General features: G+C 65.7%; 220 protein-coding genes and 5 pseudogenes (2 of these 225 running past the window's edge). 123 read left to right on the top strand and 102 right to left on the bottom strand.

All coding sequences use genetic code 11. The features are described 5' to 3' along the window. A protein-coding gene (locus R2770_02785) for a serine hydrolase domain-containing protein (GenBank protein ID MEZ5279372.1) crosses the window boundary here: on the top strand, nt 1-51 show its end. The gene continues 2043 nt to the left of window position 1, outside the view; the window shows 51 of its 2094 coding nt (coding positions 2044-2094); the start codon falls outside the window, past its left edge; it ends in the stop codon at nt 49-51. A gap of 100 nt (nt 52-151) precedes the next feature. On the opposite strand, the gene R2770_02780 is transcribed toward R2770_02785, so the two are convergent. Both R2770_02780 and R2770_02775 read right to left on the bottom strand, forming a co-directional pair. Next, on the bottom strand, nt 152-724 hold the full coding sequence (locus R2770_02780) for a hypothetical protein (protein ID MEZ5279371.1): 573 nt from the start codon (nt 722-724) through the stop codon (nt 152-154). Next, nucleotides 721-1860 carry an alpha-D-ribose 1-methylphosphonate 5-triphosphate diphosphatase gene (locus R2770_02775; protein ID MEZ5279370.1) on the bottom strand — a complete coding sequence of 380 codons (1140 nt, stop codon included), beginning with the start codon at nt 1858-1860 and terminating at the stop codon, nt 721-723. Before R2770_02775 ends, R2770_02780 begins: the two co-directional genes overlap by 4 nt. A gap of 95 nt (nt 1861-1955) precedes the next feature. Here R2770_02775 and R2770_02770 point away from each other — a divergent pair, with 95 nt between their 5' ends. The 4 genes from R2770_02770 (at nt 1956) to R2770_02755 (ending at nt 6029) form a co-directional block, all read left to right on the top strand. Then, nucleotides 1956-3176, top strand: a complete 1221-nt coding sequence (locus R2770_02770; GenBank protein ID MEZ5279369.1) for a cytochrome P450 — start codon at nt 1956-1958, stop codon at nt 3174-3176. Then, nucleotides 3173-3790 carry a cyclase family protein gene (locus R2770_02765; GenBank protein ID MEZ5279368.1) on the top strand — a complete coding sequence of 206 codons (618 nt, stop codon included), beginning with the start codon at nt 3173-3175 and terminating at the stop codon, nt 3788-3790. The genes R2770_02770 and R2770_02765 overlap by 4 nt, the downstream gene beginning before the upstream one ends. 22 nt (nt 3791-3812) lie before the next feature. Continuing rightward, entirely contained in the window at nt 3813-4976 is a 1164-nt protein-coding gene (locus tag R2770_02760; protein MEZ5279367.1) for an acyl-CoA dehydrogenase family protein, read from the top strand. A 186-nt stretch (nt 4977-5162) separates the two neighbouring features. After that, nucleotides 5163-6029, top strand: coding sequence for a cysteine synthase family protein (locus R2770_02755; GenBank protein ID MEZ5279366.1), 867 nt, complete (start codon nt 5163-5165; stop codon nt 6027-6029). Nucleotides 6030-6056: 27 nt separating this feature from the next. On the opposite strand, the gene R2770_02750 is transcribed toward R2770_02755, so the two are convergent. Further along, on the bottom strand, nt 6057-6851 hold the full coding sequence (locus tag R2770_02750) for an SDR family oxidoreductase (protein ID MEZ5279365.1): 795 nt from the start codon (nt 6849-6851) through the stop codon (nt 6057-6059). Nucleotides 6852-6911: 60 nt separating this feature from the next. On the opposite strand from R2770_02750, the gene R2770_02745 reads away from it, so the two are divergent. Further along, a complete protein-coding gene (locus R2770_02745) occupies nt 6912-7328 on the top strand; it encodes a hypothetical protein (GenBank protein MEZ5279364.1) in 417 nt (138 codons plus the stop codon). Here the strand turns inward: R2770_02745 and R2770_02740 are convergent. Then, on the bottom strand, nt 7325-8566 hold the full coding sequence (locus tag R2770_02740; protein ID MEZ5279363.1) for an acyl-CoA dehydrogenase family protein: 1242 nt from the start codon (nt 8564-8566) through the stop codon (nt 7325-7327). The two genes, R2770_02745 and R2770_02740, sit on opposite strands and share 4 nt — an antisense overlap. Next, nucleotides 8563-9777, bottom strand: coding sequence for an acyl-CoA dehydrogenase family protein (locus tag R2770_02735; GenBank protein MEZ5279362.1), 1215 nt, complete (start codon nt 9775-9777; stop codon nt 8563-8565). The genes R2770_02740 and R2770_02735 overlap by 4 nt, the downstream gene beginning before the upstream one ends. Before the next feature lie 382 nt (nt 9778-10159). Between R2770_02735 and R2770_02730 the strand changes: the two genes are divergently transcribed. Further along, complete coding sequence (locus R2770_02730) at nt 10160-10483, top strand: hypothetical protein (protein MEZ5279361.1); 324 nt, start codon at nt 10160-10162, stop codon at nt 10481-10483. Nucleotides 10484-10495: 12 nt separating this feature from the next. Here the strand turns inward: R2770_02730 and R2770_02725 are convergent, their stop codons facing one another. Next, nucleotides 10496-11281, bottom strand: a complete 786-nt coding sequence (locus R2770_02725; GenBank protein MEZ5279360.1) for a hypothetical protein — start codon at nt 11279-11281, stop codon at nt 10496-10498. Then, complete coding sequence (locus tag R2770_02720; GenBank protein ID MEZ5279359.1) at nt 11278-12159, bottom strand: LLM class F420-dependent oxidoreductase; 882 nt, start codon at nt 12157-12159, stop codon at nt 11278-11280. Before R2770_02720 ends, R2770_02725 begins: the two co-directional genes overlap by 4 nt. A 100-nt stretch (nt 12160-12259) precedes the next feature. Between R2770_02720 and R2770_02715 the strand changes: the two genes are divergently transcribed. Continuing rightward, nucleotides 12260-13738: a 4-hydroxyphenylacetate 3-hydroxylase N-terminal domain-containing protein gene (locus tag R2770_02715; protein ID MEZ5279358.1), complete on the top strand. Its 1479-nt coding sequence runs from the start codon at nt 12260-12262 to the stop codon at nt 13736-13738. Next, the gene (locus R2770_02710) at nt 13735-14673 is read left to right on the top strand and encodes a phytanoyl-CoA dioxygenase family protein (protein ID MEZ5279357.1); all 939 of its coding nucleotides are present in this window, start codon (nt 13735-13737) and stop codon (nt 14671-14673) included. Before R2770_02715 ends, R2770_02710 begins: the two co-directional genes overlap by 4 nt. On the opposite strand, the gene R2770_02705 is transcribed toward R2770_02710, so the two are convergent. Then, the gene (locus tag R2770_02705) at nt 14670-15923 is read right to left on the bottom strand and encodes a Rieske 2Fe-2S domain-containing protein (GenBank protein MEZ5279356.1); all 1254 of its coding nucleotides are present in this window, start codon (nt 15921-15923) and stop codon (nt 14670-14672) included. The genes R2770_02710 and R2770_02705 overlap by 4 nt on opposite strands. Before the next feature lie 62 nt (nt 15924-15985). On the opposite strand from R2770_02705, the gene panB reads away from it, so the two are divergent. Next, nucleotides 15986-16837 carry a 3-methyl-2-oxobutanoate hydroxymethyltransferase gene (panB, locus tag R2770_02700; protein MEZ5279355.1) on the top strand — a complete coding sequence of 284 codons (852 nt, stop codon included), beginning with the start codon at nt 15986-15988 and terminating at the stop codon, nt 16835-16837. A gap of 9 nt (nt 16838-16846) precedes the next feature. Here the strand turns inward: panB and R2770_02695 are convergent, their stop codons facing one another. Further along, complete coding sequence (locus tag R2770_02695; protein ID MEZ5279354.1) at nt 16847-18016, bottom strand: D-arabinono-1,4-lactone oxidase; 1170 nt, start codon at nt 18014-18016, stop codon at nt 16847-16849. A 124-nt stretch (nt 18017-18140) separates the two neighbouring features. Between R2770_02695 and mbhE the strand changes: the two genes are divergently transcribed. Genes mbhE through R2770_02660 form a run of 7 tightly spaced genes read left to right on the top strand, consistent with a single transcriptional unit; the run spans nt 18141 to nt 23822 of the window. Continuing rightward, nucleotides 18141-20408 carry a hydrogen gas-evolving membrane-bound hydrogenase subunit E gene (mbhE, locus tag R2770_02690; GenBank protein MEZ5279353.1) on the top strand — a complete coding sequence of 756 codons (2268 nt, stop codon included), beginning with the start codon at nt 18141-18143 and terminating at the stop codon, nt 20406-20408. Beyond that, the gene (locus R2770_02685) at nt 20405-20842 is read left to right on the top strand and encodes an MnhB domain-containing protein (protein ID MEZ5279352.1); all 438 of its coding nucleotides are present in this window, start codon (nt 20405-20407) and stop codon (nt 20840-20842) included. Before mbhE ends, R2770_02685 begins: the two co-directional genes overlap by 4 nt. Further along, nucleotides 20839-21228 carry an NADH-quinone oxidoreductase subunit K gene (locus R2770_02680; GenBank protein MEZ5279351.1) on the top strand — a complete coding sequence of 130 codons (390 nt, stop codon included), beginning with the start codon at nt 20839-20841 and terminating at the stop codon, nt 21226-21228. The genes R2770_02685 and R2770_02680 overlap by 4 nt, the downstream gene beginning before the upstream one ends. Next, a complete protein-coding gene (locus R2770_02675) occupies nt 21225-22709 on the top strand; it encodes a proton-conducting transporter membrane subunit (protein ID MEZ5279350.1) in 1485 nt (494 codons plus the stop codon). The genes R2770_02680 and R2770_02675 overlap by 4 nt, the downstream gene beginning before the upstream one ends. A 41-nt stretch (nt 22710-22750) precedes the next feature. Continuing rightward, a complete protein-coding gene (locus R2770_02670) occupies nt 22751-23227 on the top strand; it encodes a Na+/H+ antiporter subunit E (GenBank protein ID MEZ5279349.1) in 477 nt (158 codons plus the stop codon). After that, nucleotides 23224-23493 carry a monovalent cation/H+ antiporter complex subunit F gene (locus R2770_02665; protein ID MEZ5279348.1) on the top strand — a complete coding sequence of 90 codons (270 nt, stop codon included), beginning with the start codon at nt 23224-23226 and terminating at the stop codon, nt 23491-23493. Before R2770_02670 ends, R2770_02665 begins: the two co-directional genes overlap by 4 nt. After that, nucleotides 23490-23822 (top strand): monovalent cation/H(+) antiporter subunit G, encoded by a 333-nt coding sequence (locus tag R2770_02660; protein MEZ5279347.1) that lies wholly within the window; start codon nt 23490-23492, stop codon nt 23820-23822. The genes R2770_02665 and R2770_02660 overlap by 4 nt, the downstream gene beginning before the upstream one ends. Here the strand turns inward: R2770_02660 and R2770_02655 are convergent. Then, the gene (locus R2770_02655) at nt 23816-24349 is read right to left on the bottom strand and encodes a TetR family transcriptional regulator (GenBank protein MEZ5279346.1); all 534 of its coding nucleotides are present in this window, start codon (nt 24347-24349) and stop codon (nt 23816-23818) included. The two genes, R2770_02660 and R2770_02655, sit on opposite strands and share 7 nt — an antisense overlap. A 68-nt stretch (nt 24350-24417) precedes the next feature. On the opposite strand from R2770_02655, the gene R2770_02650 reads away from it, so the two are divergent. The 6 genes from R2770_02650 to R2770_02625 all read left to right on the top strand — a co-directional run bounded on the left by R2770_02650 (nt 24418) and on the right by R2770_02625 (nt 29766). Beyond that, nucleotides 24418-24885 carry an SRPBCC family protein gene (locus R2770_02650; GenBank protein MEZ5279345.1) on the top strand — a complete coding sequence of 156 codons (468 nt, stop codon included), beginning with the start codon at nt 24418-24420 and terminating at the stop codon, nt 24883-24885. A gap of 68 nt (nt 24886-24953) precedes the next feature. Further along, nucleotides 24954-25349, top strand: a complete 396-nt coding sequence (locus R2770_02645; protein MEZ5279344.1) for a 6-carboxytetrahydropterin synthase — start codon at nt 24954-24956, stop codon at nt 25347-25349. Further along, nucleotides 25265-26377: a mandelate racemase/muconate lactonizing enzyme family protein gene (locus tag R2770_02640; GenBank protein ID MEZ5279343.1), complete on the top strand. Its 1113-nt coding sequence runs from the start codon at nt 25265-25267 to the stop codon at nt 26375-26377. Before R2770_02645 ends, R2770_02640 begins: the two co-directional genes overlap by 85 nt. A gap of 83 nt (nt 26378-26460) precedes the next feature. Continuing rightward, the gene (locus R2770_02635) at nt 26461-27414 is read left to right on the top strand and encodes a putative selenate ABC transporter substrate-binding protein (GenBank protein ID MEZ5279342.1); all 954 of its coding nucleotides are present in this window, start codon (nt 26461-26463) and stop codon (nt 27412-27414) included. Between the two features lie 22 nt (nt 27415-27436). Further along, a complete protein-coding gene (locus R2770_02630) occupies nt 27437-28180 on the top strand; it encodes an ATP-binding cassette domain-containing protein (protein ID MEZ5279341.1) in 744 nt (247 codons plus the stop codon). Then, on the top strand, nt 28177-29766 hold the full coding sequence (locus R2770_02625; GenBank protein ID MEZ5279340.1) for an ABC transporter permease subunit: 1590 nt from the start codon (nt 28177-28179) through the stop codon (nt 29764-29766). The genes R2770_02630 and R2770_02625 overlap by 4 nt, the downstream gene beginning before the upstream one ends. Before the next feature lie 16 nt (nt 29767-29782). On the opposite strand, the gene R2770_02620 is transcribed toward R2770_02625, so the two are convergent. Genes R2770_02620 through R2770_02610 form a run of 3 tightly spaced genes read right to left on the bottom strand, consistent with a single transcriptional unit; the run spans nt 29783 to nt 33245 of the window. Then, entirely contained in the window at nt 29783-30658 is an 876-nt protein-coding gene (locus tag R2770_02620) for a transglutaminase family protein (protein ID MEZ5279339.1), read from the bottom strand. Then, on the bottom strand, nt 30655-31515 hold the full coding sequence (locus R2770_02615) for an alpha-E domain-containing protein (protein ID MEZ5279338.1): 861 nt from the start codon (nt 31513-31515) through the stop codon (nt 30655-30657). Before R2770_02615 ends, R2770_02620 begins: the two co-directional genes overlap by 4 nt. Continuing rightward, nucleotides 31512-33245: a circularly permuted type 2 ATP-grasp protein gene (locus R2770_02610; GenBank protein MEZ5279337.1), complete on the bottom strand. Its 1734-nt coding sequence runs from the start codon at nt 33243-33245 to the stop codon at nt 31512-31514. Before R2770_02610 ends, R2770_02615 begins: the two co-directional genes overlap by 4 nt. 128 nt (nt 33246-33373) lie before the next feature. On the opposite strand from R2770_02610, the gene R2770_02605 reads away from it, so the two are divergent. The 9 genes from R2770_02605 to dapD all read left to right on the top strand — a co-directional run bounded on the left by R2770_02605 (nt 33374) and on the right by dapD (nt 40895). Then, the gene (locus tag R2770_02605; protein ID MEZ5279336.1) at nt 33374-34870 is read left to right on the top strand and encodes a circularly permuted type 2 ATP-grasp protein; all 1497 of its coding nucleotides are present in this window, start codon (nt 33374-33376) and stop codon (nt 34868-34870) included. 13 nt (nt 34871-34883) lie between these two features. Beyond that, nucleotides 34884-35855: an alpha-E domain-containing protein gene (locus tag R2770_02600; protein ID MEZ5279335.1), complete on the top strand. Its 972-nt coding sequence runs from the start codon at nt 34884-34886 to the stop codon at nt 35853-35855. 55 nt (nt 35856-35910) lie between these two features. Beyond that, nucleotides 35911-36666, top strand: a complete 756-nt coding sequence (locus R2770_02595) for an S-methyl-5'-thioinosine phosphorylase (GenBank protein MEZ5279334.1) — start codon at nt 35911-35913, stop codon at nt 36664-36666. Beyond that, on the top strand, nt 36663-37313 hold the full coding sequence (locus tag R2770_02590; GenBank protein MEZ5279333.1) for a class II aldolase/adducin family protein: 651 nt from the start codon (nt 36663-36665) through the stop codon (nt 37311-37313). The genes R2770_02595 and R2770_02590 overlap by 4 nt, the downstream gene beginning before the upstream one ends. Beyond that, nucleotides 37310-38311 (top strand): S-methyl-5-thioribose-1-phosphate isomerase, encoded by a 1002-nt coding sequence (mtnA, locus tag R2770_02585; protein ID MEZ5279332.1) that lies wholly within the window; start codon nt 37310-37312, stop codon nt 38309-38311. Before R2770_02590 ends, mtnA begins: the two co-directional genes overlap by 4 nt. Before the next feature lie 93 nt (nt 38312-38404). Continuing rightward, nucleotides 38405-38761 carry a darcynin family protein gene (locus tag R2770_02580; GenBank protein ID MEZ5279331.1) on the top strand — a complete coding sequence of 119 codons (357 nt, stop codon included), beginning with the start codon at nt 38405-38407 and terminating at the stop codon, nt 38759-38761. Next, nucleotides 38758-39345, top strand: a complete 588-nt coding sequence (locus R2770_02575) for a TetR/AcrR family transcriptional regulator (protein MEZ5279330.1) — start codon at nt 38758-38760, stop codon at nt 39343-39345. Before R2770_02580 ends, R2770_02575 begins: the two co-directional genes overlap by 4 nt. Next, nucleotides 39342-39896, top strand: coding sequence for an MOSC domain-containing protein (locus tag R2770_02570; protein ID MEZ5279329.1), 555 nt, complete (start codon nt 39342-39344; stop codon nt 39894-39896). Before R2770_02575 ends, R2770_02570 begins: the two co-directional genes overlap by 4 nt. 54 nt (nt 39897-39950) lie before the next feature. Then, a complete protein-coding gene (gene dapD / locus R2770_02565; GenBank protein MEZ5279328.1) occupies nt 39951-40895 on the top strand; it encodes a 2,3,4,5-tetrahydropyridine-2,6-dicarboxylate N-succinyltransferase in 945 nt (314 codons plus the stop codon). A 24-nt stretch (nt 40896-40919) separates the two neighbouring features. Here the strand turns inward: dapD and bfr are convergent, their stop codons facing one another. Both bfr and R2770_02555 read right to left on the bottom strand, forming a co-directional pair. Continuing rightward, nucleotides 40920-41384, bottom strand: coding sequence for a bacterioferritin (gene bfr / locus R2770_02560; protein ID MEZ5279327.1), 465 nt, complete (start codon nt 41382-41384; stop codon nt 40920-40922). A gap of 10 nt (nt 41385-41394) precedes the next feature. Continuing rightward, on the bottom strand, nt 41395-41580 hold the full coding sequence (locus R2770_02555; GenBank protein ID MEZ5279326.1) for a (2Fe-2S)-binding protein: 186 nt from the start codon (nt 41578-41580) through the stop codon (nt 41395-41397). Between the two features lie 113 nt (nt 41581-41693). On the opposite strand from R2770_02555, the gene R2770_02550 reads away from it, so the two are divergent. Further along, nucleotides 41694-42200: a flavin reductase family protein gene (locus R2770_02550; GenBank protein ID MEZ5279325.1), complete on the top strand. Its 507-nt coding sequence runs from the start codon at nt 41694-41696 to the stop codon at nt 42198-42200. Beyond that, nucleotides 42197-43072, top strand: coding sequence for a mechanosensitive ion channel family protein (locus tag R2770_02545; protein ID MEZ5279324.1), 876 nt, complete (start codon nt 42197-42199; stop codon nt 43070-43072). The genes R2770_02550 and R2770_02545 overlap by 4 nt, the downstream gene beginning before the upstream one ends. Here R2770_02545 and R2770_02540 read toward each other — a convergent pair. Together R2770_02540 and ftrA are read right to left on the bottom strand one after the other, a co-directional pair. Next, nucleotides 43069-43797 (bottom strand): NUDIX hydrolase, encoded by a 729-nt coding sequence (locus R2770_02540; GenBank protein MEZ5279323.1) that lies wholly within the window; start codon nt 43795-43797, stop codon nt 43069-43071. The genes R2770_02545 and R2770_02540 overlap by 4 nt on opposite strands. Nucleotides 43798-43824: 27 nt before the next feature. Continuing rightward, on the bottom strand, nt 43825-44808 hold the full coding sequence (gene ftrA, locus R2770_02535; protein MEZ5279322.1) for a transcriptional regulator FtrA: 984 nt from the start codon (nt 44806-44808) through the stop codon (nt 43825-43827). A 45-nt stretch (nt 44809-44853) separates the two neighbouring features. Here ftrA and R2770_02530 point away from each other — a divergent pair, with 45 nt between their 5' ends. Beyond that, entirely contained in the window at nt 44854-45333 is a 480-nt protein-coding gene (locus R2770_02530; GenBank protein ID MEZ5279321.1) for a rhodanese-like domain-containing protein, read from the top strand. Here R2770_02530 and R2770_02525 read toward each other — a convergent pair. Then, nucleotides 45288-46289, bottom strand: coding sequence for a Gfo/Idh/MocA family oxidoreductase (locus tag R2770_02525; GenBank protein ID MEZ5279320.1), 1002 nt, complete (start codon nt 46287-46289; stop codon nt 45288-45290). The two genes, R2770_02530 and R2770_02525, sit on opposite strands and share 46 nt — an antisense overlap. A 1-nt stretch (nt 46290) precedes the next feature. Next, entirely contained in the window at nt 46291-48564 is a 2274-nt protein-coding gene (locus tag R2770_02520) for a xanthine dehydrogenase family protein molybdopterin-binding subunit (GenBank protein ID MEZ5279319.1), read from the bottom strand. Between the two features lie 98 nt (nt 48565-48662). Here R2770_02520 and R2770_02515 point away from each other — a divergent pair, with 98 nt between their 5' ends. Further along, nucleotides 48663-49229 carry a TIGR03086 family metal-binding protein gene (locus tag R2770_02515; protein MEZ5279318.1) on the top strand — a complete coding sequence of 189 codons (567 nt, stop codon included), beginning with the start codon at nt 48663-48665 and terminating at the stop codon, nt 49227-49229. Between the two features lie 47 nt (nt 49230-49276). Next, nucleotides 49277-50944, top strand: a complete 1668-nt coding sequence (locus R2770_02510; GenBank protein MEZ5279317.1) for a dihydroxy-acid dehydratase — start codon at nt 49277-49279, stop codon at nt 50942-50944. A gap of 7 nt (nt 50945-50951) precedes the next feature. Here the strand turns inward: R2770_02510 and R2770_02505 are convergent, their stop codons facing one another. Both R2770_02505 and R2770_02500 read right to left on the bottom strand, forming a co-directional pair. Continuing rightward, complete coding sequence (locus tag R2770_02505) at nt 50952-52364, bottom strand: tetratricopeptide repeat protein (GenBank protein MEZ5279316.1); 1413 nt, start codon at nt 52362-52364, stop codon at nt 50952-50954. Further along, nucleotides 52361-53170, bottom strand: coding sequence for a tetratricopeptide repeat protein (locus tag R2770_02500; protein MEZ5279315.1), 810 nt, complete (start codon nt 53168-53170; stop codon nt 52361-52363). Before R2770_02500 ends, R2770_02505 begins: the two co-directional genes overlap by 4 nt. A gap of 66 nt (nt 53171-53236) precedes the next feature. Here R2770_02500 and R2770_02495 point away from each other — a divergent pair, with 66 nt between their 5' ends. Both R2770_02495 and R2770_02490 read left to right on the top strand, forming a co-directional pair. Then, entirely contained in the window at nt 53237-54226 is a 990-nt protein-coding gene (locus R2770_02495) for an ATP-binding protein (GenBank protein MEZ5279314.1), read from the top strand. Between the two features lie 53 nt (nt 54227-54279). Further along, nucleotides 54280-54768: a type II secretion system protein gene (locus tag R2770_02490; protein MEZ5279313.1), complete on the top strand. Its 489-nt coding sequence runs from the start codon at nt 54280-54282 to the stop codon at nt 54766-54768. 9 nt (nt 54769-54777) lie between these two features. On the opposite strand, the gene R2770_02485 is transcribed toward R2770_02490, so the two are convergent. Beyond that, nucleotides 54778-55866, bottom strand: coding sequence for an adenylate/guanylate cyclase domain-containing protein (locus R2770_02485; protein MEZ5279312.1), 1089 nt, complete (start codon nt 55864-55866; stop codon nt 54778-54780). 78 nt (nt 55867-55944) lie between these two features. Here R2770_02485 and R2770_02480 point away from each other — a divergent pair, with 78 nt between their 5' ends. Continuing rightward, entirely contained in the window at nt 55945-57435 is a 1491-nt protein-coding gene (locus R2770_02480) for a hypothetical protein (protein MEZ5279311.1), read from the top strand. Between the two features lie 6 nt (nt 57436-57441). On the opposite strand, the gene R2770_02475 is transcribed toward R2770_02480, so the two are convergent. The 5 genes from R2770_02475 to R2770_02455 are packed head-to-tail and all read right to left on the bottom strand — an operon-like array spanning nt 57442 to nt 63560. Then, nucleotides 57442-58929, bottom strand: coding sequence for a sulfatase (locus R2770_02475; GenBank protein ID MEZ5279310.1), 1488 nt, complete (start codon nt 58927-58929; stop codon nt 57442-57444). A 37-nt stretch (nt 58930-58966) separates the two neighbouring features. After that, the gene (locus R2770_02470) at nt 58967-60352 is read right to left on the bottom strand and encodes an MBL fold metallo-hydrolase (GenBank protein ID MEZ5279309.1); all 1386 of its coding nucleotides are present in this window, start codon (nt 60350-60352) and stop codon (nt 58967-58969) included. 50 nt (nt 60353-60402) lie between these two features. Then, a complete protein-coding gene (locus tag R2770_02465) occupies nt 60403-61059 on the bottom strand; it encodes an enoyl-CoA hydratase/isomerase family protein (protein ID MEZ5279308.1) in 657 nt (218 codons plus the stop codon). Nucleotides 61060-61073: 14 nt separating this feature from the next. Continuing rightward, complete coding sequence (locus R2770_02460) at nt 61074-62267, bottom strand: CaiB/BaiF CoA-transferase family protein (GenBank protein MEZ5279307.1); 1194 nt, start codon at nt 62265-62267, stop codon at nt 61074-61076. Nucleotides 62268-62315: 48 nt separating this feature from the next. Further along, complete coding sequence (locus tag R2770_02455) at nt 62316-63560, bottom strand: serine hydrolase (GenBank protein MEZ5279306.1); 1245 nt, start codon at nt 63558-63560, stop codon at nt 62316-62318. 73 nt (nt 63561-63633) lie between these two features. Between R2770_02455 and R2770_02450 the strand changes: the two genes are divergently transcribed. Then, nucleotides 63634-64647: a GNAT family N-acetyltransferase gene (locus tag R2770_02450; protein MEZ5279305.1), complete on the top strand. Its 1014-nt coding sequence runs from the start codon at nt 63634-63636 to the stop codon at nt 64645-64647. Nucleotides 64648-65098: 451 nt separating this feature from the next. Here the strand turns inward: R2770_02450 and R2770_02445 are convergent. Together R2770_02445 and R2770_02440 are read right to left on the bottom strand one after the other, a co-directional pair. Beyond that, a pseudogene (locus R2770_02445) lies at nt 65099-66094 on the bottom strand (sulfatase-like hydrolase/transferase). Nucleotides 66095-66110: 16 nt separating this feature from the next. After that, the gene (locus R2770_02440) at nt 66111-66593 is read right to left on the bottom strand and encodes a PadR family transcriptional regulator (GenBank protein MEZ5279304.1); all 483 of its coding nucleotides are present in this window, start codon (nt 66591-66593) and stop codon (nt 66111-66113) included. Nucleotides 66594-66815: 222 nt separating this feature from the next. Between R2770_02440 and R2770_02435 the strand changes: the two genes are divergently transcribed. From R2770_02435 to R2770_02425, 3 genes are all read left to right on the top strand, one after another. Further along, nucleotides 66816-69137, top strand: a complete 2322-nt coding sequence (locus R2770_02435) for a putative PEP-binding protein (protein MEZ5279303.1) — start codon at nt 66816-66818, stop codon at nt 69135-69137. 119 nt (nt 69138-69256) lie between these two features. Then, nucleotides 69257-69490 (top strand): hypothetical protein, encoded by a 234-nt coding sequence (locus tag R2770_02430; GenBank protein ID MEZ5279302.1) that lies wholly within the window; start codon nt 69257-69259, stop codon nt 69488-69490. 257 nt (nt 69491-69747) lie between these two features. Then, nucleotides 69748-70149 carry an HNH endonuclease signature motif containing protein gene (locus tag R2770_02425; protein MEZ5279301.1) on the top strand — a complete coding sequence of 134 codons (402 nt, stop codon included), beginning with the start codon at nt 69748-69750 and terminating at the stop codon, nt 70147-70149. 25 nt (nt 70150-70174) lie between these two features. Here the strand turns inward: R2770_02425 and galK are convergent, their stop codons facing one another. After that, entirely contained in the window at nt 70175-71173 is a 999-nt protein-coding gene (gene galK, locus R2770_02420) for a galactokinase (GenBank protein ID MEZ5279300.1), read from the bottom strand. A gap of 59 nt (nt 71174-71232) precedes the next feature. Between galK and R2770_02415 the strand changes: the two genes are divergently transcribed. After that, nucleotides 71233-72165, top strand: coding sequence for an aldo/keto reductase (locus R2770_02415; GenBank protein ID MEZ5279299.1), 933 nt, complete (start codon nt 71233-71235; stop codon nt 72163-72165). A 9-nt stretch (nt 72166-72174) separates the two neighbouring features. On the opposite strand, the gene R2770_02410 is transcribed toward R2770_02415, so the two are convergent. Then, entirely contained in the window at nt 72175-73251 is a 1077-nt protein-coding gene (locus tag R2770_02410) for a 4-oxalomesaconate tautomerase (protein ID MEZ5279298.1), read from the bottom strand. A 23-nt stretch (nt 73252-73274) separates the two neighbouring features. Between R2770_02410 and R2770_02405 the strand changes: the two genes are divergently transcribed. The 3 genes and pseudogenes from R2770_02405 (at nt 73275) to R2770_02395 (ending at nt 75937) form a co-directional block, all read left to right on the top strand. Then, a complete protein-coding gene (locus R2770_02405; GenBank protein MEZ5279297.1) occupies nt 73275-73844 on the top strand; it encodes a hypothetical protein in 570 nt (189 codons plus the stop codon). A gap of 24 nt (nt 73845-73868) precedes the next feature. After that, a pseudogene (locus tag R2770_02400) lies at nt 73869-74141 on the top strand (glutathione peroxidase). 251 nt (nt 74142-74392) lie between these two features. Continuing rightward, nucleotides 74393-75937 (top strand): MFS transporter, encoded by a 1545-nt coding sequence (locus tag R2770_02395; protein ID MEZ5279296.1) that lies wholly within the window; start codon nt 74393-74395, stop codon nt 75935-75937. A gap of 95 nt (nt 75938-76032) precedes the next feature. On the opposite strand, the gene R2770_02390 is transcribed toward R2770_02395, so the two are convergent. Then, the gene (locus tag R2770_02390; GenBank protein MEZ5279295.1) at nt 76033-76818 is read right to left on the bottom strand and encodes an SDR family NAD(P)-dependent oxidoreductase; all 786 of its coding nucleotides are present in this window, start codon (nt 76816-76818) and stop codon (nt 76033-76035) included. Between the two features lie 123 nt (nt 76819-76941). Here R2770_02390 and R2770_02385 point away from each other — a divergent pair, with 123 nt between their 5' ends. Genes R2770_02385 through R2770_02375 form a run of 3 tightly spaced genes read left to right on the top strand, consistent with a single transcriptional unit; the run spans nt 76942 to nt 80996 of the window. After that, complete coding sequence (locus R2770_02385; protein ID MEZ5279294.1) at nt 76942-79335, top strand: glycoside hydrolase family 31 protein; 2394 nt, start codon at nt 76942-76944, stop codon at nt 79333-79335. A 54-nt stretch (nt 79336-79389) separates the two neighbouring features. After that, entirely contained in the window at nt 79390-80232 is an 843-nt protein-coding gene (gene ppk2 / locus R2770_02380) for a polyphosphate kinase 2 (GenBank protein MEZ5279293.1), read from the top strand. Nucleotides 80233-80246: 14 nt separating this feature from the next. Further along, a complete protein-coding gene (locus tag R2770_02375) occupies nt 80247-80996 on the top strand; it encodes an enoyl-CoA hydratase-related protein (protein MEZ5279292.1) in 750 nt (249 codons plus the stop codon). A gap of 142 nt (nt 80997-81138) precedes the next feature. Here R2770_02375 and R2770_02370 read toward each other — a convergent pair whose 3' ends face one another. Next, the gene (locus tag R2770_02370) at nt 81139-81783 is read right to left on the bottom strand and encodes a helix-turn-helix domain-containing protein (protein MEZ5279291.1); all 645 of its coding nucleotides are present in this window, start codon (nt 81781-81783) and stop codon (nt 81139-81141) included. Between the two features lie 70 nt (nt 81784-81853). On the opposite strand from R2770_02370, the gene R2770_02365 reads away from it, so the two are divergent. Then, nucleotides 81854-83245, top strand: coding sequence for an MFS transporter (locus R2770_02365; protein ID MEZ5279290.1), 1392 nt, complete (start codon nt 81854-81856; stop codon nt 83243-83245). A 39-nt stretch (nt 83246-83284) separates the two neighbouring features. Here the strand turns inward: R2770_02365 and R2770_02360 are convergent, their stop codons facing one another. After that, nucleotides 83285-84916, bottom strand: a complete 1632-nt coding sequence (locus R2770_02360; protein MEZ5279289.1) for an NAD(P)/FAD-dependent oxidoreductase — start codon at nt 84914-84916, stop codon at nt 83285-83287. A gap of 110 nt (nt 84917-85026) precedes the next feature. Here R2770_02360 and R2770_02355 point away from each other — a divergent pair, with 110 nt between their 5' ends. Beyond that, entirely contained in the window at nt 85027-85752 is a 726-nt protein-coding gene (locus R2770_02355) for an enoyl-CoA hydratase/isomerase family protein (protein MEZ5279288.1), read from the top strand. A 2-nt stretch (nt 85753-85754) separates the two neighbouring features. On the opposite strand, the gene R2770_02350 is transcribed toward R2770_02355, so the two are convergent. The 3 genes from R2770_02350 to R2770_02340 form a co-directional block, all read right to left on the bottom strand. Continuing rightward, nucleotides 85755-86195: an OsmC family protein gene (locus R2770_02350; GenBank protein MEZ5279287.1), complete on the bottom strand. Its 441-nt coding sequence runs from the start codon at nt 86193-86195 to the stop codon at nt 85755-85757. Nucleotides 86196-86237: 42 nt separating this feature from the next. Beyond that, nucleotides 86238-86753 carry a bifunctional nuclease family protein gene (locus tag R2770_02345; GenBank protein ID MEZ5279286.1) on the bottom strand — a complete coding sequence of 172 codons (516 nt, stop codon included), beginning with the start codon at nt 86751-86753 and terminating at the stop codon, nt 86238-86240. 82 nt (nt 86754-86835) lie between these two features. After that, on the bottom strand, nt 86836-88038 hold the full coding sequence (locus R2770_02340; protein MEZ5279285.1) for an MFS transporter: 1203 nt from the start codon (nt 88036-88038) through the stop codon (nt 86836-86838). Nucleotides 88039-88096: 58 nt separating this feature from the next. Between R2770_02340 and R2770_02335 the strand changes: the two genes are divergently transcribed. The 4 genes from R2770_02335 (at nt 88097) to egtD (ending at nt 93448) form a co-directional block, all read left to right on the top strand. After that, entirely contained in the window at nt 88097-89848 is a 1752-nt protein-coding gene (locus R2770_02335; protein ID MEZ5279284.1) for a DUF2207 domain-containing protein, read from the top strand. After that, entirely contained in the window at nt 89845-91110 is a 1266-nt protein-coding gene (locus R2770_02330; protein MEZ5279283.1) for an APC family permease, read from the top strand. Before R2770_02335 ends, R2770_02330 begins: the two co-directional genes overlap by 4 nt. A gap of 81 nt (nt 91111-91191) precedes the next feature. Then, nucleotides 91192-92517: an ergothioneine biosynthesis protein EgtB gene (egtB, locus tag R2770_02325; protein MEZ5279282.1), complete on the top strand. Its 1326-nt coding sequence runs from the start codon at nt 91192-91194 to the stop codon at nt 92515-92517. Continuing rightward, a complete protein-coding gene (gene egtD, locus R2770_02320; GenBank protein MEZ5279281.1) occupies nt 92444-93448 on the top strand; it encodes an L-histidine N(alpha)-methyltransferase in 1005 nt (334 codons plus the stop codon). The genes egtB and egtD overlap by 74 nt, the downstream gene beginning before the upstream one ends. A gap of 8 nt (nt 93449-93456) precedes the next feature. On the opposite strand, the gene R2770_02315 is transcribed toward egtD, so the two are convergent. Next, nucleotides 93457-94029, bottom strand: a complete 573-nt coding sequence (locus R2770_02315) for a TetR/AcrR family transcriptional regulator (protein MEZ5279280.1) — start codon at nt 94027-94029, stop codon at nt 93457-93459. A gap of 126 nt (nt 94030-94155) precedes the next feature. Here R2770_02315 and R2770_02310 point away from each other — a divergent pair, with 126 nt between their 5' ends. Further along, entirely contained in the window at nt 94156-94806 is a 651-nt protein-coding gene (locus R2770_02310; protein MEZ5279279.1) for a class I SAM-dependent methyltransferase, read from the top strand. On the opposite strand, the pseudogene R2770_02305 reads toward R2770_02310, so the two are convergent. Further along, a pseudogene (locus R2770_02305) lies at nt 94797-95744 on the bottom strand (YafY family protein). The gene R2770_02310 and the pseudogene R2770_02305 overlap by 10 nt on opposite strands. A 62-nt stretch (nt 95745-95806) precedes the next feature. On the opposite strand from R2770_02305, the gene R2770_02300 reads away from it, so the two are divergent. Continuing rightward, the gene (locus tag R2770_02300) at nt 95807-96430 is read left to right on the top strand and encodes a TIGR03086 family metal-binding protein (protein MEZ5279278.1); all 624 of its coding nucleotides are present in this window, start codon (nt 95807-95809) and stop codon (nt 96428-96430) included. A 103-nt stretch (nt 96431-96533) separates the two neighbouring features. Beyond that, nucleotides 96534-97166, top strand: coding sequence for a TIGR03085 family metal-binding protein (locus tag R2770_02295; GenBank protein MEZ5279277.1), 633 nt, complete (start codon nt 96534-96536; stop codon nt 97164-97166). A 37-nt stretch (nt 97167-97203) separates the two neighbouring features. Here the strand turns inward: R2770_02295 and R2770_02290 are convergent, their stop codons facing one another. After that, a complete protein-coding gene (locus R2770_02290) occupies nt 97204-99282 on the bottom strand; it encodes a hypothetical protein (protein MEZ5279276.1) in 2079 nt (692 codons plus the stop codon). Continuing rightward, nucleotides 99279-99956 carry an SDR family oxidoreductase gene (locus R2770_02285; protein MEZ5279275.1) on the bottom strand — a complete coding sequence of 226 codons (678 nt, stop codon included), beginning with the start codon at nt 99954-99956 and terminating at the stop codon, nt 99279-99281. Before R2770_02285 ends, R2770_02290 begins: the two co-directional genes overlap by 4 nt. A gap of 159 nt (nt 99957-100115) precedes the next feature. On the opposite strand from R2770_02285, the gene R2770_02280 reads away from it, so the two are divergent. From R2770_02280 to R2770_02270, 3 genes are all read left to right on the top strand, one after another. After that, complete coding sequence (locus R2770_02280; GenBank protein ID MEZ5279274.1) at nt 100116-101042, top strand: undecaprenyl-diphosphate phosphatase; 927 nt, start codon at nt 100116-100118, stop codon at nt 101040-101042. Nucleotides 101043-101144: 102 nt separating this feature from the next. Next, entirely contained in the window at nt 101145-101591 is a 447-nt protein-coding gene (locus R2770_02275) for a glycine/sarcosine/betaine reductase selenoprotein B family protein (protein ID MEZ5279273.1), read from the top strand. Nucleotides 101592-101609: 18 nt separating this feature from the next. Continuing rightward, a complete protein-coding gene (locus tag R2770_02270; protein MEZ5279272.1) occupies nt 101610-102290 on the top strand; it encodes a hypothetical protein in 681 nt (226 codons plus the stop codon). On the opposite strand, the gene R2770_02265 is transcribed toward R2770_02270, so the two are convergent. From R2770_02265 to R2770_02255, 3 genes are read right to left on the bottom strand one after another with little or no spacing between them, the layout of a single operon-like run. Continuing rightward, nucleotides 102287-103405: a TIGR03857 family LLM class F420-dependent oxidoreductase gene (locus R2770_02265; protein MEZ5279271.1), complete on the bottom strand. Its 1119-nt coding sequence runs from the start codon at nt 103403-103405 to the stop codon at nt 102287-102289. The two genes, R2770_02270 and R2770_02265, sit on opposite strands and share 4 nt — an antisense overlap. A 43-nt stretch (nt 103406-103448) precedes the next feature. Beyond that, the gene (locus R2770_02260; protein ID MEZ5279270.1) at nt 103449-104222 is read right to left on the bottom strand and encodes a DNA starvation/stationary phase protection protein; all 774 of its coding nucleotides are present in this window, start codon (nt 104220-104222) and stop codon (nt 103449-103451) included. Then, nucleotides 104219-104617 (bottom strand): hypothetical protein, encoded by a 399-nt coding sequence (locus R2770_02255; protein ID MEZ5279269.1) that lies wholly within the window; start codon nt 104615-104617, stop codon nt 104219-104221. Before R2770_02255 ends, R2770_02260 begins: the two co-directional genes overlap by 4 nt. A 114-nt stretch (nt 104618-104731) precedes the next feature. On the opposite strand from R2770_02255, the gene R2770_02250 reads away from it, so the two are divergent. Further along, nucleotides 104732-105115: a hypothetical protein gene (locus R2770_02250; GenBank protein ID MEZ5279268.1), complete on the top strand. Its 384-nt coding sequence runs from the start codon at nt 104732-104734 to the stop codon at nt 105113-105115. A gap of 42 nt (nt 105116-105157) precedes the next feature. Here the strand turns inward: R2770_02250 and R2770_02245 are convergent, their stop codons facing one another. The 3 genes from R2770_02245 to R2770_02235 all read right to left on the bottom strand — a co-directional run bounded on the left by R2770_02245 (nt 105158) and on the right by R2770_02235 (nt 107653). Then, the gene (locus R2770_02245; GenBank protein ID MEZ5279267.1) at nt 105158-105916 is read right to left on the bottom strand and encodes a SigB/SigF/SigG family RNA polymerase sigma factor; all 759 of its coding nucleotides are present in this window, start codon (nt 105914-105916) and stop codon (nt 105158-105160) included. After that, complete coding sequence (locus tag R2770_02240; protein MEZ5279266.1) at nt 105913-106296, bottom strand: hypothetical protein; 384 nt, start codon at nt 106294-106296, stop codon at nt 105913-105915. The genes R2770_02245 and R2770_02240 overlap by 4 nt, the downstream gene beginning before the upstream one ends. Before the next feature lie 79 nt (nt 106297-106375). Further along, a complete protein-coding gene (locus R2770_02235) occupies nt 106376-107653 on the bottom strand; it encodes a PP2C family protein-serine/threonine phosphatase (GenBank protein MEZ5279265.1) in 1278 nt (425 codons plus the stop codon). A gap of 104 nt (nt 107654-107757) precedes the next feature. Here R2770_02235 and R2770_02230 point away from each other — a divergent pair, with 104 nt between their 5' ends. From R2770_02230 to R2770_02220, 3 genes are read left to right on the top strand one after another with little or no spacing between them, the layout of a single operon-like run. Then, nucleotides 107758-108783 (top strand): hypothetical protein, encoded by a 1026-nt coding sequence (locus R2770_02230; protein MEZ5279264.1) that lies wholly within the window; start codon nt 107758-107760, stop codon nt 108781-108783. A gap of 29 nt (nt 108784-108812) precedes the next feature. After that, the gene (locus R2770_02225; GenBank protein MEZ5279263.1) at nt 108813-109121 is read left to right on the top strand and encodes an STAS domain-containing protein; all 309 of its coding nucleotides are present in this window, start codon (nt 108813-108815) and stop codon (nt 109119-109121) included. Nucleotides 109122-109131: 10 nt separating this feature from the next. Then, nucleotides 109132-109614, top strand: a complete 483-nt coding sequence (locus R2770_02220; GenBank protein ID MEZ5279262.1) for an ATP-binding protein — start codon at nt 109132-109134, stop codon at nt 109612-109614. Here R2770_02220 and R2770_02215 read toward each other — a convergent pair. Then, complete coding sequence (locus tag R2770_02215; GenBank protein MEZ5279261.1) at nt 109592-110041, bottom strand: universal stress protein; 450 nt, start codon at nt 110039-110041, stop codon at nt 109592-109594. The two genes, R2770_02220 and R2770_02215, sit on opposite strands and share 23 nt — an antisense overlap. Before the next feature lie 92 nt (nt 110042-110133). On the opposite strand from R2770_02215, the gene R2770_02210 reads away from it, so the two are divergent. Continuing rightward, nucleotides 110134-110535, top strand: a complete 402-nt coding sequence (locus R2770_02210; GenBank protein MEZ5279260.1) for a PaaI family thioesterase — start codon at nt 110134-110136, stop codon at nt 110533-110535. Here the strand turns inward: R2770_02210 and R2770_02205 are convergent. Then, nucleotides 110532-111974: an NADH-ubiquinone oxidoreductase-F iron-sulfur binding region domain-containing protein gene (locus R2770_02205; GenBank protein ID MEZ5279259.1), complete on the bottom strand. Its 1443-nt coding sequence runs from the start codon at nt 111972-111974 to the stop codon at nt 110532-110534. The genes R2770_02210 and R2770_02205 overlap by 4 nt on opposite strands. Before the next feature lie 68 nt (nt 111975-112042). Here R2770_02205 and R2770_02200 point away from each other — a divergent pair, with 68 nt between their 5' ends. Continuing rightward, entirely contained in the window at nt 112043-113410 is a 1368-nt protein-coding gene (locus R2770_02200; GenBank protein ID MEZ5279258.1) for a class II fumarate hydratase, read from the top strand. Here R2770_02200 and R2770_02195 read toward each other — a convergent pair. Then, nucleotides 113407-114039 (bottom strand): TetR/AcrR family transcriptional regulator, encoded by a 633-nt coding sequence (locus R2770_02195; GenBank protein ID MEZ5279257.1) that lies wholly within the window; start codon nt 114037-114039, stop codon nt 113407-113409. The genes R2770_02200 and R2770_02195 overlap by 4 nt on opposite strands. Before the next feature lie 76 nt (nt 114040-114115). Here R2770_02195 and R2770_02190 point away from each other — a divergent pair, with 76 nt between their 5' ends. From R2770_02190 to R2770_02165, 6 genes are all read left to right on the top strand, one after another. Next, nucleotides 114116-114688 (top strand): VOC family protein, encoded by a 573-nt coding sequence (locus R2770_02190; protein ID MEZ5279256.1) that lies wholly within the window; start codon nt 114116-114118, stop codon nt 114686-114688. A 3-nt stretch (nt 114689-114691) separates the two neighbouring features. Next, complete coding sequence (locus tag R2770_02185; GenBank protein MEZ5279255.1) at nt 114692-115468, top strand: SDR family oxidoreductase; 777 nt, start codon at nt 114692-114694, stop codon at nt 115466-115468. After that, nucleotides 115452-117137 carry an FAD-dependent monooxygenase gene (locus tag R2770_02180; protein ID MEZ5279254.1) on the top strand — a complete coding sequence of 562 codons (1686 nt, stop codon included), beginning with the start codon at nt 115452-115454 and terminating at the stop codon, nt 117135-117137. Before R2770_02185 ends, R2770_02180 begins: the two co-directional genes overlap by 17 nt. Before the next feature lie 61 nt (nt 117138-117198). Beyond that, nucleotides 117199-118137, top strand: coding sequence for an SDR family NAD(P)-dependent oxidoreductase (locus tag R2770_02175; GenBank protein MEZ5279253.1), 939 nt, complete (start codon nt 117199-117201; stop codon nt 118135-118137). Between the two features lie 109 nt (nt 118138-118246). Further along, nucleotides 118247-118804: a hypothetical protein gene (locus tag R2770_02170; protein MEZ5279252.1), complete on the top strand. Its 558-nt coding sequence runs from the start codon at nt 118247-118249 to the stop codon at nt 118802-118804. 64 nt (nt 118805-118868) lie between these two features. Then, nucleotides 118869-119861 carry an HTTM domain-containing protein gene (locus R2770_02165; protein MEZ5279251.1) on the top strand — a complete coding sequence of 331 codons (993 nt, stop codon included), beginning with the start codon at nt 118869-118871 and terminating at the stop codon, nt 119859-119861. Nucleotides 119862-119886: 25 nt separating this feature from the next. On the opposite strand, the gene katG is transcribed toward R2770_02165, so the two are convergent. Together katG and R2770_02155 are read right to left on the bottom strand one after the other, a co-directional pair. After that, complete coding sequence (katG, locus tag R2770_02160) at nt 119887-122136, bottom strand: catalase/peroxidase HPI (GenBank protein ID MEZ5279250.1); 2250 nt, start codon at nt 122134-122136, stop codon at nt 119887-119889. A gap of 111 nt (nt 122137-122247) precedes the next feature. Further along, the gene (locus R2770_02155; GenBank protein ID MEZ5279249.1) at nt 122248-122985 is read right to left on the bottom strand and encodes an SDR family oxidoreductase; all 738 of its coding nucleotides are present in this window, start codon (nt 122983-122985) and stop codon (nt 122248-122250) included. A 44-nt stretch (nt 122986-123029) separates the two neighbouring features. On the opposite strand from R2770_02155, the gene R2770_02150 reads away from it, so the two are divergent. After that, nucleotides 123030-123890, top strand: a complete 861-nt coding sequence (locus R2770_02150) for a metallophosphoesterase (protein ID MEZ5279248.1) — start codon at nt 123030-123032, stop codon at nt 123888-123890. On the opposite strand, the gene R2770_02145 is transcribed toward R2770_02150, so the two are convergent. Beyond that, nucleotides 123881-124957, bottom strand: a complete 1077-nt coding sequence (locus R2770_02145; protein ID MEZ5279247.1) for a TauD/TfdA family dioxygenase — start codon at nt 124955-124957, stop codon at nt 123881-123883. The two genes, R2770_02150 and R2770_02145, sit on opposite strands and share 10 nt — an antisense overlap. A gap of 99 nt (nt 124958-125056) precedes the next feature. On the opposite strand from R2770_02145, the gene R2770_02140 reads away from it, so the two are divergent. Then, nucleotides 125057-126250 carry an acyl-CoA dehydrogenase family protein gene (locus R2770_02140; GenBank protein ID MEZ5279246.1) on the top strand — a complete coding sequence of 398 codons (1194 nt, stop codon included), beginning with the start codon at nt 125057-125059 and terminating at the stop codon, nt 126248-126250. Nucleotides 126251-126298: 48 nt separating this feature from the next. Here R2770_02140 and R2770_02135 read toward each other — a convergent pair whose 3' ends face one another. Further along, a complete protein-coding gene (locus R2770_02135) occupies nt 126299-127333 on the bottom strand; it encodes an LLM class flavin-dependent oxidoreductase (GenBank protein ID MEZ5279245.1) in 1035 nt (344 codons plus the stop codon). A 96-nt stretch (nt 127334-127429) separates the two neighbouring features. Next, nucleotides 127430-128824: a sulfatase-like hydrolase/transferase gene (locus tag R2770_02130; GenBank protein MEZ5279244.1), complete on the bottom strand. Its 1395-nt coding sequence runs from the start codon at nt 128822-128824 to the stop codon at nt 127430-127432. A gap of 119 nt (nt 128825-128943) precedes the next feature. Between R2770_02130 and R2770_02125 the strand changes: the two genes are divergently transcribed. Both R2770_02125 and R2770_02120 read left to right on the top strand, forming a co-directional pair. Beyond that, nucleotides 128944-130866, top strand: coding sequence for an AMP-binding protein (locus R2770_02125; GenBank protein MEZ5279243.1), 1923 nt, complete (start codon nt 128944-128946; stop codon nt 130864-130866). A 58-nt stretch (nt 130867-130924) separates the two neighbouring features. Beyond that, nucleotides 130925-132265, top strand: coding sequence for an MFS transporter (locus R2770_02120; protein MEZ5279242.1), 1341 nt, complete (start codon nt 130925-130927; stop codon nt 132263-132265). Here R2770_02120 and R2770_02115 read toward each other — a convergent pair. Continuing rightward, nucleotides 132213-133475, bottom strand: a complete 1263-nt coding sequence (locus R2770_02115; GenBank protein ID MEZ5279241.1) for a cytochrome P450 — start codon at nt 133473-133475, stop codon at nt 132213-132215. The genes R2770_02120 and R2770_02115 overlap by 53 nt on opposite strands. 77 nt (nt 133476-133552) lie before the next feature. On the opposite strand from R2770_02115, the gene R2770_02110 reads away from it, so the two are divergent. From R2770_02110 to R2770_02100, 3 genes are all read left to right on the top strand, one after another. Next, the gene (locus R2770_02110) at nt 133553-134848 is read left to right on the top strand and encodes a tetratricopeptide repeat protein (protein MEZ5279240.1); all 1296 of its coding nucleotides are present in this window, start codon (nt 133553-133555) and stop codon (nt 134846-134848) included. 87 nt (nt 134849-134935) lie between these two features. Beyond that, on the top strand, nt 134936-136753 hold the full coding sequence (locus tag R2770_02105; protein MEZ5279239.1) for a hypothetical protein: 1818 nt from the start codon (nt 134936-134938) through the stop codon (nt 136751-136753). Then, nucleotides 136750-137790, top strand: a complete 1041-nt coding sequence (locus R2770_02100; protein MEZ5279238.1) for an LLM class flavin-dependent oxidoreductase — start codon at nt 136750-136752, stop codon at nt 137788-137790. The genes R2770_02105 and R2770_02100 overlap by 4 nt, the downstream gene beginning before the upstream one ends. A gap of 13 nt (nt 137791-137803) precedes the next feature. Here R2770_02100 and R2770_02095 read toward each other — a convergent pair whose 3' ends face one another. Then, on the bottom strand, nt 137804-138592 hold the full coding sequence (locus R2770_02095) for an SDR family NAD(P)-dependent oxidoreductase (protein ID MEZ5279237.1): 789 nt from the start codon (nt 138590-138592) through the stop codon (nt 137804-137806). 5 nt (nt 138593-138597) lie between these two features. Then, the gene (locus tag R2770_02090) at nt 138598-139359 is read right to left on the bottom strand and encodes an SDR family oxidoreductase (GenBank protein MEZ5279236.1); all 762 of its coding nucleotides are present in this window, start codon (nt 139357-139359) and stop codon (nt 138598-138600) included. Nucleotides 139360-139432: 73 nt separating this feature from the next. Between R2770_02090 and R2770_02085 the strand changes: the two genes are divergently transcribed. The 4 genes from R2770_02085 to R2770_02070 are packed head-to-tail and all read left to right on the top strand — an operon-like array spanning nt 139433 to nt 143536. Next, on the top strand, nt 139433-140095 hold the full coding sequence (locus R2770_02085; GenBank protein MEZ5279235.1) for a hemolysin III family protein: 663 nt from the start codon (nt 139433-139435) through the stop codon (nt 140093-140095). 49 nt (nt 140096-140144) lie between these two features. Beyond that, nucleotides 140145-140978, top strand: coding sequence for a CbbQ/NirQ/NorQ/GpvN family protein (locus tag R2770_02080; GenBank protein ID MEZ5279234.1), 834 nt, complete (start codon nt 140145-140147; stop codon nt 140976-140978). Between the two features lie 4 nt (nt 140979-140982). Then, the gene (locus tag R2770_02075; GenBank protein MEZ5279233.1) at nt 140983-142953 is read left to right on the top strand and encodes a hypothetical protein; all 1971 of its coding nucleotides are present in this window, start codon (nt 140983-140985) and stop codon (nt 142951-142953) included. 34 nt (nt 142954-142987) lie between these two features. Further along, nucleotides 142988-143536 (top strand): YceI family protein, encoded by a 549-nt coding sequence (locus tag R2770_02070; GenBank protein MEZ5279232.1) that lies wholly within the window; start codon nt 142988-142990, stop codon nt 143534-143536. Nucleotides 143537-143558: 22 nt separating this feature from the next. On the opposite strand, the gene R2770_02065 is transcribed toward R2770_02070, so the two are convergent. Continuing rightward, nucleotides 143559-143879, bottom strand: coding sequence for an AIR synthase-related protein (locus R2770_02065; protein ID MEZ5279231.1), 321 nt, complete (start codon nt 143877-143879; stop codon nt 143559-143561). An 80-nt stretch (nt 143880-143959) separates the two neighbouring features. Between R2770_02065 and R2770_02060 the strand changes: the two genes are divergently transcribed. Beyond that, complete coding sequence (locus tag R2770_02060) at nt 143960-144148, top strand: hypothetical protein (GenBank protein ID MEZ5279230.1); 189 nt, start codon at nt 143960-143962, stop codon at nt 144146-144148. Between the two features lie 495 nt (nt 144149-144643). Here the strand turns inward: R2770_02060 and hypD are convergent, their stop codons facing one another. From hypD to hypF, 3 genes are read right to left on the bottom strand one after another with little or no spacing between them, the layout of a single operon-like run. Beyond that, the gene (hypD, locus tag R2770_02055) at nt 144644-145756 is read right to left on the bottom strand and encodes a hydrogenase formation protein HypD (GenBank protein MEZ5279229.1); all 1113 of its coding nucleotides are present in this window, start codon (nt 145754-145756) and stop codon (nt 144644-144646) included. Next, nucleotides 145753-146043: a HypC/HybG/HupF family hydrogenase formation chaperone gene (locus R2770_02050; GenBank protein MEZ5279228.1), complete on the bottom strand. Its 291-nt coding sequence runs from the start codon at nt 146041-146043 to the stop codon at nt 145753-145755. The genes hypD and R2770_02050 overlap by 4 nt, the downstream gene beginning before the upstream one ends. Then, entirely contained in the window at nt 146034-148349 is a 2316-nt protein-coding gene (gene hypF / locus R2770_02045; protein MEZ5279227.1) for a carbamoyltransferase HypF, read from the bottom strand. Before hypF ends, R2770_02050 begins: the two co-directional genes overlap by 10 nt. A gap of 25 nt (nt 148350-148374) precedes the next feature. On the opposite strand from hypF, the gene R2770_02040 reads away from it, so the two are divergent. Both R2770_02040 and hypB read left to right on the top strand, forming a co-directional pair. Beyond that, entirely contained in the window at nt 148375-148710 is a 336-nt protein-coding gene (locus tag R2770_02040; GenBank protein ID MEZ5279226.1) for a hydrogenase maturation nickel metallochaperone HypA, read from the top strand. Between the two features lie 2 nt (nt 148711-148712). After that, nucleotides 148713-149480 carry a hydrogenase nickel incorporation protein HypB gene (gene hypB, locus R2770_02035; GenBank protein ID MEZ5279225.1) on the top strand — a complete coding sequence of 256 codons (768 nt, stop codon included), beginning with the start codon at nt 148713-148715 and terminating at the stop codon, nt 149478-149480. A gap of 14 nt (nt 149481-149494) precedes the next feature. Here hypB and R2770_02030 read toward each other — a convergent pair whose 3' ends face one another. Next, nucleotides 149495-150793 (bottom strand): aspartate aminotransferase family protein, encoded by a 1299-nt coding sequence (locus tag R2770_02030; GenBank protein MEZ5279224.1) that lies wholly within the window; start codon nt 150791-150793, stop codon nt 149495-149497. A 33-nt stretch (nt 150794-150826) separates the two neighbouring features. Here R2770_02030 and R2770_02025 point away from each other — a divergent pair, with 33 nt between their 5' ends. Beyond that, nucleotides 150827-151561, top strand: a complete 735-nt coding sequence (locus tag R2770_02025; protein ID MEZ5279223.1) for an enoyl-CoA hydratase/isomerase family protein — start codon at nt 150827-150829, stop codon at nt 151559-151561. A 41-nt stretch (nt 151562-151602) separates the two neighbouring features. Here R2770_02025 and R2770_02020 read toward each other — a convergent pair whose 3' ends face one another. The 3 genes from R2770_02020 to R2770_02010 form a co-directional block, all read right to left on the bottom strand. Beyond that, nucleotides 151603-152889: a hypothetical protein gene (locus R2770_02020; GenBank protein MEZ5279222.1), complete on the bottom strand. Its 1287-nt coding sequence runs from the start codon at nt 152887-152889 to the stop codon at nt 151603-151605. A 121-nt stretch (nt 152890-153010) separates the two neighbouring features. Further along, complete coding sequence (locus R2770_02015) at nt 153011-154462, bottom strand: NAD-dependent succinate-semialdehyde dehydrogenase (GenBank protein MEZ5279221.1); 1452 nt, start codon at nt 154460-154462, stop codon at nt 153011-153013. Between the two features lie 63 nt (nt 154463-154525). Next, the gene (locus R2770_02010; GenBank protein ID MEZ5279220.1) at nt 154526-155401 is read right to left on the bottom strand and encodes an alpha/beta hydrolase; all 876 of its coding nucleotides are present in this window, start codon (nt 155399-155401) and stop codon (nt 154526-154528) included. Between the two features lie 75 nt (nt 155402-155476). On the opposite strand from R2770_02010, the gene R2770_02005 reads away from it, so the two are divergent. Then, on the top strand, nt 155477-155929 hold the full coding sequence (locus tag R2770_02005; GenBank protein MEZ5279219.1) for a TetR/AcrR family transcriptional regulator: 453 nt from the start codon (nt 155477-155479) through the stop codon (nt 155927-155929). 82 nt (nt 155930-156011) lie between these two features. Here R2770_02005 and R2770_02000 read toward each other — a convergent pair whose 3' ends face one another. Both R2770_02000 and heR read right to left on the bottom strand, forming a co-directional pair. Beyond that, nucleotides 156012-156419, bottom strand: coding sequence for a hypothetical protein (locus tag R2770_02000; GenBank protein ID MEZ5279218.1), 408 nt, complete (start codon nt 156417-156419; stop codon nt 156012-156014). 45 nt (nt 156420-156464) lie between these two features. Next, a complete protein-coding gene (gene heR / locus R2770_01995; GenBank protein MEZ5279217.1) occupies nt 156465-157241 on the bottom strand; it encodes a heliorhodopsin HeR in 777 nt (258 codons plus the stop codon). Nucleotides 157242-157311: 70 nt separating this feature from the next. On the opposite strand from heR, the gene R2770_01990 reads away from it, so the two are divergent. Beyond that, nucleotides 157312-157992 carry a VTT domain-containing protein gene (locus R2770_01990; GenBank protein MEZ5279216.1) on the top strand — a complete coding sequence of 227 codons (681 nt, stop codon included), beginning with the start codon at nt 157312-157314 and terminating at the stop codon, nt 157990-157992. 38 nt (nt 157993-158030) lie between these two features. Here R2770_01990 and R2770_01985 read toward each other — a convergent pair whose 3' ends face one another. Next, nucleotides 158031-159182, bottom strand: coding sequence for a carotenoid oxygenase family protein (locus R2770_01985; protein ID MEZ5279215.1), 1152 nt, complete (start codon nt 159180-159182; stop codon nt 158031-158033). A 328-nt stretch (nt 159183-159510) separates the two neighbouring features. Between R2770_01985 and R2770_01980 the strand changes: the two genes are divergently transcribed. Further along, a complete protein-coding gene (locus R2770_01980; protein MEZ5279214.1) occupies nt 159511-159738 on the top strand; it encodes a hypothetical protein in 228 nt (75 codons plus the stop codon). Nucleotides 159739-159754: 16 nt separating this feature from the next. Continuing rightward, nucleotides 159755-160717, top strand: coding sequence for an SDR family oxidoreductase (locus R2770_01975; protein MEZ5279213.1), 963 nt, complete (start codon nt 159755-159757; stop codon nt 160715-160717). Nucleotides 160718-160763: 46 nt separating this feature from the next. Here the strand turns inward: R2770_01975 and R2770_01970 are convergent, their stop codons facing one another. The 3 genes from R2770_01970 to R2770_01960 are packed head-to-tail and all read right to left on the bottom strand — an operon-like array spanning nt 160764 to nt 164505. After that, on the bottom strand, nt 160764-161900 hold the full coding sequence (locus tag R2770_01970; protein ID MEZ5279212.1) for an FEA1-related lipoprotein: 1137 nt from the start codon (nt 161898-161900) through the stop codon (nt 160764-160766). Then, on the bottom strand, nt 161897-163582 hold the full coding sequence (locus R2770_01965; GenBank protein MEZ5279211.1) for a lysylphosphatidylglycerol synthase domain-containing protein: 1686 nt from the start codon (nt 163580-163582) through the stop codon (nt 161897-161899). Before R2770_01965 ends, R2770_01970 begins: the two co-directional genes overlap by 4 nt. Next, nucleotides 163579-164505, bottom strand: coding sequence for an NAD-dependent epimerase/dehydratase family protein (locus tag R2770_01960; protein MEZ5279210.1), 927 nt, complete (start codon nt 164503-164505; stop codon nt 163579-163581). The genes R2770_01965 and R2770_01960 overlap by 4 nt, the downstream gene beginning before the upstream one ends. A 154-nt stretch (nt 164506-164659) precedes the next feature. Between R2770_01960 and R2770_01955 the strand changes: the two genes are divergently transcribed. The 5 genes from R2770_01955 to R2770_01935 are packed head-to-tail and all read left to right on the top strand — an operon-like array spanning nt 164660 to nt 171331. Next, a complete protein-coding gene (locus tag R2770_01955; GenBank protein ID MEZ5279209.1) occupies nt 164660-165676 on the top strand; it encodes an extracellular solute-binding protein in 1017 nt (338 codons plus the stop codon). Between the two features lie 7 nt (nt 165677-165683). Beyond that, nucleotides 165684-167441, top strand: coding sequence for an iron ABC transporter permease (locus tag R2770_01950; GenBank protein ID MEZ5279208.1), 1758 nt, complete (start codon nt 165684-165686; stop codon nt 167439-167441). Then, the gene (locus tag R2770_01945; protein ID MEZ5279207.1) at nt 167438-168496 is read left to right on the top strand and encodes an ABC transporter ATP-binding protein; all 1059 of its coding nucleotides are present in this window, start codon (nt 167438-167440) and stop codon (nt 168494-168496) included. Before R2770_01950 ends, R2770_01945 begins: the two co-directional genes overlap by 4 nt. Further along, nucleotides 168493-169941, top strand: coding sequence for an FAD-dependent oxidoreductase (locus tag R2770_01940; GenBank protein MEZ5279206.1), 1449 nt, complete (start codon nt 168493-168495; stop codon nt 169939-169941). The genes R2770_01945 and R2770_01940 overlap by 4 nt, the downstream gene beginning before the upstream one ends. Nucleotide 169942: 1 nt before the next feature. Further along, nucleotides 169943-171331, top strand: a complete 1389-nt coding sequence (locus tag R2770_01935; protein MEZ5279205.1) for a hypothetical protein — start codon at nt 169943-169945, stop codon at nt 171329-171331. A 12-nt stretch (nt 171332-171343) separates the two neighbouring features. On the opposite strand, the gene R2770_01930 is transcribed toward R2770_01935, so the two are convergent. Continuing rightward, the gene (locus R2770_01930) at nt 171344-171667 is read right to left on the bottom strand and encodes an HNH endonuclease (protein ID MEZ5279204.1); all 324 of its coding nucleotides are present in this window, start codon (nt 171665-171667) and stop codon (nt 171344-171346) included. A gap of 1354 nt (nt 171668-173021) precedes the next feature. On the opposite strand from R2770_01930, the gene R2770_01925 reads away from it, so the two are divergent. Continuing rightward, nucleotides 173022-173597: a YdeI/OmpD-associated family protein gene (locus R2770_01925; GenBank protein ID MEZ5279203.1), complete on the top strand. Its 576-nt coding sequence runs from the start codon at nt 173022-173024 to the stop codon at nt 173595-173597. 7 nt (nt 173598-173604) lie between these two features. Here the strand turns inward: R2770_01925 and R2770_01920 are convergent, their stop codons facing one another. Further along, nucleotides 173605-174075: a pyridoxamine 5'-phosphate oxidase family protein gene (locus tag R2770_01920; GenBank protein MEZ5279202.1), complete on the bottom strand. Its 471-nt coding sequence runs from the start codon at nt 174073-174075 to the stop codon at nt 173605-173607. Further along, complete coding sequence (locus tag R2770_01915) at nt 174068-174691, bottom strand: GntR family transcriptional regulator (protein ID MEZ5279201.1); 624 nt, start codon at nt 174689-174691, stop codon at nt 174068-174070. Before R2770_01915 ends, R2770_01920 begins: the two co-directional genes overlap by 8 nt. Nucleotides 174692-174746: 55 nt before the next feature. Here R2770_01915 and R2770_01910 point away from each other — a divergent pair, with 55 nt between their 5' ends. Next, nucleotides 174747-175790, top strand: a complete 1044-nt coding sequence (locus tag R2770_01910; protein ID MEZ5279200.1) for a 1-aminocyclopropane-1-carboxylate deaminase — start codon at nt 174747-174749, stop codon at nt 175788-175790. A 15-nt stretch (nt 175791-175805) separates the two neighbouring features. Here R2770_01910 and R2770_01905 read toward each other — a convergent pair whose 3' ends face one another. Further along, the gene (locus R2770_01905; protein ID MEZ5279199.1) at nt 175806-176723 is read right to left on the bottom strand and encodes a TauD/TfdA family dioxygenase; all 918 of its coding nucleotides are present in this window, start codon (nt 176721-176723) and stop codon (nt 175806-175808) included. 92 nt (nt 176724-176815) lie between these two features. On the opposite strand from R2770_01905, the gene R2770_01900 reads away from it, so the two are divergent. Further along, nucleotides 176816-177835 (top strand): amidohydrolase family protein, encoded by a 1020-nt coding sequence (locus tag R2770_01900; protein MEZ5279198.1) that lies wholly within the window; start codon nt 176816-176818, stop codon nt 177833-177835. A 30-nt stretch (nt 177836-177865) separates the two neighbouring features. Here R2770_01900 and R2770_01895 read toward each other — a convergent pair whose 3' ends face one another. Next, nucleotides 177866-178705, bottom strand: coding sequence for a DMT family transporter (locus tag R2770_01895; GenBank protein MEZ5279197.1), 840 nt, complete (start codon nt 178703-178705; stop codon nt 177866-177868). Between the two features lie 31 nt (nt 178706-178736). Here R2770_01895 and metA point away from each other — a divergent pair, with 31 nt between their 5' ends. After that, nucleotides 178737-179657 carry a homoserine O-succinyltransferase gene (metA, locus tag R2770_01890; protein MEZ5279196.1) on the top strand — a complete coding sequence of 307 codons (921 nt, stop codon included), beginning with the start codon at nt 178737-178739 and terminating at the stop codon, nt 179655-179657. Between the two features lie 5 nt (nt 179658-179662). Here the strand turns inward: metA and R2770_01885 are convergent, their stop codons facing one another. Next, complete coding sequence (locus tag R2770_01885; protein MEZ5279195.1) at nt 179663-180874, bottom strand: MFS transporter; 1212 nt, start codon at nt 180872-180874, stop codon at nt 179663-179665. Between the two features lie 45 nt (nt 180875-180919). Here R2770_01885 and R2770_01880 point away from each other — a divergent pair, with 45 nt between their 5' ends. Then, entirely contained in the window at nt 180920-182026 is a 1107-nt protein-coding gene (locus R2770_01880; protein ID MEZ5279194.1) for a nitronate monooxygenase, read from the top strand. Here R2770_01880 and R2770_01875 read toward each other — a convergent pair. Both R2770_01875 and R2770_01870 read right to left on the bottom strand, forming a co-directional pair. After that, a complete protein-coding gene (locus tag R2770_01875; GenBank protein MEZ5279193.1) occupies nt 182014-182355 on the bottom strand; it encodes a DUF190 domain-containing protein in 342 nt (113 codons plus the stop codon). The two genes, R2770_01880 and R2770_01875, sit on opposite strands and share 13 nt — an antisense overlap. Nucleotides 182356-182358: 3 nt before the next feature. After that, nucleotides 182359-186387, bottom strand: a complete 4029-nt coding sequence (locus R2770_01870) for a putative inorganic carbon transporter subunit DabA (protein MEZ5279192.1) — start codon at nt 186385-186387, stop codon at nt 182359-182361. Nucleotides 186388-186502: 115 nt separating this feature from the next. Here R2770_01870 and R2770_01865 point away from each other — a divergent pair, with 115 nt between their 5' ends. Together R2770_01865 and R2770_01860 are read left to right on the top strand one after the other, a co-directional pair. Then, nucleotides 186503-186805: a winged helix-turn-helix domain-containing protein gene (locus R2770_01865; protein MEZ5279191.1), complete on the top strand. Its 303-nt coding sequence runs from the start codon at nt 186503-186505 to the stop codon at nt 186803-186805. 85 nt (nt 186806-186890) lie between these two features. Beyond that, nucleotides 186891-188213 (top strand): cytochrome P450, encoded by a 1323-nt coding sequence (locus tag R2770_01860; GenBank protein ID MEZ5279190.1) that lies wholly within the window; start codon nt 186891-186893, stop codon nt 188211-188213. Between the two features lie 10 nt (nt 188214-188223). On the opposite strand, the gene R2770_01855 is transcribed toward R2770_01860, so the two are convergent. The 4 genes from R2770_01855 to R2770_01840 form a co-directional block, all read right to left on the bottom strand. After that, complete coding sequence (locus tag R2770_01855) at nt 188224-189042, bottom strand: SDR family oxidoreductase (GenBank protein ID MEZ5279189.1); 819 nt, start codon at nt 189040-189042, stop codon at nt 188224-188226. Beyond that, a complete protein-coding gene (locus R2770_01850) occupies nt 189039-191012 on the bottom strand; it encodes an aminotransferase class V-fold PLP-dependent enzyme (GenBank protein MEZ5279188.1) in 1974 nt (657 codons plus the stop codon). Before R2770_01850 ends, R2770_01855 begins: the two co-directional genes overlap by 4 nt. A gap of 47 nt (nt 191013-191059) precedes the next feature. Next, nucleotides 191060-191863, bottom strand: coding sequence for an SDR family NAD(P)-dependent oxidoreductase (locus R2770_01845; protein ID MEZ5279187.1), 804 nt, complete (start codon nt 191861-191863; stop codon nt 191060-191062). A 75-nt stretch (nt 191864-191938) separates the two neighbouring features. After that, nucleotides 191939-192910, bottom strand: coding sequence for a metal ABC transporter substrate-binding protein (locus R2770_01840; protein MEZ5279186.1), 972 nt, complete (start codon nt 192908-192910; stop codon nt 191939-191941). Between the two features lie 115 nt (nt 192911-193025). On the opposite strand from R2770_01840, the gene R2770_01835 reads away from it, so the two are divergent. Then, on the top strand, nt 193026-193490 hold the full coding sequence (locus tag R2770_01835; GenBank protein ID MEZ5279185.1) for a Fur family transcriptional regulator: 465 nt from the start codon (nt 193026-193028) through the stop codon (nt 193488-193490). Beyond that, nucleotides 193487-194098: a YdeI/OmpD-associated family protein gene (locus tag R2770_01830; protein MEZ5279184.1), complete on the top strand. Its 612-nt coding sequence runs from the start codon at nt 193487-193489 to the stop codon at nt 194096-194098. Before R2770_01835 ends, R2770_01830 begins: the two co-directional genes overlap by 4 nt. A gap of 1 nt (nt 194099) precedes the next feature. On the opposite strand, the gene R2770_01825 is transcribed toward R2770_01830, so the two are convergent. Genes R2770_01825 through R2770_01810 form a run of 4 tightly spaced genes read right to left on the bottom strand, consistent with a single transcriptional unit; the run spans nt 194100 to nt 197761 of the window. Continuing rightward, nucleotides 194100-195485 (bottom strand): amidase, encoded by a 1386-nt coding sequence (locus R2770_01825; protein MEZ5279183.1) that lies wholly within the window; start codon nt 195483-195485, stop codon nt 194100-194102. A gap of 49 nt (nt 195486-195534) precedes the next feature. Further along, nucleotides 195535-196329 carry a 3-methyl-2-oxobutanoate hydroxymethyltransferase gene (locus R2770_01820; protein MEZ5279182.1) on the bottom strand — a complete coding sequence of 265 codons (795 nt, stop codon included), beginning with the start codon at nt 196327-196329 and terminating at the stop codon, nt 195535-195537. 28 nt (nt 196330-196357) lie between these two features. Then, nucleotides 196358-196663, bottom strand: coding sequence for a hypothetical protein (locus tag R2770_01815; protein ID MEZ5279181.1), 306 nt, complete (start codon nt 196661-196663; stop codon nt 196358-196360). A gap of 45 nt (nt 196664-196708) precedes the next feature. Next, the gene (locus tag R2770_01810; protein ID MEZ5279180.1) at nt 196709-197761 is read right to left on the bottom strand and encodes a TIGR03617 family F420-dependent LLM class oxidoreductase; all 1053 of its coding nucleotides are present in this window, start codon (nt 197759-197761) and stop codon (nt 196709-196711) included. A gap of 164 nt (nt 197762-197925) precedes the next feature. On the opposite strand from R2770_01810, the pseudogene R2770_01805 reads away from it, so the two are divergent. Next, nucleotides 197926-198912, top strand: a pseudogene (locus R2770_01805) (DEAD/DEAH box helicase). A gap of 243 nt (nt 198913-199155) precedes the next feature. Next, a complete protein-coding gene (locus tag R2770_01800; GenBank protein ID MEZ5279179.1) occupies nt 199156-199353 on the top strand; it encodes a cold-shock protein in 198 nt (65 codons plus the stop codon). Between the two features lie 71 nt (nt 199354-199424). Here the strand turns inward: R2770_01800 and R2770_01795 are convergent, their stop codons facing one another. Next, entirely contained in the window at nt 199425-200252 is an 828-nt protein-coding gene (locus R2770_01795) for a YwiC-like family protein (protein MEZ5279178.1), read from the bottom strand. A 136-nt stretch (nt 200253-200388) separates the two neighbouring features. Here R2770_01795 and R2770_01790 point away from each other — a divergent pair, with 136 nt between their 5' ends. Then, nucleotides 200389-201300, top strand: coding sequence for an SDR family NAD(P)-dependent oxidoreductase (locus R2770_01790; protein MEZ5279177.1), 912 nt, complete (start codon nt 200389-200391; stop codon nt 201298-201300). A gap of 25 nt (nt 201301-201325) precedes the next feature. Here the strand turns inward: R2770_01790 and R2770_01785 are convergent, their stop codons facing one another. Next, nucleotides 201326-202153: a fumarylacetoacetate hydrolase family protein gene (locus tag R2770_01785; GenBank protein MEZ5279176.1), complete on the bottom strand. Its 828-nt coding sequence runs from the start codon at nt 202151-202153 to the stop codon at nt 201326-201328. A 50-nt stretch (nt 202154-202203) separates the two neighbouring features. Between R2770_01785 and R2770_01780 the strand changes: the two genes are divergently transcribed. From R2770_01780 to R2770_01770, 3 genes and pseudogenes are all read left to right on the top strand, one after another. After that, complete coding sequence (locus R2770_01780; protein MEZ5279175.1) at nt 202204-203076, top strand: hypothetical protein; 873 nt, start codon at nt 202204-202206, stop codon at nt 203074-203076. A gap of 12 nt (nt 203077-203088) precedes the next feature. After that, the gene (locus tag R2770_01775; GenBank protein ID MEZ5279174.1) at nt 203089-204324 is read left to right on the top strand and encodes an acyl-CoA dehydrogenase family protein; all 1236 of its coding nucleotides are present in this window, start codon (nt 203089-203091) and stop codon (nt 204322-204324) included. A gap of 36 nt (nt 204325-204360) precedes the next feature. After that, nucleotides 204361-206234 (top strand): annotated as a pseudogene (locus tag R2770_01770) (potassium transporter Kup). 14 nt (nt 206235-206248) lie between these two features. Here the strand turns inward: R2770_01770 and R2770_01765 are convergent. The 3 genes from R2770_01765 to R2770_01755 form a co-directional block, all read right to left on the bottom strand. Continuing rightward, complete coding sequence (locus R2770_01765; GenBank protein ID MEZ5279173.1) at nt 206249-207301, bottom strand: mandelate racemase/muconate lactonizing enzyme family protein; 1053 nt, start codon at nt 207299-207301, stop codon at nt 206249-206251. Nucleotides 207302-207363: 62 nt separating this feature from the next. Further along, entirely contained in the window at nt 207364-207603 is a 240-nt protein-coding gene (locus R2770_01760) for a CsbD family protein (GenBank protein ID MEZ5279172.1), read from the bottom strand. Nucleotides 207604-207672: 69 nt separating this feature from the next. After that, nucleotides 207673-208761 carry an AI-2E family transporter gene (locus R2770_01755; protein ID MEZ5279171.1) on the bottom strand — a complete coding sequence of 363 codons (1089 nt, stop codon included), beginning with the start codon at nt 208759-208761 and terminating at the stop codon, nt 207673-207675. A 121-nt stretch (nt 208762-208882) separates the two neighbouring features. Between R2770_01755 and R2770_01750 the strand changes: the two genes are divergently transcribed. Continuing rightward, complete coding sequence (locus tag R2770_01750; GenBank protein MEZ5279170.1) at nt 208883-209383, top strand: DUF6328 family protein; 501 nt, start codon at nt 208883-208885, stop codon at nt 209381-209383. 150 nt (nt 209384-209533) lie between these two features. Here the strand turns inward: R2770_01750 and R2770_01745 are convergent, their stop codons facing one another. Beyond that, nucleotides 209534-210190 (bottom strand): PRC-barrel domain-containing protein, encoded by a 657-nt coding sequence (locus tag R2770_01745; GenBank protein MEZ5279169.1) that lies wholly within the window; start codon nt 210188-210190, stop codon nt 209534-209536. A gap of 126 nt (nt 210191-210316) precedes the next feature. On the opposite strand from R2770_01745, the gene R2770_01740 reads away from it, so the two are divergent. Beyond that, nucleotides 210317-210604: a hypothetical protein gene (locus R2770_01740; protein ID MEZ5279168.1), complete on the top strand. Its 288-nt coding sequence runs from the start codon at nt 210317-210319 to the stop codon at nt 210602-210604. A gap of 18 nt (nt 210605-210622) precedes the next feature. Here the strand turns inward: R2770_01740 and R2770_01735 are convergent, their stop codons facing one another. The 3 genes from R2770_01735 to R2770_01725 form a co-directional block, all read right to left on the bottom strand. Beyond that, on the bottom strand, nt 210623-211858 hold the full coding sequence (locus tag R2770_01735; protein ID MEZ5279167.1) for a Rieske 2Fe-2S domain-containing protein: 1236 nt from the start codon (nt 211856-211858) through the stop codon (nt 210623-210625). A 91-nt stretch (nt 211859-211949) separates the two neighbouring features. Further along, a complete protein-coding gene (locus R2770_01730) occupies nt 211950-213251 on the bottom strand; it encodes a hypothetical protein (GenBank protein MEZ5279166.1) in 1302 nt (433 codons plus the stop codon). A 10-nt stretch (nt 213252-213261) separates the two neighbouring features. Continuing rightward, the gene (locus R2770_01725) at nt 213262-213468 is read right to left on the bottom strand and encodes a hypothetical protein (protein ID MEZ5279165.1); all 207 of its coding nucleotides are present in this window, start codon (nt 213466-213468) and stop codon (nt 213262-213264) included. 84 nt (nt 213469-213552) lie between these two features. On the opposite strand from R2770_01725, the gene R2770_01720 reads away from it, so the two are divergent. Continuing rightward, complete coding sequence (locus R2770_01720) at nt 213553-214539, top strand: phosphotransferase (GenBank protein MEZ5279164.1); 987 nt, start codon at nt 213553-213555, stop codon at nt 214537-214539. Between the two features lie 37 nt (nt 214540-214576). Here the strand turns inward: R2770_01720 and R2770_01715 are convergent, their stop codons facing one another. Next, nucleotides 214577-216403, bottom strand: a complete 1827-nt coding sequence (locus R2770_01715; protein ID MEZ5279163.1) for a long-chain fatty acid--CoA ligase — start codon at nt 216401-216403, stop codon at nt 214577-214579. Nucleotides 216404-216596: 193 nt separating this feature from the next. On the opposite strand from R2770_01715, the gene R2770_01710 reads away from it, so the two are divergent. After that, nucleotides 216597-218006 carry a DHA2 family efflux MFS transporter permease subunit gene (locus R2770_01710; GenBank protein MEZ5279162.1) on the top strand — a complete coding sequence of 470 codons (1410 nt, stop codon included), beginning with the start codon at nt 216597-216599 and terminating at the stop codon, nt 218004-218006. After that, on the top strand, nt 218003-218812 hold the full coding sequence (locus R2770_01705) for a tryptophan 2,3-dioxygenase family protein (GenBank protein ID MEZ5279161.1): 810 nt from the start codon (nt 218003-218005) through the stop codon (nt 218810-218812). Before R2770_01710 ends, R2770_01705 begins: the two co-directional genes overlap by 4 nt. A gap of 26 nt (nt 218813-218838) precedes the next feature. On the opposite strand, the gene R2770_01700 is transcribed toward R2770_01705, so the two are convergent. Genes R2770_01700 through R2770_01685 form a run of 4 tightly spaced genes read right to left on the bottom strand, consistent with a single transcriptional unit; the run spans nt 218839 to nt 221808 of the window. Next, entirely contained in the window at nt 218839-220014 is a 1176-nt protein-coding gene (locus tag R2770_01700; protein ID MEZ5279160.1) for a nitroreductase family protein, read from the bottom strand. Nucleotides 220015-220041: 27 nt separating this feature from the next. Then, on the bottom strand, nt 220042-220818 hold the full coding sequence (locus tag R2770_01695) for a class I SAM-dependent methyltransferase (GenBank protein MEZ5279159.1): 777 nt from the start codon (nt 220816-220818) through the stop codon (nt 220042-220044). 43 nt (nt 220819-220861) lie between these two features. Beyond that, complete coding sequence (locus R2770_01690) at nt 220862-221569, bottom strand: DUF4386 family protein (GenBank protein MEZ5279158.1); 708 nt, start codon at nt 221567-221569, stop codon at nt 220862-220864. Continuing rightward, entirely contained in the window at nt 221566-221808 is a 243-nt protein-coding gene (locus R2770_01685; protein ID MEZ5279157.1) for a hypothetical protein, read from the bottom strand. Before R2770_01685 ends, R2770_01690 begins: the two co-directional genes overlap by 4 nt. A gap of 86 nt (nt 221809-221894) precedes the next feature. On the opposite strand from R2770_01685, the gene R2770_01680 reads away from it, so the two are divergent. The 4 genes from R2770_01680 to R2770_01665 all read left to right on the top strand — a co-directional run. After that, nucleotides 221895-224075 (top strand): LuxR C-terminal-related transcriptional regulator, encoded by a 2181-nt coding sequence (locus R2770_01680; GenBank protein ID MEZ5279156.1) that lies wholly within the window; start codon nt 221895-221897, stop codon nt 224073-224075. 144 nt (nt 224076-224219) lie between these two features. After that, entirely contained in the window at nt 224220-224996 is a 777-nt protein-coding gene (locus tag R2770_01675) for an ABC transporter ATP-binding protein (protein ID MEZ5279155.1), read from the top strand. A gap of 38 nt (nt 224997-225034) precedes the next feature. Continuing rightward, nucleotides 225035-227560, top strand: a complete 2526-nt coding sequence (locus tag R2770_01670; GenBank protein MEZ5279154.1) for an FtsX-like permease family protein — start codon at nt 225035-225037, stop codon at nt 227558-227560. A 9-nt stretch (nt 227561-227569) separates the two neighbouring features. Beyond that, nucleotides 227570-228165, top strand: the start of a protein-coding gene (locus tag R2770_01665; protein ID MEZ5279153.1) for a S41 family peptidase. It continues 718 nt past the right edge of the window; only the first 596 of its 1314 coding nucleotides appear in the window; the start codon lies at nt 227570-227572; its stop codon lies off the right edge, out of view.

Raw genomic sequence — 228165 nt, 5'->3', positions numbered from 1 at the left:
GGCCGAAGCGGCGTTGACGGCATCGACGATGGGCTGAACCTGTGGATCTAGAGGCATGCCCGACAAGTTAGCTTCGCCGGGGTGCGGCAGGCCTCATGAGCTGCCAGCGCAAGCTGCCCAGCTCGATGGCCGATGATCGATGGCCGGTGGTCTAGCGGGGAGCCATCTCAATTCGTTGCCAGTTGGCTCCGTGCACGGCTTGACCGTTCGGCAACCGTTCCCATAGGCCAACCTCCCAGCCGGCCGACGCGTTGGGGTCGATCAGCACCTTGGCCAGGTTGGCCAGATCGGTCAGCGTCGCGCCCCCGGCCAGATCGCCGTAAGCGAGCGACAGGTGCAGCCAGTCTTTTGGTCGCATCGCGTCTTCGTCGGGGTCGTAGATGTCGGCGCCGACCACACGGTGTGTCAGGTCGGCCAGCGCTTGCGACGATATCTCCAGGCCCACCCAGGCGTCGTGATGGCCGATGCGCTCGATGCGGACCGCGTCGGGCTCGATGGGTCCGAACTCTTCGACGACCTCGCCTACAGAGCGCACGACCTGTGCATGGGTGTGCGGAGAACGCCAGAAGAAGCCTGTGAGGGTTATGTGGGGCGGATAGGTCTGAGCGGTCGTGTGCCACCCGCGCAGGTTCAGGTGCTCGAAGTACGCGTCGCACTGGCGCTGCAGATCACCCGTGGGCGTTGCGTACAGGATCAGCTCGCGAAGCCCGCTGGGGGCGCTCATCGTGCAGCCACCCGGTACACGACCTCGCCGCCCACAACCACGGCCCGCACCCTGGCTCCCGCGCCGTCGGCCGGGGGTTCCACGACGATCACGTCTGCGGCGGCCCCCTCCTCGATGCGGCCACGGTCGACCAGCCCGGCCACTGCGGCCGGCGCTTCGCTGACGAAGCTCCACGCCTGCTCGAACGTGCAAAGGCCCAGGCGCGCCAACACGAACGGGGCGCGCAGAACAGAGGGATAGTGATAGTCGCTGCACAACATGTCGGCGGCGCCACATGAGATTGCTTCGCGGGCCGACACTCCGCCGAGATGCGACGTGCCGCGCACCAGATTCGGTGCGCCGGCCAAGACGTGAATGCCCGCATCGATGTAGCGCTTGGCGAGGTCCATGTTCAGAGGGAACTCGGCAAACGACACCTGCAACGCGATGTCTCTGTCGAAGTCGGCATCGGAACCCGAATCGTGCGACCCTGCCGGGCAGGCGGCCTCGCGGCAAACACTGGCCAAGACGAGCTCCTGCTCGAGGCCATGCGCACGGCGTTCGACCGCCTGGTGCATCAACTCGACGAACTCGTCGGTGGAGACTCCGGCCCTGGCGGCACGCGCCGGGTCTACCCAGTCGGTGTGAGCGATGGCTCCGGGGGTGTGGTCGTTGAACGAAAGCATGTGGATCTCGCCGCCGCGAATCCAGTCGGTCAACTCGGTGAAATCGTCTGTGTTGCAGCGTTCGTGGCGAACGTGGATTCGGCGCTCGGGGCCCCGTCCGGGCGGCGCCTTGATGATCGACCGCAGCACGTCGCGGCTGCGAAGGCCAGGTTCCCAGCTGTCGGTGACAGAGATGAACGCGGTGGTGATTCCGGCAGCGAGCAACTGGGCGTCGTTGTCGTCCAGCGCGTCGGCCACGTCGATGTTGACGCCGCCGCGAGGCATGATCGAACGCTCGAACGCGTCGCCGTGGACGTCGACGATCCCGGGCAGGACCAGTGCCCCAGAAGCGTCGATCTCGTCCACGGCTCGCGTCGCAAGCGATGAGCCGGTTGCACGGACTACACCGCTCTCGATGACGACCTCGCCTCGTTGTGGCTCGCCCTGGGAGGGAATCAGGACGAGACCATTTCGGATGGCCAGATCGGTCATGGCGCCGACCTTAGGCCGCCCTGCCTCGAACATTCACGCTTGGGGCCACGGTTGCGCGATCATCTGTAGCTGAGGGGAAAACACAGGGGGCTTCGATGACCGCTACAGAGCCGGTTTCCAACTGGGCAGACGACTACGACATCTTCGACGACGAGTTCGTCAAGGATCCTTATCCGACATGGCAGGACCTGCGCCAGGGCGGATGCCCGGTGGCGCACACCCAGCGCTGGGGCGGCAGTCACATGCCGGTGACCTACGAGACGGTCAACGCCGTCGCCCACGACGCCGACGCCTTCTCGTCGTACTCGGTGTCGGTGGCACCCACACCTCAAAGCTACGACGACGACGGCAACCGCATCCGGTCGATCATCGCCAGCGACGACCCCGACCATCACCCAGAGCGTCGGGCCCTGCTGCCGTTCTTCGCACCCAAGGCCGTCGAGCGTTTCCGCGAGCCCACCCGCGAGCTGTGTCGACAGCTGCTTCGCAGCTTCATCGAGGACGGCAGGTGCGACGCCGCCGAGCAATACGCCAGGCAGATACCGCCGCGGGTCATCGCCGAGATCCTGGGCATCGACCCCGATCGCTCCGACGACTTCACCGAATGGGTTCAGGGCTCGCTCGAGATCGGCTTGACCAACCCCGAGATCCGCGAGAAGTACCGCGTCATCATCCAGGACTTCTTCGTCGAGCAGATCGCCGACCGCAAGGACAACCCCAAGGACGACCTGATCTCGTACCTGGTTCATGGCGAGATCGATGGCGAACCCATTCCCATGCCGGTCATTCGAGGCAACCTGGGCCTGATGCTGGTGGCCGGCATCGACACCACGTGGTCCACCATCGGTTCGGCGATATGGCACCTGGCTCACAACCCCGAAGACCTCAAGCGACTGGTCGACGACCCCGAGCTAATCCCGCTGGCCGTCGAGGAGTTCTTGCGGGCCTATTCGGCGGTGACCATGGCTCGCATCGCCAACTACGACACCACGATCGGCGACCACGAGGTCAAGGAGGGCGATCGGGTGCTGTTGACATTCCCGGCCGCCAACCGCGACCCAGAGATGTTCGAAGACCCCGAGAAGGTCATCATCGACCGCCCGGTCAACCGTCACATCGCGTTCGGTGCGGGCAAGCACCGGTGCCTCGGATCGAACCTGGCCCGCCTCGAGATCCAGGTGGCCATCGAGGAATTCATCAAGATGATCCCCGAGTTCACCCTCGAAGACCCCGATGCGGTCACCTGGGCGGGCGGTCAGGTCAGGGGCCCGCGCAACCTGCCGGTTGCCTTCGACCCCCGTCCTGCTCTCGATTGATCATCGACATCTCGCCCAGGGCCACACCCCGGTTGGGTGTGTGGCCGGGCGACACGTCGCTGTCGCGTGAGGTGCTGGCCACGCTGGCCGACGGCTCCTCGGTAGACCTGTCGACGGTTCACGCCACGGTGCACCTGGGCGCCCACACCGATGCGTGGAGCCACATCGTCGAGGGTGCCGAGACCATCGACCAGATGCCCCTCGATGCCTACATCGGATCGTGCCAGGTGGTCAGGGTCGACGTAGGTCGCGACGGTCTGGTCACCCCAGACCACCTTCCGTCGACTCTGCAGGTGCCCCGACTGTTGGTGGCCACCGGCACCTATCCCGACCCCGACCACTTCAACACCGACTTCGCGTCGTTTCACCCAAGCACCGCCAGCTGGCTGGCCGAGCGCGGCGGTCGGCTGCTGGGCATCGACACCCCAAGCATCGACGCCTTCTCGTCGAAGGACCTACCCACCCACAAGATCTGCGTCGGCGCCCGGATCGCGATCCTCGAGGGTGTGGTGCTGGCCGACGTCGAGCCAGGCGTCTACGAGCTGGTTGCACTGCCCCTGCCGCTGGCTGGTTTCGATGCCAGCCCAGTACGTGCCATCCTTCGCTCCAACTAGACACGCCCAGGAGTTCTCACCCATGTGGTCGTTGACCGACGAACAGCAGGCGCTGCTGGAAACCGCCGATCGCTTCGCCCGCAACGAGTTGTATCCGCTGGCCCCGCGGATGGACGACGAAGAGTGGTTTCCCGTCGACATGTTCGCCAAGCTCGGCCAAGGCGGCCTGCTGGGAGCGACCGTTCCCGCCGAGTTCGGCGGCGCAGAGATGGGCATGCTCGAGGCCGGGCTGGTCGCCCAGGCCTTCTCGCGCTGGAATCACGCCTTTGCGCTCAGCTATGTGGCCCACGACAACCTGTGCGCCAACAACATCGCAAACAACGCGTCGCACGAGCTCAAGGCTCGCTATCTGCCTGGGTTGTGCAACGGTGAGTTGATCGGCTGTCTCGGCCTGACCGAACCCGGTGCAGGTTCCGACGCACTCGGGTCGATGAAGACCACGGCGGTCCGAGACGGCGACACCTATGTGATCAACGGCTCGAAGCTGTACATCACCAACGGGCCGGTGGCCGACATCTGTCTTCTGTACGCGAAGACCCAGCAGGGCCGCGGGTCGAAGGGAATAACCGCCTTCATCGTCGAAACCGACTCGCCCGGCTTCGAGGTCGCTCAGAAGCTGACCAAGATGGGCTTTCGAGGCAGCCCGACCGCCGAGCTGGTGCTGCGAGACCTGGTGGTGCCGGCGTCGAACATCGTCGGGGTCGAGCACCAGGGGCATCAGGTCGTGATGAGCGGTCTCGACTACGAACGGGCCATGGTGGCTCCGATCAACCTGGGGATCGCCGAGCGAGCTCTCGAGTTGTCGATCGAATACGCCAAGGCGAGAGAGCAGTTCGGTCGGCCGATCTCGTCGTTCCAGATGGTGCAGTCGCGCCTGGCCGACATGTATGTGTGGGTCGAGACGATGAAGACGTTCTGCTGGCAGGTGCTGGCCGAGGTGTCAGAGGTAGACGAGACTCAGGCCGGCAAGGGCGAGATCCACGCCCGCACCGCCGCTTCGGTCATGTACTGCGCCGACATGTGCAACAAGGTTCTCGACAACGCAGTGCAGATCCACGGCGGCTCGGGCTATATCTGGGAGTCTGAGGTCAACCGACTGTTCCGAGCGACCAAGCTGCTCGAGATCGGGGCCGGCACCACAGAGGTCCGCAAGATGATCATCGCCGGCGAACTCCTGGCGGAATAGTCCCACGCCCCACCCGCTGGGGTGGGGTGGGTGAACACCGGACAAACTCACGGTGAAGTACGCCACACCGGGTAGAAACCGACAAACCAGGGAATTATGATCGGTCAAGTCGGGTTTGATACGTTCGTGCCCGGGTAAAGCACGACTGGGCCAATCCCCACGACCGCCCAATCGGGAAGGCACCGCATGAAGCCGGGAAACACTCCACTCGTCGAGCTACGCAACATGGCTCCCGACGGAACTCGGCTGTTCGCGAAGCTCGAGTGGTACAACCCGACAGGCTCCATCAAGGACCGCCCGGCGTGGTCGATGTTCCACGATGCCAAGCGCCGGGGTCTCCTGCCAGATCGCAAGCCGCTGATCGAAGCCACGTCGGGCAACACCGGCATCGGTCTGGCCCGAGTGGCGCTGCTGTACGGTCACCCGTGCGCAATCTGCTTGCCCAGCACGGCAACCGAAGAGCGCAAGCAGATCCTGCGGGCCTATGGCGCCGAGTTGATAATCGTGCCGGGTGGCCCCAACGACGCCATCGCCCATGCCAAGGAGCTGGTCGCCGCCGGCGAGGGGCACATGGTCTATCAGTACGGCAATCCTGCCAACCCGGCTGCTCACGAGTTCGGAACGGCGCCCGAGATCGTCCGCGACTGGCCGCTCGACGCTCCAGCCGATCACCTCTTGGGCGCCTACGGCACCGGGGGCACCCTCACCGGCAACAGCCGGGGCATCAAGAAGGCCTGGCCCACCACCAGGGTCCATTCCGTCGAGCCCTATGTCGAGGACCCCATCGGTGGGATGCGCAGCCAGCTCGATCCGTTCCAGCCGCCCGTGGCCGACCTGAGCCTGGTCGACGAGCGGTGGGAGGTCAGCAAGGAGCTGGCCGAAAAGACGGTGCACGGGCTGATGATGCACGAGGGTCACTTCGCCGGAACCTCGTCCGGAGCCGTCGTGTACGCCGCCCAAGCCGTGCTCGACAAGTACGGCGGCACGGCCGTGGCACTGCTGCCAGACGCAGGGTGGAAGTATCTTTCTGGCAGCCCCTGGAACCAGCTCTAGGGTTCGCCCGTCGGGGCTCGCCCGGGGTCAGGTGTTCTGGGCGTCGAGGCGCTGCTTGAACCTCTGCATGCCCGCAATCCAGCGACCGGGGTCGGTGGCCTTGCGTTGCATATAGGTCGCAACCTGCTCATGAGGCAGCAGCAGAAACGTTTCGTCGCGAATGGTGTCGACCACCATCTGGGCGACCTGCTCTGGTTCGAGCACCCCATCGAGGGCCGCCTGCTTGCCGGTGTCCCACTGCGTGAGGTCGTCGCCGATGATGTTGGTGCGCACCGCCTGGGGGCACAGCACCGACACACGAACACCCTGACCGCCGTAGTTGATGGCCAGCCACTCGGCGAACGCGACCGCTGCCGCCTTCGAAACGGCGTAAGGGCCCGAGTCGATCTGTGTCAACAAGCCTGCGGCCGACGCGGTCGAGAACAGGTAGCCCTCTCCCCTGGCGACCATGCCTGGTACCAACGCCTGAGCCACGTATAGATGCGACGTGAAATGGACATCCATCATGCGCTGCCAGTCGCCGACCGACAGGTCCAGGCCGCCCTGCTGCCCATAGCCCGCGTTCGAGAAGAACACGTCGATCGGGCCATGCTGGTCTTCGATCTGATGGCAAAGACCGAACACCGCATCGCGGTCGGCGACGTCGAGCCCCACACCGATGGCCGAGTCGCCTATGCCGGCGGCCACCGCCTGGGCCTTCGACTCGTCGAGGTCGGCCACCACCACCAGGCGCGCCCCCTCGGCGGCGAACGCCTTCGCCGATTCCCTGCCGATGCCGCTGCCTGCACCGGTGACGACCGTGACCCTGTCCTTCAGTTCCATGGAGCCCGACAGTAGATGGCGGTGCGGCCGGTGTCCCAGCCCGGGGCCACAATGGCGACCATGCAGATCCTCTTCGTGGCCGGGTTCGCCACAATCGCCCCAGACCCAACCAGCGCGCGGCGGTTCTACGTCGACACTCTCGGGCTGCCGCTTGCGCCCGTAACCGGCGACTATGTGGCCGTCGACGGGTTCGAGGGCACCAAACACCTGGGTGTGTGGCCGCTGGCCGATGCGGCTCAGTCGTGCTTTGGCACCAGCGAGTGGCCCTCGCATCTGCCGGTGCCCCAGGCCACCATCGAGTTCGAGGTCGACGACGTGGCCGCAGCCGCCGACGAACTAGCCGACGCCGGCCACACGCTGATACACCACGCCAGGGTCGAGCCGTGGGGCCAGACCATCGCCAGGCTGCTGGGGCCCGAGGGGTTGCTCGTGGGCCTCAGCCACACTCCGTGGCTGCGCGATTCGGCCGACGGCTAGCGGCGCCCGACGTCACGAAAAGCCACACCCCGATCCACGGACGGCTCCTTGGGCAAGCCCAGGATGTTCTCGCCCAAGATGTTGTGCTGAATCTCGTCGGTGCCGCCGGCTATCGACTGCGCAGGAGTCGACACCAACACTTCGGCTATCACCTCGTGCACAGGGTCTGACGTCGTCTTCAGCATGGCGTCGGGCCCGGCGATCGTCGTGTGTACCCGATTGCTCTGCCTGGCCACCTCCGACAGGGCCAACTTGCCGATCGAACCCTCAGATCCCGGTGGCCTGCCCAGCTCGCGGGCGCCGCGGGCCCGCGCCGCTGTCAGCTCGGCGGCGCGATTGAACGACCAGACCTTCATCAGTTCTTGTCGCAGAATCGCATCGTCGGTCTTGGCGGCCTCGGTTGCCCGGTCGATCAGCAGATCGACCCGACCAGCGCGCTGGGGGTACCACTCGTAGGTCTTCTTCCACTCGTCGTACTCTTCGCGCGCCTCGTCGACGACACGCCCCGATGCACCCGGGGCGAAATGCACCGAACGGCTCGACGAGAAACTCCTCTCGTGGGCAAGGGTGCCCCGCGCCACCTTCCAACCGCCTCCCAGCTCACCGACGAGGTTGTCGTGGGGCACGATCGCGTCGGTCAGGAAGACCTCGTTGAACGAGTTGTGATAGTTCATCTGCTCGATCGGTCGCACCTCGACTCCGTCTTGGTGCATGTCGATGAGGAAGTACGACAGGCCGGCGTGTTTCGGCACATCCCAATCGGTGCGGGCCACCAGGATGCCCATGTCGGCGTGGTGGGCGCTGGTGTTCCAGACCTTTTGACCGTTGACGATCCAGTGATCACCATCGCGAACAGCGGTGGTCTTCAGGCCGGCCAGATCCGAGCCCGCCACCGGCTCGCTGAACAGCTGGCACCAAAGCAGCTCGCCGGTCAGTGTGGGCCGCAGGAATCGCTTTTTCAGCTCGTCAGAGCCGTGGTCGTAGATCGTGGGCGCCGCCAGCCCGAACCCACCGCCCAGAGGCACGGCGACCCCACCGGCTTCGCGGATTGCGGCGTGGGCAACCCGGTCGGCCCAAGCGGGCAGGTCGCGCCCAAACCACCGCGACGACCAAGAGGGAACGGCCCAGCCGGCGTCGACCAGGATCCGGCGCCATTCGATCAGCGAAAGGTCTGGGTTCCAGCTGTTGTGGAACCACTCGAGGACCTCCGACCTGACGCTGGCTTCGGTGATGCTCATGCCTGGGTACCAACTCTCAGCTCGCGAAACGGCAGGTCTTTGTCGAGGGAGGGCTCTCTGGGCAGTCCCAGAACCCGCTCGCCGATGATGTTGCGCTGGATCTCGTCCGTGCCACCTGCGATGTGGCTCGAAAGGGTCGCCAGGCTGTTGCGCACAGCCTGTGGCGTCCACTCGTCGTCGCGTGCCCAGGCCACACCGCCGGCTCCCTGAATGGCGAACGACAAAGCCCGGAACCGACGGGCGATGTTGGCCCCGGCCAGCTTGCCCAGCGAGCCTCCGGGCCCAGGGGTACGCCCAGCCTTGACCTCGGCCCTGGTGCGCGATGCAACCAGGCTCTGGCACACCTCGGCGGTATAGAGCCGCATCAACTCTTGGCGCAGCATGCGGTCACCGATATTGCCCCGACGTCTGGCCTGATCGATCAGGTGGTCTGCGCGTTCGTGGGCGATGCCGCCGGTCTGACCGGTTCCGATGGCCACCCGCTCGTACATCAACATTGCGGTGGCCAGGCGCCAACCCTCGTTGAGCGGACCGATCTGGTGGTCGGCGGGAATGCGTACGTCGTTGAAGAAGACCTCGTTGAACCTCATGCCACCGTCGACCTGATGGATCGGGCGGATCTCGACCCCCGGCGCCGTCATGTCGAGGATGAACATCGAGATACCGCGGTGCTTGGGCTGGTCGGGGTCGGTGCGGGCTATGACGATTCCTCGATCGCACACGTGGGCCAGGGTCGTCCACACCTTCTGGCCGTTCAGGACCCACTCGTCGCCGTCTTTCACGGCACGCGACTGCAGGCTGGCGACGTCGGAGCCGGCACCGGGCTCGGAGAACATCTGACACCACACCTCGTCGGCGCGGATCAGCCTCGCCTGGTACGTCTGACGTTGCTGATCGGTGCCGTACTCATTCAGCATCGGAAGGCACATGCCCTGGCTTATCGACAGCTGCCTGGTCATGGGTGGGAACTTGCCGGCTTCCTCGCGCCAGATGCGCTCGTGTTCCGCGGTCAGGCCCTGTCCGCCGTACTGGGTCGGGTACATCAGGCCCGCAAGCCCGGCGTCGGCGAGTTTGCCCTGGAAACTCTTGGCTTGGGCCAGCGCCTTGTCGCTGCGCGGGTCGTCGACCTCGCTGACGTCGATGCCCGTGGCGTTCGCTTCCAGAAACGCCCGGCACCTGGACCTGAACTCGTCGAGATCTGCTGCGCTCATGAATCCCCCTCGCTGTGTCAGCCCCACCGACAGAGCGGACTGTAGCGACACCGATGCGGCTGCCCCGAATTCGGGCGACCTACCCTGGGGCCGATGTCCGAGGGCCTCACCAAACGTGAACAGAACAAGGCCGACAAGCAGCGCCGCATACTCGAAGCCGCCGATTCATTGTTTCGCGCCCAGGGGTTCGAGTCGACCACCACGGCCCAGATCGCCGCCGAGGCCGGCGTTGGCGAGGGAACGCTGTATCTGTACGTCGGCTCGAAGGAGGACCTTCTGGTCAGCGTCTTTCGGCGCTCGGCGGGCCGGGCATGGGACGAAGCCGTCGAACTGGTCGACGAGTCAGACCCGGTTCTGCACCAACTGATGTCGCTGTTCGGCCATGTCACGTGTGCACCACGGCGAGATCGAGCTAGCCAGGGCCTATTTCAGACAGCTCGAATACGTCGAGGAACCTGCACGCACAGGGGTCGACGACTTCATGCGGTCGATCTATGGGCGCCTCACCGCCCTGCTCGAACGAAACCAGGCCGGCGGTCGCCTCGACGACACGGTGCCGGTGCAGACGCTGGCCGGCAACCTGTTCGCCCGTTGGTACCTGCGGATGCAACGCCACACCGCCCGAGGCCACAGCCTCGAACACACCCTCGGCTGGCTGGCCGAAGACTTCCGCGTCGCCTTGTGGAGAATGACCCCGATCGACTGATCGCTGCCAACGTCACATGTCGATGGCGTTGCGGGTGGTCTCGACGACTTCGCCGAAGGTCGCCATCTCGTCTGGCGACAGCACCGAGAAGAAGGGCTCGAGAATGCGAGAGGTGACGCTCTCGGCTTCTAGACGGGCCTGCATGACCTCGCCCGGGTCTCTGAACGGCGGCTCGAACCCCATACGAATTGCATACTCGGGGCCCGTCCGGGGCGGTGCGTTGGTAGACGCCAAGATCGCATCGAGCGGGCTGAGGCCCACCGATAGCACCGCGGCTATGTGTGCCGCCCCTCGCATCTCACGCATGACCTGAGTCGTCAGGGCGACGCGCCCGAACACCGAACCCGGAATGGGCAGGGCCCTCCAGCCGGCGAACAGCGGTCCCAGGGCGTCGGGGGCGGCGTCGATGATGCGACGGCCCAGCGAATCGATCGCGTCGAGCCGCTGGGGTTCGAACATGGGCAGAACCCGCTCGCCCCACTCGATGCAGCGTCCGGCGTAGTGCTGGGCAACCTCGCTATGGGTAACGCCGGCGGGCAGCGAGTTCCATGCCGCGGCGACCTTGTCTGGCGCGTGAAACGCAAGCGCTCCGGCGGCAACCTCTGCAGGGCACGAGCCCAACACCCCCGCCCGGCCCACCAGCCAGAACTGGCGGCTGACACGATCGAGGCCCAGCTCGCGCTCGCCATATTCGGTGGTCGCGTCGGCCATCATCCAACCTCGGGTGAACTGTTGGATCGGCTTCAGAACACGCTCGATCGTGGCCGCGACGTCGGGCCTCTGGGATTGGTGGTTCATCTCAACTCCCGCAGGTGACCGACGGCTTCGAGCCACCTCAACATCAACTCGAGCCTTTGAGCGGGCTCACCCTCGGTGGTGGCCGCCTTCAGATGGGTGACGCCCAGTGCCGCGTAGGCCTCGGCACTGGCGACCCATGCCCCTGCGTCGTCGCTCGGCGACAGCCTCATGGTGGGTTCGACGCCAAGGGACGATGGGTCACGGCCGTGGCCCTCGACCATCTGGCGAACTCTGGCCAGTTCGGGAGCCAGCACCTCGGGTGAAGACTGGGGCAACCAACCATCGGCAAGCCGGGCGATCCGGTCGCGCACCTTGTCGGTGGTGCCGCCAACGAAGCTTCCCATCCACACCGGCACCGGACGCTGCACCGAGGTCGGGTTCAGACCCACCCGGTCGAGTTGGTGCCAGGCACCCGAGAACGTCACCAGGTCTTGGCTCCAGAACCGGCGCAACACCTCGACCTGTTCTTCGATGCGACGGCCGCGGTTCGAGAAGTCTTCGCCCAACGCCTCGTATTCCATCCAGTTGCGGCCTACGCCGACACCCAACCTCATGCGACCGCCGGACAGCAAGTCGATCTGTGCGACCTGCTTGGCCACCAACGTCGTCTGGCGTTGGGGCAGGATCAAGATGGCGGTCGCCAGCTCGAGGCGCGATGTCACCGCTGCGATGAAGCTCAGCATCACCAACGGCTCGTGGACCGCCACCGCGTGGGTGTGCACCTTTTGGCCGGCCGCTCGATCGGGGTGGCCTCCGACAACGTGGTCGTTCACCGAAACCCCATCTAGACCCGATTCCTCGAGACCGACCACCGCGTCGCGGATGAAGCCCCAGTCGGTGCCCATGGCGGTGTTCGACAACATGGCCGTCAGCTTCACGGCGTCTCCGATCGAATGGTTATCTGGTTGTCCAGCTTGCCTCGCGACCGGCGCGGGACTACAACTGAGCGCACTCAGTTTTGCATCTTTGGGGGTTCAAATGGCGGTGCGCACGGGCCAGCAATACCTGGACGGGCTCAGGTCGACCGGCCGCGAGATCTGGCTGGGCGACGAACGTGTGGAGTCCGTGGTCGATCATCCGGCGCTGGCCGAGGGTGCCAAGGCCATCGCCGACTATTACGACGTACACCACGATGCCCCCGACCGGCTGGTGATGGCCGACCCCGACAACGGCGAGGACATCTCGATCACCCACATGCAGCCTCGCTCGATCGAGGACCTGAAGCGTCGCCACGAAGGCTTGGTGCGCATAGCCGAGCTGAGCTTGGGCACGATGGGGCGCACCCCCGACTACATGAACGTCACGTTCGCCGGGTTCGCCGCCGACAAGATCCGATGGGCCGGCGAGAACGGCGAGAACGCACAGGGCTACGAAAACCTGGTCGAGTTCCAGAAGCGGCTGCGCCGCGACGACCTGTCGCTGACCCACACCATCGTGCATCCGGTAATCGACAAGCAGACCGATTTCAACTTCGTAGACAACCCAATCCCCCTGCACAAGGTCGGCGAGACCAAGGACTCGATCGTGGTCCGCGGCGCCAGGATGCTGGCCACGCTGGCCCCGTTCGCCGATGAACAAACCGTCTATCCGGGTGCCCCTGTGCCGCCCGACTCGAACCCGGCCTATGCGCTGGCGTTCACCGTCAGCATGGACGCCCCGGGCCTGGTGTTCTTGTGTCGCGACAGCTTCAGCCGCGATGTGGCCAACCCGCTGGACGCCCCGTTCTCGCACCACTTCGACGAACAAGACGCCTACTGCATCTTCGACGACGTCGAGGTACCCAAGGAGAACCTGTTCATCGACGGCGACATCAGGGCCTACAACCTGGTCATGCACACCAGCCCGTGGTGGCCCAACATCATGCAGCAGACCACCATCAGGGCCCTGACCAAGCTCGAGTTCTTGTACCGCCTGGCCGGGCTGATGGCCGAGGCCACCAACGACAACTCCGATGGCACCAGGGACATGCTGGGCGAGATCTACACCTACGTGGAGACCACGCGATCGTGCTTGTTGTGCGCCGAAGACCGGGCCGTCACCAGCGAGGACGGCCTGGTGCACCCCGAGGGCCGCGCCCTGCACCCGCTGCGGGCCCTGCTGCCCAAATGGATGGTGCGCACCAACGAGATCATCCGAACCATCGGCAACGCCAACCTGTTGGCCGCCCCCACCAAGGCTCAGCTCAGCGACGAACGCATCAGCGCACTGTGCGAGGAGTTCCTGCACGGTGGCGGCGACATGCCTACCCACAAGCGGGCCCAGATCTTCCGCATGGCCTGGGACTTCGTCGGTTCGTCGTTGGGCATGCGCAACGACCTGTACGAGCGCCACTACCTGGGCTCGCCCAAGCGCACCCACCTCACCATCGAGAGGCTGTACGCCCAACCCAACCGCGATCGCGGCGATCAATTGATCGATCGGTTCCTGGCCGCCACCGAACAGCGGGGCAACCGATGAGTGCATCGCCGTTGCGCGATGTCACGCCCGACGAGGTCGAGACCTACCTGCGCGACGGTGTCGTACTGCTTCGCTCGATCTACCCACCCCAGTGGGTCGAGCGCCTGAGAACCGCCATGCAGCAGGTGTTCGATCGCGAGGCCGATGCCACCGCATTGTCGGGCCTGGCCACGGGCGAGAGCACGGTGGGCAGCCGTGCCGACATGGTCACCCGCGTCCGCGACCTGCTCGAGCGCCATACCGAGAGGCTGGCCGTAGAGCCCGGTGGCGTGCCGACGGGCCGCTCCATCGTCGAAACAGACGCGTGCTCGTGGCACGAGGGTCTGCGCCGTCACCACTGCGAAGGACCCCTGCCCCAGATCGTCGCCGCCCTGACCTCCAGCGTTCGAGTCAACCTCTACAGCGATCAGTTGTTCTTGAAGGAGCCTGGCTCGCGGGTGCGAACGCCGTGGCACCAGGACAAACCGTTCTGGCTGCTCGACGGAACGAAGGTGGCGGTGTGCTGGGTGCCGGTCGATGTGGTCACCCTCGACAGCGGTGCCATGGGATACGTGATCGGCAGCCACCTGTGGGGCAAGACGTTCAAGCCCAGCGACTTCAGCACCGAGACGGGAACGTCGCGCATTCCAGGCATCTCCTATGACGACCTGGAAGATCTTCCCGATATCGAGGCCAATCCACTCGCATACGACGTTCGCCACTTTCCCGCCGAACCGGGCGACGTCATCGTCCACGATTGGCGCATGCTGCATGGTTCGACGGGCAACAAGACCGCCGACCGGATCAGGCGCGCAGCGTCGGTCAGGTATGCCGGCGACGACGTGGTGTTTCGCCAGCGGGCTTCGTCACCCGAACCGTTCCGGCACACGACCGGCCTGGCCGACGGCGATTCGCTGGATGGTGCTGCCCGCTTCCCGCGGGTTTGGGGCGACTAGCCGAGCGTTTCGGAGATCGGGATGGTCGACAGGTCGGTGTGGTCGTCGACGATGTAGTTGCCGGCGATCACAGACACCACCGCGTCGGCAGGGTCGAACGACACACCAATGGGGTCGCCACCTTCGGCCACGATGCGCACCTGCTCTTTGAACTGGCGACGCACCATGGACACTCCCCTGTCGCTCGACGACAGCCGCTCGTCGGAGTGCAAGGTGATCGGACCCTGACCCACCTGGGTCTCGTAGTCACCCGGATAGAGCTGGTGCTCTTCGTCGGTGAGTTCGAACCAGGTCTTGTCTCCGCCGTAGACGGGCAGGCCTTGCGCCGGTTGGTTCTTGGGCTTGCGCACCATGGCGTAGACCTTGGTGGTCGTTGCGTCAATCGGCACCGCCCACGACAGGTTGTTGGTCTTGCCCAGATAGGCCAGGGTCGGCGTCGGTATGACCCGCATGGTGGGCACTCGAACCTCGGTAATGCGGTGCAGCGTGGTGCCGTCGGGCAGCTTGCGGTCTTGGGTGGCGGTCACCCCCCACGGATGACGCTGCCAGTCGATGGCCGGCCATATCTCGAGCCGGGGATCGAACTGGGGGCCGCTGATCGCGTTGTGCAGGATGAACACGTGATAGGGGTCCATCGCGTTTTCGTGGGTCTGGAACCAGTTGCACGGTGCCTCGACCGGACCACCGAATGCGAAGTGGTCGATTATGACTATCTCCTCGACCTCGTCGTCGAGGTCTTCGAAGATGTCGTAGCGAGGGAACACCGGCTGCTTGTCGGCCGGTCCCATGTAGGTGAACAACAGGCCGTTGTACTCCTCGACCGGGTACCACGGCTGGCGATAAGAGGCCTTGTTGCGGCCGCGGTCGGGTTCACAGGGCTGGTCCAGGCATTGACCATCGGCATCGAACAACCACCCGTGATAGGGGCATCGGATGCCTGTGTCCTCGACCCGACCGAAATACAGGGTCGTGCCGCGGTGGCAGCAGCGTGGCTCCAGCAGCCCCGGCTTGCCCGAGCCGTCGCGATACAACACGAGGTCCTCGCCGAGCAGCCGCACCTCGGCCGGGCGGGTGGTCGCCTCTTCGCTGCGGGCGAATGGATGCCAGTAGCGCCGCAGCAACTCGCCCGCGGGCGTGCCGGCCTCCACACGCACCAGCTCGTCGTCCCAGGTACCTGGCTGGCGGCCGTAGGCCCGCCCATCGTCGGCCGGTCCCGCGACTGCGGCCTGGCCGTTGTCGATCGTCGTCATGTTCCAATCCTGGCAGATCGCCTCGCCTTCACCGAATGCCGACGGCCGAGTACCGTGGAACCGTGAATGACGAAGAACGCCCGTACAGCACTGCCGACAGCAATCCGGCGCTGAAGAGGGTGCGCACCCGCCACTTCAGGCGGGCCAAAGAACAGGGCATCAAGATCACTGGGCTGACCAGCTATGACTATCTGTCGGCCTCGATCTTCGACGATGCAGGCATCGACTTCCTGCTGGTGGGCGATTCGGCGGGCAACACGGTCTTCGGGTACGACACCACACTGCCGGTCACCGTCGACGAACTGATTCCGCTGACGGCAGCGGTGGTGCGCGGTGCCAAGCGAGCCCTTGTGGTGGGCGACATGCCGTTCGGCTCGTACGAGAACGGACCAGACCAGGCGCTGCACACGGCCACACGCTTCATGAAGGAGACCGGCTGCCACGCGGTCAAGCTCGAAGGCGGCGTCCGCAGCTACAAACAGATCAAACGAATCGTGCGAGCCGGAATTCCCGTCATGGCCCACATCGGCTTCACGCCGCAGAGCGAACACGGACTGGGTGGCCACATCATCCAGGGGCGCGGCGACGAGGGCGAGGAAGCCCTGCTGAAAGACGCCCACGCAGTCGAAGATGCCGGCGCCTTCGCAGTCGTGATGGAGATGGTGCCGTCCGAGATCGCAGGACGCGTCACCGCCGAGCTCGAGATCCCCACGATCTCGGTTGGCGCAGGCCCCGAATGCGACGGCCAGCTGCTGGTCTGGAGCGACTGGGCCGGCTTCAACCGCGGCCGAATCCCCCGCTTCGTCAAGCAGTACGCCAGCATCGGCGACACCCTGCTGCAGGCTGCGATCAACTTCCGCGAAGAGGTCGAGTCTGGTGTGTACCCCGCACCCGAGCACGAGTACGGCGGCTGACCAGACCGCCTAGGTACGCCACGACCGCATGCGGTCGTTCAAGAACACGCCGTCGGGGTCGAACGCGTCGCGCCTTTGCCACCAGTCGTTCCAGCGCGGGTGAACCCGAGCCAGCCCTTCGCCGTCGAGATAGTGCACCTTGCCCCAGTGTGGACGGCCGCCATAACGAGCGAATATCTCACCCGCTGCGCCAAACACCGGTTCGGCGGGCTGGCCGATGCCCTGATGAAGCGAGATCGTCGCGACCTCGCGCTCGTAGGCCTGCGACAGCCACACATCGTCGGCGGCGACAGTGCGGTATTCGATGGGCCACATCAGTTCGGGGAACTGTGACCTGACCATCGAGCGGATCTCGTCGAGACAGTCGAGCGACTCGGCAACGGGCACTGCAACCTCCATCTCTGTGTGCAGGTGCGGGCGGTGGCTCGGCAGCACTTCGAAGCTCCAGGCCGTTCGGCTGCCCTCGTCTGCCACCGGGTACACAGGCTCCTGGTCGGTCTCGTCGATGGTCTTGAACATCGCCTCGTCGCTCTGGGGGTACCAGAAGAACTCGGCGTGCCTGTGCTGCTCGAGAGCAGGCCCTATCGACGCCCGCGCATCGGCATAGTCGCGCATGACCACATGGTCGGACAGGCGATAGGCGCTGCGGACGGCCAACTCGACCTCTGCGACCACACCGAATGCGCCCAGGTTCAGGCGAGCGGCTTGGAAGGTGTCGAGGTTCGAGTTCGGTGACAGCTCGACCAGCTCTCCGCTTGGGTCTATGACCTTCATGGAGCGAACGGCCGCCGAGAAGTTGCCCAGGCCGCGTCCGGTGCCGTGGGTACCGGTTGCGACAACCCCAGCAATCGCCTGGCGATCGATGTCACCCTGGTTGTACAGCGCCAGACCATGCTCGAGGAGTTGGCGCCCCAGCGCGAAGATCGTCGTACCGCCATGAATCCGAGCGGTCGAGTTGGCGGTGTCGACCGATATGAGGCCCGTAATGCCAGACATGTCCAGGATCACGCCGTCGTTTGGCACCAACCGGTAGTGGCTGTGCCCAGATCCCGCCACACGGACGGTGCGCCCGGCCGTCGCGCTGTGGGCCACCACGGCCTGAGCATCCTCGAGCGTTCTCGCGAAGTGGATCGACTCGGGCTTACACGACTCGCTGGTCGACCAGTTCTGCCATCTCATGCCAAGACAATAAGCCGACGCACAGATCAGCCGACAGTTTCGTGAAACACATCTTTCATAACACACACATTTTTTTACGCGCTTTTCTGTTGACCTGTTTGAGTAGATCTATACAATCCCAACCGTGATCCTCTGGCTACTAGGCCTGCACCTGGTCGGCGTCGTCATCGCCGGCCTGGCAGGCACTCGCTCATTGAGAACTGGACTCGTAGCCGCCTCGATCGCGCCCGCTATCACGGCCGTTTGGGCCGGCATGCAGTTGGCAGGCGACGGCGAGGTAACGACGTCGGAGATCACGTGGGTCGAGGGCCTCGACCTCACCTTCAGATTCGCCACCGGCCCCTTGGCTTCGCTGATGGCACTTCTGGTTTCGGGCATCGGAGCCCTGGTGTTCGTGTACGCCACCGGCTACTTCGGTGCCACCGAACGCAACGGCCGTTTCCCGGCCTCGTTGCTCGCTTTCTCGGCTTCGATGCTCGGCCTCGTCCTGGCTGACTCGATCTGGACTCTGTTCATCTTCTGGGAGTTCACCTCGGTCACCTCCTTCCTGCTGGTGGGCCACAAGGACACCTACTCAGACGTGCTGGCTGCCGCCAGACGCGCGCTGCTGATCACTGGCGCCGGCGGCCTGTCCCTGCTGGCAGGCTTGCTGATAGTCGCTCGCGAGACCGGCACTTCGGTGCTGTCCGAGATGGGAACCGTGTCGGGCGCGGCCGGTGCCACAGCGGCGGTTCTGGTCATGGTGGCCGCCGCCACGAAGTCGGCACAGTTCCCGTTCCACGTGTGGCTGCCCGGGGCCATGGCCGCCCCCACACCGGTCAGCGCCTACCTGCATTCGGCGACCATGGTCAAAGCCGGTGTCTTGCTGGTCGCGTTGGCCGGGCCCATCTTCAGCGCGGTCCGGGTATGGGACGACCTGGGCCTGGTGTTCGGCGGTATCTCGATGATGTGGGGTGCCATCGGCGCCCTGCGCCAGACCGACGCAAAGCTGATACTGGCCTGGGGCACCGTTTCGCAGCTGGGATTCATGATCGCTCTGTTGTCGGCCGGCACAGCCAAGGCGACCTTTGCCGCACTTGCCGTGGTCACGGCCCATGCTCTGTTCAAGGCTGCGCTGTTCCTGGTGGTCGGCGAGGTCGACATCCGCGCCGGCACGCGCGAGATCTCCGAGCTCGGCGGGCTGTGGCGCAAGATGCCAATCGCCTTCGCAGTGGCGGTGGTGGCCGCCATGTCGATGGCGGGAGCTCCGCCTCTGCTCGGATTCATGGCCAAGGAAGCCGCCGTCGAAGCCGTGTTGGTCATGGAAGGCACCCGGGCGGTGATCGTCGGCGCCATCGTGTTCGTCGGTTCGGTTCTGACCGTTGCCTACACGCTGCGCTTCCTGATAGGTACCTTCGGCGGCGACGCCGACACCGCCGTGAAGCCCCGCAGGTGGACCATGACGATTCCTGCGGTCACCCTTGGCGCGGCCGGTTTGGCGGGCTTTGTGGTGGTGAGCGTTCCCGACGCCCTGGTTAGGGACGCTGCGACACTGCTCGACGACGGGTCATCGAAGTATCACCTGATCCGCTGGCCCGGGCTGACCACTGGCCTGGTCATATCGTTGGCGATTCTGGCGGTGGGTTCTGCTCTGGGCGCGGCGCTGTCGCGCCGCAGTGTCACGGCGCCAAGGCCACTGGGTGCCGCCACCGCCGACATGCTGTTCGACTCGGTGCTGAAGGTTGCTCGTTTCGTCACAGCGCGGGTCCAGCACGGCTCGTTGCCCGTTTACATCATCACCATGACTGCGTGCGCTGCGCTTGCCGCGGTGCCGTTCGCCACCGATTTCGACACCCAGCACCTGGTCGTGTGGGACACGCCCATCCAGGGCTTCATCGCCTTGGCCGTCATCGGCGCTGCCGTTGGCGGAGCGTTCGTCGACTCGAGGCTTGGGGCCGCCCTCACCCTTGGCGCCGTGGGAATAGGCGTCAGCGGCCTGTTCGTGGTTCACGGCGCCCCAGACCTGTTCTTGACCCAGCTGCTGGTCGAGACAGTGGTGGTCGTCGGGTTCGTGGTGGGCCTCGGCCACCTGGCTCGTCGCTTTCCGCCCGCGGGCCTGGCCTGGCGCGGCGTTCGAATAGCGGTGGCCTCCACCTTCGCCGTGGCGGTGATGGTGGCGCTCGCCTCGGCCGGATCAAAGCCCACAGGCACCGCCCCGATCGAGGCCTTGACCGACCAAGCGGTCGCCGAGGGCGGCGGCAACAACGTCGTGAACGTCATCCTCACCGACATGCGCGCCCTCGACACCCTGGGAGAGGTCGTGGTGCTGGCGACCGTGGCCATCGGCATCCTCGCCCTGTCGAGGTTGGGCGGATCGCGCCCCGAACACGACCATGGAGGTAGGGCCACATGATCGCGGTCCACTCACCCCTGGCCACCCTGGGCATTCGGGCCGCGACCCCGTTCGCCCTTGTCGTGTCCACTTATCTGCTGTTCGCAGGGCACAACCGCCCAGGTGGAGGCTTTTCGGCCGGGCTCGTGGTTGGCGCCGTCGTGGCGCTGCGAACGATCGCCGGCCTGCAGCGACCCACCGATGCTTTTCGCCTGTTGATCGTCGGCATCGTCACCGTGGTGGCCGTGGCCGTTGCACCAATGCTGTGGGGAGATCCGCTGCTCGACCAGGCCATCGTGTCCAGAGAGCTGCCGCTGTTGGGCAAGGCCAAGACGGGCTCGGCGCTGATATTCGATGTTGGCGTGCTGGCGATCGTGGTCGGCCTGGTCGTGGCCGTGCTGGAGGGCATGGGCGCCACCGAACTGAACGAGAACCGCAGGCGGTCCGACCGATGAGCGCCTCGTTGATTCTCGCCATTGGCGGCCTTACCGGTGTTGGCATCTACCTCATCACCGCCCGCTCGCTCAGCCGCATCGTGCTCGGCTTCTCGCTGCTGGGGCATGCCGCAGTCCTGTCGCTGCTGACCGCCGGCGGCCCCGCTGGCGGTGCCCCGCTGGCCGACGCCACACCGGCGGCCGAATCGGCCAACCCCCTCCCCCAGGCCCTGGCCCTGACCGCCATCGTGATCAGCTTCGGCCTGACGCTGTTCCTGTTGGCGCTGGCGCGGCGTCAGAACGTCCTGACCGGCGACGACCTGGTCGAAGATGATGTCGAAGACAGGCGCATCGCCCGCGGCGAGGCCGAGCCCCGCAGCGCAGCCACCGGAGGCGACACGCGATGAGCTGGTTGATCGCCACGGCCATCCTGGCCCCGCTGGCCAGTGCCGCGGGCTCGTTGGCCCTTCGCAAGAGTCCACATTGGCGCGACGTCATCACGACCCTGGGTCTGTTCGCCGCCGCGGCGGCCTCGATCGCCATGCTGGTGCGAGTCTCCGACGAGGGGTCGTATCGTCTGCGAGTGGGTGGATGGTCGCCCGAGCTCGGCATCGAGCTGGTGGCCGACACGTTCGCCGTCCTGGTGCTGCCCGTCGCTCTGACGATCATCTTCGTTGTCGAGCTGTTCGCTATCGGCCAGCGTCGCACGGCCTGGGGCGCCAACCCCGAGCTGTCGGGCCCGCTGCTGGGCGTGTTGACCACCGGCGTGTCGTTGTCGATTCTGACCGGCGACCTGTTCACGTTGTTCGTCGCCTTCGAGCTGATTCTGGTTTCGAGCTATGTGCTGCTGACCCACCAGGGGCAACGAGACCAGATCCGGTCGGGTATGTCGTATGTGGCGATGAACCTGCTGGCCTCGACGCTGTTCTTGTTGGGCCTGGCCTATGTGTATGCCTCGACAGGCACGGTCAACATGGCGCTGCTGGCCGAGCGGGTGCCGATGCTCGACGACGGCGCCCGCCTGGGTATCGGCGCCTGGTTCTTCGTGGTGTTCGGAACCAAGGCCGCCGTGTTCCCTCTGTTCTCGTGGTTGCCCGATTCGTACCCGACGGCACCCACCACCATCACGGCGGTGTTCGCTGGGCTGCTCACCAAGATCGGCATCTACTCGCTGATCCGGTTCCACTCGCTCACGGGCATGGACGACCTCGGGCCGGTGATGCTCGTGGTCGCAGGAATCACCATGATCGTCGGCGCTTTCGGGGCCTTGGCACAAAGCGATGTCAAGCGGATCCTGTCGTTCCATGTGATCAGCCAGATCGGTTACATGCTGATGGGCCTGGCCCTGTTCTCGGTGGCCGGTCTGACCGGGGCGATCCTGTTCCTGATCCACCACATGCCGGTCAAGACCGTGTTGTTCCTGGTCGGCGGCCTGATCGAGAACCACGAGGGCACCGGGTCGCTCGACCTTTCGGGCGGGCTGGCCCGGCGCAAACCGTTGATCGCTGTGATGTTCGCCGTGCCCGCTATGAGCCTTGCTGGGCTGCCTCCGTTCTCGGGCTTCGTCGCCAAGTTCGCCGTCATCGGCGCCGCGGTCGACGAAGCATCGGTTGCGATCGTGGTGGCTGCGCTGGTGGGTGGTGCATTGACGTTGCTGTCGATGACGAAGATCTGGCTGGGGGTGTTCTGGGGGGTCGACTCCGACGCCAAGACCAACCCTGTGCCGGTGTCTGACACCAATCGGCGAATCATGTTCGCTGCTACGGGGCTGGCGGTGGCTGGAACCCTGTTCATTTCGATGTTTGCCGGCGGGCTCCACAGCCTTTCCCGGACCGCAGCCGAGGAGCTGCGCGGATCGGCCATCGACACAGCCGAGGAGGCGCGGTGATGGGCTTTTTCACCTTCCGTCGCGGAGTGACAATTGCCGTGATGACCGTCGCCTGGTGCGGCTTGTGGCAGTCGTTGTCGGTGGCGAACCTGTTGTCGGGCCTGGCCGTATCGACGTTGGTCATCGCCTCTGGGGTCGGCACGTCGGGGCGAGGTGGGGTGCGTATCGTTCCGCTGGTTCGCCTGATCTGGCTGGTGTTGGTGGACCTGTTGCTGTCGACGTTCAACGTGGCAAGAGAGATCCTGACGCCCACCGACCACACAGAGGAGGCGATTGTCGCCGTCGATGTGGAGTCTCCCAGCCGCCAACATCTGCTGTTTCTGGTGGTTGCGATCACCTTGACGCCGGGCACCGCTGTGGTCGATGCCGACCCCGACACGGGTCGCCTGTACTTGCATCTGCTCCACGCGGATCGCATCGACGACACGGTGGCGCATGCGAAGCTCCTGGCCGATCTGGCGTGTGAGGCCCTTCCGGTGCCGCCGGTCGGATCGACGGTTGGAGGCGCTGACCGATGATGTACACGATCGCCATTGCCGCTTTTGCCCTTGCGGGGCTTTGTGGGACCTACCGCCTGCTGGTCGGCCCGACGCTGGGCGACAGGATCATCGCATTGGATGTGACTTTGATGTCGCTGATGGGTGCGGTGACCGTCGACGCGGCCAAGCGCTCCGACACCTCGAACCTGATCTTGTTGGTGGTTCTGGCCATCGTGGGCTTCACCGCCACGGTTGCCGCCAGTCGCTTCCTCGAGCACGAAGCCCTTCCCGTGGAGCAGCCATGACCGTGTTCGCCCAGATCTTGATGGTGGCCGGAGCCGCTGTGGCGCTGCTGGCCGGAATTGGCGTTCTTCGCTTCTCGACGCCGTATGCGAGGTTCCATTCGGCGGGTAAGGCCAGCCCGGTCGCGTTCCTGATCGTTGCCGCGGGGGCTTCGTTCGAGCTGGGCTGGGATGGTGCCGCATATCTGGTGATCGCCGCCGCGGCGATGGTTCTGACCATGCCGGTTGGGGTTCACCTGTTGTTCCGTGCCGTTCATCGCACGTACGACAACTCACATCTGTGCCGCGACGACCTGGCACCTGCCGAGGACGAGTCGCCCGAGCTTCACTGAGCCGCCCTTGCGCTCTCCCACATCGCCACGAACCGCTCCAGCGAGCGTGTCGCGCCCGTCGCGTCGCCACTCGCCAGAACGTCGATCAGCAGCCCTCGCGTAACCGCAACTCCCAGCCTCAGCTCGTCGCTGTCGGTACCGATGCCCAGCGAGACGGCAAGGCGCCCGGCCAGCTCCAGCCACGGATCGGTCAGGCCGCGTCCGCCGGTGGCTGCCACACACTCGAAGAAGAGCCGTACAAACGGCATCATCTCGGGCGCGCTGACCGCGGCCCAAAGCCCCAACACCAACTCTCCCGGATCGTCGGTAGCTGCTGCCAACTGCTCGAGAAGAGCCATCTGGTCGGCCTCGACGCGCTGCACGATCGCGGCCACCAGACCCTCCCGCGAACCGAAGTGGTACAGCACCATCCGATGGCTGGAACCCGCCGACTCGGCCAGGTCGCGCAGGCTGCGGTCGGCCAAGCCGTTGGCCGCGGTCTCGTCTATCAAGCGATCGAGTAGTTGTTCGCGTGCCGACGCCGCCATGAACCAGATGGTACATTGAGTTCCGATCTGTACCACTTGGTACACACTTCGAGACACGAGAGGCCCACATGCTGTCGATACAGCACGAGACAACAATCGACGCGTCAACCGAGGCCGTCTGGGAGGCGACCGTCGACATAGAGGCGCTTCCCGAGCACACGCCCACGATCACATATGCCGTTCGGCTCGACGGCGGACCGCTGGCCCCGGGGTCGCGCGTCCGGCTCAAGCAGCCCGGGCAGCGATCGGCGGTGTGGACGGTGACCCATATGGATCGACCGCGCCGGTTTGTGTGGGAGACCAGGTCTCTGGGCATGCGCACGGTGGGTATCCACGACATCGAAGGCGGCCCCACGACCACCAACCGGCTGACGGTCGAGCTGCACGGACGCATGGCCAAGCTCGCGGGCAGAGCGCTCAGACCACTGATCGCGAGGTCGTTGGCCAAGGAGAATGCCGGCATCAAGGCCGCGGCCGAGAGCCTCGGGTTTGACGACCCGGGTCGTGGTGGTTCTACCATCGCGACGTCGGACTGACCTGGAGGTACTGCCGACGAGAGTCAAATGAGCTGCCCCTCTGCCGGGGCACACACAGGAGGTGCACGATGATCCTGACCATCACGGCGGCAATCCATGCCCGATGGGGTCATAGGGTCGACGGACTGATCCACACCCACGCGTGGACCGTCGAAGCGACCATCCAGGGACCCGAGCACTCGTCCAAGATCTTCCCGGCAGACGATCTCGAGCGCATCCTCACCGACACCGTCGCCCCCTGGACCGGCCATTACCTCACCCACGAAGACGTCGGCGAGTGGAAGGGATTCCAGCCTCTGGTCTGGTCGAACGAGCCGACGGTCGAGGAAGTCGTGCGCCAGCTGTGGAACCTGCTCGAGCCCCAGCTTCCGGGCCTGACATCGCTGTCGCTGGTCGAGTCGACCGAGTTCGATCGCTGCCGCAAGGTCACCCTGTCAAAGGAGATGGCACCATCTCCGGCCTGACCATCGAGTCGGTACAGACCCAGCTACTGCCCGACGCCGCCAACCCGCAACTGCTGGTACATGTTCGCGACACCGCCGGTGCGGTTGGCACAGGCGAGACATGGTGGGGCACCTACCAGCCCACGGCACCACCCGGGACCCCGGTCAGGGCCATCGCGGTGTTCATCGACACGATCCTGGCGCCGGTTTGTGAAGGCCTACGCATCGACCGTGTGTCAGACATCGCGGCGGTGTACGACCAGATGCAGCGCGCCGTCGCCCAATATGGCCCAGAGGGAGTGACTTCGATCGCCATCAGTGGCGTCGACGTCGCCTTGTGGAATCTCTTGGCCCACAGGAACAACTCAGACACCGCCGATCTGCTGGGCAAACGGTTTCAGCACTCGGTCAGGGCCTACGCCAGCCTCAGCTGGTTGGGCGATGCCGAGGCTGTAGTCGACACCGCTTCGGGTGCCATCGAGCACGGCTTCCGGGCGGTCAAGCTGCACGAGGCCGATGTCGAGCTGATCCTGGAGGTGCGCCGCACACTCGACCCCGACATCGCAATGATGCTCGACGTCAGCGGCCGCTGGAGCTTCGACGAAGCAGCACAGGCCATCCCCCGCCTTGGCCGTGCCGGGCTGGTGTGGATCGAAGAACCGGTGTACCCCTACACCGATCACCGTTCGTTGGCGCTGCTGCGAAAGGTCGCCAACGACAGCGGAACGCTGCTGGCAGCGGGCGAGAACGAGTTTGGCCCGTCGGGTTTCGAGCGGCTTCTCGCCGCCGCGGCCGTCGATGTGTTGCAGCCCGACCTGGTCAAGTGTGGTGGGCTCAGCGCGACCGGGCCCATCTCGGCGCTGGCCGACGACTCCGCTGTCGCCATCGCGCCTCACAACTTCTCGCTCGGACCTTCGCTGCTGGCCAACATGGCATGGGCCGCGGTCGAACCGTCGGTGCGTTGGCTCGAGGTGCCCTGGTTGGGTGCGGCGCGCTTCCCAAGTGGCATGGACGTGCCAGAGGTGGTCGACGGGGCAGTCGCGGTCTGAAAAAGTCGCGGCAACGATCGCGCAGACCGACCAAACACGGCCTAGGTTTTGGGCCCTATGACACCTACAACCCCAATTCGGGCATGAGCCCCGCATCGAAGTCCGTCAGTTGGCGGGCATTGCTGGCAGCAATAGCTGCGACCTTGTTCTTCCTCGCCGGGTGCGGCGACGGAGACGACTCCCCGGACTCATCTGGCGACGGCAACGGCGCCGCATCCGAGGAGACCCTGACGATCGGGGCCATTCCCGATCAGGAGCCCGAGAGGCTCCAACGCACCTACGGACTCCTTTCCGACTATCTGGCCGCTGAACTCGGCGTCGATGTGGAGTACGTTCCGGTCACCGACTACGCCGGTGCAGTCGCCGGCTTTCGCGTCGGCGATCTGGACGCCGTCTGGTTCGGCGGCCTCACCGGTGTCCAAGCCCGGTTGGAGGTAGACGGAGCGGTCGCCGTGGCCCAGCGCGACATCGACGAACGCTTCACCTCGGTGTTCATCGCCGGCGCCGATACGGGCATCACGCCCTTCGACGACGTCTCTGGCCTCAGCGCCGTCGCCGGCCGATCGTTCACGTTCGGCAGCGAGTCATCTACGTCTGGGCGCTTGATGCCACAGTCGTTCCTTGCAGAGGCCGGCGTCGATGTCGACTCTGACCTGGCCGGAGCTCCGGGCTTTTCGGGAAGCCACGACGCCACCATCGAGGTGGTAACCGCAGGTGCCTACGAGGTTGGCGCGTTGAACTCGCAGGTATGGGACTCTCGTCTCGAAGAGGGTGTCATCGACACGTCGAAGGTGGTCGAGGTGTTCCGCACGCCGACTTACTACGACTATCACTGGGTTGCCCAGCCCGACCTCGACGCCCGCTTCGGCGATGGTTTCACCGAACGGTTCGTGGCCGCGCTGACCAGCCTCGACCCAGCCGACGCCGAGCAGGCCGAGATCCTCGAACTGTTCGGAGCGGGCGGCTTCATCGAGACCAACAACACGAACTACGACGCCATAGAGCGTGTGGGGCGTGAAGCCGGCCTCATTCGCTGAGCCTGGCCAACCCTGCACTGCAGTGTCACAACCGGTGATCAACCTGGACGCGGTGGGTGTCGCGTACGGCGACACCCACGCACTGCGCGCCGTCGACCTTAGGGTCACCCCGCACGAACGAGTCGCTTTGCTCGGACAGAGCGGGGCGGGCAAGACCAGCTTGCTGGGGCTGTTGTCGGGGCTGGTCGGTCCGACCTCGGGCGAGCTGACCGTGCTGGGCGCCGACCCCACGAGCCTTCGCGGTCGGCGACTACGTGAACACCGAGCCCGCATCGGCTCGGTCGGCCAGCACCTGGACATGGCGCTGCCGCTGCGCGTGATCCACAACGTGAACGCGGGCCGTCTGGGCACGTGGTCTGCGGGTCGGGCCGCGTGGTCACTTGTGAGGCCGTCTGGCCGAGGCGAGGTTCTCGAAGCCCTCGAACAGGTCGGGTTGGCCAACCGCATCGACGACCGCACCGATTCGTTGTCGGGCGGGGAGCGCCAGCGGGTGGCATTCGCCCGCCTGCTGGTGCACAGGCCCGACCTGGCGTTGGCCGACGAGCCCACGTCATCGGTAGACCCCGACCTCGCCGACTCGCTGATGGGCATGTTGTGTGCCCCGGACAAACCGTGGACCGTCGTGGCCAGCATGCACGACCCAGACCTGGCGCTTCGCCACGCAGGCCGGATAGTGGGCCTGAAGGAAGGTGTGGTGGTCTTCGACCGGCCCACCGCTCAGGTATCGCGCACCGACATCGCCGGGCTCTACGAGCGCTCGCGATGACGCCGACCCGTACCGGCGTGCGCACCAGAGCCAGCAACCGCCGAACATCGTCCAGCGCCAGGCGGCGGGTGGCCATCGCCATGGCAGCGGCGCTGGTGTGGGCCACGTTCGAGGCCGGCGTGGGTTCTGAGGTGCTGAACGGGGGCGGCTGGCCGAGCTTCTGGCGCTTCTGGCGTGCGGTGATCAGCCCCGAGTTGTCGGTCGAGTTCCTGCGCCTGACAGCCGATGCGGCGCTGACCACACTGGGCTTTGCGGTACTGGGAACGGCTCTGTCTCTGCTGCTGGGTGCCGGCGGGGCCTTGTTGACTTCGGAGTTGGTCGCCGGAACCGGTGCGTGGCAGCGGTGGTGGCGCGCCGTCATGGTGATTCCGCGCGCGGTTCACGAGGTCCTGTGGGCCCTGTTGTTGATACAGGTGTTGGGGTTTGACCCGCTGGTAGCGGTCATCGCCATCGGCGTTCCGTTCGGTGCGGTGACCACGAAGGTGTTCGCCGAGACCATCGACGAGGCAGACCGCGCTCCGTATCACGCGCTGCGAGCCTGCGGTGCGGGTCGTCTGTCGGCACTGGCCTACGGCGTCTTGCCCAATATCGCAGGCGAACTGACCTCGTATGCGTTCTACCGCTTCGAGTGTGCGATCCGCTCGGCGGCGGTTCTGGGTGTGATCGGAGCCGGTGGTCTGGGGTTTCAGCTCGACCTCAGCTTCGAATCGCTGCGGTATCGAGAGATCTGGACCCTGGTCGCTGCGCTGATGTTGTTGAGCGGACTAGCCGACTGGTGGTCGGCCAGGGTCAGAACGTCGACGGTCACCAGCAACAGGTATTCGGTGCTGGCCGCAGTGGGTCTGATTCCTTTCTCGTGGTGGATCGTCGACCTCAGCGTGTCGTCGCTGTGGAGTGGGCGCACTCCCCGACTCGCGGCCGATCTGGTCGCCGACCTGTTTCCTCCCACCACCGGACCCGGCGGACTGGGCGAATTAATCGATGCATCGTTGGCGACGGTTGCCATGTCGGTGCTGAGCGTCGCAATCGCTGCCGGTGGCGCACTGCTGCTGGGGGCCGCGGCCGCACGCTCGCGGTTCACGACCTCGCGCCGGACGCTGAGATCAAGCCTGGTGGCTCCGGCGGCTCGACTGACGTTGCTGTTGTTTCGCGCCGTCCCCGCACCGGTGTGGGCATTCCTGTTCGTGTTGGTGCTGTACCCGGGCACCTGGCCCGGTGCGGTCGCGCTCGGTGTCTACAACCTGGGCGTGGTCGGTCGGCTGTTTGCCGAGACGTTCGAAGAGGCCGACCCGCACCCGGCCCGGCGCATCAGAGCATCTGGAGCGCCCGATACATCGGCGTTCTTGTACGGAACCCTGCCGGTGGCCGCCCCGCGCTTGGCATCGCTGACGCTGTACAGGTGGGAGGTGATGACCCGCGAGACCGTCGTGGTGGGTGTGGTCGGAGCCGGCGGCCTGGGCCAGCTGATCAACGAACATCTGGCGGCCCGCGATTTCGCTGCTGTCGCCGGTGCCCTGATGGCGATGGTCGTCATCGCGGTTGTCATCGACGGGGCCAGCTCGGTCATTCGCCGCGCCCTCCGATGAGGCATCCTCGGAGCGGTCAGGCGAGCGTCCGGCGAACGTCCACCGTCACCGTCAGGTCCGATCGGGTCGCTTCGGTGAACACCACTCCCCTCATCGGAACCACGTCGCCATAGTCGCGGCCACGAGCTGTGGTGATGTACCGCCCGCCCGCGAGCTGATCGTTGGTGGGGTCTATGCCGATCCAGGCGTCGGAGCCGAGATGCACCCCAACCCAGGCGTGGGTGCGGTCGGCGCCGACCAGCGTGGGGTGGCCCGCCGGCGGGTCGGTTTCGATGTAGCCGCTGACGTAGGCGGCCGCCAGACCGATCGACCTCAAGCAGCCGATCATCACGTGGGCGAAGTCCTGGCACACCCCGCGGCGCAGGTCGAGGACCCGCTCTAGCGGCGTGTCGGTTTGGGTGGCGTCGGCGTCGAACTCGAAGTCTCTGTGAATCCGACCGTTGAGGTCGAGAAGGCCAGACGCCAAGTCGGTATCCGCCGCAAACGACACCATCGCGTAGTCGGCCAACGCCTGCGAGCGCGTCACCCTGGGCGAGTCGAGCACGAACTCGACAGCATCGATGTCGCCGGGCGGGCGGGCCGTCGCCAGGTGTGACGTCCACACTCGTTCTGCAGCTTCGGGAAAACGCTCGTCGCGCCCCGAGCAGTCGACGAGCGAGCGGCTGGTCACGGTCAGCGACGAGTGTGGTTCGTGGATGGTGAACACTGCGGCCGCATTGCCGAAGTAGTCGGTTCGCTCAGACAAGAAGTCGGCCCGGGGCTCGATCGTCGCGGTTGCTTCGAGGCACACCTGTCCGTCGAGATCGGCGGGCATCTGGTGCAGTTGCCCATAGCTCGCCGACACTGCGGCGTCGTAGTCGTAGCGGGTGGTGTGGACGATCTCGTAGATCACGGTTGGCCGCCCGGTGTATAGGACGGTTCGAGGCGGGTCGCCAACGAGTGCTGCGGCAGCGACCGGATGAAGTACTGGGCCGAAAGAGCGTCGGAGGCATCGCGAAGCCGACCCAGCAGGACCCGGCACGTCTCGGTCAGAGCCACGCGACTGCCAGCCTGGTTTGGCGTGGCCAGTTTGGCGCACGACAGCCCGTCGACCAGACGGATGATGTCGTCGACGGCGTCGATGGCGGCACCCGAGACCATCGGCGAGACATCCAGAGCCGCCAGCGCCCGGGCCAGATGATCGACCTGGAACCGCAGCGACCTGGGGTTTCCCGCGTCGGTCAGCAGCAAATCGAGAACCGTCGAGACGGCGGCCCGAGAGCGGTATCGGCGGCGATAGGTGATGATGCTCTCGCCCACCGTCAACAACGACTCGAGTATCAGGCTCTCGGTCGATGCGGTTCGCTCGACAGCCAGCACCGCCTCGATCAAGCTCACCAGACCCACGGCTCGTTCGATGCGACGACCGGCCTCGGTGAAGTGCCAAGCACGGTCCCGGACCATCGATTCGTGGCTCAGGCCGGCGAACGCCAGCAACCCCTGCAGCATGTCGTTCAGCGCGTCGGTGGCGGCCTCCTCGTGATCGGGTTGCGACCGCAGCCGCTGCAGGCGATCGTCGAGCGACCCGACCACCACCCACGTGTCCACCGACATCTGGTCGCGGACACTGTCGATCGCTGACGCCATGCGACCCAGCGAGTGTGCGACCGCGCCAGGCCGATCGCCATCGACCAGCAGCCGCCACAGCTCGCTCTCGATGTCGCCCGGGCCCGCTGTTGTGGCGGGGACTGCACCGGTCACGAAGTTCACCGCGTCGACGATGGCTTGCAGCGCTGCGGCCCGGGGCCGGCATCGAGGCCCCCAAACTCGTCGAGGCGGCCGTGGGCGGCGCGCAGCAGCCGCACCGTGAACTCGCCGCGTTCGGCATAGCGACCCATCCAGAACAGATTCTCTGCTGCGCTGGCCGACGGCAGATCGGATGTGTTGGGGGCCGTGTGCAGATCGCCCAGCCAGTAGTCGCGCTCGACCTCGGCCGACCCTCCAACCACCCAGACGTCCTTGGACAGTGCCCCCGATCGGTTGGTGATCGGTCGACCCGAGTCGTCTGCGGCAACCCTGGCCATGCCACCGCTCATGACCAAATAGTCGTGGGTTCCGACCACGAAAGTGCGCAAGACTGCGGGCCTCGGAACCAGCCCGCCGGCACCCAGCGCCGGTGTGGTGGTGGGCTCGACCCGTTGTTGACCCACCCACCGCTGAGGTTCTGATGTGATGCGCGCTCGAAGGGCGTCGAGGTCGGCGGACGACATCATCGACGTATCGACCGAGTGGTCGAGCGAGCTGCGCGACAACGAGCGCACGACGATGTCGCCGAGACCCGAAACCGTTCGGACCAACCCTTCGTTGGTGCCACACCACCAGCTGTCGGGGCCCGGAAGTTCGAGGTCTTCACCCAGGACGGTTCTGCAAAGCCGAGGCAACAGCGACAAGAGCGCAGCGTTTTCCAGCACTCCAGCGCCGAGCGGATTGACAACGCTGACCACTCCCCTGCGACAGGCATCGAGCAGGCCGGGCACCCCCAACGTCGATTCGGGGTCTAGTTCGAGCGGGTCACATGAGGTGGCGTCGACCCGACGCAGGATGACGTCGACGGGCACCCTGTCGCCCACCGTGCGCAACCAGACCCGACCGTCGCTGACCCGCAGGTCTGACCCCTGAACGAGCGGATATCCCATCTGAGCAGCGATCGACGCGTGCTCGAAGGCCGTCTCCGAAAAGGGGCCCGGCGACAAGACCACTATCGAGGGATCGTCGACGCCCGCCGGTGCGACGGCCCGCATGGCCGAACGCAGGGCCCTCACGTAGGCAGCCAGGCGTTGCACGGTGGATCCGTGGAACAGCCTGGGGAACACCCGCGACACAACGCGGCGGTTCTCCATTGCATACGCCGCGCCGGATGGCGCCTGGGTGCGGTGGCTGAGGGCCAGCCAGCCTCGGTCGGCAGTGTTGACGAGGTCGGTGGCCGACACCACGAGTTGTCGCGGCGTCGGCAACCGGACTCCGTGGCAACCTCGCAAGAACTGTGGGTCCGACAACAGAACCGACGCCGGGATCGAGCCATCGCCGACCAACGACCGCGAACCGTAGATGTCGGTCATGATCAGGTCGAGCAACTCGGTTCGCTGCTTGACGCCCCGCTCTATTCGTTCCCATTGAGACCAAGGCAGCACCATCGGCACCGGGTCGAGCAGCCAGCTGCGTCCCCCCGCGTAGCTCTCACGGTGTGAACCGGGCGCCGCGTTGTAGGTGACTCCGTCGCGCTCGAGCAGGCGCTCGATTTCGCCGCGGCGCCTGTGAAGCTCGTCGATGCCCAACCGGTCGAGCCCTCGGGCGATGGGGTCCCAGTGGGCCCTGGGTCTACCGTCGGCTTCGACCAATTCGTCGCAACGATTCGCTACACCGAGCGCGTAGGGGTCGAGTAGAGATCGTTCGCTCTCGGTGTCTCGGAACGCCCCGGGGATTTCAGTACCTGTCGACATGAAGTGACGGCGATCGTAGAGCGAATTGTGGTGTTCGAGCGTCTCGTCACGTGAACCGCACGAGCTGTTCACAGACGCGTAACAGCGCCGAATCAGCTCGGAGAAACGAGGGCGATAGAACTCGTCGAGTGGTTTGGCCCGCGGACTACGACTCCGCTTCGACCTATGACGAGATGGTCGATCGATGGGGTCAGCCGCGTACCGGCTGCCACCACGTCGTTTCGCGGCTGGAGGCCCTGGGCGACGATCTCTTCGGACGCCAGGACGCGGCCGAGGCGGCCATCCGCTCGATGGGTGTCACGTTCACCCTCTATTCGTCCGACGGCAACATCGACAGAGCCTGGCCGGTCGACGTCATCCCTCGGGTCATCCCAAGCGGCGAATGGTCGAACATCTCACAGGGTCTGATCCAGCGGCTGAAGGCTCTGAACCTGTTCATCGACGACCTCTACCACGATCAGAACATCGTCGCGGATGGGGTGTTTCCGGGTGAGCTGTTGAACGACTCGGCGAACTTCAGGCCCCAGTGCCGGGGCGTGTCTCCCACGGGTGGGGTGTGGGCCCACATCAGCGGTTCTGATCTGGTCAGGGACGCCAACGGAGAGATGTTCGTGTTGGAGGACAACCTCCGGATCCCGTCGGGTGTGTCGTACATGCTGGAGAACCGGCAGGTCTCCAAGCGAGTGCTGGCCGACCTGTTCCGCGACCTCGACATATTGCCAGTCGACGGGTACACGGATCGATTGGGCTCGATGCTGCGAGCGCTGTCGCCGCGCGACGTCGACGAACCGGTCGTGTGTGTGCTGACCCCAGGTGTGTTCAACTCGGCCTACTACGAACACGTGCTGTTGGCCTCCAGAATCGGCGGTCACCTCGTCGAAGGTTCCGATCTGGTCGTCGACGATCGGGTGGTGTTCATGAAGACCGTCGGCGGCCTCGTGCGCGTCGACGTCATCTACCGGCGCGTCGACGACATGTGGCTCGACCCGGCCGTGTTCGAACCCCACTCGGTGCTGGGCTGCGCGGGCCTCATCGACGCATGGCGAGCGGGCAATGTGGCCATCGCCAACGCCCCCGGCGCCGGAGTTGCAGACGACAAGGTCGTCTACTCGTACGTTCCCGACATCATCGACTATTACCTGGGCGAGAAGCCGGCCATCGCCAACGTGCCCACGCTCAGATGCCTCGACCCCGAGCAGCGCGCCCACGTGCTCGACAACCTCGAGTCGCTGGTGTGCAAGCCGGCCAACGAGGCGGGCGGCAAGGGCGTGATCATCGGCCCCCACGCAACCGAAGCCGAGTTGGCGGCGCTAAAGGTCGAGATCGAGAGCGATCCACGCAACTGGATAGCCCAGCCGGTCTTGACCCTGTCGACGGCACCGACCATCTGTGATGGTGCGGTCGCCCCGAGGCACCTCGACCTGAGACCGTTCATCTTGTCGGGCCCCGAGCCCTACGTGTCGGTCGGTGGTCTGACCCGCGTGGCGCTGCGGGAAGGATCGCTCATCGTCAACAGCTCACAGGGCGGCGGCAGCAAGGACACCTGGATCGTCGATCCGGCCATCGGCCCCGAACAACTCCGAACAGCCCAGAACAACTCCGACCAAGCAGAGTCACCCCAATGAGGGAGAAGAACCAATGAGACGACCCCCACTCCACATGTTGTTGTCGAGAGTGGCCGAGAGCGCCTACTGGGCGGGCCGCTACATAGAGCGAGCCGAGGGCACGGCCCGGCTGATCAAGACGCACGCAGACCTCATCGTCGACCTGCCTCGCGAAGCCACTGTGGGCTGGAGTCCGCTGCTGGCTCTGTTGGGTTTCGACGACGCGTTCTTGACCCGCCGCGACCAGACCGTCGGCGAAGAATCGGTGGTCGCCCTGCTGACGACCGACGCCACCAACCCCAGCTCGGTCCGCTCGTGTATAGCGTCGGTCCACCAGAACCTGCGGGTAGCGCGTGCCGTCATGCCGGTGGAGGCCGTCGAGATCCTCACCGATCTGCACAACTTCGTGGAAGCGACGGGCGAGGCTTCCCTGGACCGCCGCACCAGAGGTTCGTGGCTGGCGAAGATCATCCGCGACTGTCAGACGCTGTCGGCAGCGCTGGCCGACACGATGAGCCACGACGACGCCTATTGCTTCTTCACCATCGGCCGCCAGCTCGAGCGAGCCGATCTGACCACACGGGTCATAGACACCCATCAGGGCGTGTTGACCCGCCGGGTTTCCCCGGCTCTCGAGCCCTATGTCGATTTGTGTTGGGCCTCGTCGCTCTTGTCGGTCAGTGCCCTTCAGCCGTTCAGGCGCACCGGTGTGGCCAGTTCGGCCGAAGCCACCGTCGACTTCCTGCTGAACGACAGCCGATGCCCCCGAACCGTCGAACACTGCTTGGTCGAGGCAGCCCGCTGGCTGCTCGAGATTCCCGGGCACGAGCTTGCGATGGCGTCGTGTGCGTCGGCCCAGAAGCTGCTGCAGGAAGCCGAACCCGCAGTGCTGATCGACGGCGACCTGCACGGTTTCATCGACGATCTGCAGCTGGCGCTTGCCTCTGTGCACTCGGAGATGGCCGCTACGTGGTTCGATCCTGCTCCAATGCGAATCGCGTCCTGACAACCCGAGGGTTCGGCTCGGCCGACGATGCGACATCTCTGCCAGACTGTCATCGATGTTCGGGATCATCACCGGTAGCGGCTTCTACGACATAGCCGAACTGGCCAACCGGTCGGTCACCCCGATCGACACCCCATATGGCAAGGCGGTGGTAACCACCGGCACATGGCGCGAACGACCGGTGGTCTTCCTGCCTCGCCATGGGTCCGACCACTCGGTCCCACCTTCGGCCATCAACTATCGGGCCAACATCTGGGCCCTGCGCGAGGTCGGAGCAACATCGATCGTCGCCACCGCTGTCAGCGGCGCGATTCGAGGCGACCTGTCGGTCGCAGACCTGGTGATCATCTCAGACTTCCTCGACTTCACTTCGGGGCGACAGGCGACCTTCTTCGACGGCGTCGTCGAACCGTTCGACGCGGCTCGCCACCACACCGACATGACCCACCCCTACGACCCCCAACTGCGCTCGACATTGCTGCGAGCCGCCAGTCTGGAAGGCATCGCGGTGGTGGATGGCGGCGTGTATGCAACCACCAACGGTCCACGCTTCGAGACACCCGCCGAGATCGCCATGATGAGAGCGCTCGGAGCCGACCTGGTAGGGATGACGGGCTACCCCGAGGTGGCGCTGGCCCGCGAGGCCGCCATCCCCTATGCGTCGATAGGCATCGTGTCCAACCCCGCCGCCGGCACCACCACCGCCGCCGGGCCGGTCGAGCTGAGCGCAGACGACATCTTCTCGATGGTTAGCTCGGTCACCGAACCGCTGCATCGGCTGGTGGCCCGCACCATGGAACTGCTCGCGTGACCGATCAGACCGAACACGACGTCATCGCCACAGCCCAGGCCATGAACCAGCGCGGCATCAACTCGGGCATGGCAGGCAACGTCTCGGTTCGCTGCGCCGACACGATGCTGATAACACCGTCCAGCACGCCGTACGCCGACCTGACGCCCGCCGACATCATCGAGATGGACTTCGACGGACGATGGACGGGGGCCGAAGGCCGCCGGCCCAGCTCCGAGTGGCGGTTCCACCTCGACATCTATCGGGCCCGGCCAGAGGTGCAAGCGGTTGTTCATGCCCACCCGGTGAACGCCACGGCGTTGGCGGTTCACGGCCGAGGTATGGGCCCGTTCCACTACATGGTCGCCGTGGCGGGTGGGCGCGACATCCGCTGTGCCGCCTATGCAACATTTGGAACCGCCGAGTTGTCCGCCAATGTCGTCGCCGCCCTGCAAGGTCGGCGAGCCGCTCTGATGGCCCATCACGGCCTGGTCGCCGTGGGCCACAGCGCGGCCCAGGCCCTCGACCTGGCCGTCGAGGTCGAGACCCTGGCAGCCCAGTATCTGGCAGCACTGGCCCTCGGCGAGCCGCCAGAGCTGACAGACGAACAGATGGCCGAGGTGCTCGAGAAGATGTCCGCCGGACCCGGCTACGGAAGCAGCAGATGAGCACCATCACCTACGCCGACGGCGTCGTCACATTGATAGACCAGACCCGGCTGCCGCACGACGAGGTCTACCTGTCGATCGGCGATGTGGCCACCCTGGTCGACGCCATCAAGCGACTGGCGGTGCGCGGCGCCCCCGCCATCGGCGTGGCAGGCGCATACGGGGTGGTCCTGGCCGCAAAGCAACACCATCCGCGGCACGACCCTGACGGCTTCGAAGCCGCAGTGCGATCTCTGCGAAACGCCAGGCCAACGGCGGTGAACCTGGCTCGCATGGTCGATCGCGTAGCAGCGGTGGCCCGCCAAGACCCCTCTGGCGCCGAGGCCGAGGCCAACGCCGTGCGGGCCGAGGAACTCGCGGCGTCGTCGGCGATGGGCGAGCTCGGCGCCGACCTGGTGCTCGAACTGGTCGGTCGCACACCGGTGCGCATCATGACCATCTGCAACACCGGTGGGCTCGCAGCCGTCGAACGAGGCACCGCGCTTGCCGTTGTTCAGACGCTTCACGAGCGAGGGGTACTGGGTGAGGCCCTTCCTTTGGAGACCCGACCCCTGCTTCAAGGCGCCAGGCTGACCACCTGGGAGCTTCAGCGAATGGGTGCCCCCTTTCGGCTGCTGGTCGATTCGGCCGGCCCCTTCCTGTTGGCGCGTGGCGCTGCCGATGCGGTGCTGATCGGAGCCGACCGGGTCGCGGCCAACGGCGACACCGCCAACAAGATCGGCAGCTTCAGCCTGGCGCTGGCTGCAGCTCACGCCGGCGTTCCGTTCATCGTGGTGGCCCCGGAGTCGACCATCGACATGCACACACCATCGGGCGCAGATATCGACATCGAAGACCGCGGACCAGTCGAGGTGGCGTCGGTCATGGGGCACCCGACAGCGCCGCAGGGTATCGACGCCATAAACCCAGCTTTCGATGTGACACCTGCGGCGATGATCACCGCACTGGTCACCGACACCAGGGTCGTCCGCTTCGATCTCGGCCAGGTGCTGGGCTGATCGCCGCAGACGAAATAGTCGCTTGTGCCGATCCGTTCTTAACGTTACGCTCCGTTACGTAACGGAACCTAACTCCCCTGCCGAGGAGCACCCATGAGCAGCAAACACGAAGCCCAAACTCTGAGCCGGTACGCGGCGGTCGTGAGCCTGCGTCTGCTGCCCGACTGGTTGGCCCTCGACCGGGCCCAGCGCCAGGCCAAGGCCGCGCTGCTCTACGACGTCGTCGACCGATACAGCGGCGACGTCGACGTCACCTGGTTCGACGCCGACGCCCTGGGCACCGGATACTCCGACTGGGTGCTTTGCGCATTCGATTCGCTCGATCGTTATCACTCGCTTTGGGAGGAACTGCGCGATCTCGAGTTCTTCCATCACCCATACGCCGAGATCGTCAGCGTTCAGCTGGGGTTGGCCAACGGATACAAACGATTCGAGGCCGGTGCGCTGTGAGCGGCTCGCGCATCGGTCGGCCCAGGCTGGCAGAGGTAGACGAAGCCATCGGCTCGGCCACCCAGAGCCTGCTGGCCGAGGTCGGCTATTCAGACCTCACCATCGACGAGGTGGCCCGCCGAGCCGGCGTGGGCAAACCGACGGTCTATCGCCGGCACGCATCCAAGGCCCAACTGGTCGCATCGGTGCTGCACAGGTCGCTCGAGCACGCCAACCCCGAAACTCCCGACACCGGCGACCCGGCCCTCGACCTGCGCCAGCTCCTGACAAACCTGGCCAGGGCTCTCACTCAGACGCTGTTTGGCCCGGCGGTGGTCGAGGTGATCGCACCGGCGAGGCACAACGCTGACCTCGAGGCGCTCTTCGACACCGTGACGTCCGAACGACGGCGTCTGATGCACTCGGTTCTGGCAGACGCGCACCGGTCGAGCCGGCTGCGGGCCATCGACGTCGAAACGGCGGTTGACATGACCCTGGGTGCCATCTACTTCAGGTTCATGTTCTCCAAAGGCCCGCTCGACGCCGACTTCATCGACGGGCTGGTGTGGTCGGTTGTTCGCGACGACCCGGCAGTTCAGCGATGACAGCAGACGACCATCCTGCGGTTCACGCGCTTCACGTCAGCGACGAGCACACCTTCTCCAAGCGCGCCGTCGACTCCGCTGAGCTGTTGGCCGGTATCGGAGTCATCGGCGATGCGCATGCCGGGCCGACAGTGAAACATCGATCGAGGGTGCGTGCCGATCCAACGCAGCCCAATCTGCGCCAGGTACACCTGATACCTGCCGAACTGTTCGACGAGTTGGCGGCGCACGGCTACGACGTGGGTCCAGGCGATCTCGGCGAGAACATCACCACCAAAGGCATCGACCTTCACCAACTCTCGACAGGCGCCATTGTCAGGGTCGGGTCCGAAGTGATCCTGGCGCTGACGGGCCTGCGCAACCCGTGCGGTCAGATCGAGAACTTCATGCCCGGTCTGCTCGGTCGGGTGCTGTATCGAGATGATCACCTCGGCACGGTTCGCCGAGCTGGTGTCATGGCGGTAGTCATCAACGGCGGGTCGGTGCGAGTTGGCGACCCGATCGCGGTTTGTTCACCCCCAGGTCCCGCAATTGCATTGAGGCGAGTCTGAGGACCGCGGCACGACCTGCGGACTGCAGCAGCACCGCGGTTAGATTGGTCGGCCATGACTTCGCTTCGCACCGACGCCGCATACGGTCGCGGCCTTGCCACCCGCACCCCAGACGGCACCATCCTCGACGCCTGGTTCCCCGTGTTGGGCCTGGGCCAGGCACCCGCCGACGCCGCTTCACAGTTCGACTTCGCCTCGGCGTGCACCGTCGACCAGCTTCGCAACGTCGAGGTCTACGAGGTCGCCTGCGACATCGCCAGCCTGGCCGACCCCATCGCCGATGCCGTCGACGCCTACCTGCGCCTGCATCTGCTGTCCAACCGCTTCGTCCAGCCGCGAACCATCAACCTCGATGGCATCTTCGGCATCCTCAACAACGTCGCATGGACCACCGCCGGACCGGTCGCAATAGGCGAACTCGACGCCGCCAAGCTGCGCCACCGAGCGGCCGGCAAGCCGCTGAACGTGCTTGGGGTCGACAAGTTTCCCCGCATGGTCGACTACGTGACGCCCTCGGGGGTGCGCATCGCCGACGCCGACCGGGTGCGCCTGGGCGCCCACCTGTCAGAGGGCACGACGGTGATGCACGAGGGGTTTTGCAACTTCAACGCCGGCACATTGGGCACGGCGATGGTAGAGGGACGCATCAGCGCCGGAGTGGTCATGGGCGATGGCTCAGACCTGGGCGGCGGCGCGTCGGTTATGGGCACTCTGTCGGGTGGCGGCACCGAGGTGATCTCCATCGGCGAGCGCTGCCTGGTGGGCGCCAACGCCGGCATCGGGATATCTCTGGGCGACGATTGCGTAGTGGCAGCCGGCTGCTACGTGACCGCAGGCTCCAAGGTCACCCTTCCCGACGGAACCGTCGTCAAGGGCAAGGAACTCAGCGGGGTGAACAACCTGATGTTCTGGCTGAACACCGAGACCGGCCGCCTCGAGGCCCGTCCGCGCAGCGGAACCTGGGGCGAGTTGAACGTCGAGCTGCACGCCTCGAACTGAGCCCTCGGGCCGGGCAACGCCGCGTCAGATGCTCGACTGCAGATAGCGCTCGATGCCGATCTGCTCGATGACGTTCAGCTGGGTCTCGATCCAGTCGAGGTGCTCTTCTTCGGCGACGACCAGGCCTTCCAGCAGTTCGCGAGTGCCTGGGTCGCCCTCTTCCAAGGCCAGCACAACACCGCGCCTGTAGCGCTCGATCGCCGCCTCCTCGAGGGCCTTGTCGACCTGGAATTGTTCTAGCGGTGTCTCACCCACCATCACGTGTCCCAGCCTCTGCAGGTTGGGCATGCCGTCGAGCATCAAGATGCGATCGATCAGCTTCTCGGCGTCGGTCATCTCCTCGATCGACTCTTCGCGGTACTTGGCCGCGAGCTTCGTGAAACCCCAGTTCTCGCAGAGCTTGTAGTGGGCGAAATACTGGTTCACGGCCGTCAGCTCTGCGGTGAGAGCCTCGTTCAGGAACTCGATGATCTTCGGTGATCCCTTCATCGAACCGACCCTATACCGCTTCGCCGACGGCCGGAACGACCGGTGCCTCGACCAGCGACTCGACGATGGGTCGACACGTGCCACAGTCGAAGCCGACCCAGCACTTGGATGCCACCTCGTCGTAGGTCGTGGCGCCCGCCGCGACGGCATCGCGAATGTCGGAGTCGCTCACGACAGCACAGTGGCAAACGATCATCACACTCTCCCCTCGCCTGGGCGACCAACCGGGTTAGGTTTGCTTAACTGTACGAGGCGGCGGGCGCGCCGACAACGCGTCAGACCGGCGGCGGCCGCCGATAGGGTCGACCCATGACCGAGGCCGACCTCCCAGACGAGCTCATCAACCGGGTCACCTGGAAGATCCCCAACGCTCTCGCGCTGGTCGGGTCGGCCGCCGGGGGCCGACGCAATGCCATGACCACCAGCTGGATCACGCAGGTGTCGATGGAACCGGTGATGATCGCCGTGGGCGTCGACAACAGCGCCGTTACGCACCAGCTGATCTCCGAGGGCGGCTCGTTCACCGTCAACTTGTGGGATGCCGACAACACCAGGGTGTTCGTCAAGTTCTCGAAGCCGGCCGAAGACGACGGCACATCGCTTAACGGGTGGCCGGTGCACTCCGAAGCCACGGGTGCCCCGGTGTTCGACGACGCCTTGGCCTGGATGGACTGCCAGGTGCGCCAGAGCTACGACATGGGCACCCACACGCTGTTCGTCGGCGAGCTGGTCGCAGCCGACATCGTCGACGACGAGAAGCGGGTCGCTTCGATGTCCGACACCCGCATGAAGTACGGCGGGGTCAAGCGGCATTGAACTTCGCGGTCACCATTCGAGCCCAGGACGTAGACGTCGAGCAGATCTCGTCTGCGATCAATGGTGACGGGCTGGGCCCTTGGGACTACGCCCAAGCGGTCATCATCTTCGCCGCGGCGCTGGTGCTGTCGCGGCTGGTGAAGTTGGCGGTCAAGCGGCTGGTCAGCCGCGGCCGGGCCGACGCGTTCCTGGGCGACCTGCTCGGACGTGTCACCGGCTACGTCATCATCACCTTTGGTCTGGTCTATGCGCTGGAGTCGTTGGGAATCGCGGTTGGTCCAGTGCTTGGCGCCCTCGGCATCATCGGCATTGCCGTGGCGTTCGCCCTTCAGGACATCCTCGAGAACTTCGTCGCCGGCATCATCTTGCAGGTTCGGCGCCCGTTCGGCCCCGACGACGAGATCGTGGCCGACGGCCAAGAGGGTCGGGTGTTGGCCATCGATGCGCGTACCGTCACCGTGCGCACACCCGACGGCGAGACGGTGCGCATTCCCAGCGCGTCCGTCATCAAGAACCCGATCACCAACCACACCCAGTTGGGTCGTCGGCGCACCACGGTGGCCGTCGGCGTCGCCTATGGCACCGACCTCCGCCACGCCACCGAGGTGACCCGCTCCGCGGTCGTCGGTTGCAGTGGCGTGCTCGACACTCCCCGGGTCGAGGTCTACGTCGAGGGGTTCGGCTCGTCGTCGATCGACCTGGCCGTGCGCTATTGGCACCAGCCCAGCATCGCCGAACTGTGGCGAGTCAGGCACAACGTCAATGTGGCCATCGCCGAGGCCTACGAAGAAGCCGGAATCGAGATCCCGTTCCCCCAACGGGTGCTGCACTTTCCGCCCGATTCCGCAAACATCGACGACCAGCAGCGCTAGCGGGTGTCGAGCCAGCGCCAACCGTCGGTGTCGTCCATCACCAGTCGGTGCATGGTGCCGGCAGCGTCGACCTCGCCGCTGTCGTAGCCCGCGTCTCCCGGGTACATGCACACCCGCACCCCCGACGCCGTTTGGCCCAGCCTGGTTGCATAGAACAGCGGCCCGTCGCTGGCCATGACCGACTCGACCGACCTATGCCGTGCCAGCGCGAACAAGGTCACGAACGTTGGGGTCACCAATGAGATGTTGCCCGCGTCGCGCTCTGCCATGGCGCGCTGGGGCGCAAACCACCGGTGCTCGTGGACCTCACCACCATCGATCTCGACGCTGCCTGGTGGCACCGGCGCGGCGAAGAACCACGTCGAGAACCTGGCGGGCGAATCGGCGGGCGGAAGCCAGTGGCTCAGCCAGGTCAGCGAGTTGGGGTCGAGGGCTAGCCCCACCTCTTCCCTCGTCTCTCGCACCGCTGCCGCCCGGGCCGCCGGCAACGGATCTGGCGCCGTGCCGGGCGGAACATCTTCTGGTTCGATCACACCGCCCGGAAAAGCCCACATGCCACCGAACGCTGTCTTCGAGTTGCGCCGGATCATCAGCACCTCGACGCCGTCGGGTGTGTCGCGCAGCAGAACTGCTGTGGCCGCCGGCCGAGCCGGCCGCGGCGAGTCGGCGTGGTCGATGATGTCGATGGGCGGCAAGGGCCTGGGGGGACGGTCGGGCGCGGTCACCCGACAATGATGTCGCCAAGCGCCGGGTCAACCAAACGCCCGGCGATACGCCGAGGGGCTGGTACCCACCACCCTGCCGAAGTGGTGGCGCAGCGTCGCCGCCGAACCAAAGCCGCACAAGATTGCGATGCGCTCGATCGAGAACTCGGTCGCCTCGAGCAACCGCTGCGCCTCTTGCACCCGCTGGTGGAGGATCCAGCGGTGTGGGCTGGTGCCGAACTGCGAGCGGAATCGCCTGGCGAACGTTCGCGCAGACATCGAAGCCCGGTCGGCGAGATCGTCCACGGTCAGGCGCTGATCGAGGTTTGTCAGGCACCACTGAGCCACCGCAGCCAGCGAGCCGTCGCCGCTGAGGTCGTCGGGTGGGCGGTTGATGAACTGGGCCTGGCCACCCTCGCGGTGGGCGGGCATGACCAGGCGACGTGCAACCGAGTTGGCGACGTCGGCTCCGAAGTCGCGGCGTATCAGATGGATGCCCAAGTCGAGTCCTGCCGCGCTGCCAGCCGAGGTCAGCACCGTGCCGTTGTCGATATACAACACATCGGGTCTGACATCGATGGCCGGGTACATCTGGGCCAGCAAGTCGGTGTAGCGCCAGTGTGTGGTCGCCTGCAGACCATCCAGCAGCCCGGTGGCGGCCAACACGAACACGCCCGAGCAGATCGACATCACCCGCGCCCCGTTGTGGTGGCCCTCCACGATGGCCGCTTTCAACTCGTCGGGCACGGGCTGGTGCACGTCGCGCCATCCCGGCACCACGATGGTTCCCGCAGACGACAGCACCTTCAGGTCGTTCGCGGCGGCCATGGTGACCCCGCCCAACGACCGCAACGGCGCCGAATCGACCCCCACCACCGAGAACTCGTACCAATCGAAGTCGAACTCGGGCCGGGGCAGGCCGAACAGTTCGCTGGCGATGCCGAACTCGAACAGACAGAGCCCGTCGTAGGCCAGCGCAACGACGCTGCGGTTGTTCGGGCGCATTGGCAGGATCTTATTGATCATTGGCATTCGAGCCACTGTCGCAGAGCGGGTCGGCTCCTTCAACATGTGCACATGTCGAAATCCGTTGTCACCGCTCACCCGGCCGCCGCCCCTGCAGATGCCATCGAGCACTTCGCCGCCCTGCTCGGCTTCGAGACCGATTGCTGGGACGTGCACGAGGTGCTGTCGGCGGGCGAGGCCGACTTCGTGCTTGTGGATGTCAGGGGCAAGGGGGCCTGGGAGCAGGGCCACATCGCAGGCGCGGTACACATTCCGCACCGCGAACTCGGCAGCGGTGTGCTCGACGAGTATCCGGACGAGACCGTGTTCGTGGTCTACTGCGCCGGACCCCACTGCAACGGCGCCGACCGCGCCGCTTTGAGGCTGGCCCAAGCCGGCAGGCCGGTCAAGAAGATGATCGGCGGCGCCACAGGCTGGCTCGACGGGGTTCGAGCTGGTCCGCGGCTGAGCCTGGGCTTCGGGCTGGGCGGCGCCAGTGCACCGGGTCAGTTCAACGCAGAACCCCGGCGCGGCAGCCCAGCAGCCACATAAGCCCGATCGATGACCAGCATCGTTGCGACAGAGTCGGCGCCACCCGTGGGCACGGCGACCCCGTTGCGCACGGCATCGACGAACGCCGCCATCTGATGCTGGTAGGTGGTGAGCCCCTCGACGGTCTCGGTCGACGACCGGCCGTTCAGCTCGATGTCGATGCGGTTGCCCATGTGAGGCGCCAGCGGGTTGTGAACCACGAACCTGCCGTTTGGACCCTCGACCGCCAGATGTGCCGCGAACTCGTCGTCCATGCTGGTCGACACATGAGCCACGCACCCGCCCGAGAACTCGAGCCACAGCTCGGTTTGGGAGTCGACCAGCTCGCTTCCGGTCGGAGCGTGTGTGCGCATGCGGGCCTGGATGTTCGTGGGCTCGGCCCGGGCCGCGAACCGGGTCCACTGAACCGGATAGCAGCCGAGGTCCATCAGGGCGCCGCCCGAGAGTTCCCATGACCGGCGCACCGCGTCGTCGGCGGGCACAGGTGCATTGAACAACGCATCGATGCGAGTCGCCCCGCCCACCGCGTCGACCAGCTCGTCGATACGCGTCGCCATGGGGTGATAGCGCCAGTGGAAGGCCTCGACGAGCACCCGCCCCTCGTTGCGACCCACAGCCACCATCTCGGCGGCCTGGGCTGCGTTGGAAGCAAAGGGCTTCTCGCACAACACGTGCTTGCCGGCCTGAAGCGCGGCGATTGTCCACTGGTGATGGAGGCTTATGGGCAACGGATTGAAGATGGCGTCGATGTCGTCGCGGGCCAGGACGTCTTCGTAGGTGTCCTCCACCGAGGCGATCGAGTGCTCGGCGGCATGTTGCTGGGCTCGGCCTCGGTCGCGGGCAGCGATGGCCACCAGCTCGACGTCTGGATTGGTGGCCACCGGGTGGTAGAGCGCGCTCGCCGAGATCTTGGCCGCGCCAAGCACCCCCATCCGCAGCGGCGGCAGCTCGGCCATGTCAGGCCCCTGTCGACTGGAGTGTTCGCCACACCCTCTGCGGCGTCACCGGAATGTCGACGTGCCTGACACCCAGATGAGACAGGGCGTCGACCACCGCGTTCTGCACCGCCGGGCCGGCACCGATGGTGCCCGACTCGCCGATGCCCTTGGACCCCAGGGGGTTGCGGTCTGTCGGTGTCTCCTGAACCAGGCGCTCGAAGCTGGGCAGCTCGGCCGCCGAGCCAAGCGCATAGTCCATGAAGTTGGCCGTCAGAGGGTTTCCGTCTTCGTCGTAGACGAACTCTTCCATCAGGGCATGGAGCGCTCCGGATGCGATGCCGCCGTGCACCTGACCTTCGACGATCATCGGGTTGACGATGGTGCCGGCGTCGTCGCAGGCGACATAACGAACTATCTCGACACCACCGGTTCCGGGATCGACCTCGACCACACACAGGTGCACACCAAAGGGAAAGGTCGCACCGCCCGGCGTGAAGTCGGCCTCGGCCTGCAGCGGCGCGCCCTCGGACTGTTCGATGTGGGTGGCGATGTCGGCCCACCCTGTCGAAACCGCCGGAGTTCCGGCAACCGAGAACGAGCCAGTGTCGGTGTCGAGGACGATGTCGGCTGGGTTCGCCTCCAGCAGAGCGGCAGCCGCGTGCTTGGCCTTCTCGACGACGGCCTCGGTCGCCTCCCACACCGCGCTGCCACCGGCCTGCAACGAACGCGAGCCGCCCGTGCCACCGCCTCGTTTCACCTCGTCGGTGTCGCCGTGGCGAACCTCGATGCGGTCGAACGGAATGCCGGTGAGGTCAGCAGCCAGCTGTGCGAACGAGGTGTGGTGACCCTGGCCATGGGCCGACGAACCCGTCAGCACCAACGCACTGCCGTCGTTGTTGATCTGGATGCTGCCGAACTCACCCGACCCCATCGGGTTGGCGATCTCGACATAGGCCGACCAACCCAGCCCGAGTTGCTTGGCGGCAGGGTCGCTGCGTCGACGGGCCTGTTCTGCCCTGAGCTGCTCGTAGCCGGCCGCCGACATCACGGCGTCCAGGGCCTTTTCGTATTGCCCAGAGTCCATGGCTGCGCCGGTGGGGCTCGTGAACGGAAAGGCCTCGGGGGCGACGAAGTTGCGCCTGCGAAGCTCGGCGGGATCCATGCCGATCTCGGCGGCGTACATGTCCATCATGCGTTCGATGGTGAGGGCCGCCTCGGGCCGACCCGCTCCCCGGTACGCACCCATCGGAACGGTGTTGGTGACCACAGACCTGGATGCGACATCGACCTTGGGAATGTCGTATACGCCGGTGGCCATGACGCTGCCGAAGAACGGCAACACCGACCCGATGGCCGGGTAGGCGCCGGCGTCGGCCAGGATCCGCACCTCGAGCGATGTCACGTTGCCATCACGGCTGCCACCGATGCGAGCGTCGACGGTCCAGCCGCGACCGTGCACCAGGCCGGTCATGCTCTCCGAGCGCGTCTCGGTCCACCGAATCGGTCGATCGAGATCCCTGGCGATGGCCGCCACCACCAGGTCCTCTGGATAGGCACCACTCTTGGCACCGAAACCGCCGCCCACGTCTGGGGTGATGACGTGAACCTGGTCCTTGTCGACGCCCAAACCTGCGGCCAGTGCGTCTCGCGCCCCGTGCGGGAACTGGGTGCACGACCACTGTGTGAGCCTGGGGCGGCCGTCTTCACCGGCCGACCACGACGACACAGTCGATCGGGGTTCTATGGGGCAAGGCGCCTGACGGTGGTTCTTGTAGTGCAGGCCGACCGTGACCTCGCAGTCGGCGAAGATGTCGTCCTGGTTGGCCGAAGGCATCGCCAGGCTGGTGTTGGTTCCCGCGTCGGCGAACAACAGCAGCTCGTCGGTGGCCGAGCGACTCACGTCGACCAGGGCCTCGAGAGGTTCGTAGTCGACAAACACCATCTCGGCAGCGTCGACCCCCTGGGCCCGCGTTTGGCTGACGATGGCCACGATGGGCTCGCCCACGAACCGCACCCGGCCCCGGGCCATCACCGGTCGACCCATCGACGCGTTGATCATGGGGTTACCCGGTGCCATGTCGTTGAGGCCCAGGTCGTCGACGGTGTAGACGGCCACGACGCCCGGCATGTCGCGGGCTTCGCTGACGTCGACATCGGCCAGTTCTGCGTGGGCCATCAGCGAACGCACGAACGTCACGAACAGCGAATCGGACGGTGCCAGGTCGTCGACATACCTGCCTCCGACGGTCAACAGTTCGGGATCTTCCTTGCGGACGACCCGGGTTCCGATCATGCTCACTGGCGCTCCCCCATCGGCTCGATCGCCGACGGCACGCCGGCCCCTCAAACCTAGCGGTGCATCGGCTCGCGCACGCGGTGTACGTTCGCTCCATGAGTCAGAACCTGCGTCTTTACACCAGAGCCCTGTACGGATTCGACCACGTGGTGCGCCTGGCCCCGCCAGAAGCCTGGTCGAACGAGTCACCTTGCGAGGGCTGGACGGCCCGTCACGTTATTGGCCACGTCAACGCCGTGCAACGCTATGTCGAGTCGTTGATCGAAGGCCGCGAGCCCACCATGAGCCCGATGCAAGACCTCGAGCGCAACGCAGGCGACGACCCGGCGGCAACGTGGGCCGCAACTCTCGAGTCGCTGCTGGCCGCCCTGGATCAGCCGGGCGTTCTGCAACGGGTGGTCCAGAGCTTCTGGGGTGAGATAACGGTCGACGACGGCATCGGACGTCTGCTGGGCGACGTCACCATCCATTCCTGGGACCTGGCCCGGGCCTTCGGCGTAGACGATCGCCTCGACCCCATACTGGTCGAGGCGGTGACCGCGGCCATGGCGCCCAACGCCGACAATCTGGCATCGTCTGGCATGTTCGCCGCACGCGTAGACGTTGGCGACGACGCAGATGCGCAGGCCCAGCTGTTGGCCATGTCGGGTCGCCGGCCCTGATGGGTGGGCCCGACTCCACCCGGTACTGGCGGTCCAATCGTGTCGAGATGAGGGCCGCGGGGTTCGACCCCGACCGGACCCGCGCCCTCGACCTGATAGTCACGGTCGCCAGCCCGTTCACCAACGCCCACCGCTGCAACAACCGCGTGGGCCAACTCGCAGACCTGGCCATGTCGGCGCTGGCCGAGGTTGGGGCCCAGGGCCTGCTGGTCGGAACCCCTGCCGTTTCCGACGCACTTACGCAGGGCACCCCCAACGCTGGTTTCAGCCTGGTGTCGCGCGACCTGATAGCCGACTGCATCGAGCTGGGGCATCGGGCCCACCACGCCAATGCGATGCTGGTGATCTCGGGCTGTGACAAGGTCGGGGCGGCCGCCATGATGCCCCTGGCGCGCACCAACGACTTCGGTCTGGTGGTTTACCCCGGCACCAGCTCGCCGGGTTCGGTGGCCATCCAGCCGTGGGCCTCGAAGGGCAACAACCTGACGATCCTCGACTATGCCGAGGCGCGCGCCGCACACGAGGCGGGGCGCATCTCCAGCACAGACCTCGAACAGGTCGAGAGTTGCATCATGCCGGGCAGCGGCACATGCGGAGCGATGTTCACGGCCAACACCATGAGCACCATCACCGAAGCCATGGGCATGATGCTGCCGCTGGGGGCCTCACACCCCGCCGACCACAACGCGGCAGGCCCCGTGCACCCGGACGTGGTGTCGCAAGTACACGCGTCGGTGCTGGCCCTGACCCACCTGGTCGAAGCCGGCATCAGGCCCCGAGACATCATGACGTTGGCAGCGTTCGAGAACGCCATAGTCACCGCGTACGCGATGGGCGGATCGACAAACCTCTACCTGCACCTGCTGGCGATAGCCCGTGAGGCAGGGGTGTCACTGACGGTCGACCACATTCAGGCGGTCGGCGAGAAGGTACCGCTGATAGGCAACCTGCAGCCCCACGGCCCCTACGCCATGGTCGCCCTGCACCAGCTGGGCGGTGTACCGGTGGTGATGCGCGAACTGCTCGACGCGGGCTTGCTTCACGGCGACGCCATGACGGTCACCGGTCGCACCCTGGCCGAGAACCTCGCCGATACGCCGACCCTGGCCGAGCTGGGCCAGCAGGACATAGTGCGGCCCGTCACCAACCCGTTGGCGCCGCCCAACAACCACATCAGCGTGCTGAAGGGCAACCTGGCGCCAGACAGTTGTGTGCTAAAGCTCGGCGGCAAGACCCTCGAGCGAGGTCGGTTCCGCGGGCCGGCCCGGGTCTTCGACAGCGAGCCCGAGGCCATGGCCGGTATCAAGTCTGGTGCCGTTCGGCCGGGTGGCGTGGTGGTGGTGCGCAACGTGGGCCCGGTGGGCGGAGCCGGAATGCCCGAGATGGTGATGCTGACCATCCAGCTGCAGGGACGAGGTCTGGGGTCAGACGTCGCGTTGATAACCGACGGCCGCTTCTCGGGGGTGTCGCACGGCATCCTCATAGGGCACATATCGCCCGAGGCCGCCACCGGCGGGCCTCTGGCCGCCGTGCGCGACGACGACATCATCGTCATCGACCCAACCGCTCGAACGCTCGATGTCGAGCTGAGCGACGAGGAACTGGCCGAGCGGATGTCGCACTGGGTGCCGCCACAAAGCCACGTCGACCTTGGCAGTGTGCGCGGCAAGTGGATGCGCCTCGTCTCATCGGCACACCACGGCTGCGTGCTCTAGGCCAGCACTAGCTCCGCATCAACAGCTGCTCGGCGATAGCGATCGTCTCGTCGTACAGCTCTGATCGATACCCGCCGCGGAAGCACTCGGCCAGGGCTTGCCAGGCGGTTGCGTCGTCTGCGAAAACGTCCAGATAGGCCCGATAGTGCGCCGCGGCTTCGGCCGGCCTGTCCAGCCGGCGCAGTAGGTCGCCAGCTCGCAGATGGAGGCCGAGGCCGCCCTCGTTAGGCCACAGCCCAATCGCACGACGTATCTGCTCGACCTCGGCTGACGGCTCACAGCCCGACTCGATCTGGCCGATGGCGTGTCGGGCAGCAGAGTGGTCGGAGTGGGTTCTGGCGCCGACCGACAGGCAGCGCTGCCTCACCGCCGCGCTGATCAGGTGTGTCGAGGTTCCCATCTGGGCGGCACGTCGATCGCCGATCTCGACGACGGTTCCGTCGACGAACCTCAAGCGCAGCGGGTGACGATGTCCTGGCTGGCCGCGAACGTAGATGATGGTCGTTTCGACCGAGGCGGCATACAACTGGTTGGCCGGCCTTTCGAGCCAGCCACCGCGCAGGCCGCGCCACATGAGCCTGTCGGAGGCGATCTTCAGCTCGATCGGCTGTCTTGCCGGGAACGATTCGGTCCTGACCAAAGGCGCGACCAGGCCCCACATGAAGAGCCCTATCGCCATGAACAAGAAACGGTCTCGGGTGGGGTTGTCGCCGATCACCTCGACCATCCAAGGCCAGCCGAGAACCAGCACAAGCCCGAGACCCAGACCGACGGCTGCAGCCGTGATGGTCTTGCGGCTGACCGCTAGGTGAGACAGGTCTCGGTCGGGCGCGAGGGCCGAGGCCGACATCGAGTCCGACACCAGCCTTGGTGCCTGGGCAACCAGCCGGTCGAACAGATCGTCGAAGCCGGCCATGGTTCTGGAAAGGCGCATCCGGCCGTCGCTCGTCGACAGCACGCTGGCAGGCCACCACCGTGCCTCTTCGATTGCCTCGATCGAAGCGATCGGCACCGACCGCTTCGTCCACAGCTTGACCTTCGTCAGGCGGTCGGGCTCCAGCACCACGACGGTTTGTCCAGGCAGCGAACACACCAGGCCGATGCCGACGAACACCGCCCCTACCGCGACCAGGCCGATGGCGGCTCGAGAGGCATCCGGGTCGGCGTCGACCAGCCAGACCGCTGCGGGCAACAGGCTCAGCGAGCCCAGCGCAAAGCCGAGCCACACAAGGACCAGCGCGAGGCGAATGGCGACGTCAGATCCGTATACGAGACCGACGTCGGCGAGCTCCTCAACGGTTCGTTCGCGGCGGTTGAACAGCGTTCGGCCAGCCCATCTGGCGCCGAACACCCCAACCGATACAACAAGGGCCACGGCAGCCAACACCACGGCTCCGGCGGCCAGTTCGCTCAGGCTCACGGGTCGAACCTCGCCAGCCGGTCGTCTGCGGCGATTATCTGACGTGCTTCGGGGGCAAGGTGCCATGGCACCTGCCGCTTGCGTCGCCTGTTGAGAAAGCGCCGCGAGGGGCGCATCGCCCTCAGCCGCTCGATGTGTCGGTCGTCGCCAGGATCCAGGCGCCCTGCCGTCGCAAAATGCCTAGAAGCGAGCTTCACCATTCCCTGCCGCGCCCGCACCACCCCCATCAGCACATGGCCGTCGGGCCAATCCGGCTGAACCGACAGCCCCTGTTCCAAAGCCGACGCAGCACCCACCAGATCGTCCGCGATCACGTGGGCAACCGCCTTGGCGTAGTAGCCGCCGGTCTGGTCGGGTTGCAGGGCCAAGGCTGTGTTTGCGGCATCCATCGCCCTGGTAGACGCTGCCGTCCGGTCAGAGGCCCCGTCGCCATCTGGCCGAGCATCGAGCCACGGCCCCGAGGTTGCCAACGACAGCGTCATGTGGAGCGGTGCCAGGTCGGGCTCCATCACCAAGGCCCGACTGCACAGTTCGATCGCCTCGTCGTAGCGCCCGGCGTGCCTGGCCACCCGGGCGGCCAGGTGCAGCGACGCCGGGTCTGCAGCGATGCCCATTGCGTCGGTCGCGTGTTGGGCCGCCAGATCGAGCCGCCCTGCTCCCAACTCGATCTCGCCCAGAAGGCGATGTGTCGAGGCTTCGCCGGGCTCCTGCGACAGTGCTTCCAGTGCACTCGAGCGCGCCTCGTCGAAGCGGCGCAGCAACAGCAGGTTCTGGCCATGTCTGCGGAGCCGTTCGACGTCGTCCATCACCATCTAGATCGGTCGCCCGGGGCACTGCTTGATGCCGGGCACCCGGCTGCCGATCCTAAACACATGTCGAGTGACGATGAACCCGAACCGACGCTGTCAGTGCCCGACACGGCAGACGAGCTGATCGAACGGTTCGGCCAGTCGGATGCGGCCGAGGAGGCCTTGTTCGGCGAGTTGACGAAGGCCCAGGTCTCGTTGGCGGACGTCGGCGGTCTTGCGAACGTGAAAGAGCAGCTCGAGCGCTCGTTTCTGGCTCCCCTGCGCAACCCCCAGATGGCTGCGGCCTTCGGCAAGAAGGCCGGAGGTGGCCTGCTGCTGTGGGGGCCTCCTGGGTGCGGCAAGACATTTCTGGCCCGCGCGGTCGCAGGCGAGATGGGGGCGAACTTCTACGACGTCGGCCTGGCGGACGTGCTGGACATGTGGATCGGTTCCAGCGAGCGCAACCTGGCCGCCATCTTCGAGACCGCCCGCCGCAACTCTCCCTGTGTGCTGTTCTTCGACGAGATAGATGCTCTGGGACAAAAGCGCTCGCACCTGCGCCATGCGGCCGGTCTACGAACCGTTGTCAACCAACTGCTGGCCGAGCTGGACGGGGTTTCCGCTTCGAACGAAGGCGTGTTCGTACTGGCGGCAACCAACCATCCGTGGGATGTCGACGAGGCTCTGCTGCGCCCTGGTCGCTTCGACCGCAAGCTGCTGGTGCTGCCGCCCGACGCCCCGGCGCGCCATGCGGTGTTGCAGTACCACCTGCGCTCGAAGCCCACCGAGCAGCTGAATCTAGGCAAGGTTGTCGAGGCAACCGAGGGCTACTCGGGGGCAGACATCGCCCACGTGGTCGAGTCGGCCACCGAGGCGTGCCTATCGGCGTCGATCGCCACCGGCGAGGTTCAACCCATCGGTACACAACACCTGCTGACGGCGGCGCTCGAGTCGTCGTCGACCATAGGTCCGTGGCTCGAGACGGCCCGAAACCACGTCGTGTACTCGAACCGCAGCGGCGACTACGACGAGCTCGAGGCATTCCTGCGCTTGCGCGACAAGCGCCGCCGCTGAGCCGACCCGTCGAGATGGCTAACAATGCCCTGGGTGCCTACCGATTGGGTGGGGTGAGCGACGACCGACGCGCCGACGATGGTTTCAGCCTTATCGAGCTGATGGTGGTGGTGCTGGTCATCGCCATCCTGATCGGCCTGGCCCTGCCCACGTTCCTGGGTGCCCGCGAACGGGCTCAGGATCGGGCGGCGCAAGCCAACGTGCGCAACGCGATGACAGCCGCAATGGTGCTGTTCGCCGACGACGCCGACTTCTCTACCGTCAGTGCTGCCACGCTGGAAGAGATCGAACCCGCACTGGACTATGTGGGCGAGGCAACCGTCGTTACAGCAGGATCACAGGTCGGGTTCAGCCTCCAGGCGGGCAACGCTCGCGTAGTCATGGTGGGCCTGTCTGAATCTGGCGACTGCTTCTACATGCAGACCGACCGTGGCAACACCGTCAACACCAGCAGCGACCAGTTCGCAATTCGCGACCAGGCCACCGGTGGCGACTGCAGGGCCAACAACACCGGCGACCTCACCTGGGGCGCCGACTGGTAGGCAGGCCCCTCAGGCCGATCCGGCGCTGCGGCCCAGCGACCACACCGGCACCGGTTCGTCGAACCCCTTCAGGATGCGACGGCCCGCAGGCTCGACGGTGAACCGACGGGGTATCGCAGCCGCCACTCCCCGATCGCACAGGACCTCGCCCGGCACCGCATGGTCGCCCAGGCGTGACGCCAGGTTGACCACCGGCCCATAGTGATCGCCACCGCGTGTCAACAGGTCTCCGAACGCCAGCCCCCCACGTGGCATGACCCGGTCGTCGGCGAACCCACCGACCAGGTCCAGCGCGGCCGAACACCCGGCCTCGACCGTCGGGGCGGTGAACATCACCTCGTCACCGACGTGTTTGACCACCCGGCCCCCAACATCGGTGATCAGTTCGAACGCCCTGGCCTCGAAGTCGCGAATCACCTCGGCGAGGTCTTCGAAGCTGAGACGGCCCGAGATAGCAGTGAACCCAACCAGGTCGACGAACCCGACCGCCGACCTGTAGGCGAGACGGCTCTCGATGCGGTGTTGTGCCAGTCTCTGTCTCTCGGTGGACGCCGCGAAGTGGTGCCGCAGGAGGGCTGCGATGGCCACCGCTACCTGCTCGATCGCCTCGATGCCGGTGGCCAGCGCCCGCAGCGACGCGAGATGGGGCGACCCGGTCTGGTCCGAGTCCCAGATGGGCCCCTCGACAGCGTGTGAGTACGCCGAGATCGACCCTTCGCTGATACGTGCCACCGCGCTGCCGATCAGCCGCAGAAGGTCGTCGCGTTCGCTCTCGGGCATGAACCCCGAACCGATCAGGTGGAAAAGGCTGACCAGGGTGAGATCTTCTTCGGAGAACCTGACGCCGTCGTGCTCGGACAGCGGCACGCCCGACAGTCGGTAGATGTGATCGACGTCGGCCAGCGAAACGCCCGTGCGTTCGGCGAGTTCGGACGCGGTCATCGTGGCATGCCTGTAGAACACCGCATCGACCGGAAGAGCATCGACGGGTTGCGCCAAGATCTCGCCGATGAGCCTCTCGGACATGCCGATCCGCGCCAGCATCGCCGCGACCTCGGTGGCCTCGTCGCTGTTGAGGTGCTCACCGGCTTCAGCCATGCGACGAGCGTACTCGGGGGTCGGTGCTCGATTTCGGCGCAGGGCGCGGCGACTGATCGCAGTGCGGTAGAAAGCACCATGCGTCTCACCACCGTGTTCGGGCTCATGGCCTTGGTGCTGTCTGCCGTGTACTCGTCGGCGCCGGCCCCGGCGGCCGCACAGGAGCCGACGTCCCAGGCAGACGGCTACGTCGTGGGGCGCAGCGGCGCAGAGAGCTTCGCGATCCAACCCGGTTTCAGGGCGGTCGGCGCCGCATCGTCGGGCGGTGGCCTGTGGGTGGTCGATCGGGCCGGAACGGTCGAGGCTCTGGGCGAAGCCACCCACCTCGGCGGCCTCAGCGGCATTCGGTTGGATGCGCCGGTGGTGGCCATAGCCGCCACGCCCACAGGCCAGGGTTATTGGCTCGTCGCAGCCGACGGCGGAGTGTTCAGCTTCGGAGACGCAACCTTCCTGGGATCGATGGGCGGCATCACCCTCAACCGCCCCGTCGTAGCCATGACGGCCACAGCAACGGGTAGGGGCTATCGCCTGGTCGCAGCCGACGGCGGAGTATTCGCCTTCGGAGACGCACCCTTCCTCGGCTCGACCGGTGGCGCCCCCGACCCGTCGCCCGTGGTCGGGGTTGCAACCAACCCCAACGGAGATGGTTACTGGCTGGCCCGGGCCGACGGCGCCGTGCTGGGCTTCGGCAGCGCGGCTCCGCAGGGTGGTTCGCCCAGCGGACGCACGGTGGCCATCGCGGCCGCTGGCGACGGAGGCGTCTGGCTGGTGGGTTCCGAACCCGCCGAACTCCCCGGCGGTGGAGTCGAGGTGTTCGCCAACGGCAGGATGATCGTCGCCCACTATGGCTCGCCCGGCAGCCCGGTCCTGGGAATCCTCGGTGAGCTGGAGCCCGACAGGGCTTTGCAGGCCGTGGTCGAGCGAGCGGCTCAGTTCGGAACGGTCGGCGACGACGTGGTGCCAGGTGTCGAAATAATCGTCACCGTGGCGCAGCGCTCGGCGGGGGCCGACGGCGACTACAGCGCACCCGTCGACAAGACTGCGGTCGAGGCGTTGGTCGACGAGGCAGAGCGGGTCGGAGCCTTCGTGGTCCTCGATCTCCAGCCCGGTCGATCGACCTTCTTGTCACAAGCCGTGCAGTTCGAGGATCTGCTCGGCAGGCCCCATGTGGGGCTGGCTCTCGACCCCGAGTGGAGAATGGGGCCTGGCCAGGTTCCGGCGCGAGTGATCGGCTCTGTGACCGCAGCCGAGGTCAACGAGGTGTCGGCCTGGCTGTCCGAGATGGTCGTCAGAGACGGCCTGCCCGAGAAGCTGTTCGTGATCCACCAGTTCACCGACAACATGGTTCGAGATCGCGACGACATCGTCGATCGCCCAGGTCTGGCCATCACGTTCCACGCCGACGGCTTCGGGGGCCGGGGTGCCAAGATCGGCGACCTGGTCCGCTACGCGGGCCAGCCACCATTCCACACCGGCTTCAAACTGTTTCTCGACGAGGACACCAACCTCTTTTCACCAGCCGAGGTGCTTGGCCTGTCGCCGCGCCCCGACCTCGTCACCTACCAGTAGCCGCCCTCAGCGGGGCAGGTTGAGCCAGCGAAACCGCGGGATCGGGGGCATCGTCGCAACCTCGACCGATTCGCATCCGGCGGGTACCGGCTGCGAGTGATGCGGTGCATCGCCCAGTTCGGCTTGCAACCGCCACATCGCAGCCTTCAGATCCTCACGGATCTCGAGATACGCCGGGTCGTCGTAGACGTTGTTGACCTCGTCGGGGTCTGACCGCAGGTCGTACAGCTCCCACTCGGGCGGGTAGGTGAAGAACGAAGTGAAGGGCAGGCCGAACCCCTCGTTGTAGTAGTAGATCAGCTTGTAGCGATCGGTGCGGTAGCCGTAGTGGGCGGGCGCCTTGTGGATCATGTCGTCGTGTTCCCAATAGCGGTAGTACACACCCTGCGCGTTCACCGACCCCGGCTCGCCGGCCATCTCGGGCCAAAAGCTCGTCCCTTGCATGTCGTCGACGCCACCGACACCGGCGGCGTCGAGCAGGGTCTGTGCCATGTCGACGTTGGTCACCATGGCGCTGCGCACCTGACCGGGCGCCACCCGGCTGGGGTACGAGACCACCAGCGGCATCCGCAACGACTCCTCGAACATCAGCCGCTTGTCGAACCAGCCGTGGTCGCCCAGGAAGAACCCCTGGTCGGACGAATAGACGAAGATCGTGTCGTCGAACTCTCCCCGGTTGCGCAGCCAGTCGATCAGGCGCCCAACGTTCTCGTCCACCGAATGCACGCAGGCCAGGTAGTCGCGCATGTATCTCTGGTACTTCCAGACAGCCTGATCCTCATACGACAGGCCCTCCGGCGGGTCGCCTTTGAGGTCCTCGGACGACAGGTGATCGGCCACTCTCATCGCAACCCGTCGCGAAGACGAAGAGCGAGTCGCATAGTCGTCCCAGAACGTCGATGGCAGCGGCACCGGCTGTTCGTACAGCGCTCGGTGTTCGGGCTTGGGTTCCCATGGCCGGTGAGGAGCCTTGTGCCAGACCAGCATGCACCAGGGGTCGTCACCGTCGAGCGACTCGACCCAGTCCATCGACAGGTCGGTGATGATGTCGGTGGCGTAACCCTCGACGACCCGTTCGCCTTCGGGCGAGATGAACGTCGGATTCCAGTAGTCGCCTTGACCGGGCAACACATCCCAGTAGTCGAAACCCTGTGGGTCGTGGCCATCGCCATGTCCCATGTGCCACTTGCCGATCATCGCGGTGCGGTAGCCCACCGACTTGAGCTGCGAGATGAAGGTCGGCTGGCTGGCGTCGATTGGCGTGAACAGGGTGAAGACGCCATTTCGGTGGCTGTACTTGCCCGTCAAGATGCTGGCCCGCGACGGGGTGCACAGCGAGTTCGTGGCAAAGCAGTTGTCGAACCTCACGCCGTGTTCTGCGATCTCGTCGATTCGTGGTGTCTGATTGACCACCGATCCGTAACAACCGATCGAGTGAGCGGCGTGATCGTCGGTGAGCACGAAGACGATGTTCGGGCGTTTCTGGTGGACCATCCGTCCACGTTACGTTCCCGGCGAAGGGCTACGAGGCTCAGTCGATGCGGATGCGCTCGCCGGTTCGTGCCACCACGGCATCGAGCTCGAGTGTGGTCTCGATGGCGTCGGCCAGCGCCTGCGACGCCGCTGGCTCGCCGTGGTTCACGAACACCATCTGGGGCGTGCCGGCCGCCGTGCCGAGCCAATCGAGCAACTCGCTGCGGTCGGCGTGCGCCGACAGGTCGACCGACGCGACCTGGGCCCTGACACCGAAATAGCGCCCGAACATCTTGATCTTGGAAGCCCCCTGCACCAGGGCCTCGCCTCGGGTGCCCGGAGCCTGGAACCCCACCAACAGCACTGCGTTTCGATCGTCGCCGATGCGGTTGGCGAGATGGTGGATGACACGGCCTCCCGTCGCCATGCCAGAGGCCGACACGATGATCATCGGGCCTCGCAGGGAGTTGAGCGCCTTGGACTCGTCGGTGGTGCGGGTTTCCCTGACGTCGATTGCCGAGAACAGCGAGGAGCCGGCGATGGCAGGCCGGATCTCTTCCGATCCTTCTGCGACCGCGCGCCGGTACACGTCCAACGCCCGAGACGCCATCGGACTGTCGACATAGACGGGCAGCTCGGGGATGCGGCCCTGGGCCACCAGCCGATCGATGTGCCACAGGACGACCTCGGTTCGGTCGACGGCGAAGGCCGGAACCACAACCACACCACCACGACGCGCCGCCTCGGATATCACCTCGGCCAGAACGTCTTCGGGGTCGACATCGGCGTGCTCCTCGTCGCCATAGGTCGACTCGACCACGACGAAGTTGGCGCGGCCAATCGGGTGAGGCGGCAACAACAATGGGTGGGTCGAGCGGCCGAGATCTCCGCTGAACACCACCGACGTCTCATGATCCTCGAGCTCGATGCGCAGGCTTGCTGCACCCAGAATGTGCCCAGCGTGACGCCACGTGGCCCTGACGCCCGGCACTAGCGCCACGGAATGATCGTAGGGAACCGACCGAAACTGCCGCAGGCAGTCGACAGCGTCTTGTTCGGTGTACAGCGGCAGCGCCGGAGCGTGTTTCGAGTAGCCGACCCGGTTGGCGTATTCGGCTTCCTCTTCATGCAGGCGCCCGCTGTCGGGCAGCACGATTCGTGCCAGCATCTCGGTGCCTTGTGTGCACAGAACGGGGCCCGAGAACCCCTCTCTGGCCAGGCGTGGAACATATCCGCAGTGGTCGACATGGGCGTGGGTCAACACGACGGCGTCGAGGCTCGCGGGTTCGGCAGGGAAAGGCTCCCAGTTCTTCTCCCGCAGCTCCTTGCGTCCTTGGTAGAGGCCACAATCGACCAGGATTCGGCTATTGCCGATCTCGACGAGGGCCTTGGAGCCAGTAACCGTCCCGGCCCCACCGACGAAGGTCAACATCGGTGCACTCATGGCTTCGATTGTCCGCTGGAGGCCCGTACGAAGCCAGTGCCGAAGGGCCTTCAGCTCCCGAACAGAGCCGGCTGATGATCGACAAAAACCCTCTTCATGGGCTCGGCACCAGCGACGCCGGCGATTTCGCGGGCCAGCTGTACGGCGACGGTCAGGGCTTCGCCAGGCGGCACGACCCTGTCGAGCAGGCCATGCGAGACCACCTCGTCTGACTCGATGATGCGCCCGGTCAAACACAGATCGCGTGCTGCGGACATGCGCATCACCGTGCACAGCAGGTCATAAGCGGCCGGAACCCCGAACTTGACCTGTGGTTGACCCATGCGCACCTGCGTGGTGCCAACGCGCAAGTCGCACATGACGGCGAGGTCCATGCCGCCGGCCACGGCCACACCCTCGATGGCCGCTATCAGCGGTTTGGGGAACTCGTGTACCGCAGCGTGATATCGGTCGGCGTGGGCCAAGACAGCGTCTGGGGCGTCGGACGACATCAACTCGTCCAGGTCGAAGCCCGCACAGAAGTGGTCGCCCGCGCCGGTGATCACCACGGCTTTCACGTCTTCGTCGACCGACAAGGCGTCGAGCCGATCGACCAACGCTTGGCGCAGAGTCGAGCTGAGCGCGTTGCGTTTGTCGGGTCGGTTGAGGCTGAGGACCTCGACGCCGAAACCTACGTTCTCCGCGATGAGGACCTGATGGTCGGCCATTCAGCCACCCTTCGTCAGAAGATGACCCCGGCCGAGCGCAACGCGTCGATCTCGTCTGGGCCAAAACCGTGCTCGGACAAGACCGCGTCGGTCTCGCCGCCGATCCCCGGCGGCATCACGGTGGGGCCGGGCATGACACCGTTCAGCTTCACTCCGGCGGCGGGCAACAACGGCCTGGCTGCGGGATCTTGTGGGTCAACAACGGGCTGCAACAGACCCCGCGCCACCGCGTGACCCTCGGCCACCACCTCGGCGAGGTCGCGGACCCTCCCGGCCGGGATGGCCCGTGCGTTCAGCAGTTCCTCCCACTCGGCCGCGCTCTTTTGGGAGAAGCGCTGAGCCATCGCCGCCTTGGCTGCCGCCACCATCGCCGGGTCTGCGTCCGGCTCTGTCAAGCCGGGGTCGGCGAAATCGGGAAGGTCCAGAAGGGTCATCAGGTCGACCAGGTGGCGCGCCTTGTTCGCAGCCACCATCAACAAACCGTCGGTGGTCTCGAAGGCCCCCGAAGCCACCGCGCCGCTGAAGGCGTCGTTGCCGGTGCGCGGCGGGCTGGTCTTGGTCTCGGCGGTGCGTACCAGCCCGCTGGCATTGAACAGCAGGCCTGCGTCGAGCATGGTCACGTCGACGTGAACACCAGTGCCCGTGCGGCGTTGTTCGAGCACACCGGCCAGCAGCCCGAAGGCCAGCAGCAGCCCACCTCCATAATCGAGGTATGGCGATCCGACCTTGATGGGCGGATGGTCGGCGAAGCCGGTCGAGTACATGATGCCGCTCATCGCCTGCACGACGTGGTCGAACCCGGGGCGACCGCCGTACGGCCCGACGTCGCCAAAGGCGCTGAGCGAGCCATAGACGATGTTGGGATTGCGAGCCGATACGGTCTCCCACGACAGGCCCATGGCGTCGGCGGTGCCCGGCGCGAACCCCTCGACGAAGACGTCGGCCTGCTCGATCAGCCGCAACACCACCTCTGCGGCGCCGGGTTCGCGCATGTTCACGACGATGGGGCGCTTGCCTGCGTTCTGTGTTGCGAATGCCAGACGCGTCGAGCGTCTCATGAACTCACCGCTGGCCGATTCGATCTTGATGACCTCGGCGCCGAGTAGTCCCATCAGGTAGGTACCGAATGGGGTGGCGAGCACCTGGCCCATGTCGACGATCTTCACACCCTCGAGTGGGGCCGGGACGGTTGGGCTGACCTGCTGCATGAAGATCGGTTTTAGCCGTTTGGCCTCTCGAATGGGTAACCCGAGGTTTCAGGCAACAGCGTCGGCGATGGCGTCGAAGGCGTTCATCTCGTAGTCGTAGAAGACCGGATCTGCGGCAAGGGGTTGCGAGCTCTGCTTGACGATGGCCATTCGCCGGGCCGGGTCGCAGTAGATCCACTGACCGTTCACGCCGATGGCGCAGATCGCCTCACGCCCAGGGGTGTGGCGGACCCACCACTTGGACCGATAGCTCCATTCGCCCGTGCCGAAACATCCCACGGCGTCGGGGCCGGCAAGGAACGCCTCGGTCGAGCCGCCCGCCAGCAGCGTGTCGATGATTCGCGGCTCCACAACCGAACGGCCGCCTATCTCGCCATCGTTGGCCATCATCCAGCCGAACCGGGCCAGATCTTCGGCGGTTGCGTTGAGGCCTCCACCGGCAACGGGCATGCCGGCGCTGTCGAGCAGCATGTACGCCTCACCATCGGCCCCGATCGCGCTCCACAGTTGATGCAGGTCGTCCAGCAGAGAACGACCGGTGACGCGACAGGTGACCCAGCTGGCAGCATCGGTCTTTGGTGTCTGATAGTGGAACACCTCGCCGTGGCCCACCTGCGGATCGGGCGCCAAGGTTGTCAGATAGTCATAGACCGTCGGAGCGCCACCGTCGACGGCGGGACCCAACCCAACCACCGATACGTAGGTGTGAATGTCGGCTGCCGGGTCGACGTAGTCCTCGTTGAACGCCATCGAATTGGTCATGTCGAGCACTTGACCGAACGTCGCTTCGGAGAACGCACCCATCGACGGCGCGCCCAGCTCGCTGACCAGATCTCCGACACGGTCGGATTCGCCCACCTGGCCGCGCCCGATCGCCATCTGGGCGAAGAGCCCCACGAAGCTCTTGGTGCACGACATCATCTGGTGCGGTGTCGTCGGCTTCATCGAGTTCATGTAGCGCTCGAACACCACATCGCCGCCTTGCACCACAACGAGGCTGTCGGTGAACGTCTCGCGCAAGAACGTCTCGAAGTCAGCCTTGGTGCCGTCTTCACGGGTCACGTCGATCCTGTCGAGGTGCGGATCGATGCGACGCTTCAGACGAACAATGTCGTCCGACGCGGGCCAACCCGCCGAAGGCAGCAGCCGCCGCATGTGCTGATACGCCCAGCGGTTGTGTGGCGCCATCCACAACCCGTTGGACCGGTCGACGCGTTTGTCGGGCGGGGGTGGAAAGCCCACCATCAGGCCCAGCTCTTCGTGTGTTGCCGTGTCGAATGTGGTGATGTCCATCCGCCCCCCTGCTCAGCGCGTGCCCCGACGCTGTGAAGTAGAGCACAGCGGGCCATCGCGGCAACAACGTCGGGTGGGTGCAATAGTTGACCGCATGGAGCTTCGAGAGCTTCCGCTGTTCGCTGGTGTCGAGGCCGCTCAGATAGGGCCGATCGAACAACGGCTCACACCAGCGCGGGTACCGGCCGGCGACGCCTTGATGTCGACCGACGACCCCGCAGACTTCTTCGCGATCGTCTTGGGGGGTCGAGCTCGAGTCGAGGTAGAGGCTGGTGACACCCGACGTGAGGTCGCAACCCTGCAGCGTGGCGACATTGTCGGCGAGCTCGGGCTGCTGACCGGCCGCCGATCTTCAACCGTTGTCGCCGAGACCGACCTCGACGTTCTGACCGGAGACGCCGACGCCTTCGAGGCGATGCTGGCCAACCGCGAACTGCACGAGCGGATTCAGGACCTGGTCAGCAGGCGCTTCGCACAGAACCTTCGCCCAGTTCAGGCCCAGCTCAAGGACGGAACATCGGTGTGGCTGCGGCCGCTGTTGCCGACCGACCGAGAGATGCACCACAAGGCCGTTCGCGAAGCTTCTGCGCAGACTCTGCTGCTGAGGTTCTTCACCCCGGCCCAACCCAGCGAAAAGGTCCTCGACTATCTGGTCGACATCGACTTCGTCGATCACTTCGCGTGGGTTTGCGTCAACGCCGACGGCACCGGCGTTGGCATCGTCCGCTACATACGAGACAAGGACGACCACGACGAGGCCGAAATCGCGTTTGCCACCGACGAGGCCTGGCGCGGACGCGGCGTGGGCACCTTGATGGTCGGCGCCATCGCGGTGGCGGCCAAGTCGGCGGGCATCGACACGATCACCGGAATCTTCCTGGCCGAGAATCGTGGATCGCGGGCGCTGTTCCGCAAGGCCGGAGCGACCTTCGGACGTGCCGAGCCCGGGGTGGTGTCGGCCCGCGCCGGTGTCGACGACGCAATCGCAGTGCTGGCAGCCGACATCGCTTCGGCTCTGCAATCGGCGGTCGAAGACATCGTGACCGCCGGCGACTTGGCACTGAGCGACGCTGGAACGCCCGGTTAGCTGACCATTCCAGACCCCGGCGTCGGCAAATCGCGCGCGGGAACCGGGGATCGGCTTGCCATGGCAACACGTCGCCGGTGGCCACCAGCCAGCGCATCAGCTGGGCCAGCAGCTCGGCCTCGACCTCAGCGTGCTGGGCCAGCCCGGCGAGATTGTGCAGCTCGTCGGGATCGTTGGTTCTGTCGTACAGCTCGGGCGGCTCGTACAGGCGCCACACATAGGTCCACTCCCTGGACCTGATGCACACCGCCTTGCCGACATCGTGCGGGCTCTCGTGCTGTGCCTGCCCTTTCAGGTCGTAGGGAAACGCCGGCCTCTCCAAGAGGGGCTCTTCTTCGACCAGGAAACCTCCCTCGGTGAAAGCGAACTGCCGATGGCCGACGTCGGGGTCTGCCAGTACCGGCAAAAGGCTGCGGCCGAAGTGTGAGTAGTCGGGCTCGACCCCGGCCAGCTCGTAGATCGTTGGCACGATGTCGATCAGCTCGACCATGTCGTCGACGGTGCGGCCCTGGGGTATTCCCGGGCCGGCCATCACCAGCGGATCTCGGGCTAGACAATCGTGCATTCCCGAAGGCCACTTCTCGATCAGGTCGTAGTCGCCCAGGTACTCGCCGTGGTCACTGAACACCACCACGACCGTGTTGCTCAGGGCGTCGCCGACCGCGTCGACGATCCGGCCGAGGTGCGAGTCGAAGCGCGAGACCATTCCGTGGTAGGTCGCGGCGATCTCGGCCCATTGCTGGTCGCTGAGGCGATCGGTGCCATAGAGGCGGCGAAGGTTCGCCATGTACGCGGGTTCGTGCCCGGTCACCACCGGCGGCCTTCTGGGGCCGACGTTCGTGCGGTCGTGCATCGAGAACCATGGTTCGGTCACCGCAAACGGGCAGTGCGGGAAGATCAGCGGTGCATACAACACCCATGGCTTGTCGGTGGGACGGTTCTGCAACCAGCGCTCGGCGGTGACGGTGCATGCCTCGTCGAAGTCGTACGGCTGCTCCGACAACCCCACGTAGAAAGCACGCGACATCGGGTCGTCTGGAGTCAGCCGTGACTTGTCTGCACCCATCTTGGGCGGCTCGTCCCAGCCGTACTGGTCGCAGCTGGCCTCAGTCGCCCCCGGCGCCCACGTGTCGCCACGGGCGCCTGCGTGGACGACGTGATAGCCGGCTGTCTTCAGTGTCTTCAATAGGTTCGGGTCTTCGGGGCGCAGCAGATGGGTGAGGCTGCGGTGGCCCCGAACGTGGGGGTACCAGCCGGTAAGAAACGACGCCCGGCTGGGCGAGCACACCGTGTGCTGCACGAACGCGTTGGTGAACTTGGATCCACGCTGCGCCAATGCGTCGTAGTTCGGCGTGCTGGCGGTCTTCGAGCCAAAGGCGCCAACCGCATCGGCTCGCAGTTGGTCGGCGACGACGATGACGAAATTGGGCCGGGTGCTCGAATCCACCCCCCGAAACTAGCGCTCAGCCAGCCAGTATCCGGTAGAGCTCGGCCTTGGCCTTGTCCAGCACTTCCACTGCAGCCTTGCGCTGGTCTTCGGTGCCAAAGCGTCCGATCTGCCTGGCTTGGCCGGCGATCTCGGCAACGGCACTCCTGAGGTCGCCGCCTACCCTCATCTCGCCGAACTCGTCCCATGGCGCCGGAGCGTCGGGGTCGCGGTTGGACACACGCTCGCGGCCGGCCTCGGTCAGCGAGTACTGGCGCTTGCCGTCCGGCGAGTCTGTGCCGACCACCAACCCCTTTTCCTCCAGACGAGCCAACGCCGGATACACCGTGCCGGCGCTGGGCCGCCACCGACCCTGCGTGCGTTCCTCGATCTCGGAGATCAGCTCGTAGCCGTGCATGTCTCGCTGGGCCAGCAACACCAAAGCGCTCTCGGCCAGGGCACCTCGGCGCATGCGACGCCTGCCGCCGTGAGGTCCCCTCTTGTGCCCTTCGCCGACCATGCCCGCTCCCCTTCTAGATCCTCGTCTGCCGCGACCGTAGCGGCCGCCTTCTGTTCTCTCAGTCGAATGCATCGACACTCCTTGGTTCAGCGCAGCCGGATATCGGCTGCTGTCTTTCGACTGTAACGATATGTCGTTAGCATTCACGATGCAACAGATTTCTCAGAGACACCTCGGCCGCTAACCTCCCAAGGCGCCTGCAAAGGCAAGGGAGGGGTCCAATTGAGCGAAGAACTGGCCAGCCGAATCGCCCACCACGTTCGTGCCGCATCCGAAGCCGCAGACGGGCTCGCAGTCGCCGCCGCACTCAATGCGATCGAGCCAGACGAACTCGCTGTGTTCTTGCACCGCCAGCTCGAAATCGGCGATTCGCCCGACCGCATCGGCGACGGCCTGCCGGCCTCGCCCGGAGGTGCCAGTGGGCGCATCGTGCTGTCGGCCGCTGCTGCCCTAGAAGCATCCGACCGCGGCGAGGACGTCATCTTGGTGCGGCCCGAGACCACCCCAGACGACGTGCTGGGCATGCAGGCTTCTCGCGGCATCCTCACGGCCCGCGGCGGTCTGGTCAGCCATGCGGCGGTAGTTGCCCGCGGCTGGGGCATTCCCGCCGTGGTCGGCGCGTCGACCATGACCGTCGACGTCGACAGCGTGACCATCGGCACCACCGTGTTGTCGGCCGGTGATCACATCACCATCGACGGCTCGACCGGTGCCATATACCGGGGCGCACTGGCCACCTCCGGGGCGCAAGCTCCGCCCGAGCTCGACACCCTGCTGCGCTGGGCCGACGACGTCGGCCGCGGTCACGTGCAGGTGCGCGTAAACGCCGACACGAAGGGCGATGCCAGCTATGGGCGCAAGCTCGGCGCCCAGGGAATCGGATTGTGCCGAACCGAGCACATGTTCCTGGCGGCCGACCGACTTCCGATCATGCGCCGGTTCATCCTGGCCCACGACCCCGAATCCGAGCGGCTGGCGCTGGCAGAGCTCGAGGCCGCCCAGACCACCGATTTCGAGAGCGTGCTCGAGGCCATGGACGGCCTGCCCGTGACCGTGCGCCTGCTCGACCCTCCCCTGCACGAGTTCCTGCCCGATCTGCTCGACCTGACCGCCGCCGAGGCCAGGGGCGAGCTCGATGCCGGTGGACTCGCCGAGTTGGCAGCCGTGCGCCGCCTACACGAAACCAACCCCATGATCGGCACCCGCGGAGTCCGTCTGGGCATGGTGAGGCCCGGCGTCTACGAGATGCAGGTACGTGCCCTGTGCAAGGCGGCGGCGAACCTGTTCGAGCGGGGCAACAAACCCAACGTCGAGATCATGATCCCCTTGGTGGTCGATGCAGAGGAGCTGCGAATCGCCCGCTCGTGGGTCGACGGTGTACTGACCCAGATCGGCCACCCCGAACTGGCCGCAGGCGTAGTGACCGTCGGCGCCATGATCGAAACGCCGCGGGCGGCCATCACAGCCGGAGCCCTGGCCCAGCACGCCGACTTCTTCTCGTTCGGCACCAACGACCTGACTCAGATGACCTACGCCTTCAGCCGCGACGACGTCGAGTCGAAGCTGCTGCCCACCTACCAGGCCCAGGGAATCTTGCACTCGAACCCCTTCGCTGTGCTCGACCAGGAGGGCGTGGGCGAGATTCTCCGACACGCCTGTCGAGAAGCCCGCCACCATCGACCCTCGATCAAGTTGGGTATCTGCGGTGAACATGCCGGCCATCCTGCGTCGGCAGATTTCTTGGTGCGCCTGGGAGTCGACTCGGCCAGCTGCTCGCCGTTTCGCGTCCCCATCGCTCGCCTTGCGGTGGCGCAAGCCCTGCTCGAGTGCGGGCGAGTTCACATAGACGATGTCGAGTTCGGCTTCGAAGCCACCGCCGACGCAGGCGCTGGCAACGCCGATGGCGAGGCCGATACAGCTGCGGTCGCTGCTCGGCCACCGGCGCCGGCCCTCGAGGTCGACGAGGCCCTGGTGTTGCACGTGCTGAAGATCAGGGGTTTCGCGACCGAAGACGGACTGCGGGCCAGCCTCGGCACGGTGCCCAGCGAGATCCTCGGCGGTCTGACCCAAGCAGGTCACGTCAACTTCATGGAAGCGCGCGGCATGTACATGCTTATGCCAGCAGGCCGCGAGCGCCATGCCGAGGTCTTGGCTGGGTTGCAGGCGCAGTCGGGCGGTCTCGCCGAACCCTACGAACAGTTCCTCGAGCTGAACGACAGGTTCAAACAGCTTTGCAGCGACTGGCAGATGCGCAACGGCGAGCCCAACGACCACACCGACGCCGCTTATGACAAGGCCAGGGTCGACGATCTGATCGACTTGGACCGCCGTGCCGAACCCGTACTGGACACGATGGCCGCAGTGGTGGCTCGGCTCGGTCGTTACCGGTCACGGTTGCGCACTGCGGCCGAGGCCGTCGCCGCAGGTCAGACCAAGCAGTTCACCGGCGTCATGTGCGAGTCGTATCACGATGTCTGGATGGAGTTGCACGAAGACCTGATCCTGATCCAGGGCATCGACCGGACCGCAGAGGGCAGTTTCTAGCCGCAACTGCTCTGGCGCCTGTGGGTTTTCGTCCGGCTCTTAGCGACAACTGCGGTTTCTTGCGCCGCTGCTGAGTGCGCTTGGGTTGAGTGTCCTACCCCCTGTTTAGGGTTTGTGGCGTGACAGAGGTGCGGGTGGTGCTCAGCGGCGCCGGCGAACTAGCAGTGATGGATGTCGCCGGGCTCGAGGCCGAGCTTGGTGGTGTTCGTCGTGTGCGTGCCCGTTTGGATGGCCACGAGGCTCGATTGTTGAGCGCGTTGGCCAAGGCCCGTCAGCGTGCCGCCAATCGCAAGGGCAAGGAGTCGGAGGGTGGTTCCAAGCCGGTTCCTGGGCCGCCTGCTCCGTCGGCGTAAGGCCCAACGTGAGGCCGAAGCCAGGTCACAGCGACTGACTGCCAATCCCGATGTCGCAGAGGCGTTGGAAGCGGCAGACATCAACTCCGAACAAGCCGACTACCTGACCAACGCCAACCTACCCGACGACACCAAAGCCCGCCTGCTCTTAGAAGCCATGGGCCAATCCGCGGACGAGACCAGGGCAACTCGACAAACCCGACGGATCGGCCTACACCGTCGACGGAACCCAAATACCCGCATCCATCGCACGATCGATGCTGTGCAGGGCCCAGATCAACGGCTGGTACCAACGAGCCAGCCGAGAACTCCTGGATCTGGCGTACGACGTCGAGTACGCCACGCCAACACAGAAACTGGCCCTGGCCATCCGCGACAGCACATGCCGGTGGCGGCACTGCAACACCGAAGCCACACACTGCGAAGCCCACCACCTACACCACCGCGAACACGGCGGAACCACCAACCTCGACAACCTCGCGCTGCTATGCCCACATCATCACGACCGGCTCCACGCCATGAACGCACGGCTCGTCATGGGCCACACACCGGACCAGTGGCAACTCCAAGACGCCCACGGCACCATCATCGAACAATGGACCAAACCACCACCACGAAAACAGAAACCGAGGGCCAAACCACCAAACCCGGCGGCCTGAGCCGGGCTGGGCAGAACGGTACAGATCAGAGCCGGCGTGCTCCGCTGCTGGGCACCGCGACGAAGCCGCGGTCGAGCGCACCTGGGCGGGCAAGCGCCACCACTGCGCCGCCAAACCCGGCGCCGGTCAGCCTGGCCCCATAAACACCATCGACGGCCGTGAGGTCGGCGACCAGGCGATCGAGTATCGGCGTCGACACCTCGAAGTCGACGCCCAGGCTGCGGTGCGATTCGACCATCAGGTTCCCCGCCTCGACGTAGTCGCCCGCCTGCAGAGCCTGAACGAACCCGACAACCCTGGCGTTCTCGGTGACGACGTGCCTGGCGCGCGCCCTCAGCACGGGGTCCTCGAGCGCCTCGGTGTCTTCCGGGGTCGCATCGCGCAGTGCGCCTATCTGGGCCTCGGCGGCCTCGCATTGGCTGCGCCTGATCGCGTACTCGGAGTTCACCAGCTCTCGATGCTGGCCCGAGTGCACGATGACCACCTGCACGTCGTCGGGTACCCGATGGGGAACCACCTCCAGCGAACGGCAGTCGATCATCAAGGCGTGGCCCTCGACACCGGCGGCGATCGAGAGTTGGTCCATGATCCCGCACGGCACACCGGTGGCCCGGTGTTCGGCCCGCTGGCACAGCTCGGCGAGCTCGAGCGCCGGTCCCTCGAACCCCAACGCCAGCCCTGCGGCAACCTGGACGGCTGCGCTCGACGACAGCCCCGCGACCGGCAGATTCGAGGTCATCTCGCCCACCATGCCCACGGCAGATCTCATCTCGGCAGCAACCCCGGCTATGTGGCGCGCCCAGGCAGGCTCGACAGCCGCTGGGTCTTCAACCGGCAGCTCGAACACGGCACGTTCGACCTCTTGATCCGATCCGAGGTCCACCTTCGCACCGCCACCTGTGGCCACGATCGTGACTCCTCGGTCGATGGCCATGGGCAGCACCAACCCGCCCATGTAGTCGGTGTGATCACCGATCAGGTTCACCCGGCCGGGGGCGAAGACTCTCGTCAGCTGTCCGGACATGGCGCACTGAATATCACAGCCTGCGGACCGCGAACCGCAGTTGCCACTAGGTTGATCGCATGGAAAGGCGAAAGCTCGGAACTCTCGATGTCTCGGTGGTCGGCATCGGCTGCAACAACTTCGGCGGCAGGCTCGACCTCGACGGAACAAAGGCGGTGGTCGACGCGGCCATCGACGCCGGAATCAACTACTTCGACACCGCCGAGTCCTATGGCGACGGGCGCTCCGAGGAGCTACTCGGGCAGGCGCTGGGGAGCCGTCGAGCAGACGTGCTGATCGCCACCAAGTGGGGCCACACCAGGCAACTCGCCGACGGCGAGCGTGGCGGAGACCCGAAGCTGATCAGGGAACGGCTGGAACAGAGCCTGCGTCGTCTGGGCACCGACTACGTCGACCACTATCAGCTGCACCGCCCAGACCCCGAAACCCCACAGGCCGAAACCCTGGGCTGCCTCGCCGACCTGCGCGCCGAGGGCAAGATCCGCGAGATCGGGTGCACCCACTTCAGCGCAGCCGAACTCGACGACGCCGCGTCGTCCGCTCAACAGAGTGGAGTGGCCAACTATGCGTCGGTGCAGAACTATTACAGCGTCTTGAACCGGGCTCCCGAAACCGACGGCGTGTTCGACGCTTGCGAACGACTTGGCATTGCGTTCGTGCCGTACTTCCCGCTCGAGTCGGGCCTGTTGACCGGCAAGTACCGGCTCGGACAACCCCGCCCCGAAGGCTCGCGCCTGCAGGTTTGGGGCGACCGGGCCGACAACTTCATCGACGACGACAAGCTGGCCGCCGTCGAGCGTCTGATCCAGTGGTGCGCCGACCACGACCACACCATCCTGGACCTGGCAATGAGCTGGCACACCTCCAACCCACAGGTGGCTTCGGTCATCGCCGGGGCCACCAGGCCAGAACAGGTTCATTCGAACGCGGCGGCCGCCACCTGGCAACTCTCGTCCGACCAGATGGACGAGGTGCGGGCCATTGTCGGCTAGCGAGCGGGTTCAATACCCACGCGCGAACACGGTTCCGTCCATCAGCTTGCGGGCTGTGCGCACCAACCCGGCGCGCTCGACGGTGACCTGACCATCCCGAATCTCGACGGTCACAGCCGTCTCGAAACGCCCGGTGGGGTGCTCGAGCACCACCATGTCGTCTTCGTCCGAAGCCGTCACCCCCGAAACGATGTCGTGGGCGGTGGTGCCGGGCACCCGGGCCGCCACGGCCACGGTCAGCGCGCCCAGGACACCGATGGCCTCATGACACCGGTGCGGAATGAACGTGCGCGTCCTCAGCGTGCCCCCGTCTGCGGGCGGCGACACGATGGTGAGCTTGGGCACGGTGCTTTCGGAGACATCGCCCAGGTTCATCATCGGACCGGCCGCCAGTCGGATGCGCTCGAGTGTTGACCTCAAACCCGTGTCGGCCTCCAGTTCGACCGGGGCCTCTCCCCCATCGATTCCCAGCGACGCCGCATCGATGACCACCACTGGCATGCCGTTGTCGACGAGGGTGCAGGCAACGCCGCCGACGTCATCGAGCTGGTTGCCCGTGGGGAACAACGCTCCACAACTGCTACCCGCCACATCTTCGAAGTCGAGACGAATCGGCGACGCGGTGCCGGGCACCCCCGAGACCGCAAACGAGCCTTCGTACACCGGCATGCCATCGGCCAGCCGGAACCCGGCCACCGCCACCGAATCGGTGTTCTGCATCAATATGCGAACCACGGCGCGGTCGCCATCGACCTTCACCAAACCCCGCTCTACGGCGAATGGCCCCACACCGGCCAACATGTTGCCGCAGTTCTGAGCGTCGGATACCAGCGCCTGATCGACCGAGGGCTGCAAGAACAAGTAGCTCACATCGGCGCGCGGGTCGTCGCACCGATCGACGACCGCCACCTTGGTGGTCAGCGGATGGGCACCCCCGACGCCATCGATCTGGCGCGGATCGGGAGAACCGACGATGCGCAGAATCAGGTCGTCTCGAAGGGCAGGGTCTTCGGGAAGGTCGCCGGCAACGAAGAACGCGCCCTTTGACGTGCCTCCCCTCATCAACATGCAACGCACCCCATCCACGCCCGCCATCGTACGATCGTCACATGGATCTGAGGAACTGGATCACCGAAGACCTGGCGTCTTTGCGAAACCGGCTGGCCAACGGTGTGCTGTCGATCATCCCGCCCGACCGCATGAACGAAAGGGTCGACGGCGGGGGCATCGCACCCGTGTATGTGGCCTGGCACACCGCCAGGCACCACGACCTGTCGGTGAACGGCGTGCTGCGCGGCCGGGCCGAGGTGCTCGACGGATGGATGACACGGGTGGGCATCGACGGTGACACCTGGCGTGGCCTGGCCGAGGCAGAAGACACCGAGCTGGTCGACGAACTCGACCCCGAGGCCGTGTGCGGGTACCTGTTGGCGACCATCGACGAGACGCTGTCGTGGGTACAAGACGAAGCCGACCTGTCGGTGCTGGGCACCGTGCCAGACACCGAGTCGGCCCTCGACCGCATCGGAACCCCCGCAGAACGCTTCGATTGGTTGTACTCGATGTGGTCGGGCAAGCCCGGCCACTTCTTCTTGTCGTGGGAGGCCATCGGCCACGGCTACAACCACCTCGGCGAGCTCACCAGCACCCGCAACCGCATGGGACTCAGCCCCTTCTAGGACGCCAGCCCCTATGCTTCGCCCATGGGGAAATTCCACGAGTTCTCGATGACCTCGATCGATGGTGATCAGGTCGATTTCGACACCTACGACGGTCATGTCGTGTTGGTGGTAAACGTCGCCAGCAAGTGAGGCCTCACGCCTCAGTACGCAGGTCTGCGTGCATTGCATGAATCCAACGCCGACGCCGGGTTCGCGGTCATGGGCTTTCCCTGCAACCAGTTCGGCGCCCAAGAGCCGGGCACCGACGCCGAGATAAAGCAGTTCGCCCAGGACAACTACGGCGTCAGCTTCCCGATGTTCTCCAAGATCGAGGTCAACGGCGGCGCGGCAGCCCCGCTCTACAAGTGGCTGAAGTCGTCGGCACCCGATGACGAGGGCAACGAGGACATCCCTGGAACTTCACCAAGTTCTTGGTCGGACGCGACGGCGAGGTCGTCAAGCGCTACTCGCCCACCGTCACACCCGAGCAGATCGGCGAGGAGCTGGCCAGCTACCTCTGAGGTTGCATGGCCGGTGCGCACCGGGCTCGGCACTAGCTTGGCCCGGTGACTTCCGAAACCACCAACCCCTCACCGGGTGCAACGACCGAGGGGCACCCTCGGCGCCAGCTGATACTGGCGATCCAGTGCCTGTGCCTGGTGTTGATCGTGGCCAGCGTCAGCTCGCTGAACGTCGCCATCCCCACCATCGTCCGCGAGCTCGAGCCCACCAGCACCGAGCAGCTCTGGATCCTCGACTCGTACGCCCTGGTGTTTGCCGGGCTGCTGCTGTTCGCCGGCGCCCTCGGCGACCGCTATGGCCGCAAACCCGCACTGCTGCTGGGCCTGACGATCTTCGGAGGGGCTTCGACTGTCGCCGCATGGTCGAACGCACCAGAACAGGTCATCGCATTCCGAGCCATCATGGGCATCGGAGCGGCGCTGATCATGCCTGCGACCCTGTCGACCATCGCCGTGGTGTTTCCCCCGAGCGAACGGGCCAAGGCCATCGCCGTGTGGGCAGGCGTGGCCGGCGCGGGCGGCGCCATCGGCCCGCTGGGCAGCGGCCTGCTGCTCGAACGGTTCTGGTGGGGATCGGTGTTCTTCGTGGCAACCCCAATCGCATTGCTGGCGGGCATCGCGATAGCTGCGATCGTGCCCAACAGCCGAGACACCCGCAAACGGCCCCTCGACTTCGTTGGCGCCTTCTTGTCGATCGTCGGCCTCACCGGACTGGTGTTCGGAATCATCGAGGGACCCGAAAAGGGCTGGAGTGCCGGGATCACCCTGGGCGGCTTCGCAGTTGGGGCGCTGGGTCTGGTGGGCTTCGTGATCTGGGAGCTCAAACGGCCCGAGCCGATGCTCGACCCCCGACTGTTCCTGATACCCCGCTTCGGGCTGGGCGCATTGACCATCACCGCCGCGTTCTTCTCGATGTTCGGCATGTTCTTCGTGATGACCCTGTACCTGCAGTTCGTTCTGGGCTACTCGCCGCTGGGTGCAGCAGCAAGGCTGTTGCCGTTCTCGGTGATCATGGTTCTGCTGGCCCCACGAAGCCCTCAGCTCACCGCCCGCTTCGGTACTCGCAACGTCGTCGCCGCCGGCTTCGTCATCCAAGCCACCGGCTTTGCCCTCACACAACTGCTGCAACCCGACTCGCCATACCCCATGATCATCCTGGTGATAGCTCCGATGGCGGCCGGCATGGCGCTGCTGATGCCGCCCACGACCAACGCCATCGTCACCTCGCTGCCACCCGACAAGGCGGGCGTGGCATCAGCAGTCAACGACACCACGCGCGAGGTCGGAGGAGCCATAGGCATCGCCTTGCTGGGAACCCTGATGACCAGCGGCTACCAATCGTCACTCGGATCGGCCACCGACACTCTGCCGGCCCAGCTCGCAGAGATCGCCCGCGACTCGATCGGAGGTGCGGCACAGGTCGCCTCCATGATCGGTGGGGCCGATGCCGCCAACCTGATCCGCGTAGCCAACTCGGCGTTCGTCGACGGCATGCATCAAGCGTTCTTCGTGGCCACCGCCGTCGCGGTGGTGCTGGCCGGGGTGATCAAACGCTTCTACCCGCGAGAAGAACTCGACCACTCGCACTAACGCGGCATGCAGTACCCGATGGCAGCCGTCTAGCGCGGCATGCAGTACCTGATGGCAGCCGTCTAGCGCGGCATGCAGTACCTCATGGCAGCCGTCTAGCGCGGCATGCAGTAGCCACCTGAGACGCTGAGGATCTGACCCGTCAGGCGACGAGCCTGATGCGATGCCAAGAACGCCACCGCCGAAGCTATGTCGTTGGCCTCGGCCAACAGCCGCAGGGGCGTGGTGGCCTTGATCGTCTCGACCGCCTCCTCGTTGAGGCCCGTGTCATAGCGCCACCCGCCGTGCTCGCCCAGATCGCCCGTCTCGGGTATCACCAAACCCATGCTGACCGTATTGGCCCTGACCCCGAAAGGCCCATACTCACTGGCGATCGAGCGCATGAACGACATGACGCCTGCCTTGGTCGCTCCATAGGCGCTGGCGCCCGGGGCCCCAAAGCCGGCGTCGCTGGCAATCGACACGATCGACCCCTCGCGGCGCTCGACCATGCGCCTCAGGACCGCCCTGGTCGCGTTGGCGGTGGTGGCGATGTTGCGGGTGTGCAGTTCGGCCCAGCGCTCGGGAGGCAGGTCCAAGAATGCGGCCGCCTTACCGTTCCAGCCCACGCTGTTGACCAGGGTGCGAATGGGTCCGAGCTCGTCCTCGACGATTCCGACCGCCGCCTCGGTCGAGTCCAGATCGGTGAGGTCGACCTGATGAAACGTCGCCACTCCCCCACCGCTGTGGATCTGCGCCGTGGTCTTGTCGGCCAGCGCACCATCGCGATCGAAGATGGCCACTACGGCACCCTCGGCCGCCAGGGCCATGGCTATCGCCCTGCCGATGGTCGACGCACCACCCGTCACCACCGCCACCGTGCCATCCAGTCCGAGTTCCATCTGCTCACTCCATATCGGCCGTACCCCACTCAACCGGTCCCGCCGTGCCGGCAACAGGGCCGATGGTCGGCTTGTCTGTACGCTCGACCATCTCGCCCCGAGCACCCCGACGAGCCGAGCACCATGAACGAACGATTCAAGACAGACGCCCGCCCGCTGGCAAATCCCGACGCGGTTGTATCTGGTCGGCACTGGCGCATCACAGTGCTGACCGACGGCTTGGTGCGCCTCGAATGGTCGCCCGATGGCGGCTTCGAAGATCGGGCGTCGACCTTTGCCTGGTACCGCGATCAACCGGTGCCCCGCTACGACGTCGTCGACGGGCCGGACGCCATCGAGGTCAGCACCGACCGCTTTCACCTTCGATACAACCGCGAGGAGTTCTCGCCCCACGGCCTCACCGTGACCGCCAAAGGCCGCCTCAGCAACCATCGAGCCACGTGGCGCTACGGCACCCAACCCCGTTCGCTGGGTGGCACCGCCCGCACACTCGACAACGTCGACGGTCGTATCGACGCCGAGCCCGGTGTCACCAGCCGCGACGGAATCGGGGTCATCGACGACTCGCACACGTTTCTGTTCACCGACGACGGCTGGATCGCCTCGCGTTCGGGCGAGGGCCGCCTCGACATATACGTGTTCGCCTACGGCCACGACTATCGCGGCGCAATCCAAGCCCTGTACGCCTTGTCGGGTCACCAACCGGTTCTGCCCAGGTGGGCGCTCGGCAACTGGTGGAGCCGCTATCACCGCTACTCCGAACAGTCGTACCTGTCGCTGATGGACCGTTTCGCATCCGAACAGATCCCTCTGTCGGTGGCCGTCATCGACATGGACTGGCACCGGGTGACCTCGATACCAGAGCAGTACGGCACCGGATGGACCGGCTATTCGTGGGAACCGTCCCTGTTCCCAGACCCGCCCCGCTTCCTCGACGAGCTGCACCGGCGCGGCCTTCACACAACCCTGAACGTTCACCCACACGAGGGCATTCGGCCCTTCGAGGACGCCTACCCGGCCATGTGCGCGGCTCTGGCACGCGACCCCGAGATGGAGGCCACCATCACCTTCGAACCCACCGACCCCCAGTTCTTCGAGGCTTACTTCGATGTGCTGCACCGTGGGCTCGAAGACCAGGGCGTCGACTTCTGGTGGATCGACTGGCAGCAGGGCCGGACCTCGTCGATGCCGGGCGTAGATCCGCTGTGGATGCTGAACCACTTCCACTTCCTCGACTCGACTCGCGATGACCGCAGGCCGATCACTTTCTCCCGCTACGCCGGACCCGGCAGCCACCGCTATCCCGTCGGCTTCTCGGGCGACACCGTCATCACGTGGGCATCGCTGCAGTTCCAGCCAGAGTTCACCGCGTCGGCAACCGACATTGGCTATGGGTGGTGGAGCCACGACATCGGTGGCCACCTGTGGGGTGTTCGAGACGACGACCTCACCGTGCGCTGGATGCAATACGGCGTGTTCAGCCCGATCAACCGCCTGCATTCGTCGAACAACCCATTCCTCATCAAGGAGCCGTGGTTGTTCCCGCTGGAGGCCCGCAGTGCGATTGCCGAATCGCTGCGTCTTCGCAACCGGCTGATCCCTTACCTGCATTCGATGAACCATCGGGCGGCCCGCCAGGGCCTACCACTGGTGAGCCCGATGTACCACCTGCACCCCGAAGACGACCGGGCCTACACACATCGCAACCAGTACGGCTTTGGCGACCAACTGCTGGTGGCCCCCATCACCAAGCCGCTGTCGCGGTCGACCCTGATGGGCGCCGTCGAGACATGGCTGCCACCCGGACAGTGGGTCGACATCTTCACCGATGCGGTCTACGAGGGCGACACCATCGTCGAGATGCACCGGGGGTGGAGTTCGATACCGGTTCTGGCCCAACCCGGCGCCATCGTTCCATTGACCACCGACCCGATGGCTGCCGCGGCTGCCAACCCAGACGCCATCGAGCTGTTGGTGGTTCCCGGCCGAAGCGGCAGTTTCGACCTGTTCGAGGACGATGGTTCGGGCTCGACCCCCGACGACATCTGGGCGGCCACAGCCTGCACACACATCGAGTGGCGCCAGGCCGACAGCCGGTCGGCGTCGCTGGTCATCGACCCGGCCTCGGGCAACACCGATGCGTTGCCGCCCTCACGCACGTGGACCATCACAATCATCGGCGGGCCGAGTGTCGAATCGGCCACCACAGACGATGGCCGCAGCGTCGAGATCGCTTCGGCACCGGGTCGCTGCAGCATCGAACTCGAAGCCCACGACGCCCGCGCCGGCATCGAGGTTCGCTTCGAGGGCGAACTAGTCGCAGCCACCACGACCGTCGACGACAGGTGCCTCGACATCCTCAACTCGGCCCAGATCGAGTACGAGGCCAAGCTGGCGGCCTGGAGGGTGATCGAGACACAGTCGAGCCCGGCGGTGCGAATCGCTGCACTGGCAGGGCTTGATATCGATGCCGATGTGTTCAGCGCCCTCACCGAGATTCTCGCATGCAGCACCTGAAGCGGCGTGTGCCATCCTTTGGTTGCACGTCCGCCGAACCGGAGCCATGCCCGAATGGCCTTCAAGACCTCTGACGCACTGCTGAACGACACACCCGCGGGCGACCAGCACTACACCGCCGAGGGCACCCTCAAGAAGCGCTTCTACGAACAAAAGCTCGAGGAGTTGCAGGAAGAGCTGGTCAAGCTGCAGTACTGGGTTGCCCATCACGGGCTTCGGGTGCTGATCATCTTCGAAGGTCGCGGTTCAGCCGGCAAGGGCGGAGTCATCAAGCGCATCAGCGAGCGCACGAGCCCTCGCATAGTTCGCACCGAGGCGCTGCCCAAACCCACCGAGCGCGAACAGACCCAGTGGTACTTCCAGCGCTACGTTCCCCTGCTGCCCAGCGGTGGCGAGATCGTGCTGTTCGACCGCAGCTGGTACAACCGCTCGAACGTCGAATGGGTGATGGGCTACTGCACCGAAGAGCAACATCAGGAGTTCTTGCGCACGTGCCCCGAGTTCGAGCGGATGCTGGTGCGCTCGGGCATCATCATCCTCAAGTACTGGTTCTCGATCAGCTACGAGGAGCAGGGCCGCAGGTTCGCGGCCCGCAACGAGGAGCCGGTCAAGCGCTGGAAGCTGTCGGACATGGACCTCGAAGAGCGCCGCCTGTACACCCGCTACTCGATGGCCAAGGACACGACCTTCCAGTACACCGACATCAAGCAGGCGCCCTGGTATGTGGTGCCATCCGACGACAAGCGCCGCGCCAGGCTGAACTGCATCAGCCACATCCTGTCGAAGATCCCGTACGAAGATGTCGTGCCCGACCCGATCGACATCCCCGATCGTGTGGAGATGCCCTACATCCGCCCGCCCATGCGCGAGCAGACTTTCGTACCCCAGATCTTTTGACCCCGGAGGGTCCAGTGCCAGTTCAGACCGAGACGATGGGCCCAGTTCGGATCATCCGGCTCGACCGCGAAGCCAAACGAAACGCCATCAACGCCGAGATGACCGAGGCCATCGACGGTGCCCTCAACGAGTTCGAGGACGATCCCGCAGCGCGGGTGGCCGTCATCACCGGTGGCACCAGCATGTTCTGCGCCGGTACCGACATCGCCGAGGGGTCGGGCACTCCCACCCAACGAGGCGGGTTGTACGGCATCATCGGCCGGCGCTCGCCAAAGCCCATCATCGCCGCCGTAGAGGGTTTCGCCTTCGGCGGCGGTTTCGAGATCGCCCTGGCCTGCGACCTGATCGTCGCCGCAAGCGACGCACGATTTGGTCTGCCGGAGGTGAGAAGGGGGCTGGTGGCCACCAGCGGGGGCATGTTCAGAGCCCCCAGGGCCCTTCCGCTGAACGTTGCTCGCGAGATGCTGCTGACCGGCGACCCGGTAGACGCCCCGCGCCTGGAACGGCTTGGTCTGGTGAACCGCCTGGCCGAACCGGGCACGGCCGTAGCTGTTGGTGTGGAACTCGCGGAACGCATCGTGCTGAACGCCCCGACCTCGATCCGCGAGACCCTGGCCGTTCTCGGCGAGATTCACGCCGACGAAGAAGAACGCGGCTGGGCCGTCACCCGGACGGCCCAGGAAGTCATCATGTCCAGCGAAGACAGACACGAGGGCGTGTCGGCATTCTTCGAAAAGCGCACACCAGACTGGCCCGGCTCCTAAGAGGGTTAGCGGATAGGCGAAGCCTAGAAGCTAGCCCGGGGCCCGAGCGGCCCGTTGGCCAAGGGCCAACAAGAGCGGAAGGTAGTTCCAATACGACTAGACGTCACCTCTCGGCCCGGCTCCTAGGCCGGCGGCTCTGGGTTCATCGCAGTGCGCCCAGCAGCGCCTGCACGGTGGTGAGGTCGCCGTCGACTTCGAAGTCGGGCGTGTCTGCTGCGGAACCAGGCCGGGCCAGCGCAGCGAAGAATGCATCGGAGGTGCACTCGACTCGGGCGATCGGCGCCTCATCTGCGCGCCCATATCTGATCGACGCGCCGGCGGGGGTGAGCGCCAATGAGAGATCGGTGGAGCCGTCGATGACGAACTCGACATATCCCTCGGCCACCCCTTCGGGTAGCGACGACGCACACCTCGACGCGATCGACTGAAGCGCCCACCGTGGATTGCTGTGGAGTTGCCCGCGGTCGGCTCCCTGCAGCAACGGCATACCCCACCGGGCCAGCTGAGCGCCGATGGTTGCCAGTTCGCGACCTCGCTCGGTCAGCTCATAGAGCGTCACCGGCGCAGGATCTCTGAGCTCGATCTTGCGGATTGCGCCCGCATCGTCGAGCTCTCGCAGACGCTGCGCCAATATGTCGGTCGACACGCCTGGCAACCCCTCGAACAGGTCTGTGAAGCGGCGAGGCCCAGGCACCAGATCTCTGACGATCAGCATGGCCCATCGCTGCGAGGTCACGTCCAGGGCTGCAGCGAGGCCGCATAGCTGGTTGTACGAGCGCCGTGCCATGTCGACACCCTATCACACACAGGGGTTTCCAATTTGACAGTTGGAAATTGCTGTGTTCGACTCTCGCCCCGTGCAGACAAGAAGCCCGACGCAGTCCCCCACCTCTCCGTGGCAAGTGTTCGCCGTGTGTGCCGCTGCGTTCTACATCACCACTCTCGACCTCTCGATCGTCAATGTGGCGTTCCCGGACATAGTCGTCGACTTCGGCATCTCGCGGGTTGACGCCTCGTGGATAGTCACCATCTACAACATCTTCTACGGGTCGCTGTTGGTGGTGTCGGGCAAGACAGCAGACTCGGTCGGGCGTCGCCTGATGTTTCGGGTGGGCGTCACCTTGTTCGCCCTGGGCTCGCTGGTGGCAGCCTTTGCGCCCGGGCTGGGCGTCTTGGTCGCCGGTCGGGCACTGCAGGGCCTTGGAGGAGCCGCCCTCACCCCGGCGACCCTTGGCCTGTTGATCGCCGCATTCCCCATCGAGCGCCGCACGCAGGTCGTCGCGATGTGGGGAGGCATAGGTGCCCTCGGCGTCGCAAGCGGGCCAAGCCTGGGAGCATTTGCCATATCGCTGTCCGATTGGCGCGCCGCCTTCTGGATCAACCTGCCCATATGTGCCCTGTTGCTGGCAGCCAGCCGAAGCGCTCTCAGCGAATCGGCCCGAAACCCCACCAAGACGCGCCCCGACTACGCAGGCGCAGCCCTGATAAGCGCAGCCTTGGGTGGCGCAACCCTGGGCATCTCACGCTCTGAGGTTTGGGGATGGGCCGACGCCAGGACGCTGGGGTCGATCGCCGCCGGTTTGGCGATCATCGTCGTGTTCGTCGCCCGCCAACGAACCCACCCAGAGCCGATACTGGACCTGACGCTGTTCCAGAGTCGCTCGTTCTCGATCGCCAACTTCTCGGGCCTGGCCTTCTTCGCGGGTTTCGCCGCTTTGGGTCTCAACAACGTGCTGTTCCTGCGCCAGGCGTGGGGATATGACGTGTTGACCGCGGGCCTGCTCAGCGCCGTGGCGCCCGCAACAGTCGCTTTGCTGTCGCCGGTGACGGGCCGCCTCGCCAGCCGCTTCGGCTTCAGAACCTTTGTTGTTGCGGGTCCACTGTTGGTCGCCGCCCTGATGCTGGTGTTCGTGGTCGTGTTCGACGAAACCACCCGACCGTGGCTGTTCATGGCGCTGGGCCAGCTGGTGGCCGCGGGCATAGCGATGTTCATTCCGGTGAACTCGGCGGCTTCGGTCGCAGACCTTCCCGCCCAGCGACTATCGGTGGGCGGAGCGGTCAACAACACCTTTCGCCAGGTGGGTTCTGCCCTGGGTATTGCCGTCTTGGTCGCCGTGATCGGCTCGCCGGTGACAACTGCAGAGCTGGTCGACGCACACCGCGCAGGATGGGTCATGATCGCGACAACGATGCTGTTGGCCGCGCTGGTGGGCCTGCGACAGATCGGGGCGACCCGCACCGCCGACTGATGTGGGCCCGCCAGGCTCCGGTCAGTTCTCGCCGAAGCGTCAGTCGGTTTCGAAGCCTCGGTATCCGTCTTGGGCGATCTCGCCCAGCAGCTTGGCGTACTTGGGCGCTCCACCGTTGTAGACCACGTAGCGCACGGTGCCCTGGCCATGCCCCTCGACGTTGGAGTTGTAGCCGGTGAACCAGCCCTGAGCCCGCTTCATCAGCATGGGCTGGTACAGGTCTTCGATGTGTTGGGTCCACTCGGCTTCGCTCTGTGCCGAGGCCTCGACGCGCCTCACCCCGCTGTTGCGGAAGTGCACGACAGCATCGGTGATCCAGTCGACCAGGCGCTCGATCCCCCGCGGGAAGTTGCTGGTAGACGAGGCGCTTTGTGGGCCGGCAACCATCATCATGTTCGGGAAGCCGTGGATTCCGATGCCCAGATAGGTGGACGGACCATCGGCCCACTTGGTTGCCAGCTTGTCGCCGTTGACACCCTGGATGTCGATGCGGTCGAACGCTCCTGTGACGGCGTCGAAGCCCGTGGCGTACACGAGAAGGTCGAGCGGGTAGGTGTGGTCGGTCGTCTGCACACCCTCGGGGACGATCCGCTCGATCGGGGTCTCCAGCAGGTCGACCAGGTGCACGTTGTCGCGGTTGAATGCCTCGAAATAGTGAGTTTCCAGAGGCACGCGCTGCACCCCGAACCCGTGATCTTTCGGAATGAGCTTCTCGGCCACCTCGGGATCGTCCACACGCTGCCGGATCCGGTCTGCGATGTAGGCCGAGAACTCGGCGTTGGCCTCATCGTCGGTGAAGATCTCGGTGAAGTTCTGGAGCCAGATACCGAAGCCGGGCTCGTCGTAGAGCCGGTCCCAGAGTTCGAGACGCTCCTCGCGGCTGACGTTCCAGAACCCGCGCCGGTCGGGTTCGTGCTCGAAGCTGCCGGGGGTGCGATCACAACGAGCCAGGATCTCCGGGTATCTGCTGCGGATGTCGGCCATCTCTTCTTCGGAGATGGGCGAATTGTTCAGCGGAGCACTCCAGTTGGGCCGTCGCTGGAACACCCACAGCTCGCCGACCTTGTCTGCGATCTCGGCGATGACCTGGATGCCGGTGGCTCCCGTGCCTATGACGCCGACCTTGCGGCCCTCCATCGGCACGGGCTCGGATGGCCAATAGAAGGTGTGATGGGCTTCACCAGCGAAAGTCTCCATCCCCTCGATCCGCGGCAGGGTCGGTGCCGACAACAACCCGATGGTGGTTATGACGAACCACGACTTGAACTCGGTGCCATCCTCGAGGAACAGATGCCACAAGTTCGCATCCTCGTCCCACTGCATCGACACCACACGTGAGTTGAACCTCATGTGTTTGCGCAGGTCGAACTTGTCGGCGACATAGTTGAGATAGCGCAGGTTCTCGGGCTGGGGCGAGAACCGCTCGTTCCAGTGCCACTCGTCGAGCAGCTCTTGAGAGAACGAGTAGCCGTAGGTGTAGCTCTCGGAGTCGAACCTGGACCCCGGATAGCGGTTGCGATACCAGGTGCCGCCCAGGTCGGCCTCGGTCTCGAGCAAGATCGAACTGATGCCCAAATCGGTGAGCCGCTTGATCTGGTAGATGCCACCGACGCCGGCTCCGAGGACGATCACCTCGTATGGCTGTTGGCTGTCGGAATTGATGCTGCTCATCTGTTCCTCGTCGTTAGGCGTCCGCCTCCAATGTTGGCTCACCAGCCAGTTCGGTCCTGCATCCGACATCGAAATAGGGTCGACACCAACCCCGTCCCAAGGAAAGCCACATGTCCGATCCGAATGTCCTCGTCGAACGCCACGATGGGTGGGCGTCGCTCACGCTCAACCGCCCGCACAGGAAGAACGCCATCATCGGGCCGCTCTACGACGAGTTGGCCGATGCCCTCAACGATCTCAGCGCGGACGAAACGGTCGCAGCGATAGTTCTCAGCGGCGCTGGCGGAGCGTTCTCGTCTGGAATCGACCTCACCGAACTCCAGGCCGATCCGCGGCCCGCATGGGTGCCCAACATGTCGAGCAGCACGAACGCCGCCCACATGGCGCTCTACAACTGCCAGTGCCCAATCATCGCCGCGGTCGAGCGCTACACGATCAACGCCAGCACCTCGCTGGCCCTGGCGTGCGACGTACTGGTGGCCGGAGAGTCGGCGTTCATGCAGATCGGCGAGATCCGCCAGGGCTCGGGCATTCCCATGAACGCGGCCTGGATGTCGCTGAAGGCGTCGGAGTTCGTGCTGGCGAGGCTGGCCTACTACGGCGACCGGGTGCCGGCCGCGCGCATGCACGAGCTGGGGGTAGTGCAGGAAGTGGTGCCGGACGACCACGTGTTGGCGGTGGCCCAGGCCCACGCTGAGCGCATGGCCGGTTACAAGCCTGGCGCGTCACGTTCAATCAAGGCAGCCATCACAGCGCGGCGCACCATCGACCCCCAGACGTGGTTCGAGGCTCCCAAGAGCAACGCCCTGCTGAACGCCCAGCAGGTGCGCGACTAGGGCTATTCGTCTTCGCCCTCGGCATCGTCGTGCAGCAACTCGACCTCGTAGGTGATCGAGATGTCGGGGTTGAGGCTGCTGGCGACCGAGCAGTACTTGTCGGTGGCCAGGCCCACAAAGCGCTCGGCCATCTTGGTGCTGAGGCCTGGGGCATCGATGATGTGCTTGGCCCGAATGGCCGTATAGAAAGCGGGAACCGAGTCGGCGCGGTCGCCCTCTAGCTCAATGCGATAGCTCAGCAGGTCCAGGCGCCGCTTGCCGATCATCACAACCACATCGAACGCTGCGCACGCACCCACGGCGTTCAACAAGAGCTCCATGGGGTTCATGCCCGTCTTGGCCGCGTCCTCGCCGTCGATCATCACCTGCATGCCGTCGGGGGTCTTGCCCACAAACCGCTTGCCGACGAGATGATGGACCGTGGTGCTCTTGGTGTTGCTCACAGCACAAAGCAAAGCGCTTCAGCGGCCGATATCCAACCCCGCTCAGTCGTTGGGGTCGACGAAGTCGTCGGGTGTGACGGTCTCGAGATAGCTCTGGAACCGCTCGACGATCTGGTCGATCTCGTCGTCGGCAAACGGGGTGTCGACGTCGTGGTCGACCATCACCGCGGCCTCGTCCAGCACCGCTGACTCGACATTGACGGGCGCGCCGACCCGCACGGCCAACGCGATGCCATCGCTGGGCCGCGACGAAACCACCACCGTCTCGCCGTCGTGTTCCAGCGACAGGTCTGCGAAGAAGGTGCTGTCGATCAGGTCGTTGACGTCGACGCTGACCAGCTTGGCGCCGAGCGCCTCGATCACGTCGACGAACAGGTCGTGTGTCTGTGGCCGCGATATCTCGACCTCGGCCATCGCCATGGCTATCGAGCGTGCTTCGGCAGGTCCGATGAAGATCGGCAGTACCCGGTCTGGGTTGTCGAACTCACCCAGCAACACCACGGTGGCGCCCGACGAAGGGGCGAAGTGAAGCCCGAGCAGCTTTACGGGGACCTTCATGGAGGTCTCCTCTCGATGGACCTGCACCCATCATGGCCCGTCTACGCAGCTTGCGTCAGAGGAGGATGTCACAGGCCGACACTCACCGGAACACACCCATCCGCGACACCGCCACACCAAACCCCACCACGCTGGGCAGGGCCACGACGACCACGGCTTGCCCCACCGACAACCCGGTGCCGGCCAGAAGCCCGACGACGCCCGGAACGCTCAGCGCCGCTGTCCGCAGCCCGGCGGTCAGCGCACCAAGGCCCAACGCCGACCGGCCCGGCAGCTTGGCCGCGGTGTCGTACATGGCCGGCAACAGCGCGGCGATGCCTGCACCGTTCAGGGCAAAACCCACCAGCGAAAGCGAAGAGCTGGCCGACAGGTTTGCAATCAGCATTCCTGTGGCCGTGAGCCCGAGCGAGATCCAGGTCGTGGTCATGGTTCCCAGCCGCGCCACGACCGAGTCGGCCACGAAGCGCGAAACGGTCATGCCGGCCGTGACCGCCACATAACCAAATGCAGCCGAGCCGGCCGACAGTGCGAAGTCGTCGCTGAGTCGAAACGCGGCCCAGTCGATGGCGGTCAGCTCCAAGGTCACGCCGAAGAAGCCGGCCGCAAAGAACCCGAACAGCACCAGCTTTCCCACCGACACCGGGCGCATCGGCCGGTGGTCGCTGTCGTTCGCCGGCTCGGTCGCAGTCTCCGGCGAAAGGTCGTCGGCCAAAAGACCGGGTCCGACGTAGGCCAGCACCAACAGCAGTACCGCGGCAGCACCCAGAAGGTGGGCGGTCAACGACACGCCCGCCGCCGCCATTCGAGACGAGACCGCTCCCCCCACCAGGGTGCCCAGGCTCCACAGGCCGTGCAGGCGGTTCAGCACGGGCGTGTGCCGCAGAGCGCTCAGCCACGAGCCCTGCATGTTCATGGCCACATCGACCAGCACATCGAACGCGATCATGCCCATCAGCCCGACGACGAACAGCGCTGGAGAGCGAGCCAGCCCGACAACCGCGAGGCAGCCCGATACAACCGCACTTGCCGACAGCATCACCCGCCTGGTTCCGAACCGGCCGATGACGTGCCCAACCGCCGCACTTCCCAACAGGCCGCTGAGACCGGCCAGCGACAACAACACGCCGATGGTCGACACCGAAACCTCGATCCGGTCGCGAATCTCGGGCAGTCGGGGCACGAACGACGCAAACAGGGCACCGTTCACGAAGAACTGAACCGCCACCGATTTGAGAGCGCGGCTGTGCACGGCGCTGTAGGCCGATGCTGAACGTTCGGTGGACACAGCCGAAATGATGCACCACCGGACGGCGCGACCGGTTCGGTTGGTGCAGACTTGGCCGATGGCGTACCGGACCAGGCGCAAACTCGACGTCTTCTTGTTGGTGCTGGGCGCTGTGGGCGCGGGCATCGTCGCCCTCATCGGCTCGGCCGCCGGCGACACCGAGAGGATCGTGGGCTACTGGGCCTCGGCCGAGGTCGTCGGAACTCAGGGCGCCGTGGTCGAGACGATCGACTACGACTTCGGTGTCTCCAGCCGCCACGGCATCTTTCGAGACGTGCCCGGGCTGTTCTCGTCACAGATACCCGACGAGTCGCAGGTGACCGTGTCTTCGCCGACCGCTCCCGATCAGTTTCAGCTCAGCCCCACCTACAACGGCACTCGAATCCGAATCGGCGATCCCAACGCCACCATCCGCGGGAGGCATCGCTACAACATCGCCTACCCACTCGAGTTCGAGCGCGTAGACGGCTTGATCTCGTGGAACGCTGTCGGCACCGATTGGCCGGTCGGAGTCTCGGGCATCGAGGTTCATCTGCTGGCCGATCGCGAACTGGTGGGGCCGCAATGTTCGAAAGGGCCTGCAGGGGCCTGGGACGGGTGTTCGGTACGCACGGTCGCACCGGGCCACCTGGTGGCCGAAGTGTCTCGGCTCGATGCCTACGAAGGTGTCACGATCTCGGCTCTTCCTGGCGATCGCTTGGCCGCAATGCCTGCTGCGCCAACACCGCCTAGGGGCGACGTCAACGACCCCGGCGCGGGCCTGCTGGCCGCTTTCGTGGTCGCCGCCGCGGCTGCCATCGCGTCGGCTGCGGTCATCTCCACCCGCATCCGCAAGCGGGGTCGCGAGTGGGTGTGGGTCGGCGGTTCTGCCGATGCCGCGTTCGGCCCTCAGTTTGGCGAGCAATACGCTGTGAAGCTCGTCGACCACGAAGAACTCGACGCCATGGCATCGACCGAGTTCGTTCCGCCCAAGGGTCTCACCGCCTGGCAGGGAGGGGTTCTCTACGCCGAAAGCGCAAACGCCAACCATCGGGTGGCGTGGCTGCTCGAGCGGGCCATAGCCGGCGAGGTCGAGATCGAGGGCTCGGGCAAGAACGTCACCATTCGGCGCAACACCACAGACTCGCCCGACCACGAAGCGCTCGACCGGCTGTTCGGGGGAAGGTCGCGGGTTTCGCTGGCCAAATACGACAAGCAGTTCGCCACCGGGTGGACGAAGCTGGGCTCGCGCCAGTCGAGTTGGCTAGAGGACTCGGGACTGTGGGACGGCGAAGGCGATCGCCGCAAGCTCCTGGCCCGAATCTTCGGCGCAGTCGCGCTGGTGGTCGGAGCGGTGTTCGTGTTCGGGTTTGCGTTCGTGGCCAACCGATGGGGCCTGCCATGGCTGGCCGGTGTGGCGTTAGGAGCCCTCGCCGCCGGCAGCGGTTGGGCACTGGTCATCCGCAGCTGGGAACTGAGGGGTCGCACACCCGAGGGCAGCGGCATGTGGATTCGTATCGAGTCGTTCAGGCGCTTCATCGAGAACTCCGACGCACGCCACGTCGAAGACGCCGCCAAGCGTGGGGTGCTGCTCGAATACACCGCCTGGGCCACCGCCTTGGGCGAAGCCGATCACTGGGCCGAGGTCGTGAAGGAAGCCGAGAAGATGGGCACCATCTCGGGCTCTGACACCCGCGCCGTCTACTTCGCCACCATGGCACCAAGCATCTCCAGCGCAACATCGACGGCTGCACGAGCGCCGTCCAGCAGCAGCGGAGGTGGCGGCTCGGTCGGTGGGGGTTCGGGCGGCGGCGGTGGTGGCTCCTGGTGAGCGCTGCGTCGGGCGGTCACGACCGACAGGGTTCGCTGCGCCGCCACCTGGGTGTGGGCGACGCAGTGGTGATCGGCGCAGGGTCGATGATCGGAGCCGGTGTATTCGCGGCCTGGGCACCCGCGGCCGGCGCCGCCGGCGGCGCCCGGGTGATAGGCCAGGCGCTGGCGGCGGCGGTTGCTTTCGCCAACGCGGCATCGTCGGCCCAGCTGGCCGCGATACATCCCGAGTCGGGCGGCACCTATGTCTATGGCCGCCGCCAGCTGGGCGATGGGTGGGGACACCTGGCCGGTTGGGGGTTCGTCGTTGGCAAGACAGCGTCGTGTGCAGCGATGGCGTTGACGGTGGGCGCATACCTGTGGCCACAACACGAACGTGCGGTGGCGATCGGTGCCGTGGCCGTCATCACGGTCGTCAACATCGGCGGCCTGAGCCGCACCGTCGCCGTGACCCGGATGCTGCTGGTGGTCTCGCTGGCCGCGCTGGCCGCAGTGGTGGTCGCGGGCTGGACCGGGGGCCAAGCCGACATCGCACGCATCGACCTGACCGAAGGCGACGCGTTGGGCGTGCTGCGGTCGGCAGGCTTCTTGTTCTTCGCATTCGCCGGCTATGCGCGCATAGCCACGCTGGGCGAGGAGGTCCGCGATCCAGCGGTCACCATTCCCAAGGCCGTACCTCGAGCTCTGCTGGCGGTGCTGATCGTCTACGCGATCGTGGCGGTGACTGCCCTGGCCGTGGTCGACAGCGCTGCGCTGGCCGCCACCGACGCGCCTCTTCGGCTGGTCGGATCGGGCGCGCCGACGGGGTTCTCGACCGTTGTGCGAGTGGGCGCTGGCGTCGCCGCCCTGGGTGTGCTGTTGAACCTGATACCCGGGGTGTCACGCACGTCGATGGCCATGGCGCGCAACCGCGAACTGCCGGGTTGGTTCGCTCACATCGACCACAACCGCGACATTCCTCTGCGCGCCGAGCTGACGGTTGCCGGTGTGGTGATGGCACTGGTGGTGTTGCTGGATCTGCGCAACGCCATCGCCGTGTCGGGCGTTGCCGTGCTGACCTACTACGCAGTGACCAACGCTGCCGCGCTGACACTGAGCCCTCAGCAACGCCGATGGCCCCGGTCGCTCGCATGGTTTGGCCTCGCCGGCTGTGTGGTGCTGATCTTCAGCCTGCCCCCGACAGCGGTCGTATCCGGCTCCGCAGTGCTGGCTGCCGGAGTGCTCGCCCGTGCCGTGGTCGCCCGCCGCAGCACATCTCGCTGACCCCGTCAGCTACCCGACACGGCAATCAAACGTTCACCTTCGCGAGGGAATTGTTGGCCGGTCCGAGCGGTTTGGTCGAGCATGCAATCGCACGCAGATCTGGCCGAGCGCTATCGGTCGACCAGAGCTCTCACCGAGGCCTTGGCCGAGCCCCTGTCTGCCGAGGACCAGACGGTCCAGTCGATGCCCGATGTCAGCCCTACCAAGTGGCACCGGGCGCACACCACATGGTTCTTCGAGACCTTCATCCTCGAGTCGCACCTGGCCGACTTCGCGCCATACGACGCCCAGTTCCGCTACCTGTTCAACAGCTACTACGAAGGCATCGGACCCCAGTTCACCCGCGCCATGAGGGGCCTGGTGTCTCGTCCGGGCGCGGCCGAGGTCGGTAAGTACCGCACCCATGTCGATGCTTCGATGGCGGACCTCCTGCACTCTCGCCCCGAGGTCGTTTCGGAGTTGACCGAGCTGGGTATCAACCACGAACAACAGCACCAGGAACTGCTGTTGATGGACATCAAACACGTGCTCTCGATCAACCCTCTGCAACCCGTGTATAGGCCCGACATGGGCTACTGCGCCCCACACCCGCCCAGTGCGGAGCTGGGCTGGTTGCCCCTGGACCCCACCGGTCTGGTCGAGGTCGGATACGAAGGCGACGGATTCTGCTTCGACAACGAGCTGCCCAGACACCGGCTGCACCTATACCCGTTCGAGATCGCCGACCGCCTGGTGATCGCCGGCGAGTGGCTCGAATTCATCGAAGACGGTGGCTACGAGCGACCCGACCTGTGGCTGTCCGACGGGTGGCACACCGTGCGCGCCCAAGGGTGGCAGGCCCCGCTGTACTGGACACGAGACGGCAGCGATTGGCTGGTCCACACACTGGGAGGCACCCGCGCGGTCGACCCCGCGGAGCCCGTGTGTCACGTGAGCCACTACGAGGCCGACGCCTTCGCCCGCTGGGCGGGGGCACGATTGCCAACCGAGTTCGAGTGGGAATTTGCCGTCGCAACGCTGGGTTCTGGCCCTGTGCGTCCGCTCGACCTCGACCGGCTGCACCCCAACCCCGCCGTCCCTGGTGGCGGGCTTCAGCAGGCATTCGGCGAATGCTGGCAGTGGACGTCTTCGGCGTACCTGCCCTATCCGGGATATGAGCCGGCGGCGGGTGCCATCGGCGAATACAACGGCAAGTTCATGTCCAACCAGATGGTGCTGAGAGGCAGCTGCGCCTATACGCCGTCTGGACACCAAAGACCGACCTACCGCAACTTCTTTCCACCTCCGCGAGGTGGATGCTGGCCGGCGTCAGGCTGGCACGAGGGGGAATCCGATGAATCCGACAACAACAATCGCTGGGCCTGTCGCGCCCACATTCGAGATCCACGTCGACGAGCACTGGCGTGAGCGGGCGCTCATCGAGGAGGTGCAGGCGAACCTCACGCGTGTTCCTCGTCGCCTCTCGCCTCGTTGGCTGTACGACGATCGCGGCAGCGAGCTGTTCGACCAGATAACCCGACTGGGCGAGTACTACCCCACCGAGGCCGAGCGCCGGCTGCTCGCCGAGATCTGCGACGACCTGGTCGAGCTGAGCGGCGCCGACACCTTCGTCGAGTTGGGGTCTGGCACCTCGGACAAGACCAGGACCATCCTCGATGCGTTCTGGCGGGCCGAGTCACTGACCCGGGTGGTGCCGTTCGACGTCAGCGAGCAGACGCTGCGCGATTCGGCTGTGCTGCTGAGCGATCGGTACCCGGGGCTGGAGGTGCACGGTGTGGCCGGCGACTTCCACGAACACCTGCTCGAGGTCGACACCGAGAACCTGGGCACACCCATGCTGGCGTTCCTGGGGTCGACCATCGGAAACCTCGACGAGGCGCAGCGAGCCGAGTTCCTGGCCGAGGTCGGAGCCTGGTTGCCCACCGGCGGAACCTTCCTTCTGGGATTCGACCTCATGAAGCCCGTCGACCGCATCATCGCGGCCTACAACGACAGCGCCGGGGTGACGGCCGAGTTCATCACCAACCTGCTGTGCGTGCTCAACAACGAACTCGATGCCGATTTCGACCCCAGCTCGTTCGAGTACGTCGGCTTGTGGGACCCTACGCACACCCGCATGGACATGCGGCTGCGGTCGCTTCGCACCCAGACCGTCGAGCTTCCCGGGGCCGGCGTAACCGTCGAGTTCGAGGCCGGCGAGGAGTTGTGCGCCGAGATCTCGACCAAGTTCACCGTCGAGCAGATCTGCGGCGAGGTCGAGGCGGCGGGCCTGAACCTGGTTCGCACCTGGACCGATCAGCGGCAGGACTTCGGGATGCTGCTGGCGGCCAGGCTCTGAACCTCGCGCTAGCTGCAGTGCGCGTCGAGACTCTGCAGAGCAAGGGCAACTGCAGCTTCGGCGAAGTTCCTGCGTGCGCCATCAGAGTGTGCCGCCTCCACCAGCACGCCGTGCACGCCGGCGACCACGAAGCTGGCCGCCGCCGATGGGTCGAAGGCTCGAAATTCGCCTGAGCCGATCCCGGCCGCGACGATGTCTGCGAAGCGCTTCCTGATCGGTTCGAAGGAGTGCTCCTCTCCGAAGCCTGCCTCGTGAAACAACGCGTGGTGAAGCGCATGATTGCTGGCGGAGAAGTCGAACAGCTGCCTGATCAGCTGTGCGATCTGTTCTGCCGATGTGGCCTCGTCGTCGGTTTCGATGGCGTCCAGAAAGCGCTCGAGATAGCGATCTCGGACCGCGTCGATCAGCTCGTCCTTCGACGAGAAGTACAGGTAGGTGGTGCCCTTGGCCACGCCGGCACTGGATGCGACGGCGGCGACGGTCAGCGAACCCAGGCCCTTGCCTATGGCGACCGATTCGGCTGCATCGAGGAGTTGCCCGCGCCGCAGTTCGGGAGATCTCGACCTCTTCGACGTAGGCACGCCCGAACTCTACACCCGCACTGACCATTGGTCATTAACTTGACTAATGACCGCCGGTCAGAAAGACTGACAAACCAGTAATGACCGTTGGTCAGTAATCGACGGCCTGCAGTGAAGGAGAGTCAGATGACAGACCTACCCCCACCAAATCATCACGGAGGTCAGGCAGGTTTCAGCGGCATCTCCGGTGCTTTCGCAGCCGCGACCTTCCTGATCGGACGCTCACAGGACGCCTCTCTCGCATGCGACCTGATGGCCGTTGAGCCAGGCGACCACGTAGTCGATATCGGGTGCGGACCAGGCAGGACCCTGCGCGAAGCGATCGCCCGCGGTGCAAAGGTGACCGGCGTCGACCCGGCCCCGGTGATGCTTCGCACCGCTCGGCTACTGACGAGAAGCGACAAGGCCGTCTGGCTGGACGGCACGGCCGAGGATCTCCCGGTCGACGCGGGCGCGGCGACCGTGGTGTGGTCTATCGCTACCGTTCACCACTGGACCGATGTGCAGGCGGGCCTCGCAGAGTGCTGGCGCGTGCTGTCGCCTGGAGGCCGGCTGTTGGCTCTCGAACGGCGTCGCAGCCCCAAGGCGACCGGGCACGCGTCACACGGTTGGACCGAACAACAAGGCGAAGCGTTCGCCCAGATGGCCCGGGCCCAGGGCTTCGACGACGCCAGCATCGGCCTGCATACAGTCCGCCGCGGCGCGCTGATAGCGGTCGTGGCCTCTAAGCCGCTGGCTGCGCCTGGATCTGGCGAGACAACAACACCTCAGCCGTAGAGATCGACCAGTTCCAGGCCCAGCCTGGCCAGAACCTCACGCACCTCGGCGGGAGCGCTGACGTCGAGGTCGGCTCCGAAGCCGGCCAGCTCACGCCCCAGCACCTCGTGAGACCAGCCGCGTGCCTCGAACTCGATCCATCCATCCTTGCCGGTCGCACCAAGCGTCACCCTGGCACCCAAGCGTGCTCGGAGGGCCGCTACAGCGCCGCCGGAGGCAACCCGCCCGGAAGCGCTGACTGTGAGGGCGTGTTAGACGAAAACGACATTGATCTGCGCCCAGGCCTCGGCCAGATCGAAATCCGGCGGTCGAGCAACCTCGTCGTCCAAGACGAAGACGCCGTCGAAGCGGTCGAGCCGGAACGAGCGCAGGCCCGACTGGGTGCCTGCCACCAAGTACCAACGGTCTCGCTTCTCGACCAGTCCCAGCGGGTCGGCACTTCGCTGCGAACGGTTGCCGCGGCCGTCGACGTACCCGAATTCGATACGCCTGCCCGATGCCAGGGCCGCCGAGACATCGCGGAACACCACCGCCGTCGACCTGCTGAAGTCGACCTCACCCCAACCCGCCTGGTCGGTGAAGACCAGCTTCGAGACATTGTCTGCACTGTCGCGAAACGGCTCGGGAAGGGCGCTGATGATCTTTCGCAGCGCGCCCTTGAGCACCTGGTCTCCGCCCTGGTCGCCCACCGACAACACCAGGGCGGTGGCCTCAGACTCGTTCAGGCCGGACAGGTCGATGGTGGCGCCACCAAGCAAGAACCAGCCGCCACCGCGGCCCCGTTGCGGGTAGACGGGCACCCCCGACATCGCCAACGCCTCCAGATCTCGCCGCGCGGTGCGGGTCGAGACCTCGAGTTCGTCCGCGGCCTCGGCAACCGTGATCTTTCCTCGACGCTGGAGCATCAACAGGAGTTGGACGAGTCGATCTGCACGCATGTTTCGATTATCCATCCGAAAGTGGCCATCAGATGTCCACTTCAAGATGGTTTGATCCGCTCATGACCAACAGCGACAGCATCAATGCACAAGACACCGACCCGCGCCAGGGCTGCGAGGCAGCACTGGCCACGTTCCGCCGAGTAGCCGAGTCGATCGGGCCAGACGACCTCTCCAAACCAACTCCGTGCGACGACATGAACGTGGGGCAGCTGCTCGGCCACACCGTCGGGGCCGCCGGCAGGCTTGCTGCGGCCGGTCGGGGCGACGACCCGAACGCTGTCGACCTCGAACCGGCGATCGATCCCGACGGCTATGTCGCCGCCGTCGACGCTGTGACGGGCGAAGTGCGGTCCGCGTGGGCCGACCCGGCCAGGCTCGGCGAGGTGGTCACTTTGCCATTCGCCCAAATGCCTGGCGCCATGGCGGTGGGTATGTACACCGCAGAGATTCTCATCCACAGCTGGGATCTGGCTGCTGCCGCGCAGCTGAACATCGACTGGCCAGACCTGGTGGTGCTGGCAGCCCTGGCCGGCATGCAGATGGCTCTGCCCGACGAAATCCGCAGCGACCCTGAGGTGCCTTTCGACCGGGTTGTCGACGTCCCCAGCACGGCGCCCGCCATCGAACGCCTGGTCGCTTGGACCGGTCGAAATACAGCCGCGTGGCCGGCCACAGCGAGCTGAAGTTGCCCGGGTGACGGCGGGCCCCGAACGACGGCGGCACCGAGGCCATAGGCTGCCACTGCCGAGGCAACAGCTCGGTCATCGCCGACGATAGGGGCCCGCCGTGACCAACCCGGCCGCCACAGAGCGAGAGCTGCTGTGCAACCTGTTCGCAGAGGTCGGGCCCCAAGCGCCCACCCTCTGCGGAGACTGGACGACCCTCGACCTCGCCGCCCACTTGGTGGTGCGCGACCGCAGACCCGATTCGTTGCCCGGTCTGGTCTTCGACTTTGCCGCCGGCCACACCGAGAAGCTGCGGCTCGAAGCCACACAGCAGCCGTTCGAGGAACTGGTCGACCAGGTGCGAAGTGGCCCGCCTCGGTGGTCGCCGGCCAGCTTCGCCTTGGTCGACAAGGCAACCAACACCATCGAGTTCTTCGTTCATCACGAAGACGTGCGGCGCGGATCTGGGTCGGGAGCAGGACGAGACCTGCCGGCAGCGACCGAAGACGAGTTGTGGAGCGGCCTCAAGCGGGTGGCGCCGGTGTTGCGACGCCAGTCTCCAGCACCGCTGACCATCGCCACCGACGACGGCCGCGAGCTGAAGATAAAGAGCGGCCCCTCGCCCGTGCGCGTCACCGGCCCGGTAGGCGAGCTGGTTCTGTTCATGTACGGACGCCAGGCGGTGGCCCACGTAGATGTTGCAGGCGACCAGAACGCCATCGACCAGGTGATGACCGCAGCTTTCGGCGTCTGACCCACACCCGGCACCCGCTGTGGGTGACGCGGCGGTCTCAGGGCATGCGCAGGAGCTGGTCGCGGAGGTGGCTCCACACCAACGCACCGCCGGCAGGCCCATAGTGGGTGCCGTCCCAGCGAATCGACGGGTTGTCGGCGATCGAAGGGTCGTCGCACAAGGCGGGCGGTGAGGTCACCAACTTCATCCGGTCGTTGAATTGGTCGTCTGTCGCTGCGATCTCGGCCAACAGTTCGTTGAGATGGTCGGTGCGCCAACGTTCGCCTCGCTCTGGCAATGGCGTCAACCCCCCACCCGGGCGAGGGAATTGGCACGGAACCTCGAGCAGGGCAACCGACGTGTCGACGGGTTCGAACGCTGCCCGCACGCGCTCGAGACCATTGCGCAGAACCTCGTCGTGGGCCTCGGATCCGAACGGCACCACCACCCCATCGATCGACAGGTCGAACACCTCCCAGGCGCCGATGACCACCAGCACCACATCGGGCCGGTGGGCGGCCACGTCGGCTGCCCAACGTTGGGCGAAGTTGACGCAGGCCGAGAAGTTGCGCCTGGTTCGTCCGCCGCTGATCATCGACCCGCTGTCGATGATGCCGCAGCCCTCGATGGCCGAGTCGCGAAGCGACAAAACCCCGTCGAGAGACGACGGCGAATTGATGACCAGGGTGATGCCCACCGAGTCGCCCACGACCTCGACCGAACGCGGCAACACCGGATCGCTCAGCTCGACAGTGTGGGCAAAGTTCGATTGCACCGCGACGATCATCGGCCCACCCACCAAGGGCAGCGTGACCGCGTCGGTCACGGTCTGATCGCCCATGTGACCTCCCCCGTTGTACAGCAGTCGCGCATCCGACCCGTCGACCGCTCGTGCCGACACCGCGATATATCCGTCTGACACGAATTCCAGACGAGTGCCGGCCGGCGTTCGATCGATTCGGTATACGTCGGAGCCCTCGGCCGACACCGGGTCGCCACCCTTGCGCCAGTGGGTTGCATAGGACAACGGCAGCACCCGCATCGTCCAGATGCCGGTTGTATCGATGTCGACGGCCGCCAGATCGGGAGCATCGACCACCACCCGGGCGACGCCGGGCGACGGCACTTCGATCGCCTGCCCCAGCCCCTCGTAGAAGAAACTCGAGCTGCCGGCCGTACTGATCGACACCTCGACGATCACCCCATCGTCGTGGTCGAACGCAACCGACGCCGGCCCGGCACCGTTGGATGTTTCGACGCCGACGCCGCGGGTGTCGCCAAATGGCCACACCGTGCCGCTGGTGTCGAGCATCAGGTACCCCGACAGGTCAGAAAGAACTGCGACCGCAACCACGCCAGGCGCGTCGAACCCGGCCAGGCTGCCGTGGAAGCGACTCTGCCCGAAGTTGAAGATGCCGCCGTCGCCACCCAGCATCAGATAACCCGCCGGGCCCGGAACCAGACCTACGATGCCCGACGCAAGGGCCACACCCGGCAACACTCCAGGGATCGATCCGTGGAACTGCGCGTCGCCAAAGGTGAACGTGCCACCGTCGGCGCCGATCAGCACATAACCCGCGGCGGTGGCGCTCAACGCGACGATCGAAGCATCGAGCTGCACCCCTGGAAGCACCTGAGGGATTGATCCGTGGAAGCGGGCTGCACCCATTGCGAACATGCCGCCGTCCGAACCCAGCAGGTAATACCCAGAGCCGTCGGGCAGGGTCGCGGCCGCCACGATGGGGCCGGCCAGTTCGAGGTTCGACACATCGCCGTGGTAGGTGGCATCACCGAAGGTGTGAACGGCCCCCAGGCTGGTGAACATCCAGTAGCCGCTGCCAGACGGCGTCGGAACCAGCTCGACCACGGTTTCGCCGGGTCCCAGCGCCGGACGGTCGCCGAAGTGTGCCGCCGGCCCTCTGGTTTGCACCGTTCCGTCGGCACTGGTTATCCAAAGCCCGAGCTCATCGGCGGTCAGGTCGATGTCGACGAACCCGCCCGTCGTCTGGGCGGCCGCGACAGAACCACCGACCGACGCTGCCGCTGGCCCTCCGCTGGCCGGGGCCGGCGGCATCAGCCACGCCAGCGCCGTAACGACCACGGCCGCGGCGGCGGCATTCGACAGGGGCCGTCTCAACTCCAACCACCGTCCTGGCTGATGACCTGCCCATAGATGAACGACGCCTTATCGCTGGCGAGAAACAAGGCCAACTCGGCGGTTTCGGCCGGGTCTCCGACCCGTTTGGCCGGAATCTCGTTGTCGACCCTAGCGATGAACCTGGGGTTCTCGAGCACCTCTGGCGGGTAGTAGGTGTCGTTGGCCACGAAGTTCTGGGCGATGGCGTTGAGCCGTATCCCGTGTCGCGCCAGGTCATGGCCGGCCGACCGGACGAAGGCGTTCTGGGCCGCCCTGGCGGTTACGTAGGCGATGGCGTGTGGTTTCATCCTGCGCAGCGGCGACGACGACGTCATTGCAACGATCGAGCCGCAGCCGCGCTCGATCATTGCGGGCGCAGCGGCCCTGACGATTCGCATCAGGGGATGCACCATTGCATCGAAGCCCTCGAGCCACGGTCCATCCTCGATGTCGACGGTGTTGGCGCCATACGCGGGCAGATCGGTGTTGGCGACCACGATGTCGAGCGGCCCGCAACGAGCGATGAGCTCGTCGGGGGCGTCTGGGTGGGTCAGCGGGTCGGTGTCGGCGATGACGTCGGCGCCCTCGGCCTCGAACAGCGCTGCTATCGCCGGACCCATGTAGGCATCGGCGCAGGTGACCAACACCGCCTTGCCCGCAAGCCTGTCGCTCATCTTCGGCCTCCAGGCGCCGATTTCGATCAGGTGAGGCGCCTCTCCAGACAAGGTACGACAACGACGAGCTCGAACGGACGAGCCACCGCGGCCGCCGACCTCGAGCCGTCGTCGGCAGCGGTCACCCCGCAGGGGCCCGGCTTCGGCCACACTTCTGGCGTGGATCGCAACGACAAGCTGACCGCGGCGGGCGCCCTGGCACTGCTGGTGGCCTTGGCCGTGGCAATAGCCATCGCCAGGCCCGCGTCGTCGCCCGACGACCTCTCGATTCTGGCGTCGATCATCCTCGGCGTTGTCGAGGGTCTGACCGAATACCTGCCCATCAGCTCGACGGGCCATCTGCTGGTGACCCAGGAGTTGTTGGGTCTGGGCGGCACCGAACAAGCCGACCTGGCCCTGGACACGTACGCGATATGTATTCAAGCCGGAGCGATCTTGGCGGTGCTGGTGTTGTACCGCCGGCGCATCGCACAAATGATCGCAGGCATGTTCGGCCGAGATGCCGAAGGCCGCCGGGTCCTGCTGGCGACCATCACAGCGTTCGTGCCCACCGTGGCCATCGCGCTGGCTCTGCAGGATCCGATCCGTGAGCGTCTGTTCGGCCCAGGCCCCATCGCCATCGCCTGGTTCGTCGGTGGCTTGGGCATCTTGTACCTGGTGCGGACAGATCGCCTCAACCAGACCGGAGCCTCGATCACCGAGATGACGCTGCGCCAGGCGTTCCTGATCGGGCTGATCCAGTGTCTGGCGTTGTGGCCCGGCGTCAGCCGCAGCCTGTCGACGATCGTCGCGGCAGTGCTGGTGGGCATGTCGCTGTCGGCAGCCGTCGAGTTCAGTTTCATTCTGGGTCTGGCCACCCTGGGTGCCGCCACCATCTACGAGGGGCTCGACAACGGCCAGAACTTGATAGACACCTACGGCATCACCACACCGCTGATCGGGCTGGTCGTCGCGTTCGTCAGCGCGGTCATCGCCGTTCGTTGGATGGTCACCTGGCTCGAGCAGCGTGGGTTCGCGATCTTTGGCTGGTATCGCCTGGTGGTCGGCGCGGCCCTCGGTGTGGCGGTTGTTGCGGGCGCGATCTGACACTCGCCTCGCAGCGGTGTCGAGCCAATTGGACTCGCTGACCACAATCGATGACACTTGGTCACCGGCCGACCCGGCCCGCTCCGCATCGAGGTGACGACATTGACCGACAAGCAGGTCAAGGCCATGACGGCCGACATCGAGACACCGGTGTTCGAAACAACCGCGTTCACCACACCCAAGCCGCTGTCTGAGGCCAAGGTCGCCATCGTCACCTCGGCCAGCTTGCACCACCCCGACGACCACGACTTCGCGCCCGCGGACACCGGCTTCAGGGTCTTGTCGTCGGCCAGGCGCGACTATGTGCTCGGTCATTGGAGCCCCAACTTCGACACCACCGGATTTGCGGTCGACATCAACCCCGTGTTCCCCATCGATCGCCTCGACGAACTCGCCCAACAGGGCGTCATCGGACAGGTCTCCGACGTCCACCTCTCGTACGCCGGCAACCAGTTCGAGCTCAGCGCCATCCGCATGGACAGCGGCCCCGCTGGGGCCAAGCTGTTGCTGGACAACGACATAGACGTTGTGTTGCTCACCCCTGTCTGACCGCTGTGCACGCGTACCGTGAGTACGCTCGCCCACGTCTTCGAGGCCGCCGGCCTGGCCACCATCGCCTTGGGATCTCAACGCAACCAGATCGAGGCCACCGCGCCACCCCGAGGGCTGTGGTGCGACTTCCCGCTCGGCCGCCCGCTGGGCAAACCGGCCGACCCCGAGTTTCAACATCGGGTGTTGGCCCATGCCTTCTCGCTGCTCGACGCCACCGAGCCGGTGTTCGCCGAGTTCGGCGAGAGCATCGTCGACGACAACGTCGAGGTGATGGCCTGCCCGCTGCCCCCTCGCCACGACCCAAACGCACACCCGGCCGTAGACGAGGCCCGCGGATTGCGCCCGGCCTACGAACGTGCGGTCGAACGTTATGGCAACCGCATGGGTGCGGGGCGTGTGGTCGACGCCGACCACGTCGTCGACGCGCTGGAAGCGTTCATCAGGGTGGCCGACGGTGTGCCGTGGAAAGAGGCCGGTGTCCCAGGCATTCCGGCCCGGGTGGCCCAAGACATCCGCGGCTACTACGAAACCGCAGCATTGGGCTTGGCCGACTCGGTCCCCTCGGCGTGGGCGGGTACCCGTTGGTTCCTCGACCACACCCGGGGTGGCGAGGTCGTGCTGGCGGCGCGAGCGGCCATGCGCGAGGCGGGGGTCAAGTCGCCCGTGTGGTTCTACATGGCCCCTGGCGACCACTAGTTGCCGACGGCCACTCCCCCGGGGTTTGCCGGCAGGTGGTCGAACAGCCCCGCCTGGCGGGTCCGACGGTACTCGTCGACGATCGGTTCGAGATCGGCAGGGCTCGCGCCGTGCAGGATCACGCCGTCACACCCCAGGTCGAACTGGTTTCGGATGGTCTCGACACATCGCTCGGGCGAGCCCGTCGCCGCCGGCGCCAACCAGTCGGCCGGTATCAGCGTGGCCACGTGCTCGAGCTGCTCGGTGGTGGCCAGCTGGTCGAGGGCCCCTCTGAAACCGGCGACGAATTCGTCCTGCCGGAAACGCCGCAGAACCTCGGGGTCCCAGTCGTTGGTGCGCACCATCAAGTCGCCGTAGGCCTGGAGGTAGGTCGCCATCCGGCCCACAGTCTTCTTCAGCACCACCGGTTCGGGCAGATGGTCGCCGATGGTGGCCAGGCACGACCACACACGCACGTGGTCGGGATTGCGGCCGGCCTCTTCGGCTGCCCGCTTGACCTGGGCAACGACCCGCGACGTGGTCTCGTCGGTGAAGAAGGTGTGCAGCACCACCGCGTCGAATGCCCGGCCCCCGAGGGCCAAAGAGTTGGGACCAAACGCGGTGAGCGTCATAGGTATGCGCTGGGCGCCCATGCCCGATATCGCAAGAGCCGGAAAGCGGCCGGCGGGGCCGTCGTGGCCCAACACCGCCTCCCCACGCCAAACGCGGCGCATGATCGACACGAAGTCTTCCATCTGTGCAGTTGTTATGGCCCCCAGCCCGAAGGCCTTCATGGCTCTCTCGATACCTCGGCCCAAACCCAGAGAGAAGCGCCCGCCGGTGAGTTTGTGCATCGTCATCGCGTAAGACGCCGTCACCATCGGGTGACGGGTGTTGTGATTGGTGGCGGCGGTGGCGATGCCGATGCGCTCGGACACGGCGCCGGCGGCACCGCTGAGGGTCGCCGCCTCCTTGATGTTGAAGCGCTCGCTGATGAAGGCAGAGCCGAGGCCCATGGCCTCGGCTCTGCGGATCTCGTCGATCAGGTCTCGCGGTGATTCTGGCGCGCCGGCCAGGGTGTAGAACCCCAGCTCGTTCATCTGTGTGGGTGGGGCCTGACCGAGCTGCGAATCCATCGCAGCATTGTGCCCCGGCGCGGCAGGGCCGGAGAAGCCCGCGTCAGATGGCGCCCTCGCCAGAGATGTTCGCTCCGACACGATTCATCTCGTCGATGTTGCGCCCGACCTCGTCCAGGTCCATCCCGGTTTTGTGCTCGACCAGGCGGCGCAGGTCTTCGTCGGAGAGATCCTGGGCACTGGTGCTCTCGATGAACGAACGGACGAACCATTGCGCCATCTCGAGCATGGCGGTCTGTTTGATGAACAGGTCCTCGGTGACCGGATCTGCCGCAGAGGCCTCGATCGCCTTTCGGTGGTCGATGATGATGCCCGTGTAGACCGAGTCGAGTTCGCGGAGGTGCTGGGTCACCAGGCCCCTGCCGATGGCATAGTCGTCCCACGTGCGGTGTTCGACGATGGCGCCGGGGGTGCCGGCGGGTACTCCGCCCATGGTCCGCATCCGCTCGGCCAGCTCATCGGTGGCCTCGCGCACCTGCGCGACCTGGGTGTCGAGCATCTCGTGCACACTCAAGAAATCGGGTCCGACCAGGTTCCAGTGGATGTGCTTGAGCGTCAGCTGAAGGTCCAGCAGGCTCACGAGCCTGGTCTGCGCGACCTCGACGATCTTGGATGCGTCCTTGCTGTCGAGACCGGGGACGGTGCGGTGCAGGTTCGATTCGGTGCTCATGGTCGTTGTCCTCTTTCTGTGTTGGGTTTCTGGATGGTCGGGGTCTTCTGTTTCGGCGCCCAGCCCGAAGGTCATGCGGTGCTCGAGCGGGTCGGTACCCGGCTCGGACGGAAGCCACACGGCCAGTGCTCGGCTGCCGGGAATCATCCCGACTCGGTCGCCGCAGCGACCAGTTGCTGGAGCGCTCGCTCGCACTCACGGCAGGCCTCGGCACAGGCTGCACAGCTCACGTGATCGTGCTGGCTGCACTGGGCGGCACACTCGACGCACGCCAGGATGCAAGCGCGGACCTGGGCCTGCCACATGTCGCCGCTGGGGGTGGGTCGTGACAAGACCTTGGCTGTTGCGTCGCACACGGCCGCGCAGTCGAGGCAGGTGCGGATGCAGTCGTGCATCGACGCGGCTCCTCGGGCCAGTTCGCTGTCGGCGCAAACGGTGCAAAGGATCGAGCACCGCCCGGTCGCCTCGATTGCCCGCATCAGCTCGGGAAAGTCGAACGTCGATCGGGCCGGATGATCGGCAAGAGTGTCTGCGAGTGTCATTACTACCTTTGTTTGTCTTTGGCTTGGCTGCTTTCGTTGGGTTGGCTACCCAGCGACCGAGATGGCTAAACACATCCGGGTTTCATTCGCACGCGGTGCGGGTAGGTCAGGCCCATGGCCAACAGACAAAAAGACAAACGATCTTCAAACACGCTCGGCGATTACGCCACCGGCGCCGACACACTCATCGGAGCCACCCAAGCTGCTCGAGAAGCAGGCTTCGACGGGTCGATGCGGTCGCTCAGCAACGGCAGGGTCGCGTGCTCGACCTGCAGCGCCGAGTACTCGGCCTCACAGTACGAGGCCATCTTCGAGCATCGGCTCGAAGGCGCCAGCGACGTCGCCGACATGTTGATCCTCATCGCCGGTCGCTGCCCACGCTGCGCCACCAAATCGAACCTGGTGCTGGGATACGGGCCCAATGCGAGCCCCGAGGACGCCGACGTCCTGGAACGGCTCGATCTCAGCGGGGCGACAGCTCTCGAGACTGCCGACTGACGAGACTGCCGACTGACTCTGGATCAGTCGCCGGAAGACGCGTCAGGAGTCACCGCCGGCGGCCTCCTCGCGCATCAGCGCCATCGACCGGCGCAGCAGCCGAGATACATGCATCTGACTGACCCCAACACGGTCCGCGATCTCGGTCTGGGTGAGTTCGTCGTAGAAGCGCAAGCGCACGATGTCGCGCTCGCGCTCGGGCAGCGAATCGAGCAGCCGCTCGACCAGAACCCGCGACGGGGTGGCCTCGACCTGCTCATCGACCTCGGCAATCCGCGCCGAACGATCGATGAGGTCGTCTCCTTCCACAGACGAGCCACCCTCGAGCGAGCTGGTCGAGAACGCATTGCCCGCACCCAGCGCTCCCACCACCTGATCCACATCCAGGTCGAGCGCCTCGGCAACCTCTGAAACCGAGGGCGAGCGGGAGAGGTCCTTGGTGAGGCGCTCGATGGTCGAACGGACCAACAGATGCAACTCCTTCATCGAACGCGGAACCCGAACCGCCCAAGCTGCGTCTCGAAAATGGCGCTTGAGTTCGCCCTCGATAGTGCGCCCGGCGAAGGTCGTGAAGGCCGCTCCAACACCAGGATCGAATCGGTCGACCGCCTTGACCAACGCCAGCAGGGCCACTTGCTCCAGGTCTTGGCGCTCGAGCCCTCGGTTTGAATATCGCCTGGCCAGATGGTTTGCGAATCCGATGTGAGCCTCGACCAAAGCGTTACGGTCGCGGCGGCGGCGCGTCTGGCGGTAACGCTCGAAGAGGGCGTCTATCTCACCCTGGTCCGGACGCGAACTCACGGGGTCTGGAGGCCTCTGCGAACCCAGCCGCTGGGGCCGTCTATGTGGTACTCGTCGACAACGCGGTCGAGAATACGGCGCGCGAGGTCGTCGAGGATGTCGGGCTCGGGGCTAGCTGGAACCCGATCTGCGTCCTCGACGTGTACGTCGGCCCTCAGCTCGTCATCGGTCAGCGTGAACTGCAGAGCCATCGTTTGACAGCCATTGTCCTCAGCCCACTCGATCAGCATCGCTACCAACTCGTTCACCCCGGCCACCACGTCGTCGATGCCGTCGACCGAGAAGCCGAGATCGGCAGCCAGGCTGGCAGCGGTGACCCTGGCCACTCCGACGAACCTCGTCTGGGCGGGAATCCGCATCGTTATGGCGGCCTCGGTCATGAGAGGGTGGCTCCTGTCGTGGGGCGGTCGGCGGTCGGTGTTTGGTTTCCCAGTTCGACGGTGAGCCAAACCTGGGCCATCAGGTCCGGACCAAACACATCAAGGCGATGTCGTCGATGTTGGCATCGGCGCCCATCTGTTGAAGAACATGGTCGCAGATCCGTTGCGCACTGAGGCCTACGGTGCCTGACAACGACCTGGCGAGGCGTGCGAGGTTGTCGTCGAGATCTTCGCCGTTGCCCTCGACCAGACCATCCGTGTAGAGCAGCAGCGCGTCACCGACCTCGAGGCGTTCCCGCCCGACTTCGCGGTACGAGTCGGCCACCACACAAAGCGGCAGACCCCGAACCTCGGCGACGGCCGTCGAGCCATCGCTGCGGCGGATGATGGGCGGCACGTGGCCTGCCGACAACAACGCCAGTTCGCCGGTGGCGCGGTCGAGGGCCGCGAAGATCGACGTGGCCATGAATGCACCCTCGATGCCGAAGGCAGCTTTCTCGAGGCGTTCGGTCAGCGCCTCGACCCTGTGGGTGTTGGCCAGCAGGGCTGCAAAGGCGTGGCGAAGCCGACCCATGGTCGAGGCTGCCCCCAGGCCACGGCCGACGACATCGCCGACGGCCATGACAAGCCGCCCATCGCCCAGAACTCCCGCGTCATACCAGTCGCCGCCGACCTCGATGTCGACGGCCGAAGGCGAATAGTGCGCCGCCATATCGACGCCATCGAAGTCGGGAAACCCTTGAGGCAGCATCGAGCTCTGCAGCTCGTGAGCGACCAGACGCTGGCGGTCGAACAGATACGAGCGATCGAGCGCCTGGCGACCCAGTTCGGCCAGGAACTCGAGGTCGTCGAGCGTGGTGCGCTCGACTCGATTGCGCCCGTTCCAGGACACCTCGAGAGCGGCGCGCCTGGGCCCGCCTAGGGGCATCGCAACCAGCGTGGTCGGCTCATCTTGGCTTGGCGAGCCACCGTCGGTGGTTGGCCCGTCGGCCACCACCGGCCGGCGCTCTCGCAGAGCGGTTGCTATAGCCGACGACCGACCCAGCCCGTTGGCGAAGACGGTGCTGGTCGCCTCGCCTGAACGATCTGAAACCCACCCTTCGAGCCCGACGCCGGCCTCGTCGGCGCAGCGGTAGATCACGCGGCAACGATCGGCTTGCACAACCCTCACCGAGTGAGCGGCGATCGACTGGGCTACCGAATCGAAGGTGGACGCCGCAGCCAGCGCCCGAGCGAATGCCAGCAGCGAATCGGCCCTGGGCCTGAGCTGACCGGCTCCCGACACGCCCGCCTGCCGCCCGCTCGGCGGGCTCGGCTCAGCGTGTCCTGCGGGCGATCCCGCGTCCTCGATGGTCACCCACGAGACGCTATCTCGCCGCGCTGACTTCCACGCAGCAAGCATGGTTTGGTACCGGCTCGATCGGGTAGGCCCCGGTCTAGCCGACTACTGGGAGTAAAGAAATGTCGAGAAGAGTTGCAGAACCCGACCAATCACTTCTGTCTCTGTACGGTCACCCGGGCCCATACATAAGCGCCTTCGTCATCAGGGGTGACGACGAGAACATCGAGCATCGCGACAGCCAGATCCAGCAGCTGCTGGCCCGCGGCGCCAGCCGCCAGGCTGTCGACGCACTGACTGCTCGTCTGGCGCTTCCCGTTTACGGCGACGTCGGCGGACAGGCGATCATCGCGGCCGATGACGGCACCACTATCTCGTTCACCTCCCACGAGGGTCCAGCCCACGACTGGTGGTTCCTCGACTCGCTGCCCTACGCGGCACCGCTGTTCGAGTGGGAGCAGTGGCGGGTCCCCCATCTGACGGTGGTGGCCGGCGACGCCGGGTTCGAGGTGGTCGAGTTCATCCCTGACCAGGAGCCCGCGGTGAGGCCGGCAGGCACAGATGAACACGAGGCGGCGCGACGCATCGGCCGCCTGGCGCGAGATTGCGAGGTCGAGCTGATCGCGATGGGCGGTCGGCCCGAAGCCGTCGACAAGCTGTTGCCCAACGTTCGCGGCACGGTGCCGGCTGGCTGCGAGGTCGTTGCCATCGACGACGACGCAGGCAACGAGAACTCGACATTTGCAGATGCCGTGGTGCGCCATGTCGCCGACTCTGTGGCCCGCCGCACGGTTTCGGCACTGCGCGAGTTCCGCTTCTTGCTCGAACACGGTGCGGCTGCAGAAGGGGTAGAGCAGACGTTCCAGTTCCTCGCCGCCGGCCGTGGCGACCTGCTTATCGTGCACGACGACCCAGATGACACCAGGCGGGCCTTCTTCGGGCCCGGCGCCTTCGACGTGTCAGCGATCGAGTTGGACTCTTGCCCGAACAACGCTCGTATGGTCGACCTGGCCATTCGCACAGCGCTGCTCGCCGGAATGGAGATCAGAGTGATCCCCAGCACCGGCGACCGAGGACCCGCCGAAGACATCGGTGTGCTGGTGCGTGATCCATCGTTTTCTTCTGGTGGTAACCGCAGGAGCGCCTGACGTGGCTCGGGCGGTAGGCTCGTTTCTCGATGGCCGCTACATCCGAACTCGACGTAAACGAGACCCAGCCCAGGCTGCTCGTAGCTTCCGGCGTGGTCGATCTGCACTCTGTGTCGATCCTGTCGGACAAACTCGACGAGCTCGGGGCCGACGAGGACGTCGTCCTGGACCTCAGCAACATCGAGTTCATCGACAGCTCTGGGCTGAGGGCCATCGTCGTGGCGCATCGACGCCTGGACACGGCGGGCAAGCGGCTGGTTCTGACCAAGCCGAGCGCTTCGGTGCGTCGGTTGTTCGAGATCACTTCGCTCGAAGGCCACCTCAACGTAGAGGGCTAGGCGGCGTCACATGAACCCGCACCCCGCCAGCGGCTCGAGCCACCCCCGGGTGCTCACGTATCCACCAAAATCGTCCTCGGTGGCGGTGGCCCGCGCGGACGTGATGTTGTGGCTCGATTCGCTCGGCGGCGTCAGCGACGACGGCCGAGAGCGGGTTGCCCTGGTCGTCAGCGAGCTGGTCACCAACGCCGTAGAGGCGTCCCCAACCGATCAGGACAACGTTCGCGTGTCGCTCGCGTGGCGTAATGACGAAGCGCTGCGGCTCACGGTGACCAACCTGAACTCCGGACCGGCGATTCCCGACACTTCAAATTGGGCTCCTGCCGATCCGTCGGCCGAGCGCGGGCGCGGCCTGGGCATCGTTGCCGCCCTTGCCGACCGGGTCGCGGTCGCGACGGTGGACGACGAGATCAGCATCACAGCCGAGTTCGCCACCGTCGACGACCACGCCATCGTGGATCAGCACGACCTCAACGAGGATCCCGGGGCCTGACCACCAACACTGGGCAGGGAGCCGACGACACCAGGCGCGAGCTCACCGACGGGCTGAGAAGCCCCATCAACCAGCCCCTATCCCGATTGCCCACGACCAACAGATCGGCATCGAGTTCTTCGGCGGCCTGGCACAGGCCGTCGACCACGCTGCCCTCCTCGACCACGATGTCGTCAGCCCCAGCCGCCTGGGCGGCGGGGCGAAGGCGGCTCTTGATCTGCTCGACGTTCTTGCCGACATCGCTCAGGTAGGGGTTCAGACCCACCGTCGGGAAGCCGACGAGCCCGCCGGCTCCGGCCATCGCCTGGGCAACGGGTACGTAGACGTTCACCAACGTCACTTCGTCGTCCTCGCCGAACAACTCCCCGGCGAATACGGCCGCGTCCCACGAGGCCTCGGTTTCATCAATCGCAACCAATGCTTTCATGGGTTGTCGTTACCCGGCCTCGCTGCGCCCCAAACTCGTGGCGTTCGCCCAGAGCGGCCGTCGTAAGCTCGCTGCTCGAAACGGAGGTTCTGATGCAGGTCCCGTCCAGCGGATTCAACGATGCTCTGGGCATCGAGTTCGAAGAGGTCACCGCAGATCGGGTCGTGCTGACCGTCGATGTGCAACCCAAGCACCACCAGCCGTACGGAATAGTGCACGGCGGCGTGTGGTGCGCCCTGGTGGAGACCGCGGCCAGTGTCGCCGCTGCGACCTGGTACGGCGACAAGGGCAAGGTCGTCGGCGTCTCGAACCACACCGACTTCTTGAGAGCCATCGGTGATGGCAGGGCGACCGCAACGGCCACCCCCATCCACAGAGGGCGTCTTCAGCAGCTGTGGTTGGTCGAGATAGTGGACGGCCAGCAACGATTGCTGGCCCGCGGGCAGGTCCGCATACAGAACCTTCCCGAAACAACCGACCAGACCCAGGACTAACCCTGGGGACCCGAGTGCAACTGGGCCGGGTAGGCACCTTCCCACGCCTGACCTTCGGTCCAGTCGGGGTTTACTTCGAGGTGGGCCCGCTCGTAGCGCGCCCGTCCGCCTTCAATGTCCACCAGCGGAACCGTGGGCACCGCTTCTACGGCAGGGGCGGTGCCGGCGGCCTGGGCCAGTATCGCCTCGGAGAAGTCTGTGATGAGCGCGCCTGCGATGTCGCCCTGCTGGGACGCCAGCGCACAGCGGGCACCCTCGACAACGGTCTCGGTCCGCGTGAGAAACTGTTCGAGCAGCTCGTCGTGAACCGCGCCCTCGCCCATCAGCACCGACATCATGTCGGCTAGTTCGAGACCGTCTGCTTTGCAAGGTGTGCACTGACCACACGACTCGACGGCCAGGAATCGGGCCACCCCGGCAGCAACTGCGACCGGGTCTTGTTCGCTGGAGAAGAACCGCAGTGCACCCGAGCCCACATGGATCGATTCGTCGCCGGACCCATATCCGAGAGGGGTATCGAACCGGTCGGCCGGCACGAGGGGGTGCGAAACGCCCGGCATCATCGCCAGCAGGGGCGAAGTGGCCGACACGCCGGCTTCGGACAGAACCTGGTTTGTGGTTGAACCAACTGGCACCTCTACCACGCCGTGCTGGTCAAGTGGCCCGGTGATGGTGCACAACATCGTGCCCGGCTGGTCCTTGGTGCCCCGCTCGCGGAACCAGGCCGAACCGAACCGGGCGATGTCGGCGACGTGTGCCAGCGTCTCGACATTGTTGACCACAGTCGGCGGTATGTCCGTCGCACCGTCGACCGTTGCCATCTCGACTTCGGCAGTCGAGCGATCATCACCTTCGAGGTCGGTCCCATGGCGCCAGGGCGGACTCACGCGCGGGAACGGCGGGCGGCCGGCGACCACCTCCAGCAGAGCCGTTTCTTCACCAAAGAGATAGCGATCGGGCCCCAGCACCAACTCGACGGAGGGCGCGTCAGCGAAGGCCGAGCTGGCCTCGATGTCGCCGATTGCTTGTTGCAGACGCTCGACCTCGGTTTCGAACTTGGCCTTTGTTGCCACGACAACGCGACCCGCACCGACCGCTCGGGCCGCAATCAGGGCTCCCTCCAACACCTTGTATGGGTTGCGTCTGATCAGCAGCCGGTCCTTGAAAGAACCAGGTTCACCCTCGGCGGCGTTCACCACCAGCGTCGGCGGTCTGGCTGCCGACGCTGAGTGCTCGGCGGTGGTGCGCCACTTGGTGGCGGTCGGAAAGCCGGCGCCGCCCCGGCCGCGCAGCCCGGAGTCATGGATCATCTCGAGCAGCTGCTCGGACGACCAGGTGGAAGCCGTAGCCCAGCCCCTGGCGCCTCCGGCGCTCAGGTGTGCCGTCAGGTCGCGGACCTCGGTGGGCATGAGCACGCGATTTTGAAGCTCGTTTCTCATGGGTGGGCTCCTACCCTGGAAACCACGTCGTCAAACCGTCGCACTCAACCAACGAAGGGACGGCGAACATGAATGACGTTCGGCTCTATGGCTCCAACACCCAGGCGGCCATCGCCAACTTCGACGTTTCTGGCGAAACGGTCGACCACCGCATCATCGAGGCCCTGGCCCACATCAAGGCATGTTGTGCCATCGCGAATTCGCACGCCGACGTGGGCCGTCTCGATCGCGAGATCGCAGCAGCGATCGTAGGCGCCGCCGAAGAGGTCGCCACTGGCAAGCACCGCGATCAATTCCCCGTCGACGTCTTCCAGACGGGGTCGGGCACCTCGACCAACATGAACGTCAACGAGGTCCTGGCTTCCATCGCTTCGTCGGTTTCGGGGTTGGCCGTGCACCCGAACGATCACGTGAACATGTCGCAATCGACCAACGACACCTTTCCTACCGCGATACGTGTAGCCGTGTCGCTGGCCATACGCGACCAGCTGCTACCAGCGCTCGGGCAACTCGCCGATGCCCTGGCCGACAAGGCCGTAGAGTTCGGCGACGTCGTCAAGCCCGGTCGCACCCATCTAATGGATGCCACCCCTGTGATGCTCGGCGACGAGTTCGGCGGTTACGCCGCCCAGATCCGCGAGTCGATCGAGCGCATCGCCTCTGCCCAAACCCGTCTGGTGCGCCTGCCGCTTGGCGGAACCGCAACCGGCAACGGTCTCAACACTCCCCCAGGGCATGCGGCCATGGTTCGTGAGCTCTTGACGGAACGCACGGGGGTTCGGTGGCAGCCCCCGCTGCACCACTTTGCAGTCCAGGGCGGCCAGGATGCCCTCGTCGAGGCCTCGGCGCAGCTTCGCGGAGCCGCCCTGGCGATGTTCAAGATCGCCAACGACATCAGGCTGATGGCCAGCGGCCCCCGCACCGGATTGGGCGAGTTGACCCTCACCGAGCTACAGCCCGGCTCGTCGATAATGCCGGGCAAGACCAATCCGGTCATATGCGAGGTGGTCATACAGGTGTGCGCACAGGTGGTGGGCAACGACACGGCCATCGCATTCGCAGGGTCGCGCGGCGAGCTGGAATTGAACGTGTACCTGCCCGTGATGGCTCGAAACCTGCTCGAGTCGGTGGATCTTCTGGCCGGGTCGTGCACCTCGCTTACCGAAAAGACCATCGTCGGATTGCGGGCCGACAGCGAACGTTGCAAGAGGTTGGCCGAGTTGTCGCCCGCCGTTGCCACGGCCCTCAATCTCGAGATCGGCTACGACCGAGCCGCTTCGGTGGTGAAGAGCTCGCTGGCGTCCGGACGTTCACTGGTCGACGAGGTCGTCGAAACCGGTCTGATGTCGCGCGAGCGGGCCGCAGAGCTTCTGTCGGTGGAAGCTATGGCGCGAGGCACCCAGGACCACCTGACCGCACAGCACCGCGACGCCTAGACGCGTCCCACCCGCTGATCTGCGATCTCGGTGATCGCCGCCGCCTCGGCGCCGGGCAGACCCAACGCCATCAACACGTGCGAGATCACCGCTCGGCGATGGTTCGGATCGTCGCCGGTTTCGGCGATGCGCCTGGATGCCATCAGCAGCGAGCCCACCACAAGGTCGACGGCGGCATCGACCGAAGCCAGCGATAGCCGTCCGGCCTCGGCTCCCGAGCGCAGGTCTTCTACCAAGAAGCGCAGCGGCCCCTTGTCCAGCGACGCATCACGCAGCACATCGAGCCTGGACATCGCGCCGAACACCTCGGGGGCCGTGCGGGCTTGCACCAGGGCCAGCATCGACAGGGTGGCGAAGCGCACCACCGGCTCATCGTCGGCGTAGGCCTCGGCCCCGGCGGCCGTGAAACGTTCGGCGATGTCGACTGCCAAAGCGCTCACGAGCACCTCGCGATCGGCGAAGTAGTTGTAGAAGGTGCCGTTGGACACCCCGGCATGCTCGGCGACCTCTGAGATCGTGAACGCCTCGCCCCGCTTGGCTGCAACCGCCATCGCCGCATCGAGCAACTGGCGCCTCGTGCGCGCCTTCTTCTTGTGCCCCCGCGTGGGGTTTTGGGTCGACTGGCTCATCGACACGATGGTCACTCAATTTGACAATGATGTCAATATTGGGAAGACTCCCAGTCTGACTCCGAGGGGGATATCCATGTCCGACGACAACACATCCAGGCCGCGGCTGACGCTGGGCCACGCAACGGTGGCGGTCCAGGACGTCGACCGCATGGTCGCCTTCTACTGCGACGTCTTGGGATTTCACGTCACCAATCGGGGCGCCCCAATGCCTGGCGCACCCGACATGGCGTTCTTGAGCCAGGACCCCACCGCTCATCACCAGATCGTCCTGGTGGGTGGCTCTGAATCATCACAACACCAGTTCGTACTGGCCGACCATCTCGCCTTCCGCGTCGAGACGCTCGACGATCTGCGCTCGATCGCCACCCGCCTGGCCGATGCCGGCGTCGACAACACAATCCCCATCTCCCACGGCAACGCCTGGTCGGTCTACTTCAACGACCCCGAGGGCAACGGCCTCGAGTGCTTCGTCGACACGCCCTTTCACGTCGCCCAGCCCTACGGCGAAAGCCTCGACCTCGGTCAATCGAACGAGGCGATCGAGCTGTGGACCCGCGACCAGCTGCAGGACCAACCCGAGTTCCAACCCTTCGACCGGTGGAAGGCCGACTTCGCCGCCAAGCTTTCAGACGCCGGCCAGGGCTGACCGATGGACCTTGGAATATCGGGCCGACGGGCCATCGTCTGTGCGTCGAGCCGAGGGCTGGGCTACGCGTGTGCCGAATCGCTGGCCCGCGAGGGTGTGAACGTCATCATCAACGGCCGCGATGCCCAGCAACTCGAGGCCGCCGCCAAGACCCTTGCCGACACGGGGGCCATAGTCGAGTACGTGGTGGGAGACATCACCCACGAGTCGACTCGTGATGCACTGCTGGCCGCCTGCCCAGAGCCCGACATCCTGATCAACAACAACGGGGGCCCTCCCCCGGGCCGATTCGCCGATTGGGAACGCGAGGAATGGCTGTCCGCCCTCGACGCCAACATGCTCGCTCCCCTTGCGATGATCCGATCCGTGCTCGACGGCATGTGCCAACGAGGGTTCGGGCGCATCGTCAACATCACGTCGGCCATGGTGAAGACGCCGGTCTCGGCCATGGGCTTGTCGACGGGAGCCCGTGCCGGGCTGACATCGGTGTCCAAATCGCTGTCGCGTGATGTGGCCCGCCACAACGTCACGATCAACAACATCTTGCCCGAACGAATCAACACCGCTCGCCAGCAGCAGATGGCGTCGCGCCACGCCGAGCGAGCCGGCATCACCGTCGAGCAGGCCTACGAACACATGCGATCGACCATCGCGGCCCGCCGGCTGGGCCTACCTTCCGAGGTCGGCGACGCGTGCGCGTTCTTGTGCAGCGCCCAGGCGGGCTACATATCGGGCCAGAACCTGCAACTCGACGGGGGCAGTTATGACGGGCTCATCTGAAGCGACAGACCATCTCATCGTCGGCGCCGGACCCGTGGGCCTGGCCACAGCTCTTCTGTTGGCGCGGCGCGGTCTGCGAAGTGTGGTTGTGGAGCGGCGCAAGGGGTTCCAGACCCAACCCGCGGCCCATGTCATAAACGGCCGGACCCTCGAGATCTTCCGCCAGATGGGTCTCGACATGGAGACCGTCACAGCGCTGGCCCAAGACCCCGCCGATGCCGGCCACGTCAACTTCGTCACCCGCCTGGGCGAACGGGTCGTCGGCCGGCTGCCCTTCGAACGCCAGGGCGACGAGAGCCTGTGCCACACCCCCACTCCGTTGCGCAATATCTCTCAGCACCACCTCGAGCCGCTGCTGGCAGCTGCCGCCGACGACCACGCTCTGGTCGATCTTCGCTACGGAACCACCTGGCTCGAACTCACCCAGGACGACGACGGTGTCACCTCGACCGTGGCCGACGCGCACGGCAACGAGCGCACCATTCGCAGCGACCGGCTCATCGCTGCCGACGGGGCCTCCAGCCGCGTGCGCAAGGCCCTGGGCATCGAGATGCTTGGCCCAGCCTCGCTGCAGAGCTACATGGCCATCCACTTCACCGCCGACCTCAGCGGCCTGCTGGCCGACAATCCGGGCGTGCTGCACTTCGTTCTGGACCCTGCCGCCCGCGGCACCTTCGTCGCCCACGACATCAGGTCAGAGTGGGTGTTCATGAGCGCCTATGACCCGTCGAAGGACGCTCCGGCAGACTTCACAGCCGATCGCTGCCGCGAGTTGGTCCGACAGGCCATGGCCGACGGTGCACCAGACGTCGACATCATCGGTTCTGGCCCCTGGAACATGAGCGCACAGGTGGCCGAGCGGATGGCCGCAGACCGCGTCTTCCTGGTCGGAGACGCTGCCCACAGGTTCCCCCCTACCGGAGGTATGGGCCTCAACACCGGTGTGGCCGACGCCCACAACCTGGTGTGGCGCCTGGCCGCCATCGCCGAGGGCTGGGCGGAGCCGAGCCTGCTGGACGACTTCCAGACCGAGCGGTTGCCGATCGCCCACCAGAACTGCAGGCAGAGCACCGAGAACGCCATGAAGATGGTGCTGCTGGGCGAGGCTCTGGGTCTGACCACCGACCCGACAACGCAGACCCTTCACAGAGCGCTCGACGACCCTGCCTCGGCCGAGCAAATCGCCGCTGCTGTCGACGCCCAGTCGACCCACTTCGACATGCTTGGCCTGCAGCTTGGCTACACCTACGGCGAAGGGTCGTTGTTGCGGGACGGCCCATCGCCCGAGCCCATCGTCGACCCCACACCCTTCGACCCAACGGCCGTGGTCGGCAGCCGGCTGCCTCACTGGTGGCTCGTCGACGGTCGATCGACCCTGGACCTGGTGGGGTACGACGGACCGACCCTGATCAGCTTCGGCCCTACCGACAGCCACGACCGATGGATCCGACATGTAGGCAGCGCCCGGGCGGCGGGTATCCCGATGGCTCATTGCCGGGTCGGGATCGACACCGAGCCGCTCGAAGAGTGGCGCCACCTGTGCTGCCTGCCGGCCGAGTCTGCACTGCTGGTGCGCCCAGACCAGCACATCGCCTGGCGCAGCCATACGGGCATGGCCCCATCGGCCCACACGTTCGACGACGCGTTGAGTGCGGTGTTTCACCGTTAGACACGCTGGCATCCGATCGCCGCCGGGTTTCAGAGCTCGCGGTGGCGGATAGAACAGACAAATGCTCTCGCTACGCCAGATCGCCGACACAGCCCTTGAAGCCACCGTGGTCGGCAGCTTCACGAAGATAGGCAGCCGGGCCAGGGGCGCGCTGTTCGACCACGCACCTGTACACGTCGACCTGAGCGGCCAACGCGCCGTGGTAACCGGCTCTTCAAGCGGAATCGGACGCGCCGCTGCCGCGGGCCTGATGGCGCTGGGCGCCGAGGTGGTGGTGACCTCGCGCTCACCCGAGCGGGCCGCCGCGGCAGCCGCCGACCTAAACGATGCAGGTCATGCCGGCCACGCCAGTTCGTTGGCGGTCGACACCGGAGACTTCGAATCGGTCGAGGCGGCCGTCGCCGCTCTTGGCGAAGGTCCGCCGATATCGATGCTGTGCCACAACGCCGGGGCCCTCACGGACCGTTACGAGACCAACTCCGCTGGCATAGAGCAGACACTGGCCTCACACCTCATCGGGCCCTACCTGCTGACCACGCGGCTCCGTCCCAGACTCACCGACGGCGCACGGGTCGTGTGGATGTCCAGCGGCGGCATGTACACCCAGAAGTTCGACCTCGAGCGCCTCGAGATGTCCGAGCGCAACTACAACGGTTCGGTCGCCTATGCGCGCGCCAAGCGGGCGCAGGTCGAGTTGGTTGCACACCTTGGTCCGAAGTGGGCTCCTGATGTGGTGATGCACTCGATGCACCCGGGCTGGGTCGACACCCCCGGCGTCGCGGCCTCTCTGCCAGGCTTCAAGAAGGTCACCGGGCCACTCCTGCGCAACGCCGAAGAAGGCGCCGACACGATGATCTGGTTGGCCGCCACCGGCGGCGACCACCAGCCCGGAACCTTCTGGCTCGACCGACGCCCCCGATCGACCCAGTACGTTCCCGGAACCGGAGGCAGCGACAAGCAGCGCGAAGCGCTTGTGGGCTGGCTCGACACCTTCGCTTGAGCCAGCCGATCGGGTGCTGTCGGCGCCGCGCTCGGCGCAGCCCCCAGCGGGCCGGGACTCTCGCGCCTATACGGCTCCGCCGCGATCGTGCCGTTGTACCATCTGCACCATGGGTGGATCCCGACGAGGCGCGATCGCTATTCGGCTTGCAGCAATAGCGATTGTTCTGTTCTCGTTCGGCAGCTACGGCCTTGCCCGTCACGGAGCCGAACCTTTCCCAACCGGCAGGCTCCCCGGCTTCGACGACGCACCGGTCGAAGACGGCGTAACCACGGCGCGCGAGTACAAGCTGCTCGCCTCGTTCGGAGATGCCGACCAGGTGGCAGAGATCGGCTTCGATGAGGTGTTCCCCGATGTCGAGGTGAGCATCCAACAGATAGTCGCCAACCGCATGCGTCCGAAGCTCGAAGCTCCCAGCGGTGGTCTGGCGCGGATCGTCTGGGACACCGTCGGCGCGGGCTCGCCTCTCAGGCGAAATCAACCCCTCGACTACCGCACCGCCGCCGACACACAATCGGTTCTGGTCGACGCCGTGACCGAGGCCACCGGCGCCTCACCGTCGCGGCTCGAAGTGATAACCGACGAAACGCTCACCGACACCGACTCGGGGGACGTGATCGAGCGCAACGTGACGACACTGGTCGTGATCTGCGAGGTGTGTTCGTGAGCGATCTCGATCGGTTCTTCTTTCGCACCTGGGTGATTGCCCCGACCGCCTGGCCATCATCCGGATGATCTACGGCATCTACGCCCTGACCTTGTTGTTCCCGGTGCCCGGCTGGGTTTCCGACTTGCCAGGAAGCTGGTTCGAACCACCGTTCGGCCCCATGCTGATCCTGGAATCGACCCCGCCCGCCTGGGCGATCCTCGCCGTGACCACGGTGGCAGCGCTGGCACTGGTAGCCGTCGTAGCCGGATTCAAGACCAAGGCGGCGTCGCTGGTCGCTGCAGGCGCGTTGGCAACCCTTGCCGGCATCGAGTACTCGTTCGGCAAGATCGACCACAACACGTTCATGTGGGCGGTGCCGCTGGCGATGGCCTTCTCGGGCTGGGGAAATGCGATCTCCTTCGACAGTCGCAACTCCGACGAAGACGAAAGCGCCGACACGTCCAGCGGCTGGGCCGTGTCCCTGCTGATGGTGTTGTTGGCCTCAGCGATGGCGACCGCTGCCATCGCCAAGATGCGCGGCGGATGGCTCGACCCGACCTACTCAGCCACCTTTGGTCACCAACTCAATCATGTGTTCGCCAGGGGCGGCGACGGCTTCTTGGCCCGGCAAGCGGTCGACAACCACATCGGCGTGGTCGACGAGGTTGTCGACTGGGCCACTGTGTTGTTCGAGCTGGCATGGATCCCGGCGATCTTCTCGGTTCGGTGGACCCGCCGAGTTGTGGCCTTCGCCGTGTTGTTCCACATGTCTGTGGCGCTTGTGTTGAACATTGCGTTCATGGCGAACCTTGCCGTCTATGCGGTTGTCGTAGCGTGGCCGGCACCCAGGCAAGAGCTGAGACATCGGATCTGGGTAGCCGCAGTAGCGGTCGCCGCCGTTGCCGCCGTCGCCGCCATCGCCGGCCACCCGTTGGCAAGGCTTGCCTTTGCATGGTCCGAGCGAGGAGACCTGCTGGTTTCGACGGCGGTCCTGGGTGTGGCGACCATTGCGGCGATCAGGTTCGGGATCGGCCAGATTCGTTCCCGCCCGACGCCGGCGCCACATTCGGCCTAGGACCACCGCCGTACCCAGGGCTGCCTCAGCGCAGTTCGAAGCGGTCGAGGTCCATCACCTTGGTCCACGCGGCTACGAAGTCGTCGACGAACTTGCTCTCGGCGTCTCCGGAGGCATAGACCTCGGCGATCGCTCTCAGCTGCGAGTTCGAGCCGAACACCAGATCGACCGAAGTGGCCGTCCAACGCACCTGCCCAGTACCGCGATCGAGACCCTCGAACACGTGCTCGGTTGTCGACGCCTTCCATTCGACGCCCATGTCGAGCAGGTTGGCGAAGAAGTCGTTGGTCAGCTGACCTGGCCGGTCGGTGAACACGCCGTGGAGCGATTGGCCCGTGTTGGCCCCCAACACCCTGAGACCGCCCACCAACGCGGTCATCTCGGGTGCGGTCAAGGTCAGCAGGCTCGACCGGTCAACCAGCATCTCCTCGGGGCGACGCTTGTCGCTCGGGCGCTGATAGTTGCGGAACCCATCGGCGCGGGGCTCCAGCACCGCGAACGAATCGGCATCTGTTTGTTCTGCCGTCGCGTCGGTGCGGCCCGGGTTGAACGGCACCTTCACATCGTGGCCGGCATCGGCGGCCGCCTTCTCGATGGCTGCCGCGCCGGCCAGGACGATCAGGTCGGCCATGGACACGGCCTTGCCGTCGGTGCGTCCCGAGTTGAAGTCGGCCCTGATGGCCTCGAGCTCGGAAAGAACCGAAGCCAGCTGCTGAGGATCGTTGACCTCCCAACCGTTCTGCGGTGCAAGCCTGACGCGCGCGCCGTTGGCGCCGCCGCGCATGTCGCTGTCGCGAAATGTCGAAGCCGAGGCCCAGGCGGCGCTCACCAGCGCCCCGACCGACAAGCCTGTGCCGAGCACCCTGGCCTTCAGCTCTGCAATGTCGGCTTCGTCGACCAGTGCGTGATCGACCGCCGGAATCGGGTCTTGCCAGATGAACTGCTCGGCGGGCACCTCGGGCCCGAGGTATCGAGACACCGGACCCATGTCGCGGTGCGTGAGCTTGAACCAAGCCTTGGCAAACGCATCGGCGAACTCGGCAGGGTTCTCGAAGAACCGCCTCGAGATCTTCTCGTAGTCGGGATCGAACCGCAGAGCGAGGTCTGTGGTGAGCATCATCGGTGCGTGCCGCCGAAGCGGATCGTGGGCGTCGGGCACGGTATCGTCGGCCGAGCGGTCGGTCGGGCGCCATTGCCAAGCACCTGCCGGGCTCTTGGTGAGCTCCCAGTCGTACCCAAACAGCACCTCGAAGAAGCTGTTGTCCCACTGCGTCGGCGTTGGCGTCCAGGCTCCCTCGAGCCCGCTGGTAATGGTGTCTGAGCCCTTGCCGGTGCCGAAGGTGTTCTTCCAACCCAGGCCCTGCTCTTCGATGCCGGCACCCTCAGGCTCGCGTCCGACATATTCGTCGGCGTTCGCTGCCCCATGCACCTTGCCGAACGAGTGGCCACCGGCGATCAGCGCAACGGTCTCTTCATCGTTCATCGCCATGCGGGCGAAGGTCTCGCGGATGTCTCGCGCCGCGGCAACCGGGTCGGGGTTGCCGTTGGGACCCTCGGGATTCACGTAGATGAGACCCATCTGGACCGCGCCGAGCGGGTTTGCCAGTTCGCGATCGCCGCTATAGCGCTCGTCTGCCAGCCACTCGTCCTCGGGGCCCCAGTAGATGTCCTCCTCTGGCTCCCATACGTCGGCTCGGCCTCCGGCGAAGCCAGCGGTCTCGAACCCCATCGACTCGAGGGCCACGTTGCCTGCCAGGATCATGAGGTCGGCCCACGAGATCTTGCGCCCGTACTTCGACTTCACTGGCCACAGCAGGCGCCTGGCCTTGTCGAGGTTGGCGTTGTCTGGCCAACTGTTCAGCGGGGCGAACCGCTGGGTACCGGTGTTGGCTCCGCCTCGGCCATCGTGAATGCGGTAGGTGCCGGCGCTGTGCCACGCCATGCGGATGAACAGCGGGCCGTAGTTGCCGTAGTCGGCGGGCCACCAGTCTTGCGAGTCGGTCAGCACGGCTTCGATGTCGGCCTTGACGGCGGCCAGGTCGAGAGTCTCGAACTCGGCCGAGTAGTCGAATTCGTCGCCCATCGGATCGATCAGTGGCGAGTTCTTGCCCAACGGACGCAGGTTGAGCTGGTTGGGCCACCAATGCTGGTTGGCCATCGATCCCGTGGCGGAGTGCGAGCTGTGCAGGACGGGGCACTTGGCAGCCGCTGTGCTGTCTTGTTCGGCGGCGACGACGGCGCCCGTGTCTTGGCTGAAATGGTCTTCGTTGGTCATCGGAACTCCCTGAACTCTCGACGTCAGATCAGGATAGCCACGATTTAGACTTAGTCCAACTTTCTATTTTATCCATCTTTCGATGAGATCTGGAGCCAACGTTGCCCGCTGCTACACCCACCCGCCGGCGAACCCGACGAACTGACCGGTGGTGAAGCGGCTGGAGCCGTCCAAGAACGCAGCGCACAGCGCGGCGCACTCGTCGACTGTCCCTAGACGCCGCATCGGAACGCCCGCCTCGATGCGGGCCCTCACGTCGGGGTCGTCTGCACCCGAAGCCCGCCTGAACTCGGGGAAGTCCATGAAGTTGGTGCCCAGAGCGTTTACCTGAACGTTGCGCGACGCGTACTCGGCGGCGACGTTTCGCACCAGCATGTTGGCTCCGGCCCTGACCGCCGAATACAGCGGCGCATTCTTGGTCGGCCTGGCACCGGTTGCGCTGGTCAGCAGCAGAACCTGACCGTCGCGTTGGTCAGCCATCACCGGCACCACCGCCTTCAGGAAGTGGAACGGCTCTTGTAGACAACCGGCGTAGGCCGAGTCGAGATCGTCCACGCTCGAAGTCTCGAACGACCCGGTTACCACCCTTCCGGTGAACGCCGTAGCAGCGTCGATGCGCCCAAAGCGGCGCAGGCCCGCGTCCACCAGCTTGGCGATGTTGTCCGGATCGGACAGTCGCTCGACGCCCTCGACCACCTCCACGCTGGCGCCCAACTGCTCGAGCTGGTCGACCAGGCCCTCTTGTGGGTCACCGATAACGAGATCGTGGCCCCGTTCGGCGAGGATCATGGCCAGCGGCGGCCCGACATAGAACGAGGTGTTGTGGATGAGGGCGACTCGGCGTGACATGGCCCAACCCTAGTCATGGGTCGTCGGCGCGCGAAGATGGGCCGATGCCAGACTGCCTCCGACTCGCTCTCGTCACCGACATTCACTGCGGCCGCGAATCTCTGACCAAGAAGGGTTCGCTGGCCCCCGAATTGCTCGATCGCTTCGCGGGCTTCGTCGCCGACTATGAACCCGACATGGTCGTCGAGTTGGGCGACCGCATCACCGACACCGATCCAGAGGCCGACCGCGCAGCGCTCGACGCGGTTGCCAGGTCATTTGATGCCGTCGCCGCACCCCGGGCCCACCTGATGGGCAACCACGACCTCGTTCACCTGACGGTCGACGAGAACCAGGAGCTGCTCGCACACCCCATGGCATCGGCTTCGGTCGACCTGGCAGGTTGGCATCTGGTGTTCTGGCAGGCCGACCCGTCGATGTCTGGCGCACACGAACCGACCATCGCCCCAGACGATCTCGCCTGGCTGCAGTCGGATCTGGCCGCCACCGACCTACCCAGCATCGTGTTCACCCACATACCGCTCGACTCGGCTTCCATGCGCGGCAACTTCTACTTCGAGGCCAACCCGCAGTACGGCGGCTACTCGAACGCCAGAGCCGCGCAAGAGGTCATCTCGGCCGCCGGCAACGTGGCCGCCTGCGTTGCAGGACACGTGCACTGGAACAACCTGTCGCGCATCGACGGCGTTCCGTATGTGTCGCTTCAGAGCCTCACCGAGAGTTACACCACGCAGGGCCGCGCCAGTGCCAGCTGGGCAACCATCGAACTCGAGGCGCATCAGCTGAGGTGGACGAGCCACGGCAACGACCCCATCGAGTTGGTCGTCGGTGTAGGCGGCGCAGCGAGGTCGTGGGAGACCCCGCTGCCGCCGTTCGCCGAGTTGGCTAGACGCCGTCAGGCGTAGGTGCCCGCCATCTCCTCGGCGACGCCAGGCACGGGCTCAATGCCGCCGCGACCCGCCTTGCCAGCCTGAGCACCGCGCCCAAAGTCGTCGGGGATCGGACGGCCCTCGTGCAGGGTCAGCCAAAGACGCAGCAGGTGGCGCTTCTTGGCCGGATCTTCGTGGTCTTCGTAGGCGGTGCGCGAATGGAACGTCGTGTAGTTGCAGACGAACTGGATGTCGCCGGGCCTGAAGTCCATCTTCAGCGCGAAGCCTTCTTCGTTGGAGATCTCGTCGACCAGTTCGAGGAACGCGCTCTGGTCAGCGGTGTGGGCGGGAACCGCCTCGTGGCGCTGCGCCGACTCGAGGAAGCTGCGCACATAACGGATCGACAGGTTGTTGCCGTCCCAGGTTGCCAGCCGGGTCAAGAAGAATGGGTCTTGGCCGGGCAGCTCCTCGTTGCGCCGGTCGAAGTGCCACTGCTCGAACCACAGGTGAGCCAGATCGGGGCGCCGCTTGACGACCTCGTTGTAGGCCGATGTGGTCGACGCAACAGAGCTGAGCCCGCCCGACTTGGCCGGGTTCAGGCACAGCAGGCCGACAACGTCAGAGCTGTCGGTGTGATACGGGAGGCGCAGACGGGTCTGGTAGCCCCTGGCCCCGGCGTTGGTCTTGAAGTCGACGCCCTCGTCGATCACGTGGCCGAGCAGGTGACCACGAGCGTTCTGCGACACGGGCGTGCCCATGTGCAGACCCAAGCCCCAATAGGCGAATGCCGCGTCGCGCTCGGTCATCTGGTCGATGGGCAAGCCCCGCAGCACCCAGAAACCCCGGCCCTGGTCGAGCTCGCGGGCGAGGCCGCGCATTCGGGCCGCCAAGGTCGGCAGCGGAAAGTCGGCCGCCGTCATGTCCAGCATGGCCAGGCCTCGCTGGTTTACCGATTCGACGGCAGCGAGGATCTCGGAGATCTCGTCTTCGCTGAGGTGTTCGAGCCACGAACCGTCTGCCTCGAGGTCTCGGCCGTACCAAGCGGCCGGCCCTTGAACCAAGCCCTCTGGCATTGGAACCGATGGAGAGTCGGTGATCGTCATTGGTTTCATCCCCTTGTTTAGCCCCTCTAAGCATTTTGGCAGTGTGAGAGAGGCTTTTCAAATGGCGTCGGTGCCTTCGCCGCGATCTAGCTTGGTGCGATGACCGAAGAACAGATCGCTCAGCTCACCCGCGAAGTCATCGATCAGGTCGGTATCGACGCCGACGAGGTCACGTTTCGAGGAGCGTTGTGGGACGCGGGCCTGGCGATGGTGCAGTTTCCGGTGGGCAAGGGCGGTCTCGACGCGTCGCCGTCACTGCAGACGGTCGTCGAGCGCACCATTCGCGACGCCGGGCGCAACTTCCACCCCCTTTCGATCAACACCATCGGAATCGGCATGGGACTGCCGACCGTGCTGACCTACGGTTCGGAAGAACACCACCAGAAGTATCTGAAGCGCATCTTCACCGGCGAGGACATCTGGTGCCAGATGTTCAGCGAGCCGTCGCACGGCTCTGACGTGGCCGGCCTGTCGAGCCGTGCCGTGCGCGACGGCGACGAGTGGATCGTCAATGGCCAGAAGGTGTGGACCAGCGGTGCCCACGTGTCGCGTTACGGGATGCTGCTGGTGCGGACCGATCCCAACGTCCCCAAGCACCGCGGACTGTCGTACTTCATCCTCGACATGCACTCGCCCGGGGTCGAGATCAGGCCGCTCTACCAGATCACCGGCAGCGCCGAATTCAACGAGGTCTTCTTCGACGACGTGCGCGTGCCGCACTCGAATCTGCTGGGCGATGTCGGCGACGGCTGGCGGGTGGCCACAACCACCCTCATGAACGAGCGCGTCGCCCTCGGCGGCAGCACCGCACCGAAGGGTTCTGGCAACATCAGCCAACTCGTCCACCTGTGGGCCGAACGGGCCGGGTCGCTCGACCCTGTGGCCCACCGGTCCATGCAAGATCGCGTGGCCCGGCTGTGGATCGAGGCCGAGGTCGGCCGCCTCACCACTTTGCGGGCGCGCGCCAACGCCAAGATGGGCAACCCCGGCCCAGAGGGGTCGGTGGGCAAGCTGGCGTCGGCCGAACTCAATCAGCGCATCTGGAACACCTGCATGGATCTGCTGGGCGTCGACGCGATGATCCACGAGCCCGGCTATCCGCTGAACCGAGATGCCGAAGAAGGCGGCCGCGCCCACTGGACGCTCAGCAGCTGGTTCCTGCGTTCTCAGGCCAACACCATCGAGGGTGGTACGTCCGACATCATGCGCAACATCCTCGGCGAAAGGGTGCTGGGCCTGCCCGGTGACGTTCGTGTCGACAAGGACGTCCCCTGGACCCAGATTCCCACCTGATATCGCCGGCGCCGTGGGTGGGTGCCTGGCACCCACCCACGGCGGGGATCAGTCGACCAGGTCCATGACCATCTCGAGGTGTTCGATCTGCTGGGCAGGGGTCTTGCCAACGGGCCGAACCCGCAGGCACTTGACGCCTGCGTCTCGGTACACACCAATGCGGCTGCGGACCATGTCTGGCGTGCCGATGATGTTTGCTGCCAACACCAACTCGTCTGGGACTGCTGCGGTTGCCGCCGCCTTGTCACCCTCTACCCACAGGCGCTGCACCTCGGCGGCGATGTCCGAATACCCGGCTCGCGAGATCGCCGCGTTGTAGAAGTTCGTGCTGGCCGATCCCATGCCTCCCAATGTGAATGCCATGCCCGGCTTGTGTTTGGCGATCAGCGAGTCGACGTCGTCGGAAACCTCGATGGTGGCGTTGACCTGGATGTCGATGTCGTCGATGGAGCGACCAGCGGCCTCGGCGCCTGCGGCGATCTTGCCGATCATGGTGTCGGCGGCCTCGGGAATGAACGAGGTACCCAGCCAGCCGTCGGCCAACTGGCCCGTCAGCTCCAGCGCCTTGGGGCCCAAAGTCGCCAGATAGATGGGCAGGTCGGGGCGAGGCGGGATCGACGACTTGAGGGCCTTGCCCTCGCCACCCGGTCGGGGCAACACATAGTGCTCACCCTCATAGACCAGCCGTTCGCCCCTGAGCCCCATGCGCACGATCTCGATGTACTCGCGCAAGCGCCCGAGCGGCTTTGCGAAACCCACGCCGTGCCAACCCTCGACAACCTGGGGGCCGCTGACGCCGAGTCCCAGTATGAAACGGTCGCCTGAGATCTGGGCCATCGACAGAGCCGTGAGCACAGCAGTGCCCGGTGTGCGGGCGTTGATCTGCATGATGCCGCTGCCGAGCTTGATCTGTTCGGTGATGCCGGCCATGTAGGCCAGCGGCGTGACCGCCTCCATCCCCCATGCTTCGGCCGACCAGGCGCTGTCGACGCCCAGACGGTCGGCGGCCTTCACATACTCGACAACGTCCTGCCAGTTCTCACCGTCGTAGTACGCGCTGCCTATCGAGACCGAAATCCGCATGACCCCTCCCCTGTCGTGGACGCCCGCAGCGTAGGCGCTGGACACCGTCCGAGCGCACTCGTTGATCACCGCAGCGGCCCGAGGCGGGCGCCCCGGTCAGTCGGGTTGGCTGACGGCCGGCTTTCCGGCAGACGCGTGTCGAGGGAGGTTGGGGTGGTTGGGCGGATACGTCAACAGGTCGGCGTCGTACACATCCCACGCCTGGCTCATCTCGGCGACGATGTCGGGATGATGCCTGGCTATCTGGGCTGCCTCGCGCCCGTCGACCGTCACGTCATATAGCAGGTGGTACTCGCCTGGGTACCTGGGCCAGGCCCCTAACACCGGCCTCGGCCGAAGGTCGCGCACGTACTTGAACCGGCCCCGGCGCATGGCCCCCTGGCTGGCGATACGCCAGAACAGGTCGTGCTGTGGGTATGGGACCTCGCCGCTGAGCCAGTCGAGCAGGCTCACACCGTCAAGCGGATAGTCGGCGTGCGGCTCGGCGCCCGCGGCCTCCAGAATGGTGGCCGTCCAGTCCATGGTGATGTTGGGCGCTTCGCTGGTTTGGCCCGGCTCGATGACCGCGGGCCAGCGGGCAACCAAGGGCACCCTGATACCACCCTCGGTGACGTCGCCCTTTTCGCCGACGTAGGGCCAGTTGTTCGACCACCGCTCGCCACCGTTGTCAGACGCAAAGATCACAAGGGTGTTGTCGCGCACCCCGGCCTCGTCGATGGCGTCGAGGATCTGGCCTATCCCCTCGTCCATCAGCTGGATCATCTCGACGTACTTCGCTATCGAACCGCCGGCCAGGTGCAGAATCGGCACAGGTACTTCGCCGTCCCTGTACTCGCGGAGAATCTCGGCGCTGATGTCGGCGTCGTCGCGCCCCTCCCACGGCCAGTGAGGAGCCGTGTAGTTGACCTGCACATAGAACGGCCCCGAGGCGTTGGCGCGTATGTAGTCGGCGGTGCGCTGCGAGATGAGGTCTGTGTAGTAGCCCTCGACCTCGACCGGTTCTTCGTTCTCCCACATGTCGGGCTCGCCCAGCGTGCCGAAGTGGCCGTGGTAGTCGACGGCACCGTCGAGATTTCCGAAGAACGTCTGAAAACCGCTCTTGTTGGGGCCGAACCACGGTGCCCAGCCGCAGTGCCACTTGCCGAACATCGCGGTCGAATACCCCTGCTGGACCAGCAGCGAGGCGATGGTCGGGTGCTCGGGCGGAAGCCCCATCTCTTCGCTTCGGGTGCGGAGCGGCTCCTCGAGCCCGCCCTCGAGCCTGCCAGGGCTGCGACCGGTGTAAAGGGCGATGCGGGTCGGCGAGCACCACGGCGATGCCGCGTAGGCGTGGGTGAACCGAATGCCGTCGGCAGCCATCTGGTCGATCACCGGCGACCGCACCTCGTCGGAGCCATAGCAGCCCAAGTCGCGACTGCCGAGATCGTCGGCGAGGATGAACACCACGTTGGGCCGATCGGCCGCCGATTGTGCCTGAGTGTTCTGGTCCATCGAGCCCCCTTGCGTCTCAGGTCCGGAGCGAACCTAGCGCAGCAGCAACGCCCGGCGCTCGGCCGCCGCTGTACATACCGAGTTGGGCCGCGGCATCGTCGATCGTTAACCTCCGCGCCATGGCCAACCACGAAGCGACCGATCCATCCGGCGAGCCGAGTTCGTGGAGTCCGAGTCCTCGAGTCGCAGCGGTGGAGATAGAGGAACGGCCCACCGGCGAACTGATCATGACCTGCCCATATCCGACGATGCCGCTGCCACGGTCGATGGTGCACGTGTTCGTCGACCGCGCCACACGGTTCCCCGACCGCACCTTGGTGGCCGAGGTCGACGCCGACGGCCAGTGGCAGCACCTGACTTACGGGCAGGCCCTCGAGCGCTGTCGCAGCGTGGCCCAGTGGCTCTTGGACCGCGGTGCCGGTGTCGATCACCCCCTGGTGATCTTGTCGCCCAGCTCGCGAATGCACTTCCTGATGGCGTGGGGTGCACAGATGGCACGGGTGCCCTACTGCCCTGTCAGCGTTCCTTATTCGACGGTGCGGGGTGCCTTCCCGAAGTTGCGCTGGGTACTCGACCGAGTGTCGCCCAGCTTTGTCTTTGCCGAAGACCTGTCGGTGCATCAAGCCGCACTCGACACCATCGAGGCCGACACTCCCCTGGCTGCGACGATCGCCGCTGCCACGTTCGTCACCGGCGACGGGGCGGACGGCTCGGTCGAGTTCTCACAACTGCTGGCGACCGAGGCAACCGAGGCCGTCGACCGATCCATCGATGCGATAGACCACGACACGGTCACCCGCTACATGTTCACCTCTGGCTCGACCGGCATGCCCAAGGGGGTCATCCACAACCACGGAATGCACGCTGCGTTCCTCGCTGCCGGCAATGCGTTCAGCGAACCCTTCGACGAGACGGTCGACACACGTGTGCTCGACTGGATGCCATGGAGCCATGTCGGGGCCGGCGTGATGCGGCTCAACACGGTCGTGTTCGACGCCGGTTCGGTGTACCTCGACACGGGCAGGCCTGTGCCAGGGCAGTTCGAGCCGACCATCCACAACCTGGCCGAGGTGAAACCCACCAACTACAGCGGGTCGCCGTTGGGGTGGTCGATGGTGGTCGACGCGCTCGAGGCCGACGACGACCTGGCTGCGTCGTTCTTCGCCAACACCACCCAGTTCAACTTCGGGTCCGCTGCCATGCCAGACGCCCTCGCAGCACGAATCCAGAAGCTGGCGGTGGCCAACACCGGCGAACCCATCATGTTGAACACCAGCCTGCTGTCTACGGAGGTGTCGGCTGGAATTCTGCGCTGGTGGCCCACGGAAGACCACGACGTGATCGGCTTGCCCGCCCCTGGTGCTGACATCAAGCTGCTTCCGGTGGGCGACAACCGCTGGGAGATTCGCGCTCGCGGCCGGGGCATCACCCCGGGATATCTGGGCGAACCCGCCATCACCGAAGCCGCGTTCGACGAGGAGGGCTACTTCCGAATGGGCGACGCCGTGCGCTTCGCCGATCCGGCGGACCCGGTCAGAGGGTTGTGCTTCGCCGGGCGTGTGTCGGAGGATTTCAAGCTGCTGTCGGGCACCTGGGTTCAGGCCGGTGCGCTTCGCTCGCAGGTCGTCGCTGCCGCTTCGCCGTTCGTCAGGGACGCAGTGGTGTGTGGATTGAACCAATCCGATGTCACCTTGCTGATATGGCCCAACCTCGAGCAGTGCAAGGCGCTGGCCGATGGTGTGCACCCGGCCCGGTCCAGCGCGGTTCGAGAAGCCATTGCCTCTGGGCTGGCGGCGCACAACCACGCCAACCCCGCGTCGTCTACCAGAGTCGCCCGATTTCTGCTGTTGGAAGAGCCCCCCGACCCGGGCGCCTACGAGATCACCGACAAGGGGTACATCAATCAACGCGCGGTTCAAGACGCTCGCTCGGCCGAGGTTGCCCGCTTGTACGCCGAGACCCCCGACCCCGATGTCGTGACCATGCCGTCACACAAGGGCGCGCCTGCCATCGAGCACGACCCGGCTGGCAGCGAGCTGTAGCCAGACGCACCGGGCGCACACGCCCGGGCGGGTAGATCGCACCGGGTACAGTCGGCCGGTGTTTTCCAGCGCCAGGGCCAAGGCTTCCAAATGGCCGTTCGACCCGGCGCGTACCGGCTTCTACTACGGCTGGGTGATCTTGGCGGCCGGAACGATCGGCGCCATAGCCTCGGCGCCAGGCCAAACGGCCGGCGTCAGCGTCTTCACAGACCACATCAGCGACGCCACCGGGCTCAGCCGCCTGCAGCTGTCGATCGCGTACCTGGTGGGAACAGCGTCGAGCGGTTTCCTCCTGCCGCGCGGCGGCAGGGCTGTCGACCGCTATGGCGCCCGGGTGGTCGCTTTCACGGCAACCCTGTCGCTGGCGACCACCATCGTGGCCCTCAGCTTCATCGGCCCGATGAACCTCCCGGTCGGCATGCTGGTGATGAGCGTCGGCTTCGGATTCTTGCGGTTCAGCGGCCAGGGCCTGCTGACGCTGGCCAGCCGCACCATGGTCTCCCAGTGGTTCGAGCGTCGCCGGGGTGTCGTCAGCTCGGTTTCGAGCGCCGGCATGGGCTTTGCACTGGCTTCGAGCCCCGCAGTGCTGCTGGCGCTGATTCAGGTCGACGGATTTCGTTGGGCTTGGCGCCTGATGGCGTTGGTGCTGGTCTTCGGTGTGGGCGCCGTCATCGTCGTTTTCTACAGAGAGAGCCCCGAGGCCGCCGGGCTGCAGATCGACGGCGGCATCGCACAGGAATCGCACTCGGCGTCACCCGCCGCCCCTATCGGCACCGACCAGGACGCCACACGGGCCGAGGCGGCCAGGTCGCTGAGTTTCTGGGCCATAACACTTCCGGTCGCCGCCCTCAGCTCGACGGGCACGGCCCTGACGTTCCACATCGTCGACTTCGGCGCCGAGATCGGGCTCACCGACACCGAGGTCGTCCGCATCTTCGTTCCGATTGCGCTGGTCAGCGTGCCGGTGTCTCTGCTGGGCGGGTGGCTGGCCGACACGATTCGACCGGTCAACATCGCCATCGCCGCGTGTGTGGCGCAGCTGGTCATGTATCTGTCGGTCAGCCACATCGACGAGCCTGGCCCGGCGCTGGTGGCGGTTGCGGGCTGGGGTGTCGCTCAGGGCCTGTTCTCGCCGCTGACGTCGGCCGCGGTACCTCGATTGTTCGGCCGCAGGCATCTGGGCGCCATCTCGGGGCTGCAGATGAGCGCCATGGTCATAGGCAGCGCCATCGGTCCGGCGCTGTTCGCCCTGATCGAGTCGATCGCCGGTTCTTATCAGGTCGCTTTGTGGGTTTCTTGCGCCGCCCCTGGTGCCGGGCTGTTGGCCGCCATGGCCGACAGGCGAATTAGCCGCCCGAGCGTCGTCCCAACATCACCGGCAACAACTCGAAACCCCTGAAGAACGGCAGCGCGCGTCTCCTCAGGCCGTCTTCGACGATTTCGTAGTCGGGATACCGAGCCAGGAATCGACCCAAGCCAATGGATGCCTCGAGGCGGGCCAACGGAGCGCCGAGGCACACGTGCACCCCCGACCCGAAGCCGAGATGGCCACTGGCGTCGCGTTCGATGTCGAAGCGGTGCGGATCCTCGAATACGGCAGGGTCGTGGTTGGCTGCCGCCAGCGACACGGTGATGGTGTCGCCCGCTTGCAAGGCAACACCGTCGAGGTCGAGGTCGCATTGGGCGATGCGCGCAGTCTCGGTTATGGGGCAGTCGTAGCGCAGCATCTCCTCGACGGCGCCGGGCATCAATGATGGGTCAGCCGCAAGCCGGGAACGCTGGTCGGGATGGCCAGCCAGCCAATAGAGGCCGTTGCCCATGAGATCGCTGGTGGTCACGTTTCCCGCCACCATCAGCTGGACACAAAGGCTGATGATCTCCAGATCGTCGAGCCGATCGTCGTTCTGACTGGCCCTCACCATCTCCGAGATCAGATCATCGGCCGGCTTTGATCTGCGGAGCTGCACGGTGCCCTTGATCAGCGACACCAGACCTTCGTAGGCGGTGCGAAGCCGTTCTTGGCGAGTGATGTCACGGTGCGGGTCATAGCCCCACAAGATGTCCTCGGACCAGGTTCGAAGCGTCCCCACATCGCCGCCTTCGAGACCGAGTATCTCGGCGATGACCTGTGCAGGCAACAAGCTGACGAACTCCGATACCAGATCGACGCGATCTACCGGGTCGAAGCCGTCGAGTCGCCTGAGCAAACGCTCGGTTATGCGCTCGATTCGTGGTCCCTCGTCTTCGATACGTCTGGCGTTGAAGGCCTTCGACACCAGCAGGCGAATGCGACGGTGCGCCGGATCGTCCAGCAGCACCAGGGGTGGCTCGTAGGAGTTGTTTCCCTTCCCCTCCAGCACCCCTGTGCCCGCGACCTTTCGCATGTACGAATCGCCCGACGCGCGGCGGGCATCGACGCCGAAGTCCTTGTGCCGGATCACCGTGCGCGCTGTCTGGTGGCTGGTCACGATGAAGCGGCCATAGGTGGGGTCATGCACCGGGCAGCCCGCAGAGCGCAGCTCGTCGTACACCAGGTGGGGGTTGTCTCTGAACAGCGGATCCCTGGATGTCGTCCGCTCACCGAGTCGATCTGGTTCGATACCGCTCATGGAGCGATCCTGCCCTCGAGCACCAGGCGGTGCCAAGCCGGAAGGTGGCAAGAGCGACCGTGCGCGAGACTGGCCCCATGCAACTCGACGCCTACGGACTCGAAATCTCGACCTCGTCACCGGCAGCCCGCGACCTCTACGTCGACGGGATCGACCGCCAGTTGGCAGGCGTGGGAGGCAGCCTCGATGCCCTCGTGTCGGCGACCGAGGCCGACCCGGCCTTTGCGCTGCCCCATGCAGCCATAGCCCGCATCCACCAGACCAACGCACGACCTGGTGAAGCGCTGGCGGCGATTGAAGCCGCCGAGGCCCTGGCCCCCGACGCCACCGAGCGAGAGCGATCGCACATTGCCGTTCAGGGGTTGTTGACACGGGGCCAGGCCGTCGATGGCTTTGGCGCCATCGGGCGCCATCTCGAAACCTGGCCCACCGACGCATTCGTCCTGGCTCCCGCCAGCAGCGTCTTCGGCCTCATCGGCTTCAGCGGCCGACGGGGCCGCGAACCAGAACAGCTCGAATACCTCGACCGCCTGGCACCGATGTACGGCGACGACTGGTGGTTCCGCTCGTTCCACGCGTTTGCCCATGTCGAGACGGGACAATGGGAGAAGGGCCGCGACATGGTCATGGAGGCCCTCGAGGTCAAGCCAAGGTCGGCCCACTCGGCCCACGTGTTGGCACACGCTCTGTACGAGGGTGGTCGCAATGAAGAGGCCCTCGACTTCCTCGGCAACTGGCTGCCAGACCTCGACCACGACGCAACGATGTACTGCCACACCTGGTGGCACTATGCGCTGCTGCTGATGGGCACGGGGCAGGCCGCCGAGGCACTCGCCACCTACGAGCTGCACTGTGCCCCGGGCCGCTCACCTGCGCCCCCGCTGAACGTCATGACAGACGGGGCGTCGTTCTTGTGGCGCTGCGAGCTGGCCGGCATCGAGACCGACCCCGCAGCGTGGGAGAAGCTGATGGGCTTCTACGAGGCCACCTTCGCCAAGCCAGGCGTGTTCCTCGACGCCCACGCCGGGCTGCCCTACATCGCCACCGGACGAACCGACGCCTTGGCGACCTACATCGACACACTGCGAGGCCTGGTCGATGCCGGCCGGCTGCCGGACGGCGACATGGGTCTGGTGCTGACCCAGGCGTTCGCCGCCTTTGCCCAGAGCCGGTGGGCACAGGTGATAGACCTGCTCGAACCGCGCATCGACGAGGTGGTGCGCATCGGCGGCAGCCGCGCCCAACGCGACCTGGCGGTCAACACCTTGCTGGCCGCGTACGTGCGGGCAGGACGCCACTCCGACGCCACCGACTACATCCAGTCGAGCACCGATCGCATGCCTTCCAGGCCGGTCGCCGGTCTGGCCGCCTGACAGTAGACGCGGCCATCACAGCGGCGCTGACTTGCCGCGACCGATGCGGAGCGCATCTGTACCCTCCGTCGAAACGGAGGAATGCAGATGCGCATGCTCAAGGTGGCGGCAGTTGTTGTAGTCGTATGGTCGACAATGATCGTGACGAGGCCGCTCGACCCGGCCGCCGCTGCCACTCAGAGCTCCATGGGCGAGGCTGAGCAGTTCGTCTCGGGCTCGTGCTCGAACAATCAGATCATCGTGCAGACGGGCAACAGCAACTACGTCGTTCCGTCCGGCACGTGGTACCTGCACGGCTGGAGCACGTTCGCGGATCCCGGCGACACCCCCACACTGCAAGTCGTGATCGTCCGCCCCACAGTCGATCCCAACGTGTACGACGTGGTCTACGTGGGCCAGGAGGAAACGCTCAGCGGTGCCGCTGGCCTGCAATCGTTTGAGGTCGAACCCACGGTCGAAGTGCAGGCCGGAGACGTGCTCGGACTTCAGATCCCGTCGTCGTCGGCCAACGGTTACGGCTGCTTCTCCAACAATGCTGGGGCGTCGTCGATAGGTTTAGGCAGCGCCGCCCTGGCACCCGGTGCCACACAGTTCACCGCAGACCCCGGGTTCACGACCTCGGGCGGGTTCTTCAAGGTCAACGTTTCGGCCGACCTCGCGGACGCCCCGTCCTGCATGGAGGGCACGTACTCGAGCGACGGCTTCGGCCCATGCGATCCAGCGCCGGCGGGCAGCTTCGTCGAGTTCACCAGGTCGACGAGCTTCGAGGACTGCCCCTCCGGTTACTACCAACCCGACCCGGGCCAGCCCAACTGCATCGCTGCGGCGCCGGGTCACCACGCGCCCGGGCCCGCAGCCCAATCACAGACACCGTGCGTTCCCGGATGGTTCCAGCCAGGCGATGGCGAAGCCTCGTGCATCGAAGCCGCGCTCGGCTTGTATGTCAGCGCGTCGGCATCGCAGACCCAGACCGCCTGTCCTGAGAACACCACCACCTTCAACACCGGCTCTACCTCACTTGACGACTGCGTGCCTATCGCCCCGCCCGAGCCATGGGAGGCATGCCATGCCGAGCGCCCGGTTGGCTACTGGCTGGTCGAGACAGACGGAAACGTCTACCCGTTCGGATCAGCTAGCGACCACGGCGAACCCGCGGGTCAACAGCTAGACGTCATCGACATCGAAGCGTCGTCGACCGGATGCGGTTATTGGGTACTGCAGTCCGACGGCACCGTCACCAGCCACGGCGACGCACACCTGCACTCGTCGTTCGACCTCGACTCGCTCGAAACCGACGAACGGTTGACCAGCTTCGCCCCCACGCCAGACGACGACGGGCTCTGGGGCTTTACGAACAAGGGGCGGGTGCTGCTGGTGGGCAACGCCCAACACCGCAACGCCGGAACCTTGGTCGATCTGAGCGGCATCGACCTCGCAGCCGACATCGTCGACGCAATTCCCACGCCCACGGGGCTGGGCTATTACATGCTGGGCGGCGACGGTGGCATATTCGCCTTCGGCGATGCGAGGTTCGTCAACTCGATCCCGGGAATCGGCATCGACCAGCTCGACCAACCCGCTGTGGGTCTGGTTCCAGACCCAGACAACGACGGCTATTGGATCGTGGCGGCAGACGGTGGCGTGTTCGCCTTCAACGCCGAGTTCCGCGGAAGCTTTCCCGAGCTGGGGCTCGGAGCGTTGGACCAGCCGGTGATCGGGATGACACCCTACGGCAACGGCTATCTCCAGGTGGCCTCGGATGGCGGCGTGTTCAACTTCTCGAACCTGCCCTTCTCCGGCAGCCTCGGAGGCAACCCGCCTAACACCCCCGTAGCCGCCATCACCCCCGTCTACCCCCTGAGCGAGCCCCCGGCGGCCACCGGACAGGCAGGGGGCAGGCCGTGACGCTGCGGGTAGGCATCAGCCCATCGGGCCTCGAACGAACGGACCTCGACTATGTCAGGGACGCCGAGCGGCTGGGTGTCGACTCGGTGTGGACACCCGAAGCGTGGATGTACGACGCTCTCACGCCGCTGGGTTACCTTGCCGCCATCACCGAGCGTCTGCGGTTGGCCGCAGGCGTGGTTCAGCTCGGCGCCCGAACCCCGGCGATGCTGGCGATGTCGGCTTTGGCGATACAGAAGATGTCGCAAGGGCGGTTCGTTCTGGGAATCGGCACCAGTGGCCCCCAGGTGATGGAGGGCTGGCACGGAGTGCCGTTTCACAAACCCTTGGCCCGAACCGCCGAGACGATCGACATCGTGCGCGCCATCGCGTCTGGCCAACGCCTTTCCTACGAAGGCGACATCTACACGCTGCCGCTACCCGACGGCCAGGGGCGCGCCATTCGCTCACCGGTGGTCGGCGACGGTGTACACATACCCATTCACATCGCCTCGATGGGTCCGGCGAATCTGCGCCTGACCGGCGCCAAGGCCGACGGCTGGATCGGCACCGCGTTCACACCCGAGGCCGCCGATGTGTTCTTGGAGCCCATCGAGCAGGGCGCGGCCTCGGCCGGACGACGGCTCGACGACATCGAGCTGACGGTCGCGGTGGGCCTCGAGTTCACCGAAGACATAGAAGCCGCCGGCCGCAAACATGCGGGCGGCTATGCATTCACCATCGGTGCCATGGGGTCGTCCAGCACCAACTTCTACAACCGCGCCTTCAGACGGCAGGGTTTCGGCGAAGCGGTCGACGAGGTGCAAGCACTGTGGAGCCGGGGCGATCGCGAGGCCGCTGCCCAGAGGGTGCCGATCGAGATCGGGCTGCGCACCAACCTCATCGGCGATGATCGATCCATCGCCGACCGGCTGAGGCTGTATCGCGACGTCGGCATCGACAACCTGCGCGTCGGTGTTGCGGGCGAGACGTCGACCGAGCGACTGGATCAGATCGCGCGGCTGCTCGACATCGTCTCGATGGTCAACGCCGAGTAGGTAGCCAGGGCGTTCAGCGGGCTGTGTAGCCGGCGTCGACGTGAACGATCTCGCCGGTCATGTAGCTGGCGTCGTCGGAGGCCAGGAAGACAACCACCTTGGCGATCTCTTCGGGTTCGGCCAGGCGCTTCATCGGAATGGTTGCGTCGGCCAAGGCCTGCAGATCGGCATCGCTGGGCGGGGCCGACCGCTGCGAGCTCAACATGGGGGTGCGAACCTCGCCCGGCGCCACCGCGTTCACCCGCACTCCCTGGGTGACGTGATCCAGTGCCAGCGCGCGCGTCAGCTGGTGGACGGCACCCTTCGATACGCAGTAGGCCGTGGCACCCGCCGAACCGACCCCTCCCCAGATCGAACCGAAGTTCACGATGGCTCCGCCACCCGCGGCAACCATCGGACCCAGCGCCGCCCGACACAAATAGAACATGCCGTCGACGTTGACGCTCATGACCCTTCGCCAGTCGTCGTCGGAGGTGCCGAGCGAGTCGGCCCGGTGAATGGTGCCCGCCGCGTTCACCAGCACGTCGACCGCTCCCAGCGACCCGACCGTGCGGTCGATCAACCCCGAACAGAACGCCGAGTCGGCGACACTGCCGATCTCGGTGTACACGGCGGCGTCGCGCGGCTGCATCTGGCGGCACTGCGCTGCCACCTCGGCTGCCCCCGCGTCGTTCAGATCCACCAACACCAGGGTTGCACCACGCGACGCAAACTCTCTGGCGCTGGCTGCACCCATTCCCGACGCGGCCCCGGTCACCACCACGACCTTGCCCTCGAACTGGGTCGACAAATCGGCTGACACTGTGGCTACTCCTGGCCTTTGATGGGGTCGAACTGGCTGCCGCCATATGTCTGCTCGGTGGGCTGCAGCTCGATGCGATTGATGTTGACGTGCCTGGGCAGGCCCACCGCATAGGCGATGGCGTCTGCGACGTCGTCGGGCGTCACCTCGTCGATGCCCGAGTTCTGCACAGTGGCGCGCTGGCCGGCATCGGCGATGGCCACGTCGTAGAACTCGGTGGTGACCCGGCCAGGGCAGATCTCGGTGACCCGAACGCCGCTGCCGCGAAGCTCCAACCGCAGGTTGGTAGACAATCGATGAACGGCACCCTTCGACGCGCCATAGGTCGCCGCACCCAGCGGGTACAGGCCCGCCATCGAGCCGATGTTGACGATGTGACCGCTGCGGCGCCCGACCATGGCCGGCAGGGCAGCCTTGGTGGCCACCATCACGGCCGCGATATTGGTGTCGACTCCGTTCACGATGTCTTCGATCGACGTGTCGGCCAGGGTCGTGTCCATCTTCCCCAAACCGGCATTGTTGACCAGCACGTCCAGCGGACCGACCGACTCGACCAGCGAAGCCAGCGCCGCCAGGTCGGTGACGTCGAGCACATGAGACACAGCGCCTGTTGCCGCCGACAACCGCTCGAGGCGCTCGGCGCGCCTGGCGACGGCGTGCACGACGAAGCCGTCGGCGGCCAGACGCGCCGCGGTTGCCGAGCCGATGCCGCTGGAGGCGCCAGTAACCAGTGCCACCCGTTGCGCGTTCGATGCTTGCTCTGCCACGACGCACCACTGTAGATCGTGCCCCCGAACGCGTGACCGGGGAAACCCAGTGCGGTGCGATACGGTCCTTCAGGTGTCTCGTACCACGCTGCCGGCCCATCACGAGAAGCCGATTCTCCGAGGGTGGTCGCACGCTCTGGCCGCCGTCGCAGCCATAGCCCTGTGCCCCATCGTCATCGTCACCGCCTCGGGTGCACGCTCCGCGGCGGCCATCTACACCAGCGCAGTAATCGGCCTGTTCGGGGTCAGCGCGCTGTACCACCGCTTCGGTTGGAGTCCGCGCCTGCGCGACTTCATGCGACGCCTCGACCACACGATGATCTTCGTGATGATCGCTGCCACCTATACCCCCATAGCCGTGGTGGCCCTGCCCGCACGGTCGCGCAACCTGGTCCTGGTACTCACATGGGCAGGTGCGGCAGTGGGCGCGATATGGCAGTGGTTCTGGCCCGACATCTCGCCCCGGCTTCAGGCGCTGCAGTACGCCGCCGTCGGCTGGGTCGCCTTGTTGGTGCTGGCCGACATCTGGGACGCCATGGGCGTCGCCGGCTTTGTCCTGCTGCTGTCTGGCGGAGTTGCCCACACGCTGGGTGCGGTGATCTTCGCGATGCGCCGGCCCGACCCCTGGCCCCGGGTTTTCGGCTTCCACGAGATCTTCCACCTGCTGGTGATCGCAGCGGTGGCCCAGCACTACGTTGCCGTGACGTTCTTCGCCATTCCGCTGGCCCGAGCCTGACCCGACTGGCCTGACGCGACGGCCGGGGCACTAGCATCGGCCGCCGAAGATGGAGTCACCAACGCCCCCCGCCAACACACCCCCGCCGGTCGAGCCGTACTACGTTCCGTTGGCCGACGAGGTCGAGATTTTCGAGGCCGCCTTCGACGCCCGCTTGCCGGTGCTGCTGAAGGGTCCCACCGGTTGTGGCAAGACGAGGTTCGTCGAGCACATGGCGTGGCGCCTGTCCCAGCGGCCAGGCGCGGCGCCCATCGACCTCACCACGGTGGCGTGCCACGAGGACCTGACGGCAACCGACCTGGTCGGCCGCTACCTGCTGTCGGGCGACCAGACAGTGTGGATGGACGGACCACTCACCAGAGCCGTGCGGGCCGGCGGCATCTGTTATCTCGACGAGGTCGTCGAGGCGCGCAAAGACACCACGGTGGTGATTCACTCGCTCACCGATCACCGCCGCATCCTGCCCATCGACAAGACCGCCGAACGTCTGGAAGCCCACCCCGACTTCCTTCTGGTGATCTCCTACAACCCCGGCTATCAGAGCATCGTCAAAGACCTCAAGCCCTCGACGCGTCAACGGTTCGTGAGCCTCGAATTCGACTATCCCCCGGCCGACACCGAGGCCCAGATCGTCGCCGGAGAGACGGGTGTCGACCCGCAGATCAGCGAACGCCTGGCACACATCGGGGCCAAGACCCGCAACCTGCGCGAGCACGGCTTCGAGGAGGGGGTCAGCACCAGGCTGCTGGTGTATGCAGCCCAACTCATCGCGGGCGGGGTAGACCCCAGGCGGGCCTGTCAGGCCGCGCTGGTGTCAGCTGTCAGCGACGACGCCGATGTTCAGCAGGCGGTGGCCGACATCGTCGACGTCGTCTTCCCCTGAGGCGATGACACTCAGGCTGTCAGACGTCCACAGATCTCTGGGTCTGTTTGCCGAGGGTCTGGCCGGTCACACCGTTCGGATAGAGGCCCGGGACGAACAGCACACCGGCTGGCCCTGGGATCTGAGCCTTCCCGACCCGGCGGTGGTCGAGTTGCCTCCCGAGGCCGCCCTGGCCGATGGCGACCACCAACAGCGCCTGATGTTTCGGGCCCAGGTGCTGCATCAGCTGGCGATGGTCGAGTTCGGCACTTTCGGGCCCGTGCCCACGGCGCCCGACCCGCTGGCCGTGCAGCACCACCGGCTGGTCATCGAATCGCCGAACCCCGCAGCAGCGGCCGCGCTGGCGACGATGCTGGAGCACCTGCGCGTTGTGTGGGAAACGCGACGGCGCTACCCCGGGGCCACCGACGAAACCAGCCGCGCCCTGTCGCTGGGGCGTTCGGCGCTGCTGCAAGCGTTATCCGCTGTCGCCGGCCCCCACGGAATAGCCGCCGCGGTGCAGATCCTGTGCCTGGATGGAACCATCGATGAGGTGGTGACGGCGTGCGATGCGGTCGACATTGGCACCGCCCGATGGCTGCACGACCAGATAGGGCCCCTGGCAGACGCCCGAGCAACCCTCGACGACTCCGCGCATATCGCAGCAACGATCGTCAGCGAACTGTTGGGTGAACCCCCACAGCGCTTCTACGACGGTGAGCCGCTGGTGTCGATGGGCGACGACCCCGACGCCGAGTCGCCCGGCGAGGGCGAAGAACTCGAGTTCGAGGGGAGCAACCTATCGACCCCACCCCTCGACGTAGAGGCCGACTCGCAAAGCGACGACCTCCAGGGCCTGGTTCAGTCGGCGCCGATATCGATCAGCGCCGAGATCGAACAGCTTCAAGCGGCGACAAACCCCACACCGTCGTCTGCGGCGTTCGTCGCCAAACCGGCCGACATCGGCGACCACGACCGCACCTATCTGTACGACGAGTGGGATCATCTGGCCCGCGCATACAAACCTTCGTGGTGCCGCGTCGTCGAACGCCGCGTCGAAGGCGACGATCACGACTTCGCCGGCCAGGTGCGCAGACGCCACGCCGACCTGGGGCGACGCATCCGCCGCCAGTTCGGGCTGTTGCGGCCCGAGGATCGGCTGCGGGTATACAAACGCGACGACGGAGACGAGCTCGACCTGGACGCAGCGATCGAGGCCATCGTCGACCGACGCACCGGTGTGGCCGTCGACGACCGGGTGAACATCAGACGCGACCGCGTTGCGCGAGAGGTCGCCACCGCCTTCCTGATCGACCTCAGCGCCTCTACCAGCGCGCCCACGGTCGAACCCGAGCCCTACGTCGCATCCGACGAGGACGACGACGATTTCGTTCTCAATCCGTACTTCGTGGCCGACACGCCCGATACCGACCCAGTGCGCAGGGTCATCGATGTGGCCAAGGACGCGGTGGCCCTCATGTGTGACGCCCTCGACCAGCTGGGCGACCAGCACGCGGTCTACGGCTTCTCGGGCAACGGTCGGCTCGACGTCGAGTTTCGTGTCGGCAAGGAGTTCGACGAACGGGCCTCGGTACACACGTGGGCCGCGCTCGCCGGGCTCGAGCCCATCCGGTACACGCGTATGGGCCCCGCCGTCAGGCACGCGGCCGCCAAGCTGGCCGCCGTTCAGGCCCGCACGAGGCTGCTGTTCGTGATCTCCGACGGCTATCCGCAAGACATCGACTACGGCCCAACCCGCGGCGACAAGACCTATGGCCTGCACGACACCGCCAAGGCCGTCGAGGAGGCCTCGGCCATGGGAGTCGACACGTTCTGCGTGACGATCGACCCCGCCGGCCACGACTATCTGAGGGTGATGTTTCCGGCCCGCCGCTACATGGTGATAGGTGATGTCGAGTCACTTCCCGACGAGCTGGCCAAGCTCTACATGACCGTCGCGGGCCCGACGGTCCGATCGCGCACGGCGCTATCTTGAGAGCCGCGTCACACCGACAGAAACGAGCCTGCAAATGACCCTTCCGCTGTCTTCGGGTACCTTGATCGCCGACCACGCCCACACCACCGTGGGGTTCTCGGTCAGACACCTGGCCATCAGCCGCATCCGCGGCCGGTTCAGCGAGTTCGAGGCCTCGTTGGTGGTCGGCGAATCGCTCGCCGACACCAGTTTGAATGCCACCATCGAGATGGCGTCGCTCGACACCGGTGACCCCAACCGCGACGCCCACGTCAAGGCGGGCTCAGACCTGTTCGACGCCGACACCCACCCGCAGATGGTGTTCAAAGCCGACCAGATCGTCGACACCGGCTCGGGCTACGAGGCCGTCGGATCCCTCACCGTGCGCGGCGTCGAGAAGCCCCTCACCCTGGCGGCCGAGTTCAACGGTGTCGCAGAGAACCCCTTCAGTGGTGCCACACACGCCGGTTTCAAGGCCAGCGGATCGATCGATCGCACCGAGTTCGGCATCGACTTCCAGGTGCCCTTGTCGTCGGGCGGGGTGATGCTGTCGAACCAGATAGACATCGAAATCGACGCCCAGCTGGTGTTGCAGACCGACTGAACCGCACGCGGGTTTACTCGCTTCAGCAGATGCGGGGAAGTTGTTCGCCCAGGTGCCTGTCGACCACCCGGGTGGCCCCCAGCGCGGTGCGGGCTGCAACCAAGCCGCGATGAGCGTCCACAACAGAACCGATGCGAACGGCCCCGGCGCCCGCCGGGTGCCTGCGCATCACCTCGACCACCAGCTCGGCGCGGTCGGAGGGCACGAACAACACCATGGTGCCCTCGTTGGCGACGTGCAGCGGATCGAGTCCCAGAAAGCCGCAGGCAGCGCGCACGGCTTCGGGAACCGGAACCGCGCTCGTCGAACTCGATTCCCACGTCGGCGGTTTCGGCCAGCTCACACAAGCTGGCAGCGAGGCCTCCCCTGGTGCAGTCGCGCATGGCGTGAACGTCGGGACATTCGTTCAACATATCGGCGACCATGTGGTTCAGCGGGGCTGTGTCCGACCTGATCTCGGTGCCGAATTCGAGCCCCTCGCGCACACTCAGCACCGCAACGCCGTGGGCACCGATGGGGCCAGACACCACGATCGAATCGCCAGGCGTGATGTGCCGGGGCGAGATGTCGACACCGGCGGGCACCACACCAACACCCGAGGTGTTGATGTAGACCCCATCGCCATGACCCTTGTCGACCACCTTGGTGTCGCCGGTCGACAGCGACACTCCGGCCCGCTGGGCGGCCCGACCCATGGCAACAGCGATGTTTCCCAGCGTGTCTAGTTCGAGCCCCTCCTCGAGGATGAAGCCCGTCGACAGGGCGACCGGGCGGGCGCCGGCCATCGCCAGATCGTTGACGGTGCCGTTGACGGCGAGCTCGCCGATGTTGCCGCCGGGGAAGAACAGCGGCTGCACCACATAGCTGTCGGTGGTGAAGGCAAGTCGCTCACCGGGCCCCAAGTCAAGCCCCAGGACGGCTGCGTCTGTCGGCGTGGCCGAAGCTGCGGCTGGTCCGAAAGCGGGCAGGAAGAGGTGCTCGATCAGCTCGGCCGACAGCTTGCCGCCGCCACCGTGTCCGAGGACGATGCGCTCTTGTTCGCGCAGCGGCATCGGGCACGACCACCCCTCGATATCGGCTGCCGTTGCCAGGTGTGCGGGGGGCCGATCAGGCATCGCCGATTGCCACTGGTGTCTCGAATCGGCGGTACTGGAAGTAGGCGGCACACGCCCCTTCGCTAGACACCATCGTGGCGCCCATCGGGTTGCGCGGAGTGCAGGTTGTTCCGAAGGCCTCACACTGGTCGGGCTTGATCAGGCCCTGCAGCACCTCTCCGGCCCGGCACTGGTCGGGCTCGGCGACGTGCAGGTTGCCGACGTCGAAGCGCAGCTCGGCGTCGAAGTCGGTGAACTCCGCTGCGAGCTTCCAGCCCGACTGCGGGATCATGCCGATGCCTCTCCACTGGCGGTCGCACACCTGGAACACCCGGTCGAGCAGTGCCCGCGCCGGCGGATTGCCTTCGGGTTTGACCGCCCTGGGGTAGGCGTTCTCGACCTCGCCAACACCCCGCTCGAGCTGCAAGACGGTGCGCCTGATGCCCTCGAGCACATCGAGCGGCTCGAAGCCGGTGACGACGATCGGCACACCGAATCGGCGCGCAAGGGGTTCGTATTGCCCCGTACCCATGACGGTGCACACGTGTCCGGCGGCCAGGAACCCGTCGACCCTGGAGGTTCCCGAGGTCATCAGGGCCTCGATGGCGGGTGGCACCAGGACATGGCTGACCAGCATCGAGAAGTTGCGCAAGCCCAGCTGGTGAGCCTGGAACACCGCCATGGCGTTGGCGGGCGCCGTCGTTTCGAAGCCAACTCCGAAGAACACCACCTGCTTGTGCGGTTCGTCCTCCGCGATACGCACGGCATCGAGCGGCGAATAGACGACCCTCACGTCACCACCCCTGGCCCGCACCGAGAACAGGTCGCGGTCGCTTCCGGGCACGCGCAACATGTCGCCGAACGAGCAGAAGACCACGTCTGGCATCGACGCAATCGCCAGCGCCCTGTCGATGGTTTCGAGCGGGGTCACACAAACCGGGCATCCCGGGCCGTGGATCAGCTCGATACCGTCGGGCAGCAGCTGGTCGATGCCGTTGCGGATGATCGAGTGGGTCTGACCCCCACAAACCTCCATGATCGCCCATCGGCTGGTGAGCGACCGCTCGATCTCGGCGAACAGCCCGCGGGCCAAGTCTGGATCGGCAAAGTCGTCGAGGTACTTCACGACGGGCTCTCGCTGGTGTCGACGCGCGCCATCATCGAATCGGAGATGCCCAGCTCGTCGTCGAGCAGGCCCACCTCGCGCATCATCGCCAGAGTCTCCAGCGCAGACTCCTCGTCGAGGATGGTTATGGCGAACCCGGCGTGAACTATGGCGTACTCGCCAACGCCGGCCTCTGGCGAGAAGGCCAGGCAGATGTCCTTCGTGACACCCCCGAAGTCGACGGTGGCCATACGCGTGCCGCGTTCTTCGCGGATCTCGGTGATCTTTCCGGGAACTCCTAGACACATGACGGCCGGTTCCTTTCGTTGAGCTGGCGTCCGGCGACGACCGCTTGACCCAAAGCCAAGCCTCCGTCGTTGGGTGGTACAAGTCGGTGCGTCAAAACCGTGCGCCCGACCAGTCTGCGAGTGACCAGACGGGTCAGCAAGGTGTTCTGGAAGACCCCGCCCGTGAGCCCGACCGGGGTGGGATGATCGAACCGTTCGGCCACGGCAGCCACCATGTCGGCGACAGCGTGATGAAAGGCGAGGGCGATGTCGGCGGGCGCCACGCCAGCGGCAACGGCATCGGCCACATCGGCCAGCACTGGTGCTGGGTCGATGACATCGCCATGCAACGAGAACGCGAGGGTCAGGGCCTGCTCGCGTCCGCGCCCCGCCAGGAACTCGAGTTCGATTGCGGCCTGGGCTTCGTAGCCGACCCGGTGCCTGACACCGATCAGCGAACTAACGACGTCGAACAGCCGACCCATGCTGGTGGTGGGCACGCACCCGATGTTTCGCTCGACCTGACGGCGCACGACCTTCAGTTCGGTCGGGTCGCATGCCACTACCGCCGGACTGTTGTGGTCGAGGTCGAGCCCCACCGCAGCTGCGTAGGCCACCGCCGTGCGACAGGGGTTGCGTACGCCTTCGTCGCCGCCCGGCAACGGCAGCGCCAGCAGATGGGCCACGCGCTCGAAGCCGTCGTAGTCGGCCAGCAGAACCTCGCCGCCCCAAGCCTGCACCGATCCGTCGGCGGCCAGGCCATATCCGGTGCCGTCAAAGGCGACTCCCAATATCGGCGCCGTTCCCTCGAGCCCATGCTCGGCCATCAGCGCCGCCACGTGGGCGTGATGGTGTTGGACGTCGACCACCGGCAGATCAGCCTGTTGATACGCCCAGCGCCTGGTGAGGTAACCGGGGTGCATGTCGGCAGCCAGCACCTGGGGCCGGACCTGATACATGCGCGTGAACGCATCGACGCTGCTGCCGAACGCAGCCAGCGTCTCGAGGTTCTCCATGTCGCCCACATGTTGACTGACCCACGCGTGACGGCCCTTGGCCACGCAAGCGGTGTTCTTCAGCTCGGCCCCGGCGGCCACGACCGGAGCCACAGGAAACGGCAAGCTGACCGGAACCGGAGCGTAGCCGCGAGACCTTCGCACCGGCTGCACTTCACCATCGACGACCCTCACCACCGAGTCGTCGCATGGCAACTCGATGGGGCGATCGTGCAGGCAGAACGCGTCGGCCAGACCCACCAACCGTTGCAATGCGTCGGCATCGTCGTAGGCGATCGGCTCGTTCGAGAGGTTGCCCGAGGTCATCACCAAGACCTGGGGCGGCGCCCCCTGCGCGCCGGGACACGGCTCGAACAACAACCGGTGCAGCGGGCTGTAGGCAACCATCACGCCCAGCAGGGGGTTGCCCGGTGCCACGCCTTGCGCCAGGTGTATCCCAGGGGACGCCGCCCTGGACGCCAGCACTATCGGACGGGCCGAGCTGGTCAGTACCTGGCGCTCGGCGTCGTCGAGGTCGACCAGCTGCGAGGCAGTCGATATGTCGACCACCATCAGCGCGAATGGCTTGTCGTTGCGACCCTTGCGGCGCCGCAGCTCGTCGACCGCGGCCGCATTGGTGGCATCACAGGCCAGGTGATAGCCGCCGATGCCCTTGATCGCCACGATCTGGCCCTGGGCGAAGCTGGCTTGAACGGCGCCCACGACCGCGTCGGTACCGGCAACGGTCATGTCGCCCTGTCGGAACTGCAGCTGCGGGCCACACTGGGGGCAGGCCACCGGTTGGGCGTGATAGCGCCGGTCGGACGGGTCGACATACTCGGCGTGGCACCTGTCGCAAAGCCCAAACGAGGCCATGGTGGTGCTGGCCCGGTCGTAAGGGAGGTCTCGAATGATCGTGAACCGGGGGCCACAGTTCGTGCAGTTGATGAACGGATAGCGATAGCGACGGTCGGACGGGTCGGCCATCTCGGCGAGACAGTCGTCGCAGGTCGCGACGTCGGGCGGCACCAGGGTCAGCCCAGCCTGCCCGGTCTCGGACTCGCCGATGGCGAAATGGTCGTCGCCCTTCGTCGCGATCGGTTGGACGTCGATCGAGTCGACCCGTGCCAGAGGCGGAAGCTGGGCGTTCAGTTGCCGGACGAATTCGGCGAGCGCACCCGGCGAACCCTCGATCTCGATCTCAACGCCCGAAGGGTTGTTCGAGACGTGCCCGGTCAGGCCTAGCCGGGTCGCGACGCCATAGACGTGGGGTCGAAAGCCCACGCCCTGGACAACACCGGTGGCCACGACGCGCATGCGCTCGAGCGACACGGTGGTCATCGTATTGTCGGAATCGATGCACGAGCTGTCGATATGCAGCGCTCTGGCCGCGATAGTCGAAGAACACGCCGCGGGCCGACCCGTCGCGCAGATCCACCTCGATATCGGCCACCTGCGCCAGGTAATCCCAGAGACCCTGATGTACTCGTGGGAGATCATCGTGGGCGAAGGCCCCCTCGAAGGCTCCGAGCTGGTCATCAACCACATCGCCGCCCAGATCGAGTGCCACCAATGTGGCGTCGTCACCACGCTCGAGGCTCCCGTGTTTCGCTGCGGGTGCGGCTCGACCGACACCAAATTGCTCAGCGGAGACGAACTGCTGGTCAGATCACTACAGCTCAGAGGAGACTAGAAATGGGCCGATTCCACCGCCACGCCGACGGCACGGTGCACTCGCACGACCACGACGGCGACCACGATCACCACCACGACGTAGGCGATCACTCGGGTTACGAGACCGGCGGCCTTCGCGTCGAGGTGCTCGAGAAGATCCTCAGCGAGAACGATCACACCGCCGAGGCCAACCGTCACGACTTTGCCCATGCGGGCGTTCACGTGGTGAACGTCATGTCGTCGCCGGGTGCGGGCAAGACGACCCTGCTCCACGAAGTGTTCGTCCGCTCGGCCGACACGGTCCGATACGGAGTTGTCGAGGGCGACATCGAGACCGCCATCGACGCCGATCGGCTGGCCGAAACCGGCGTGGCCGTCTCGCTGCTGAACACGTCCAATGGTTTTGGTGGCGAGTGCCACCTCGACGCCACCATGGTGCGATCGGCCCTGGGCCGACTACCGCTGAACGAGCTCGATGTCGTGGTCATCGAGAACGTCGGCAACCTGGTGTGTCCGGCCGAGTTCGACGTCGGCGAGAACCGCCGCCTGATGGTGTTCTCGGTCACCGAAGGCGAGGACAAGCCGCTGAAGTACCCGGTGATGTTCCGCTCGGCGGATGCCATCGTGGTGAACAAGGTCGACCTTCTCCCCCACCTCGACTTCGACATCGACCTGTTCCTGTCCAACGTCGAGGCTGTCAACCCTGGCGTGACGATCCTGAAGACCTCGGCTCGAACCGGTGAAGGCGTCGACGAGGTCGTGGCCTGGCTGGGCAACCACAACGGCTGACCCCAGAACCGGCGTCAGGCGCCGGCGTCGACCTCTTCGATCGAGGCCACCAGCGCGGCCAGCCCCTCGTCGAGATCTGCCTGCGACACGTTCAGCATCGGCGTGATCCGAATCACATTGCCGTACAGGCCGCCTTTGCCGATCAACAGCCCGCGCCGCTTGCACGCCTCTAGAACCGCGTTGGCCTTGGATGCGTCGGGTTCGATCGAGCCCGGCTGCACCATCTCGAGGGCCTGCATCAGGCCCTTGCCCCGAAGTTCGGCGATCCAGTCGGTTCGCTCGGCCACGGGAGCCAGGGTCTCGGTCAGGCGCTGCCCCATTCGCAAGGCGTTGCCCTGCATGTCCTCGGCCTTGACGGCGCGCAATGTGGCCAGGCCCGCCGCGGCCGACAGCGGGTTTCCGCCAAAGGTCGAGAACGACGTGACCTCGATGGTGTCCATGATCTCGGCCCTCGCCACTATGCCGGCCAAGGTGATGCCGTTGCCCACACCCTTGGCGAAGGTCAGCATATCCGGCACCACGTCGTGGGCCTGATAGCCCCAGAAGTGCTCACCCGTGCGCCCCCAACCCGTCTGCACCTCGTCGCTGATGAACAAGATGCCGTGCTCGCGCAACACCTTGTGCATTCCGCCGAAGAAGCCGTCGGGAGGAGTGGCGAACCCACCCACGCCCTGGATCGGTTCGGCGATCAGACATGCGATGCTGCCCGCAGAAACCATGTCGACCAGCTGGGTCAGGTCGGCCACGCACGCGTCGGTGTAGTCGGCATCGTCCAACGACCGGAACGGGCTGCGAAGTCGGTACCCGCCCTGCACGAAGGTGACATCGAGGCCCGACAGGCTGGTCGATGTCCACGAAGAATGCGACGTGATCGCCTGGGCGGTGAACGAGCGCCCGTGATAGCTGTTTCGCATCGCCAGCACCTGGTTGCTGTTGCGGTACGAGGTGGCCAACAAGATGGCCGTGTCGTTGGCTTCCGAACCCGAAGTGGTGAAGAACACGCGGGCGTCGGGTATCCCCGACAACGCCGCTATCTCCTCTGCCAGCTCGATCATGGGCTCGCTCAGATAGAGGGTCGAAGTGTGCATGACCTTGGCGGCCTGGGCCTGCACCGCCGCGGTGACCGCAGGGTGGTTGTGACCGATCATCGTGGTCAACACACCACCGAAGAAGTCCAGGTAGCGGTTTCCCTGGAGATCCCAGACGTGGCTGCCCTGACCTCGGTCTATCGAGATCGGCTCCGCGTACAAGGGCTTCAGGAACGACGGGAGCACCGAGCGATAGCGCTCGAGCAGTTCTTCGTTGGTGGTCATCGTCACGATGCTAATTCGTGATAGATCGGGGGGATGGACGATCAAAGCAGCGCCGAAATTCTGGTCGAACGCAACGACGGCTGGGCCACCGTGGTGCTCAACCGGCCGCAGCGCCGAAACGCTTTGACCCGCCCGTTACTAGACCAGCTGGCCACAGCGATAGACCAACTCAGCGCCGACGAATCGATCGCCGCGATAGTGCTGCGCGGCGCCGAGGGAGCCTTCTCGTCCGGCATCGACCTGACCGACCTGCAGGCCAACACCAGCCCTGACGCTGCAGTGGCCATGCACACCACCGTCCGGCGCGCCCACCTGGCGCTGTTCAACTGCAAGTGCCCAATCGTGGTGGCCCTCGAGCGCTATTCGATCAACGGCAGCACCGCCTATGCGCTGGCCGCCGACATCCTCGTCGCAGGCGAATCGGCCTTCATGCAGATCGGCGAGATCAACCAGGGCGCGCGCATTCCGATGAACGCTGCCTGGCTGAAGCTGAAGGTCTCCGAGACCGTCTTGGCCCGGGTCGCCCTGATGGGCGATCGCGTGCCCGCCGCCGAGATGCACCGGCTGGGCGTGGTACACGACCTGGTCCCAGACACCCAGGTCGTGGCCACCGCCGAAGCCCACGCCAAACGACTGGCCGCATACCCCGCCGCATCGGCACGCAACATCAAACGAGACATCACCCACCAGCGGCAGGTAGATCCCGAGGTCTGGTTCGCCCACACCCCCAGCTCCGCCCTGCTGACCGCCCAACAAGTACGAAGCTGATAGACCCCAGACCCGCGCCGCGTCGGACCGCGTGAGATCACCTAAGCGACCGGGTTTGGCGGTTTGCCGGCCGATCTTCGTTGTCGTGGTGGTGGTTTGGTCCACTCGCTGATGACGGTGCCGTGGCTGTCCTCGAGTCGCCACTGGTCCGGTGTGTGACCCATGACCAGCCGGTTGCCGTTTTGGTGCAACCGGTCGTGATGATGAGGGCACAACAGCGCCAGGTTGTCGAGGTTGGTGGTTCCGCCGTGTTCGCGGTGATGTAGGTGGTGGGCTTCGCAGCGTGTGGCTTCGGTGTTGCAGTGTTTCCATCTGCATGTGCCGTCGCGGATGGCTAGGGCGAGTTTTTGTGTTGGTGTGGCGTATTCGACGTCATATGCCAGATCCAACAGCCGACGGTCCGCCTGCTGAAACCAAGCATTGATCTGAGCCCGGCACAGCATCGATCGTGCGATCGATGCCGGTATCTGGGTTCCGTCGACGGTGTAGGCCAGCCCGTCCGACCTGTCGAGTTGGTCGATGTCGACTATCAGGTTCACGCAACCAGCGGCCCGTTGCCTGAAGCCCTCGGTCGGGTCGGCTTGGTCGGCTGCCGGGAGGAGGCCGTCTGTGAGCATGCTGGCGATCACGTCAGCACCCCGTTGTTGGTGTGATCTGCGTTGGCGTGGGTCGCGGATGGTGCGCATGTCGTGATGAAACGCAGCACGTTCGCGTCGGTCGTACTCGGCTTTCAACGCCGCACCAGTGACTGGGTCCAATGTGGCGGTGAACCAGATCATGTCTTCACCATCGATCCCACACGACCCACGCCTGCGTCGACGCTGCCGCGCCAGCCGCTCTTCGGGGTTTTCGCGGGTTTGTTCGCGTTCGGCCTCACGAACCGCCGCCCTCGTTTCGTCCGCGGATTGGCCTTTCGCGTCGGCGAGCAGGCGGGCTTTGGTGTCGTCTGGTAGGTCGGTGTTGGTCAGGTAGTCGGCCTGCTCCGAATTGATCTCCCCGGCTTCCAACGCCTCGGCAACATCGGGATTGGTCGCTAGACGCTGAGACCTGGCCTCGGCCTCACGCTGGGCCTTACGCGAAGGAGCAGGCGGCCCAGGATCGGGTGCACCCTGCGACTCGGACCCCGAACCAGCTTCAGTGTCAGGCTCCTTGCCTTTGCGGTTCGCGGCCCTCTGACGGGCCTTGGTCAACGCGTGCAGCAAACGGGCCTCGTGGCCATCCAGGCGGGCACGCACACGACGAACACCACCAAGCTCGGCCTCGAGCCCGGCCACATCCATCACCTCTAGTTCGTCGGCGCCGCTCAGCACCACCCGCACCTCTGTCACGCCACAAACCCTAAACAGGGGGTGGGACACTCGACCCAGCATCAACCAGACAACAGAACAGAAACCCCAGTTGTCGCTACGAGCCGGACGCGAAGACGGGCGGGCGCCACCAACGCGTGCCCTAGGCGATACCGCCAACGGCCATGTACTTGGTCTCGAGGTATTCGTCGAGCCCGTCATGGGAACCCTCGCGCCCGATCCCTGACTCCTTGACACCGCCGAACGGCGCCACCTCGGTCGAGATCAGCCCCGTATTCACACCCACCATTCCGTACTCGAGAGCCTCACCCACCCGCCAAATGCGCCCCTGGTCGCCGGCGTAGAAATAGGCAGCCAGACCATACGGAGTGTCGTTGGCGATCGAGATCGCCTCTGCCTCGTCACCAAAACGGATCAGCGGCGCCACCGGGCCAAAGATCTCCTCGTTGGCCATGCGCATGCCACACGTGACGTCGGCGATGACGCTGACCTCGTAGAACGTCCGCCCCAACCGATGGCGCCGCCCACCGCTCAGCACCCTGGCACCCAACTCCACCGCATCCGCCACCAGGGTCTCGACCTTCTCCAGCGCTGCATCGTCGATGAGTGGTCCGATATCGGTACCCGGATCGTCGCCAACACCCACCTCGAGCTTGGACGCCGCCGCCACGAGCTTGGCTGCGAACTCGTCGTGTACCGAGTCCTGCACGAGAATGCGGTTGGCGCACACACAGGTCTGGCCCGCATTGCGGTACTTCGATGCGATGACACCCTCCACCGCAGCATCCAGATCGGCGTCGTCGAAGACGATGAATGGGGCATTCCCGCCAAGCTCGAACGACACCTTCTTCATCGTCGACGACGCCTGAGCCATCAGCTTCTTGCCAACGGCCGTAGAGCCCGTGAACGACACCTTCCTGACGATCGGGTTGGTGGTGAGTTCCTCACCCACCGGACCCGGATTGCTGGTGGTGACGATGTTCAACAGCCCCGCAGGCAAACCGGCCTCGGCAGCCAACTGGGCTGCGGCCAGAGCGGTGAGCGGCGTCGCTTCGGCAGGTTTCACCACCGCGGCACAACCCGCAGCCAGCGCAGGTGCGACCTTGCGCGTGATCATCGCCAGTGGAAAGTTCCACGGGGTGATAGCAGCGATCACACCCACGGGCTGCTTCAGAACCAACAAGCGCTTGTCGGGGGCAAACGTCGGCAGCACCTCACCCCTCGCCCGCTTGCCCTCCTCGGCGAACCAGTCGACGAAGCTGGCGCCGTAGGTCACCTCGCCACGAGATTCACCTATCGGCTTGCCCATCTCGGCGGTCATCAACTGAGCCAACGCCTCGGAGTTGTCGAGCAACAGCTCGTACCACCGTCGCATCACCGCACCCCGGTCTTTGGCGGTGCGCTTGGCCCATGCCTTTTGAGCGATCGCCGCGGCTTCGATGGCCCTGGCCGTCTCGGCGCGCCCCAAGTCCGCGACGCTCGTAATGACCGAGCCATCGGCGGGGTTGACGACGTCGAAGCGGCTGCCATCGTCGGCGGCCGACCATTGGCCATCGATGAACGCTTCGGATCGAACCAGATCTAGTGCTGCCATGACTGACTCCTGTGGGCCCTCGCGGCACCGCCCGAGGCCACAGTAGCCACAGCAGCACACATCTCAGGAGGCGATCACCTCGAGCAGTGATTTCGCCACACGATCCGGACGCTCCTCGTGCGAGAACAGTCCCGCCCCCTCGATGACGTCGAGAGTTGCGTTGCTGAACGTGCCGACCATGGCCTGAGCGTGACGCAGCGGGAAGAACGGATCCTTGTCGCCCCACACCATCTTCACGGGCACGTTTATGCGGCCGTGAACATCGGCCAGTTCCTTGACGTGGCGCATCTCGAACGAGTCGAGGAGCTTCATGGCAGCAGCAAGCCGGGCCGGCTCCTCGTGCAACGGCCGCAGGAAGAACTCATCGAACTCGCCGTCGAGCAGCGACGAGTCTGCGAACGCGTCGCCGAGCACGAACCGGTTGCGCCTGAGCGACGGCTTGCCCGCCAGCCAGCCGAGTACACGGCCGAAGCCGGGGACGTGTCGCGATGCAATGAACGAACGAAATCGAAAGCTGATGGCGCCGCTGGTCTCGGTATTGATCAGCGCCATCGCTCGCACACGGCTGTCGCCGGCGAGTGCGTGGCGGGCCATGAGACCCCCACTGTCGTGTCCGACCACGGCGATCTCGTCGGCACCCAACGCGTCGACCACGCGGCGAATGCTCTGGAAGTGCTGCTCGACGGTGATAACGGTGTCGGGGCCGAACTCGCTCGATCCCGCCCCTGGCAGGTCGATGAGGTGGCATGTCACGTGCTCGACGAGGTGGGGCAAGAGCGTGCGAAACGTCGCTCCGCTGACCGGCCACCCGTGCACGAACAAGACATCTGGGCCCGTTCCAACCTTGCGATGGGCCACCCGCCCCTCACCCACATCGATCATCTGATGGGGCGCACCCCTGAACAACTCGGAGGCCTCAGCGGCGTTCATCTGGGTCATATCGAAGTACCTCCGAGTCAGTTTGTAGTAAGCACTACGAACCCTAATCGTAGTGGCCACTACAATCAACACCCGATGGGCTACAAGCACACGGAGGAAGAGATCCTCCAAGGCGCGCTGGCCACCGCTTTCGAATCGGGGCTGAGCCAGCTGACATTCGCACGGGTGGCGAAGACGCTGGACACCAGCGATCGGGTGGTCGTGTACTACTTCCCGTCCAAGGACGAGTTGGTGTCGGCGGTGCTGATGGCCGTGGGCCTCGAACTGCAGGTGACTCTGGGACAGGCGTTCACCGAGCCATCGACGAACCACCACGAATTGGCGTCCAAGGCGTGGCCCGTGCTTTCTCAGCCCGAAGCCGATGCCGTGTTCGCACTGTTCTTCGAAGCCACCGGTCTGGCCGCCGCCGGCCGCGAGCCCTATGCATCGCTGGTACCCCAGCTGATCGAAGCGTGGATCTCGTGGGCAGCCGAGTTCATCCAGTCGGCGCCAGATCCGCGGGCGAGGCGGCCGCGGCCATTGCGATGATCGACGGCCTGTTGCTGCTGAGGCAAACGGCGGGTCCCGAAGAGGCCGACCGGGCTGCCTCGCCTCGGTCTTTAGAAGCCGGCTAGCCCTTCGACTTGTGCCTCGCACTCTGCAGCTTGCCGCGCAGGCGCCTGGCAACTCGCTTCAGCACCCGTGGCTTGGTCTCCTGGTCTTCGACGATCAGCTTCGACACCGCATCGACGGCGTCCGACGTCATCTCGATGGCCACCACGTCGCCCCTGGCTGCACGCTCCTGGTCGGCAGCTGGCACCCGCGCCTCGGCTTCCTCCAGCGCAGCAAGCGCCTCGTCCAGCGCGTCCTCGTCGGCCTCGCCCGGCCGGTCTTCGATCAGCTCGATGACCTCTTGGGCCACCGGCAGATCAAGCACCACCTTCGTGACGTCGTCGCGACCCTTGCGGCCGCGCTGCTTGCGCCGCGGGCGACGCTTGGTGTTGTTCTTGCTCATCTCGTGTTCGGTGGTCGATGCCACCTGATCTCCTTTCGTGGTGCGGGCGCGGTGGTTGAGCGGCGCAGTTCATGCGGCGAGTGTGTTGGCGAAGATCTGCCACGCCAGAACACTCTTGGCCGTGATGCTCAGCCACACGTAGGCCTTCTCTCCGAACTCGTAGCGCTTCCAAGGCCCGATCCGCGCGTACTGCAGGGCCTGGTTGAGAGCGAAGACATTGAAGAAGACGAAGATCGAGAAGAAGATCGCGTATACGAAGGTCGGGGCCCCTTCACCCGGACCGAACAGATATATGCCCACAGCCACCCAGGGCACGGCGCCGGCGACACATCCGAACCAGAACGGGCTCCAGTTGACCTCGGCGCCCTCGAGGTCGTTGGAGGTCTCCATCAACCAGCCGAACAGGATCATCGCCGCGTTGACCCCTGCTATTGCCACCAGTGCAGCGATGTCGCTGATGCCCACCAGCAGCGCGATCAGCACGATCATCAGGCTCGCCGACAGCGAGTACTCGACCCATCGAAAACGGTTGCGTCGGTTGGTGATCTCGTTGCGGTACGCGCCGAAGGCGATGGGCGACGCAATCAGCAGATGAAAGAACGCCGACAAGAACATGAAGGCGGCAGTGCCCCACGCGAGGGGCACCTCGAACTGGTTGGTGAGCCGGCCGGGATCGACCCTGCCGCCGGGCACGCCGTCGAGAAACGTCGATGTCACCCACAGACCGAAGTCGTTACCCAGCACCACCATCGCAGTACCGGACAACAGGTGAACCAAACCGAAGACCAGGTTGAGCTTTCGCAACCCGACGGTCGATGGAGCAGATGTCGAGGGGGCTCGGTTCATGGAGGGGGTAATACCCATATGGCTCCAGCCCAAACGGAATTAGAGACCGAGCCGGCGAGTTCACTGATGCATGAGTCCCAGCGACGAGACCAGGCGGTGGCCGCGGCTGGTGCTGGCCGCGCTTTGGGTCGCCGCTGTGGTGGCGTGGCTTGCAATCTCGCGCAGCCGCGGCATCGGCCCTGCCGAGGCCGCCGACTCGTTGCGCGACCTGCTGGCATCGGGCTGGTGGGGACCGTTGCTGTACGTCGCCATCTATGCGGTTCGGCCGCTGGTGCTGTTCCCTGCGTCGGTGTTGACGATCTTGGGAGGCATCGTCTTTGGGCCTGTTTACGGGGTGGCCTACACGGCGATCGGCGCAAACCTGTCGACCGCGGTGACCTTTCAGGCGTCGCGACTGCTGGCTGGCAGGCGCGTGCTGCGGCCCCCCGTAGGCAAGCGGGCGGTCGAGCGACTGGTGGCCAACCCGGTCGAGACCACCCTGGTGCTGCGCCTGGTGGCCGCACCGTTCGACGCCGTGGCTGTCGCCGCCGGCGTGCTGGGGCTCGACTTCAAAGCGTTCATGGCGGCCTCGTTCCTGGGAACCATCGCAGGAACGATCGCCTTCGTCTCGTTCGGCTCTTCGATCGAGTCGCTGACCGACGGGCAGCCGAGCATCGACGCGCCTCTGCTGGCCCTGTCGATAGGGCTCACCGCGGCGGGCTTGTTGGTGTCGAGGTGGCTGCGCTCGCGCAGACCAGAGCTGGCCGCCTGAGTTGCCCCGGTCCTGACTTGCGCCGGTCCTGACTTGTGTCAGTCCTGGTCTGGCACCCACGAGCCGTGGAAACCGAACGGCACCCTCTGGGGAAGGGCCACCACCGCCACCGGTTCGGCCGACATGTCGCGTGCGTCGAGCACCACCAGGTCGCTGCTGTCGCGAACCTTGTCGTACACGTAAGCCAGCAGCCAGCCATCGTCTTCGGACAGCGCGTCTGGCGACGCAACAAACACGGGCTCGCCCGGTATGCGATCGGCCCCGAACGAGTGCACGCTCACCGAACCGGTCTGATGATCGGCCTTCAAGATGTCGTTGTCGTCGCCGAAGCTGGCAACCGAATACGAGAAGCGATGTTGGGCTCCGGTCAACGCGTCGTCGATGCGCGGGAACTCGAGCGGGCGGTCGTCGAACTGTTCTTCTGTGACCGCTCCGCCCGGTCCCAGGCGCCAGCGCCACAGTGAAGCGTCGTTGGCGAAGCGCGCCGAGTCGCGTCGCCACAACTCGGGATAGCGGGCTACATCGACGACCACCGAGCCATCGGCATCGTCGTACGCGTTGACCGAGTGAAACACGTAGCACGGTTCGATCTCGAACCAGCGAAGCTCGGCAGCCGTCGCATCGCGAGGCATCACTCCCACCCGAGCGCCGTAGTCGTCGTCCCACCGATAAGGGAACCGACCCGTCATCGCCATCTCGATGTCGAACACAACAGGCAGGTCGAAGAACACCACGCTCGATTCGGTGATGGCGAAGTCGTGGATCATCGTCGGGCCTGCGACCGGAATCTCTTCGCTTTGCACGAGCGCACCGGACGCATCGACTCGGTGATAGGTCAGGTACGGCTCGGCGAAGCCATAACCGAAGAACAGCAGCTCACCCGTTTGCGGACAGATCTTGGGGTGGGCGGTCATGGCTGTGGTGAGCGCCCCGTCGAAATCGTGCACCCCGACGGTGTCGAGCTGGTGGTCCAGCTCGACGGGAAACGACGACTCGACCAGGGTCAAGATCCGGCCCGCGTGCCCTATGACGTGGGTGTTGTTGACCCCAACCGAGCGGTCGACGGACCCGTCTGGTGAGATCGATCGCAGGGTCGGGTCCTCGAACTGGCGGGTGCGCACCCAGCGGTTGCGATACCAGGCCGCCCTGCCGTTCTCCAGGCGCACGCCGTGCACCATCCCATCGCCCACGAACCAGTGCGACGAGCGCCCCTGAGACCGGGTTTGGTCCGTTGCGCACGTACAAACCCGACAGCGCCGGCGGCACCTTGCCGGTGACGCCCAGGTCGAACTCCTCGACCTCTGCGGTAACCGGTCGGTAGTTGCCCCGAAGATGAAACGGAAGCTCGTTCTCGCTCATCGACTCCCTGATCGTTGACGTCGTAAACGATTATGGGCCCTGGACACACCCTTCGAAGCCCCATGTTCGTTCTGGACACCCTTGATCTGCCTGGAATCTCCGTGATAGACATTCTCTAATAGGTCTTTTCTTAGACCTTTCTTATAGGAGGCTTATCGCATGATCGAGCTGATGGTCTTTGCAGTGTGGGTGTTGCTGGGTGTCGGAAGTGCCGCGCTGTTCGCCGCCCCGGGCGAGTCGAGATGGCGATGGTCACCCATGGCGGTATTCCTGGGCCCGTTCTGGATCGAAGTGGTTCTCGACCGGCGCCGCCGACAGCTGAGGCCTGAATCCCGGCTTCCATCCACTTCGCGGGTTGACATAGGTTCTTCGCCAACAGCCCGCTGAAGCGCAGGAGGATGCCATGGGATCCCTCGACGGCAGAGTCGCCATAATCACCGGAGCCGGCCGGGGTATCGGCCGCGAACACGCCCTGTTGATGGCAGCCGAAGGCGCAAAGGTCGTGGTCAACGACTTGGGCGGCGAAACCGACGGCACCGGCGCCGACACGACCGCGGCCCAACAAGTAGCCGACGAGATCGTCGCCATGGGCGGCGAAGCCGTGGCAAATGGCGCCAACGTCACCGACTGGGAACAGGTCCAGGGAATGATCAACCAGGCCGTCGAGACCTTCGGCGACCTGCACATCCTGGTCAACAACGCGGGCATATTGCGCGACCGCGTCGTGGTCAACATGACCGAAGGCGAGTGGGACGCGGTCATTGCGGTTCACATGAAGGGGCACTTCGTACCCACCCGGTGGGCCGCTGCCTATTGGAGAGAACGCACGAAGGCCGGCCACTCAGTCGACGCCAGCATCGTCAACACCGCGTCTGGTGCGATGTTGGGCAACCTCGGGCAGTTCAACTATTCGGCGGCCAAGGCAGGCATCGCAGCCATGACGCTGGTCGCCGCAGGCGAACTGCAGCGCTACGGCGTCAGGGTCAACTGCCTGGCCCCGATAGCGCGGACCCGCCTGACCCTGCAGACGCCTGGCCTGGGCGAGGTGGTGGCGCCGCCCGAAGACCCGGCCGAGTTCGACCTCTACGATCCGGCAAACGTCTCCCCCCTGGTCGCCTACCTGGCCACCGAGGGATGCCCGTTCACGGGAGGCGTCTTCCATGTCGGCGGCAACGAGGTGGGCCTGTACGGAGGGTGGAGCCTGTCGGACGACGAGATCATCGCCACCGACGGCCGCTGGACGGTTGACGGCCTGGCCGCCATGGCACCGCGACTTCTGGCGAACCGCACGAATGGCCTGGCCTCGGTCACCACCTCTATCGGTGACACGTTCAAGGACTTCGGCAAGCGACCGGCCACCTCATAGGGCGAGGCACCGGCCGACTGCACCGATTGAGTGTGCCGATCGACTGCTACTGCAGGGTGCCGATGTCGGCTTCGGTGATTCCGAGTTGCTGCCAGGCCGGGGCCAGGGCGGCGCGTACATCGTCGCCGAACCCGTTGGCACCAGGCGGGTTCGCCAGATCGAAGATGGCGTTGACGGTGGCTACGTCGGCACCGGCCTGCGCTGCGTAGGCCTCGATCACCCTCCAGAAGGCCAGACCCTCGGCCTGGTGCTCCTCGGCAGCAGCGATGTCGTCAGCAGCCAGATCGGCTTCGATGACGCTCGCGTAGCGCACCGCCGCCTGCGAGTAGGTGATGAACACACCACGCCGGACCTCGGCGGCAGCTGCCTCGGCGCCGGCCAGGTCTTGGGCCACAAGCGCGTCGCGGCCTGCGATCATCGCGTCGAGGATGTCGATGTTGGCCAACGCCGTCGCTCCGTCGTCGGCGACCGTGCCGAAGTTGCCCGCCCGGCTGTTAGCTGTTGCATAGGGCGCGCAGCCTGGCTCAGCACCGTGATAGAACGCCCAGGCTTCGTCCCAGTTGTGCACTGCTCCTTCGGCCACGTCGAAGTCGCCAGAGCGGGCCTTGTCCAGAGCCGACTCGAGCTCGTGGACCAACCAGGCGATCATCGCCTGGTTGCGTATGCCCTTCTCGACCGCCTGGGCCCTGACGGCCTGGCTCTCCGACTCGAACATTCCGGTGCCATCCAGTGCAGCACTGACGAAGTCGTCCAGTGGCGTGGCCGCGCTGTAATAGTCGGCCAGACCATGCAAGCGATCTTCGCTGGTGGCGAATCCGGCGATGGTGCGCACCGAACCATCCGAGTTGACCGAACTGCCGCCGTCTCTGTACAGCGCGGCCACTGCCTCGAATTCACCGGCATCCAGCAGGTCGCCGAGGGGACACAGATCGGCCACCAGCATGCGGTGAGCCGAAACATTCGATGCGTAGGCGTATCCGCCATCCTCCTCGTCGGAGCCGACATCGGAACCGGAAGGTGCGCTGGCCGAAGCGCTAGAGCTTCGCGAGGTCGAACCACTGGCCGACGAGTCCTCGCTGCCGAGGTCGCGGACCGTGGCACCGTCGTCGCCGGAACAGGCGGCCAGCGCCAAGACCGATACGACCAGAGCCGAAGCCAAACGCAGCCGGGACGTGTGCATCATGCCGGGATCTCCATTGGGTTGTTGTGTTGCGGCGAAGGCATGGCCGATGCCGACGCGGGCGAGTTGAGCTGGCGCCAAACGGTCGGAACGACCTGGCGCAGGTATCTGCCCAGGCGCACGAACGAGCGGCCGGAACGCCTGAACTCATAGCCGATGGGCACCTCGTGGTAGCCAAAGCCCTTGCCGACGAGGTCGATGGTCAGCACCTGTGCGTAGTTGTAGTCGTGAGCGATCTCCAGCTCGGCCAGCGCGGCCGCCGACACGGCCCGGTACCCCGACTGACCATCCGACACGTCGACGCGAGTCATGAACCGCACGCAACGGGTGAGCGCCAGGTTGCCCAAGCGCCTGTGGGGCAACATCCGCCTGATGTCGCCGCGGAACCGGCTGCCAACCACATAGTGCGCTCGGCCAGCCAGAATCGGCCTGACCAGGTCGGCGACGTCGGCCGGGTCGTACTCGCCGTCGGCGTCACAGAACGCAGCTGCGACAGCACCACGGGCTGTGGCATGCCGGAAGCCGGTGCGAACTGCTGCACCCAGGCCCATGTTGTGCGGGTGCGAAACGACGGTGGCACCCGAGTCGGCGGCAACCTTGGCCGTGTCGTCGTGGCTGGCGTCGTCGACGACCACCACCTCGACACGATGACCGTCGATGACAGACGGAGCCCGGGCCACGACGGCACCAACCCGCTCGGCCTCGTTGAATGCGGGCAGGAACAAGACAACCGGCCCCGAGCCCACGTCGACGGCCATACCCGGTCGGTGCACCTCGCACCGCTCCATTCGCACCCGGCCGAAGAGGGTGGGGTTGGGAACGAATACCGCTATCGCTCCGGCAGCCAGGCTGTACGCGGTCTTCACGGCGTGCAACACCACCATCGCAGTGATGGCCGTCGAAGGCTCAACACCCATTGCCACCAGGGCCGCCGTGCCGGCGGCCTCGTAGGTGCCCACTCCCCCAGGCGTCACTGCGACCACCTGCACCACCACTGCGGCGGCCAACACGGCGATGGCCTCTCTGGCACCCAGGGAGATATCGAACCATTGGGCCACCCGCCACACGACGACCGCCTCGGCCAGCCAGGCCGCGAACACCAAACCCACGGTGGCTGGGCCGGGCACGACAAGTCGCCTCGATCGGTCGTGCCCGCTCTTGGCGCTCAGGAAGTGACCGCCGGCCACACCCAGCGCGGCTACCAGTGCCAGCAGGGCCAACCCGCCCAGACCCAGCTGATCGGTGATGAGGCCGGGGGCGGCGACAACACCCAGAACGGCCAGGGCGACGAAGTCTGCCGACCGCAGCATCACCGTGCTGGAGGTTGCGCGGGCCACACCGACTCGGGTGCGCCTCACGACGGACACGACCCGCGCGGCTTCCCCCAGGCGGAAGGGCAGGACGTGATTGGCGCCGAGGGCCAGGTGGATGGCGGCAAGCGAATGGCCGAACCCCAGCTCTGGCAGCACTCGACGCCAGGCGTATGCCCTCAGCGAGAGCGCACAGAACAGCGCCGCAGCTATAGCAACCAGGCCCGGCCCATCGCCGACGCCCGATCGCAGACCATCCGCCAGCAGCTCGCCATCGACGGCAACGACGAGGCCGAGGGCCACCATCGCAGTGGCGACAGCGGCCACCGATGCGGCCACCCTGGTCGACCTCGATGTCGCCCATCGCCTGATCACGCGACGTTCCTGGCGGCGCGAGCAAGTGGTGTGTGGTGTTGGATCTGGTCGGCGATGCCGTCGCACAGTTGGGTCTTGGCAGACCAGCCGAGCAGACGCTGGGCCAGCGTGACGTCGGCGGCGGTTCGTGCAGGATCGCCTGGCGCCGGCGCGGTCGAGACCACGGGCACATCAACCCCCAGTTGTCGGCCCACCATCGAGATCAGCTCGTCGAGCCGGGTCGACCTGCCGGTGCCGATGTTGATCGCCAGCCCGGCCGGTGTGGGCGAGCGAACGGCTGCCGCGACGGCCAACGCTATGTCGTCGACGTGGGTGAGGTCTCTGGCCTGCGTCCCAGATCCTCTGACTTCGAACGGTTCGCCACCCAGACCGGCCTCGATGATGCGGCTCAACGCCATGTCGGGTCGCTGTCCCCGTCCGTACGCGGTGAAGAATCTCAGCGCCGACACATGCACTCCCCGGCCGATATAGGCCGGCATCAGCATCTCCAGCGCCGCCTTCGTCACCCCGTAGGGGCTGACCGGCACCAGCGGCCAATCCTCACCGGCCCGACCCGCCGATATGTCGCCGTATACCGAGCTGCTGGAGGCCAGCAGCACCCGAGTCCCGCCCACCACCGCTGCCGCCTCGAGCACCCTCTGGGCCATCAGGGTGTTGTCGTGCAGGTGTCCGGCAAAGCCAGATCCCCAAGAGGTCTGAACCCCGGGCCTTCCCGCCAGGTGAACGACGTGAGCGCACCGCCTCATGAGCTTGACCAGGTCGACGGTGTGGACGTCTGCGGCTATCCACTCGACCCGATCGAGCCGCGCCCGGGCTGCGGCGTGCCGAGGCTCGCAGCCGTTGTCGACCCCCACCACGGCATAGCCACTGTCGAGCAGACGAGCCGACACGGCCGAACCGATGAATCCTGCAGCCCCCGTCACCAGAACGGTGCGTAGGCGGTGGTTACCGTTTCGATTAGGATTACCTAACACAGCGACGTATGTTAAGCATGCTGAACAAGCGACCGCAAACACCTGGTCGGGAGATTCGATCTCGCCCTGCGACCCGCCCCCCAAACCCGGAGATTCGCACCAAGTGAAACACCGCCAACTGCTGAAGCTAGCCACCGCGGCCGCGTTCGTGGTCGCCGTCGCCAGTGCGTGCTCTGGCGGCGGCGATGGCGAGACGATTCGTGTGTACTCGGGCCGCCACTATGACCTCGAGCAGGCATTCGTCCAGTTCAGCGAGGACACCGGCATATCGGTCGAGTTCTTGACCGGCACCGACAGCGAACTGCGCGAACGCATCGCAGCCGAGGGTGACGAGACCCAAGCCGACGTGTACCTCACCGTCGACGCCGGCAATCTGGCCGTCGCGGCCGAGCAGGGGCTGTTCACTCCCCTCGATTCAGCGGTGCTGAACGACGCAATTCCAGCGAACCTGCGCGACCCAGAAGGCAACTGGTTCGGGCTCACCATGCGCGCTCGCACCATCGTCTATCACCCAGACCGCGTCGCAGCCGACGAGATTCCTACGACCTACGAAGAACTCGCCGACCCTCAGTGGGCGGGCAGGTTGTGCCTGCGCGACTCGTCCAACGTGTACACCCAGTCTCTGGTGGCGGCGATGATCGCCCACCACGGCGAACAAGAGGCGCTGCGCATCGTCTCGGGCTGGGCCGACAACGCCCAGATCCTGAACAACGACATCATCATCCTCGAGTCCATAGCCGACGGGTTGTGCGACGTGGGCATCACCAACCACTACTACCTGGCCCGGCTGCTCGAGGAAGACCCCGACTTCCCCGTGAAGCTCACGTGGGTCGACCAGGACGGACGGGGCGTCCACGTCAACATCTCGGGCGGCGGTGTCACCCGATACGCCGACAACCCCGACCTGGCACAGCGGTTCCTCGAGTGGCTTGCCACCGACGGTCAAAGCGCGTTCGTCGATGGCAACCACGAATATCCCGCCAATCCGCAGGTCCAGCCAGAACCGCTCATCGCCACCCAGTTCGGCACCGACTTCGTGACCGACGACCTGTCGGCGGCGACCTTCGGAGGGTTGAACGCGGAGGCCGTGCGGATCATGGACCAAGCCGGCTACCGCTAAATCGACCGTGGCCGCCGACTCGTCGACCCTGAACCTGGACAGCCCTGCCCCGCAGCGGCAGCGCTCTAGCCGCGTTCGGCCAGGGTTCTCCGACCGGGTCAGCGCGCTGTCGTGGCCGTCGCTGTCGTGGGTTGCGGCCCTGCTGGTGGTGGCGCCCGTCGCCTTCCTGGCCACCAGCATCCTCGATCCCAGCGGCGACGTCTGGCGCCAGCAATGGGACACCCGGCTGCCCGGCCAGATACGCGACACCATCGTGCTGCTGGTGGGCGTCAGCCTCGGAACCCTGGTGCTGGGAGTGTCGCTGGCCTGGCTCACCGCCGCCTATCGCTTCCCAGGATCGAAGCTCTTCGGATGGCTGCTGATAGCCCCGCTGGCCATGCCCAGCTATGTGCTGGGTTTCGTCACCCTCTCGGTGGTCGGCTTCACCGGGCCCATCCAGGGGTGGTGGCGCGACACCTTCGGCGCCGATGCATGGTTTCCGGACGTGCGCTCGATGCCAGGCGCCATCATCGTGTTCAGCCTGGTGCTGTACCCCTACGTCTATCTGCTCAGCCGCGCGGCGCTCAACGACCAGGCCGGCAGTTCCTACGAGGCGGCCAGAAGTCTCGGCGCGGGCCCCATCGAGGCCGCACGTCGGGTGGTCCTGCCACAGCTTCGTCCGGCGATCGCGGCCGGCACCGCAGTGGTGATGATGGAGACCCTCACAGACTTCGCCACAGTGCAGTACTTCGACATCGACACCGTCTCGGTCGGGGTATTCCGCATCTGGCGGGGCACATTCGACCGCGACGCCGCCAGCGAGCTGGCCACCCTCGTTCTGGCGTTCGCCCTGTTGATCATCGGCCTCGAACGGGTGTTGCGCGGACGTGCCCGCTTCGGAACCGCGGCCGGACGCGCCGGCGGCATCCAGCCCCGCCGCCTGACCGGTCGCCGGGCCGCCGCAGCCTTCGCAGCGTGCTCGTCTGTGTTGGCGCTGTCGTTTGTTCTGCCCACCGTTCAGTTGGTCACGTGGGCCGTGCAGCGCGCATCGTCAGACAACGGCACCCCGGTCACCGATCGATTCGTCGAGTTCTTGTGGCACTCGTTGCAGCTTGCGACCTTGTGCGCCGCGATCTGTGCCGTGGTTGCCCTGGTGGTCACCAACGCGGCTCGCTTTGGCGCCCGACGCTCTACGGCCATGGCCGCCCGGCTCACCGCTGTTGGCTACGCCGTACCTGGGCCTGTGGTGGCCATCGGCGTTTTGCTTGCTTTGGTGGCCCTCGACGACTCGCTCGAACAGATCGGCCTGGGGCTGCCGGGCCTCATAGCCACGGGCTCTTTCATCGGCCTGGTGTACGCCTACTCGGTGCGGTTCCTGGCTCCGGCCCTCAACGCGGTCGAGGCCGGCCTGGGCCAGGTAAACGACGACATGACCGCATCGGCGCGAAGCCTCGGCTCTCGCCCCTTGGGTGTGGCCACACGCATCCACCTGCCGCTCACCCGAACCAGCGTGTTCACCGCCATGGTGCTGGTGGCGGTCGACGCCCTGAAGGAGCTGCCCATCGTGCTGCTGCTGCGTCCTTTCGGCTTCGACACATTGTCGGTGTGGACGTTCAACCTCGCCTCCGAGTCGAGGTTCGAGCAGGCGGCGCTGCCCGCGTTGGCGATCGTGGTGGTGGCGCTGATTCCGGTTGCGGTTCTGTCGCGTAGCCTTGAATCTCGTTCCAAAGCCGAACGGGCGATAGCCCCGATGATCGACCCGATCCAACCCGAGGCACAGCGGTGACCCCTAGCGAAGCCAATCCGCCAACGCTGCGTGTGCACGACGCGGGCAAGCGGTTCGGGCACACCGTTGCTCTGGACAGGGTCAGCCTTCAGCTCGAGGGCAGCGAAATCCTGGCGCTTGTCGGCCCCAGCGGTTGCGGCAAAACCACCCTGCTGCGCTCGATCGGTGGCCTGGCTGGGCTCGATTCTGGTTCGATCCACATCGGTGGTGAAATCGTCGACGATTCCAGGCATGTGGTGCCTCCCGAGAAGCGTCGCGTGGGTCTGGTGTTCCAGGATCATTCCCTGTTTCCGCACCTCTCGGTCATCGACAACGTGTCGTTCGGCATCCGCGATGCGGCCAGGCGCGACGTGCGTGCTCGCGCCATCGAAGCACTCGACCTGGTGCGTCTTTCCGGGTTCGCCGATCGTTACCCCCACGAACTGTCGGGAGGCGAACGCCAGCGGGTCGCCCTGGCCAGGGCCCTCGCACCACGCCCCACGCTGATGCTGCTGGACGAGCCCTTCGCCAGCCTCGACCCCAACCTCCGGGGCGGGCTTCGCCGCGACATCATCGAGGCCCTTCGCTCGACCCGCACGCCCGCAGTGTTCGTAACCCACGACCAGAGCGACGCATTGGCCATCGGCGACCGCATAGCCATCATGCGCGCCGGGCGCATCGAACAGGTGGACGAGCCCTCGACGGTGTTCCATCAGCCTCGCAGCAGGTTTGTGGCCGCCTTCATGGGCGAGGCCTCGTTCCTGCCTGTCGAGCGAAGTGGAGACGGGTGGGCCACGACCCTTGGCCCCGTTGCCAGCCACGCCGCCGACGGGGCCACTCCCTCGCTGGCCATGGTGAGGCCCGATGACGTCTCGTTCAGGCCCGATCCGTCTGGCGGTTCGTGCGTGACCCGTGCCGAGTTCTGCGGAACCACCTGGAACTACACCATCGCGTTGGCCGACGGAACCGAGATCGTCACCGCCCGGTCGCACCTCGAGCCCCTCGACCTGGGCTGCCGCGGAACGGTCGAGCTGGTGGCCGGGCACACCCAAGTGCCCATTGCCGAGGAATCGTGACGCTCCCCGAAGCACAACACCAGCACACAGCCGACCCGACGAAACACTCCAAAGATGTCGACGTCCTGGTGGTCGGCGCGGGGCCGTGCGGTCTGGCCGCCACCTACGAGGCAGCCAAGCGCGGGCTCGACGTCGAGCTCGTCGACAGCGCGGCCGAGCTGGGCGGAATGGCCGCGAGCTTCACGGTCGCCGGAATTCGGGTCGACCATGGCAGCCACCGCCTGCACCCCTCGATGTCGCCCAGGGTGCGCCTGATTCTCGACGAACTCCTGGGGCCTGACCTGCAGATCCGCCGCCGCAACGGCAGGCTGCGCCTGCGCGACCGCTGGGTCGAGTTTCCCCTCAGGCCGGTCGACATGGTCGCAAACATGCCACGAAGCTTCGTGGCTTCGTCTGCCCGCGACGTTCTCACCAAGCCTCTCCGGGGGCGCGCCAACACGTCCTACGCCGACGTGATCCGCACCGGTTTGGGCCCCACGGCGCTGGCAGACTTCCACGGTCCCATGGCCCAGAAGCTGTGGGGGCTGCCGCCCGAAAGCCTCAGCGCCGAACTGGCACACAAGCGGGTTTCGGTGAACTCGGCCTCGAAGCTGGCTCGCACCATGGCCCGGCGCGCCAGCGACCGCACCTTTTTGTATCCGCGCCTCGGATACGGCCAGATCGTCGACGAACTGGCTGCAGGAGCCGAGCGCGCGGGAGCCACCATCACCCCCGGTGTGGCGGTCGCTTCGATGTCCCAAACACCCGCTGCTGGCTCCGTTGGCGGCAACGGCACCGGCCGGGTTGTGGCTCGGTTGTCGGACGGGCGCACCGTGACGGCGCGTCGCGTCCTGTGGACCGCGTCGGCACAGGCGATGCACCAAGCGACAGGCGACCCGGCCCGCGCCGCCGCCACCGACATAGCCATGCGCGGATTGGTGCTGGTCTACCTCGAGCTGAGCACCCAGCAGTACACGGCCTTCGACGCCCACTACGTGCCTCACACAGATGTCGCCTTCAGCCGCCTGTCCGAACCCCGCAACTATCGCGACGGCCCAGACGCGAACGACCGCACGGTGCTGTGCGCCGAGCTTCCGGCCAGCGTCGGAGACGACGTGTGGGTTGCTTCAGACCACGACTTGTCCAAGCTGGTCACCGATGGGCTGGCCGCGTGCGACCTGCCGACGGCACAACCCCAATCGGTGCACGTCAAGCGGTTGCCACGTGTGTATCCCGTCGTCACCGTCGAGCAGGCGGCCGAGGGCGGGTTTCGCCCCTCACCCGACGACAGCCCGACCGGCGTGACGGTGCTGGGCCGCCAGGGCCTGGCCGTGGCAGACAACCTCCACCACGTCGTCGACATGGGCTTGTCGGCCGTCGATTGCATCGGCGACGACGGCAGCTGGGATGCGGCCGCCTGGGCGTCGCACCTCGACCGCTTCGAACACTTCGTCGTCGAGGACTGACATGGCGGCGCGTCCACGCCGCAGACACCTGTGGCTGCTGGGTGTCGCGCTGTTGGCGCTGGCTTCGGCGTTGGCGGGCCTGGGCGCCAGGGCAACGTATTCGGCGCGCACCTCGGCCGATGAGCCGCAGTATTTGCTGACCGCCCAGTCCTTGGCCGACGACTTCAGCATCGACATCAGCGACGAACTGGCACGGCGCGCCTACCTGCCCTATCACGAGGTGACCCTCGACCCGCAGACCTACCCGCTCGATTCGTCCGGTCGTCAGGTGAGTCCCCACGACCCGCTGCTGCCAGCGCTTCTGGCCGTTCCGATGGCCGTGGCGGGCTGGGTCGGTGCCAAGGTGGCGTTGGCCGCGGTCGCGGCTTGCTGTGCGGCCCTGACCGCCGGGTTGGCGCACAGCCGTTTCGGGATCTCCAAGCGGGTTGCCGTCACGGTCGTCGCCGCGGGCTTCACCACGATTCCCCTGGCCGCGTATGGCACCCAGGTCTACCCCGAGATGGCAGCGGGCCTAGCAGTACTGATAGGCATAGCTGGGCTGACGGGCGGCACGGCTTGCGATTCGGATCTGCGCCGGACCCTGGTGCTGACGCTGGCAGCCGTGATCGCTTTGCCGTGGTTGGCGGTCAAGTACGTGCCGGTGGCTGCCGTTTTGGGCGTGGCCTTGCTGGTGCGCCTGCGCAACCATCGAACCCAGCTTGTTTCGGCTGCCGCCATCGCCGCTCTGGCCGCCATCGCGTACCTGGCAGCGCATCAATGGCTGTATGGCGGCTGGACCGTCTACGCCGCCGGCGATCACTTTGTGGGCGACGGCGAGTTCAGCGTTGTCGGCACCCAGGCCGACCCGGTCGGCCGCACACGTCGGCTGGTTGGGCTGCTCGTCGATCGGCAGTTCGGCATCGCAGCCTGGAGCCCCCTTTGGCTCGTGTTGCCGTTCGCCGTCGTCCACTGGTTGCGCCGACACAGGGGCTATCCGACAACTGTTGTCGCCGCCGTGGTGGGAGTTGCGTGGCTCAACGCAACCTTCGTGGCCCTCACCATGCACGGGTGGTGGGTACCTGGCCGGCAACTGGTGGTGGCGCTTCCGGCAGCACTGATACTGGTCGCGGGCTGGGTCGAGGCCGATGTGCGCCGACGCCTCCCGCTGGCTGCCGCCCTCGGCTTGCTGGGTGCGGTCAACTGGCTGTGGCTGGCCTTTGAGGCGTCCACCGAACGCCGCACCCTGATCGTCGACTTCGCCGACACCGCCTCGTGGCCGTATCGACTGGTCCAGGGGCTGTTGCCCGACGGCATCGCCGGCGGTGCGAGCAACGACCTGCTGTTGCTGACGTGGACGCTGTTGCTGGCTGCGGCAGTGGCCTTTTCCGAGCACCGCAGGGCTGCCTGCTGACGCTTCGAGCCCTCACCCGTCTCGATGGTGTTTGCGGTGGCAGGGTGTGCAGAGGGTTTGGAGTTGGTCGGTTCGGGTGTGGCCGGTTTGTGCGTGTGGGGTTGTGTGGTGGAGGTTTGGTAGGTCGGTGGTTCCGCATTGGGTGCATGCGGGTTGTTCGGTTTGGGTGGTGCGTTTCTGGCGGATGGTTGGTCGCCGTCTGGCGTCTGACGCGTTGACCGGTTTGCTGTTGGTGTCGTGGACGATGAGACGAACAGCTGCCTGGTCGAGAACGCCTGCGACGGTCGAGTTGGTGAGTGGTGTTCCGTTGGGGAACCGACAGCCGGTGTGGTCCACATGTATGAGGACCTCGAACCGGTGCTTGCGTTCAATGTGACTAGTTCGGTGAGGGCGTCTGCTCGCTGTTGAGCCAACGACGGCCACGTCCCGTCGGGTTCGCGTTCGAGTTTGCGTCGCATCACCTGTGCCTCGACGGCGCGTTCGAGCACGCCGGCTTGTAGGGGTGGGAGTCGCAGGCTGGTCGAGACGGTGCCGTCTGGTTCGGTGCGGCTCCGCAGACCGCGGGTGCGGCGGTGGCGGTTGTCGATGATCGCGTGGGGTTCGTGTTGTTGTGACCAGCGGGCGAATGCTTTGGCGATGTCTGCTGCTGGTGTGGTGCGTGCGATAGCCACTAGTTCGGTTTCGTTGGCCGGTGTGGCCATAGACACGAGGGCTCGCACCTTCGCATAAGACAACTGGCCGCCTTTGAACGCAACCGCGGTTGCGTCAAGGGTCCTCAGAGCGCGGCCCACGCGTATCCAGTCACGAACCGTGGACGCACAAGCGTCGAGGCGTGGCGCCAACCAGTGCGCGGCCGATGGTTGCCCGTCTGCGATCCACACCGGACCATCAGCAAACTCCGCGCACCCGACAACAAGCCGATAGTGGGCCTGGGTGATACGGCGGCCGGTTTCGATCAGCACGTCGGCTTCCCGACGACAAACGTCGAGCTGTGTGGTCGTGTAGATCGCTGGTTCCACCATGAATGTTCCCCTCTTTGTTCTCGCCTCACCCCAACGGACGAACAGGCTTTCGATCTGTGATCGAAAGCCTACTGAAGGGTGGGACAGTCACTATTGATAAAGAAACACCACGTTGTGTGTCGGCGCTGACACGACCAGTAGCCACCACGTCCGCGGCGGCGTCGTTCGGGCTGCGCCTACACACGATGGCAATGGGACACCGCTCGCCTAACATGCTCGACCGATGACTGACACCACACAAGAACCAGCGGCCGGCAGCGAGGTCCTTGCGACCTTGGGCGACGGGCGGGTCGTCGAATCCGACGGCGAAAGCGGCCGGTCGGTTCTGGAGTTCGAGTGCAAGCCCGAGATGTGCCACTCGGGCGGTGTTGCGCAGGGTGGCTTCGTCACCGGCTGGATCGACTCGGCGATGGCGCACGCGTGCATCGCCCGCTACACGACGGCCTTTTGGATAGCGACCCTCGAGGTGAAGGTCAGCTTCTTCAGGCCGGCCGTGCCAGGAACCGTCATCGCAGAGGGCTGGATCGAGCGTGCGGGCAAGCAGACCGTGTTCACCGAGGGTCAGCTGCTCGACACCGATGGCAACGTATTGGCGAAAGCCAGTTCGACCATCCGACCGTACCAAACCGGGTCTGAACGGCACGACGCTCAACCGGCACAGGAGCCCAATGGATCCCTCAGTCGATTCCTACATAGACAACTCGCAGAAGTGGCCAGACGAGATGTCGGCGCTTCGGCCGATACTGCTCGGCGCCGGGCTCGACGAGGCGATCAAATGGAACAAGCCCTGCTATTCGAGCGGCGGTTCGAACATCGCCATCATGCAGGAGATGAAGGACTTCCTGGCCCTGATGTTCTTCAAGGGTGCACTGTTGGACGACCCACAATCGCTGCTGGAAGAACAGGGGCCCAACTCGCGCTCGGCCAAGAGGCTGTGCTTCAGGTCGGTTGCCGAGGTCGAGAGTGCCGCCGATGCAGTGCGTCGCTTCGTTGGCCTGGCCCTCGAGGTCGAGGATGCAGGCATCGAGGTCGCGCCAGCACCCGACCCCGAGTTGGTTGACGAACTCGTCGAGCGCCTGGCAGGCGACCCCGAGCTGGCCGAAGCGTTCGACAGTCTGACGCCAGGGCGCCGTCGCGAATACAACCTCTACTTTGCCGGGGCCAAGCAGGCCAAGACCCGCACGGCCCGCATCGACAAGTACGTACCCAAGATCCTCGAGGGCAAGGGCTTTCGCGACCGCTAGGCGACGGTCAGGCTCGCTCGATGGTGTTCAAGCCGCCTTGCGGCGTCCAGGTCTGAATCGACAGCATCGTTGCGTCCGCGTTGAGCCCGGTGAACACCACCTGCTCGATGTCGGCGTGGAACCATTCGCCCATGACCTCGCCGGGCGCCTCGTCGGTGGTGATGTCGCCGCCAGGCCGCGCCAGACCCGAGACCTTGGCCTCGCCGATCCATTCGTTCTCTAGGCCCTGTTCTGGGTGTGACGGCGGACCGTGCAGGGCGAAGCGAGGGTCGCGCCGCAAGTCGGCGCCCTTGCGCGACCCGGGCATAGAGCCGAACCGCAGCACACCGTCGACGAACTCGCATTCGATGCCTGAGATCCGCGGCGACCCATCGGCCCGCAAGGTCGCCAGGATCTTGTGCCGGCCCGACTCGAACGCGGCCTTCACCTTGGCTGCGAACTCGGGTTCGGCCTCTTCGAACGATGCCCAGCTAGCCATCGCCTAGGCCGCCGTCCAGAAAGTCGGCCAGCACCGTCTGAGCATGTTGCAAATGGTCCATCAGGACCATCATGGCACCGGGCAGGTCTTTGGACCTGCAGAGCTCCAGCAGAGCGCGGTGCTCGGCATCTGATTGTTGGGCCCCGCCGAGGCCCTCGGTGTACAGCGCCACATAGGGGGCGACCGCCACCTGCAGTATGTGAACTATGGCCAGGCCGCGCTCCCAACCGCTGGATCGATAGAGGGCCCGGTGGAAGACCCAGTTGCTGGCGGGTACCGAGCCCCCGACTTCGCCCAACGCCATCTCGGCTTCGGCCAGATCGATGATGGTGAGCTGCTCGATAGACCGCTCCAGCAACAGCGGTTCGATGCTTCGCCGCAACTCGAAGGTTTCGTTTGCCTCGGCCGCCGTGAGGTGGGGCACGACGACACCGCGGTTGGGCTCGAGGTACAGCAATCCGATGGCCACCAGGCGCTGCAGCGCCTCTCGTACGGGAATCTTGCTGACCCCGAAGCGGGCGGCCAACTCGTCTTGGCGTAGCCAGCTGCCCGGGGCGAACTCGCCCCGAAGCATCTTGTCCATGATCTGGGCTTGAACCCTGTCGGCCGTCGCCATACGTCGCAGAGTATACGATTATCTGACTTTTGAACGTGTGGTAAGGAGACCCCAGATGAGCCTCGACGACTTTCGCCGCGAACCGCTGCTGTTCGGCCCGTCGCCCGTGCACCCGATGCCGCGCCTGTCGCAAGCCCTGGGTGGCAAGGTCGAGATCTGGGCCAAGCGCGAAGACTGCAACTCGGGCATCGCGTTCGGGGGCAACAAGGTCCGCAAGCTCGAATACCTGGCGGCCGAGGCGCTGGACACGGGTTGCGACACCCTGGTGTCGATCGGCGGCATCCAGTCGAACCACACCAGGCAGGTCACCGGAGTGGCGTGCAAGCTGGGTCTCAAGGCGGTGACCGTCCAGGAGGGTTGGGTCGATTACAACGACATGGCCTACGACAAGGTCGGCAACATCCAACTCACCCGCATCATGGGCGGCGACCCGCGCATCGACCCCGCCGGGTTCGACATCGGCTACCGCGATTCGTGGAAGCGGGCCCTCGAATCGGTCGAGGAGTCCGGCGGGAAGCCCTATGCGATACCGGCCGGCGCCTCGGATCATCCGCTGGGAGGCCTGGGCTTCGCCAACTGGGCCCGCGAGGTGGCGGCGCAAGAGGCAGAGCTCGACCTCTTCTTCGACACCGTCATCGTCTGCACGGTCACGGGGTCGACCCACGCGGGAATGGTCGCCGGGTTTGCCCTGGAAGACCGCAACGACCGAAAGGTCATCGGCATCGACGCGTCTGGCACGCTCGACCAGACGATCGATCAGGTCGCGCGCATAGCTCGCAACACAGCGGAGATGATCGGTGTCGACAGGCCGCTGCGCGACGACGAGGTCACGGTGATCGCCGGCTACGAAGGCCCCGCATATGGAGTTCCCGACCGCCAGACGGTGGAGGCCATCCAACTGGTGGCGCGCACCGAGGGCGTTCTGACCGACCCCGTCTACGAGGGCAAGTCGATGGCCGGGTTGATAGGCATGGTTCGCTCTGGCGAGATTCCCGCAGGGTCGCGGGTGCTGTACGCCCACCTGGGCGGGCAGCCAGCACTGCCCGCCTACGCCGGATTCCCCGGCCTGGGCTCACCCGAACGCGAACTGTCGCACTGACGGGCGCCTCGGCGGCTAGCCCGCGGCGGCGACCGCCGGCACCAACGATTCGAGCTTGATGCGGATCGACGATTCGCCCGCATCGGGCGCTGAAGGATCGAAGCTGGGACGATCGCCCAACACCGTGACACGGTGCCCCATGCGCTCGCTGGGCCAGTAGTCCCACAAGGCGTAGTGCTGAAGGCAGCGGTTGTCCCACAGCGCCACGTCGTACTGCTCCCAGCGGAAGCGGATCTGGAACTCGGGCCGCTCGATGTGGCGCAGCAGGCGCTTCAAGAATGCGTGGCCCTGTTCGTCCTCCATCCCCACGATGCTGGTGGTGAACGCCCGATTCACATAGATGCTGGGCCTGCCGGTCTCGGGGTGGGTACGCACCACAGGGTGCACGGTCTGTGGGTACTCGGCCCGGTCGCTGTCGTCGACGCCACGGTCGGAGTAGCGGCCCCTGAAAATGTGCTCTGAGGTGTGCCTTGCGCTGAGGCCCTTCAGGAACTGCCGATCGGCCTCGGGCAACACCGCATAGGCGGCCTCCATGCTGGCGAACATGGTGTCGCCGCCGCCGCCCTCGGGCAGCAAGCGCAGCTGAAGCATGGTGGCCATCGGCGGCTCGTCGTCGCACGACACGTCGCTGTGCCAGCCGTTGCCGTTGGCGACCTTGCTGTCGCGATGCGCGTGGATCACGAAGATGGCGTTGTCGTCGCCCGATCCGGGTGCTGCCGGATGGATGTGCAGCGGCCCGAAGCGCTTGCCGAAAGCCATCTGCACGGCCTCGGACATCGGCTCGGGCTGATCCTTGAAGAACAAGACCCCGTGATCGAGAAACGCCTGGTGAATCTCGGCAAAGGTCGCGTCATCGACACCGTCGGCGAGGTTCACCCCGCGAACTTCGGCACCGAGAATCGGCGAGACCGGCGTCACCTGCAACGTACCCACTTGTACCCCCTGAACTAGCGGAGCTCTGCGCTCCGGGTAATAGCGTGCCCCAGTTCTGGGTGGCGGCACAAACACCGCGCGACCATTGGCGAGTGACAGAAAAGACTCCCGGCGACACCTACGGACGCTTCGACTGGTTGGCATTGCGCCAAGAAGACCCCATCGACCCCGCCATCGAGATCGTCGACAGCCATCACCACCTCTGGGACATGCCGACCAGCCGCTACCTGGCGGCAGAACTGAACGCCGACGTGTCGTCGTCGCACAACGTCACCCACACCGTGTTCATCGAGTGCCGCTACGCCTACGACGAGGGGCCCAATCATCTGCAGCCGGTGGGAGAGACCCGCGCAGTCGCGTCCCAGGCCGAACTCATGGCCGAGCTGGGACCGGCCCGCATCTCGGCCATAGTCGGGTTCGCTGACATGTCGCTCGGAGCCGCGGTCGGCGAGGTTCTGGACGCCCACATCGAAGCAGGACGTGGTCTGTTTCGCGGCATACGTCACGGCACCAACCTCAGCACCGAACCGGCGGCCAGGCGTGGCCACCAGAGGCCCGAGCCGAACATGATGCTCGATCCGACCTTCGCCGACGGTGTCAGAGAGCTGGCGCGGCGGGGCTTGAGCTTCGATGCGTGGATGTACCACGACCAGTTGCACGAGCTGGTTGCCCTAGCCAGGGCCGTGCCCGAGGCGTCGATAGTGCTCAACCACTTCGGCGGGCCGCTGAACGTCGGGCGTTACGCCGACAACGCGGCCGAGTCTTGGTCGATGTGGCACTCGTCGCTGATCGCCGCGTCGACTTGCCCCAACGTGGTGGTGAAGGTCGGTGGCCTCGGAATGGACCACCAGTTCGGCACCGGCTGGAGCGACCTGGACGCTCCGCCTACGTCCCAGCAGGTCGCCGATCGCTGGCGCCCGTGGGTCGAGGCCACCATCGAAGCGTTTGGGCCCGATCGCACGATGTTCGAGTCGAACTTCCCGATAGACCGCCAGTGCCTGACCTATCCGGTGGTGTGGAACGCCCTGCAGCGACTGGCCATCGGCTATAGCCCCGACGAGCGGGCCGCCATGTTCAGCGGCACCGCCAAACGCGTCTACTCGATCGGTTGACGCACCCAACTCCAGAACTCGGCACCTGGGTCACGGCGCCGCTATCAACGGCACTGCCACCAGGGCCAACGCCACCCCGACCCACTGGATGTTCAGGAGCCGTTCGTTCAGCACCAACCGGGCCAGCAGCACGGTACTGATCGGGTAGAAGGCGCCCAGCACCGCGGCCACCGCTATGGGTCCGCGCTGGTACGACCACAGCACGAACACGTTCGATATCGCCTCGCCCAGCCCGGCGCCGATCAGGATCAGGCGGAGTCTTCGCTCGACAGACAAAGAGCCGGTGAGACGCAGTGCCAACACCACCACGATCGGGACGGAGACACAACGCGCCACCAACAACGGCCACAGTCCAGCGTCTTGCTGGGTCTCGGCCAGGGCCAGGAAGAACACGCTGAAGCCCAAGCCAGCAGCCGTCGCGAGCGCGAATGCCGACGCCGGCGTGGACGACGGGCCACCGTCGGATCGTTCCTGGGTGACGAGTGCTATCGCCATCAACGCCACCACCACACCCAGCGCACGAACAGCGGTGAGCGATTCGCCTCGCGCCACGCCGACCACCGTCGGAACCACGGCGCCAACCACTGCAGTGACCGGCGCAAGCCTGCTTATCTGGCCGCGAGCGAAGGCGGCGTAAAGGGCAACGAACGAGAAGGTCCCCGACACGCCGGCAACGGCGCCGGCGAGCAGATCGGCGTTGCGAACGTCGGGTGCGTCGACCAGCCAGACAGCCACCGCTATGAACAACGCGCTGAACGCCTGGATCCAGCCGGCGACGCGAAAGGCCGACGTCGACCGAGACGCGAACCCGCCTCCGAAATCGGATGCGCCGACTATGAGAGCGCCGGCGAGCGCAAACAGGGCGGTCACGGGCGGCCAGGGTAGCTAGGCTCACCGGTTCGTGCCGATAAGACTTCCAGAAGACCTGCCCGCGTTCGACACCCTCCGACACGAGGGCGTGTATGTGATGAGCGAAGCGGTGGCCGAACGTCAGGACATCAGGCCGTTGCGCATTGCGCTGCTGAACCTGATGCCCAACAAGATCGACACCGAGACCCAGTTCTCGCGTCTGATCGGCGCCACACCATTGCAGATCCAGCTGTCGCTGGTGCGCATGTCAGAGCATCGCCCCAAGAACACCCCGGCCAGTCACCTCGAGCAGTTCTATGTGCCGTTCAGCGACGTCGCCTCCGACCGATTCGACGGGCTGATCATCACCGGTGCTCCGATCGAGACCCTGCCGTTCGAACAGGTTGGCTATTGGGCCGAGCTCGAGCAGGTTTTCGAATGGACCCGCACCCACGTGCACTCCACGATGGCCGTGTGCTGGGGTGGCATGGCCGCGCTGCACCACTTCTACGGGGTGCCCAAGGTCGAGTTGGCCGACAAACTCTTCGGCTGCTTCGTGCACGAGAACCTGGCCCCCACCTCGCCGTATCTCAGGGGTATCTCAGACGAGTTCGTGGTGCCGGTCAGCCGCTGGACTTCGATTCCCCGCGACGAGATCGACCGCGTTGGCGCACTGCGCGTGCTGGTCGACTCGGAGGTGTCGGGCCCGTGCCTGGTCGAAGACCCGACCCATCGGCTGCTGGTGAACCTGAACCACTTCGAGTACGACACCCACTCTCTTCGCGGCGAGTACGAACGAGACATCGCTGCCGGCAAGCCGATAGCCGTTCCGGTCAACTACTTCCCCGGCGACGATCCCAGCCGCGCCCCGCAGAACCGCTGGAAGTCGTCGGCTCATCTGCTGTTCGGCAACTGGATCAACGAGATCTACCAGACCACACCATTCGAGGTTGACCGCATCGGGACGGTCTGAACCGCTCAGGCGGGTTCGGGCTCGAGGTCGCCGTTGGCGTCGGTCGAGATGGCGAACAACATCGCGACCGACACAGCACCCAGCACCAACCCCAGAACGATCGGGGCCGTGTACGAGTCGGTGCTGTCGATCATCCGCCCGGCGACGGGTGGCCCGATCAGACCCCCGAGTCCCTGCGTTGTGTAGAAGAGCCCCATCAAGGACCCCAGGCCCACCACGCCGAAGCGCCCGGCCAGCACCAGAGGGCTGACCGCCACGAACGAGCCATAACCCGTGCCCAGGACCAGCACGAAAAGCACCAGCATCAGGTAAGACGACCCGGCCACCAGCCACAGCACATATCCGATCGGGAACAGCGTCACCCCCAGGCGATATAGACGAAAGGTCCCGAAGCGCCTGGTCAACGTGCCGAATCCGATGCGCGATATCACGCTGGCACCGCCCAGCAGTCCTACCAGCCAGGCGGCCGAAGATGCCGACACGCCGTTGTCTTTTGCGTATGGCACCACGAACACGAACGGCACGAACAGGGCCAGACCCGAGAACAGGGCCGCCAGCCACAGCCGCCGGAACAGGGTCGACCGGGCCGCCTCGCCAAACCGTGATGGAGCCGACCCCGCCGCACCTGGCGCTCTGGCCACCAGGGCAGAACAGGCGAACAGTATCGCCCCGCCACCGATGGCGAGAATGCGAAAGGTCGTGCGCCACGAATAGGTCTCGAGCAGACGCGTCACCAACGGGTTCATCACCAGCGTGCCCACCCCTATTCCGGCTACCGACACACCGACGGCAGCGGCGCGCTGACGTTCGAACCAGCCACCAACCGTGGCCACCATGGGGATGTACGCACACGCGCCGGCCAAGCCTGCGCCGGCTCCGTAGGTGAAGTAGCCAACGGTCAACGAGCCGACCTGGCTGGTAGCCAACAGTCCGGCCACCAACGAAACCGCGCCCAGGAACATCACAGGCCTGGGCCCGACCCGATCGGCCAGGCGGCCCGTGGCCAGGCTCAGCCAGAAGAACGTGAACGTCGTTATCCCGAAGACCACGGCCGTTTCGCCGCGTCCCGAGCCGAAGTCCGCGGCCATCGCGTCGAAGAACGAGCCGAAGCTGTACACCGTGCCCAGCGTCACCGCCGACCCGAAGAACGTGGCCAAGACCACTAGCCAAGCCCTCGGCGAATCGACCGCCGCCCCCTGCATGCCCCGTGTGTTCACCGGGCCAGCTTCTCACCTCGACAGGCGCGGGGTTAGCTTCTGTTCATGGCTCGAATCAGCAACGTGTTCACCGAGAGGCTCGGAATCGACGTACCGATACTGGGCTTCGCCCACGACACCCAGGTCGCGGCGGCGATCACACAGGCTGGTGGGCTGGGCGTTTACGGCATCGCCCACGACGAGCCATCGGACCTTCCGGCCAAGCTCGAGGCGTTGCGGACCCAATCGGGAACTGCGCCCACCGCAGTCGACATGATCATTCCCGCGGGCATGCCCGAGAACGTGACCCTCGACCAGGTGCAGGCGTCGCTGCCGGAGGAACACAAGCAATTCCTCGACGACATCGTGCGGCGCTACGAGGTGCCGCCCGCAACGCGCAAGTCGTTCTTCAACTCGACACTTCGCACGCCCGACTATTTCGAAGGCCAACTCGATGCCCTGCTCGACAGCGATGTCGCCATGGTGGCCTTCGGTGTCGGCTTGACCAAGGAAGCCGTAGAGGCATTGAAGGACGCTGGCAAGATGGTCGGCGCCCTCATCGGCAGTCCTCGTCACGTCGAGCGTTATCTGGACATCGGCCTCGACTTCTTGGTGGCACAGGGGTCAGAGGCAGGTGGGCACACCGGCACCATCGGCACCCTCGTGCTGGTTCCAGAGGTGGTCGAGCTGGCCGGTGATCTTCCGGTGCTCGCAGCCGGCGGAATCGCCCACGGCTCTCAGATCGCGGCGGCTCTGGCTATGGGAGCACAGGGCGTGTGGACCGGCACCATATGGCTGGCGACTCGAGAACACGCAACCGGCGACCACGCCGTCAGCGAGGCTCTGCGCGCCAAGCTGCTGGCCGCCGGCAGCGGCGACACCACGGTTACACGGGGTTCGAGCGGAAAGCCCCAGCGTCAGATCAACTCGATGTGGGCGCAGGAATGGAACTCGGCGGCCGCTCCCCCGCCGCTGAAGATGCCGTACCAACATGCCCTTGTGGGCGACGTCATGACCGCAGTCGAAGAGTTCGAGATCGATCCGCTGCTGTACAGCGCTGCCGGCCAGAGCATCGGGTTCGTTCGCGAGTTCCTGTCGGTTGGCGAGGTGATGCAGCGACTGGTCGACCAGACCGTGGCGGGCCTGGATCGGGCCAAGGGCTATCTGAAATAGTCGGCCCGGCTGACGTGGGTCTCGCTGACGAACACCACTCCGTGCTGGTCGTCGAGCAGGCGCCGGATTCCGGCCACCACCGCCTCGACCTGTTCGGGAGGCAGCACACAGATCAGCAGCGCCAAGCTGTTGCGGTCGTTGAACAGCAAGCGGCCCTCGTGTTCACCGTGATGCCCATAGCCCGACACCCCGTGCAGGGCGGTGTAGCCGGTAGCACCCGCCGACACCAGAAGATCACGCACGTTGGGCACGAACTCGCCGTCTACCACCACCTCGACCTTGGCCATGGGAGTGAGGCCTGGCCACTTGTTAGAATCGTTTGCCTGCATGGGTCAGCTCCGTGTGTGAACGATCGGTTCGAGTTCGATTCCCGGCCGCAGTGTGCCAGCCGAGATCGAGCTGGGTGAAGACAGCCAGGTGCCGGCGGCGGTGCGCAGCGACCATGGTTCGTGAGGGTGTGACCGGGCTGCGATGCGCAGCCACGAGCCCCCTATCAGGGTCTGAAGCACCTTGTTCTTGGCAATGATCTGTTCGATCAGCTCGAGGTCGGCCTGGATCACCGCCAGCAGACGCAGCGGCTGATGGTGCCTGGCGCCGGCCACGTGTGTGCTCTGCAGCGGCAGACCCACCCGCAGGTCGCCGCCTGGGCCCGACACCACCCCGAGGGAGCCGATCGGGTTGTGCACCAACTTGTCGCCGGCTCCGAAGCGTTCGGGGTCGACGGTCGAGAAGTAATACTGCGACCCGATCCAGTGCCCTACGACAAGCGGGGCGGTCATGATGGTCTCGAGCACCCGGCCCGTCGGATCGTTGGCCTGGTCGTAGCTGTGCAGAAACGCTCGACCTTCCAGGTCGACTCCCGCGGTCAACGACCGCGGGCCGATGATGAATGCGGCGGCCCGCGCCAGACCCCACTCGGGCCTCACCTGCGCCCAGTCGGCGCCCCGGTCGCGGACCTTGTGTTGCGGGCCGACGAGATGCTGCGCCCGGTCGGCCGCGTTGGCCCTGCCGGCCCGATCCAGCAGCGCCTGGAGTTGGTCGATCTGACCCAGATGTGTGTGCGGGGCCGAGGCCTTGTCCAGGATCGAGACGTGGTCGCTGGCGGTGTCGTGCAGGCCGGCCACGAACCACGTGTCATCGGGAATCGAGATTCCGCGGTCGTGCAGGGCCAGCCTGACGTCTGCGTCGTTCAGCAGCCCGGCGACTGCGAGAGCGTTGTCATCGCCCGAGGCTCCGGCACAAGCTCCGCAGTCCAACGCCGTGGCATGAGGGTTGTTGACCGTTGCGCTGCCGTGTCCGCACAACAGAACCAGCGGCGCGAAACCTTCTATGAGGCCCATCGTGCGCAACACCGACTCGGCGGCGAAGATCTTCTGGTCGACCAGCACGCCGTCGTCGGGAATCACCCGGGAAGCCCGCGGGCTGGGGGCTTGGGCCTTGCGCGGAACGAACGTCTTGGCGGCCGCCATCGGGCCCACCAGCCACCCGGCGGCCTCGGCCATTGCAAACGCCGATCCCTGACCCTTCTTGGCTTTGGAGTGTGCGGCACGCACGGCATCACGGGCCCTGGCGGCGCCGAGCCTGCCCGCGGCGGCATCCACCGATTCGACGTGAGGATGCTCCGAGAAACCCACGGTCGGGGCGACCAACACCGGGCAGCGGGCCTCGGCGTGGTCCCAGCCCAGCTTGCGCACCTTCAGCGGCACGCCGAAGAATCCGGCGAACCCGATGGTTTCGATCGGCGTGCCCGCAGCCGAACCCAGTTCTTCGATGTGGCGCCGGAGCCCCTCAGAACGAACATCGATGCAGAACACCGCCTGAGCCGCCGGCCTGGTCGTGCCAGGCCCGGGATCGATGCGGTCGATCTTTGCGATCAGGTGCCGGTCGAAGTGATGTTCTTGGGCCATCAGCCAGATGTGATGGCGTTCGTGGGTCGAAACCCCCGACAGCACTTCCCTGATCGCCTCAAGGCTGCTGGCGTCCTGCCGCGACGGGGCGAGGATCGCAGCCACCGCCGCAACCCTGGCGTCGAGCAGTGCGTCTTCGTCCAGATCGTGCTCGGCTTGGGTGTCGAAGTCGACCGACATGCCCGTTGCAACCGCTGCCTCGGTCAGTGCCAGGGCGGCGACGACGTCGATGGGTGCCAGGCGAGGCCGTTCTTCGTCTGGGGCGGCCCAGTCGTTGCGCCACTTGGACAGGCCGGCCCACCCGTTCAGCCGGGCCAACAGACCCCGCATCTCGTCGACCCTGGCCTCAGGACCGATGTGCATCGCTGCGAAGGCCGCGGCCAAGAGCATTGCTGGGTCGTTGCCCTGGTCGAGGGTGGCGGTCAACCACGACCGCCCGGGTGCACCTGCCAACCGGTGCAGCCTGGCGTCGGCCCGAGCCGCCGTCGCGAAGTACGAAACGAAGTCGGCGCAATCGGTCGGCATGGTCATGTAGCGCGCCAGGTGGTCGGCGACGATGGTGTCTGCCTTGTCGGCCTGTTCGCTCAGTCCGGCACGTTCCAGGGTGGTGCGGGCGGCTTCGACGCTGGGCGTGTCGGGACCGTGCAGGAGGTCTGTTGTGATGATCTCGTCTCGCCCTATCGAACTGCCGTCGACCAGAACCGGTGGCCCTGCGCACACGTCGACACACCTCTGGTTGACGGCATAGCCGAGGTCGTCGAGGGTGGTGAGGCCCGCCTGGTGGTCTTGCCTGAATTGGGCAAGCGACAGGTGGGTTCGGGCCCGCAACCAGCGCCGTGCCGTAGCCGTGGCGCTCTCGAACCCCTGAGCCTCGACACCGGTCAAGGGGTTGACGGCCACAAACGAAGACAGGGGCCACATGGGCGAGATGATCGAGGCCGCCTTGGCCACGTCCGAGCGGATCTGGGCCCGATCGATCGCCGTCGATGGGTCGGGCGCCGGACTGACCACCGCCTGGGTCCCGGCCCGGCGACCCATCACCAGCGAGGCCGGCGCGGCGATGGCAAGCGCAGCAAGCACCGCCCACACACCAACGTCACTGGCTTCGGCTGCCAGGCTCGGCTTCATGAAGCTCTCCAGCGCGTTCAGTGCGCCGAAGTAGGCAAAAGAGGCTGCGAACGAGGCGACCGTTCCGATGGCGACCGTGGCCGCTGACGCCAGCGGGTTGCGATCGAGCCACCCGCGAAGTGCCTGCATCACCGAAAGCCACGCGAACAGCACCACCACCAGCAGACCGGCATCGCCGAGTTGAGGCGTGACCAACCAAGCGGCCAGCCCCACCGCTGCAGTCGGAACCACCACCAATGTCACCACTCGCGCGGTGGCCCCAACCGAGTCACGCGCCACCGGTGACCGTTTGGCCCGAAGTGTCGCCGAGACCGTGTCGCCCGCTCCGAGGAACTGGGCGGCCTTGTACATGCCGTGACCGGCGATGTGCACAACTGCGCTGCTGAAGGCTCCCACCGCGCACTGCACGACCATGAAAGCCATCTGACCAACCGTCGACCAGGCCAGCGATCCCTTTGCGTCGGGCCGCCCGGCAGCTATCCGGCCGGCGATCAAGATGGTGACCACACCGGCGGCAAAGGCCGAGTACAGAGCGGGCTGCGACGCCAGAAACACCTCGTGGGTACGAATCAGCAATATGCCCGCACCGCTCACCAGGCCCGCGTGAACCAGTGCCGAAACTGGCGTGGGGGCCACCAGGGTGCCCTCGAGCCACCGATGGAATGGGAACAGCGCCGAACGCGACAGGCCGGCGACGACCAGTAGAACGGCTACCACATGGGTCGCCTCCACGCCTGCGACCGTTGCGCCCGCCAGCTCGGCCCGCATCTCTGCGCCAAACCACGCGCCGTTGGCTCCATGGGCGGCTGCTATCAGCACGGCCGAGATCAGGGCAACATCTCCCACGGCCAACGACACGACGATTCGCCGGCGCGCCTTGGCCACCGGGGCCCAACCTTGCTGATGGCCGACCATGTCCACCAGCGCCCAGCCAGACAACACCCATCCAACTGCCAGACCTACCGGGCCGGCCGATGTCAGGGCCAGCAACGACGCCGACACCAACACTCCGATGGCAGCGAAGAACCGCACCGTTCGAGGCTCGGGGTCGAGGTTGCGGCCGGTGAAGCCGGCGACCACCGACGCTGTGGCGGCCACGACCAGCGCCAGCAACGACATGGGGCGGTCGAGGCTCAACCCCATGGCTGCGATCTCGCCGCCGGGCTCGCGTCCCACAGCCACCACACCCGCAGCTGCGGCCGCTGTCGACACCACTGCGCCGGCGATCACCGCCCGAGCCGCCCTGTCGGATCCGCGACGAACGAGCGCAACGACGGCGCCGGCGGCGGGCGGAATCACCAGCATCAGCAGGATCAGGGTGGTCATGGGGTTCTCCGAGCGTCGTGGGTCGGGATCGGCACTGCAGGATCATCATAGGAAATTCATTTCCTGTATTGCAACTCCTGTATTGATATTCAAGATTTGTTGTTACCGTTCCAACATGGAGACAGAACGGCGATCCTGGACGTTCCTCACCAACCACGCCCACGTGATGCTGGCCATCGCACGAACGCCCGACCTACGGCTGCGCGAGATCGCCGACCTGGTGGGCATCACCGAACGCACCGCCTCGCAGATCATCGACGACCTCGAGCACGACGGCTATGTCGTGCGCGAGCGCGAAGGCAGGCGCAACCGATACGTGGTCAACGCGGGCCATCCGCTTCGACATCCGCTCGAGCAGCATCACGACATCGAGGACCTCATCGACGCGATCGGCCATCAAGACCCAGCAGCCGACTGAGTCTCCCCCTGGGCCACCGATTCCTTTAGGATGATCTGATGAGACGAAATCGATCCGATCGTCTCACGAACCGGAGGCCCACCCAATGACCGAAACCACCGAAGACCGCCTCGGCTGGCCAGCGGGCGAGTTCCGCACCCCGGAACAAGAGATGGCAGAAAAGGGAGCCAACGTTCCCGCTGCCGATCAACTGGCGCTAGAAGACATCAACCCGGCCAACGCGCACCTGTTCGCCGAAGACCGCTGGCAGGATCACTTCGCTCGTCTTCGGGCCGAAGACCCAGTGCACTTCAACGAGATCGAAACCGCAGGCCGCTACTGGTCGATCACCAAGTACGAAGACGTCAAGGAGATCGACGGCGACTGGAAGAACTTCTCGTCGGCCATGGGCATCACGCTGGGCGCACCTGCCCAATGGGTGCGCGACAACCCGCAGGTGTCCCTGACCTCGTTCATCTCGATGGACCCACCAGAGCACAATGCCCAGCGCAACACCGTGCGTTCGGTCGCAGCTCCGGCCAACCTTCGCAATGTCGAGCCGCTCATTCGCGAGCGCACCATCGGTGTTCTCGATTCGCTGCCCGAGGGCGAGACCTTCAACTGGGTCGACCTGGTCTCGGTCGAGCTGACCACCATGATGCTGGCGACGCTGTTCGACTTCCCGTTCGAAGACCGCCGCAAGCTGACCCGTTGGTCTGACATCACGTTCGCCATCCCCGAGCCGGGCGGCCTCGTCGAGTCGCAGCAACAAAAGCGCGACGAGATGATGGAGTGTGTCCACTACTTCGAGCGCCTGTGGGCCGAGCGCCGCGAGAACCCCGGCTATGACCTGGTGTCGATGCTGGTGCACGGCGATGCCACCAAGGACATGCCCACCATCGCCCATCTGGGCAACCTGCTGCTGCTGATCATCGGCGGCAACGACACCACCCGCAACACCATGTCGGGCAGCGTCTACGGGCTCAACAAGTTCCCCGAGCAATACGACAAGCTCATCGCCAACCCCGACCTGATCCCCAGCATGGTGCCCGAGATCATCCGCTGGCAGACGCCGCTGTCTTACATGCGCCGCACCGCCACCAACGATGTCGAGTTCCGCGGAAAGCAGATCAAAAAAGACGACCAAGTACTCATGTGGTACGTCTCTGCCAACCGCGACGAAGACGTCTTCGGCGACACCGCAAACATCATCGACATCGAACGCCCCAACGCAGACCGCCACCTCTCATTCGGCTACGGCATCCACTTCTGCATGGGCAGCCGCCTCGCCGAACTCCAACTCCGCGTCCTCTGGGAAGAAATCCTCCAACGCTTCGAACGCATCGAAGTCCAAGACGAACCCAAACGAGTCCTCTCATCATTCGTCAAGGGCTACTCCGAACTACCAGTCCAGGTCCGCCGCAAGTAGGGGTTGCGCTCTACGACACAGCGATGCCGCCGTCGCAGGTGATGACGTCACCCACGGTGAATGCACCGGCGCGCGACGCCAGATAGATCGCCAGGCCGGCGATGTCTTGCGGTGTGCCGACGCGGCCACGACCCATTGTCTTGCCGAAGCGTTCCCAGTCGGTGGCCTCGACGTCGCCCCCGCCCCCGATACCGGTGCTGAGCATCCATGTCGGGAAAGGTCCTGGCGCTATGGCGTTCACCAGGATGTTGCGCTTCACCAGCGAGGCCGCCATCTGGCGGGTCAGGGCGTGCACCGCGGCCTTCGACGGACCATACGAGAAGTTGTCGAATATCGGGGTGCGGATCCCGTCGATGGAACCGATGTTGATGACCCGCGCCGGGTCTTCGGCGGTCGCTGCAGCTTCGAGCTGAGGCAGCAAACGCTGGGTCAGGAAGAAGACACCCTTGACGTTGGTGTCCATGACCTTGTCCCAGCCAACCTCGGGGAACTCGTCGATGGGGGCACCCCAGGAAACACCGGCGTTGTTGACCAGCACGTCGAGCTTGGTCTCGCTGTCGGTGAACGACGACACGAACGAGTCGATGCCGGCGAGGTCGGCCAGGTTGGCCGGAATCGACACACAGGTTCCGCCGTACTGTTCGCTGAGCCGCTGCGCCGTCGCGTCGCACACCTCGGCCTTGCGCGAGCTGATGTAGACCTTGGCGCCGTTGGCCACAAAACCGGCGGCGATCATCTCGCCGATTCCACGGGACCCACCGGTGACCACCACGACCTTGTCCTTCACCGAGAACAGATCACCGACCGAGAAGCTTTCTGGCTGATTCATTCCACCAGTATCGCGTCGAGGGCCGAGTCGACGTCCATCTGGGTGTTGCACAGGTGAAACGAGAACCGGCTGCGGCCGTCTCTGGACGCGAATCGAACACCCGCCAGCCGCAGCCGTTCGACCTGAGCGGTGGTCAGGTCGAGGCTGACTATGGGGCTGGCCCCGGCAGCGAGGCCCAGCTCCGAGCGGAATCGGTTGGCCAAGTCGATTCCGTGTCGGCCCACCGCTGCGGGCCCGATGTCGGCCAGCATTTCGAGGGCCGGCGCAGCCCCGACGAAGGGCAGCCAGGCCGGCGATACGTCGAACTTTCTGGCGTTCGATGCGGCTCGATATGGCGGCCGATAGACGGTCTGCCACGGCTGCTCACCGGAGTACCAACCCGGCGCCAGCGCCGCCATTCGCTCGCCTACCCGAGGGTTGACGGTCAAGAACCCCACCCCGCGAGGGCACATCAACCACTTGTAGGCACCCGCGGCGGTCAGATCGAACCGCGATGCGTCGAAGTCGAGCCAGCCAGACGCCTGCGTTGTGTCCACGTACGAGATGGCGCCGGTGGCCCTGCATGCGGCGGCCAACCGGTCGAGGTCGGCGATACGACCGTCGGCCGACTGGACCGCGCTGACTGCCACCATGGCGATGTCGTCGTCGATCCGTTCGACAAGAAGGTCGAGTGGCACGACTACCGACTCGATCGTGGGGTCGGCCAAGAACGGGAAGAGCACCGAGGTGAAGTCCTCCTCGGCCAACAGCACCTTGTCGCCTGGACGAAGTGCAGTCTTGGCTTGAGCGGTTGCCACCGACACCGGCGTCGGTATCGCAACCCAATCGGGTTCGCAGCCGACAATTCGAGCGTAGGCAGACCGGCTGCGCTCGATCGCTTCGTCGTAGTCGGGTGGCATCGCTGCGCCAACGGCCCACGCGTCGACGCCGCGTCGCAGCGCCTCGACGGCGGCAGCGGGCGGAACTCCGACGCTGGCGGTGTCCAGATACACCACCCCGGGTGCTGCGCGGCTGGCGACCCGCTTCGCCGGCCCCGACCCAAGACCGAGCCCGGCCTCAATGCGCCTCATGTCGTCGTCGGTCAAAAGACTGGGGTCCAGATCGTGATGCGGACTGTCGTCGACCAGATCGTGCAGGTATGCATCGCTATAGACGTCCAGACCTCCCACACGCGCGGCCCGCATCGAACCGAGGAACACCTCAACCGCCAGGTCTCGCGGGACCACGTGGAGGTCGCGCGGGTCGTCGACGAGGTCGATCAGGCCCGACTCGAACGCAGTTCGCAGTTGGTCGATGCTGATGGCCGCACCAATTCGTTCCGAGACCAGGTCGACGTGCGCCAGTGCCACGGTGGCCCTCAGCCCGAGGCGTCGATTTCTCCGGGCCCGATCGCTGCGTGCGAGCTGTGCTGGCACTCCCATCGCTGCGGCCACCTCGGCGACGGTGTCGACGCCAGGCACCAACGCCAACATCGTCGTGCGATGCACCGGAGGGTCGGCCCGAAGGCGCGCTAGTTCGCCGATGACCTCTTGCGCCCAGTCGACTCGCGGCTCCATGTACTGGTTGACCGTGCCCGTATCGAGGCCCAGACGCACATGTTGCAGGTACATCGCTTCGAGAAACTCGTCCATGCGCCTCAAACACACGATCAGATGAACCGAGTCGATCGCTTCGAGACCCCGCAGGAACGCAACCAGCCGATCGCGGTGCTCCACGGTGAACAGGTTCGAGAGCGTCTCTGTGGAAAGCACCAGATCGAGGCCGGGAGTATGCCGTTCTCGGATCTCCTCGACGATCGACAGGTCGTCTTCCAGCAGGCGGCGCCCGATGTCGTGGTGGCCTTCGACCTCGCCGCCCCAAAGAGCCGGATAGTCGATGCCGGCGTCGCGCAGTTGATCACGGTTGGCGCAAAGCGCGTCCTGAAGCGCAGTGGTTCCGGTTTTGGGCATGCCCGCATGCACGATGATCATGTGACGCGAAAGGTACCGCGCCGGCCCGGTTGCGAGATGCCGGCCGGCTAACGCTGGTTGGATGAAGGCCGGGTGACCTTGGGCCCGCCCACCTTTGGACCGAACCGCTGACCCGCGTCCAGGCGGATGGTGCCGCCGTTCAGCATGGGGTTCTCGATTATCGAGATCGCCAGGCGGGCAAACTCGTCGGGCCTGCCCATCCGCTTGGGGAACGCGGCGTCGACCACAAGGCTCTCGGCCCGTTCCTCTGGCATCCATTGGGTGAGGCCGGTGTGAAAGAGGCTGGGGGCGATGGTCATCACCCTTATGCCCAACGAACCCAGATCGCGCGCCATGGTCAGGGTCATGCCGGCGATGCCCGCCTTGGCGGCCGTGTACGCCACCTGACCGATCTGACCCTCGAACGCAGCGATCGAAGCGGTGTTGATCATGACACCGCGTTCGCCGTCTTCGTTCGGTTCGTTGTTGGCCATGTGGGAGGCCATCAGCCGGTTCAGGTTGAACGATGCAATCAGGTTCAGGTCGACCACGTAACGGAAGTCATCGAGCGAGAAGGGGCCGTCCTTGCCAAGGGTTCGCCCGGCCTTGCCACCGCCCGCCGTGTTGACGCCCACGTCCAACCCACCGAGGGCTGCGACGGCCTCTCCCAACACCAGCTCTATGCCCTCGAAATCGAGCACGTTGCAGGGATGCCAGGTGCCACCCAGCTCGGCAGCCACCTCGGCGCCGGCCGATTCCTCGCGGTCCAAGATGGCGACCTTGCCACCTCCGTTGACGATTCGCACTGCGGTGGCTCGTGCCATCCCGCTCGCTCCGCCGACAATCGCCGCCCGAATCCCTTGAAGGTCCATGACCGTCCCCTAGATAGCTGTCTCGTCTCGCGAAGGTAGCTGCCGTTGGGGTTGTGCCCCCAGCCCGCGTCGCGGCTAGGCGAGCGCTTCCGCGATCAGCGTTGCGTTGGTGCGCAGCAGCCCGATGTAGGTGTCGGCGCCCGACCCCGGCTCACCGAGGCTGCCCGTGTACAGGGTGACGACCTCGACACCCTCCAGCTGATCGGCCAGCGTCTCGGCATCATCTGACGAGTGCTGGGTTTCGGCGAAGATGGCACGCACCCCAGTGGCCTCTAGGACCTGCTTCAGTTCGTCGAGGTGCCGCAGGTCCATCTCGGCGAGTCCAGACGACGCTGGACTCACCGTCGCAACCAGATCGAATCCGTAGCGGTCGGCGAAATAACCCAGCGAGTCGTGGCTGGTCACCAGCTTGCGGTTCTCGGCGGGGATCGACTGGACCAATGCCGATATTTCGGCGTCGACCTCGGCGAGGGCCGAGGCGTACCGATCGACGCAATCGGCGACTTCACCTGCGTCGAGGCCCGCCCGGGCCGCGAGTTCGTCGCCCAGCTCGGGAAGCACCCCAGCTACACGGATGGGGTCGAACCACACGTGCGGATCGTCGCCCTCGTGCCCGTGCGGGTCGTCTTCGGCGTGGTCATCGTGCTCGTCGTCGTGGCCACCCGCGTATTCGATGGCATCGACGTGCTCGGCGACCCGAAACACCGGGGTGCCGTCGCCCTCGACCGCATCGAGGGTGTCGTCGAGCCCCTCCTCCAGCGCCAAACCGTTGGCCACCACCAGCACGGCATCTTCCGTCGTGGCCCGATCGGCCATCGAGGGTTCATACGAGTGCGGATCGCCACCGGTAGGCACCAACTGTTCGATCCTCACCCCTCCCTGACATGCGATGTTGTCCACCACATCGGCCCAGATGCCGGTGGTCACCACGACCACCGGCACACCTTGGGGCTGGGCCTGCTCGCTGGTGTCGTCACCACACGCCGACGCCACCAGAGCCGCACTCAACACGACGACGCCGACACCTGGCCATCGCAGTCGGGGCATCTACTTCTCCTTCACAGCGGACGGTGGTCGGGCACATACGACCCACGGCGCCGATCCTAGTGGGAATGATTCTCAGTTCCACTACGGCCGAGAGCAACCGCTAGCGTTGGGCTGGATGGAACCGGTCTCCAGAGCCGACTTCGCCGCCGAAATCCACGACCACGTCTCTGCGCGCCTCGCCCACAACGAACAGCGCTACACGGCCGGTCGTCGGCGCCTGGTCGAGGTACTGAGCCAGGCTGGGCGGCCCGTCACACTGCCCGAGATAACCGAACTCGAGCCCGACTTGGCGCCCAGTTCGGCCTATCGAAACCTGGACGTGCTAGAGCAGTGCGGCGTGGTGCACCGCGTTGCGGGCAGCGCCGAACACGCCCACTTCGAGCTCGCAGAGCCCCTGCTCGACCACCATCACCACCTGATCTGCATCGACTGTGGTGCCATATCCGACATCCAACTCGACGACGAGCTCGAGGCCCTGGTCGACAAGCACCTGGCATCGGCCGCAAGGGCGGTCGGGTTCGAACCGCTGCGGCACAGCCTCGATCTTCACGGCCGGTGCGCCCGGTGTAGCGGCCGATGAAGCACCCACCGTCGGCGTCAGAACACCCCGCAACGTGGAAGTTCGACTACCCGATCTACCACGCAGAGAGCAGGGCCCAATGGCGCTCGTGGTTGGCCGCCAACCATCGAGGCCTCAGAGGCGTGTGGCTGTGCTCTTGGCGCAACCACGTCGACTCACCTCGGTGCCCCTACCCCGAGGCTGTCGAGGAGGCGATCTGCTTCGGCTGGATCGACTCGACGGTCGGCATCATCGACGACGAGCGCGGGGTTCAGCTGTACACCCCGCGCAAGGCCAAGAGCACCTGGACCCGACTCAATCGCCGGCGGGTGGCCGACATGGAGGCCGCCGGGCTGATGACCGATGCCGGCCGCCGTGCCGTCGAGGTCGCCAAGGCCAACGGCTGGTGGACGATCCTCGACCCTGTCGAGGACCTCATCGAACCCGCCGAACTGGCGGCCGCGCTCGACCGCGAAACCGCCGCCCGCAACAACTGGAACCAGTTTCCGCCAACGGCGCGCAAGGCGATGCTGTGGTGGGTGATCAGTGCTGCGCGCGACGACACCCGAGCCAAGCGGATCGACCGGATAGTTGCCGACGCAGCCCAGGGCAAGAGGGCGCAGGGCTGATTCAGGCGGCGGCGAGCTTCACCGGGTGGTCGCGCTCCCACACCAGTGCCAGATCCAGCAACAGGTCTTCGCGATAGTGCGGCGCCAACGCCTGCAAACTCACCGGCAGGCCATCGCTGGAGAGACCTATAGGCAGCGCGATGGCCGGGTTGCCGAAGATGTTGGAAGGTGCGGTGAGTGCGCCGTTGTTGTTGGCGTGGGCTTCGACACCCTCGAACACGCTCGGCAGCCAACTGTCGGCGCCGAATGCCGGGGCGGGGTTGGTCGCTGCCAGAACGATGTCGGCATGGCCGAACATCTCGGCCATGGCCTCGTCGAGCTCGACCCTCCTGGCCTCGGCACGAGCCAGCGAGTTGATGTCGATGCGCTGCTCGGCCGACCGGTGCCCTGCCCTTTCGATGCTGCCCAGATCGTCGGCACAGGCCGGCCATCTGTCGCCCAGCGACTTGCGGACGCCGATGGCACCCGTCAGTCCCCAAGCCGCCATGATCCTGGGCAACTGCAGGTCGATCTCGACCCGCTGCATGCCACTGGCCGCTATCAGCTCGTCGGCGGCGGCGATGACCAGCTCGGTGGTCTCTGGACCCACGGTTGCACAACCCAGGTCTGGAACCACCGCTACGCGCAGTGTCTTGATCTCGTCCAGGTGCGAACCGAGACCGGCTTCGTAGCCCTCGACACGCGGCAGCGACTTGGGGTCTCGCAGGTCGAATCCGTTGGTCACATCGAGAAAGCGGGCAGCGTCGCGCACGCTGCGGTTGACCGACCCCTCGACCGAAGTCGCATTGCCCAAGATCACGCCAGGACCACGCGGGATACGCCCGTACGTCGACTTCAGCCCGATGAGGCCGCAGAAGCCCGCGGGTATACGAATCGATCCGCCGCCGTCGCTGGCGGTTGCCAGGGCGAACAGGCCACCGGCGACGCCCGCCGCCGAGCCACCCGAGCTGCCACCCGGTGTTCGCTCGCGGTTCCACGGGTTGCGGGTCGCACCGTGCAGCTTCGTGAACGTCTGATTGGTGCCGCCGAACTCACTCGAGGTCGTCTGCACCGCTGCCACGGCCCCAGCCGCCTTCAGCCGCTCGACAGACACACTGTCGCGGTCGAACACCTGGTCGGCCAGAGCCAACGAGGCCTGGGTGGCAGGCCACCCCGCAACGGCGAGCAGTTCTTTCACCGCCAGCGGCACTCCACCGAACGGCAGCGAAACATCGGCGTTGGCGGCCGCCTCGCGGGCCGCTTCGGCGTCGATGTAGCACACCGCGTTGAGGTCGCTCGCCTCGACGGCGGCCAGGGTGGCCTCGAGCTCCTCTGACGGGCTTCGCTCGCCCGCCCGAAACGCATCGACGAGGCCCACTACGTCTCCGGTCCACGGCTGTTCGCTCATGTACAGAGCCTGCCGCACGTCGGAGCCGGGCACCAACCCAAACCGCGCCCTATGGGGTGTCGTCTATGAGCGAACGAAACCGGGAGAGCTCATCGGGGTCGATACCGAGGCTGTGCTGGGGCGTCGGATATGCGCCCGAGATCACGTCGGCTCGAAACTCCGAGAAGGCGGCTATCGAGTCTTCGTACAGGCGCTTGTACTCGGCCCGGTGGTCTCGGTAGACCTTGGCGTGACGTGGTATGTGCCCCTCGTTGTCGCCCAGGATGTCGGTTGCGAACAGGTACTGCGCATCACACCCCGACCCGGCGCCCATACCGATGGTCAACAGGTCGAGGCGCGACGAGATCTCGGCGGCGACCGCCGCAGGAACGATCTCGATCTCCACGGCGAACGCGCCGGCGTCTTGATAGGCCAGCGCGTCGCGGTAGATACGCCAAGCGTCGTCGGCCGTCTTACCCACGGCCTTGAAACCACCCATCCAGGTGCGCTTGTAGGGGACGAAACCGACGTGGCCAACGGTGGGTATCGCCTCGGCAGCAAACGCCTCGACGTAGGCCAGACTCTGGGGGCAGTACACAGCGTCGGCACCCAACTCGAGGGCCCGATATGCGGCACCCAGCGCTTCGGGAATGCTTGCATGACGGCCGTAGACCAGGCCTACCGTGAGGAAGGCGTCGGGTGCGGCCGCTCTGACCGCGGCGATGTCGCCACCCTCCCAGTGAATGACCATGTCGACGCCGGCCGCGTTGCAAGCGGCCGCCTCCTTGGCGTTTCGGATGTAGACCTGGCAAAACCTGCGGGTGCCCTTGGCATCGAGCAGGTCCTTCACGGTCAACCGAGCCATACGCGCTCCTTCGTCGGTCGCTGGGGGTTCAGCCGGAAGAGGCCGCTACCAGGTGGGCCATGATCATGTCGCCGCCGGCGTTCATCCAGCCCTTGCCCTGCGCATAGGCCAACATGGCTTCAAAGCCCGCCGACCATGTTGCGTCGCCGGCCGGGGCCAGGCCACGAACCTGGTCGACCCTCACCCAAACGTGATCGTTCGAGGGCGAGCCGGCCTCAGCGGTGCCCAGCGCGGCCGACACCTCCGACGGCGTCGCGTCGGCGGGTGCCTCGACGTGGAACCCGTCGAAAGCGTGTGGATCGACGAGCTCGACCGGGCCGTTCTGTGGAGTCACTCTGACGATCATGAATCACCAAGTATGGCCCGCCTGGGCGAGCCGCTATTCGATGTCGGCGAGGATCGAGCGGAAGCGCTCGGCATCGTCGGGGGTCTCGACAGGAATCGAGAACTCGATGCGATCGACCCGGTTTGCATAGCGCTCGTTGAGCTTGGCCGCTATCTCGTCGTAGGTGCCGATCGTGGCCACGGTGTTCAGCATCTCGTCGCTGACCAGGCCGGGCAGCTCGTCCCAGCGTTTCTCGCGCGACAGCACCGAAGCCTGCCTTGCGATGTCTCCCCAGTCGTGCAGTTCGAAGGTCTGGCGATACGACGGGGTCGAGAGGTAGAACGCCACACGGGCGCGCACCGTGCGCACCACCTTTTCGAGGCGCTCCTCGTCTGGAGCGGTGCCGATGAGCGGCTTCATGCAGACCTCCACGTCGTCGACGTTGCGGTCGGTGCGTGCGGCTCCCCTGGCGAGGTTTGGCAGAACCCGCTCGTCGATATATCGGGGGGTACACACCGGGTGCAATCGCACCCCGTCGGCGACCTCGCCGGCGAGGGCGCACATGTTGGGACCGATGGCCGCTATGTGCACGGGGATGTCGGGATGCTCGATGGGGCCGGGGTCGAACAGGGGCACCATCACATCGAGCTTGTAGTGCTGGCTCTCGAACTGCAGCGGGGTGCGGTTCTGCCAACAGTCCCAGACCGCCCGCATGGCGTTGACGTAGTCGCGCATCCACGGCGCCGGGGCGTGCCATTTGAGGCCATAGCGCCGCTCGATGTGAGCCCTCACCTGGGTGCCCAAACCCAGCAGGAACCTACCGTTGGACACCTTCGACAGCGACCAGGCCGACAGGGCCGTGGCCGTTGGGCTGCGCGGGAATGCCATCGCCACCGAGGTCCCGAGCTGGATCGTCGAGGTCGTGGTCGAACCGAGCGCCAGCAGCTGGAGCGGATCGTCCTTGGTTTCCTCCACCAGCACTGCTCCGAGACCCACCTCCTCGGCGGTGCGGGCCAGCTCTGCAAAGCGCCTGATGTCCAGCGGCGTGTCGGGTTCGCGCAGCCCCGGGTCGAGCTTTCCGAGTGGAAGGAGCGATTCGACGATCATTCCGGTACCCTACCCACAACCTGGTCGGGCATTCCGACCGGTGGGTTCGCAGACGGGTTTCGGTTCTTCTGTCCATCGAACCACCCGTATCCCCCAAGGCCGCCCCAAACGGGGTAGGCGAAACTCGAACCCATTGCTGCCCGCCGCCGCGGGCAAGGAGCTAGATGTCCCCCACATTCGCCCAACTGGGCGTTCCCGATCCGATCTGTCGCGCGCTGGCCAAGCGAGGCATCGATCACCCCTTCGAAATCCAGGCCGCCACCATCGCCGACGCCCTCGCGGGCCGCGACGTGTGCGGTCGTGCCCCCACCGGTTCTGGCAAGACCCTCGCCTTTGGCATTCCACTCGTCGCCACAGTCGGACACGCCCAGCCCAAACGGCCCAAGGGCCTGGTGCTGGCACCCACCCGCGAACTCGCCGACCAGATCGCCGCCGAACTGCGCAGCTTCTCGGGTCGCGTCACAGTCGGCGTCGTCTATGGCGGCGTCGGCTACACCGGCCAGATCAACCAGATGCGCAAGGGCGTCGACATAGTCGTCGCCTGCCCGGGCCGTCTCGAGGATCTGATCGATCGCAATGCGATAAGCCTGGCCGACGTCGACCGTGTGGTCGTGGACGAAGCAGACCGCATGGCCGACATGGGCTTCCTTCCGGCTGTCAAGCGCCTGCTGGACCAGACCACTCCGACGCGCCAGACCGTGTTGTTCTCGGCGACCCTCGACGGCGAGGTGGCCAAGCTGACCCAGCGCTACCAGAACAACCCCGTGACCCACGAGGTCGGCGACGCCACACCCGACATCACCTCCGCCGAGCACCGCTTCTGGGCCGTCGACAAGACCGAGCGGGTCGATGCCAGCGTGAAGGTGATCTCCGACGCTGGCCAGGCGGTGGTCTTTTGCCGCACCCGTCACGGCTCTGATCGCCTGGCAAAGCAGTTGAACCGCAGCGGCGTCACGGCCGCGGCCATTCACGGAGGCCACGCCCAGAATCGGCGCACCCGCACCCTCGACGAGTTCACCAGGGGCAAGGTCCAAGCCCTGATAGCGACCGACGTCGCAGCTCGTGGCATACACGTCGACGACGTTGCCGCCGTCATACATTTCGATCCACCGGCCGATCACAAGACATACATCCACCGCTCGGGGCGCACTGCGCGCGCCGGTCGCAATGGTGTGGTCGTGTCGCTGGTACAGCCCGACCAGGTCGCAGACCTGAAGACCCTCCAGCGTCAGCTGGGGTTCGCTGAAACCGAACCGGGTCATGTCGGATCGGGACCGGTCAACAAGGCCGCTCCCGCCAACAACAACCGCGGTGAAGGCGCAGCCAAGGCACGCCGAAGCCGTAGAGTCAAAGATGAGCCGGTCACGAGGCCGTCTCGGAAGAAAGCAAGTGCAATGCAAGGAACTGTCAAGTTCTTCAATAGCGAAAAGGGCTTCGGCTTCATTTCGCGCGAAGGCGAGGACGATGTGTTCGTCCACTACTCCAACATCGAGGGGAGTGGCTTCCGGTCGCTCACCGAAGGACAAAAGGTGGAGTTCGAGGTCGGCGCCGGCCGGAAGGGCCCTGAGGCCCAGAACGTACGAGCCATCTGACGGGCAGATCCGCCCGCGGTCGACGCCGTCGCCCATTGGGGCGGCGGCGTTTCGCCGTTTTGGGGCCGTGATCAGCCCAACACCGCAACAGCGGTGACGACCACCACCGCCACACCCAGGAACAGCTGCTGCATGCCCACGACCTTTGCGGGTCGAACCGGGCCTCGCGACCACCCCAGGTTCAGCAACGCGGCGCCGGCCACGGCCACCAACGCGCCCAGCGGGACCGCACCCAGCAGCCACGCCATCAGCACCGCAGCGGCGGCCAGAGCCTGGGCCAGGTCGCTGTGCCATCTCGTGATCGGACGCCCGTGAGCTCTGAGCACCTGATTTCGGGCGTATGGGATAGCCGCAGCTGCACGAGCTGACACGACGGCCCAAAGGCCCAAGGCCAGCGACGCCGACCCATCGCCGGCCAACACGATTGCGGTAACCACCGACCCCATTCCCACGGTTCCGGCCAGCTCCGGCACTAGTCGCCTGCTGCGCGAGCGCATGTCGAACCACAGCTCGACACCGACCAATGGCGCGGCAACCGCCAGGGGCACCCAGAACCGGGGGTCGAGCGACCAGGAGAACGCGGCCAAACCCAGGGCTGCGATCGCAACCAACTCGGCGGTGGCGATTCTTGCGGCCACCTGCGTTCGGTCGAGAGTGCGGCCACGCCAGCGGTCGACCAACACCACTTTTAAGGGCGTCCTGGCGACGAACGCCAGCATGGCAGCAAGGCCCAGCGCTGCGCCTGCTGGCGACCATTCGACGACGAGCCCCAGCACGATCGGTTCGGCGGTGAGGCTCCATCCCCCGTGTTCGGTAGGTATCGCCACTTGGCGCCACAAGGGCCTGGGTCGCGCCCCTTCGGGCCCCGATCCGGGCGCTGGGTGTTCGACGCTTTGCACCTTGGCAGTATCTGCAGCCAGGCACGACCGGTCGAGGGGCGAAGGTCCTGCACGGCTCAGGTCTGATCAGTCGAGCGCGGCTCGGCTGGGTAGGTTGGCGTCCAGGAACATCGGGCAACATTTTGGAGACGCGGCCATGGGCCAAAAGTGGACAACCCAGGACATGCCTGATCAGTCGGGCAGGGTCGCGGTGATAACGGGTGCCAACTCGGGCCTGGGCCTCGAGACCGCGCGGGCTCTTGTAGCCAAGGGCGCACACGTCGTGATGGCTGTGCGCAGCCTCGAGCGCGGTCAGGAGGCGGCCGACGACATCAAGCGTGATGTACCTGACGCCCAGCTCGAGGTTCAGCAACTCGACCTGGCATCGCTCGAATCGATCCGCGCTGCGGCAGCCCACGTGGTCAACGCCCACGATCGAATCGACCTGCTGATCAACAACGCCGGGGTCATGTACACCCCGCAGCAAAAGACGGCAGACGGTTTCGAGATGCAGTTCGGCACCAACCACCTGGGCCACTTCGCCTGGACAGGGTTGTTGCTGAACCGCCTGGTCGGCACCGATGGGTCTCGGGTGGTCACGGTCAGCAGCGTCGGGCACAAGATCCGGTCGCGCATCGACTTCGACGATCTCCAGAGCGAAAAGAGCTACGACCGCGTCGTCGCCTACGGCCGCTCGAAGCTGTCGAACCTGCTGTTCACCTACGAGCTGCAGCGCCGCCTGTCGAACGCCGGCGCGCCGACCCAGGCGCTGGCTGCCCATCCCGGCGTGTCCGACACCGAACTCGGACGCCACATCCCGGGTGCGAAGCTGCTGCGGCCTGTGGTGGGGCTGATGCTGCAGGGTCCTGATATGGGCGCGCTACCCACGCTCCGGGCCGCCGTCGACCCACAGGCGACTGGCGGCCAGTACTACGGGCCGGGCGGGTTCATGGAGGTCAGAGGGTATCCGGTGGTTGTCGAGTCGAACGCCGACTCACACGACCAAGAGACGCAGCAGCGACTTTGGGCGGTTTCGGCCGAACTGACCGGGGTGACCTACCCGGTCTGAGCCACCCCTCACGCAGAGGGCAGGGTCAGACGCAGCGGTTGCGAATGGTTCCGATGCCCTCGACCCAGGTCTCCAGAAGCTGGCCGGGCTGCAGCATCCGAGGCGGCCTGCGCGCCATACCCACGCCCGAGGGTGTGCCGGTGAAGATGACATCGCCAGGCAGCAACGGAAGCACCGACGACAGCTCGGCGACCAGCTGAGGCACGCTGAACACCAGGTCGCTGGTGCGGTCGGACTGCATGACCTCTCCGTCGACCGAGCAACCGAGCGCCAGGTCGTCGGGGTTTTCGAACTCGTCCGGCGTCACCAACCAGGGCCCCATCGGCCCATAACCCCGGCGCGACTTGCCCAGCGAGAACTGGGCGCCCGCAGCCATCTGCAGGGTTCGGTCGCTGATGTCTTGGCCAACGGTCAACCCGGCGATATGTGCCCAGCCGTCTGCCGCGTCGACACGATCAGCACGTCTGCCGATGACGGCTACCAGTTCGACCTCCCAGTCCACGGTGTCGCCGACGATCTCGATGTCGTCGAATGGCCCCGACAGCGAAGCGGGGAACTTGGTGAAGGTCGCGGGAACCGAGGGCACTTGCAAACCCGACTCCTCGGCGTGCTTGCGATAGTTCAGACCGATGGCGAACGACTGCCGCGGGGCCGGCACCGGGCACCCGAGCAACGACTGGTCGAGCGCACCCGTCGTGTCGGTCACGGCTCGGGCAAATTCGACGAAGGCATCCCACCGCTCGTAGAGCGACATCGGATCTGGGCCGAATTCGCCGCCCGAAACGACAGCGATGTCCGCCACCATGTCATCGACGACGATGACGGCCCGACCGTCGTGGTTCGCGATTCTCACAGGAGGTTCCCTTTCAGCACGTTGGGCCTGCCGAGGCCACAATCGATGGTATGCAGAAGGACCGTCGATCACCGAGCGGTGAAGGAGCTCGCACACTCTGGAAGCTGCTCGAGCCGATCCACGCAGTCGTCTATTTCGCTCCCGAGGTCACGGCGGCGTTCGCCGATCGGGGTTTGAAGGGCTTTTGGCGCGGCTACTTCGCCGCCCGGTCGGCGCCTATGGGAGCCGTGGGTCCTGGCGCTGTGACCGCCGCCTTCTATGGGTTTCACCCTGACTTCGTGGCCCGGTCGGTGCCAGAGATCTGGAGCGTGGTATCGCCCCAGTCGGCCCTCGAGGCCCGCCTGGACGGGGTCGGGCGCTGCTTCGGTCGGCTGGGTATCGACGAGGCCGACCCCCGCTGGGCCATGGCTGCGAGCGCCCTGGTCGACGCGCTGCATGCGGCACCGGTGGGTGGACGGCCCATCTTCGCTGCCAACCGAGGACTCGAGGTGCCCGATGCTCCCCTGCCGGCCTTGTGGCACGCGGCGACGATGTATCGCGAATATCGCGGAGATGGGCATGTCGCAGCCCTGCTGACCAACGATCTGGACGGGCTCGAGTCGACCGTTCTGCGGCTGGCGGTAGACGGTACGCCACGCGAGGTGATCGAACCTCACCGGGGCTGGACCCAGCAAGACTGGTCGGAAGCACTAGATCGCCTGGTGCAGCGCGGGCTGATCGACCGGCAACACCAGGCCACGGTCGCCGGCCTGCAAGTGCATCGACACGTCGAGAACCTGACAGACGATCTGTGCGCCGCGGCGATCTCGTCGCTTGGCGAACGCTTTGCGGCGGTGCTCGACGCAGTGGCCCCGCTGGCCGACATGGCCGCAACCCAGGTGCCCTACCCCAACCCGATGGGGGTACCTCGTCGGGAGGTGTGACAGGCTGTGCGCATGAGCGCATCCTCGACCAACACCGGCTCGTCACACGCTGCTTCCTCGACCGAGGAGATCCGCCTAGAGGCGCGCAAATGGCTCGCCGACAACTGGTCGCCGGGTATGGACCGAAGCCATTGGCTCGACATGGTCATCGACCGTGGCTTCGCGGTGCCGACGTGGCCCACCGAGTGGCACGGGCTGGGGCTCAGCGCCGACCAGGGCCGAGCCATCGCAACCGAGTTCGCCGCGGTGAGGGCGCCCGGCTCGGGCCAGGACATCCACAACCTGTGGGCCAACACCTTGCTGACGTTCGGTACCGAACAGCTGAAGCACAAGCTGATCCGCCCCCTGTTGCGCAGCGAGGTCGCAATGTGCCTGCTGTACTCAGAACCCGGTGCCGGCTCTGATCTGGCCGGGCTGCAGACACGCGCCGAGCGCGACGGCGACGAATACGTGGTCACCGGCCAGAAGGTGTGGACCTCGGGTGCCCATCTGGCCGAGTACGGCATGCTCATCGCCCGCACCGACTGGGACGTTCCCAAGCACAGAGGCATCTCGTTCTTCTTCCTGCCCATGCGCCAACCCGGCATCGAGATCAGGCCCATCAGACAGATCACGGGTGAGAAACACTTCAACGAGGTGTTCATCGACGGTGCGAGGGTGCCGGCCGAGAACCTTCTTGGCGGCCTGGGCGACGGCTGGAGGGTGCTGCAGACCGCACTGGCCTACGAGCGTTCGGTGATGGGCGACTCGGCGCGCGGACCCAGGGCGTCCGAGGACGAGGAGTTCGGCCGCACCGACAGCAAGGGCGCCGAGATCGACCTCGTTTCGCTGGCCAGAGAGTACGGCCGCGCCGACGATCCGACGATTCGCCAGGAGCTGATGCGCGTGCACAGCCTGCGCCAGGTCAACAAGTGGAACGCGGCCAGGGCCAAGGCTCAGCTCAAGCAGGGGACGTCGTCTCCGATCCTGTCGCTCGGCAAGCTGGCCATGTCGCGGATCCTGCACGACGGCGCCCACCTGCAGCGGCTGATCATCGGGCCCCAAGCCATGCTGGCCGGACCTGCCAACCCCGACGGCGACGCGGCCAACTTCATGTCGCTCAACGCCTACTTCACGTCCATCGGTGGAGGCACAGACCAGATTCAACGCAACATCATCGGCGAGCGGGTACTGGGCCTGCCCAAAGAACCCGAGCTCGATCGCGACGTTCCGTTCCGCAACGTCGCCAAGGCCTCGACCACCCGCTGACATCGGTCGGCTGGGCGGGCATACACTCGCCTCCTGGTGAATAGGCACGATTCAGGCCGACCTCGCATCACCTACACCGCCGCCCTTTCGCTGGGGGCGTTGGGCGTCGTGTTCGGCGACATCGGAACCAGCCCGCTGTATGCATTCAGAGAATCTCTGGCCGGTCAACACGACCTGGCGGTCACCGAACAAAACATCCTGGGCGTCTTGTCGCTGATGTTCTGGTCGCTGATAGTCGTGATCACGGTCAAGTACCTGTTGCTGGTCATGCGTGCGGACAACCACGGCGAGGGCGGCATCTTGGCCCTCGCCTCGCTGATCGAACGCGGCCGCTCGCGCCAGACCCTGATGCTGATGGGGCTGTTCGGAACGGCGCTCTTGTATGGCGACGGCATGATCACGCCCGCCATATCGGTGTTGTCGGCGGTCGAGGGTCTGGAGGTTGCGGCCCCCAGCGTCCACAGCTGGGTACTGCCGATAGTGGCTGCGATCCTGATCGGATTGTTCGCCGTTCAGCGTCACGGCACCGAGACTGTGGGGCGCTTCTTCGGACCGGTGATGGTGGTGTGGTTCGCAACCCTCGCTCTGCTCGGCGTGATCGGCATCTCGCACGAACCCGACATCGTCAGAGCCCTCGACCCCACCCGCGCCATGGTGTTCTTCGCAAACAACGGCCTCGAGGGCTTCCTGGTCCTCGGCTCGGTGTTCCTGGTGGTCACCGGCGGCGAGGCTCTGTATGCCGACATGGGTCACTTCGGCAAGCTGCCCATCCAGCTGTCGTGGTTCGTGCTGGTGCTGCCGGCGCTGACGCTCAACTATTTCGGGCAGGGCGCCTTGCTGCTGCAGGACCCGACCGAAATCGAGAACCCGTTCTTTCACCTGGCCCCAGACTGGGCCCAACTGCCCCTGACGGCACTTGCCACGGCAGCCACCATCATTGCGTCGCAGGCCTGATCACCGGGGCGTTCTCGCTGACCGTGCAGGCCATGAACCTCGACTACCTGCCCCGAATGCGCACGGTGCAGACCTCGTCGGCCCACCGGGGCCAGGTGTACGTCCCTGGCGTCAACTGGATGCTGCTGGTCGCGTGTCTGGGTCTGGTGTTCTCGTTTCGTTCCTCGGGTTCGCTAGCCGCGGCGTACGGGGTTGCGGTGACGCTGACCATGGCCGTCACCACCTTGTTGCTCGCCTCGATCGCACGGCACCGCTGGGGCTGGAGCAACCTGCGCACGGCCGCGACCCTGCTGCCGCTGTTGGCCATCGACCTGGCCTTCGCCGGGGCAAACCTGTTCAAGATCGCAGCCGGCGGATGGTTCCCGCTGTCGATCGGGCTCATCGGTTTCCTGGTGTTCACCACCTGGCGCACAGGCAGATCACAGATATCCAGCCGGGTACAACGCGACGGCCTGTCGATAGACGACTTCGTCGAAGGACTTCAGTCGGCGCAACCGGCCAGACATCCCGGAACCGGTGTGTATCTGTATCGCCAGCCAGGCCTGGTGCCGCCGGCGTTGCTCACGAACCTCCGCTACAACGAAAGCCTCCACGAGACCGTGGTCATCTTGCGGATCGTCACCGACGATCGCCCACACGTGCACCCTGCACAGCGGCACCAGCACCGCGCCCACGACTTTGGGTTCCACGAGCTGGAGATGCGCTATGGGTTCAGCGACAGGGTCGATCTCGAACGCGATCTCGGCCGGCTCCTGATCGATGGCGTGAGCTTCGACGCGCAGCACACGACCTTCTTCTTAGGACGCGAACGCCTGCATGTCGGCAAGCAGCCAGGCATGGCGCGCTGGCGAGAGAGGTTGTTTGCCCTAATGCACCGCAACGCTGGAGACCCCACCGAGTACTACGGACTATCCCCGGCCCACAGCGTCGACATAGGCACCCACATCGACCTCTGAACCGCGGGTGGTGCTCAGTCCGCGATGACTACGCCCAGGCCCGGGCCGGTCGGCGGCAGCACCATGCCGTCGACCAGTGGTGGCAGCTGAGCCCGGTGCGAGAAACCGACCTGGGGGCGCACCCACGGGATCTCGAGCCACTTCGTGGCCGGACTCGTGAAGCCCCATTGGATCGATGCGTACAGCGCAGGCCCCAGTCTGAAGTTGTGGGGGCTCAGCGCCACGCTGTGCAGCTCGGCCAGCGTGCTGACCCGCCTGGCTGCGGTGAGCCCGCCGATCTTGGTGATCTCGGGCTGCAGATAAGTGATGGCACCGGTGCGAAGCAGACGGTCGAAGTCCTCGAGGGTGTACTCGTTCTCGCCGCCGGCGACGGCGCACGGCACCGCCGCTGCGACCCTGGTGATGGCGCGGTGGTCGCGCATGGGTCGCACCGGTTCCTCGAACCAGACGATGCCGAACTGGCTGAGGCGCCGACCGTGCTCGATGGCTTCGACGACATCGAAGTGCCCGTTGACGTCGACCATGATGTCGAGCGAGTCGCCGAATTCGGTTCGCAGCAGACCGGTCAGTTCTGGATCTAGCTCGTGGAGCTTCACGGCTGTGAACCCGTATTCAATGGCCCGGGCAGTCTCGGCCACCAACAGGGCCGGCTCTCGTAGCGGAGGCAGGCTGGCATAGCCGCGGATAGCCGCCTGGGCCGGCCCACCGAACAACGACATAACGGGCCTGTTGAGGCGTTTGCCCAGCAGATCCCAAAGGGCGAGATCCACGCCCGACAGCCCCATGGTGAATATTCCCTGGTCGGCGTAGCGGTAGCCCCAGTCCGACAGTTCGAACCAGATGCTTTCGATCTCGTCGGCCTCGCGGCCCACCAGTCGGGGCGCCAACAGATCGTCGACGACCGACTTGATGGGCCGGGCCTCTCGACCTGGCTCCGCAGCGTCTCTGAGACCCCACCACGCCTCGCCTTGGCCCACCACGCCGTCGGTGTCCTCGACCTCGACCACCAGGTTCGAAAGGGTCCGGTCGGTGAGGATCTCGGCTGTGACAGACCTGATCTGAGCCATCGGCCAAACCTAACCGGCCACCCAGTGTCTGACGAAACGGGCGACCGGTCCGGCGCTGGCGCTCACGACAGCTTCTGTCTCAGGTCGTCGACCTTGTTTTTGGCGGTGTTCTTCGCCTTGTCGGCGGTGTCCTTGGCCTTGTCAGCGAGGTCGTCGAACTTGCTCTTCAGGTCGTCGACCTTCTCCTTGGCCTCGCCTTCGGCTTCGTCGAGCTCGCCTTCCATCGCGAGCTCGTCATCGTCGGTGAGATCTCCGGCCGCCTGCTTGGCACGGCCCTTCAGCTTGTCGGTTTCAGCAGACATGTGTCTCCTCGTGTTGGGTACGCCTCGTGCCTACCCAGACACACACATGTCAAACATCGCCTACCAACCTCAGCCGTCGCCCGCGCCGACAGGCCAGGGTGCGCGATGGCTTCGAAGTACCCCGATCGCCGTCGTCATCACAGCTGCCAGGGGTACTGCGACAAATGCACCGATTACCCCGGCAATCGCTCCGCCGGCAGCCAAGGCGGCCAGAACCGCGGCGGGATGCAGAGGCACCTGGCGCCCCATGACCACGGGCATCACTACATCGCCTTCGATCTGCTGCACCGCCAGCGTCAAGATGACGACCAGGGCAGCATCGCCGGGTCCATTGGCGACCAGGGCCACCAGCGCTGCAAGCCCGCCGGCCGCGGTGGCTCCGACAACGGGCAGGAACGCCCCGAAGAACGTGATGACGGCAAGAGGTATCACCAACGGCACGCCGATCAACAACAGGCCGACGCCTATTGCAACCGAGTCGACGACCCCGGTGATCGACACCGCTTTCAGGTAGGCGCTCAGCGTGGCCACCGCCTCGCGGCCCGCTTGGTCGACGGCGCGACGGCGTTGCGGATGAACGTGTTCGACGAGCCAGCCCCACATCTCGGGCCCGTCCTTGACAAAGAAGAAGGTCAGGGCTGCGGTCAGGAACAGGCCGCTGAGCAGCTCGACCACCAGGGTCGCCCGGCTCGTCCCCAACGACGACACGCCACCTATCACCGACTGACGCAACCGCTGCTCGATGTCGTCGATGGTCTGTTCGGACAGGTCTAACGGGCCGGTTGCCAGCCAGTTGCGAACATCGTTCGCAACGTCGCTCCAGCGCGCCGAGTCTTGGGTCAGCTCGGCTGTGAGGCCCCAAGCCGCACCCGCCAGCACGCCGCCAACGACCGTCAACACGCCCACCAGCACCAACCATGTCGCCGCCAGAGCGGGTACACCCCTCCTGGTCAGCCTCCTGACCAGCGGTGACAACACCGACGCGACCATCGTCGCCACCAGTATCGGCACCACGACGACGCGCAACTGCAGCGCCATCCATCCGAGCGCAAGTGCAGCGACGCCGATGACCAACAGACGCCAGGCCCACCCGGTCAGGCGCACCAGCCACCTGGGTGGTTCGAGAAACGCTCGGTCTGGTGCTTGGGCCTCCGACATCGGTGGCGACCTACCCCGCCAATGCCGGCGCCAAACGTACCGACCGTTGTCGTGTGGGTCGGGTTTCGCCCGACCCCACCCGGGGGTAGGCCGTACCTCGGGGAACGACCACGAGATGACGATGAACGAAACGACCACAACACCAGACTCAGCAGCACAACCCTCGGGCGCAGGGGAAGACGACGAAGTCGACGAACAGTTCCGAGCCCTACTGGAGGGCTTGCGCACCTCACTTCCAGGAGTACAGGTGCTGTTCGGCTTCCTGCTGGTGGCGCCTTTCCAGTCCGACTTCGATGGTTACGACCGCAGCACCATCGTCAGCTTCACCGTCGCTTTCTTGTCGGCCGCGGTGTCGTCGATGCTGCTCATCGCCCCCAGCGTTCACCAACGACTTCGGGCACCGCGGTCCGGGCTGCGACGCCGCTCGAAGAAGCACCTCATCATCGCAACCTGGCTGACGATCGCCGGCACCGTCGCCATGGGCGTCGCCATCGTCGCAACGGTCTTCCTGGTGTCGACCTTCGTGTTCGACACCGTGTGGTCGAGTGCCGTCGCCGCCTCCCTGGCCGCAGTGCTGGTGTGGGCGTGGTTCTACCTGCCCCTGAAGTGGAGTACCGACTGAGCCTGAAACCTCTCCGAGATGTCATGACGCGGCGTCCCCGCACCCTTGGGGCGTGGGTGCGGGGACGTGGATGGCCTCGATACGGGCGTCAGTTCTGCTGACGCCATACCCTTCGGGCGTCAGTTCTGCTGACGCCATACCCTTCGGGCGTCAGTTCTGCTGACGCCATGCCTCGAGGGACGAGGCAGGCAGGCCCAGCCGGACCGATCTGGCATCGATCGAGGCGATGAAGTGGGCGGGAATCATCCGCGGTTCTCGGAACCACCCGGGGTCGACCTCGATGGCGACTATCGCCCCGCCATCGGTGACCTCGGCGCCCGCAACGCTGCCGACCTTCTCTCCATCGGACGAGAACACGTCGGCTCCTGTCGGGACCGCCACCTCGTCATCGGGGATGTTGCGGTCTGTGCGCTCGATGACTCGCGGCGTAGCCATGTGCCTCGAGTAGGTGGGCGCAGGGCCACCAGCCCCGTAGGCGGGATAGCCCCAAACCAAAGGGCCTGCGGCCTGCGGCGGGTACTCGTTGTATGCGTCGGCTTCCTCGACTCGCACGTAGTAGCTCTCCTCGAAACGAGCCAGGTCGTCCAAGTCGACCTCCTCGTTGAGCGTGATCTGATCCTCGTCGGCACGGGCGACGAACGCCACTGGTACGACACGTTCCTCGGGAAAGAAGAATCCCTTGGACAAGACGAGATGGCTGATCTGCTTGCGACGTGGGTCCGCGACGAGCCGCTCGACCTTGCCTAGATCGTTGCCGTCCGCCGACACCACTTGGGTTCCTTCCGTGAACTGCAAAGTCTGCGTCATGGGTTTCACTCCTCTGTGTTTGTCGGTGTACGTGCATGGACTACCCGATGAGCGGCATCTGAAACATCGGACCTGACTCACAGCTGCTTGGTTTGTGACCCCGCGTCTGCGGGTAGACCCACCGCCATGAAGATCACCCGAACACTGAAGACGATGGCGTTCACCGCATTGGCTGGCGCTGTCGCGTCGTACTTCCTCGACCCGCGGTCGGGCCAGCTGAGGCGCGAGCGCCTGGCCGGCGCAGCAGAGCGGCGCCGCCGTGACCTCGATCACCTCAGGTCCAGCGTCAGCCGTGTTGCCAACGCCGTCACACCCGACGGCACAGAAGAGACAGCCGTCTCACCCGACGGCACAGAAGAGACACCCGACGACGAGCACCACATATCGCTGGAAGCCGAGGTCGCTGTCGGCTGACCCGACCGCCCGTGCAGGTCAGTCGAAGTACTGGCCGCACTCGATCTGGACGAGCTCGTCGCCCTCGTCGAATGCCACGTTCAGCGGATCGCCGCCGCCGGCAACGTTTTCCATCTGTTCGCGGAACAACCTTCGCAGGGTCCGCACACCACGATCGGAGCTGGCCAGGTGCTCGTCTGAGTGAAGGGTTATTTCGCCCATGCTCTTCATCGCTTCCCAGTCACCCGGGAACCGCTGGGTGGTCTCGAAATCGGGCTCTCCGCTGGGGCGCAGCGCCTCTATCCGCTCGAAGAAGGTGCGATCCTTACCTCGCAGCACCGTGAAGATACGGAAGTGAGTGTCGTCGACGGGCACCACGAAACCCAGAGCGTCGCCGCGGCCTGGTGCGCCGAACGGGTTCGAGACGCCACGGATTCCCGGCAGCACCGTCTCGGTTACGGTTCGCAGGCTTCGTCCGTCGGGGATGTCCATTATTCGGGTTGCGGCCACCCCGGTTTCGGTGGTGGCGAAGGTGGTCTGGTCAAGACGTTCCCATGGCTGGAAGTCGAGGGTGTCGAACTCGCCATATCGCGACCCGAACTGTGGACCCGAGTGGAAGAAGTGAAGCCACATGAAGTGAGCTGGGTCGAGAATGTTCTCGAAGTGCTGGAACCAGTTGAACGGAACCTCGCCGCGGAAGTAGCGGCCGCTGCCGATGTTCTTGTCGTCGGTGAACAGCTGCTCGTCGTCGTCGAGGTTCTCGAACGTGCTGTATCGCGGCAGCAACGGCTTGCGTTCGGGCGGTCCTATGTAGGCCCACACCAGGCCGTACCGCTCGTCGGCGGGATACCACGGCTGCCTGAACTTGTCGCGGTTCTGGCCGTTGTGCGGTTCGCAGGGTTGGTCGGTGCAGTTGCCCTGCGTATCGAACGCCCAGCCGTGATAGCAGCAGCGGATGCCACAATCGTCGACGCGCGCATACAACAACGACGTTCCCCGATGAATGCAGCGAGGATGAACCAGTCCCGGCCTTCCGTCGCGGTTGCGAAACAGGATCAGATCTTCGCCCAGCAGCCGCACCTGCTTGGGCACCTCGGTGGCGTCTTCGCTGAGACCGATCGGGTGCCAATACCGGCGCAGGAGTTCTCCCATAGGCGTACCCGGACCCACCTCGGCCAGCTCGCGGTCGTATTCGCCGGGCGCCTTTCCGTAGGCCGTTCCCTGATCTGCTCCGGCCGCCCCACCGTGTGAACGTGTCTCATCGGTGATGCTCATCTGTGTTCCCCCTGCTCGACGCACTTGCCATGTTATGTACATGGCCATGCCCGCCCCCACCCGGGGCATCGGCCGGCCGGATCACGTTCCTCTACTGAACCTCGTCGAGCCGGTAGGCGGTGAACATCGCTGCAATCGGCGCGGCGGCGAACGCCAGGAACACAAACCCCAGACCCAACCCGTCTTGAAGTGTCCCGAACACGCCGGTGACCAGCAGCGCCGCGCCAACGACGGTGTTGGAGACGGCGGTGAAGACTGCGCGTTCGTCGGCAGCGGCCATGTCGACCAGGTGGGTCGACCGTCCCAGCCTGACACCTTGATATGCCAGCACGACCAGGAACAACAGGCCGCCGGCGACCCAAACCGACGACAGCAGGTTTCGGTCGATCGTAACCATCGCCCCTGCAGCCGCGAACAGGAGTGAGCTGGCTGCCGCACTGCCCAACAAGACCTTGCGCGACGACTTGTCCGAAAGCCGACCCCACAAACGACCACCGATGATCGTTGCGACACCGGATGCGATGACGAAGGGCCCCAGGCTGGAGGCGCTTCGCCCTCCCGAAGCCGTCAGGGCCAGCACATAGGGCGGCGAGATCGCGGTGACCGTCAGCAGCGACCGAGCCGTTATGAACAATCGGAGCTGACGTTCGGTACGAAGTATTGCCAGATTGGCGATGGCTGCGGCTACACCGTCGACGCCACCTTCGGTGGCCCCTGGCGTTTCCTCCAGTCCGGCGAACAGGCCGGCAGCCAGCGTCCAGAGAGCTCCGGCCAACAACAGCGTCGCCCCTACGCTGGTGGTCGTCAGGGGAATCCAGCCGGTGGCCAGACCCAGCCCGAACACCAGGGTGGCGGCCGCGGCGATCGACGTAGCCGTGCCTGTCACCGTGCCACGGCGCGACTTCGACACCGTCTTGCCGAGCACGTCCTTGTACGAGGCCGAAGCCACACTGCGAGCCAGGGCAAACACGGCTACCAACGCAACTATCGTCCAGGCGGCCCCTCCACCATCGAAGGTCAGCGCAACCAGGCCCATGGCCGCCACAGCCGCTCCCTGCACAGCGCTCGCCGCGGCCCAGGCCCACTTGCGTACCGACATGGCCCTGACCCGGTGGCCGACGAACAGCTGCGGCAGCAGGGCCAGGGCCTCTCGTGCCGGCACGATCAGCCCCACCGCCAGGGCAGAGCCGCCCAACGCCGACACCAGCCACACCAGCACCAGCTTGGGGTCGGCAAGTCCGTCGCCAGTCTTGGTCGCAGAGAGGCTCGCCAGATGACGGCGAAGGTTGGCAGGTTGTTCGTTACATGCGCTGTCTGGAATGTCCTCGCAAACGCGATCGGCGCCCTCACCGAAGAGTGCCTCGGTGGCCCGATCGGCCAGGTCGTCGGCCATGGCTGTGGGTCTAGCTTCCCGACCTCGAGGCGTCATCGCGGTGTCGCATCAGCAGATAGCCGAGCAGACCCGTCGTCGCGGCCAGAGCCGCAACGGTCAGTGCACGGTGTTCGTTCCAGAGCCTTCCGGCGAGACGGGAAGTCGTCGGTGCGATCTCGCCAGCCGCGTCGGTTACTCGTTCCGTCAGGTCTTCGATCGTTTCGGTTTGGGTGAACATGTCAGCGAACTACCCCACGGCTCCCTGCCCCAAACACCGGTGTTCGATGGCGGGGTGGGTGGAGACGGGTGTATGTATTGCTCGATGGAACTGGGTTCGACCGAGCTGGCGGCGAGGCTCGAGGGCTGGACCAAGGAGAGCCACGGACCCGACGTTCGATTGGTCGGTGAGCCAGAGGGCAACTCGAGCGGGTTCGACAGCGACATCTACTTCGTTCGGTTCGAAGGCGAAAGCCTCGTCGACCGATGGCGGGGCCCGCTGGTGCTGCGAGTTCGGCCCGAAGGTGTTCCGGTCGAAAGCGCATGTCACGAAGCCAGGATCCAGAACTGGCTAGCCGACAGCGGGTTTCCGGCACCCAGGGTGTTGGAGGTCCTCGACGAAGACGGGCCCACCGGGCGGCCGGCCCAGCTGATGGAGAGGGCTCCGGGGCTGCTGCTGATAGACGCTGCCAAACGTCGGCCGTGGAGCGCTCGGAGTCTGATCGGTGCCATGGCCAGGTTGCAGGTAGAGCTGACCCGGATGTCCACGGTGGGATTTCCCGACGGGGCCGATCTCCTAGACCGGCGCCTAGCCCTCGTCCGCAACACACTGGATGCTGTGCGTGACCCGAACCTCGAGCAGGCTCTTCAGCGGGTCGAGGGCCGCTCGGGCTATCTGCGCAACTGCGAGCCCGTGATCTGCCACGGCGACTATCACCCGCTGAACGTTCTGGCCGATGGCCGTCGCTTGTCTGTGATCGATTGGTCCGATGCCGGGCTCGGCGATGCCGATGGTGACCTTGCGAGAACCCTGCTGCTGTTCAAAGTGGCGTACCTGGGAGCTTCCTCGCCTTTCGAAGCGAGGATTCTCAAGGCGGTCGGTCCACGCCTCGAACGGACATACCGCCGGGCGTATGAGACGCATCGCAAGCCAGACCCCGAGCGTGTCCTGGCGTGGCAGGCCGTGCACGCCGTGCACGGCTGGAGCCAGGTGGTGGCTGCTCGGGCCGGCCTGTTCGGTGTCGATCCGGCGCGCCTTCCCGAAGGGCTCGAGAACGACCTGGCCGGGATAGTCGACCAATCACTCCGCTGACGTCAGGTCAGGTCAGGTCAGGTCAGGAAGGTACAGGTCAGCCTCCCTCGGCGTACATCTCCTCGATGACGGTGGCGTACTTGTCGCGAACGACATTTCGCTTGACCTTGAGGGTCGGGGTCAGCTCCCCGTTCTCGATGGTCAGCGCGTCCGGCAAAATGCGCCAGTACTTGATCTGCTCGACGGGTGCGTGGGTCTCGTTGACCCGGGCGATTCCTGCTGCGATCTCGTCGTGGATCCGGGCATCGCGCGACAGTTCCGCGAGGTCGCAGAAGGCGTCGTGGCGGTGCGCCCATTCGGCGGCAGCGTCGGGATCGAGTGTCAGCAGCGCAGTCAGATATTTGCGGCCATCACCCACAACCACCGCCTGGCCGATGATGGGCTCCATCGACAGTCGGGCTTCGAGTTCGGCTGGGGCGATGTTCTTGCCGGCAGCGTTGATGATCAGATCCTTCTTGCGGCCGGTCAGCCACAGGTAGCCGTCGTCGTCGAGTCGGCCCAGATCACCAGAGTGCATCCACCCCTCCGGGTCGATCAGCTCGGCCGTGTCGTCGGCCAAACCGAAGTAGCCGGCGCACACACTTCCGCCGCGCACCAACACCTCGCCGTCGTCGGCGATAGCGACCTCGAGACCCGGAATGGCCTTGCCCACCGAGCCGATTCGTATGGCATCCGGAGGGTTCATCGTGGCCGGGCCGCAATCCTCGGTCTGGCCGTACACCTCGGCTATCGGCAGCCCGATTCCGTGGAACCAGTTGACGAGATCGGGATGAATCGGCGCAGCCGCCGAAGCGACCAACCTCGCCTGGTCGAGGCCCAGCTTGTGACGCACAGCCCTTGCGAGCGTCTGCTCGATGACCAGATTGCCGGCCCGCTCTGCGATCGAACGCACGAATCCGTCGGTGCTTTCGCGCCCGACCGATTTGGCCGCATGGTCCAGGACGCCTGACAAATGAACCGGTTTGGAGTCGAGTTCCTCGAGGATCGCGTCGTGCAGCTTCTGCCAGACTCGCGGCACGGCCATGAAGATCGTTGGCCTGGCCGCCTTCAGATCCTCGGGCACCGAAGCGAGGTTTCGGGCGAACCAGGTCTCTCCCCCGGCCGCGATCTGCCCGAAGTGGCTGGTGATGCGTTCGGCGATGTGGCTCAGCGGGAGGTACGAGAGCAGGCGGTCGCTGGGCATCAGCCCAACCATCGATTCGACCGACTCGATGGTCCAGACGATGTTGCCGTGGGTCAGCATTGTCCCCTTCGGCGGGCCCGTTGTTCCGCTGGTGTACACCAGCGTCGCCAGGTCGTCTGGGCCCAGGGCCGCGATGCGCTCGACGACCGTCGAGCGGTCTGCGCCCTGCTGCGCCAGTTGGTCGAGCGAGAGCAGCAGGTCAGCGCGGTCGAGACCTGCGGTTGCACCAAAGCAGACGATGCGCTCCAGAGCGGGAAGGTCGCCGAGGCGCAGGAGCACTTTCGACAGCTGCTCGTGATCGTCGACGAAACACACCCGACAGCCCGAGTTCTCGAGCACGTAGGCCGCCTGTGACGAAGAACTGGTTGGGTAAACCGGAACCGTCACCGCCCCGGCAGACAGTATCGCCAGGTCTGCGATGTGCCATTCGGGCCGGTTGGCCGACAGCAACCCGACGCGATCACCTGGTTCGATTCCAAGGCCGATCAGGCCCGCCGCTGCAGTTTCGACGGCTTGGCCATAGTGCCCCCAGTCGATCGTCCGCCACTCGTCGCCATCTCGGTATCTGAGTGCAACCCGATCGGGCTGATCGTGCACTCGCAACGAGAACCGGTCGAGAATGGTCTTGACCCCGAAAGCTCCTGACTCGACCGGGGTCACATCCGCATCCGATGCCGTCATGGCCGGACCTCCGCCGTCGATTTCGTTCGACCGTAGGGCGCCTGGTTCTGTTCATGTAGGGCCGTTTGCCTCACATTGGCCAGCGCCGCGGCCTGCGTAGCGGATAATGCGTACTCGGTATCGGGCTGGCTCGATTTGGTGTTTGACACCGGGAAGCTGTTTCGTACCGCTACCGGAAAGACGGGGGAACACATTGGGGAGCACCTCGGCCTCGGGCCGCGCCAGCCGAATCGCGCTCGCTGTCGCCGCGACCGCAATGTTGCTGGCCGCGTTCGTGGGCACCGCTACCAACATCGCAGTACCGGTGCTGGAGGACGAGTTCTCGTCGGCCTCCCTGACGCACATCTCGTGGGTCATCTCGGGGTTCGCCGTGACCCAGGTGACCTTCATGTTGCTGGGTGGCCGCCTCGCCGATCGCATCGGACGGCGCCGCATCTTCATGTCTGGCCTCGCCGTGTTCTCGGTTGGGGCGGCGGTGTCCGCGATAGCGCCCACGATCGACCTCGTGATAGCGGCACGGGTGGGGCAGGCGGTCGGGGTCGCACTGATGCTTCCATCGTCTCTGGCGGCGGTACTGCCGCTGTACCCCAAAGAAGAACACGGCTCGGTGGTGTCGCTGTGGTCGTCGATGGGTGTGCTTGGAGCGGCCATAGCGCCCACCGCTGCCGCGTTCCTGCTCGAGGTCTCGTCGTGGCGCATTGTCTTTGCCGTGGCAGCACCCATTGGCCTCGCGGCCATGGGCCTGGCCTCGCAGTTCATGGCAGACGACTCGGTGGCCGAGCGGCCGCCGCCCCTCGATCTGCTGGGCACGGTCACCGGCACGCTCGCCATCGGAGGTGCGATCTTCGTGATCGTGCAAGGCAGGGCGTGGGGCTGGAACGACGTCCGCATCGTGGTGGTGTTGCTCGTCGCTCTCGGTGGTGCGGCCGTGTTCGTGACATCTTCGATGCGACACGCCGAACCACTGCTCGATTTCGACCTGTTGCGAATCACGTCGTTTCGTGTGGTGACCCTGGCCAGCGCTCTGTTGTCGACGTCCACCACTGCCACATGGTTCCTGTACCCCCTGTTCCTGAACGACGTCTGGGGCTACTCGAACCTGCAGATCGGTCTGGCCATGACACCGGGGCCGCTCGTGATGGTGGTGCTGGCGCCGATAGCCGGACGTATGGTCGACCGCAGGGGCTATCGCGGCTTGTTGATCTTCGGCGGCACGATGGCCACCCTCGGCACAGCATGGATGGCCTGGCGGTTGAGACCGGGCGGCCAGTACGTGACCGCCTTCTTGCCCGGAACGTTCTCCATCGGCGTTGGCATGGCGTTCATGCTGGGGCCGGCTAACGCTGCGGCCCTACGCGACATCCCCGCATCCCAGCTCGGTGCGGCCAACGCGGCGTTCAACACCGTCAGGTCTGCGACGTCGGCGTTCGGCGTTGCGCTGATGACCGCCATCATCGGCGATGCGGTGGTGGGTGAACGCATCGAAGAGTTTCGTCTGGGGTGGTGGACGATGGTTGCCGTGATGGCCTTCAGCCCGGTTCTACTCTGGCGGTCGTACCGACCACACCAACACTCACAGACGCCGAGCCTGTCATCCACATGAGCCTGCCTTTCGAGAACAACGACGACTTCACATACGGTCGCTATCTGGCGGTCGACGAGCTGTTGTCGCTTCAGCGATGCGTCTCCTACGACGAGGCCACAGGTGGTCCCGAGCACGACGAGATGTTGTTCATCGTCATCCACCAGGTGTTCGAGTTGTGGTTCAAGCAGGTGCTCCACGAACTCGACCGAATCGTGGCCCAACTCGACGCCGGCAACGTCAACTCGGCGCGCCACAGCCTCAAGCGGGTGATGAAGATCTTGAAGACCCTGGTCGGCCAGGTCGACGTGCTAGAGACCATGACCCCGGCCGAGTTCGCCAGCTTTCGCTCGTTCCTGGCCAACGCGAGCGGGTTTCAGTCTGTGCAGTTTCGCGAGCTCGAGTTCGCCTTGGGCATCAAGGATCGAATCCAGCTCGAGTGGTTCGAGGGCGACGATCTGGCACGGCTGGACAGACGGTACGAATCGCCGACCCTGTGGGACGCGTTCTTGCGCCTGCTGCACCGATCAGGCTTCGAGGTGCCTGCCAATACACTCGAACGCGACGTCCGAGCTCCGGTCGAACCCGACGCTCAGGTGCAGGCGGCCATCATCTCGTGTTACGCCGACGATGGTTTCGCAGACCTCTGCGAAACTCTCACAGACCTGGACGAGGGCCTGCTCGAGTGGCGCTACCGGCATCTGATGATGGTCAGGCGCACCATCGGCACCAAGGCCGGCACCGGCGGCTCCGATGGCGCCGGCTATCTGCAGACGACCCTGCGGCCCGCGTTCCCCGATCTCTGGGCGATCCGCACCCAGTTCTGACCGAAGGACGTCCGGCACCCGTTCGGCTAGTCGGCCGCCCTGGCGTCGGCTTCTGCTGCGGCCTTGATGCCCTCGATGACCCTGGTCATGTTCGAGCGGTGTTCGTCGACTCGCCTTGCCAGGATGCGCGGTTCTTTGTCTGGCATCGCCACGATGGCCCGATTGATGCCAGACGGACCAGGCCCGATGATCACCGAATAGCGCAGGCGGGTGGCTCCGGCGATAGACGCCGCCTCGAAGCGCCACCTGGCACCGGGATTGTCGGGGTCGGAGGTGACCCATCCGAACTCTTTGGGCTCGTCGCATCTGTCGACATAGCAGGGCACCTCCCACTCGCCTATCGCGGGGTGCATGTTGGATCCGATGAAACGGGCCCCGACCGCAGGACCCTGGGTGGCTCCGCTGTCGTCGACATCCCACCGAGCACCGACGAATTCCTCGCTGAAGCGGGCGCCGAAACCGATGTCGGTCATGTAGTTCCACACCACGTCGGCGGGCGCGTCGATGTCGATCTCGACCACTACCCCGGGCCCGTCCGAATGCCGCGGTGGGTCGCTGGGGCCGTGTTCCCACGTGTGCCCGAAACGGTCCAGGTAGGTGATCTCTCTGGCTGGATAGCGCGGCGCCCGTTTGAACTCGGTGCCCTTGGTCCAAGCCACCGGGATCATCGCAATCTGCGTCATCCCGTCGGGAATCGCCAGCAATTGGGCGATGTCGTCTTGGCGGCTCAGTATCGCTGTGGTCCACGCGGTGCCCAATCCCCTGGCGCGGGCTGCGACACAGAAGCTCCAGACCGACTGGATCACCGAATCGAACAAGCCCGGCCTGCCACTGCCATCGTGCACCCCGATGATGGTCGGGATGACGATGAGGGGCACCTCGGCAAGGTGCTCGGCCAGGTGGGCCGCCGACTTCATCACCCGTTCCTGGGGGTGACCGGTGCCCTCGAGGCGGTCGCGCGTGTCGACCATCCAGTTGCCGGCCGACTCCATGTACAGCTCGGCCAGTCGATCCTTTGTGGCCTGATCGCGCACTACGATCCAGCGGCGACTGCCCTGGTTGCCACCCGAAGGTGCCTGCTCGGCCACGTCGATGCAATCGAGGATCATCTGGTGGTCGACCGGCCGGTCGAGATCAAGGCGCAGCCGCACCGCACGAGTCGTGGTCAGTGCCTCGTCGACCGCCTCTACATCGATTGCCATGCCGACCTCCCCTATCGTTGCTTGCGCTCAGACGGGTTCTACCACGAAGAACGCGTAGCAGTATGTGTGACCGAACTCGACGAACTGGGCGATCTCGTGCTCGGCCGATGATGCAACCTCGTCGGCGATCGGGTCATCGGGGTGATCTCGGCGCAGTTCGCGAATGCGCTCTTGCATCGGCGCGTAATAGTCGTCCCACCACGCGTCCACGGGCAGGTCGAACGTTGCGACGACTCGAAACCCGGCGGCCGCGACCTTTGCCTCGATGCCGGCTCGGTCGCAGAATGCCGGGTATTCGGCCAGCCACCAATCGCGGATCTCGGCCGGTGGATCGTCGACCAGCCAGGTCGGTTCGCTGAACACGACCACTCCACCATCTGCCAGCAGCGGGCGCCACGCCTGCAGGGCTTCGGTGATGCCGACGTTGTAGATCGCCGACTCGCACCACACGAGATCCTGGCTGCCTGGCGCTGCATCGGGTTCGGCCATGTCGCCCACCACCGCCCGGACACGGCCGGCCTCACCCTCGAGCGCGATTCGGCGATTGGCCTCATCCACCATCTGAGGGAGCACATCCACAGCGATGATGGTCGCCTGGGGCATGGCCCGGGCCAGGGCGATGGTCTGGGCACCAGGACCACAGCCCAGGTCCAGAACCGTCCTGGCCCCAGGGCCAGCCACATGCCGAAGGGCTTCCAGCGTGTACTCGTCGCCGCCGGGGCCGGCGCGGGGAAGGGTGCCATACACCGACACGAAGAACTCGAATGCCCGGGAGTGCTCGCCTTCCAGCTCAGAGTCAGCCATCGGGCAACCCTAGCGCCGCGTGTCGGGACAGAAGCGAAGGGCTTCAGGTGGCAGGATCGGCCCGCAGCAGCACTACGCCCACCCAGGTGAACCACACGATCGAACCGAGGCCGAACAACATTCCCAGTTCGGACAGGCCCGGCACCAGCGTCACCAAACCTCCGGCTGCGCTGAGCAGACCGACGATATTGAGCGCCCGGGGCAACGCACCGGTCGACCACGCTGCGAGGCTGACGAGCAGTATCCACATCCCGCCGACCAGCTCGTTGCCACCTCCGAGCCCGTCGGTGATGGCGTCGATGCTGGACCACAGCGCTTCGGCGCCGGCAGGGTCGGTGTCGGCCAGGTCGGTGATGGCCTGAATGCCGATGTTGGAGATCATGCCGGTGGCAAACATCAGACCGGCCCAAATGAACGCAAACACCGCACCCAGGTCGGCCAGCAGCGGACTGCCCTGGGCCAACCTCGCATGAAGGGCCTTGGCCAGGGGCACCAGCGCCACCCCGAAGACCAGGAAGATCACCAGATACCAGACGAACAACGCAGTCTGGTGCTGACCCACAAACGCTACAGACTCGGCCACCGTTGGGTCGCCGGAGGTGTAGTCGGCCAAGCTGGTCACGAACAACACGATGCCGAACAGGAAGGTCGCTGCAGCCGTCAGCGCGGCCACACCCCCTGCGCGCTCACCAGCCCATCTGGCTCGTTGGGCCTTCGCAGCCTGTGCGGAATCGGAGTCGATGATGGTCATTGTTGTTTCCTTTCTTCGAATGGGTCTGTCTCGATCGGGGCCACACGAATCACCTCGGCGGCGACGGCGGTCAGGTGGTTCAAGACGCCGTGAAGGTGGGCGGCATCGGCAACGACCCCGACCAGACGTGTCTGGCTTGGGTGGGGGTGATCGAGAACGAAGTCGTCCGTCAGCGGACGCAGCAGTCGCTCGGTGGCGTGACCGGCGATGACGATCTCGTAGGCGGTTGGCTTGTGCATGGACACAAGCGTCGGGCCGACCGGTGTGAACGCGCATCGCTCGCACACCGAACTCACCCGGGTGATACCCGCCTATGGTTGTCGGGATGGAGGAGCCGCCCATCCCGCTCGTGCCCACCAAGCTGACCCCTCCCACTCCCCCGACGTCGCTGGTTGCCAGGCCACGTCTGATGAAGGCGCTGGACAGCGTCGTCGACGACCCGAACCGCAGGCTGGCCCTGGTGAGTGCTCCAGCCGGCTCGGGCAAGTCGACCCTGATGGCCGCATGGCTGGAGGCGAGGCCCGAGGTTTCGTGCTGGGTTCAGCTGGACGAAGCCGACCGCGATCCGGCCCGATTCTGGACCTACCTGATCGCCGCTCTGGCGCGGGCCTTACCAGGGCTGGATCTCGCGCTGGGGCCCTTGATCACATCGGCGGCGCGCAACCCAGAAGCCCTGATCTCCCATGTCGCAACCGAGTTGATGCGCTTCGGGAAACCCGTGCTCGTGGCTATCGACGACTACCAGCTCGTCGCCGGACCTCAGATCGATGGAGCGGTCGAGCGCCTGCTCGATCTGGCACCGCCGAACATGATGCTGGTGTTGGGTTCGCGCCTCGACCCGGGAATGCGCCTCAGCCGGATGAGGGTCAGGGGGCAGCTGACCGAGATACGAGCAGACGACCTGAGGTTCACCTCCGAGGAGGCCGAGCACCTCTTGACCGGCAGGGCGGCCGGGATGAGCCAACGGCATGTCGAAGCCCTGTGCAGCCGCACCGAGGGTTGGGCCGCCGGGCTGGTCCTCGCCGGCCTGTCGCTTGGTGCGACCGGTGACCTCGACCAGTTCGTAGCCACCTTCGAGGGCGACGACCGGCTGGTCGTCGACTATCTGACCGACGAGTTTCTCGAGCACGTCGGCGAGGCGGATCGGCGACGGCTGCTGGAGACATCGGTATTGGAAGGCATGTGCGGAGCCCTAGTCGACGCGGTCTGCGGCAGTTCCGATGGGGCTGCGTGGCTTCGCTCGACCGCCGAGACCAACCAGCTGTTGATAAGCCTCGACCGCACCGGAACCTGGTACCGGTACCACCACCTGCTGCGAGACATGCTTCGCCTTGAAGCCAGTGTGGTGTTGGCCGGCCACCGCGCCGAGCTTCACCGCCGCGCAGGTGGCTGGCACATGACCGACGGCGATTTGACCAGTGCCGTCGAGCACCTGCTCGAGGCCGGTGACCTCACCGAAGCGGCCGACCTGATAGCCGACAACGCAACCAAGCTGTTGAACGGTGGTCACCTGTTTACTGTGCTGCGGTATCTCGACCGTCTCGGCGAGGTGATCGAAACCCACTCGGGGTGTTGCATCGTCAGGGGCTGGGCCACCTTCGTGGCCGGCCGTTTCGGCGAGGCCGAGATCTGGCTCGACAAGGCGAGCAGGCTCGACACCGAAGGCATCGATGCCGGGCTGATCACCGCGCTCGGCACCATGATCCAACTGGCGAAGGGCAACGTGTCTGCCGCTCTGGCGGTGGCGTCCGCCAGTTCGAGGCCCAGCGATCCGACCCACGCGATGGTTCTGGGAGGTGTGCTGGTGTGGGGAGGCCTCTTCGATGAAGCCAGACCCCACCTGCGCGCGGCGGCCGACATGGCCGCCTCCGCACCCGACGACTTCGCTGCGGCGGTGACACCGATCTTCGAAGCGATCATCGAGCTCGAGTCGGCCAACCCCGATGCCGCCGGTCGGCTGGCACGGCGCACTATCGAATTCGCAACCCAACGTGGCATCGACGAGGCTGCTCAGATGGCGCTGGCTCACAGCGTGGTGGGCATCACAACCGACGACCCAGCCGAGGCCGCAGCGGCCGTCAGGCGAGGTGTCGAGCTGGCCCGTCGCTCGCCAGAGAACATCATGCTGGGATATGCCCTGACCGCTGCGGGCGATGTCTTGAGTGCTCTGGACCACCCCGACGGCGCCGAGATGCTGACCGAAGCCAGATCTGTGGTCGATCGCAGCGCCGACCCAGGCATCGTGGGGCCCTACCTCGCCCGCGCCGAGCTGCGCCACGGCCGCAAAGCGGTGGTGCGCAGCGTCGGGCTCGTCGAGGAACTGACCGACCGCGAACTCGCCGTCCTTCACTATTTGCCATCAGAGCTGTCGCAGCGCGACATCGCCAACCAGCTCTACGTATCGCTGAACACCGTGAAGACGCACTGCAAGGCGATATACCGCAAGCTCGGTGTCGGCGATCGCAAGGCCGCGGTGCAGGCAGCGCGCGAACTGGGTCTGCTCTAGAGCGGCGTCGGTTCATCACCCGGGTGAGATCGAACACGGGGCGACGACCGCTCACACCATGACCCAGGAATCTCGGTGCAGCGCCAAGCGGCGTTGCGACAGGCCAACCGGCCCGTCGGTCACCTTCTCGAAAGGCACCGAGTCATGTCTTTGGTCATCGACCCAGCTACCAACCCATCCCAACACACCGCAGGCGCAGGCCAAATAGCCGCCCAGGCCAGCGGCGCCACCAAGGTCTACGGCAGCGGCGACACCAAGGTGACAGCGCTGGACGGAGTCGACGTCAGCTTCTTCGCCCGGCAATTCACCGCAATCATGGGCCCTTCGGGCTCGGGCAAGTCGACCCTCATGCACTGCATGGCAGGGCTCGACCGCCTCGACGCCGGCTCGGCAGTGATAGGTGACACCGACATGGCCACGGCGTCAGAACGCGATCTGACGCTGTTGCGCCGCGACCGGCTGGGCTTCATCTTTCAAGCGTTCAACCTGGTGCCGACACTGACCGCGCTAGAGAACATCACCCTGCCCATGATGCTGGCCGGCCGCCAGCCCGATCAGCAGTGGCTGGACGAGGTGGTGAACACGGTCGGGCTGGCCCAGCGCCTGAACCACCGACCCAGCGAGTTGTCCGGTGGCCAGCAGCAGCGAGTGGCTGTGGCGCGGGCGCTGGCGGGCCGTCCCGAGATCATCTTCGGCGACGAACCGACCGGCAATCTCGACAGCACGACCGGCGCAGAGATCTTGGCCTTCATGCGTCACGCGGTGGACGACCTGGGGCAGACGATCGTGATGGTCACTCACGACCCGGTGGCGGCCTCGTATTCGGATCGGGTGCTCTTCCTGTCCGACGGGCGCATCACCGACGAGTTGCACAACCCCACTTCGGACGCGGTCATCGACGCCATGCGTCGGCTCGGCTGACCAGCAACCAGGAACATCTCAAAGAAAGCACTTCTCTCATGTTGAAACTCACGCTCAAAGGCCTTCAAGCCAACAAGATCCGTTTCGCCCTCACCACCTTCGGCGTGGTGCTGGCGGTCAGTTTCGTGGTGTCGGCCCTGGTGCTAGGCGATGGTCTTCGCCGCAGCTTCACCGGCGTTTCCCAAGACATCACGTCTGGAGTGGACATCCAGGTGCGAGCCGTATCCGACTTCGGCGACCCGCCGCCGCTGCCGCCCGAACTGGTGGACGTCATCGCCCAAGTCGATGGGGTCGCCGCCGCCCAGGCCAACATCGAAGCCGGGGAGTCGGCCGTCAGACCGATACCGCCCGATGGTGAGCCGATATCGATATACGGCCCGCCACAGCTCGCCTTCAACTGGGCCGAAGACGCCCAGATGAGCCCCTTCGAGCTCGTGACCGGAGCCGCGCCCCTGCCGGGCGAGTTCGTGATGGATATCGACTCGGCAGCCGACCACGGCTTTGTCGTCGGCGATGTGTATGACGTGTTCACGCCCAGCGGTCTGGTCAGCTTGCAACTGTCCGGGACGTTCACGTTCGGGCCACAGAACGCAACCCTGGGTTCGCTGCTGATGGCGATGAACACCGACGAAGCGGCCGACCTGTTCGACAAGGACGGAATCGACACCGTCGAGGTACGGGTCGCGCCGGATGCAGATGTCGCCACAGTGCAGGCAGAGATCGCTGCAGTGGTGCCCGGGCTGCAGGTCGTCGACAACGCCACCGTTCTGGCCGAGACCACCGCCGAGTTCACCGAGGCGGTCGACATCGTGCAGAACATCTTGCTGGGCTTTGGTGGCGTAGCCCTGTTCGTTTCGATGTTCATCATCTACAACACCTTCGCGATCGTCATCGGCCAGCGAACCCGCGAGCTGGCCCTGCTTCGAACCCTCGGAGCCTCGCCATCGCAGATACGCCGCTCGGTCATGGGCGAGTCGGTCGTCATCGGCACCTTGGCTTCGGCTCTCGGGATTGGCGGAGGTGTATTGACGGCCAAGGGAATCGACGCCCTGGTTGCCGCCCTCGGCGTGGGCCTGCCCGACTATCCGTTCGTGCTGTCGGGTCGCACCATCGTGGCCGCCGTCGTGATCGGATTCGGCGTGACGGTGGTGGCAGCTACCGGCCCGGCACGCAAGGCATCGACCATCCCGGCGATCGCCGCATTGAGTGCTGTTGATCAGTCGACATCGGTGGGCAGCCGGACCCGCAAGGTGGCCGGCACGGCCATGATCACCTTCGGTGCTGTCATCGGAGCGCTGGGCCTCAGCGGTGCCGGGTCGACCGCGGTGACCGTTGCCGCCATGGCGCTTGGTGCCATGGGCGTGTTCCTGGGCGTCGCAACGCTGAGCCCGCTGATGGTCGAAACGGTAACCACCATCATCGGTTGGCCACTGCGCAGGGTGTCCGGAGTGGCGGGCACCATGGCCCAGCGCAACGCCGCCCGGAACCCCCGGCGCACCGCTACCACGGCAGCGGCGCTGATGATCGGTCTGGCATTGGTGTCGACCGCCATCGTCGTCGGTGATTCGATCAAGCAACACATCGGCGGAACGATCGAGGAGGTCGCCAGGGCCGACTACTTCATCACCGACGATCTCGACGAGGTGGACCTTCCGGCAGAGCTGACCAGCGAGCTGGCTCAGACAGGCCTGGTCGACCAGGTCGCCGGTTTCGCATACACCGAAGCCGAACTGAACGGTGAGGTGGTCGAAATACCCGTGACCGACTTCGAGACCGTCGACGCGCTGCTGGATCTCGACTTCTCGCCCGGCGCCTTGGCGAACCCCACTGCGGTTCCTGTGGTGGTTCGAGCCGAGCAGGCTCAGCGCCTGGCGATCGTCGAAGGCGACATCATCACCACCAGACTCGCCGACGGCACGACGGTCGAGGCCACCGTCACAGGAACCTTCGGAGAGTCGGGCGGGGTGGTCACCGACTATCTATACGACGTCGCCAGCGCCGAAGCCATCGGCCTGTCGCCCAGCTACGAGTGGGTTGCATTCAACCTGGCCGACGGGGTGAGCGCCTCGATGGCCGACACCCTGGCAGACGCGGTCGCCGAGCAACTTCCCGACGTCCACGTCGAGACCGCCGATGCCTACGTCGAGCGTGTCCAGGGTTCGATCGACACCCTGCTGGCCATTGTCAACGTGATGGTGGCTCTGGCCGTGGTCATCGCCTTGATCGGCATTGCGAACACGTTGGCCCTGTCTGTGTTCGAGCGGACGCGCGAGTTGGGTCTGGTGCGTGCGGTCGGTATGACCCGCAGGCAGCTTCGGCGCATGGTGCGTCTCGAAGCGGCCATGGTTGCCACCTTCGGAGCGGTCCTGGGCATCGCCGTCGGGCTGTTGTTCGGCTGGGCAGTGGTGACCGCACTTCCCCAAACCATCGCCGGTTCGGTGTCGGTGCCGTTGCAACCGCTGCTGTCTTTGATGCTGGTCGCCGCGTTCTCGGGTGTGCTCGCCGCTGTGCTTCCCGCCAGGCGCGCCGGACACCTCGATGTACTCGACGCCATCGCTCACTAGGAGTGCGAGATGACCACGAATGGTTCCAATTCGACGCGAGCGGTGTTGCGGGCCGTGACGCTGGCGTGCGGCCTGTTCCTCGTCGGGTGCGGTTCGGCCGACGAGTCGGTCGAGGCACAGCCGCTGGTGCTGCCCGACGGCTGGTTCGAGATGTCGGGATACGGCACGGTGCTGCATGTAGAAGGCGACGAGATAACGCCGCACTTCGTGACACCGTCGACATGCACTGTGGGCGAGAGCTTCGACAACACCTTGGTCGTCGACCACACCGAGACCGAGGACGGTGTTGTGGTGGTCGATCTGGTGGGCCCCACCACCGACTATCGGCTGCTGCCGCTGGTGGGGCCCCCACGGTGCGAGGCCAACGTCGCCGACACACTGACCGCCCTCGACGAAGCATTCACCCGCCACTACCCCTTCTTCGACCAGCGCGGCATCGACTGGCCAGAGCGGTTCGAAGCCATACAAGCGGCCGTCTCAGCCGGCCACGACCTCGAGCCGACCCTGGCATCGTTCCTTCAGACGCTGGGCGATGGCCACACCACCCTCGACGGGCAGGACATCGAACCGGACCTGGGCCGATTCGGTCTGGCAGCGGCATCGGA

It is taken from the genome of Acidimicrobiales bacterium (assembly GCA_041394185.1).
Lineage (GTDB): Bacteria > Actinomycetota > Acidimicrobiia > Acidimicrobiales > Poriferisodalaceae > JAAETH01.
Note: the sequence above shows the minus strand (reverse complement) of the source record. Positions and strands in the feature narration are given on the sequence as shown.

Bases quoted from the DNA above. Each gene is read 5' to 3' on its own strand.
- R2770_02780 (MEZ5279371.1), bottom strand. From the start codon at position 724: ATGAGCGCCCCCAGCGGGCTTCGCGAGCTGATCCTGTACGCAACGCCC.
- R2770_02775 (MEZ5279370.1), bottom strand. From the start codon at position 1,860: ATGACCGATCTGGCCATCCGAAATGGTCTCGTCCTGATTCCCTCCCAG.
- R2770_02770 (MEZ5279369.1), top strand. From the start codon at position 1,956: ATGACCGCTACAGAGCCGGTTTCCAACTGGGCAGACGACTACGACATC.
- R2770_02760 (MEZ5279367.1), top strand. From the start codon at position 3,813: ATGTGGTCGTTGACCGACGAACAGCAGGCGCTGCTGGAAACCGCCGAT.
- R2770_02755 (MEZ5279366.1), top strand. From the start codon at position 5,163: ATGAAGCCGGGAAACACTCCACTCGTCGAGCTACGCAACATGGCTCCC.
- R2770_02750 (MEZ5279365.1), bottom strand. From the start codon at position 6,851: ATGGAACTGAAGGACAGGGTCACGGTCGTCACCGGTGCAGGCAGCGGC.
- R2770_02745 (MEZ5279364.1), top strand. From the start codon at position 6,912: ATGCAGATCCTCTTCGTGGCCGGGTTCGCCACAATCGCCCCAGACCCA.
- R2770_02740 (MEZ5279363.1), bottom strand. From the start codon at position 8,566: ATGAGCATCACCGAAGCCAGCGTCAGGTCGGAGGTCCTCGAGTGGTTC.
- R2770_02735 (MEZ5279362.1), bottom strand. From the start codon at position 9,777: ATGAGCGCAGCAGATCTCGACGAGTTCAGGTCCAGGTGCCGGGCGTTT.
- R2770_02730 (MEZ5279361.1), top strand. From the start codon at position 10,160: ATGTCACGTGTGCACCACGGCGAGATCGAGCTAGCCAGGGCCTATTTC.
- R2770_02725 (MEZ5279360.1), bottom strand. From the start codon at position 11,281: ATGAACCACCAATCCCAGAGGCCCGACGTCGCGGCCACGATCGAGCGT.
- R2770_02715 (MEZ5279358.1), top strand. From the start codon at position 12,260: ATGGCGGTGCGCACGGGCCAGCAATACCTGGACGGGCTCAGGTCGACC.
- R2770_02710 (MEZ5279357.1), top strand. From the start codon at position 13,735: ATGAGTGCATCGCCGTTGCGCGATGTCACGCCCGACGAGGTCGAGACC.
- R2770_02705 (MEZ5279356.1), bottom strand. From the start codon at position 15,923: ATGACGACGATCGACAACGGCCAGGCCGCAGTCGCGGGACCGGCCGAC.
- R2770_02695 (MEZ5279354.1), bottom strand. From the start codon at position 18,016: ATGAGATGGCAGAACTGGTCGACCAGCGAGTCGTGTAAGCCCGAGTCG.
- R2770_02685 (MEZ5279352.1), top strand. From the start codon at position 20,405: ATGATCGCGGTCCACTCACCCCTGGCCACCCTGGGCATTCGGGCCGCG.
- R2770_02680 (MEZ5279351.1), top strand. From the start codon at position 20,839: ATGAGCGCCTCGTTGATTCTCGCCATTGGCGGCCTTACCGGTGTTGGC.
- R2770_02675 (MEZ5279350.1), top strand. From the start codon at position 21,225: ATGAGCTGGTTGATCGCCACGGCCATCCTGGCCCCGCTGGCCAGTGCC.
- R2770_02670 (MEZ5279349.1), top strand. From the start codon at position 22,751: ATGACCGTCGCCTGGTGCGGCTTGTGGCAGTCGTTGTCGGTGGCGAAC.
- R2770_02665 (MEZ5279348.1), top strand. From the start codon at position 23,224: ATGATGTACACGATCGCCATTGCCGCTTTTGCCCTTGCGGGGCTTTGT.
- R2770_02660 (MEZ5279347.1), top strand. From the start codon at position 23,490: ATGACCGTGTTCGCCCAGATCTTGATGGTGGCCGGAGCCGCTGTGGCG.
- R2770_02655 (MEZ5279346.1), bottom strand. From the start codon at position 24,349: ATGGCGGCGTCGGCACGCGAACAACTACTCGATCGCTTGATAGACGAG.
- R2770_02650 (MEZ5279345.1), top strand. From the start codon at position 24,418: ATGCTGTCGATACAGCACGAGACAACAATCGACGCGTCAACCGAGGCC.
- R2770_02645 (MEZ5279344.1), top strand. From the start codon at position 24,954: ATGATCCTGACCATCACGGCGGCAATCCATGCCCGATGGGGTCATAGG.
- R2770_02635 (MEZ5279342.1), top strand. From the start codon at position 26,461: ATGAGCCCCGCATCGAAGTCCGTCAGTTGGCGGGCATTGCTGGCAGCA.
- R2770_02625 (MEZ5279340.1), top strand. From the start codon at position 28,177: ATGACGCCGACCCGTACCGGCGTGCGCACCAGAGCCAGCAACCGCCGA.
- R2770_02610 (MEZ5279337.1), bottom strand. From the start codon at position 33,245: ATGTCGACAGGTACTGAAATCCCCGGGGCGTTCCGAGACACCGAGAGC.
- R2770_02600 (MEZ5279335.1), top strand. From the start codon at position 34,884: ATGAGACGACCCCCACTCCACATGTTGTTGTCGAGAGTGGCCGAGAGC.
- R2770_02595 (MEZ5279334.1), top strand. From the start codon at position 35,911: ATGTTCGGGATCATCACCGGTAGCGGCTTCTACGACATAGCCGAACTG.
- mtnA (MEZ5279332.1), top strand. From the start codon at position 37,310: ATGAGCACCATCACCTACGCCGACGGCGTCGTCACATTGATAGACCAG.
- R2770_02580 (MEZ5279331.1), top strand. From the start codon at position 38,405: ATGAGCAGCAAACACGAAGCCCAAACTCTGAGCCGGTACGCGGCGGTC.
- R2770_02570 (MEZ5279329.1), top strand. From the start codon at position 39,342: ATGACAGCAGACGACCATCCTGCGGTTCACGCGCTTCACGTCAGCGAC.
- dapD (MEZ5279328.1), top strand. From the start codon at position 39,951: ATGACTTCGCTTCGCACCGACGCCGCATACGGTCGCGGCCTTGCCACC.
- bfr (MEZ5279327.1), bottom strand. From the start codon at position 41,384: ATGAAGGGATCACCGAAGATCATCGAGTTCCTGAACGAGGCTCTCACC.
- R2770_02555 (MEZ5279326.1), bottom strand. From the start codon at position 41,580: ATGATCGTTTGCCACTGTGCTGTCGTGAGCGACTCCGACATTCGCGAT.
- R2770_02550 (MEZ5279325.1), top strand. From the start codon at position 41,694: ATGACCGAGGCCGACCTCCCAGACGAGCTCATCAACCGGGTCACCTGG.
- ftrA (MEZ5279322.1), bottom strand. From the start codon at position 44,808: ATGCCAATGATCAATAAGATCCTGCCAATGCGCCCGAACAACCGCAGC.
- R2770_02530 (MEZ5279321.1), top strand. From the start codon at position 44,854: ATGTCGAAATCCGTTGTCACCGCTCACCCGGCCGCCGCCCCTGCAGAT.
- R2770_02525 (MEZ5279320.1), bottom strand. From the start codon at position 46,289: ATGGCCGAGCTGCCGCCGCTGCGGATGGGGGTGCTTGGCGCGGCCAAG.
- R2770_02520 (MEZ5279319.1), bottom strand. From the start codon at position 48,564: ATGATCGGAACCCGGGTCGTCCGCAAGGAAGATCCCGAACTGTTGACC.
- R2770_02515 (MEZ5279318.1), top strand. From the start codon at position 48,663: ATGAGTCAGAACCTGCGTCTTTACACCAGAGCCCTGTACGGATTCGAC.
- R2770_02510 (MEZ5279317.1), top strand. From the start codon at position 49,277: ATGAGGGCCGCGGGGTTCGACCCCGACCGGACCCGCGCCCTCGACCTG.
- R2770_02500 (MEZ5279315.1), bottom strand. From the start codon at position 53,170: ATGGACGACGTCGAACGGCTCCGCAGACATGGCCAGAACCTGCTGTTG.
- R2770_02495 (MEZ5279314.1), top strand. From the start codon at position 53,237: ATGTCGAGTGACGATGAACCCGAACCGACGCTGTCAGTGCCCGACACG.
- R2770_02485 (MEZ5279312.1), bottom strand. From the start codon at position 55,866: ATGGCTGAAGCCGGTGAGCACCTCAACAGCGACGAGGCCACCGAGGTC.
- R2770_02480 (MEZ5279311.1), top strand. From the start codon at position 55,945: ATGCGTCTCACCACCGTGTTCGGGCTCATGGCCTTGGTGCTGTCTGCC.
- R2770_02475 (MEZ5279310.1), bottom strand. From the start codon at position 58,929: ATGGTCCACCAGAAACGCCCGAACATCGTCTTCGTGCTCACCGACGAT.
- R2770_02470 (MEZ5279309.1), bottom strand. From the start codon at position 60,352: ATGAGTGCACCGATGTTGACCTTCGTCGGTGGGGCCGGGACGGTTACT.
- R2770_02465 (MEZ5279308.1), bottom strand. From the start codon at position 61,059: ATGGCCGACCATCAGGTCCTCATCGCGGAGAACGTAGGTTTCGGCGTC.
- R2770_02460 (MEZ5279307.1), bottom strand. From the start codon at position 62,267: ATGCAGCAGGTCAGCCCAACCGTCCCGGCCCCACTCGAGGGTGTGAAG.
- R2770_02455 (MEZ5279306.1), bottom strand. From the start codon at position 63,560: ATGGACATCACCACATTCGACACGGCAACACACGAAGAGCTGGGCCTG.
- R2770_02440 (MEZ5279304.1), bottom strand. From the start codon at position 66,593: ATGGTCGGCGAAGGGCACAAGAGGGGACCTCACGGCGGCAGGCGTCGC.
- R2770_02425 (MEZ5279301.1), top strand. From the start codon at position 69,748: ATGCTGTGCAGGGCCCAGATCAACGGCTGGTACCAACGAGCCAGCCGA.
- galK (MEZ5279300.1), bottom strand. From the start codon at position 71,173: ATGTCCGGACAGCTGACGAGAGTCTTCGCCCCCGGCCGGGTGAACCTG.
- R2770_02415 (MEZ5279299.1), top strand. From the start codon at position 71,233: ATGGAAAGGCGAAAGCTCGGAACTCTCGATGTCTCGGTGGTCGGCATC.
- R2770_02405 (MEZ5279297.1), top strand. From the start codon at position 73,275: ATGGATCTGAGGAACTGGATCACCGAAGACCTGGCGTCTTTGCGAAAC.
- R2770_02390 (MEZ5279295.1), bottom strand. From the start codon at position 76,818: ATGGAACTCGGACTGGATGGCACGGTGGCGGTGGTGACGGGTGGTGCG.
- R2770_02385 (MEZ5279294.1), top strand. From the start codon at position 76,942: ATGAACGAACGATTCAAGACAGACGCCCGCCCGCTGGCAAATCCCGAC.
- ppk2 (MEZ5279293.1), top strand. From the start codon at position 79,390: ATGGCCTTCAAGACCTCTGACGCACTGCTGAACGACACACCCGCGGGC.
- R2770_02370 (MEZ5279291.1), bottom strand. From the start codon at position 81,783: ATGGCACGGCGCTCGTACAACCAGCTATGCGGCCTCGCTGCAGCCCTG.
- R2770_02360 (MEZ5279289.1), bottom strand. From the start codon at position 84,916: ATGAGCAGCATCAATTCCGACAGCCAACAGCCATACGAGGTGATCGTC.
- R2770_02355 (MEZ5279288.1), top strand. From the start codon at position 85,027: ATGTCCGATCCGAATGTCCTCGTCGAACGCCACGATGGGTGGGCGTCG.
- R2770_02345 (MEZ5279286.1), bottom strand. From the start codon at position 86,753: ATGAAGGTCCCCGTAAAGCTGCTCGGGCTTCACTTCGCCCCTTCGTCG.
- R2770_02335 (MEZ5279284.1), top strand. From the start codon at position 88,097: ATGGCGTACCGGACCAGGCGCAAACTCGACGTCTTCTTGTTGGTGCTG.
- egtB (MEZ5279282.1), top strand. From the start codon at position 91,192: ATGCAATCGCACGCAGATCTGGCCGAGCGCTATCGGTCGACCAGAGCT.
- egtD (MEZ5279281.1), top strand. From the start codon at position 92,444: ATGAATCCGACAACAACAATCGCTGGGCCTGTCGCGCCCACATTCGAG.
- R2770_02310 (MEZ5279279.1), top strand. From the start codon at position 94,156: ATGACAGACCTACCCCCACCAAATCATCACGGAGGTCAGGCAGGTTTC.
- R2770_02300 (MEZ5279278.1), top strand. From the start codon at position 95,807: ATGACCAACAGCGACAGCATCAATGCACAAGACACCGACCCGCGCCAG.
- R2770_02285 (MEZ5279275.1), bottom strand. From the start codon at position 99,956: ATGAGCGACAGGCTTGCGGGCAAGGCGGTGTTGGTCACCTGCGCCGAT.
- R2770_02265 (MEZ5279271.1), bottom strand. From the start codon at position 103,405: ATGGATTCGCAGCTCGGTCAGGCCCCACCCACACAGATGAACGAGCTG.
- R2770_02260 (MEZ5279270.1), bottom strand. From the start codon at position 104,222: ATGATTCCCGGCAGCCGAGCACTGGCCGTGTGGCTTCCGTCCGAGCCG.
- R2770_02255 (MEZ5279269.1), bottom strand. From the start codon at position 104,617: ATGACACTCGCAGACACTCTTGCCGATCATCCGGCCCGATCGACGTTC.
- R2770_02250 (MEZ5279268.1), top strand. From the start codon at position 104,732: ATGGCCAACAGACAAAAAGACAAACGATCTTCAAACACGCTCGGCGAT.
- R2770_02240 (MEZ5279266.1), bottom strand. From the start codon at position 106,296: ATGACCGAGGCCGCCATAACGATGCGGATTCCCGCCCAGACGAGGTTC.
- R2770_02230 (MEZ5279264.1), top strand. From the start codon at position 107,758: ATGTCGAGAAGAGTTGCAGAACCCGACCAATCACTTCTGTCTCTGTAC.
- R2770_02225 (MEZ5279263.1), top strand. From the start codon at position 108,813: ATGGCCGCTACATCCGAACTCGACGTAAACGAGACCCAGCCCAGGCTG.
- R2770_02220 (MEZ5279262.1), top strand. From the start codon at position 109,132: ATGAACCCGCACCCCGCCAGCGGCTCGAGCCACCCCCGGGTGCTCACG.
- R2770_02215 (MEZ5279261.1), bottom strand. From the start codon at position 110,041: ATGAAAGCATTGGTTGCGATTGATGAAACCGAGGCCTCGTGGGACGCG.
- R2770_02210 (MEZ5279260.1), top strand. From the start codon at position 110,134: ATGCAGGTCCCGTCCAGCGGATTCAACGATGCTCTGGGCATCGAGTTC.
- R2770_02205 (MEZ5279259.1), bottom strand. From the start codon at position 111,974: ATGAGAAACGAGCTTCAAAATCGCGTGCTCATGCCCACCGAGGTCCGC.
- R2770_02200 (MEZ5279258.1), top strand. From the start codon at position 112,043: ATGAATGACGTTCGGCTCTATGGCTCCAACACCCAGGCGGCCATCGCC.
- R2770_02195 (MEZ5279257.1), bottom strand. From the start codon at position 114,039: ATGAGCCAGTCGACCCAAAACCCCACGCGGGGGCACAAGAAGAAGGCG.
- R2770_02190 (MEZ5279256.1), top strand. From the start codon at position 114,116: ATGTCCGACGACAACACATCCAGGCCGCGGCTGACGCTGGGCCACGCA.
- R2770_02185 (MEZ5279255.1), top strand. From the start codon at position 114,692: ATGGACCTTGGAATATCGGGCCGACGGGCCATCGTCTGTGCGTCGAGC.
- R2770_02180 (MEZ5279254.1), top strand. From the start codon at position 115,452: ATGACGGGCTCATCTGAAGCGACAGACCATCTCATCGTCGGCGCCGGA.
- R2770_02175 (MEZ5279253.1), top strand. From the start codon at position 117,199: ATGCTCTCGCTACGCCAGATCGCCGACACAGCCCTTGAAGCCACCGTG.
- R2770_02170 (MEZ5279252.1), top strand. From the start codon at position 118,247: ATGGGTGGATCCCGACGAGGCGCGATCGCTATTCGGCTTGCAGCAATA.
- R2770_02165 (MEZ5279251.1), top strand. From the start codon at position 118,869: ATGATCTACGGCATCTACGCCCTGACCTTGTTGTTCCCGGTGCCCGGC.
- katG (MEZ5279250.1), bottom strand. From the start codon at position 122,136: ATGACCAACGAAGACCATTTCAGCCAAGACACGGGCGCCGTCGTCGCC.
- R2770_02155 (MEZ5279249.1), bottom strand. From the start codon at position 122,985: ATGTCACGCCGAGTCGCCCTCATCCACAACACCTCGTTCTATGTCGGG.
- R2770_02150 (MEZ5279248.1), top strand. From the start codon at position 123,030: ATGCCAGACTGCCTCCGACTCGCTCTCGTCACCGACATTCACTGCGGC.
- R2770_02145 (MEZ5279247.1), bottom strand. From the start codon at position 124,957: ATGACGATCACCGACTCTCCATCGGTTCCAATGCCAGAGGGCTTGGTT.
- R2770_02140 (MEZ5279246.1), top strand. From the start codon at position 125,057: ATGACCGAAGAACAGATCGCTCAGCTCACCCGCGAAGTCATCGATCAG.
- R2770_02135 (MEZ5279245.1), bottom strand. From the start codon at position 127,333: ATGCGGATTTCGGTCTCGATAGGCAGCGCGTACTACGACGGTGAGAAC.
- R2770_02130 (MEZ5279244.1), bottom strand. From the start codon at position 128,824: ATGGACCAGAACACTCAGGCACAATCGGCGGCCGATCGGCCCAACGTG.
- R2770_02125 (MEZ5279243.1), top strand. From the start codon at position 128,944: ATGGCCAACCACGAAGCGACCGATCCATCCGGCGAGCCGAGTTCGTGG.
- R2770_02115 (MEZ5279241.1), bottom strand. From the start codon at position 133,475: ATGAGCGGTATCGAACCAGATCGACTCGGTGAGCGGACGACATCCAGG.
- R2770_02110 (MEZ5279240.1), top strand. From the start codon at position 133,553: ATGCAACTCGACGCCTACGGACTCGAAATCTCGACCTCGTCACCGGCA.
- R2770_02105 (MEZ5279239.1), top strand. From the start codon at position 134,936: ATGCGCATGCTCAAGGTGGCGGCAGTTGTTGTAGTCGTATGGTCGACA.
- R2770_02080 (MEZ5279234.1), top strand. From the start codon at position 140,145: ATGGAGTCACCAACGCCCCCCGCCAACACACCCCCGCCGGTCGAGCCG.
- R2770_02075 (MEZ5279233.1), top strand. From the start codon at position 140,983: ATGACACTCAGGCTGTCAGACGTCCACAGATCTCTGGGTCTGTTTGCC.
- R2770_02070 (MEZ5279232.1), top strand. From the start codon at position 142,988: ATGACCCTTCCGCTGTCTTCGGGTACCTTGATCGCCGACCACGCCCAC.
- R2770_02060 (MEZ5279230.1), top strand. From the start codon at position 143,960: ATGTGGTTCAGCGGGGCTGTGTCCGACCTGATCTCGGTGCCGAATTCG.
- R2770_02050 (MEZ5279228.1), bottom strand. From the start codon at position 146,043: ATGTGTCTAGGAGTTCCCGGAAAGATCACCGAGATCCGCGAAGAACGC.
- R2770_02040 (MEZ5279226.1), top strand. From the start codon at position 148,375: ATGCACGAGCTGTCGATATGCAGCGCTCTGGCCGCGATAGTCGAAGAA.
- hypB (MEZ5279225.1), top strand. From the start codon at position 148,713: ATGGGCCGATTCCACCGCCACGCCGACGGCACGGTGCACTCGCACGAC.
- R2770_02030 (MEZ5279224.1), bottom strand. From the start codon at position 150,793: ATGACCACCAACGAAGAACTGCTCGAGCGCTATCGCTCGGTGCTCCCG.
- R2770_02025 (MEZ5279223.1), top strand. From the start codon at position 150,827: ATGGACGATCAAAGCAGCGCCGAAATTCTGGTCGAACGCAACGACGGC.
- R2770_02015 (MEZ5279221.1), bottom strand. From the start codon at position 154,462: ATGGCAGCACTAGATCTGGTTCGATCCGAAGCGTTCATCGATGGCCAA.
- R2770_02010 (MEZ5279220.1), bottom strand. From the start codon at position 155,401: ATGACCCAGATGAACGCCGCTGAGGCCTCCGAGTTGTTCAGGGGTGCG.
- R2770_02005 (MEZ5279219.1), top strand. From the start codon at position 155,477: ATGGGCTACAAGCACACGGAGGAAGAGATCCTCCAAGGCGCGCTGGCC.
- heR (MEZ5279217.1), bottom strand. From the start codon at position 157,241: ATGAACCGAGCCCCCTCGACATCTGCTCCATCGACCGTCGGGTTGCGA.
- R2770_01990 (MEZ5279216.1), top strand. From the start codon at position 157,312: ATGAGTCCCAGCGACGAGACCAGGCGGTGGCCGCGGCTGGTGCTGGCC.
- R2770_01980 (MEZ5279214.1), top strand. From the start codon at position 159,511: ATGATCGAGCTGATGGTCTTTGCAGTGTGGGTGTTGCTGGGTGTCGGA.
- R2770_01975 (MEZ5279213.1), top strand. From the start codon at position 159,755: ATGGGATCCCTCGACGGCAGAGTCGCCATAATCACCGGAGCCGGCCGG.
- R2770_01970 (MEZ5279212.1), bottom strand. From the start codon at position 161,900: ATGATGCACACGTCCCGGCTGCGTTTGGCTTCGGCTCTGGTCGTATCG.
- R2770_01935 (MEZ5279205.1), top strand. From the start codon at position 169,943: ATGGCGGCGCGTCCACGCCGCAGACACCTGTGGCTGCTGGGTGTCGCG.
- R2770_01925 (MEZ5279203.1), top strand. From the start codon at position 173,022: ATGGATCCCTCAGTCGATTCCTACATAGACAACTCGCAGAAGTGGCCA.
- R2770_01920 (MEZ5279202.1), bottom strand. From the start codon at position 174,075: ATGGCTAGCTGGGCATCGTTCGAAGAGGCCGAACCCGAGTTCGCAGCC.
- R2770_01915 (MEZ5279201.1), bottom strand. From the start codon at position 174,691: ATGGCGACGGCCGACAGGGTTCAAGCCCAGATCATGGACAAGATGCTT.
- R2770_01910 (MEZ5279200.1), top strand. From the start codon at position 174,747: ATGAGCCTCGACGACTTTCGCCGCGAACCGCTGCTGTTCGGCCCGTCG.
- R2770_01880 (MEZ5279194.1), top strand. From the start codon at position 180,920: ATGGCTCGAATCAGCAACGTGTTCACCGAGAGGCTCGGAATCGACGTA.
- R2770_01875 (MEZ5279193.1), bottom strand. From the start codon at position 182,355: ATGCAGGCAAACGATTCTAACAAGTGGCCAGGCCTCACTCCCATGGCC.
- R2770_01870 (MEZ5279192.1), bottom strand. From the start codon at position 186,387: ATGACCACCCTGATCCTGCTGATGCTGGTGATTCCGCCCGCCGCCGGC.
- R2770_01865 (MEZ5279191.1), top strand. From the start codon at position 186,503: ATGGAGACAGAACGGCGATCCTGGACGTTCCTCACCAACCACGCCCAC.
- R2770_01860 (MEZ5279190.1), top strand. From the start codon at position 186,891: ATGACCGAAACCACCGAAGACCGCCTCGGCTGGCCAGCGGGCGAGTTC.
- R2770_01855 (MEZ5279189.1), bottom strand. From the start codon at position 189,042: ATGAATCAGCCAGAAAGCTTCTCGGTCGGTGATCTGTTCTCGGTGAAG.
- R2770_01850 (MEZ5279188.1), bottom strand. From the start codon at position 191,012: ATGATCATCGTGCATGCGGGCATGCCCAAAACCGGAACCACTGCGCTT.
- R2770_01845 (MEZ5279187.1), bottom strand. From the start codon at position 191,863: ATGGACCTTCAAGGGATTCGGGCGGCGATTGTCGGCGGAGCGAGCGGG.
- R2770_01840 (MEZ5279186.1), bottom strand. From the start codon at position 192,910: ATGCCCCGACTGCGATGGCCAGGTGTCGGCGTCGTCGTGTTGAGTGCG.
- R2770_01835 (MEZ5279185.1), top strand. From the start codon at position 193,026: ATGGAACCGGTCTCCAGAGCCGACTTCGCCGCCGAAATCCACGACCAC.
- R2770_01830 (MEZ5279184.1), top strand. From the start codon at position 193,487: ATGAAGCACCCACCGTCGGCGTCAGAACACCCCGCAACGTGGAAGTTC.
- R2770_01825 (MEZ5279183.1), bottom strand. From the start codon at position 195,485: ATGAGCGAACAGCCGTGGACCGGAGACGTAGTGGGCCTCGTCGATGCG.
- R2770_01820 (MEZ5279182.1), bottom strand. From the start codon at position 196,329: ATGGCTCGGTTGACCGTGAAGGACCTGCTCGATGCCAAGGGCACCCGC.
- R2770_01810 (MEZ5279180.1), bottom strand. From the start codon at position 197,761: ATGATCGTCGAATCGCTCCTTCCACTCGGAAAGCTCGACCCGGGGCTG.
- R2770_01800 (MEZ5279179.1), top strand. From the start codon at position 199,156: ATGCAAGGAACTGTCAAGTTCTTCAATAGCGAAAAGGGCTTCGGCTTC.
- R2770_01790 (MEZ5279177.1), top strand. From the start codon at position 200,389: ATGGGCCAAAAGTGGACAACCCAGGACATGCCTGATCAGTCGGGCAGG.
- R2770_01780 (MEZ5279175.1), top strand. From the start codon at position 202,204: ATGCAGAAGGACCGTCGATCACCGAGCGGTGAAGGAGCTCGCACACTC.
- R2770_01775 (MEZ5279174.1), top strand. From the start codon at position 203,089: ATGAGCGCATCCTCGACCAACACCGGCTCGTCACACGCTGCTTCCTCG.
- R2770_01765 (MEZ5279173.1), bottom strand. From the start codon at position 207,301: ATGGCTCAGATCAGGTCTGTCACAGCCGAGATCCTCACCGACCGGACC.
- R2770_01760 (MEZ5279172.1), bottom strand. From the start codon at position 207,603: ATGTCTGCTGAAACCGACAAGCTGAAGGGCCGTGCCAAGCAGGCGGCC.
- R2770_01755 (MEZ5279171.1), bottom strand. From the start codon at position 208,761: ATGTCGGAGGCCCAAGCACCAGACCGAGCGTTTCTCGAACCACCCAGG.
- R2770_01750 (MEZ5279170.1), top strand. From the start codon at position 208,883: ATGAACGAAACGACCACAACACCAGACTCAGCAGCACAACCCTCGGGC.
- R2770_01745 (MEZ5279169.1), bottom strand. From the start codon at position 210,190: ATGACGCAGACTTTGCAGTTCACGGAAGGAACCCAAGTGGTGTCGGCG.
- R2770_01740 (MEZ5279168.1), top strand. From the start codon at position 210,317: ATGAAGATCACCCGAACACTGAAGACGATGGCGTTCACCGCATTGGCT.
- R2770_01735 (MEZ5279167.1), bottom strand. From the start codon at position 211,858: ATGAGCATCACCGATGAGACACGTTCACACGGTGGGGCGGCCGGAGCA.
- R2770_01730 (MEZ5279166.1), bottom strand. From the start codon at position 213,251: ATGGCCGACGACCTGGCCGATCGGGCCACCGAGGCACTCTTCGGTGAG.
- R2770_01725 (MEZ5279165.1), bottom strand. From the start codon at position 213,468: ATGTTCACCCAAACCGAAACGATCGAAGACCTGACGGAACGAGTAACC.
- R2770_01720 (MEZ5279164.1), top strand. From the start codon at position 213,553: ATGGAACTGGGTTCGACCGAGCTGGCGGCGAGGCTCGAGGGCTGGACC.
- R2770_01715 (MEZ5279163.1), bottom strand. From the start codon at position 216,403: ATGACGGCATCGGATGCGGATGTGACCCCGGTCGAGTCAGGAGCTTTC.
- R2770_01705 (MEZ5279161.1), top strand. From the start codon at position 218,003: ATGAGCCTGCCTTTCGAGAACAACGACGACTTCACATACGGTCGCTAT.
- R2770_01700 (MEZ5279160.1), bottom strand. From the start codon at position 220,014: ATGGCAATCGATGTAGAGGCGGTCGACGAGGCACTGACCACGACTCGT.
- R2770_01695 (MEZ5279159.1), bottom strand. From the start codon at position 220,818: ATGGCTGACTCTGAGCTGGAAGGCGAGCACTCCCGGGCATTCGAGTTC.
- R2770_01690 (MEZ5279158.1), bottom strand. From the start codon at position 221,569: ATGACCATCATCGACTCCGATTCCGCACAGGCTGCGAAGGCCCAACGA.
- R2770_01685 (MEZ5279157.1), bottom strand. From the start codon at position 221,808: ATGCACAAGCCAACCGCCTACGAGATCGTCATCGCCGGTCACGCCACC.
- R2770_01680 (MEZ5279156.1), top strand. From the start codon at position 221,895: ATGGAGGAGCCGCCCATCCCGCTCGTGCCCACCAAGCTGACCCCTCCC.
- R2770_01675 (MEZ5279155.1), top strand. From the start codon at position 224,220: ATGTCTTTGGTCATCGACCCAGCTACCAACCCATCCCAACACACCGCA.
- R2770_01670 (MEZ5279154.1), top strand. From the start codon at position 225,035: ATGTTGAAACTCACGCTCAAAGGCCTTCAAGCCAACAAGATCCGTTTC.